General features: G+C 44.7%; 199 protein-coding genes, 6 tRNA genes, 1 riboswitch and 1 other annotated feature (2 of these 207 cut by a window edge). Of the genes, 109 read left to right on the top strand and 96 right to left on the bottom strand.

What is annotated here, in order from left to right; genetic code table 11:
• Both L3V27_RS16680 and gap read right to left on the bottom strand, forming a co-directional pair.
• On the bottom strand, positions 1 to 413 hold the 5' portion of the coding sequence (locus tag L3V27_RS16680) for a D-hexose-6-phosphate mutarotase (RefSeq protein WP_012841555.1). Its footprint begins 472 nt before the window's first position; the window shows 413 of its 885 coding nt (coding positions 1–413); it begins with the start codon at positions 411 to 413; its stop codon lies beyond the left edge, outside the window.
• A gap of 158 nt (positions 414 to 571) precedes the next feature.
• Positions 572 to 1,567, bottom strand: coding sequence for a type I glyceraldehyde-3-phosphate dehydrogenase (gene gap / locus L3V27_RS16675; protein WP_012841556.1), 996 nt, complete (start codon positions 1,565 to 1,567; stop codon positions 572 to 574).
• A gap of 337 nt (positions 1,568 to 1,904) precedes the next feature.
• On the opposite strand from gap, the gene msrB reads away from it, so the two are divergent.
• Positions 1,905 to 2,315, top strand: a complete 411-nt coding sequence (gene msrB / locus L3V27_RS16670) for a peptide-methionine (R)-S-oxide reductase MsrB (RefSeq protein ID WP_005396508.1) — start codon at positions 1,905 to 1,907, stop codon at positions 2,313 to 2,315.
• Positions 2,316 to 2,430: 115 nt separating this feature from the next.
• Here msrB and L3V27_RS16665 read toward each other — a convergent pair whose 3' ends face one another.
• Positions 2,431 to 3,252 carry a DUF2989 domain-containing protein gene (locus tag L3V27_RS16665; RefSeq protein WP_237312357.1) on the bottom strand — a complete coding sequence of 274 codons (822 nt, stop codon included), beginning with the start codon at positions 3,250 to 3,252 and terminating at the stop codon, positions 2,431 to 2,433.
• A 101-nt stretch (positions 3,253 to 3,353) separates the two neighbouring features.
• Between L3V27_RS16665 and L3V27_RS16660 the strand changes: the two genes are divergently transcribed.
• Positions 3,354 to 3,638: a DUF1315 family protein gene (locus tag L3V27_RS16660; protein WP_005380700.1), complete on the top strand. Its 285-nt coding sequence runs from the start codon at positions 3,354 to 3,356 to the stop codon at positions 3,636 to 3,638.
• A gap of 99 nt (positions 3,639 to 3,737) precedes the next feature.
• Here the strand turns inward: L3V27_RS16660 and ansA are convergent, their stop codons facing one another.
• Positions 3,738 to 4,751 (bottom strand): asparaginase, encoded by a 1,014-nt coding sequence (gene ansA / locus L3V27_RS16655; protein ID WP_046874512.1) that lies wholly within the window; start codon positions 4,749 to 4,751, stop codon positions 3,738 to 3,740.
• A 164-nt stretch (positions 4,752 to 4,915) separates the two neighbouring features.
• A complete protein-coding gene (gene sppA / locus L3V27_RS16650; RefSeq protein WP_012841560.1) occupies positions 4,916 to 6,766 on the bottom strand; it encodes a signal peptide peptidase SppA in 1,851 nt (616 codons plus the stop codon).
• Positions 6,767 to 6,990: 224 nt separating this feature from the next.
• Here sppA and L3V27_RS16645 point away from each other — a divergent pair, with 224 nt between their 5' ends.
• Positions 6,991 to 9,003, top strand: coding sequence for an NADPH-dependent 2,4-dienoyl-CoA reductase (locus L3V27_RS16645; RefSeq protein ID WP_171058478.1), 2,013 nt, complete (start codon positions 6,991 to 6,993; stop codon positions 9,001 to 9,003).
• A 59-nt stretch (positions 9,004 to 9,062) separates the two neighbouring features.
• On the opposite strand, the gene L3V27_RS16640 is transcribed toward L3V27_RS16645, so the two are convergent.
• Complete coding sequence (locus L3V27_RS16640) at positions 9,063 to 10,379, bottom strand: MFS transporter (RefSeq protein ID WP_065645047.1); 1,317 nt, start codon at positions 10,377 to 10,379, stop codon at positions 9,063 to 9,065.
• Between the two features lie 173 nt (positions 10,380 to 10,552).
• On the opposite strand from L3V27_RS16640, the gene L3V27_RS16635 reads away from it, so the two are divergent.
• Together L3V27_RS16635 and L3V27_RS16630 are read left to right on the top strand one after the other, a co-directional pair.
• A complete protein-coding gene (locus L3V27_RS16635; protein ID WP_152811848.1) occupies positions 10,553 to 11,101 on the top strand; it encodes an NAD(P)H nitroreductase in 549 nt (182 codons plus the stop codon).
• A gap of 104 nt (positions 11,102 to 11,205) precedes the next feature.
• Positions 11,206 to 13,173, top strand: a complete 1,968-nt coding sequence (locus L3V27_RS16630) for a DNA topoisomerase III (protein ID WP_237312355.1) — start codon at positions 11,206 to 11,208, stop codon at positions 13,171 to 13,173.
• 44 nt (positions 13,174 to 13,217) lie between these two features.
• Here L3V27_RS16630 and L3V27_RS16625 read toward each other — a convergent pair whose 3' ends face one another.
• Together L3V27_RS16625 and L3V27_RS16620 are read right to left on the bottom strand one after the other, a co-directional pair.
• On the bottom strand, positions 13,218 to 13,424 hold the full coding sequence (locus L3V27_RS16625; protein ID WP_114323304.1) for a hypothetical protein: 207 nt from the start codon (positions 13,422 to 13,424) through the stop codon (positions 13,218 to 13,220).
• 183 nt (positions 13,425 to 13,607) lie between these two features.
• A complete protein-coding gene (locus tag L3V27_RS16620) occupies positions 13,608 to 14,297 on the bottom strand; it encodes an SDR family oxidoreductase (protein ID WP_005396517.1) in 690 nt (229 codons plus the stop codon).
• A 237-nt stretch (positions 14,298 to 14,534) separates the two neighbouring features.
• On the opposite strand from L3V27_RS16620, the gene L3V27_RS16615 reads away from it, so the two are divergent.
• Entirely contained in the window at positions 14,535 to 15,458 is a 924-nt protein-coding gene (locus tag L3V27_RS16615; RefSeq protein ID WP_237312353.1) for a histone deacetylase, read from the top strand.
• A 188-nt stretch (positions 15,459 to 15,646) separates the two neighbouring features.
• Here the strand turns inward: L3V27_RS16615 and L3V27_RS16610 are convergent.
• From L3V27_RS16610 to L3V27_RS16600, 3 genes are all read right to left on the bottom strand, one after another.
• Positions 15,647 to 15,737: transfer RNA gene (locus L3V27_RS16610), tRNA-Ser, on the bottom strand.
• Between the two features lie 154 nt (positions 15,738 to 15,891).
• Positions 15,892 to 17,700 (bottom strand): DUF3413 domain-containing protein, encoded by a 1,809-nt coding sequence (locus tag L3V27_RS16605; RefSeq protein WP_226420979.1) that lies wholly within the window; start codon positions 17,698 to 17,700, stop codon positions 15,892 to 15,894.
• 22 nt (positions 17,701 to 17,722) lie between these two features.
• The gene (locus L3V27_RS16600) at positions 17,723 to 17,950 is read right to left on the bottom strand and encodes a YejL family protein (RefSeq protein WP_005380722.1); all 228 of its coding nucleotides are present in this window, start codon (positions 17,948 to 17,950) and stop codon (positions 17,723 to 17,725) included.
• Positions 17,951 to 18,035: 85 nt separating this feature from the next.
• On the opposite strand from L3V27_RS16600, the gene yejK reads away from it, so the two are divergent.
• The 3 genes from yejK (at position 18,036) to L3V27_RS16585 (ending at position 21,700) form a co-directional block, all read left to right on the top strand.
• The gene (yejK, locus tag L3V27_RS16595) at positions 18,036 to 19,034 is read left to right on the top strand and encodes a nucleoid-associated protein YejK (protein ID WP_005396521.1); all 999 of its coding nucleotides are present in this window, start codon (positions 18,036 to 18,038) and stop codon (positions 19,032 to 19,034) included.
• Positions 19,035 to 19,115: 81 nt separating this feature from the next.
• Complete coding sequence (locus tag L3V27_RS16590; protein ID WP_237312351.1) at positions 19,116 to 20,432, top strand: Hpt domain-containing protein; 1,317 nt, start codon at positions 19,116 to 19,118, stop codon at positions 20,430 to 20,432.
• Positions 20,433 to 20,536: 104 nt separating this feature from the next.
• Positions 20,537 to 21,700: a chemotaxis protein gene (locus L3V27_RS16585; protein ID WP_237312350.1), complete on the top strand. Its 1,164-nt coding sequence runs from the start codon at positions 20,537 to 20,539 to the stop codon at positions 21,698 to 21,700.
• A gap of 89 nt (positions 21,701 to 21,789) precedes the next feature.
• On the opposite strand, the gene nhaC is transcribed toward L3V27_RS16585, so the two are convergent.
• Positions 21,790 to 23,223 (bottom strand): Na+/H+ antiporter NhaC, encoded by a 1,434-nt coding sequence (gene nhaC / locus L3V27_RS16580; RefSeq protein ID WP_237312348.1) that lies wholly within the window; start codon positions 23,221 to 23,223, stop codon positions 21,790 to 21,792.
• A gap of 430 nt (positions 23,224 to 23,653) precedes the next feature.
• Here nhaC and asd point away from each other — a divergent pair, with 430 nt between their 5' ends.
• Positions 23,654 to 24,769 (top strand): aspartate-semialdehyde dehydrogenase, encoded by a 1,116-nt coding sequence (asd, locus tag L3V27_RS16575; RefSeq protein WP_005396526.1) that lies wholly within the window; start codon positions 23,654 to 23,656, stop codon positions 24,767 to 24,769.
• Positions 24,770 to 24,824: 55 nt separating this feature from the next.
• On the opposite strand, the gene L3V27_RS16570 is transcribed toward asd, so the two are convergent.
• Both L3V27_RS16570 and L3V27_RS16565 read right to left on the bottom strand, forming a co-directional pair.
• On the bottom strand, positions 24,825 to 25,688 hold the full coding sequence (locus L3V27_RS16570; RefSeq protein WP_005396527.1) for an ion transporter: 864 nt from the start codon (positions 25,686 to 25,688) through the stop codon (positions 24,825 to 24,827).
• Positions 25,689 to 25,723: 35 nt separating this feature from the next.
• A complete protein-coding gene (locus L3V27_RS16565; protein ID WP_005396528.1) occupies positions 25,724 to 26,362 on the bottom strand; it encodes a YchE family NAAT transporter in 639 nt (212 codons plus the stop codon).
• A 650-nt stretch (positions 26,363 to 27,012) separates the two neighbouring features.
• On the opposite strand from L3V27_RS16565, the gene adhE reads away from it, so the two are divergent.
• Entirely contained in the window at positions 27,013 to 29,715 is a 2,703-nt protein-coding gene (gene adhE, locus L3V27_RS16560; protein WP_012841564.1) for a bifunctional acetaldehyde-CoA/alcohol dehydrogenase, read from the top strand.
• Between the two features lie 142 nt (positions 29,716 to 29,857).
• On the opposite strand, the gene L3V27_RS16555 is transcribed toward adhE, so the two are convergent.
• The 3 genes from L3V27_RS16555 to sodB form a co-directional block, all read right to left on the bottom strand.
• Positions 29,858 to 30,601 carry an SDR family oxidoreductase gene (locus L3V27_RS16555; protein ID WP_053808810.1) on the bottom strand — a complete coding sequence of 248 codons (744 nt, stop codon included), beginning with the start codon at positions 30,599 to 30,601 and terminating at the stop codon, positions 29,858 to 29,860.
• Between the two features lie 132 nt (positions 30,602 to 30,733).
• Positions 30,734 to 31,237, bottom strand: a complete 504-nt coding sequence (locus tag L3V27_RS16550; RefSeq protein WP_012841566.1) for a VC2046/SO_2500 family protein — start codon at positions 31,235 to 31,237, stop codon at positions 30,734 to 30,736.
• A gap of 155 nt (positions 31,238 to 31,392) precedes the next feature.
• Complete coding sequence (gene sodB / locus L3V27_RS16545) at positions 31,393 to 31,977, bottom strand: superoxide dismutase [Fe] (RefSeq protein WP_005396533.1); 585 nt, start codon at positions 31,975 to 31,977, stop codon at positions 31,393 to 31,395.
• Between the two features lie 284 nt (positions 31,978 to 32,261).
• Here sodB and L3V27_RS16540 point away from each other — a divergent pair, with 284 nt between their 5' ends.
• Together L3V27_RS16540 and L3V27_RS16535 are read left to right on the top strand one after the other, a co-directional pair.
• Positions 32,262 to 32,597 (top strand): Grx4 family monothiol glutaredoxin, encoded by a 336-nt coding sequence (locus tag L3V27_RS16540; RefSeq protein WP_017635833.1) that lies wholly within the window; start codon positions 32,262 to 32,264, stop codon positions 32,595 to 32,597.
• A 74-nt stretch (positions 32,598 to 32,671) separates the two neighbouring features.
• Positions 32,672 to 33,301, top strand: coding sequence for a DsbA family protein (locus L3V27_RS16535; protein ID WP_012841567.1), 630 nt, complete (start codon positions 32,672 to 32,674; stop codon positions 33,299 to 33,301).
• 75 nt (positions 33,302 to 33,376) lie between these two features.
• On the opposite strand, the gene L3V27_RS16530 is transcribed toward L3V27_RS16535, so the two are convergent.
• The gene (locus L3V27_RS16530) at positions 33,377 to 34,702 is read right to left on the bottom strand and encodes a Na+/H+ antiporter family protein (protein WP_005396535.1); all 1,326 of its coding nucleotides are present in this window, start codon (positions 34,700 to 34,702) and stop codon (positions 33,377 to 33,379) included.
• Between the two features lie 28 nt (positions 34,703 to 34,730).
• Complete coding sequence (gene rnt, locus L3V27_RS16525; RefSeq protein WP_005396536.1) at positions 34,731 to 35,375, bottom strand: ribonuclease T; 645 nt, start codon at positions 35,373 to 35,375, stop codon at positions 34,731 to 34,733.
• Positions 35,376 to 35,638: 263 nt separating this feature from the next.
• Between rnt and L3V27_RS16520 the strand changes: the two genes are divergently transcribed.
• The gene (locus L3V27_RS16520) at positions 35,639 to 36,520 is read left to right on the top strand and encodes an OmpA family protein (protein ID WP_012841571.1); all 882 of its coding nucleotides are present in this window, start codon (positions 35,639 to 35,641) and stop codon (positions 36,518 to 36,520) included.
• A gap of 120 nt (positions 36,521 to 36,640) precedes the next feature.
• Here L3V27_RS16520 and L3V27_RS16515 read toward each other — a convergent pair whose 3' ends face one another.
• From L3V27_RS16515 to L3V27_RS16470, 10 genes are all read right to left on the bottom strand, one after another.
• The gene (locus tag L3V27_RS16515) at positions 36,641 to 37,075 is read right to left on the bottom strand and encodes a DUF2753 domain-containing protein (protein WP_005384886.1); all 435 of its coding nucleotides are present in this window, start codon (positions 37,073 to 37,075) and stop codon (positions 36,641 to 36,643) included.
• 150 nt (positions 37,076 to 37,225) lie between these two features.
• Complete coding sequence (gloA, locus tag L3V27_RS16510; protein WP_005380739.1) at positions 37,226 to 37,642, bottom strand: lactoylglutathione lyase; 417 nt, start codon at positions 37,640 to 37,642, stop codon at positions 37,226 to 37,228.
• A 32-nt stretch (positions 37,643 to 37,674) separates the two neighbouring features.
• Positions 37,675 to 38,316, bottom strand: coding sequence for an endonuclease III (gene nth, locus L3V27_RS16505; protein ID WP_042522463.1), 642 nt, complete (start codon positions 38,314 to 38,316; stop codon positions 37,675 to 37,677).
• A gap of 64 nt (positions 38,317 to 38,380) precedes the next feature.
• Entirely contained in the window at positions 38,381 to 39,073 is a 693-nt protein-coding gene (locus L3V27_RS16500; RefSeq protein WP_005396543.1) for an electron transport complex subunit E, read from the bottom strand.
• On the bottom strand, positions 39,073 to 39,705 hold the full coding sequence (rsxG, locus tag L3V27_RS16495; RefSeq protein WP_006743364.1) for an electron transport complex subunit RsxG: 633 nt from the start codon (positions 39,703 to 39,705) through the stop codon (positions 39,073 to 39,075). The genes L3V27_RS16500 and rsxG overlap by 1 nt, the downstream gene beginning before the upstream one ends.
• A 7-nt stretch (positions 39,706 to 39,712) precedes the next feature.
• A complete protein-coding gene (gene rsxD, locus L3V27_RS16490) occupies positions 39,713 to 40,759 on the bottom strand; it encodes an electron transport complex subunit RsxD (RefSeq protein WP_005396545.1) in 1,047 nt (348 codons plus the stop codon).
• Positions 40,759 to 43,317 carry an electron transport complex subunit RsxC gene (gene rsxC, locus L3V27_RS16485; RefSeq protein WP_237312346.1) on the bottom strand — a complete coding sequence of 853 codons (2,559 nt, stop codon included), beginning with the start codon at positions 43,315 to 43,317 and terminating at the stop codon, positions 40,759 to 40,761. The genes rsxD and rsxC overlap by 1 nt, the downstream gene beginning before the upstream one ends.
• Positions 43,318 to 43,325: 8 nt before the next feature.
• A complete protein-coding gene (rsxB, locus tag L3V27_RS16480; RefSeq protein WP_012841575.1) occupies positions 43,326 to 43,922 on the bottom strand; it encodes an electron transport complex subunit RsxB in 597 nt (198 codons plus the stop codon).
• Between the two features lie 3 nt (positions 43,923 to 43,925).
• Complete coding sequence (gene rsxA / locus L3V27_RS16475; protein WP_005380762.1) at positions 43,926 to 44,504, bottom strand: electron transport complex subunit RsxA; 579 nt, start codon at positions 44,502 to 44,504, stop codon at positions 43,926 to 43,928.
• 328 nt (positions 44,505 to 44,832) lie between these two features.
• Positions 44,833 to 44,908, bottom strand: a tRNA-Asn gene (locus L3V27_RS16470).
• A 559-nt stretch (positions 44,909 to 45,467) separates the two neighbouring features.
• Here L3V27_RS16470 and uvrB point away from each other — a divergent pair.
• The 3 genes from uvrB (at position 45,468) to luxU (ending at position 49,542) form a co-directional block, all read left to right on the top strand.
• Entirely contained in the window at positions 45,468 to 47,498 is a 2,031-nt protein-coding gene (gene uvrB, locus L3V27_RS16465; RefSeq protein ID WP_047010067.1) for an excinuclease ABC subunit UvrB, read from the top strand.
• Between the two features lie 296 nt (positions 47,499 to 47,794).
• Positions 47,795 to 49,201: a quorum-sensing sigma-54 dependent transcriptional regulator LuxO gene (luxO, locus tag L3V27_RS16460; protein ID WP_005396653.1), complete on the top strand. Its 1,407-nt coding sequence runs from the start codon at positions 47,795 to 47,797 to the stop codon at positions 49,199 to 49,201.
• A complete protein-coding gene (gene luxU, locus L3V27_RS16455) occupies positions 49,198 to 49,542 on the top strand; it encodes a quorum-sensing phosphorelay protein LuxU (protein ID WP_182036421.1) in 345 nt (114 codons plus the stop codon). Before luxO ends, luxU begins: the two co-directional genes overlap by 4 nt.
• Before the next feature lie 110 nt (positions 49,543 to 49,652).
• On the opposite strand, the gene L3V27_RS16450 is transcribed toward luxU, so the two are convergent.
• On the bottom strand, positions 49,653 to 50,549 hold the full coding sequence (locus L3V27_RS16450; protein ID WP_074191595.1) for a YvcK family protein: 897 nt from the start codon (positions 50,547 to 50,549) through the stop codon (positions 49,653 to 49,655).
• A gap of 175 nt (positions 50,550 to 50,724) precedes the next feature.
• Positions 50,725 to 50,859: riboswitch (molybdenum cofactor riboswitch) on the top strand.
• Between L3V27_RS16450 and moaA the strand changes: the two genes are divergently transcribed.
• From moaA to L3V27_RS16395, 11 genes are all read left to right on the top strand, one after another.
• Entirely contained in the window at positions 50,848 to 51,837 is a 990-nt protein-coding gene (gene moaA, locus L3V27_RS16445; RefSeq protein WP_182033181.1) for a GTP 3',8-cyclase MoaA, read from the top strand. Its footprint overlaps the riboswitch before it by 12 nt.
• Before the next feature lie 105 nt (positions 51,838 to 51,942).
• The gene (gene moaB / locus L3V27_RS16440; RefSeq protein WP_005396648.1) at positions 51,943 to 52,455 is read left to right on the top strand and encodes a molybdenum cofactor biosynthesis protein B; all 513 of its coding nucleotides are present in this window, start codon (positions 51,943 to 51,945) and stop codon (positions 52,453 to 52,455) included.
• Positions 52,456 to 52,481: 26 nt separating this feature from the next.
• Complete coding sequence (gene moaC / locus L3V27_RS16435) at positions 52,482 to 52,961, top strand: cyclic pyranopterin monophosphate synthase MoaC (protein WP_005396647.1); 480 nt, start codon at positions 52,482 to 52,484, stop codon at positions 52,959 to 52,961.
• Positions 52,958 to 53,215 (top strand): molybdopterin synthase sulfur carrier subunit, encoded by a 258-nt coding sequence (moaD, locus tag L3V27_RS16430; protein WP_005396646.1) that lies wholly within the window; start codon positions 52,958 to 52,960, stop codon positions 53,213 to 53,215. The genes moaC and moaD overlap by 4 nt, the downstream gene beginning before the upstream one ends.
• Before the next feature lies 1 nt (position 53,216).
• Positions 53,217 to 53,672, top strand: coding sequence for a molybdopterin synthase catalytic subunit MoaE (gene moaE / locus L3V27_RS16425; protein WP_114323293.1), 456 nt, complete (start codon positions 53,217 to 53,219; stop codon positions 53,670 to 53,672).
• Positions 53,673 to 54,204: 532 nt separating this feature from the next.
• Positions 54,205 to 55,881: an ABC transporter substrate-binding protein gene (locus tag L3V27_RS16420; protein WP_005396644.1), complete on the top strand. Its 1,677-nt coding sequence runs from the start codon at positions 54,205 to 54,207 to the stop codon at positions 55,879 to 55,881.
• 128 nt (positions 55,882 to 56,009) lie between these two features.
• Positions 56,010 to 56,930 (top strand): oligopeptide ABC transporter permease OppB, encoded by a 921-nt coding sequence (gene oppB, locus L3V27_RS16415; RefSeq protein ID WP_006742810.1) that lies wholly within the window; start codon positions 56,010 to 56,012, stop codon positions 56,928 to 56,930.
• 15 nt (positions 56,931 to 56,945) lie between these two features.
• Positions 56,946 to 57,848, top strand: coding sequence for an oligopeptide ABC transporter permease OppC (gene oppC / locus L3V27_RS16410; protein ID WP_005396642.1), 903 nt, complete (start codon positions 56,946 to 56,948; stop codon positions 57,846 to 57,848).
• Between the two features lie 27 nt (positions 57,849 to 57,875).
• A complete protein-coding gene (locus tag L3V27_RS16405) occupies positions 57,876 to 58,847 on the top strand; it encodes an ABC transporter ATP-binding protein (protein WP_005396641.1) in 972 nt (323 codons plus the stop codon).
• Positions 58,826 to 59,839, top strand: coding sequence for a murein tripeptide/oligopeptide ABC transporter ATP binding protein OppF (gene oppF, locus L3V27_RS16400; protein WP_006742812.1), 1,014 nt, complete (start codon positions 58,826 to 58,828; stop codon positions 59,837 to 59,839). Before L3V27_RS16405 ends, oppF begins: the two co-directional genes overlap by 22 nt.
• A gap of 167 nt (positions 59,840 to 60,006) precedes the next feature.
• Complete coding sequence (locus tag L3V27_RS16395) at positions 60,007 to 60,954, top strand: glutathione S-transferase family protein (RefSeq protein ID WP_203343242.1); 948 nt, start codon at positions 60,007 to 60,009, stop codon at positions 60,952 to 60,954.
• A gap of 114 nt (positions 60,955 to 61,068) precedes the next feature.
• Here L3V27_RS16395 and L3V27_RS16390 read toward each other — a convergent pair whose 3' ends face one another.
• Positions 61,069 to 61,491 (bottom strand): hypothetical protein, encoded by a 423-nt coding sequence (locus L3V27_RS16390; RefSeq protein ID WP_012841581.1) that lies wholly within the window; start codon positions 61,489 to 61,491, stop codon positions 61,069 to 61,071.
• A 287-nt stretch (positions 61,492 to 61,778) separates the two neighbouring features.
• Between L3V27_RS16390 and L3V27_RS16385 the strand changes: the two genes are divergently transcribed.
• Positions 61,779 to 63,056, top strand: coding sequence for a DUF4010 domain-containing protein (locus L3V27_RS16385; RefSeq protein ID WP_104969646.1), 1,278 nt, complete (start codon positions 61,779 to 61,781; stop codon positions 63,054 to 63,056).
• A 111-nt stretch (positions 63,057 to 63,167) separates the two neighbouring features.
• Here L3V27_RS16385 and pta read toward each other — a convergent pair whose 3' ends face one another.
• Together pta and L3V27_RS16375 are read right to left on the bottom strand one after the other, a co-directional pair.
• Positions 63,168 to 65,312 carry a phosphate acetyltransferase gene (pta, locus tag L3V27_RS16380; RefSeq protein WP_005396636.1) on the bottom strand — a complete coding sequence of 715 codons (2,145 nt, stop codon included), beginning with the start codon at positions 65,310 to 65,312 and terminating at the stop codon, positions 63,168 to 63,170.
• 136 nt (positions 65,313 to 65,448) lie between these two features.
• Complete coding sequence (locus tag L3V27_RS16375; protein WP_005396635.1) at positions 65,449 to 66,645, bottom strand: acetate kinase; 1,197 nt, start codon at positions 66,643 to 66,645, stop codon at positions 65,449 to 65,451.
• A 346-nt stretch (positions 66,646 to 66,991) separates the two neighbouring features.
• Between L3V27_RS16375 and yfbV the strand changes: the two genes are divergently transcribed.
• The 6 genes from yfbV (at position 66,992) to L3V27_RS16345 (ending at position 74,274) form a co-directional block, all read left to right on the top strand.
• Positions 66,992 to 67,444, top strand: coding sequence for a terminus macrodomain insulation protein YfbV (gene yfbV, locus L3V27_RS16370; RefSeq protein WP_005380809.1), 453 nt, complete (start codon positions 66,992 to 66,994; stop codon positions 67,442 to 67,444).
• A 343-nt stretch (positions 67,445 to 67,787) separates the two neighbouring features.
• Entirely contained in the window at positions 67,788 to 68,753 is a 966-nt protein-coding gene (locus L3V27_RS16365; protein WP_237312345.1) for an ABC transporter substrate-binding protein, read from the top strand.
• A gap of 174 nt (positions 68,754 to 68,927) precedes the next feature.
• Positions 68,928 to 69,863, top strand: coding sequence for an ABC transporter permease (locus tag L3V27_RS16360; protein ID WP_005396632.1), 936 nt, complete (start codon positions 68,928 to 68,930; stop codon positions 69,861 to 69,863).
• Positions 69,860 to 70,654: an ABC transporter ATP-binding protein gene (locus L3V27_RS16355; protein WP_005396631.1), complete on the top strand. Its 795-nt coding sequence runs from the start codon at positions 69,860 to 69,862 to the stop codon at positions 70,652 to 70,654. The genes L3V27_RS16360 and L3V27_RS16355 overlap by 4 nt, the downstream gene beginning before the upstream one ends.
• 141 nt (positions 70,655 to 70,795) lie before the next feature.
• Positions 70,796 to 72,622: a maltodextrin glucosidase gene (gene malZ / locus L3V27_RS16350; protein ID WP_237312344.1), complete on the top strand. Its 1,827-nt coding sequence runs from the start codon at positions 70,796 to 70,798 to the stop codon at positions 72,620 to 72,622.
• A 176-nt stretch (positions 72,623 to 72,798) separates the two neighbouring features.
• The gene (locus tag L3V27_RS16345; RefSeq protein ID WP_237312343.1) at positions 72,799 to 74,274 is read left to right on the top strand and encodes a GGDEF domain-containing protein; all 1,476 of its coding nucleotides are present in this window, start codon (positions 72,799 to 72,801) and stop codon (positions 74,272 to 74,274) included.
• Between the two features lie 35 nt (positions 74,275 to 74,309).
• Here the strand turns inward: L3V27_RS16345 and dusC are convergent, their stop codons facing one another.
• On the bottom strand, positions 74,310 to 75,269 hold the full coding sequence (dusC, locus tag L3V27_RS16340; RefSeq protein WP_006742820.1) for a tRNA dihydrouridine(16) synthase DusC: 960 nt from the start codon (positions 75,267 to 75,269) through the stop codon (positions 74,310 to 74,312).
• Between the two features lie 170 nt (positions 75,270 to 75,439).
• Here dusC and L3V27_RS16335 point away from each other — a divergent pair, with 170 nt between their 5' ends.
• Complete coding sequence (locus L3V27_RS16335; RefSeq protein ID WP_237312342.1) at positions 75,440 to 76,057, top strand: SEC-C metal-binding domain-containing protein; 618 nt, start codon at positions 75,440 to 75,442, stop codon at positions 76,055 to 76,057.
• Positions 76,058 to 76,148: 91 nt separating this feature from the next.
• On the opposite strand, the gene dsbB is transcribed toward L3V27_RS16335, so the two are convergent.
• Both dsbB and nhaB read right to left on the bottom strand, forming a co-directional pair.
• Positions 76,149 to 76,685 (bottom strand): disulfide bond formation protein DsbB, encoded by a 537-nt coding sequence (dsbB, locus tag L3V27_RS16330; RefSeq protein WP_085343546.1) that lies wholly within the window; start codon positions 76,683 to 76,685, stop codon positions 76,149 to 76,151.
• 83 nt (positions 76,686 to 76,768) lie between these two features.
• Positions 76,769 to 78,355, bottom strand: a complete 1,587-nt coding sequence (gene nhaB, locus L3V27_RS16325; protein WP_005396952.1) for a Na(+)/H(+) antiporter NhaB — start codon at positions 78,353 to 78,355, stop codon at positions 76,769 to 76,771.
• 639 nt (positions 78,356 to 78,994) lie between these two features.
• On the opposite strand from nhaB, the gene fadR reads away from it, so the two are divergent.
• A complete protein-coding gene (fadR, locus tag L3V27_RS16320; RefSeq protein ID WP_005396954.1) occupies positions 78,995 to 79,834 on the top strand; it encodes a fatty acid metabolism transcriptional regulator FadR in 840 nt (279 codons plus the stop codon).
• Between the two features lie 119 nt (positions 79,835 to 79,953).
• On the opposite strand, the gene L3V27_RS16315 is transcribed toward fadR, so the two are convergent.
• Both L3V27_RS16315 and metG read right to left on the bottom strand, forming a co-directional pair.
• Positions 79,954 to 80,763, bottom strand: a complete 810-nt coding sequence (locus tag L3V27_RS16315) for a hypothetical protein (protein ID WP_237312341.1) — start codon at positions 80,761 to 80,763, stop codon at positions 79,954 to 79,956.
• Between the two features lie 210 nt (positions 80,764 to 80,973).
• On the bottom strand, positions 80,974 to 83,049 hold the full coding sequence (gene metG, locus L3V27_RS16310) for a methionine--tRNA ligase (protein ID WP_237312340.1): 2,076 nt from the start codon (positions 83,047 to 83,049) through the stop codon (positions 80,974 to 80,976).
• A 162-nt stretch (positions 83,050 to 83,211) separates the two neighbouring features.
• Here metG and apbC point away from each other — a divergent pair, with 162 nt between their 5' ends.
• The 3 genes from apbC to L3V27_RS16295 all read left to right on the top strand — a co-directional run bounded on the left by apbC (position 83,212) and on the right by L3V27_RS16295 (position 87,386).
• Positions 83,212 to 84,288 (top strand): iron-sulfur cluster carrier protein ApbC, encoded by a 1,077-nt coding sequence (apbC, locus tag L3V27_RS16305; protein ID WP_237312339.1) that lies wholly within the window; start codon positions 83,212 to 83,214, stop codon positions 84,286 to 84,288.
• Positions 84,289 to 84,468: 180 nt separating this feature from the next.
• Positions 84,469 to 85,110, top strand: a complete 642-nt coding sequence (gene udk / locus L3V27_RS16300) for a uridine kinase (RefSeq protein ID WP_005396962.1) — start codon at positions 84,469 to 84,471, stop codon at positions 85,108 to 85,110.
• A 188-nt stretch (positions 85,111 to 85,298) separates the two neighbouring features.
• Positions 85,299 to 87,386, top strand: a complete 2,088-nt coding sequence (locus tag L3V27_RS16295; RefSeq protein ID WP_237312338.1) for an AsmA family protein — start codon at positions 85,299 to 85,301, stop codon at positions 87,384 to 87,386.
• Positions 87,387 to 87,448: 62 nt separating this feature from the next.
• On the opposite strand, the gene cobO is transcribed toward L3V27_RS16295, so the two are convergent.
• Positions 87,449 to 88,054, bottom strand: coding sequence for a cob(I)yrinic acid a,c-diamide adenosyltransferase (gene cobO, locus L3V27_RS16290; protein WP_005396966.1), 606 nt, complete (start codon positions 88,052 to 88,054; stop codon positions 87,449 to 87,451).
• Between the two features lie 117 nt (positions 88,055 to 88,171).
• Between cobO and L3V27_RS16285 the strand changes: the two genes are divergently transcribed.
• Entirely contained in the window at positions 88,172 to 88,621 is a 450-nt protein-coding gene (locus L3V27_RS16285; RefSeq protein ID WP_048625762.1) for a low molecular weight protein-tyrosine-phosphatase, read from the top strand.
• A gap of 60 nt (positions 88,622 to 88,681) precedes the next feature.
• Here L3V27_RS16285 and L3V27_RS16280 read toward each other — a convergent pair whose 3' ends face one another.
• Both L3V27_RS16280 and rne read right to left on the bottom strand, forming a co-directional pair.
• On the bottom strand, positions 88,682 to 90,241 hold the full coding sequence (locus L3V27_RS16280; RefSeq protein WP_005380840.1) for a SulP family inorganic anion transporter: 1,560 nt from the start codon (positions 90,239 to 90,241) through the stop codon (positions 88,682 to 88,684).
• Positions 90,242 to 90,573: 332 nt separating this feature from the next.
• A complete protein-coding gene (rne, locus tag L3V27_RS16275; protein WP_237312337.1) occupies positions 90,574 to 93,648 on the bottom strand; it encodes a ribonuclease E in 3,075 nt (1,024 codons plus the stop codon).
• A gap of 639 nt (positions 93,649 to 94,287) precedes the next feature.
• Between rne and rluC the strand changes: the two genes are divergently transcribed.
• Positions 94,288 to 95,232, top strand: a complete 945-nt coding sequence (rluC, locus tag L3V27_RS16270) for a 23S rRNA pseudouridine(955/2504/2580) synthase RluC (protein WP_005396975.1) — start codon at positions 94,288 to 94,290, stop codon at positions 95,230 to 95,232.
• Positions 95,233 to 95,291: 59 nt separating this feature from the next.
• Here the strand turns inward: rluC and L3V27_RS16265 are convergent, their stop codons facing one another.
• The gene (locus tag L3V27_RS16265; RefSeq protein WP_005396976.1) at positions 95,292 to 95,873 is read right to left on the bottom strand and encodes a nucleoside triphosphate pyrophosphatase; all 582 of its coding nucleotides are present in this window, start codon (positions 95,871 to 95,873) and stop codon (positions 95,292 to 95,294) included.
• A 149-nt stretch (positions 95,874 to 96,022) separates the two neighbouring features.
• On the opposite strand from L3V27_RS16265, the gene yceD reads away from it, so the two are divergent.
• From yceD to L3V27_RS16190, 15 genes are all read left to right on the top strand, one after another.
• Positions 96,023 to 96,547, top strand: a complete 525-nt coding sequence (yceD, locus tag L3V27_RS16260; protein WP_237312336.1) for a 23S rRNA accumulation protein YceD — start codon at positions 96,023 to 96,025, stop codon at positions 96,545 to 96,547.
• 59 nt (positions 96,548 to 96,606) lie between these two features.
• Entirely contained in the window at positions 96,607 to 96,777 is a 171-nt protein-coding gene (gene rpmF, locus L3V27_RS16255) for a 50S ribosomal protein L32 (protein WP_005396978.1), read from the top strand.
• A gap of 10 nt (positions 96,778 to 96,787) precedes the next feature.
• Complete coding sequence (gene plsX / locus L3V27_RS16250; protein WP_012841590.1) at positions 96,788 to 97,813, top strand: phosphate acyltransferase PlsX; 1,026 nt, start codon at positions 96,788 to 96,790, stop codon at positions 97,811 to 97,813.
• 5 nt (positions 97,814 to 97,818) lie between these two features.
• Entirely contained in the window at positions 97,819 to 98,769 is a 951-nt protein-coding gene (locus L3V27_RS16245; RefSeq protein WP_005396980.1) for a beta-ketoacyl-ACP synthase III, read from the top strand.
• Positions 98,770 to 98,844: 75 nt separating this feature from the next.
• Positions 98,845 to 99,768: an ACP S-malonyltransferase gene (fabD, locus tag L3V27_RS16240; protein ID WP_012841591.1), complete on the top strand. Its 924-nt coding sequence runs from the start codon at positions 98,845 to 98,847 to the stop codon at positions 99,766 to 99,768.
• A gap of 46 nt (positions 99,769 to 99,814) precedes the next feature.
• Positions 99,815 to 100,549, top strand: coding sequence for a 3-oxoacyl-ACP reductase FabG (gene fabG / locus L3V27_RS16235; protein WP_031780596.1), 735 nt, complete (start codon positions 99,815 to 99,817; stop codon positions 100,547 to 100,549).
• 246 nt (positions 100,550 to 100,795) lie between these two features.
• Positions 100,796 to 101,029, top strand: coding sequence for an acyl carrier protein (gene acpP, locus L3V27_RS16230; RefSeq protein WP_004406112.1), 234 nt, complete (start codon positions 100,796 to 100,798; stop codon positions 101,027 to 101,029).
• Between the two features lie 93 nt (positions 101,030 to 101,122).
• The gene (gene fabF / locus L3V27_RS16225; RefSeq protein WP_005396984.1) at positions 101,123 to 102,373 is read left to right on the top strand and encodes a beta-ketoacyl-ACP synthase II; all 1,251 of its coding nucleotides are present in this window, start codon (positions 101,123 to 101,125) and stop codon (positions 102,371 to 102,373) included.
• Positions 102,374 to 102,480: 107 nt separating this feature from the next.
• Positions 102,481 to 103,296, top strand: a complete 816-nt coding sequence (gene pabC, locus L3V27_RS16220) for an aminodeoxychorismate lyase (protein WP_164666430.1) — start codon at positions 102,481 to 102,483, stop codon at positions 103,294 to 103,296.
• Entirely contained in the window at positions 103,293 to 104,309 is a 1,017-nt protein-coding gene (gene mltG, locus L3V27_RS16215) for an endolytic transglycosylase MltG (RefSeq protein WP_237312334.1), read from the top strand. Before pabC ends, mltG begins: the two co-directional genes overlap by 4 nt.
• Entirely contained in the window at positions 104,306 to 104,938 is a 633-nt protein-coding gene (gene tmk, locus L3V27_RS16210; RefSeq protein ID WP_031780597.1) for a dTMP kinase, read from the top strand. The genes mltG and tmk overlap by 4 nt, the downstream gene beginning before the upstream one ends.
• A gap of 27 nt (positions 104,939 to 104,965) precedes the next feature.
• Positions 104,966 to 105,928 (top strand): DNA polymerase III subunit delta', encoded by a 963-nt coding sequence (locus L3V27_RS16205; protein ID WP_104969633.1) that lies wholly within the window; start codon positions 104,966 to 104,968, stop codon positions 105,926 to 105,928.
• Positions 105,919 to 106,686 carry a YchF/TatD family DNA exonuclease gene (locus L3V27_RS16200; protein WP_065646087.1) on the top strand — a complete coding sequence of 256 codons (768 nt, stop codon included), beginning with the start codon at positions 105,919 to 105,921 and terminating at the stop codon, positions 106,684 to 106,686. The genes L3V27_RS16205 and L3V27_RS16200 overlap by 10 nt, the downstream gene beginning before the upstream one ends.
• Positions 106,687 to 107,130: 444 nt before the next feature.
• Positions 107,131 to 108,561 (top strand): PTS glucose transporter subunit IIBC, encoded by a 1,431-nt coding sequence (gene ptsG / locus L3V27_RS16195; RefSeq protein WP_006743155.1) that lies wholly within the window; start codon positions 107,131 to 107,133, stop codon positions 108,559 to 108,561.
• A 211-nt stretch (positions 108,562 to 108,772) separates the two neighbouring features.
• A complete protein-coding gene (locus L3V27_RS16190) occupies positions 108,773 to 109,174 on the top strand; it encodes a hypothetical protein (protein WP_012841593.1) in 402 nt (133 codons plus the stop codon).
• A 63-nt stretch (positions 109,175 to 109,237) separates the two neighbouring features.
• On the opposite strand, the gene L3V27_RS16185 is transcribed toward L3V27_RS16190, so the two are convergent.
• The 3 genes from L3V27_RS16185 to L3V27_RS16175 form a co-directional block, all read right to left on the bottom strand.
• The gene (locus tag L3V27_RS16185; RefSeq protein WP_005372963.1) at positions 109,238 to 109,333 is read right to left on the bottom strand and encodes a MetS family NSS transporter small subunit; all 96 of its coding nucleotides are present in this window, start codon (positions 109,331 to 109,333) and stop codon (positions 109,238 to 109,240) included.
• Positions 109,330 to 110,796: a sodium-dependent transporter gene (locus L3V27_RS16180; RefSeq protein WP_005398219.1), complete on the bottom strand. Its 1,467-nt coding sequence runs from the start codon at positions 110,794 to 110,796 to the stop codon at positions 109,330 to 109,332. Before L3V27_RS16180 ends, L3V27_RS16185 begins: the two co-directional genes overlap by 4 nt.
• A 570-nt stretch (positions 110,797 to 111,366) precedes the next feature.
• Positions 111,367 to 111,957, bottom strand: a complete 591-nt coding sequence (locus L3V27_RS16175) for an outer membrane beta-barrel protein (RefSeq protein ID WP_005398217.1) — start codon at positions 111,955 to 111,957, stop codon at positions 111,367 to 111,369.
• Between the two features lie 127 nt (positions 111,958 to 112,084).
• On the opposite strand from L3V27_RS16175, the gene L3V27_RS16170 reads away from it, so the two are divergent.
• Positions 112,085 to 112,177 (top strand): YnhF family membrane protein, encoded by a 93-nt coding sequence (locus L3V27_RS16170; protein ID WP_005372970.1) that lies wholly within the window; start codon positions 112,085 to 112,087, stop codon positions 112,175 to 112,177.
• Positions 112,178 to 112,221: 44 nt separating this feature from the next.
• Positions 112,222 to 113,373, top strand: coding sequence for a patatin-like phospholipase family protein (locus L3V27_RS16165; RefSeq protein WP_005398215.1), 1,152 nt, complete (start codon positions 112,222 to 112,224; stop codon positions 113,371 to 113,373).
• 121 nt (positions 113,374 to 113,494) lie between these two features.
• On the opposite strand, the gene pyk is transcribed toward L3V27_RS16165, so the two are convergent.
• On the bottom strand, positions 113,495 to 114,937 hold the full coding sequence (gene pyk / locus L3V27_RS16160) for a pyruvate kinase (RefSeq protein ID WP_005398214.1): 1,443 nt from the start codon (positions 114,935 to 114,937) through the stop codon (positions 113,495 to 113,497).
• A gap of 412 nt (positions 114,938 to 115,349) precedes the next feature.
• On the opposite strand from pyk, the gene L3V27_RS16155 reads away from it, so the two are divergent.
• Both L3V27_RS16155 and L3V27_RS16150 read left to right on the top strand, forming a co-directional pair.
• A complete protein-coding gene (locus tag L3V27_RS16155) occupies positions 115,350 to 116,567 on the top strand; it encodes an ROK family protein (RefSeq protein ID WP_005398213.1) in 1,218 nt (405 codons plus the stop codon).
• A 370-nt stretch (positions 116,568 to 116,937) separates the two neighbouring features.
• Complete coding sequence (locus tag L3V27_RS16150) at positions 116,938 to 117,894, top strand: chemotaxis protein CheV (RefSeq protein WP_237312332.1); 957 nt, start codon at positions 116,938 to 116,940, stop codon at positions 117,892 to 117,894.
• Between the two features lie 68 nt (positions 117,895 to 117,962).
• Here L3V27_RS16150 and L3V27_RS16145 read toward each other — a convergent pair whose 3' ends face one another.
• The 4 genes from L3V27_RS16145 to L3V27_RS16130 form a co-directional block, all read right to left on the bottom strand.
• Positions 117,963 to 121,037 (bottom strand): error-prone DNA polymerase, encoded by a 3,075-nt coding sequence (locus L3V27_RS16145; protein ID WP_237312330.1) that lies wholly within the window; start codon positions 121,035 to 121,037, stop codon positions 117,963 to 117,965.
• Between the two features lie 27 nt (positions 121,038 to 121,064).
• Positions 121,065 to 122,468 (bottom strand): DNA polymerase Y family protein, encoded by a 1,404-nt coding sequence (locus L3V27_RS16140; protein WP_237312328.1) that lies wholly within the window; start codon positions 122,466 to 122,468, stop codon positions 121,065 to 121,067.
• A gap of 4 nt (positions 122,469 to 122,472) precedes the next feature.
• A complete protein-coding gene (gene imuA, locus L3V27_RS16135) occupies positions 122,473 to 123,165 on the bottom strand; it encodes a translesion DNA synthesis-associated protein ImuA (protein ID WP_237312326.1) in 693 nt (230 codons plus the stop codon).
• A 129-nt stretch (positions 123,166 to 123,294) separates the two neighbouring features.
• Positions 123,295 to 124,041 carry a YciK family oxidoreductase gene (locus tag L3V27_RS16130; protein WP_046874431.1) on the bottom strand — a complete coding sequence of 249 codons (747 nt, stop codon included), beginning with the start codon at positions 124,039 to 124,041 and terminating at the stop codon, positions 123,295 to 123,297.
• 254 nt (positions 124,042 to 124,295) lie between these two features.
• Between L3V27_RS16130 and sohB the strand changes: the two genes are divergently transcribed.
• From sohB to L3V27_RS16090, 8 genes are all read left to right on the top strand, one after another.
• Positions 124,296 to 125,357, top strand: a complete 1,062-nt coding sequence (gene sohB, locus L3V27_RS16125) for a protease SohB (RefSeq protein WP_005385819.1) — start codon at positions 124,296 to 124,298, stop codon at positions 125,355 to 125,357.
• Positions 125,358 to 125,565: 208 nt separating this feature from the next.
• Positions 125,566 to 126,246 (top strand): (d)CMP kinase, encoded by a 681-nt coding sequence (gene cmk, locus L3V27_RS16120; protein ID WP_005397113.1) that lies wholly within the window; start codon positions 125,566 to 125,568, stop codon positions 126,244 to 126,246.
• A gap of 110 nt (positions 126,247 to 126,356) precedes the next feature.
• The gene (gene rpsA / locus L3V27_RS16115) at positions 126,357 to 128,027 is read left to right on the top strand and encodes a 30S ribosomal protein S1 (protein WP_005385817.1); all 1,671 of its coding nucleotides are present in this window, start codon (positions 126,357 to 126,359) and stop codon (positions 128,025 to 128,027) included.
• Between the two features lie 213 nt (positions 128,028 to 128,240).
• Positions 128,241 to 128,522: an integration host factor subunit beta gene (gene ihfB / locus L3V27_RS16110; RefSeq protein ID WP_005385816.1), complete on the top strand. Its 282-nt coding sequence runs from the start codon at positions 128,241 to 128,243 to the stop codon at positions 128,520 to 128,522.
• A gap of 263 nt (positions 128,523 to 128,785) precedes the next feature.
• Positions 128,786 to 129,082, top strand: coding sequence for a lipopolysaccharide assembly protein LapA domain-containing protein (locus L3V27_RS16105; RefSeq protein ID WP_005397112.1), 297 nt, complete (start codon positions 128,786 to 128,788; stop codon positions 129,080 to 129,082).
• Positions 129,083 to 129,100: 18 nt separating this feature from the next.
• Positions 129,101 to 130,276 carry a lipopolysaccharide assembly protein LapB gene (lapB, locus tag L3V27_RS16100; RefSeq protein ID WP_005376665.1) on the top strand — a complete coding sequence of 392 codons (1,176 nt, stop codon included), beginning with the start codon at positions 129,101 to 129,103 and terminating at the stop codon, positions 130,274 to 130,276.
• Positions 130,277 to 130,359: 83 nt separating this feature from the next.
• Entirely contained in the window at positions 130,360 to 131,061 is a 702-nt protein-coding gene (gene pyrF, locus L3V27_RS16095; protein WP_145473689.1) for an orotidine-5'-phosphate decarboxylase, read from the top strand.
• Positions 131,062 to 131,558: 497 nt separating this feature from the next.
• Positions 131,559 to 133,397: an extracellular solute-binding protein gene (locus tag L3V27_RS16090; protein WP_006742667.1), complete on the top strand. Its 1,839-nt coding sequence runs from the start codon at positions 131,559 to 131,561 to the stop codon at positions 133,395 to 133,397.
• A 65-nt stretch (positions 133,398 to 133,462) separates the two neighbouring features.
• Here the strand turns inward: L3V27_RS16090 and L3V27_RS16085 are convergent, their stop codons facing one another.
• The 9 genes from L3V27_RS16085 to dsrO form a co-directional block, all read right to left on the bottom strand.
• Positions 133,463 to 133,702: a hypothetical protein gene (locus L3V27_RS16085; protein ID WP_005397103.1), complete on the bottom strand. Its 240-nt coding sequence runs from the start codon at positions 133,700 to 133,702 to the stop codon at positions 133,463 to 133,465.
• A 207-nt stretch (positions 133,703 to 133,909) separates the two neighbouring features.
• Positions 133,910 to 134,488: an ABC-type transport auxiliary lipoprotein family protein gene (locus tag L3V27_RS16080; protein WP_048625750.1), complete on the bottom strand. Its 579-nt coding sequence runs from the start codon at positions 134,486 to 134,488 to the stop codon at positions 133,910 to 133,912.
• A complete protein-coding gene (pqiB, locus tag L3V27_RS16075) occupies positions 134,488 to 136,134 on the bottom strand; it encodes an intermembrane transport protein PqiB (protein WP_047010030.1) in 1,647 nt (548 codons plus the stop codon). The genes L3V27_RS16080 and pqiB overlap by 1 nt, the downstream gene beginning before the upstream one ends.
• Positions 136,127 to 137,458 carry a paraquat-inducible protein A gene (locus L3V27_RS16070; RefSeq protein WP_046874435.1) on the bottom strand — a complete coding sequence of 444 codons (1,332 nt, stop codon included), beginning with the start codon at positions 137,456 to 137,458 and terminating at the stop codon, positions 136,127 to 136,129. The genes pqiB and L3V27_RS16070 overlap by 8 nt, the downstream gene beginning before the upstream one ends.
• Before the next feature lie 305 nt (positions 137,459 to 137,763).
• Positions 137,764 to 138,816, bottom strand: coding sequence for a c-type cytochrome (locus tag L3V27_RS16065; protein WP_237312324.1), 1,053 nt, complete (start codon positions 138,814 to 138,816; stop codon positions 137,764 to 137,766).
• An 8-nt stretch (positions 138,817 to 138,824) separates the two neighbouring features.
• Positions 138,825 to 139,436 (bottom strand): c-type cytochrome, encoded by a 612-nt coding sequence (locus L3V27_RS16060; protein WP_005397098.1) that lies wholly within the window; start codon positions 139,434 to 139,436, stop codon positions 138,825 to 138,827.
• 164 nt (positions 139,437 to 139,600) lie between these two features.
• On the bottom strand, positions 139,601 to 142,693 hold the full coding sequence (locus L3V27_RS16055; protein WP_237312321.1) for a tetrathionate reductase subunit A: 3,093 nt from the start codon (positions 142,691 to 142,693) through the stop codon (positions 139,601 to 139,603).
• Positions 142,694 to 142,710: 17 nt separating this feature from the next.
• Entirely contained in the window at positions 142,711 to 143,841 is a 1,131-nt protein-coding gene (nrfD, locus tag L3V27_RS16050) for an NrfD/PsrC family molybdoenzyme membrane anchor subunit (RefSeq protein ID WP_134647397.1), read from the bottom strand.
• Positions 143,838 to 144,605 (bottom strand): sulfate reduction electron transfer complex DsrMKJOP subunit DsrO, encoded by a 768-nt coding sequence (gene dsrO / locus L3V27_RS16045; protein ID WP_150919115.1) that lies wholly within the window; start codon positions 144,603 to 144,605, stop codon positions 143,838 to 143,840. Before dsrO ends, nrfD begins: the two co-directional genes overlap by 4 nt.
• A 180-nt stretch (positions 144,606 to 144,785) precedes the next feature.
• Between dsrO and L3V27_RS16040 the strand changes: the two genes are divergently transcribed.
• The 5 genes from L3V27_RS16040 (at position 144,786) to L3V27_RS16020 (ending at position 150,430) form a co-directional block, all read left to right on the top strand.
• Positions 144,786 to 146,612: a sensor histidine kinase gene (locus L3V27_RS16040; protein WP_237312319.1), complete on the top strand. Its 1,827-nt coding sequence runs from the start codon at positions 144,786 to 144,788 to the stop codon at positions 146,610 to 146,612.
• 25 nt (positions 146,613 to 146,637) lie between these two features.
• On the top strand, positions 146,638 to 147,240 hold the full coding sequence (locus L3V27_RS16035; RefSeq protein ID WP_237312318.1) for a response regulator: 603 nt from the start codon (positions 146,638 to 146,640) through the stop codon (positions 147,238 to 147,240).
• Between the two features lie 102 nt (positions 147,241 to 147,342).
• A complete protein-coding gene (locus L3V27_RS16030; RefSeq protein WP_237312316.1) occupies positions 147,343 to 147,741 on the top strand; it encodes a hypothetical protein in 399 nt (132 codons plus the stop codon).
• Between the two features lie 65 nt (positions 147,742 to 147,806).
• Positions 147,807 to 149,918, top strand: coding sequence for a protein-disulfide reductase DsbD domain-containing protein (locus tag L3V27_RS16025; protein ID WP_237312314.1), 2,112 nt, complete (start codon positions 147,807 to 147,809; stop codon positions 149,916 to 149,918).
• Positions 149,915 to 150,430 carry a protein disulfide oxidoreductase gene (locus L3V27_RS16020; RefSeq protein WP_104975007.1) on the top strand — a complete coding sequence of 172 codons (516 nt, stop codon included), beginning with the start codon at positions 149,915 to 149,917 and terminating at the stop codon, positions 150,428 to 150,430. Before L3V27_RS16025 ends, L3V27_RS16020 begins: the two co-directional genes overlap by 4 nt.
• A gap of 49 nt (positions 150,431 to 150,479) precedes the next feature.
• Here L3V27_RS16020 and L3V27_RS16015 read toward each other — a convergent pair whose 3' ends face one another.
• Positions 150,480 to 151,013 (bottom strand): hypothetical protein, encoded by a 534-nt coding sequence (locus L3V27_RS16015; RefSeq protein ID WP_237312312.1) that lies wholly within the window; start codon positions 151,011 to 151,013, stop codon positions 150,480 to 150,482.
• 391 nt (positions 151,014 to 151,404) lie between these two features.
• On the opposite strand from L3V27_RS16015, the gene L3V27_RS16010 reads away from it, so the two are divergent.
• The 9 genes from L3V27_RS16010 (at position 151,405) to L3V27_RS15970 (ending at position 159,670) form a co-directional block, all read left to right on the top strand.
• Positions 151,405 to 152,037, top strand: a complete 633-nt coding sequence (locus tag L3V27_RS16010; protein WP_045588044.1) for a class I SAM-dependent methyltransferase — start codon at positions 151,405 to 151,407, stop codon at positions 152,035 to 152,037.
• Positions 152,038 to 152,062: 25 nt separating this feature from the next.
• Positions 152,063 to 152,818, top strand: a complete 756-nt coding sequence (locus tag L3V27_RS16005; RefSeq protein WP_017448386.1) for a class I SAM-dependent methyltransferase — start codon at positions 152,063 to 152,065, stop codon at positions 152,816 to 152,818.
• A gap of 19 nt (positions 152,819 to 152,837) precedes the next feature.
• The gene (locus tag L3V27_RS16000; protein ID WP_005481688.1) at positions 152,838 to 153,263 is read left to right on the top strand and encodes a GNAT family N-acetyltransferase; all 426 of its coding nucleotides are present in this window, start codon (positions 152,838 to 152,840) and stop codon (positions 153,261 to 153,263) included.
• A gap of 3 nt (positions 153,264 to 153,266) precedes the next feature.
• On the top strand, positions 153,267 to 153,827 hold the full coding sequence (locus tag L3V27_RS15995; RefSeq protein ID WP_237312310.1) for a GNAT family protein: 561 nt from the start codon (positions 153,267 to 153,269) through the stop codon (positions 153,825 to 153,827).
• 227 nt (positions 153,828 to 154,054) lie between these two features.
• Positions 154,055 to 155,188: an efflux RND transporter periplasmic adaptor subunit gene (locus L3V27_RS15990; RefSeq protein ID WP_237312308.1), complete on the top strand. Its 1,134-nt coding sequence runs from the start codon at positions 154,055 to 154,057 to the stop codon at positions 155,186 to 155,188.
• Positions 155,181 to 156,452: a TolC family protein gene (locus L3V27_RS15985; RefSeq protein WP_193259273.1), complete on the top strand. Its 1,272-nt coding sequence runs from the start codon at positions 155,181 to 155,183 to the stop codon at positions 156,450 to 156,452. Before L3V27_RS15990 ends, L3V27_RS15985 begins: the two co-directional genes overlap by 8 nt.
• Positions 156,449 to 157,663, top strand: coding sequence for an ABC transporter permease (locus L3V27_RS15980; protein WP_237312307.1), 1,215 nt, complete (start codon positions 156,449 to 156,451; stop codon positions 157,661 to 157,663). Before L3V27_RS15985 ends, L3V27_RS15980 begins: the two co-directional genes overlap by 4 nt.
• Before the next feature lie 2 nt (positions 157,664 to 157,665).
• Positions 157,666 to 158,949 carry an ABC transporter permease gene (locus L3V27_RS15975; RefSeq protein WP_237312306.1) on the top strand — a complete coding sequence of 428 codons (1,284 nt, stop codon included), beginning with the start codon at positions 157,666 to 157,668 and terminating at the stop codon, positions 158,947 to 158,949.
• A gap of 22 nt (positions 158,950 to 158,971) precedes the next feature.
• A complete protein-coding gene (locus tag L3V27_RS15970; RefSeq protein WP_047010015.1) occupies positions 158,972 to 159,670 on the top strand; it encodes an ABC transporter ATP-binding protein in 699 nt (232 codons plus the stop codon).
• Positions 159,671 to 159,748: 78 nt separating this feature from the next.
• On the opposite strand, the gene L3V27_RS15965 is transcribed toward L3V27_RS15970, so the two are convergent.
• Positions 159,749 to 160,432 carry a hypothetical protein gene (locus L3V27_RS15965; RefSeq protein ID WP_048625737.1) on the bottom strand — a complete coding sequence of 228 codons (684 nt, stop codon included), beginning with the start codon at positions 160,430 to 160,432 and terminating at the stop codon, positions 159,749 to 159,751.
• 68 nt (positions 160,433 to 160,500) lie between these two features.
• The gene (locus L3V27_RS15960; RefSeq protein ID WP_053809756.1) at positions 160,501 to 161,418 is read right to left on the bottom strand and encodes a leukocidin family pore-forming toxin; all 918 of its coding nucleotides are present in this window, start codon (positions 161,416 to 161,418) and stop codon (positions 160,501 to 160,503) included.
• A gap of 1,115 nt (positions 161,419 to 162,533) precedes the next feature.
• Between L3V27_RS15960 and L3V27_RS15955 the strand changes: the two genes are divergently transcribed.
• Positions 162,534 to 163,508: a DUF1852 domain-containing protein gene (locus L3V27_RS15955; protein WP_047010012.1), complete on the top strand. Its 975-nt coding sequence runs from the start codon at positions 162,534 to 162,536 to the stop codon at positions 163,506 to 163,508.
• 30 nt (positions 163,509 to 163,538) lie between these two features.
• Complete coding sequence (locus L3V27_RS15950) at positions 163,539 to 164,567, top strand: methionine synthase (protein ID WP_031780992.1); 1,029 nt, start codon at positions 163,539 to 163,541, stop codon at positions 164,565 to 164,567.
• A gap of 434 nt (positions 164,568 to 165,001) precedes the next feature.
• Here L3V27_RS15950 and L3V27_RS15945 read toward each other — a convergent pair whose 3' ends face one another.
• Positions 165,002 to 166,021, bottom strand: a complete 1,020-nt coding sequence (locus L3V27_RS15945) for a DUF2955 domain-containing protein (RefSeq protein ID WP_237312305.1) — start codon at positions 166,019 to 166,021, stop codon at positions 165,002 to 165,004.
• A gap of 9 nt (positions 166,022 to 166,030) precedes the next feature.
• Entirely contained in the window at positions 166,031 to 167,095 is a 1,065-nt protein-coding gene (locus tag L3V27_RS15940; RefSeq protein WP_237312304.1) for an HlyD family secretion protein, read from the bottom strand.
• A gap of 99 nt (positions 167,096 to 167,194) precedes the next feature.
• On the opposite strand from L3V27_RS15940, the gene L3V27_RS15935 reads away from it, so the two are divergent.
• Together L3V27_RS15935 and L3V27_RS15930 are read left to right on the top strand one after the other, a co-directional pair.
• On the top strand, positions 167,195 to 168,055 hold the full coding sequence (locus tag L3V27_RS15935) for a LysR family transcriptional regulator (protein ID WP_237312303.1): 861 nt from the start codon (positions 167,195 to 167,197) through the stop codon (positions 168,053 to 168,055).
• A 150-nt stretch (positions 168,056 to 168,205) separates the two neighbouring features.
• Positions 168,206 to 168,748: a hydrolase gene (locus L3V27_RS15930; protein ID WP_005457944.1), complete on the top strand. Its 543-nt coding sequence runs from the start codon at positions 168,206 to 168,208 to the stop codon at positions 168,746 to 168,748.
• 39 nt (positions 168,749 to 168,787) lie between these two features.
• Here L3V27_RS15930 and L3V27_RS15925 read toward each other — a convergent pair whose 3' ends face one another.
• From L3V27_RS15925 to L3V27_RS15915, 3 genes are all read right to left on the bottom strand, one after another.
• Positions 168,788 to 169,684: a 1-aminocyclopropane-1-carboxylate deaminase/D-cysteine desulfhydrase gene (locus L3V27_RS15925; protein ID WP_237312302.1), complete on the bottom strand. Its 897-nt coding sequence runs from the start codon at positions 169,682 to 169,684 to the stop codon at positions 168,788 to 168,790.
• Between the two features lie 101 nt (positions 169,685 to 169,785).
• Entirely contained in the window at positions 169,786 to 171,087 is a 1,302-nt protein-coding gene (locus L3V27_RS15920; RefSeq protein ID WP_237312301.1) for a HAMP domain-containing sensor histidine kinase, read from the bottom strand.
• Complete coding sequence (locus L3V27_RS15915; protein WP_048625732.1) at positions 171,084 to 171,761, bottom strand: response regulator transcription factor; 678 nt, start codon at positions 171,759 to 171,761, stop codon at positions 171,084 to 171,086. Before L3V27_RS15915 ends, L3V27_RS15920 begins: the two co-directional genes overlap by 4 nt.
• Positions 171,762 to 172,339: 578 nt before the next feature.
• On the opposite strand from L3V27_RS15915, the gene L3V27_RS15910 reads away from it, so the two are divergent.
• Positions 172,340 to 174,436, top strand: coding sequence for a methyl-accepting chemotaxis protein (locus tag L3V27_RS15910; protein ID WP_237312300.1), 2,097 nt, complete (start codon positions 172,340 to 172,342; stop codon positions 174,434 to 174,436).
• Between the two features lie 104 nt (positions 174,437 to 174,540).
• On the opposite strand, the gene L3V27_RS15905 is transcribed toward L3V27_RS15910, so the two are convergent.
• The 3 genes from L3V27_RS15905 to L3V27_RS15895 form a co-directional block, all read right to left on the bottom strand.
• Positions 174,541 to 175,494, bottom strand: coding sequence for a hypothetical protein (locus L3V27_RS15905; RefSeq protein ID WP_237312299.1), 954 nt, complete (start codon positions 175,492 to 175,494; stop codon positions 174,541 to 174,543).
• Positions 175,495 to 175,497: 3 nt separating this feature from the next.
• Positions 175,498 to 179,019: a T6SS effector BTH_I2691 family protein gene (locus L3V27_RS15900; RefSeq protein WP_237312298.1), complete on the bottom strand. Its 3,522-nt coding sequence runs from the start codon at positions 179,017 to 179,019 to the stop codon at positions 175,498 to 175,500.
• Between the two features lie 262 nt (positions 179,020 to 179,281).
• Complete coding sequence (locus L3V27_RS15895) at positions 179,282 to 181,621, bottom strand: YgiQ family radical SAM protein (RefSeq protein ID WP_237312297.1); 2,340 nt, start codon at positions 181,619 to 181,621, stop codon at positions 179,282 to 179,284.
• 422 nt (positions 181,622 to 182,043) lie between these two features.
• Here L3V27_RS15895 and L3V27_RS15890 point away from each other — a divergent pair, with 422 nt between their 5' ends.
• The 3 genes from L3V27_RS15890 to L3V27_RS15880 all read left to right on the top strand — a co-directional run bounded on the left by L3V27_RS15890 (position 182,044) and on the right by L3V27_RS15880 (position 185,652).
• Entirely contained in the window at positions 182,044 to 184,500 is a 2,457-nt protein-coding gene (locus L3V27_RS15890; protein WP_237312296.1) for an EAL domain-containing protein, read from the top strand.
• Between the two features lie 86 nt (positions 184,501 to 184,586).
• On the top strand, positions 184,587 to 185,297 hold the full coding sequence (locus L3V27_RS15885) for a hypothetical protein (RefSeq protein WP_047010000.1): 711 nt from the start codon (positions 184,587 to 184,589) through the stop codon (positions 185,295 to 185,297).
• 154 nt (positions 185,298 to 185,451) lie between these two features.
• The gene (locus L3V27_RS15880; RefSeq protein WP_005392843.1) at positions 185,452 to 185,652 is read left to right on the top strand and encodes a DUF4250 domain-containing protein; all 201 of its coding nucleotides are present in this window, start codon (positions 185,452 to 185,454) and stop codon (positions 185,650 to 185,652) included.
• A 19-nt stretch (positions 185,653 to 185,671) separates the two neighbouring features.
• On the opposite strand, the gene metR is transcribed toward L3V27_RS15880, so the two are convergent.
• On the bottom strand, positions 185,672 to 186,583 hold the full coding sequence (metR, locus tag L3V27_RS15875; protein WP_237312294.1) for an HTH-type transcriptional regulator MetR: 912 nt from the start codon (positions 186,581 to 186,583) through the stop codon (positions 185,672 to 185,674).
• A 278-nt stretch (positions 186,584 to 186,861) separates the two neighbouring features.
• On the opposite strand from metR, the gene metE reads away from it, so the two are divergent.
• A complete protein-coding gene (gene metE / locus L3V27_RS15870) occupies positions 186,862 to 189,144 on the top strand; it encodes a 5-methyltetrahydropteroyltriglutamate--homocysteine S-methyltransferase (protein ID WP_237312292.1) in 2,283 nt (760 codons plus the stop codon).
• A gap of 133 nt (positions 189,145 to 189,277) precedes the next feature.
• Here the strand turns inward: metE and gspS2 are convergent, their stop codons facing one another.
• The 8 genes from gspS2 to L3V27_RS15830 all read right to left on the bottom strand — a co-directional run bounded on the left by gspS2 (position 189,278) and on the right by L3V27_RS15830 (position 196,962).
• A complete protein-coding gene (gene gspS2, locus L3V27_RS15865) occupies positions 189,278 to 189,670 on the bottom strand; it encodes a GspS/AspS pilotin family protein (protein WP_005392846.1) in 393 nt (130 codons plus the stop codon).
• A gap of 3 nt (positions 189,671 to 189,673) precedes the next feature.
• The gene (locus tag L3V27_RS15860; protein WP_237312291.1) at positions 189,674 to 189,970 is read right to left on the bottom strand and encodes a YciI family protein; all 297 of its coding nucleotides are present in this window, start codon (positions 189,968 to 189,970) and stop codon (positions 189,674 to 189,676) included.
• A 115-nt stretch (positions 189,971 to 190,085) separates the two neighbouring features.
• On the bottom strand, positions 190,086 to 190,481 hold the full coding sequence (gene yciA / locus L3V27_RS15855) for an acyl-CoA thioester hydrolase YciA (protein ID WP_005392848.1): 396 nt from the start codon (positions 190,479 to 190,481) through the stop codon (positions 190,086 to 190,088).
• Between the two features lie 227 nt (positions 190,482 to 190,708).
• Positions 190,709 to 191,272: a septation protein A gene (locus L3V27_RS15850; protein WP_005392849.1), complete on the bottom strand. Its 564-nt coding sequence runs from the start codon at positions 191,270 to 191,272 to the stop codon at positions 190,709 to 190,711.
• Positions 191,273 to 191,475: 203 nt separating this feature from the next.
• Entirely contained in the window at positions 191,476 to 191,718 is a 243-nt protein-coding gene (locus tag L3V27_RS15845) for a hypothetical protein (protein ID WP_005392851.1), read from the bottom strand.
• 111 nt (positions 191,719 to 191,829) lie between these two features.
• Positions 191,830 to 194,370: a hybrid sensor histidine kinase/response regulator gene (locus L3V27_RS15840; protein WP_237312290.1), complete on the bottom strand. Its 2,541-nt coding sequence runs from the start codon at positions 194,368 to 194,370 to the stop codon at positions 191,830 to 191,832.
• Positions 194,363 to 195,547 (bottom strand): acyl-homoserine-lactone synthase, encoded by a 1,185-nt coding sequence (locus L3V27_RS15835; protein WP_237312289.1) that lies wholly within the window; start codon positions 195,545 to 195,547, stop codon positions 194,363 to 194,365. The genes L3V27_RS15840 and L3V27_RS15835 overlap by 8 nt, the downstream gene beginning before the upstream one ends.
• Positions 195,548 to 195,702: 155 nt before the next feature.
• A complete protein-coding gene (locus tag L3V27_RS15830; RefSeq protein ID WP_012841620.1) occupies positions 195,703 to 196,962 on the bottom strand; it encodes a dicarboxylate/amino acid:cation symporter in 1,260 nt (419 codons plus the stop codon).
• A gap of 545 nt (positions 196,963 to 197,507) precedes the next feature.
• On the opposite strand from L3V27_RS15830, the gene L3V27_RS15825 reads away from it, so the two are divergent.
• Entirely contained in the window at positions 197,508 to 199,049 is a 1,542-nt protein-coding gene (locus L3V27_RS15825; protein ID WP_237312288.1) for a long-chain fatty acid--CoA ligase, read from the top strand.
• Positions 199,050 to 199,174: 125 nt separating this feature from the next.
• On the opposite strand, the gene L3V27_RS15820 is transcribed toward L3V27_RS15825, so the two are convergent.
• The 8 genes from L3V27_RS15820 to L3V27_RS15785 all read right to left on the bottom strand — a co-directional run bounded on the left by L3V27_RS15820 (position 199,175) and on the right by L3V27_RS15785 (position 207,126).
• Positions 199,175 to 199,870 carry a Crp/Fnr family transcriptional regulator gene (locus tag L3V27_RS15820; RefSeq protein WP_006743300.1) on the bottom strand — a complete coding sequence of 232 codons (696 nt, stop codon included), beginning with the start codon at positions 199,868 to 199,870 and terminating at the stop codon, positions 199,175 to 199,177.
• Positions 199,871 to 200,071: 201 nt separating this feature from the next.
• Positions 200,072 to 200,878 carry a tryptophan synthase subunit alpha gene (gene trpA / locus L3V27_RS15815; protein ID WP_237312287.1) on the bottom strand — a complete coding sequence of 269 codons (807 nt, stop codon included), beginning with the start codon at positions 200,876 to 200,878 and terminating at the stop codon, positions 200,072 to 200,074.
• Positions 200,878 to 202,068, bottom strand: a complete 1,191-nt coding sequence (gene trpB, locus L3V27_RS15810) for a tryptophan synthase subunit beta (protein WP_005394827.1) — start codon at positions 202,066 to 202,068, stop codon at positions 200,878 to 200,880. Before trpB ends, trpA begins: the two co-directional genes overlap by 1 nt.
• A gap of 64 nt (positions 202,069 to 202,132) precedes the next feature.
• Positions 202,133 to 203,572, bottom strand: coding sequence for a bifunctional indole-3-glycerol-phosphate synthase TrpC/phosphoribosylanthranilate isomerase TrpF (trpCF, locus tag L3V27_RS15805; protein ID WP_193447744.1), 1,440 nt, complete (start codon positions 203,570 to 203,572; stop codon positions 202,133 to 202,135).
• 13 nt (positions 203,573 to 203,585) lie between these two features.
• Complete coding sequence (gene trpD / locus L3V27_RS15800) at positions 203,586 to 204,596, bottom strand: anthranilate phosphoribosyltransferase (protein WP_237312286.1); 1,011 nt, start codon at positions 204,594 to 204,596, stop codon at positions 203,586 to 203,588.
• A gap of 37 nt (positions 204,597 to 204,633) precedes the next feature.
• A complete protein-coding gene (locus L3V27_RS15795) occupies positions 204,634 to 205,242 on the bottom strand; it encodes an aminodeoxychorismate/anthranilate synthase component II (protein WP_104971910.1) in 609 nt (202 codons plus the stop codon).
• 16 nt (positions 205,243 to 205,258) lie between these two features.
• On the bottom strand, positions 205,259 to 206,824 hold the full coding sequence (locus L3V27_RS15790; protein WP_237312284.1) for an anthranilate synthase component 1: 1,566 nt from the start codon (positions 206,822 to 206,824) through the stop codon (positions 205,259 to 205,261).
• 126 nt (positions 206,825 to 206,950) lie between these two features.
• Positions 206,951 to 207,054 (bottom strand) — a sequence feature (Trp leader region).
• Positions 207,001 to 207,126 (bottom strand): trp operon leader peptide, encoded by a 126-nt coding sequence (locus L3V27_RS15785; protein WP_005394819.1) that lies wholly within the window; start codon positions 207,124 to 207,126, stop codon positions 207,001 to 207,003. (Overlaps the previous feature by 54 nt.)
• Positions 207,127 to 207,221: 95 nt before the next feature.
• Here L3V27_RS15785 and L3V27_RS15780 point away from each other — a divergent pair, with 95 nt between their 5' ends.
• Positions 207,222 to 208,079 (top strand): PHP domain-containing protein, encoded by an 858-nt coding sequence (locus L3V27_RS15780; protein WP_005394817.1) that lies wholly within the window; start codon positions 207,222 to 207,224, stop codon positions 208,077 to 208,079.
• 185 nt (positions 208,080 to 208,264) lie between these two features.
• Positions 208,265 to 208,885 carry an L-threonylcarbamoyladenylate synthase gene (locus L3V27_RS15775; RefSeq protein ID WP_005376791.1) on the top strand — a complete coding sequence of 207 codons (621 nt, stop codon included), beginning with the start codon at positions 208,265 to 208,267 and terminating at the stop codon, positions 208,883 to 208,885.
• 102 nt (positions 208,886 to 208,987) lie between these two features.
• Here L3V27_RS15775 and L3V27_RS15770 read toward each other — a convergent pair whose 3' ends face one another.
• The gene (locus L3V27_RS15770; RefSeq protein ID WP_005394815.1) at positions 208,988 to 209,698 is read right to left on the bottom strand and encodes a calcium-binding protein; all 711 of its coding nucleotides are present in this window, start codon (positions 209,696 to 209,698) and stop codon (positions 208,988 to 208,990) included.
• Between the two features lie 83 nt (positions 209,699 to 209,781).
• Here L3V27_RS15770 and L3V27_RS15765 point away from each other — a divergent pair, with 83 nt between their 5' ends.
• Both L3V27_RS15765 and rluB read left to right on the top strand, forming a co-directional pair.
• Positions 209,782 to 210,039, top strand: coding sequence for a hypothetical protein (locus L3V27_RS15765; RefSeq protein WP_237312282.1), 258 nt, complete (start codon positions 209,782 to 209,784; stop codon positions 210,037 to 210,039).
• Positions 210,040 to 210,244: 205 nt separating this feature from the next.
• On the top strand, positions 210,245 to 211,183 hold the full coding sequence (rluB, locus tag L3V27_RS15760; RefSeq protein ID WP_005376798.1) for a 23S rRNA pseudouridine(2605) synthase RluB: 939 nt from the start codon (positions 210,245 to 210,247) through the stop codon (positions 211,181 to 211,183).
• Between the two features lie 169 nt (positions 211,184 to 211,352).
• Here the strand turns inward: rluB and L3V27_RS15755 are convergent, their stop codons facing one another.
• Both L3V27_RS15755 and yeiP read right to left on the bottom strand, forming a co-directional pair.
• Positions 211,353 to 211,673 carry an HI1450 family dsDNA-mimic protein gene (locus L3V27_RS15755; protein WP_005376800.1) on the bottom strand — a complete coding sequence of 107 codons (321 nt, stop codon included), beginning with the start codon at positions 211,671 to 211,673 and terminating at the stop codon, positions 211,353 to 211,355.
• A gap of 2 nt (positions 211,674 to 211,675) precedes the next feature.
• Positions 211,676 to 212,242 carry an elongation factor P-like protein YeiP gene (yeiP, locus tag L3V27_RS15750; protein ID WP_005376801.1) on the bottom strand — a complete coding sequence of 189 codons (567 nt, stop codon included), beginning with the start codon at positions 212,240 to 212,242 and terminating at the stop codon, positions 211,676 to 211,678.
• A 194-nt stretch (positions 212,243 to 212,436) separates the two neighbouring features.
• Between yeiP and L3V27_RS15745 the strand changes: the two genes are divergently transcribed.
• Positions 212,437 to 213,204, top strand: a complete 768-nt coding sequence (locus L3V27_RS15745) for a hypothetical protein (RefSeq protein WP_012841624.1) — start codon at positions 212,437 to 212,439, stop codon at positions 213,202 to 213,204.
• On the opposite strand, the gene L3V27_RS15740 is transcribed toward L3V27_RS15745, so the two are convergent.
• A complete protein-coding gene (locus L3V27_RS15740) occupies positions 213,201 to 215,564 on the bottom strand; it encodes a DNA polymerase II (RefSeq protein WP_237312280.1) in 2,364 nt (787 codons plus the stop codon). The two genes, L3V27_RS15745 and L3V27_RS15740, sit on opposite strands and share 4 nt — an antisense overlap.
• A gap of 427 nt (positions 215,565 to 215,991) precedes the next feature.
• Here L3V27_RS15740 and uvrY point away from each other — a divergent pair, with 427 nt between their 5' ends.
• The 3 genes from uvrY to pgsA are packed head-to-tail and all read left to right on the top strand — an operon-like array spanning position 215,992 to position 219,074.
• Complete coding sequence (uvrY, locus tag L3V27_RS15735) at positions 215,992 to 216,636, top strand: UvrY/SirA/GacA family response regulator transcription factor (RefSeq protein WP_005386783.1); 645 nt, start codon at positions 215,992 to 215,994, stop codon at positions 216,634 to 216,636.
• Between the two features lies 1 nt (position 216,637).
• Entirely contained in the window at positions 216,638 to 218,470 is a 1,833-nt protein-coding gene (uvrC, locus tag L3V27_RS15730) for an excinuclease ABC subunit UvrC (RefSeq protein WP_237312278.1), read from the top strand.
• 46 nt (positions 218,471 to 218,516) lie between these two features.
• The gene (gene pgsA / locus L3V27_RS15725) at positions 218,517 to 219,074 is read left to right on the top strand and encodes a CDP-diacylglycerol--glycerol-3-phosphate 3-phosphatidyltransferase (RefSeq protein ID WP_005394805.1); all 558 of its coding nucleotides are present in this window, start codon (positions 218,517 to 218,519) and stop codon (positions 219,072 to 219,074) included.
• Between the two features lie 185 nt (positions 219,075 to 219,259).
• Here pgsA and L3V27_RS15720 read toward each other — a convergent pair whose 3' ends face one another.
• On the bottom strand, positions 219,260 to 219,532 hold the full coding sequence (locus L3V27_RS15720; protein WP_237312276.1) for a hypothetical protein: 273 nt from the start codon (positions 219,530 to 219,532) through the stop codon (positions 219,260 to 219,262).
• 6 nt (positions 219,533 to 219,538) lie between these two features.
• Here L3V27_RS15720 and L3V27_RS15715 point away from each other — a divergent pair.
• From L3V27_RS15715 to nspC, 7 genes are all read left to right on the top strand, one after another.
• Positions 219,539 to 219,612 (top strand) — tRNA-Cys (locus L3V27_RS15715).
• A gap of 37 nt (positions 219,613 to 219,649) precedes the next feature.
• Positions 219,650 to 219,725 (top strand) — tRNA-Gly (locus L3V27_RS15710).
• A gap of 77 nt (positions 219,726 to 219,802) precedes the next feature.
• Positions 219,803 to 219,889: transfer RNA gene (locus L3V27_RS15705), tRNA-Leu, on the top strand.
• A 13-nt stretch (positions 219,890 to 219,902) separates the two neighbouring features.
• A tRNA-Gly gene (locus tag L3V27_RS15700) sits at positions 219,903 to 219,978 on the top strand.
• Between the two features lie 911 nt (positions 219,979 to 220,889).
• Positions 220,890 to 223,766: a pyridoxal phosphate-dependent class III aminotransferase gene (locus L3V27_RS15695; RefSeq protein ID WP_237312275.1), complete on the top strand. Its 2,877-nt coding sequence runs from the start codon at positions 220,890 to 220,892 to the stop codon at positions 223,764 to 223,766.
• Positions 223,767 to 223,784: 18 nt separating this feature from the next.
• Positions 223,785 to 225,029, top strand: a complete 1,245-nt coding sequence (locus L3V27_RS15690; RefSeq protein WP_237312273.1) for a carboxynorspermidine synthase — start codon at positions 223,785 to 223,787, stop codon at positions 225,027 to 225,029.
• 103 nt (positions 225,030 to 225,132) lie between these two features.
• Positions 225,133 to 226,266 carry a carboxynorspermidine decarboxylase gene (nspC, locus tag L3V27_RS15685; protein ID WP_237312271.1) on the top strand — a complete coding sequence of 378 codons (1,134 nt, stop codon included), beginning with the start codon at positions 225,133 to 225,135 and terminating at the stop codon, positions 226,264 to 226,266.
• A 78-nt stretch (positions 226,267 to 226,344) separates the two neighbouring features.
• On the opposite strand, the gene L3V27_RS15680 is transcribed toward nspC, so the two are convergent.
• Together L3V27_RS15680 and L3V27_RS15675 are read right to left on the bottom strand one after the other, a co-directional pair.
• Complete coding sequence (locus tag L3V27_RS15680; protein WP_005394795.1) at positions 226,345 to 226,857, bottom strand: ACT domain-containing protein; 513 nt, start codon at positions 226,855 to 226,857, stop codon at positions 226,345 to 226,347.
• A 226-nt stretch (positions 226,858 to 227,083) separates the two neighbouring features.
• Entirely contained in the window at positions 227,084 to 227,986 is a 903-nt protein-coding gene (locus L3V27_RS15675) for a DUF3943 domain-containing protein (protein ID WP_237312388.1), read from the bottom strand.
• Between the two features lie 193 nt (positions 227,987 to 228,179).
• On the opposite strand from L3V27_RS15675, the gene L3V27_RS15670 reads away from it, so the two are divergent.
• Positions 228,180 to 229,412, top strand: a complete 1,233-nt coding sequence (locus tag L3V27_RS15670; protein WP_237312269.1) for a CinA family nicotinamide mononucleotide deamidase-related protein — start codon at positions 228,180 to 228,182, stop codon at positions 229,410 to 229,412.
• A 95-nt stretch (positions 229,413 to 229,507) separates the two neighbouring features.
• Here the strand turns inward: L3V27_RS15670 and yfaE are convergent, their stop codons facing one another.
• Together yfaE and nrdB are read right to left on the bottom strand one after the other, a co-directional pair.
• The gene (gene yfaE / locus L3V27_RS15665; RefSeq protein ID WP_005376817.1) at positions 229,508 to 229,789 is read right to left on the bottom strand and encodes a class I ribonucleotide reductase maintenance protein YfaE; all 282 of its coding nucleotides are present in this window, start codon (positions 229,787 to 229,789) and stop codon (positions 229,508 to 229,510) included.
• Positions 229,789 to 230,686, bottom strand: partial view of a class Ia ribonucleoside-diphosphate reductase subunit beta gene (gene nrdB / locus L3V27_RS15660; protein WP_005376818.1) — the 3' portion only. Its footprint extends 236 nt past the window's final position; only the last 898 of its 1,134 coding nucleotides appear in the window; its start codon lies off the right edge, out of view — the gene reads right to left on this strand; the stop codon is at positions 229,789 to 229,791. Before nrdB ends, yfaE begins: the two co-directional genes overlap by 1 nt.

Genomic DNA, 230,686 nt, shown 5'->3' with positions numbered 1-230,686 from the left:
ACTTCAACCACCAAACGAGCGTCAAACATATGTGGCCAAATATCGTGGATTTCTTCTGTCGGGAACAGAGCAAGTTCAACAATCACGCCGTTATCGTTCTCGCGATGTTCAACCAGCTCCCATTCAGCAGTACGTGCGAAACCATGAGCCGGTGCTGCAATACGGCCAAACCATGGCCAGCAAACGGGAATGCCGCCTCGCAGAGCTTTTTTCCCGTCGAAAATTGCCTTCTCGCTCATCCAAATCAAATCTTCATGACCAGCAGGAGTGAACGAAACAACGTGACCACCATGTAAGGAGATGCCTGCTGTCGCTTTCTCATGAATAACACGTACTACTTTGACCTGATCAATTTCAACGACAGTAACGTTATCAGATAACACGGTTAGAGCTGGGAGAGTTTTTAAATCCATGTGCTGTTTCCTATCATTGGGGAAAGTAGGGTTTCGACATCCGTCGCAAATACAATGCAACAGCGCCGAGGTATTCTCTCAAATTCCAGATACAAAAAAGGCGACTCTAGAGCCGCCTTTTCTTTAACGAAGTTATTCGCTAATTGCTAACTATCTAATTACTTAGAGATGTGAGCGATTAGGTCTAGAACTTTGTTTGAGTAACCGATTTCGTTGTCGTACCAAGATACAACTTTAACGAAGTTATCAGTTAGAGCGATACCAGCTTTAGCATCGAATACAGAAGTTTGAACTTCACCGATGAAGTCTTGAGATACTACTGCATCTTCAGTGTAACCTAGAACACCTTTTAGCTCGCCTTCAGAAGCTTCTTTCATTGCTGCACAGATAGCTTCGTAAGATGCGCCTTCTTTTAGGTTAACTGTTAGGTCAACTACAGAAACGTTAGCTGTTGGTACGCGGAAAGCCATACCAGTTAGTTTGCCGTTTAGTTCTGGAAGAACAACGCCTACAGCTTTAGCAGCACCAGTTGAAGATGGGATGATGTTTTGAGAAGCACCACGACCACCGCGCCAGTCTTTAGCAGAAGGACCGTCTACAGTTTTTTGAGTTGCTGTAGTAGCGTGAACTGTAGTCATAAGACCAGATTCGATACCGAACTTGTCGTTAAGAACTTTAGCGATAGGCGCTAGACAGTTAGTAGTACAAGAAGCGTTAGAAACGATGTCTTGACCAGCGTAAGTAGCGTGGTTAACGCCCATTACGAACATTGGAGTAGCGTCTTTTGAAGGACCAGTTAGAACAACTTTCTTCGCGCCAGCTTCGATGTGCTTACGTGCAGTCTCGTCAGTTAGGAAAAGACCTGTTGCTTCTGCAACAACGTCAACACCGATTTCGTCCCACTTAAGGTCCGCTGGGTTGCGCTCTGCAGTAACACGTACAGTTTTACCGTTAACGATTAGGTTACCGCCTTCAACTTCAACAGTACCGTTGAAACGGCCGTGAGTTGAGTCGTATTTAAGCATGTATGCCATGTAATCTACGTCGATAAGGTCGTTGATACCTACAACTTCGATGTCAGCACGCTCTTGCGCTGCACGGAATACGAAACGACCGATACGGCCAAAACCGTTAATACCTACTTTGATAGTCATTATAGTTGCTCCACAACTTAATTTCTGATTAAAGATAACTGGTAGTAAAATTACAGAATCCAGTAAACATCTGCAAGTGATAATCGGACTTAACTTGTTTAAAGTCAAAAAAAAGCGACGCTTTTTTTAACAATTCTTCGCAAATGTTCGTTTTTTAAACTTTTAACTGATTCTTCTGTAGTCCAGTTGGCGTAATATAACTGGTGAGATAAGTGCTCTTATCAAATTAATTACGCATGGTGTCCTGGTGAGAAAGTATGTGCTACAACTGTTAAGAGAAGCAAGTTTTTTGCTAAAAAAGTCAATACCAAAAACAGTAAAGAAGGAGCAGAAAGTCGTGGAACAAAACGGGAAAAAAGTGGCGAAGTCAGATGAGCAGTGGCGTGAGCAACTTTCTGAAGAAGAGTTTCGTGTCTGCCGAGAGCAAGGTACAGAACCGCCTTTCAGCGGTAAACTACTGCATAATAAAGAGACGGGTGTTTATGCTTGTACCTGTTGCAATGCCCCTCTCTTTGTCTCTGATAACAAGTATGACTCTGGCTGTGGTTGGCCAAGTTTTGATGCGCCCATCAATGATCAAGCGGTGCGCTATTTAGAAGATCTGAGTCACGGAATGGTACGTACAGAGATTCGTTGTGCCACATGTGATAGCCATCTAGGGCACGTTTTTGAAGATGGCCCACAGACCACGGGTGAGCGTTTTTGTGTTAATTCGGTGTCGTTAATTTTCAACAAATCAGAACAATAACGACAAAATTGTGCTCGATAGTGTTTTATCCTTTCAATACGATTTGTTGTAAGTAGAAAACAGAGTGTAGTTTGACCCAAAGAAAAACTCCCGCCAATTGCGGGAGTTCTTTCGTTTATATCTCTTTGGGTATCATTGTTGGAGAGTAGTTCCCTCTCTCTATGGCTTTTGCCACCGATTCAGCTAATTCATCTAGCAGCTGATATTGCTCTGCATGACTAAAATTAAACATACGCTTGAGCTGCTTTTCATCAGCAAGCGGGACGTCGAATCTTTTTGCAACCATTGCCCACAGATATGCGCGCTCTTTTTCCCCAAGCCCTTGATGAATGCTTGCCATTGATTTGAGAATGATCGGATTAAGGTTGTCTTCATCGGATAAAGACAACGCTTTATTCAGCAGTATTAACGTTTTCTTGGCATCTCGATTAGTATAGAAAGTAGCTAATGCATATTGCATCTCAGCAGTATTTAACTTGGGTGAGCCTTCCATTTGTAAAAATGCGCGACGAGCTTGGATGTCACCCGTTTGAGACCACAAAAAATACAAAGTAGCGGGGTCTTCTGAGCCTTTTAACTCGTTTACGATGCGTTCTAGCTCATCAATACTGTGTACCAAAGCGTTAAAACGCTGTCTCTTGAGAGCACTTTGATCAATAGGTGTGATCTGAGAGGCGAGTTCTAAGCATTTCCTATATTCAGCGACCAGACCGTATTCGATAATTTGACTGGCTTCTGATGGATGTTTCAGTTGCTCAAACCGATGCCATACTAAGTTTGTTCTGGGAACTCGACATTGCCCGTCATCCATATTGAGCTGTTTGCAGCGCAGCTCTGGTGTTTTTTGGCACAACTCTTCGGTTGTCACGTTACCTTCGAAACAGCCGGTTAGTGCGAGACTTGTGAGGCTGAGAAGTAACCAGTGTGTTCTTTTCATGGTTTTGCTTGTGATCCGTTACACCAATTCATTTTCGTATTCTTGACTCAGTTTCTTAACCCGTTATGTTCTGTAAATAGAATGTAATAAGAAGGTACATTATGGACGCAGAACAACTATTACAAGCGATGACTCCAGAAGTTTATGATCGCTTAGTCTATGCAGTAGAAACAGGAAGATGGCCTGAGGGTACAACACTTTCTAAAGAGCAGCGAGATTCGTGTATGCAAGCTGTGATGTTGTATCAATCAAAACATAATACTGATGCGCAGCATATGACGGTTGCGGCAGGTGGTGAAATCAGCTTTAAATCGAAGCAAGAACTTAAAAAACAATTTAGCGGAGAAGAGAGCGACATTGTTCGTGTCAATCCGAACATTGATTAAGTGTAACCTTTGATTTTACAGAGTGTCGTTTACTACTTTGACTTTAAAAGAAAAAAGCCCAATCTCTATTGGGCTTTTTAGATCGTAGTAAGCTTGAATTTACAGGCTCATCTCACCCCGCAGTACTTGCTGCATTCTCTCTTTCACTTCTTCGTAAGAAAGGTTTTGGCTTAGAAGGTAATGCAGTTTTGCTAGTGCCGCTTCTGGCGTCATGTCAAAGCCGCTGATAACTCCAGAGTCTGCCAGTGCACAACCCGTGGCGTAGCCGCCCATATTCACCTTACCTGCCAAACATTGAGTTAGGTTCACGACAATAACGCCGCGCTCAGAGGCTTCTTTTAGGTGGCCCAGCAGCTCAGGGTTTTGAGGCGCGTTGCCCACACCAAAAGTCAGAAGAATCATCGCATTCACGGGCTGACGAAGCGTGTTTCGGATAACTTCGTGTGAAATGCCTGGATACATGGTGATCACACCGATTGGTTGTGGTGTGATGTTGTGAACCTTAAATTCACCTTCTGGTTGTGCACCAACGGTTACGCTGTTGCTTACTTGAATATTGATCCCGGCTTCCAGTAGTGGAGGAAGGTTTGGTGAAGTAAAGGCATTAAAACCGTCCGCATGAGATTTTGTGCTGCGGTTACCACGCATCAACTGATTATTGAAGAACAAAGTAACTTCGTTGATCGGGTAGTTTGCGGCAATATGCAGAGCATTCAATAGGTTTGCTTGACCGTCAGAACGCAGCTCTGCAAGAGGGATCTGTGAACCCGTAACAATCACTGGCTTGCCAAGGTTTTCAAGCATGAAAGACAATGCAGATGCTGTGTATGCCATGGTGTCAGTACCATGTAGGATGACGAAACCATCGTATTTGTCATAGTTGTCACGAATATCATCCGCAATCTGCTGCCAGTCGGCAGGCGTCATATCTGATGAGTCAATCAGAGGATCGTATTCGTGGATAGTGTAATCCGGCATTTCAGGACGGTGAAACTCTGGCATGCTTGCTAGTTGCTTTTCCATAAAGCCAGCAACAGGCACATAGCCGTGATCCGATTTTTGCATTCCGATGGTGCCACCGGTGTAAGCGATGTAGATGTGTTTTCTAGTCATCGTTTTTTCTTTCATGTAGGGGAACAGAGGCGGGGATTATATACCTAAATAACCTTGAGATGCGAGGCTATGCGCACAGCATCAGAAAGTCATCTGAGGAGATGTTGAGCGTAATAAAAAGGGCACCTCAAGTAGAGATACCCTTTGTGATATTAATGAAAAAGCTACTGCACTTGGCAGTTCAAACAAAATGCGTATTGACCTTTAGGATCGTTAAAGCTTTGTAGCAAGCTTGCGTCTTGTTCGAACTGTTGAGCTACGGGTTGAAGACTTTTTGGTAGCAAGCTGGTTGCATCAATACCTAGAGAGACTTTCACCTGTTTCATGAACTCTTGTAAAAATAGTTCAGTAGGAGAAAGCGGTTCTTCTACCCAGTAAATGCCGTAATCGGTCACGTTCGCCAGTTTCGCCGCTAGCTCCACAGCATCGTCAAAGTCACCCATTTGGTCAACAAGACCAAAGGATAGTGCGTCTTGTCCTGTCCAAACTCGACCTTGAGCGACGTTGTCGACTTCCTCTAGAGACATATCGCGATTCTCGCCAACTAGAGAAATAAAGCGCTTGTAACCGTGCTCGATACCTAATTGGAACACTTGAGATGCGCCGTCAGAAAGGCCAGTGGTAATACCGTCACCAGAGAACGGCGATGTGCCAACGCCATCAGTATTAATGCCTAACTTACTAAAGCCTTTTTCAAACGTGGTGATGACGCTAAAGATACCAATGGAACCCGTCAGGGTTGTTGGCTGAGCAACGATCTTGTCTGCGCTCATTGAAATCCAATAACCACCAGAGGCAGCCAAACTCGACATGGATACAACAACTGGCTTGCCTGCTTGTTTTAGTGCTTCTACTTCGTTGCGAATCACCTCAGAGGCAAAGGCACTACCCCCAGGGCTATCTACTCGCAACACGACCGCTTTCACCTTTTCATCATTGCGTGCTTGACGCAACAAGCTTGCGACGGTATCACCACCGACAGTACCACGAGGTTGTTGACCATCCATAATCGCGCCACTTGCTAGAACAACGGCGATATCGTGCTGAGGTAGTGTGTAATCAGGGCGAATCGTGGCGAGGTAGTCGTAGTAACCAATCGCGTTGTAGCTGTCTTTGCCGTCACTACCAAACTGCTTTGCAAATAGAGTGCGAATGTCTTGGCGTGTCGCGAGTTCATCAACCAAGCCCAGTTTAACCGCTAGCTGAGCAAGATCACCGTCCACTGACTTCATTTCGTCAATCAGCTCATCCATGGTTGGGTTAAGCACTTTCGCATCAATATTTCGGTTTGTCGTTACGTCATCAACAAAAGCACTCCACAATTGAGTAACCCAGCGTGTTGCAGACTCTTTCGCCGCATCGGACATGTCATCACGAATAAACGGTTCGATAGCGGATTTATAAGTACCTACGCGAAAAACATGAGTAGAAACGTCAAGCTTTTCAAGTAACGTTTTGTAGTACATTGAATAGGCACTGTAACCTTTAATCAATACACCACCATCAGGTGCCAGGTAAACTTTATCAGCGTAACTTGCCAAGTAATATTGGCTTTGGTTGTAGAAATCACCTACGGCGTAAACGGGTTTACCTGACGCTTTAAATTCGTTCAACGCTTTCGCGATGTAACGTAATTTCGTGAGATTTGTTTCTGGCATGTCTCGCAGTGCTAGCACTAATCCAGACACTTTAGGATCGTCTTTCGCATAGCGAATAGTATCAACGATATCGAAAAGGACGTTTTCTTTCGGTAACTCATTACCCAAAAGGGAACCAGCAAAAGAGTCCATTGGGTTTACATAACGTCTTTGTTCGACAATCGGACCTGAAAGATTCATCACCAATGCCGACTCTTTTTCGACGACGGGTTGACCGTCTCCGGTATAAGTAAAAGCAAAGTAGAAAACGGCAATCATCAGCAAGAAGATCAGGTTTGCCAGTGCGAGTCTGATAAAGGTGATGCTCTTCCATATCCCTTTAAATATCAAACCAATAAATTTGAAGAGTTTTTTCATCTTGTCTCCATAACGAGATAGTTACGCCGAGTCTAACAAAGTATGGGTTCTTATCTCTAAGATCTCAAAAGATAACATTTTTTTAGCTTATCACGACCACTCAACAATTGGCATATTTTAACGCGAGATTGATCGGTGTTACAAAAATGTAAACGCTTGTTTGATTTTTTGGTTGAGCGGGCTTAATCTGGTCAGACCATGATAATAACAATGGATGTTAAGTGATGTCTGCCATGTACCCAAACCTATTAAAGCCACTGGATCTCGGTTTTACACAATTACGAAACCGAGTCCTGATGGGATCAATGCACACGGGCTTAGAAGAGCACAAAGAAGGATTACAGAAGCTCGCCGCTTTCTATGAAGAACGCGTGAAAGGCGGTGTTGGACTGATTGTAACCGGAGGTTTTTCTCCTAACTTACGCGGTCGTTTGCACCCATTGAGTGCTGAGTTCAGCAAGCCAAAGCATGCCAAGGCCCACAAAGTTGTGACAGAAGCGGTGCACAAGCACGGTGGCAAAATTGCCCTACAAATTCTCCATGCTGGGCGTTATGCCATGCATCCATTCTCGCAAAGTGCGTCTGGCATTAAAGCGCCAATTGCAAAGTTTGCTCCGAGTGAAATGAGCGACCGCCAGATTAAGAAAACCATTGATGCCTTTGCGAACAGCGCTGAGTTAGCCCAGCTTGCTGGTTATGATGGCGTCGAGTTAATGGGCTCGGAAGGTTACCTGATAAACCAATTCTTATGTAAGCGCACGAACATGCGTTACGACGAATGGGGTGGCAGTTACAAAAAACGTATGCGTTTTCCGCTAGAAATTGTCAAAGCGGTTCGTAAGGCGGTGGGCGACAAGTTCATCATCATTTTCCGTCTCTCTATGCTGGATCTTGTCGAGCAGGGCAGCACATTTGAAGACGTTATCGAATTGGCGAAAGCGCTTGAAGAGGCTGGCGTCACGATTATTAACACTGGCATTGGTTGGCACGAGGCTCGAATTCCGACCATTGCGACTCAAGTACCACGCGGTGCGTTTACGTGGGTTACGGAAAAAGTTAAACCTCACGTTTCGGTTCCTATCATCACTTGTAACCGAATAAATACGCCAGACGAAGCAGAACGTATTCTATCTTCTGGGCATGCCGATATGGTTTCGATGGCGCGCCCATTCTTGGCTGATCCTTACTTTGTTGCTAAAGCCGAACAGGAAAAAGCGCAGCTTATCAATACGTGTATTGGTTGTAATCAGGCGTGTCTAGATAACGTGTTTAAAGGTAAGCGCGCCAGTTGCTTAGTGAATCCACTTGCGTGCTATGAAACCGAAATTGTTGTTGAACCAGCCTTTAAGAAGAAAAACATTGCCGTTGTCGGAGCAGGTCCGGCGGGCTTGGCTTGTGCGACTACACTGGCTGAACGTGGCCATAAGGTTGATTTGTTCGAAAAGAACGACCGCATCGGCGGTCAGTTCCGTCTTGCGATGCAGATCCCTGGTAAGGAGGAGTTTCGAGAGACGATACGATATTTCGCTAACCGTATTGATGAAACAGGCGTGAATCTGCACTTATCGACGGAAGCGAACTATGACTTACTCACAGAATACGATGAGATAGTGATGGCATCGGGTGTCGAGCCACGTAAAGTCAATATTGATGGAATTGAGAACCCAGAAAAAGTCGTCGACTATCAAACACTCATTCGAGACAAAACGCCAGTCGGTGAGAAAGTGGCTATCGTTGGTGCAGGTGGTATTGGCGTAGATGTCGCGACCATGCTCACTGAGCCGGTTGGACAAACGTTGGATGACTGGTTGCATGAATGGGGAATAGACAAAGAGATGTCTCAACCGGGTGGTTTATACCCTTACCCTGATGCGGTCAGCGATAAAGAAGTCTGGGTGCTTCAGCGTCGTAAAGGTCGTGTAGGTAAAGGTCCGGGTAAAACGACAGGTTGGATCCATAAACGTACACTTGAAAAACGGGGCGTACATTTAGTCGGTGGCGTGTCTTACGATAAAATTGATGCTCAAGGTTTGCACATTCATGTAGATGGAAAAGAACAATTATTGAACGCGGACAAAGTCGTCATTTGTGCGGGGCAAGAGTCTGTTCGTCCATTTGAAGATAAATGGTCTGAACTCGGAGAGAAGATTCATATCATTGGCGGAGCTGATCATGCGGGTGAACTTGATGCTGTGCGTGCGATTCGTCAAGGTGTTAAATTGGCGGTAAAACTCTAGCTTTTTAATGTGTGTTTGCCATGAAAGCTGCGCTTTGAGCGCAGCTTTTTTGTATAGAACTAGTCACTGATATCTGGCAGTTGTTTGGCCATTACCACGCCAGCAAGAGTAATAAAAGAGAACACTAACACCACAGCTGAAAGGCTCAAAAAGTTCGACATAACACCAAGAGAACTCATTAGAAGCAGCATTATCCCAACCACCGTGTTACTCACGGCTACATAGCTTGTCCGTTTGTCACCTTCTGCGATATCAACTAAGTAGGTTTTTCGTCCGACTCGTATTCCGTCGTGGGCAATGCACACACAAAAGTAGAGCAGAGGAATCACGAATAGGAAGCTTTGGCTAGCAGTGACCCACGTATCGTAAACAAATAAAACAACGCCAAGTAGCGCGCTCATCGTTGCGCCGATGACCATAACACTGCGGCTAGATCGATCGGACATTCTTCCCCAGAAAGGACCTGACACAAAGGAGGCTAAGCCACTCGCAAACATAAAGAGAGCTAGCACCCAGAGCTGTCCACCCAGAGATTGCTGTGCCAGCACAACGTAGTACGGTGCACTCAGCGCAGAACATAAAAATAGTGTCCGCGTGATAACGAATCGACGAAAGGTCACGTCTGTCTTAAGTAACGCGAGTTGTTTAAATGCTTCGAGGACGCCATTTCGACCACCGTCTACCTCACCGGCATACTCATTAATTCGCGCATAGACTAATGCCGCGATGAGCCATATGACGCCCGCTAAGCCTAAACTCAGACCGTAAAAGCGCTCTGTCGGCTCTACGTCCCATAACCAGGCTAGTGCCAGAAGGCTCGCGAAAAGCAGCGTAACCAGGCCAGCAGCGCTTGAAGACCAGCCGTTAACTTGACCTCGTTGGTTTTTAGGGATGGTTTTGCCCAATACATCTTTTGATGCGACGGAATTTAAACCGCGTGAGAGGCTGAAGATCATAAGACATGCAATCACACCATAACCCGCAGCTGCTCCTGTTAGAGTTAATGCGACCAATCCGATTGCAAATATGGAAAGAGCCTGCAAGATGCTGCCAATTACCCAGACCCATTTTCTTACTGGAATGCGTCGGATGTAGTGCGCGATGCTAAGTTGTGGGATAAGGGATCCTGACTCACGAATAGGAACCAGCCAACCAATTAAGTAAACCGGTGCCCCAAGACTTTGTAGTATCCACGGCAACGTGACTTTAGGGTTGATTAACGCATCGCCGACCTTCGTTAAAAACTGAGCAAGAATGATTTTAAGAAAGTTGCCGGGAACTTGATGACAAGCTGATTCAGGAATCGCCTTACAGGCACGGGCATCTTCGTCATTAACGATCTTTTCGTAAATGCTGTTTTGTTTATCCTTGTTCATCAACCTGCCTATGTTCAACTTATTCATTTCGCGAATAAATTAACATTAAATCCAGCTTGATGTTAAGTGAAGCACGTTATCAAGCCCACAGAAAACCGGTTGTTATTCGTAGGAAGAGATTGTGCTAAAGTAGCGTAAACAAAATAACAACGATATTCGATAAGGACTCTTTCATGGACGCTCTCGATCTTTTGCTCAATCGCCGATCTATCGCGAAGTTATCTGCGCCTGCACCAGAAGGTAAAGCGCTTGAGAACATCATTCGTGCAGGCCTTCGTGCGCCTGACCATGCGGGATTAACCCCTTGGCGTTTCGTTATCGCACAGGGCGATGGTTTGAAAAAACTGTCAGATATCTTGATAAAAGCGGCAGAAGCTGAAAATAGTGATGAAGCGGTGGTCGAAAAGGTGAAAAATGCGCCATTTCGTGCGCCAATGGTGATCACGGTGATTGCTAAAGTAACGGAACATGAGAAAGTGCCTGCACTAGAGCAACACTTATCTGCTGGATGTGCAGTACAGTCCATGCAGATGGCAGCCGTAGCGCAAGGCTTTCAAGGGTTTTGGCGCTCAGGTAAGTGGATGTTCCATCCAGAAGTTCATCAAGCGTTTGGTTTAGAAGGTGACGATGAGATTGTTGGTTTCTTGTACCTAGGTACGCCTGGTTGCACACCGATGAAAGTTCCTGAGCGTGACCTTTCTCAGTTTGTTGAATTTCTATAACTGAAAACTTAAACAAACTTGACTGTTTATTTATACAGTTTTTCTTGATTTATTAGGGCTACATTCGTTAATGTGGCCCTAATTATATTTATTTCCAAAACGTTATGTCTCGTCTGTTTATTGCTGAAAAACCAAGCTTAGGCCGTGCGATTGCCGCAGCACTGCCAAACCCTCAAAAGAAAGATCAAGGATTCATCCGCTGTGGGAACGGGGATATCGTTACTTGGTGTATCGGCCATTTGCTCGAACAAGTCGAACCTGACGCTTACGATGAGCGTTATAAAAAGTGGAATATGGCAGATTTACCAATTGTTCCGCAGCAATGGCAGCTCAGACCGAGGAAAAGCGCAAGTAAGCAATTAACAGTGATTCGCAAATTGCTCAAAGAAGCTAACGAAGTCATTCATGCAGGAGACCCTGACCGCGAGGGTCAGCTGTTAGTTGATGAAGTTCTCGACTATTGCAAGTTATCTAAAACCAAGAAGGAATCCACACAGCGTTTGCTGATTTCCGACTTGAACTTACCTGCGGTTAAACGTGCACTCAGTTCTATGCGCAGTAATCGAGAGTTTATCCCACTTTCAGTTTCTGCATTGGCTCGCTCTCGGGCTGATTGGCTGTATGGTATGAACATGTCTCGTGCTTATACCTTGCTTGGTCAAAAAGCAGGGTATCAAGGTGTTCTCTCGGTAGGGCGAGTGCAAACGCCAGTTCTTGGCTTAGTGGTGCGTCGTGATGAGGAAATCGAAAACTTTGTCCCGAAGGACTATTTTACCCTACATGCTCTTATTCCGTATCAAGATGCCAATGGTACTTTTGATATTCGTGCTCGTTGGAAGCCAAGTGAGGCATGCAAGCCTTGGCAGGATGAAGAAGGGCGAGTGTTAAACCGTAAGTTAGTGGAAAACGTTGCAAACCGCATTGCAAATCAACCCGCGAAAGTGACGGAGTCGGAACAAAAGCAAACCAAGCAATCCGCACCACTACCTTATTCATTATCTGCTTTACAGATCGATGCAGCGAAGCGCTATGGTATGAGTGCGCAACAAGTACTAGATACTTGTCAGGCATTGTATGAAAAGCACAAGCTGATCACTTATCCACGTTCAGATTGTCGCTATTTACCGATGGAACACTACTCACAAGCAGGGACGGTGACAACAGCTATTGCGAATAACGCAAAAGAGCTGCAAGGTGCCGTTCAGGGAGCAGACTTAACATTAAAGTCCAAAGCTTGGAATGATAAAAAAGTGGATGCGCACCATGCGATTATCCCTACACCAAAACAAGCTAATGTGAATGCGCTTTCGGGTAATGAGATGAAAGTGTATCAATTGATTGCGCGCCAGTATCTCATGCAGTTTTATCCGGCGGCGGTTTACGCAGAAGCGAAATTGGTTTTCGATATCGCTGGTGGTACGTTTATCGCGAAAGGTCGTCAGTTAGTTTCGCCGGGTTGGAAAGCGCTAATGGGCAAAACTGACAAGGAAGATGAAGGTATTGATGCCGTTCCACCGTTACCCGAAGGCACCGTGTTAACTTGTCGTGAAGGGGAAATAAAAGACCGAAAAACCGAGCCACCAAAGCACTTTACCGAAGCATCGCTGTTGCAAGCGATGACCGGGATCGCCCGTTACGTTGCGGATAAAGAACTGAAAAAAATCCTTCGTGATACTGATGGGCTAGGTACGGAAGCGACTCGCGCTGGTATTTTGGACACGCTGTTCAAACGCCAACTGCTCACGCGTCAAGGTAAATCAATTCTCAGCTCTCCTGCGGGAAGAGGTCTCATTCATGCCTTGCCACAGGATTCAACGTACCCAGATATGACGGCTCATTGGGAGCACCAGTTACAAGGTATGGCAGAGAGAAATCAGGCATATCAGCCGTTTATGCAAGCACTAGAGCAACGCATTGATGGTTTGATGGCACAAGTAAAAGCAGGGCCGATCCCTGATTCATTACGTCATCTACCCAAGGTGGAACGTCCAGCGTTTAAACGTAAAAAGCGTAGTTATTCAAAGAGTGGTGGCGCGGCTAAATCTCGTGCAACCAAAGGTAAGCGGGCATAGGACAAGCGCGGCGTAATTAAACACCGCGCATGCTTGAAAATAGATTACTCGAACAGGTCACCGTGGTTTTGGATCGCGCCTCTTACTTCTCCTTGAGTTAACACGCGTTTGTCCAGTACCTCTTTCACCTGCTTGCCCAAGTCAACTAATGTATCTCGATTCGCTTGAGTTTGGCGTTTACCAGCACTTCTCAAGCAGTAGTTTAGCTCGTGCTCTTCGCTAAAATTAACCAAATCCCTATCTGCTGCCATCGTGCCTTCTCCTTAATTGTTCTACTTTTTCATAAGTCTGGATTGGATATAGATAAATTCAAGTTAGATTGCGCGAATTATGCTGGTAGATCGCCGATGAACATTATGTTTGCCAACCAAGTCACGATTATGAAGCCTAGCTTAGGTGTTATTTGGTTTATTGATGGTTGTTTCTTAACGCCGCTACCAAGGTAGCTCAGTACCATCGTAGTTAATAAATCGACCTGAAAGTTGCGGTGTACTCAGCTCTATCACGTTCGCTAGGCCCTGCGCGGAGGTTTGCGTATCGATCAATGCATTTGGCCCGCCCATTGCCGTTTTTACCCAACCAGGATGAAGCGCTAAAACGGTAAATCCTTCAGGTGTTAAATCATTACTCAAGCTTTTAACAACCGAGTTTAGCGCCGCTTTCGATGAACGATAAATATAACCGCCACCGGACGTATTTTCGGTCATGCTCCCCACTTTTGATGAGATACAAGCAATCTTTTTCATCTTGCCTTGTTGTAAGCGAGGGTAACAGTGCTCAACCAGTTTTAACGGTGCAATGGTGTTTACTTCGAAGACTTTACGCCATTCTTCTACGTCAGTGTTTCCAAAGCCATATCCCTTGGGGCCGTAATATCCTGCATTGTTAATGAGTAAGTCGATGGCGGGGAGCTTATCTGCAAGCAGAGCGACTTGTTCGTAGTGAGTAACATCCAGTTCGTGCAAAACTAGATTGCTGTAATGTGAGGCTAGAGTTTGTAGTTCAGAACTGTTCTCTAAGGAACGGCTAGTAGCGTGTACTTGATGGCCTTGCTTCAGGTACAGCTCAGTTAAGCTAAGGCCAATGCCGCGATTTGCTCCGGTAATAAAGACGGTTTGACTCATACAAACACCTATATTTTTTTGATTTCAGTTGAAAGTCATTGTGTTAGCTAAGCGCAATAAAATCAACCAGCCACCACGCACCAACAACGAAAGATGAAAATAGGGACAGAGCACAAAGAGAGCCAAACAGTGCGCCGAGAATAGCAAAGAAAGTAGAATTCATATGTATATAAATTGCATTTTATTCAACCCTTGAAGTTGATACTATTTCGTTACCATTGTTATTAAGAATTTCTCATGCTGCCATTTATCTACCACCCGATTTATTCTCAACTTGAGTTGCCAGAGGGGCATCGTTACCCAATTATGAAGTACCAGTACCTCTATGAATCGGTATTGGTACATATGGAGAAAGATAACTGGAAAGAACACGTGCAGTTTTTCCAGCCAGAAGCATTAACTGTTGAGGAAGTAAAACGTGTTCATGACCAGGAATACGTCGACTTACTTGTGAATGGAAACATGCCAGCTGCGAAGATGCGCCGAATAGGTTTTCCTTGGAGTGAGTCTCTCATTACCAGAACGCTAACTTCAGCAGCGGGCACGGCTTTGACCGCAAATAAAGCACTTGAGTATGGTGTTGCCATTCATTTGAGTGGCGGGTATCACCACGCACACAAAGAGTTTGGCAGTGGTTTTTGTTTATTTAATGACTTAGTGATCGCGGCCAGGCAAGCGCTCGAAGTCGAACATGTCGATAAAGTATTGATCATTGATAGTGATGTTCACCATGGGGATGGAACAGCAACTTTGTGTCACGATGAGCCAGATATCATCACGCTTTCTTTCCACTGTGACAAAAACTTCCCGGCTAGAAAGCCTCAGTCTGATCTAGATGTGCCTTTGGTGCGAGGAACAGGTGATGAGGATTTTTTAATGGCGTTTAAAGAAGTGGTCGATATGGCACTTAATCTTCATCGCCCTGATTTAGTTATCTACGATGCTGGTGTCGATATACATCAAGACGATGAGCTTGGATATTTTGATGTGTCGACTCAAGGGATTTTAGAACGTGATAGATTTTTAATGCAAACAGTGAAATCTCGAGGTATCCCTGTCGCAGCTGTCGTTGGAGGTGGATATCGAACGAATCATGCTGACCTCGTCCCAATCCATTTGCAGCTTATCAATGCCGCTAAAGAAGTCTTTATTGATGAGTAGATACAACTAGATGTAAATATCAAATTGATTCAACACTGGAACGAACGAAAAGGGCATTAATTTTTTGTGGGTTCTTTCGGAGTGTGGCGGAGTGCTTAGTTGTGTTCAAAGAAGGGATTTGTACTAATCTTTTCAATTCTGGATATACGAAAAAGCCCGCTAATTTCTTAGCGGGCTTTTTCTAAATGTGGCGGAGAGATAGGGATTTGAACCCTAGATACGCTATTAACGTATGCCGGTTTTCAAGACCGGTGCTTTCAACCACTCAGCCATCTCTCCGTTGTTGAGGCGCATAATATAAGGCTTTGAAAATGTTGTAAACCCCTAGTTGAACTGATTGGATGTTTACTGCGCAAATTTGTGGTTTGTGTTGTTTAAATAAACAAAAACTCCCCAAAAAGGGGAGTTTGAATAGTGTATGGATTGCTAGGTATTAATCGTTTTTAGAATAAAAACGCTGTAACTCAGTTAAACCTTGCATCAAAACTGGCAACTTCGGTGCATCATCTCGAAGTCGTTTGTAATTTTTGTCATACAACTTGTAGTTGCCAAACTTATCGATCACTGTGGTTTGCGAGCTAGTAATTAAGGCAAGCTCACGAGTGTCACCCGCTAGGATCCAACGGCGACGACTTTCATCAAATAGGTTACGGCCACTACTGTAATCATATGGGTTGGAAGATACACCGAGCATATCCTGCAACAACGTGACCGAAAGGTCCAAGTGGCTTGTGCTGTGATTAAATTCACCAGCCAACATTCCTGGCCATTGGATTACCATAGGAACTTGTAACTGATAACGGCTGTAGTTGCTGTTTGCGCCCCAGCTGTTCGTATTGGTTTCGTTAAACTCACTACCGTGATTAGAAGTGATAATCACGATGGTGTTTGTCAATAGTCCATTTGTTTCAAGCTCACCAATAATGCTAGCGATGGTTTTATCCGCTGATTTCACCGCATATTCATAAGCTTTTTTGAAGCGTTCACTTGCGGACATTTCTTCGTCATTATTTGAAGGGATCGATTCAAAATTATCAACGGTGGTGACTTCGATGTAACTAAACCATGGTTGACTCGCTTTCTCTGTTAACCATGTATTCCAGTTCGCGATAGATTGCTTATCGGTATGAGCTTGTGTGCCATCGAGGTCTTCCGCTAGTTTTAAGTCGCGGAAAATAATCTCTGAGTAGAGATCATCTTCAAACCCGCTGCCACTGAATAAGCCGAAGTTGTAACCCTGATCTTTCAGTACATCGAGTAACACCGGCGAAGCACCTTGCGCCTTGATGCTTGAGGCGTAACTGGTTGGTAAGCCGTAGAACAAACCGAAAGCCCCGTAAGTATCATTACTTGAACTGTAATGATTACGGAAGTTCTGATTGTTTTCGGCAAACTCATAGAGGTTAGGCATTTCTTCTGGATTCAGCGCGTCTGCACGCAGGTTATTTACGCTGATCATCAACACGTTGAGCTTATTGACTCGACGGTTAAACTCTAGCTTTTCTAGAGGATAATTGACTAACTCTACGTTGCCTTCATTTTCCGCTAAGCGTTTTAGGTATTCCTCACGGTCAAGTAGACCATGTTTTTCCATAAAACTCTTCGCCGTCATCGGATAAGACAATGGGAAGTTTGAACGCTGACTGGTAATTGGATTGTAGAAGTATGCATCTGCCCAAATATAAACCAAATGGCTGGTCATAAAGCTGAGGAAAAATACAGCTGCTAGAGGACGTCCTACGTGCTTATGAGATAGTTTGCGCTGTTTTCGCCATACCCATTCGGATAGAGCGAGCTGAATAAGGAAGATCAACGGCATTACAACAAAGAGATGTTGTAGATCAGTGCTGAGTGCACTTTTATCTTCGCTGAATAGTAACTCCCAAACGACAGGAGTTAAGTGCAAATTGATCGACTGATACGCTTGGGTATCAATCAATAATATGGTTTGCCCAACGGTCGCGAAAATCACTGCCACCAAACGGAACAATTTCCGCGATGGCAGGATAAACGTTAACGGGAATAGAACGAGCAAGTAAAGCGCGAAAACTAGAAAGCCAAAGTGACCAACCCAAGAAACCGCCAGATAAAACTGACCAAGTAACGTCTCGGGCCAAGGAGACTGAACAATGTAGCGTGTGCCTATCAACATCGATGCAACGATATTGAAGAATGCAAACCAGTGACCCCAACCAACCAGTCGAGATACACGTTCGCCGTATGAGTTTCCGCTGTCTACCATGTATGTGTTCTATTGTCCGTTATTAGTGTGTTTTTGGTGTTTCTAAAGAAGACATCAGCGCCTGAGCAAATTTTTCAGCAATCGCTTTACGTTGTGAAGCAGCAACACGTTGATTTAAGACATTGGTTGCGATATTTCCGGCAATCATTAGCGTCAACTCAGGAGAAGCAGCGTGTTTTTCAAGAACTGTTGCTACTTCAGCAAGAATTTTCTCTACTTGCTCGTCAGTATATTTAGATGTAATCGGCATAAAGACTCTAATAATGATAGTAAAAGCGGCTTATGATAACCTACAATGCCCATCAACTAAAACCTTGTAGCAAGATAAAATCACTATGAGCCTTCATCTTTCAAACGTTATTCTGCATCAACTGTGCAAAAACGATCAGGACGAGCTAGTTGTAAACTTTCGTCCAGCATCATTAGAGAACGATGCATCTACTGAAAACTTAGTCGCTGAGCTTCACCGAGTATTCCATTCTAAAGCTGGTAAAGGTTTTGGCTCTTTCCAGTCAGACAGCGAATTTCAATTTTGGCTTCAAGAAATGCGCAAAGGAGAGCGAGATTTTTACGACTTCTCACAAATTAGTGCAAATCGCTTGAAAGAAGAGTTGATTAAGTACCCATTTGCGGATGAAGGTATTTTGGTTTTCGCTGAGTATCAGAGTTTAGCAACGGACTACTTGTTCATCGGTATCTTACCAATGAACCAAAGTTTAAAAGTGACCGAAGGTTTGGACATCAGTGCGACGGATTACCTAGATATCACCAAAATGGATATTGCGGCACGCATTGACTTGTCGAGCTACGACACTGACAAGGAATCTAATCGTTACTTGCAATACATCAAGGGACGCGTCGGCCGTAAAGTAGCGGATTTCTTCCTAGATTTCCTGCAAGCGGACATCGGCTTAGATACTAAACAACAAAACTTAGTGTTAATGCAGGCGGTGGATGATTTTTGTGCTGATTCGAAGCTAGAAAAGCAAGAAGTGAACGAGTATAAAAAGCAAGTTTACGACTACTGTAATGAGCAAATTAAATCTGGTGATGAGGTTCAAATCTCAGAGCTTTCTGGAGAGCTTCCTCCAAGCCAAGATGGCACAAGCTTTATGGATTTTACCAAAGAGCAAGGGTACGAGCTTGAAGAATCTTTCCCTGGTGACCGTGCGACGGTTCGCAAACTGACTAAATTTGTTGGTGCTGGCGGTGGCTTGAATATTAGCTTTGATAGCCTATTGCTTGGCGAGCGTATTTTTTATGACCCAGAGACGGATACCTTAACGATTAAAGGTACGCCACCAAATCTAAAAGATCAGTTGAGTCGCAACTAAAACCGTATCGTCAAATTAAGAGAGCCAATGGCTCTCTTTTTTATGTGAATAAGAAACATCCATAGTATATGCTTGTAATTAATGGAGATATGCGAGGGGCGAGTGTTGCTGAAGCTAAAAGAAGGAATGGGGCGGTTTGTTTGGTTCTGGTTCGTGTTATGGTGTGTTTTAGCGCTAGGGATTTGGTTGCAAGCCAAACAAACGATTCAAACCATTTCAACAGTGAATGAGCTAGGAAGCAAAGTCGAAGAAGTCAGACACTTTTTTAACTTTGATCTGCCTTATCGTGTTAAGCACGTCGACCAAGTTTCACTAAAACTTCAGTTAGCCTATGCAGTTCGCTTACAGCTTGAAAGTGAGTTTTCTGAAGGAAAAATCACACCAGATATTACTCAATTGCTTTATGCGACCGATCGATTTTTAGAAAGTGCTCGAGCCTTTGTAGGAAGTGACAGTGAGCTAGTCTCATTAGCCGAGCAGTTGCGAAGGAGCCGTGCCCGAGCTGAAAACTCTGAGCAAATTCAATCAATGTACTATCGCTTAGGCGCACTTGTTTTGGAGTCTATTTTTAGTGACTCAGCAACGAATAGCGATACTTATCGTGATTTAGACCGACTCTTTATCGAGTCGGACACGCTTTCTCCTCAAGAGCGAAGTGCTTTTCAGCGTCAACTTGCCCAGACTTCAAGCGCGCTATCTGCCAAGGCGCAAGGCAGCTATCTAGTTAATCAACTGCTTAATCCTGATTTCCCGAACCAGTTAACGTCGATAAATGACCAGTTGGAACAAAAGTTGATGACCTTTGTTACTTGGTTGTCAGTAATCAGTGGTTTATTTCTTTCTCTTATTTCATGGGGGCTTTTCTCCCAAAGAACCGTTCAGCCGCTAATACCATCAAGAGCAGAAGATAAAGAGTCTGAGCAAGTTGGTGGGTCTTACGTTGTTTTTTCTGCTCAGTCCGAAATCTCTCAAAGCAGCCAAGTTAACGAACAGAGCCCTAATGAGCCGAACACATCGCAAGTGGAAGTCGTGGAACGTGAGCCGTATATAGATATCAATAAGATGCTGGACTCGCTATCGGGAGATGAAAGCGCGGTGCGAATGTTACTTGAAGTCTTTATTCAGGATCACTCTGGCGATGGTTCAAAAATGCATCGGCTATTAGAAGAGGATAAAGAGCAAGCGCAAAGAGCGGCTCATAGTCTTAAAGGGGTCTCGGGAAGTTTAGGGGCAATGCCATTGCACTGCATTTCGGGTGATATTGAACTGTTGATTAAACAAGGGCAAAAAGTGCCGGAAGAGAAACTGACACGTTTAGATGATGTCCTAAAGCAAACCATACTTTTCGCTAACCACGTTCTCAATAGTGAAAAGATACAAGAAGCGCTAACAGATTGATATTGCTCTGACTTACAATCATCAGAGTTGGGGTATTAAAGGCCCGAACTATATGACTTAGTTCGCTTTATTCCTGTTCCATACAATTTGTTAAAGGTACTTTCATGTCCGTTCGTCGATTGTCTTCAATGATGTTGATAGGGTTGGTTGTGATGCTTTCAGGGTGCTCCCTGTTAGAAGTGAAAATCGAGAGTCAAACCGTCCCTCTTACCAAACAAGAGCTTAATATGCGTCTCCTGACTCGTGAGTATGCGCAACAGTTTTTTGCTCAGGTAGAGCAAGCTGCTGATGCATTGCACGATCAATATGAGCCGCATGATAAAGTCCATCAATCTTATATTTTGCTTTGGAAGATAAATGCTGAAGAAGGTCTTCAAGCAGCAGCATACCAAGTCTCGCCAATGGCAGCACTGATTGATACTTGGACTTTTACGCTACAGATGGATCAATTCTTTACGACTGGCCTTGGTCATGAACTGTTTGCGACAGAGGAGGCAAAGTTAGTTTCTGCTCACTTAGCGAAAGAGGTGGATAAACTGGCTCAATCTCTGTTGAAACAAGAAGCGTACATCAAGACACAAGCGTTTGTTGCAGAGTTCGTTAAGCAACATCCATTCGCGGGCTTAAGTATGATCAGGACGCCAGCTTACCGTGGGTGGTTAGATGCGAATCAAATTAGCGAGGAAGAGGCAGTGACTACGCTAGGTACAATGCCAGAAGCATTAGGTGATGTCTCGGATCGTCTAAGCCTTGTATCAGAACAGACCCCCAAAATTATGACTTGGAAGGCGCAGTTATTAGCATTAAATAGCTCTGCCAGCATCGAAAAAGTTAATACTGCGCTAAATAGCCTACAAGTTACGGCTGATTCGATGAAGGACTTTATTGATAACAATCCAGAGTACATGCGCTATTTGGCAGAGCAAATGGCGGTAGAGTTACAACCTTTGGTTGACGATATTGACCAAAAAACGCAAGCGCGTTTATCTCAATTGGGTGAGGAGCGCCAAGCTTTAGAGCTGATGGTAGCCAGAGAGCGCCAAGAAATCGCGCAGATCATTACCCATGAGCGTGAGAAGTTTGCTCAAGATATGGACCGAGTCTCGCAGGAAGTGGTCAGTTTAGCGATGACCAAGCTGATTGAGCTCGTTAAAAGTACCATTATCTACTTCATCTTGTTCATTGCCGTTATATTCTTTGCACCACTTGGCTTGGGCTATTGGTTTGGTAAGCGTGCAGCAGTGAAAACGCAAGCCAAACAAAGTTAACGTTTGGTTGAGATATAAAAAAGAGCGCTCATGCGCTCTTTTTCTTTGTCTTTCACTCGGAAAGAGAGATTCTTCCTATCTATGCGAACTTAAGCGGTTTGCTGCTTCAGTTCGCCTTCTGCTTGTTCAACTGCTTCCGCTGTTGGTTCGCATTTATCAACAAACCAACCCATGTAGGAGCTGATGATAGTCACAATGATACATACAAAGCTTAGCCACATGAACGGTGCATAAGATAGTGTCGCAACACCCAGAATACTTGCCATGTAGATACCGTTGTCACTCCAAGGGACCATACCTGAGGTTAATGTGCCGCCGAACTCTGCGTTACGAGACAAGTTCTTACGTTTGTAGCCTAGGCGATCGTAGTTCTTCGCACAGATTTTTGGTGTCAGGATAAGTGAAACGTACATCGCTGAACCAAATACGTTCCCCATAAAGGCTGTACCGATTGTACTTGTTGCCAGTGAACCTGCACTTTGAACGCGTTTTTCAAACAGCTTAGCGATAGTTTCTAACACACCCACTTTATCTAGTAGACCACCAAAACCAAGGCCGAATACGATAACTGCTACCGAGCCAAGCATTGAAGACATGCCGCCACGGTTAAGAATTGAGTCAATGAAATCTACGCCTGAAGAAATCGCAAACGGAGCCCAAGCGGTGTTGAACGCGGTTAGGAAGTCCACATCTTGAATCATTACTGCCCAAATAATACCGAGCAGAGAACCAAAACTGATCACTGGGAATGAAGGCATACGCATTGCTAGAAGTGACAATACGATGATCACAGGAACAAATGAGTAAGGGGTGATGTAGAATTGCTGCTCCATCGCTTTAATTACAGAGTCTACCTGGCTCATGTCAACTTGACCTGCGTAGTGGAAACCAAATGCAGTAAACATAATGCCTGTAATAATGTAGCTAATGAGTGCGATCGGCAGCATGCCTTTAATATGTTCCATTACTTCAACGTTAGACATAGATGAAGCAAGGATGACGGAGTCCGATAGAGGCGACATTTTGTCACCAAAGTAACAACCTGAAAGCACCGCACCAGCTGTAATTGGTGCAGGAACGCCAAGGCCTTGGCCAATACCCATCATCGCAATACCGGCAGTACCAGCAGCGCCCCAAGAGGTGCCAGTCGCTAGCGCAGTCAATGAACAGATGATCATGGTTGCTAGCAAAAAGATAGAAGGGTGAATTGCTTTAAGGCCGTAGTAAATAATGGTTGGAACAATACCACCAGAGATCCACGTACCAACAAGCGCGCCAACGGCAAGAAGAATTAAGACGGCTCCAAGTCCATTGGAAATGCCATTTAGTGCAGCTTTTTCCAGCTCTTTGTACTGATGACCAAGCTTAATGCCTAATATCATGATAATGAACCAACCGATGTACAGCGCTAGCTGGATCGGTAGGTCTAGCTTGGCAGTGAACGAAAATGCCAGCAGTAGAAATAAACCGAGCGAGATAAATACCTGTATCAAGCTTGGTAGGCGTGGTGTAACTTGCTTCATATGTGCCTCTGTCAATCTTGGAGCAATAGAGGAAGGCGCTCCTTGTTGTAATCGCGCATAACATACATTAACAAAAATTATATTTCGAATATTTGGTGTTTTATCTTGATGTTCGTCGGCAAAAACGTTTGCTTGTGAAATTAACTGTTAGTTTGTTTTAACTTTTTTGGTTTTAAATGTTGTGTAATGTGAAATTATTGTGCTTCATGTGTTATTTTATCACTGAGTGGTAAGACCAATTTGGAGTAACAGGGCTTTCCCTACTTGAAAAATGGCCGAAATCGCAAACCAAACACTAAAAAATCTCGTTTAACACGAATTTTCATAGGAAAAGGTTAAAAAATAGGCTTATTTACAAAATAGGGGTTGAGATTTTGATGCGAAAAATTAACTATGGGGTAGGTTTTTTAATACATGGAGAGTTAATACGATGAGAGTTGGTTTAGTTGGTTGGCGCGGTATGGTTGGTTCAGTCCTTATGCAGCGTATGGTTGAAGAGAAAGACTTCGACCTAATCGAACCAGTATTCTACAGTACTTCTCAAGTTGGTATTCCTGCTCCTAACTTAGGAAAAGACGCAGGCTTACTGCAAGACGCGTATGATATTGAAAGCTTAAAACAGCTTGATGCGGTAATTACATGTCAAGGTGGTAGCTACACAGAAAAAGTTTACCCAGCACTTCGACAAGCCGGTTGGAAAGGCTACTGGATTGACGCAGCATCTACGTTACGTATGGCGGAAGATTCCATCATCACGCTTGATCCTGTGAACTTAAAGCAAATCCAACAAGGCATCCACGGTGGCACGAACACATTTGTTGGTGGTAACTGTACGGTTAGTTTAATGCTAATGGGTCTAGGTGGCTTATTCGAAAAAGGCCTTGTTGAGTGGACAAGCGCAATGACATACCAAGCCGCTTCTGGTGCTGGCGCGCAAAACATGCGTGAACTGATCTCGCAAATGGGCGTTATCAATGACTCTGTAAGTTCCGAACTTGCAAACCCATCAAGCTCTATCCTAGATATTGATAAAAAAGTTGCAGATACAATGCGCAGCGGTTCTTTCCCTACCGATAAATTCGGTGTACCACTAGCTGGCTCGCTTATTCCGTGGATCGATGTGAAACGTGATAACGGTCAGAGTAAAGAAGAGTGGAAAGCGGGCGCAGAGGCAAACAAAATTTTGGGCTCACAAAGCTCGCCTGTGCCAATCGATGGTACTTGCGTCCGTATTGGTGCGATGCGCTGTCACTCTCAAGCACTCACTATCAAGCTTAAACAAAATGTCCCAATGGATGAAATCGAAGAAATCATCGCCACTCATAACGACTGGGTTAAAGTGATTCCTAACGATCGTGACATTACTGCGCAAGAACTTACACCTGCAAAAGTAACAGGCACTATGTCCGTACCAGTAGGTCGTCTACGTAAGATGGCAATGGGTGATGACTTCCTAAATGCTTTCACTGTTGGTGACCAACTACTATGGGGCGCAGCAGAACCATTGCGTCGTACGTTACGCATTATTCTTTCTGAGAAAGCATAATCACATCAATCTTTGTTTGATGACAAAATAAAAGAGCTCCCTAGGGAGCTCTTTTTTATGCTTCGTCTTCTCCACGAACAACGCGTTTATCAGGATCGGCCAGTTCACTACCACAGTGTTTACAGTAAGTCGCATCAGAGTCGTGCCCGGCGTGAGAACAGTTCGGACACTTCACTAATACTTTGTGCGATTGCATTTCTTGGTGAAGCTCTGCTGTGAAAATACCAGTAGGGACCGCCAAAATTGAATAACCCAACAACATGGTGAGTGAGGCAAGTCCTTTTCCGAGATCTGTTTGAGGTACCAAGTCACCATATCCAACCGTTGTGATGGTCACAATAGCCCAATAAATACTTTTCGGAATGCTAGTAAATCCGTTTTCAGGCCCCTCAATGACAAAAATCAGTGACCCAAAGATCGTGACCATAATGGCGACAGAGCTAAAGAAGATAAAAATCTTTCTGCGCGCCATCAGTAGAGAGCGTAAGAGGATGTTGGACTCTTGAAGATAGCGGACCAACTTGAGTATGCGGAATATTCGCATGACTCGTAGTGCTCTTATTACGCCCATAAAGGAGGCAGAAGGGAAAAACAGTGCTAAGTAAGTAGGTAAAATCGCGAGTAAATCAACGACGCCATAAAAGCTTTTCGCATAGGCGGCTGGTTTTGGAGAGCAATAAAGCCGGAGAAAATACTCAATAGTGAATAAACCGGTAAAAGTGTACTCCAAGTATTTCAGCTCTTTTGCCCACTCGGCGCGTACGGATGGTATTGAGTCTAATACCAGCACGATTAGAGAACTGATAATCGCGATAATGAGTGCAATATCGAAGGTTCGACCAGCTTTGGTATGAGTACCAAAAATGGTGACATAAAGAGTATGTTTGAGAGAGTCAGTCGTCATGACAAAGCGATCCATTGTTGAATCGCTCTATCATACAATTTTATAGAAACTCAGGCTAATCCTGGAAATAAGTTGCGTAAACCATTGGCGATAAACTCAATACCCAATGCGCCTAATATCAAACCCATGATACGGGTAATGACGTTGATACCAGTTTGGCCCAAAAATCGCACGATCAGTGGGGCAGAGCGGAACAACAGCCACGAGCATAGACAGAACAAGCCAATTGTAATGCTGATGCCTACCGTATCAAACATGCTTGGGTAGCGTGCACCGTAAACAATAGTCGAACTGATTGCGCCTGGTCCTGCCATTAGCGGCATCGCAAGAGGAACAACACCGATCTGCTCGCGACTCACGTATTCTGATTTTTCTTGTTTGTTTTGTTTATCTTCCCCCAGTTTACCGCTCATCATCGAGAACGCGATGCTAAGCAGCAGTAGCCCACCTGCAACACGAAACGAATCCAGAGAAATGCTGAACATATCTAATAGTAACTGGCCAGCAAAGAGCGAAATGATCAGGATGATCGCAACAGCCACGTTCGCTGTGGTTGCCGTATTGCGCTTTTCGTCTGGTGTCATATGTCCGGTTAGTGACACAAACACAGGCATGATACCAACAGGGTTTACTGCGGCGACCAAACCAAGAAAAAACTGCAAGAAGATAGCAAGTTCAAAAGTTTGCATGTTGCGTACTCATTAAAGTTCACATTAGTGAAAAGGAGAAGGGGTAATTTGGGCGTAATGTAAGGCAAAAGTTGGGTTGGAAGAAATGAAAAAAACTAACGCATTTCCTACTGTTTTAGTGAGAAAAACTAATTCTTTAATAAACTGTATCTAATCTGGAAAAGAATTGTTGCGTATAAAGTTGCTGTCAAAGCGTGCTGTTTTACATAAACGTTAACATTCGCACACTTTTGATAAAAACTAAGGTGGTTTGTAGAGAGATGTATTCGGTTCGATATACTCTCAGTAGCACAAGGAATTGGGCCTACATGTAATTTTGTTGGCTAAAAATGAAACTTTTTTACAGGTTGTTGTAGTTTCTTTTATTTATTTGTCTATTTGCTTCTTTTTTGTTCAATAAAAAGTGAAGATTAATTTATTTGTTTATCAGTGAGTTATGTCGTTTTAGTGTGATGGGGCACCACTTTGGTGGTATTTAGGTCGTGAGAACTGATCCAAGTCAATTTTTTTCACACTCTGAAATATTATACTCAGTCCTGAAAGCAATTTACTAAGACGTTTGTTTTCTAAGTGACTGATAAACAGTAAAAACGATAAGTAATAGCCTTAGTAAAAAGTTTTTAATATTTGTTAATTTTAGGAGATTCCCTATGCCTGTAACTAATATGGCTGAACTAGATGCAATGATTGCTCGCGTTAAGAAAGCGCAAGAAGAGTTCGCTACTTACTCTCAAGAGCAAGTAGACAAAATCTTCCGTGCAGCATCGCTTGCAGCTAACCAAGCCCGTATCCCGCTAGCTCAACAAGCGGTTGAAGAATCTGGTATGGGTATTGTTGAAGATAAAGTAATCAAGAACCACTTCGCTTCTGAGTTTATCTACAACAAATACAAAGACGAACAAACGTGTGGCATCCTAGAAGAGGATGACAACCTAGGTACTATGACTATCGCTGAACCTGTAGGTATCATCTGCGGTATCGTACCAACGACTAACCCTACATCTACAGCGATCTTCAAATCTCTAATCTCTCTGAAGACTCGTAACGGTATCATCTTCTCACCACACCCACGTGCGAAAAACTCGACTAACGACGCAGCGAAACTGGTTCTAGACGCAGCAGTAGCAGCGGGTGCACCAAAAGACATCATCGGTTGGATCGACCAACCTTCTGTTGAGCTTTCTAACGCTCTTATGAAACACGATGACATTGCTCTTATCCTTGCAACTGGTGGCCCAGGCATGGTTAAAGCAGCTTACTCTTCTGGTAAACCAGCAATCGGTGTAGGTGCAGGTAACGTTCCTGTTGTTATCGACGAAACTGCTGACATCAAACGTGCAGTGGCTTCTATCCTGATGTCTAAGACTTTCGACAACGGCGTAGTATGTGCTTCTGAGCAGGCTGCAATCGTCGTTGATGAAGTGTACGACGAAGTAAAAGAGCGTTTTGCTTCTCACAAAGCTTACGTACTAAGCAAAGCAGAAGCAGAAAAAGTTCGTAAAGTTCTTCTTATCGATGGCGCGCTAAACGCGAAAATCGTAGGTCAGCCAGCAGCGGCAATCGCTGAAATGGCAGGCGTTAAAGTTCCAGCAGACACGAAAGTCCTTGTTGGTGAAGGTCTAGGTAAAGTGTCTCACGATGACGCATTCGCTCACGAGAAACTATCTCCAACTCTAGGTCTATTCCGTGCTGACAACTTCGAAGACGCGGTTGCTCAAGCGGTAACTATGGTTGAGATTGGTGGTATCGGCCACACATCTGGTCTTTACACTAACCAAGATACTAACGCTGACCGTATCCGTTACTTCGGTGACAAGATGAAGACAGCTCGTATCCTAATCAACATCCCGACTACTCACGGTGGTATCGGTGACTTGTACAACTTCAACGTTGCGCCTTCTCTAACGCTAGGTTGTGGTTCATGGGGTGGTAACTCTATCTCTGAGAACGTAGGTCCTAAACACCTAATCAACAAGAAAACTGTAGCGAAGCGAGCTGAAAACATGTTGTGGCATAAACTACCTAAGTCAATCTACTTCCGTCGTGGTAGCCTTCCAATTGCTCTAGGCGACCTAGAAGGTAAGAAGCGCGCATTCTTAGTAACTGACCGTTTCCTATTCAACAATGGTTACGCAGATGACGTAGTAAGCCTACTTAAAGCTCAAGGCATGGAAGTTCAAACATTCTTCGATGTTGAAGCTGACCCAACGCTTTCTGTAGTAGAGAAAGGTGCGGCTCAAATGGCTAGCTACCAACCAGACGTTATCCTAGCGCTAGGTGGTGGTTCACCAATGGATGCTGCGAAGATCATGTGGGTAATGTACGAGCACCCAGAAACTCACTTCGAAGAACTAGCAATGCGCTTTATGGACATCCGTAAACGTATTTACAAGTTCCCTAAAATGGGTCAAAAAGCTGAGCTTGTATGTATCACTACAACTTCAGGTACTGGTTCAGAAGTTACACCATTTGCGGTTGTTACTGACGACAAGACTGGTGCTAAATACCCACTAGCTGACTACGAAATCACGCCAAACATGGCTATCGTTGATGCTAACCTAGTGATGAACATGCCTAAGTCTCTAACAGCATTTGGTGGTTACGATGCAGTAACTCACGCTCTAGAAGCTTACGTATCTGTTCTTGCGAACGAATACTCAGATGGTCAGGCTCTACAAGCACTTAAGATGCTAAAAGAATACTTACCTTCAAGCTACGCGAACGGCGCTAACGACCCAATCGCTCGTGAGAAAGTACACAACGCCGCAACTATCGCTGGTGTGGCATTTGCTAACGCATTCCTAGGTGTTTGTCACTCAATGGCGCACAAACTAGGTGCTGAGTTCCACATTCCACATGGCCTAGCAAACGCATTACTTATCTCTAACGTTGTACGTTACAACGCGAACGATAACCCAACTAAACAAACAGCGTTCTCTCAATACGACCGCCCACAAGCACGTCGTCGTTACGCTGAAGTTGCTGACCACTTAGGTCTAAGCCAAGCTGGTGACCGTACTGCTCAGAAAATTGAACGTTTACTAGCATGGTTGGATGAGCTAAAAGTGAACCTAGACATCCCAATGTCTATCCAAGCGGCAGGCGTAGCTGAAGCAGACTTTATCGCGAAACTTGATGAGCTAGCAGTTGAAGCGTTCGATGACCAATGTACTGGTGCGAACCCTCGCTACCCACTAATTAGCGAACTTAAAGATGTGTTAATGGCTTCTTACTACGGTAAAGCATTCGTTGAAGGTGAAACTTTCGAAGGTACAACAGTTATCAAGAAGAAAGCAGACCAAGAAGCAGCGAAAGCGGCGCCTAAAGCAAAGAAAGAAAAAGCTGACGCGTAATTAAGAGTCGTGTGAGTAAGGTTTTCGCTAGCACGAAACCTTAACCGGGAAAAAGTAAAAGCCCCAGTCATTTGACTGGGGCTTTTTTTGTTGAAAGAGTTGAGTAATAGCGATCCGTTTACGCAACAAACACGTTGTCCATTCATACTTCTGTAGCAACCACTCTGCCACTAAAATACTCATTTGATACGATATATGCGGTATTGCGAACCAATTCATCTTGGATCTCGGCCCAGTGTCTTTCGTTAAGTTCTTCTCTTGTATGGTTTACCGAAGGAATGACGCCACCAACCCGAATATTAAATGGAGTGAGCTCTTTTGCCCAACTGTGAGTAAAACCTGACACCAAAGCAGCCATGCTTTCGACTCCCGTTAAATCTTCATGGCTGTCATGGGAAATGACGTTAACAATTACCCCTTTCTTATTTCTAGCGCGAAATCGTTCGGCTCCCACCTGGCCATAGGTGTAGAGGAAACGTGCTGCAGAAGACAAGTGATCAATGTAAGTACTCATAGGTTCGGGAGCCATCAAGCCTGGCATGGGAGAGCTCGTCCAGCAATTGACTATCACGTCTGGTGTCGCACGCAGCTGCGATTCTATCTGATCAAACAGTAAGTTAATGGACGTTGTGTTATCACTGCACACATTCATCGCATAGACTTTATCTGTGAAGGCACTAATCTGCTCATAGCTCGATTTTAGAGCGCTAGAGTTTTGGTCACAAAGAATCAACGTCGCTCCAAGGTGAGCAAAGTGACTAGCACAAGTCCTTCCTATAACAGAACCTGCAGACGTGACGAGAATAATTGATTCTTTAATATCCATAACACCTTCACTGTATCCCTGTGTGAAAAAAAATACACCAGTGGTTTGTGCTATTAGCATGGTTGAAATTAGAAAGGCTCAGTGTGAAAGACTTCAAACTAACGCTTTTGGATGAGGACTATTGTGCGGTAATTTGTAAGGCGTCACATTTCTGACTGTGGATACTGCAAGCTGTTGGTTGAACAATGATCTCTATACTTGCAGTTGAATTTGATACTGACGTTGAGCCGTCACTAGTTGATTGTATAGCCCTGCATCTGGGATGAGGTTTTTGTTGCGCTCGCCCAATTTGCGTCGCTCATGACCGGATAGGTTGTGATAAACGTCTTCAGGAAGATTAAACGTATCTTCCGGCAAGTAGGTCAGGGCGTCTGGTTTCAAGTAGTGACTCAGTTTCGCTGAGGGTAGACCTGCACCGTGGAATTGTTTTGCTTGCTGTGCTGCTAGCTCATAGCTGCTGCTATCAGAACGAAGAGCTTGAGGCGTTGACAATTCAAGTTGTTGACGGAGTATATCTTCGCTGGTGGCTACTTCTTTGATTTCCTCTACAGGTACAACGTCGCGTACATCGTTAGAAAACATCGACAAAATCAGTGCAAAATCGGCACGACGTCCTTCGTGGACAGCATGATTGATACCATTGCCGAACTGAAGTTCGTTAATAATTGCCGCTTTGTCTAAAGTATGAATTTGCATGATGTTCCTCGCTCGATGCCATTTTAACGGCGTGTCTGAGAAGAACTTTAGGAAAAAGAAGAGATTAAATTGGAGTTTTTAAGCGAAAAATAAAAAGCTCGCTGGTTCAGCGAGCTTTTAAAATAAGACTAAATTGAACTTAGGGGGAAGTAAAATTACTTCGCTAGGTTCTCAGCTACGAAGTCCCAGTTTACAAGTGCCCAGAAGCCGTTCATGTAATCAGGACGTACGTTGCGGTAATCGATGTAGTATGCGTGTTCCCACAGGTCAACAGTTAGAAGTGGTGTTGTACCTTCTTCTGTTAGAGGAGTAGCAGCGTTAGAAGTGTTAACGATCTCTAGAGAGCCGTCAGCTTTCTTAACAAGCCAAGTCCATGAAGAACCGAAGTTGTTGATTGCTGAATCAGTAAACTTCGCTTTGAATTCTTCGAAAGAACCGAATGCTGCGTTGATTGCGTCAGCAACTGCGCCAGTTGGTTCGCCGCCCGCGTTTGGAGCAAGACAGTGCCAGTAGAACGTGTGGTTCCAGATTTGCGCTGCGTTGTTGAATACGCCACCAGTAGAAGTCTTGATGATCTCTTCTAGAGTTTTGCCTTCGAACTCAGTGCCAGGGATAAGACCATTTAGCTTAACAACGTAAGTGTTGTGGTGCTTACCGTGGTGGTAGTCTAGAGTCTCTGCTGAGATGTGTGGTTCTAGTGCGTCTTTCGCGTAAGGAAGAGCTGGTAGTTCAAATGCCATTACTCGATTCTCCATTGATTTGAAAGGATGACCTTTCGATTGCTTCCAGTGTTTTTTATAGCTATGTAGCCTTTAAGGCTGACTTGCTAAGTATTTTAGCAAGTTTTTACTTTATTAAAACCCCGATATGAAAATATTTTAAGGGGTTAGCGGCTGTGAAGTGCTGAATTGCTCGCCATCAAGCAACCTGAATTTAAGCCTTATTAATTATATGGTTTTTATTCTGTCGTTATTGAGTAGAATGTGGCAAATAAACAAAGTTCAAACCCATGAATGAGGAAGCGATGGAAACTATCGACAAAATCAAACAGCAGATCTCTGAAAACTCAATCCTGCTGTACATGAAAGGATCACCGAAACTGCCAAGCTGTGGTTTCTCTTCTCAAGCGTCACAGGCTCTAATGGCATGTGGTGAGAAGTTCGCTTACGTAGACATTCTGCAAAACCCAGATATCCGTGCTGAGCTACCAAAGTACGCACAATGGCCAACATTCCCTCAACTATGGGTTGAAGGCGAGCTTATCGGCGGTTGCGACATCATTCTAGAAATGTTCCAAAAAGGTGAACTTCAGCCTCTAATCAAAGAAGCTGCAGCGCGCGCTGAAGATCAAGCTGAGTAATTCGTAAATACTCACATTTAGCGATAGAATACGAAGGAGCCGTACTGGCTCCTTTTTCTTTTTAGGTTAGTGGAATGAACATAAAGCTTTACTACGTGCATGACCCAATGTGCAGTTGGTGTTGGGGTTACAAACCGACGCTTGATAAATTGAAACAGCAACTGCCAGGCGTTATTCAGTTTGAGTATGTGGTGGGTGGTCTTGCGCCAGATACTAGTTTGCCGATGCCACCAGAGATGCAACAAAAACTCGAAGCTATTTGGAAGCAGATTGAGCGTCAGTTGGGCACCAAGTTTAACTACGATTTCTGGAAGCTTTGTACGCCAGTAAGAAGCACTTACCAATCTTGTCGCGCAGTTATCGCAGCGGGCTTTCAAGATTCTTATGAGCAGATGCTAGAAGCGATTCAACATGCGTATTACTTACGTGCGATGCCTCCTCATGAAGAAGCGACTCACTTGCAGCTAGCTAAAGAAATTGGTTTGAATGTTCAGCAGTTCAAGAACGATATGGACGGCTCTTTCTTAGAAGGTGTGTTCCAAGATCAACTGAGTCTTGCAAAGAGCCTAGGCGTGGATTCTTACCCTAGCTTGGTTCTTCAAATTAACGACGCTTATTTCCCGATTGCAGTGGATTATCTGTCAACAGAGCCTACCTTGAAACTGATACGTGAGCGTATTATTGACAATATGCCAGCGCAATAATCGCGATTTCAAATAACAAAAAGCCGCTCAATGAGCGGCTTTTTCGTAACTAAGAATATCCATCAAACAACGGTACTAAAGCACCATTGCAGCAATCCAACCAAAGATGATCAGTGGAATGTTGTAGTGGATAAAGGTTGGAACAACCGTTTCCCAAATGTGCTCATGCTGACCGTCGGCATTTAGACCAGATGTAGGGCCTAATGTAGAGTCAGAAGCAGGAGAGCCTGCATCACCCAAAGCGGCAGCAGTACCAACTAGCGCGATTGTTGCCATTGGCGAAAAACCAAATGCCAACGCGAGTGGAACGTAGATTGTCGCCAAGATTGGAATGGTTGAAAACGATGAACCGATACCCATTGTTACCAACAGACCAACAATTAGCATTAATAGCGCAGCAAGCGGCTTATTATCACCAATGCTGGTAGAGAGAGACTGTACTAATGTCTCAACGCCACCTGTTTGCTTCATTACCGCAGCAAAACCTGCGGCAGCGATCATGATGAAACCAATCATAGCCATCATATGCACGCCTTTTGTGAAGACATCGTGCGTTTCTTTCCAGGCAATCACACCGCCAAAAGTAAACACCATAAAGCCAGCTAGAGCACCAATAATCATTGAGCCGGTGTAAAGCTGAACACCCAATGCGGCGACAATACCAAGAGCGGCCACCAAGATGTGCTTTTTATTGATAGCATGATCTGTCTCGTGAACGACAGTCAACTCCGTTTCTTCGTAGATGCGCGGTTTACGGTAGCTAACAAAGATCGCCAGCAATAGACCAAACAACATACCAGCACCTGGCAGTAACATTGCAGTTGGAACTTGGCTTGCAACCACGTTTTCCAAACCGTTGTCATGTAGGTTCTTTAATAGAATATTGTTTAAGAAAATACCGCCGAAACCAACAGGTAAGATCATGTAAGGTGTGATCAAACCGAAGGTAAGAACACACGCGACCAAACGTCGATCGAGCTTAAGTTTCGCAAATACGCCCAAAAGAGGTGGAATCAAAATTGGAATAAAGGCGATATGGACCGGAATTACGTTCTGAGATGACATAGTGACAAGAACGAGCGCGACTAACACCGCGTACTTTAACCCGGTAGTCGACGCCGAGTTTTCTTTACCGTTTAAGCGCTTGATAACACTTTTTGCCAGTAGGTCCGTGATGCCGGATTTAGAGATGGCAACGGCGAAAGTACCTAACATTGCGTAGCTCAGAGCGATAGTTGCACCGCCACCTAAACCACTTTCGAACGCGGCAACTGTGTCTCCAAGGCTCATGCCTGCGACAAGGCCACCAACGATGGCACTAAACGTGAGGGCAACCACCACGTTTACGCGCATCAATGCTAACACGAGCATGACGCACACTGATATAACGACAGGATTCATACTTTTCCTAATATGTTGTGTTTACTTATTATTCTTCGTCAGCAAGCGGCCAACCGCCGAGGGCCTTCCATTTGTTGACAATACCGCAGAATAATTCTGCTGTTTTTTGTGTATCGTAAAGCGCTGAGTGTGCTTCACGATTATCGAATTCCATCCCGGCCGTTTTGCATGCTTTCGCGAGAACCGTTTGACCATAAGCAAGGCCACTCAATGTTGCCGTGTCAAAAGTAGCAAAGGGATGAAAAGGGACTCTTTTTAGTTTACAGCGCTCATTGGCTGCATTTACAAAACCTAAGTCGAATGCTGCGTTATGGGCAACCATAATTGCGCGCGAGCAATCTGCGGCTTTTTGTTCTTTGCGAATAAGTTTATAAATCTCTTTTAACGCTTCTTGCTCAGAAACTGCACCACGAAGAGGGCTATATGGGTCACGAATACCATTGAATTCTAGCGCTTCTTTTTCTAAGTTAGCGCCCTCAAATGGCTCAACATGAAAATGAATGGTGGAGGCTGGATGCAACACGCCATCTTCGTCCATTTTTAACGTAACGGCGCAAATTTCTAAAAGTGCATCAGTTTGAGCATTGAAACCTGCGGTCTCAACGTCTACTACCACAGGGAAATAACCACGAAAGCGTTTTTTCAAGGTCAGAGCTTCATTTTCTATTGTCATGTCGGCTTATTTTTGTGTGACGAAGGCTGCATTATTGCAGATTATACCGACGAGAAAAACCGCAATTTAGGAGAAAAACGGAATTCTATTTTGCATCTCATCAATACGCTCGATCGCATTTCGGGTGATTGAGTTACCATGATTAACGTTAATCGTAATATCACGATATTTCGCACGTTGGCGAGGTTTTTGCATGCCAGGTGAAGTGGTTTTATTGATTCAAATTGACGGCAACAGACTGCCGTTTAAGAGACAGTACTTAGATGAAGAAATGGCTGATTACTAGTGGCGTTGTATTTTCGTTGTTTAGCACAAGCAGTTTTGCTGTGATGGGCAAACGTTATGTTGCCACTCCACAGCAATCTCAATGGGAAATGGTGGTCAACACACCGTTAGAATGCCAACTTGTTCACCCTATTCCAAGTTTTGGAGATGCGGTATTTTCATCTCGTGCGAATAAAAAAATCAATTTAGACTTTGAGTTAAAAATGCGTCGTCCGATGGGAGAAACACGTAACGTCAGTCTCATTTCAATGCCGCCACCTTGGCGACCAGGTGAACACGCCGATCGAATTACAAACCTAAAGTTTTTTAAACAGTTTGATGGTTATGTCGGAGGGCAAACAGCATGGGGCATTTTGTCTGAGCTGGAAAAAGGCCGTTATCCGACTTTTAGTTACCAAGATTGGCAGAGCCGAGATCAGAGAATTGAAGTCGCATTGTCATCAGTACTATTTCAAAACAAGTACAACGCGTTTAGCGACTGTATTTCCAACTTATTGAAATACAGTTTTGAGGACATTGCTTTTACGATTTTGCACTACGAAAGACAAGGTGATCAGTTAACCAAGGCTTCTAAAAAGCGTTTATCACAAATTGCAGATTATATCCGACATAATCAAGATATCGATCTCGTGCTGGTGGCGACGTACACAGATTCAACCGATGGTAAAAGTGCGAGTCAAAGTTTATCAGAGCGACGTGCAGAGTCACTTCGTGATTATTTTCAGTCTCTAGGGCTACCGGAAGATCGAATTCAAGTGCAAGGGTACGGCAAGCGTCGTCCTATTGCTGATAACGGTTCGCCAATAGGAAAAGACAAAAACCGCCGAGTCGTAATATCTCTAGGGCGAACCCAAGTGTAACGAATATAAAAACGCCGAAGCTGAAAGCTTCGGCGTTTTTAATTTACTGACGTTGTTAATAATATTTTAATGGGATTTTGCTAAGTACCTTTCGGTGATTCCGGCTGTATAATTTGAATGTTAGTTTAAGCGGAATTTGGCAATGACTTCGCAATTTGTTGCGGTATCGATTTTTTCAACCTGTTTGGCAATAGCCGGATTAGGGTGACGTTTCATGAAGTCTATTAATGCTTTAGTGCAACATCCTATTGAGTCGATAAAGCTTGCACATTCTTTATTTGGGCATTGTGGGATGAGTGTTAAGACTTTCTCTGAAGCCAGCTGAAGGTATTTGAGTTCATAGTCAGTGTCTCCGGCCCAACGCCAGAACTGAGCTAAGTTATGACAAGAAATCACAGAAATTAATAATCGCTCGTCTGCTTCAATTTCCACACATTCGCTAATATCTTCACTCAGGCTTAGGGCTTGCTGGTAATGAAGAATGCTGCGAACAGGGTCATCTAGTTGAAGTGCTGTATCGGCTAGAAGTGTGTGTTTTTCCCATTCACTGATCATTATCGTAATCCCGCATATCGAAGTTGCGAATAAATCTAAACGATAATTATTATCAAGTAAAGTGTTTTGTTTATAAAAGAACAGGCAGATCGCAGACCTGCCTGTAATCGATGTTCAACTTGCAGTACAAGTGATTATTAGAAGTGCCGCTTAGCCTTCAAGACCTGCTGAAGCTTGCTTGTTTTGGATAAGCTCAATCATATAACCATCTGGGTCTTTTACGAATGCAATGTGCGTGCTTCCGCCTTTTACTGGACCTGGTTCACGCGTCACATTACCGCCCGCCGCTTTGATAGCGTCGCAAGTTGTGTAGATATCATCAACACCAATGGCGATATGACCAAAAGCAGTACCTAGGTCATATTCAGTTTTACCCCAGTTGTAAGTTAGCTCGATCACAGCACCTTGGGATTCGTCACCGTAGCCAAGAAACGCCAGTGTGTATTCGTACTCTTTATTCTCGTTCGTACGAAGCAACTGCATGCCCATAACTTCAGTGTAAAACTTGATGGATTTGTCTAGATCACCTACGCGAAGCATAGTGTGGAGAATTCGACCATTTGACATTTTTTGCTCCTAGCTTTGATTTTCAAATAGCGTTAGCTATCTGGATATACTTTCTCTTTATATTCGCACAAATCTTCAATAATGCAGCTACCGCAGCGAGGCTTTCTCGCCAAGCACGTGTAGCGGCCATGAAGAATGAGCCAGTGGTGCACATCGAGTTTGAACTCTTTTGGCACAACTTTTAATAGCTTTTGCTCGACATCATCAACCGTTTTGCCCATTGCAAACTTAGTACGATTCGACACGCGATAAATGTGCGTATCGACGGCAATGGTTGGCCAACCAAAAGCGGTGTTGAGCACGACGTTTGCGGTCTTGCGACCTACGCCTGGTAGCGCTTCTAACGCTGCACGATCTTCAGGAACTTCACCATTGTGTTTTTCCAACAAGATCTTACAAGTCTTGATAGTGTTTTCTGCTTTTGAGTTAAACAAACCGATGGTCTTTATGTATTCTTTTAAGCCATCAACTCCCAAATCGAGAATACTTTGTGGTGTATTAGCGACAGGGAAAAGCTTGTCGGTGGCTTTATTGACACTTACATCGGTTGCTTGCGCTGATAGTAATACCGCGATTAGCAGTTCAAAAGGGGAGCTCCAGTTAAGCTCAGTTTGAGGATTCGGATTGTTTTCTCGTAATCGCTCAAGAATTTCGATTCTTTTTATTTTGTTCATTGCTGACTTCCAATACCGTCTCTGCGGTTTATGAAAAAGGCTCCTATGACAGAGCCTTATTTTGTTATGCGTTGGTGACGCGAGCACGTTCTATGGTTGGTTTTTCTTCTTTAGGTTGACGTGCCTGGACTGAATTATCGATGACATTTTTAAGCGCTATCAACAGACCAACACCGATAAATGCACCGGGTGGAAGAAGCGCTAGCAGAAAGCTGTTGTCAAATTGGAAAACTTGGATGCGGAGAGCGGATGCCCAGTCTCCTAATAGCAGATCTGCCCCGTCGAATAGTGTGCCATTACCAATTAACTCACGCATGGCACCTAGCACGACTAAAACGCTTGTCATACCAAGACCCATCCATAAACCGTCTAATGCTGCAGGCGCAACATCATTTTTTGAAGCGTATGCTTCAGCTCGACCAATAATGATGCAGTTCGTTACAATCAGAGGAATAAAGATACCAAGAGACAGGTATAAACCATACGCATAGGCATTCATCAATAACTGAACGCAGGTAACAAGTGAGGCAATAATCATCACGAATACAGGAATGCGGATCTCTTTTGGTACGTAATTACGAATAAGAGAAACCGTGACGTTGGAGCCGACCAGCACTAATAAGGTTGCAATACCAAGACCTAAGGCATTGGTTATTGTGGAAGAAACTGCTAGTAGTGGACACAGACCCAGCAGCTGTACGAGAGCAGGGTTATTGCTCCACATACCGTTTTTCATCAGTAATTTATTTTCACTCATTACTGCTCTCCTTCACAGCCTAACGGTTGGCTAAGAATGTCTTCACGAGATTGGTTTACGTAGTTAACGGTATTTCGCACCACTTTTACGACGGCTCTAGGTGTGATCGTTGCACCAGTAAATTGATCGAAATCACCACCATCTTTACGAACTTTCCATGAGTTCCAGTTACTTTCCGTGACTTGTTTGCCCGTAAAGCTCAGGATCCAGTCGGTGACACGAAGATCAATTTTATCGCCCAGGCCAGGGGTTTCTTGATGGCTTAAGACGCGTGTCCCCAAAATATTGCCCTGATTGTCAATCCCAGTAATAACTTTTATCTCACCATTGTAGCCATCTGGCGCGATGGATTCTATTGCGATTGCTGTCGGTTCACCATTCTTCGTGGCGAGGTAGGCTGGCATCGCACGCAATGTCCCCAGTTCTGGTGACGTGACCATAGTGCAGGCTTGCGTGAGTGCGTTGTCATGCATGTTTTCTGGAATGACTTGATTCAAAACAGAAAGCAATTGTTGTTGTTCTTGTATCTTGATTTGGTCTTTTGTTAGGTACTGAGTAAAGGCGACTAATCCGGTTGTTGCACAGGCAAAGATCGCAAGTGTCAGACCATTTTTTCTAATAGCGGTTAACATGTTTACCTCAGTGACCGTAAGTTCTAGGTTTGGTGTAGTAATCGATCAGTGGCACACACATATTTGCAAGTAACACTGCGAATGCAACACCATCAGGGAAGCCGCCCCAACTGCGAATGATAAAGACCAAAGCACCAATAAGCGCGCCAAAGATCAAACGTCCTTTAACGGTGGTAGACGCCGACACGGGATCGGTTGCAATAAAGAATGCGCCAAGCATGGTTGCACCTGATAACAAGTGGAAGATTGGCGACGCAGTTTCCCCAGGGGTCAGCAAGCTGAACACGAGGCTAAATAGCGTCAGGCTCACTAGGAAACCTGCTGGGATATACCACTGGATGATGCGTTTTTTGATCATCACTAAACCACCAAGTAAGTAGGCAAGATTTACCCATTGCCAACCAATGCCAGCTAAGCCATCGAATATTGGCTGCGACAGTACTTCGCTTGGGGTTGCACCTGTATGAATACCGGTCTTAAATGCATCAAGTGGCGTCGCCATTGTCACGCCGTCAACCCCCGTTCGAACTTGCTGAAGCGATAAGCCGTCGTAATCATAGCCCGTAAAAATTAAAGAGAGTGTATCTGCAAAATTTACGTGATCAGGTATGAGTGACGTCGGGGCACTCCAACTCGTCATTTGCACTGGGAATGAGATCAACAAGACCACATAAGCGACCATAGCAGGATTGAATAAGTTTTGACCAAGGCCACCATATAGGTGTTTAGCGATTACGATCGCGAAAATAAGTCCGATCACCATAATCCACCACGGAGACCATGGTGGGATAGCAACGGCTAATAACCAAGCGGTAACGATCGCACTGTTATCACGTAGTGCTCGCATCGGCGAACGTTTACGGAATACCATAACTAAGGCTTCAAGTGATACAGCGACTGCGATGGCAAAAATCAGCTGAATAAGCGTTCCCCACCCAAAGAAGTAGGTCTGAGCCGCTAAACCTGGGAGAGCACAAAGTGCCACCCATTTCATTAAGTCAGGTGTACTACGACGGCTGTGGGTATGCGGTGAACTGGCAATAAAAAACGACACTACTCGTTCTCCTCAGTATTATTTTTATTAGCTTCTTGCTGCGCTTTGCGAGCCTTCGCGCGCGCAATAGCAGCAGCGACAGCCGCTTTTTTCGGATCTTCAGTTTGTTCAGCAGGCGTTTCAGCTTCTACCGTTTCGGCTGGTTCTTCTTGCTTAGCTTTACGCGCTTTGGCACGCGCAATGGCAGCAGCAACCGCGGCTTTCTTCGGATCTTCAGTTTGTTCAGCAGGCGTTTCAGCTTCTTCCGTTTCAGTTGAATCTGCTTGTTTCGCTTTACGCGCCTTAGCGCGTGCAATGGCAGCGGCCACGGCGGCTTTTTTCGGATCTTCAGCTTGCTCAGCAGGCGCTTCAGCTTCTACCGTCTCTGCTGAGTCTGCTGAGTCTGCTGAGTCTGCTGAGTCTGCTGAGTCTGCTTGTTTCGCTTTACGAGCCTTAGCGCGTGCAATGGCAGCAGCAACGGCTGCCTTCTTCGGATCGTCGGTTGGCTCAGTAGACGTTTCAGCTTCTTCGGTTTCAGTTGAGTCTGCTTGTTTCGCTTTACGAGCCTTAGCGCGTGCAATGGCAGCAGCAACGGTTGCCTTCTTCGGATCGTCGGTTGGCTCAGTAGGCGTTTCAGCTTCTTCGGTTTCAGTTGAGTCTGCTTGTTTCGCTTTACGAGCCTTAGCACGCGCAATGGCAGCTGCAACGGCGGCTTTCTTCGGATCGTCGGTTTTCTCAGCAGATGCTTGAGCTTCTAACGTTTCGGTTGGTTCTTCTTGTTGAGCTTTTTTCGCTTTAGCTCGGGCGATGGCTGCTGCAACTGCCGATTTCTTATCATCAGCGTTGTTGTCTGGCGTTTCGCCTTGCTCTTTTTGTGCTTTACGTTCGCGGGCTAGACGTTTGCGTTCTTCGCGCAGTTTTGCCATTTCTGAGTTATCAGGTTCACTAGAGCCTGCTTTAGCGGCTGCGGCCTGTTTTGCCTTCGCTTTGGCAATGGCTGCAGCGACGGCAGGTTTAACGGCTGGCTCTGCTTTTTCTGTTGTTTCTGTCTTCTGAGCTTTCACTCGTGCGATCGCTGCTGCAATCGCATCATCACCACCAGAAGATTTCATGTCTTTACGGCGCTGATCGGCTGCTTTCTTAAAGCGATTTTCACGTTCTGCTTTTTCGCGTTCCATACGCGCTTTCTTCTCTTCAAAACGCAGCTTCGCTCGCTCCGCAGCTTCCGCTTCTTGTGTTCTGGTGCGAATTTCCGCTTTTGCTTGGCGGTAATACTGTACGAGAGGAATTTCACTTGGACACACAAACGCGCAAGCACCGCACTCGATACAATCCTTTAGGTTTAGTTCTTCGAGTTTGTCATACTCTTCAGCTTTTGCATGCCATTGCAGTTGCTGAGGTAGTAGTGAAGCAGGGCAAGCTTCAGCACATTGGCTACAGCGAATACATTCCATCTCATGTTGGTGTGGAGAGATCTCACGACGAGTCGGGGCAAGGATACAGTTTGCTGTCTTGGTAATCGGCACTTGAGAGTGGGGAAGGGTGAAGCCCATCATTGGTCCACCCATGATTAAACGTTGTAACTTCTTATCGGCTTTATAGCCAAACTCATCCAATAACGCCTGTACTGGTGTACCTAATAATGCCCAAACATTGCGTGGTTGTTTGAATGTTTTACCGGTGAGAGTCACCACGCGTTTTATCATCGGTTCACCATCGATGATTGCGCGTTTGATTGAGTAAAGAGAGCCGACATTTTGAACCAAAATACCAATATCGGCTGGAATTGCGCCGCTTGGTACTTCTTTATTGGTCAAAATTTTGATCAGCTGTTTTTCGCCACCAGAAGGGTATTTAGTCGGGATAACGCGAATAACGATATCTTTGTTTAGAGCCGCAGCTTCTAACGCTTTGATTGCCTCTGGTTTGTTATCTTCAATACCAATAATCGTGAGCTTTGGTGTCAGGATATGTTCGACAATCTCGATACCTTGGATGAGCTCTTCGGCATGCTCTTGCATGAGCTTGTCATCTGATGTGATGTATGGCTCACACTCAGCTGCGTTGACGATAAGAATCTCTGTGCGAGCAAAACCTGATTGGATTTTTTTTGCGGTAGGGAAACCTGCGCCACCCATACCTGAAATGCCTGCGAGACGAATAATATCGATCAGAGCGTCAGGTGTTTCTTGTTTGTAATCCGCGACGGGTTTTCTGTCACACCATGTATCGTTACCATCAGGGGTAATGACCGCACAGAGTTCACTCAGACCTGAAGGGTGAGCAACGGTTCTAGGCTCAATTGCGGTGATCGTACCCGATGTAGGAGCATGCACTGGAACGGTAAAACCAGTTTCGGATTGCGTTAATGGCAGACCTTTTAATACGTGGTCACCTTCGGCAACCAATAAGTTACCAGCCTTACCAATGTGCTGTTTTAGCGGTAATACAATTTCTGATGGGATAGCCGCGTGAACGAGCTCAGTTTTGTTGGACTGCTTTTTGTTTTCTGCCGGATGCACACCACCAGGGAAATCCCAAAGCGAGCCTGTACGAATTTGTTCAATCAAAGACAACATGCGAAACCTTACTTAATTGAATCTTTCACGTTCGCTGCATCGTCGGCAGCATCCGTAATGTTGAGTACTGGAATGGAGTTAAGTTGCCACTTCCAGCTTTCCGTGGTGGTTGCCACAGGAATCATTTCAATACAATCAGTTGGACATGGTGCAACACATAAGTCACACCCCGTACATTCGTCTTTAATTACGGTATGAACCGCTTTGGTTCCGCCTACAATTGCATCCACTGGACACGCTTGAATACACTTAGTACAGCCAATGCACATATCTTCATGGATAAACGCAACGGTTGGAATTTTGTTGTCGAGATCGTGCGCAGATTCTTCTGGCTCAACACCCATTAAGTCGGCGAGCTTTTCGATTGTTGCCTGACCGCCTGGCGGACATTTGTTGATGTGGTCGCCATTTGCAATCGCTTCAGCATAAGGGCGGCAACCAGGGTAGCCACATTGACCGCATTGAGTTTGAGGTAAGATTGCGTCGATTTGATCCACAATTGGGTCTGCCTCGACTTTGAAGCGAATAGAAGCAAAACCAAGTATCGCGCCGAAAATCGCAGCAAGAACCGCTAACGCGATGATCGCAATTAAAATCGTACTCATTGTTTACTTCACCAAACCTGTAAAGCCCATAAAGGCTAGTGACATTAAACCCGCTGTAATCATTGCAATCGATGCACCTTTAAAAGGCACTGGTACGTCGGCGGCAGCTATGCGCTCACGCATGGATGCAAAAAGTATCAACACCAATGAGAAACCAACAGCGGCGCCGAAGCCGTAGATAATCGATTCGATAAAGTTATGGTTCTCATTAATATTAAGAAGCGCGACACCTAATACCGCGCAGTTTGTAGTGATCAGCGGTAAGAAAATACCAAGCAAGCGATAAAGTGTTGGACTTGTTTTGTGCACAACCATTTCGGTGAACTGCACCACAACTGCTATCACCAAAATAAAACTCATGGTTCGAAGGTACTCAATACCCAGTGGACGAAGAATGTAGCTTTCCACTAAATACGCACACACTGACGCGAGCGTTAGCACAAAAGTTGTCGCTAAGCCCATACCTATTGCTGTTTCCAGTTTTTTGGACACACCCATAAAAGGACAGAGGCCCAAAAACTTCACCAGTACAAAGTTGTTCACCAGCACAGTGCCGACCAACAACAAAACATATTCGGTCATAGTTATTACGTTCTTAAAATCCGATCTTGATATTATCGTGTTTTGTGACACCAATAACAACCAGTGAACGATGTGGTTTTACATACACGATGGAAAAATAGTCGTCTATGTGAGGTATTTTGATGAATCAATAAGAAATTGAACAGCTTGCTGAATGGATTTTACAAAGACGCTGGTGCTGTCTTTCCTCAAAGAATCTTTTGCTCAGAAGGCGGGAATTACATTTAGCGAGTAATTTTAAGTCGTCACTTGAGATATTGATGGTGAAAGAAGTTTTTTATTTCAAAACGAAAAAAGCCGTGTCTTGCGACACGGCTTTTCTGGAATTTGGCTCCTCCTGCTGGGCTCGAACCAGCGACCTGCGGATTAACAGTCCGTCGCTCTACCAACTGAGCTAAGGAGGAATTGCTTTGCTTGAAAGCGGGACGAATCTTACCGAGCAGCCAAACTACTGTCAACAGTAAAAAAATACATTTTTAGCAAAAAATATTGAGGGAAGGGCTTTACTTTTCTGTACTACTTGTCAGCAAAGGGGTGAGGTTACTTATCCACTAATTTTGTGGATAACTATGTTGATGAGATCTGAGTAAAGATCTTTTATATGCAACCTGGTTTTTATTCAGTGAATTTTTAATCAGGGTTATACAGAGAATATGCAATTAAAACATAGATTTATTGATATTAAGCAAAATGTATTCAAGGTGGATAAAAATCTAGCTTTTGGGGATAAAGACTGTTTAGGCCAATTTTTGGGGAAAAGTTGTGGAAACTGCAATGTGAAGAATGGGTGTGGCTCTTCAGCTAGGGCGAAGTACTATATCAGAGTAGGTTTTGTATGGCTATAGCATTCTAGACAAACAAGAAAATTTATTAACAATGGTGGGTAAATTTTCGATAGACGTAGATTTCATTGGCTAAGGTGTATATATATACAGCCAAAGCGCAGTAAAGTTGAGGAAGGGTATGAGTAAAGTCTATGAATTGGTCTCCGATTATCAGCCATCGGGTGACCAGCCGGGAGCGATCAAGCAGCTGCTTGAGGGGCTCGATGCTGGACTGGCACATCAAACACTATTGGGGGTAACGGGATCGGGTAAAACGTTCACACTAGCGAATGTTATCGCTCAAGCCCAGCGACCTGCAATATTACTTGCTCCAAACAAAACGCTCGCAGCGCAATTATATGGCGAGATGAAATCATTCTTTCCCAATAATGCGGTGGAGTACTTTGTTTCCTACTACGATTACTACCAGCCTGAAGCTTATGTCCCGACGACGGATACTTTCATTGAAAAAGACGCATCGGTTAACGCTCACATAGAGCAAATGCGCCTTTCCGCAACGAAAGCACTATTGGAACGTAAAGACGCGATTATCGTTGCGTCTGTTTCTGCTATCTATGGTTTGGGTGACCCAGAATCTTACTTGCAAATGATGTTGCATTTACGTCGTGGTGACGTGATTGATCAACGGGACATGCTACGACGTTTGGCAGAGCTACAATATTCGAGAAATGACGTGGCATTTGAGCGAGGACAGTTTCGGGTTCGTGGCGAAGTGATTGATATCTTTCCAGCGGAATCTGACCAAGACGCAGTTCGTGTCGAAATGTTTGATGATGAAATTGACTGCATCAGTGTTTTTGATCCATTGACTGGTGTGGTGAAACAGCGAGATTTACCACGCTACACCATTTACCCTAAGACGCACTACGTGACACCAAGAGATCGTATTCTTGAAGCGATTGAAAATATTAAGGTTGAATTAGAAGTACGCAAAAAACAGCTTCTAGATAACAACAAGCTACTGGAAGAACAGCGTATTAGCCAGCGGACTCAATTCGATATCGAGATGATGAATGAGTTAGGTTTTTGCTCAGGTATCGAAAACTATTCTCGTTATCTCAGCGGACGATCGGAAGGCGAGCCGCCACCGACATTGTTTGATTACTTGCCTCATGACGGTTTGTTGATCATCGATGAATCCCACGTGACGGTGCCGCAGATTGGTGCCATGTATAAAGGTGACCGCTCTCGTAAAGAAACGCTGGTAGAGTTTGGTTTTCGCTTACCTTCTGCGTTAGATAATCGTCCCCTCAAGTTTGAAGAGTTTGAAGCGTTAGCACCGCAGACGATTTTTGTCTCTGCGACGCCAGGAAATTATGAACTAGAAAAATCGGCTGGTGATGTAGCGGATCAAGTTGTTCGTCCAACAGGCTTGCTTGACCCAGAATTGGAAGTTCGCCCAGTGGCGACCCAAGTAGACGACTTGTTGTCTGAAATTCGCCTCCGTTCTGCTAAAGATGAGCGAGTTCTAGTGACAACATTGACTAAACGAATGGCCGAAGATCTCACCGAGTACTTGCACGAACATGATGTTAGGGTACGTTACTTACATTCAGATATTGATACCGTAGAACGTGTGGAGATCATCCGCGATCTTCGTCTTGGCGAGTTTGACGTGCTGGTGGGAATTAACTTGCTACGAGAAGGCTTGGACATGCCTGAAGTTTCGCTGGTTGCAATATTGGATGCAGATAAAGAGGGCTTCTTGCGCTCCGAGCGTTCACTGATTCAGACCATTGGTCGTGCTGCGCGAAATCTTGAAGGTAAGGCGATTTTGTATGCTGACCGAATCACCAACTCCATGAAAAAGGCGATGGATGAAACCAACCGCCGCCGCGAGAAGCAGAAAGCGTACAACGAAGAAATGGGCATTTCGCCGCAAGCGCTCAAACGAAATATCAAAGATATTATGGAATTGGGCGATATTACCAAGTCTAAACGTCAGCGTAATACTAAACAGGTACCGTTGTCGAAAGTGGCGGAGCCTTCGCAAACATACGAGGTCATGTCTCCTCAACAGTTGGAAAAAGAAATCAGTCGACTTGAGGCGGCAATGTATCAGCACGCGCAAGATTTAGAGTTTGAATTGGCGGCGCAAAAGCGTGACGAGATTGAAAAACTAAGAGCGCAGTTCATCGCAAATAGTTAAAAATAAGCTTAATGATCTAGCTTAGCCAAGTGTTTTAGATTGCTTGCAAAAAAAAAGAAGCCAATAGGCAGTCGGGTCTATTGGCTTGTTTTGTGAACATCTCGTTCACTAACAACGTCAGTTGGCTAGGTGACCCGAGGGGTCACTAATACTATCAGCATGGTTTATGCCATTTTTTAAATAATTGATATTATTTTTGAATCCTTTCTCTTACCCATAATTTAGCTAATGTTATTTGCAAAATGCAAAGCGTAATGCGATTATTGTTTAAAACACAACAAAATATTAGCTAGGTTATGCAACAAAAATCTGAAGGTCCTAAATCTCGTTACCTTTTAATGGTTGAGGATACCGCATCTGTTGCGGCACTGTACCGCTCATACCTGACACCGCTTGGTATAGATATCAATATTGTCGGTACAGGTAGGGATGCCATTGAAAGTCTCAACCATAGAATTCCAGATCTTATTCTGCTCGATCTTCGTCTGCCAGATATGACGGGGATGGACGTTTTACACGCTGTAAAAAAGAGTCATCCAGACGTACCTATTATTTTTATGACCGCTCACGGTTCTATCGATACCGCGGTAGAAGCAATGCGTCATGGCTCTCAAGACTTTTTGATCAAACCGTGTGAAGCAGACCGTTTACGTGTCACGGTTAACAATGCGATTCGTAAAGCGACTAAGTTAAAAAACGAGGCTGATAACCCGGGCAATCAAAGTTATCAAGGCTTTATTGGCAGCAGCCAAACTATGCAACAGGTTTACCGCACGATTGATTCAGCAGCGAGCAGTAAAGCGAGTATCTTCATCACTGGTGAAAGTGGTACGGGTAAAGAGGTATGTGCCGAGGCAATCCATGCGGCAAGCAAGCGTGGTGACAAGCCTTTTATTGCGATTAACTGTGCTGCAATTCCAAAAGATTTGATTGAGAGTGAACTGTTTGGTCACGTGAAAGGTGCTTTTACCGGTGCAGCAAATGATCGTCAGGGTGCAGCGGAATTAGCGGATGGTGGCACACTTTTCCTTGATGAATTGTGTGAGATGGATTTAGATTTGCAAACCAAATTGCTACGATTTATTCAAACCGGCACGTTCCAAAAAGTGGGCTCATCAAAAATGAAGAGCGTGGATGTTCGCTTTGTTTGTGCAACTAACCGTGACCCATGGAAAGAGGTACAAGAAGGTCGATTCCGTGAAGATTTGTACTATCGTTTGTATGTCATTCCTTTGCATTTGCCGCCTTTACGTGAACGAGGTGAAGATGTCATTGAAATTGCATACTCACTGTTAGGCTATATGTCGCACGAAGAAGGAAAAAGCTTCGTGCGTTTTGCACCTGATGTAATCGACCGATTTAATAGCTATGAGTGGCCAGGCAACGTTCGTCAGTTACAAAACGTGCTGCGCAATATCGTTGTTCTAAACAACGGTAAAGAAATCACGTTGGATATGTTACCGCCACCGCTGAATCAACCGCTTGACCGTCCGTCTTCTGTGGCGAAATTCATTGAGCCGAAGGTGATGACTGCGTCTGAGATTATGCCGTTGTGGATGACAGAAAAAATGGCGATAGAGCAAGCGATTGAAGCGTGTGATGGCAATATCCCCCGAGCGGCGGGATACCTTGATGTCAGTCCGTCGACGATTTACCGCAAGTTACAGGCTTGGAATGGCAAGGAAGAGCGGCAAAAAGTATGAGTGTGAATGTATTAAATCAGCAAAAAATCGATGAACTGTCGATGGAGATTGGCAGTGATAATGTTCCTGTTTTACTCGATATTTTCTTAGGGGAGATGGATACCTACATCGAGAATTTATCTCAGTTTCAAGGGACAGAGCGATTGCGTTACCTAAAAGAAATCAGTCACGCGTTGAAAAGCAGTGCAGCGAGCTTTGGAGCAGACCGTCTTTGTCAATTGGCGATGTCGATAGATAAAAAAGCCAAAGCAGGTGAGTTAGCTGAAGAGTCAGGCGAGTTAAAAACGATGTTCGATCTTTTGCACGAAACACGTGACGCTTATCGTGATTGGCAGCAGTAATGCGCTGTTCTAATGAGGCTCTTACACAAAACCCTTCACTTGAGTGAAGGGTTTTTTCATTGCTGACAGCGAGTAAACTTGAAGCTATCCCCTAGCTTTAGAGGGCTTTTTTAAATTGAAAGCCTTAGCTGGCTTTCAATAGCGAGCTTGAGTTTATCTCGGTCGTGACGCCAATCTCGGTTCGACGAAGCTAACGATTCCGTCACTACATTCCACTGGCTCAATACTTCTTGCTCGGTTTCCTCTGCTAGAACCACGTCTATCTTCCTACCTTGGCAGGCACGCTCACACCATTCTAATTTTTGTGCCATGGTCATTCGTCCGGCTGGGCCGTACTCCGGGCTCAAGTTGGCAACGAAAATGACTTTTGCTTTCTCATTGGCGGCAATGGCTTTGCCGAGCTCAGGCAACAGCAAAGGAGGCATGATGCTGGTTAAAAAGCTGCCAGGACCAAGAATAATAGCGTCTGCCTCTGCCAGTGCAGTTACTGCTTCTTTAGTTGCAGGGACTTCTGGTGATAGATCGAGACGGCGTAAATCGGTGTTCATCTCGTCTACATTCGTTTCTCCCGTGACCCACTTCCCATCCACGGATAACGCGGAAAGATCGGAAGGGTGTTCAGACATAGGAAGAATGTTAACGTCGACTTTTAACATGTTTCGAATCAGATTGATGGCATCTAACGGTCTGACCGATAAGTTATCGAGCGCCGTAAGCATCAAGTTACCGAGGTTATGACCATCAAGCTCGCCAGTACCTTTGAAGCGATATTCAAACATCATTGAACTGATCGACGGCTCTGTGATCAGCTGATTAATGCAGTTCCGTGTGTCGCCCCAGGCGATTCCACCTTGGCAGTGACGAATTCTTCCTGTTGAGCCACCATTGTCTGTTGTGGCGACAATGCCAGTTGCATTGCCGCCAAAATCCCGTAGTGCGGCCAACATTCGACCTAAGCCATGACCACCGCCAACAGCGACCACTTTTTTATCCGTGTAGATATTCATTACGTTCTTCTAATAATCTTGTAAAAAACGGCTACAATTTATCTCAAGGAGTGCTTGAAAGGTACTCACTTAGCGGTAAATTGTGTCTCTAGAGAGTTTTTTATCACTCAAGTCTGGATTCCAGTACAAATATTAAGTATTTTACACCGCAAAGCTATCAGAGGTTTCATATCTCTGGTTGCCATAACTCCGAGCTCACTATTGCTAAGTCCGAGGATAAGCGTTTTGAGCCAGTGGCGTACTGTCACAAGGGCATGATTGGAAATGGCCATGCCTCCCGTGTTTGGAAAGGTGTTCCGTGGCGCAACAATTCGAAGACAAATTTCATCGTAAGTTCTATTACTTGCGTCTGTCTGTGACCGACGTATGTAATTTCAAATGTACCTATTGCCTTCCTGATGGCTATAAGCCTTCGGGCAATAAAAACTCGTCTTTTTTATCTCTTCCTGAAATCAAACGGGTCGTAAAAGCGTTTGCTGATTGTGGCACGTCAAAAGTGCGCATTACTGGCGGTGAACCAAGTTTACGCAAAGATTTTACCGACATTATCCACTCAGTGGCGACGACGCCTGGTATCCAAAAAGTTGCAACGACGACCAATGGTTACCGCATGGCGAAGCAAGTCGCAGACTGGCGTGAAGCGGGCTTAACTCACATCAACGTCAGCGTGGACAGCCTTGATCCGCGCATGTTCCATCAAATCACGGGTGAAAATAAGTTCACTGAGGTGATGAATGGTATCGAGCGCGCGTTTGAAGTTGGTTATGAGCAAGTCAAAGTTAATGTGGTTTTGATGAAAGATCTTAACCATCAAGAACTGCCAGCGTTTCTCAACTGGATAAAAGATCGTCCAATCCAACTGCGCTTCATCGAATTGATGCAAACGGGTGAGATGGATGATTTATTCAATAAGCATCATGTGTCTGGCGTAGCAATTCGTAATCAGTTGATTGCGAACGGTTGGCTGCTTAAAGTGCGCTCTCATAATGACGGCCCCGCGCAAGTGTTTGTTCATCCAGATTACAAGGGTGAAATTGGCCTGATCATGCCGTATGAAAAAGACTTTTGTGAGAGCTGCAACCGACTACGCGTCTCTGCGATGGGTAAGCTGCATCTGTGTTTGTTTGGAGACCACGGTGTAGAACTACGTGATCTATTGGAACGTGATGAGCAAGAAAGCGAGCTTATTAAACGCATCCAAGCGCAGTTACAAACTAAGTCGGTGAGCCACTTCTTGCACGATGGTAATACGGGTATGACGCCACATCTGGCGTCTATCGGCGGCTAAATCAACTCAAATTTTGTAGGGAAAGCTTATTTATAGGCTAGCTTTCCCTCGCTTTTCTAGAATCGATACCAAACGTATCAAAGTTAAAAGAGAATAGGTGAACACATGGGTCACGCTGAAAGCAAATTTCAACCTGCAAATATTGCCGTTCTAACGGTATCTGACACTCGTACCGAAGAAAACGATACCTCTGGTCGCTACCTTGTTGAACACGCTCAAGAAGCGGGTCACAATGTTGTCGATAAGCAAATTGTTATTGATGATATGTACAAAATTCGCGCAATTGTTTCTCAGTGGATTGCGGACGACAATGTTCAAGCGATCATGATTACTGGTGGTACAGGGTTCACGTCACGTGACAGCACGCCAGAAGCGCTGAAGCCTCTGTTTGATAAAGAAGTAGAAGGTTTTGGTGAGTTATTCCGCATGGTGTCTTACGAAGAAATTGGTACGTCAACGATCCAATCGCGTGCAATTGCAGGTTTTGCTAACCATACAGTTATCTTCGCAATGCCTGGTTCAACAGGCGCGTGCCGCACTGGCTGGACGAAGATCATCAAGCAGCAGTTAGATGCAAGCCATCGCCCTTGTAACTTCATGCCGCACCTATCTGTATAACCTTTCCTAAAAGCGAAGGAAAAACAATGACTCAATTTACCCATATCAATGCGTCTGGCGAAGCTAACATGGTCGACGTGTCTGCAAAAGCTGAAACGGTTCGTGAAGCACGTGCAGAAGCATTTGTTCACATGGCCCCAGAAACCTTGCAACTGATTGTTTCCGGGCAGCATCATAAAGGTGATGTGTTCGCGACGGCTCGAATTGCTGGTATCCAAGCTGCAAAGAAAACGTGGGATTTGATTCCACTTTGTCATCCTCTGTTGCTTTCTAAAGTCGAAGTTCAGTTGGAGGCTATTGAGTCAGAAAACAAAGTTCGTATTGAATCTGTTTGTAAGCTTGCAGGTAAAACGGGCGTAGAAATGGAAGCGCTCACGGCGGCTTCTGTTGCTGCACTGACGATTTACGATATGTGTAAAGCGGTGCAAAAAGACATGGTTATCGGTCAAGTTCGTCTCCTAGAAAAGACGGGTGGAAAATCTGGACACTTCAAGGCGGAATCATGATTAAAGTACTTTTTTTTGCTCAGACTCGTGAGCTGATTGGTATCGACAGTGTCGAATTAGATGATCAATTTGAAACGGTTGAAGCGATTCGCGCACATCTCGTGGAAGAGGGCGCTGATAAAAATGGTAAGTGGGATTTAGCTTTAGAGCCAGGAAAGCTACTTGCTGCTGTTAATCAATCTATTGTCCCACTTGATACCGAAGTAAAAGCGGGGGATGAAGTTGCATTTTTCCCACCGGTAACCGGAGGTTAAGATGGACCCACGCGTCTCTGTACAAGTTGAAGACTTTTCCGTTGATCACGAATATCAACGTTTATCCGAAGGTACGGCTGCTGGTGCTGTCGTAACATTCATTGGTAAAGTTCGAGATATGAACCTTGGCGATAATGTTGTTGGTTTGCACTTGGAACACTACCCAGGCATGACTGAGAAGAGCTTGAGCGACATTTGCGATCAAGCTGAATCACGTTGGCCATTATTGGGCGTACGCGTGATTCATCGCGTTGGTGACATGGATAGCGGTGATCAAATCGTCTTTGTTGGTGTTTCAAGTGCACACCGTGGAGCAGCATTTGATGCTTGCGAGTTCATTATGGACTACTTGAAAACCAAAGCACCATTTTGGAAGAAAGAACGCACGACGAATGAAGATCGTTGGATTGAGTCGCGCGATACTGATCACCAAGCTGCGCAGCGTTGGGAAAAATAGAACCCACTCCTCATTCTAGTGAAAAAAGCTAAGTGTCAATGGCACTTAGCTTTTTTTGTACTTATCTTCATAATTCTGCTCATTTGACTTCAACACAACCCGTACTCGCTCTGGTGATATTCTTCACAATAAAAGTTTTTAACCCAATATATAAACAATTATTTGTTAGACTTCATTTGTCATAAATGTTAAATAATATGTAAATATCTAGCATAAGATGCTATCAAATGGTTTAAATGTAGATTAATCGAAAGTTTTGTCTGTGGAATGTCGCTTCTGGTCTCCATTTGGCTGGTGAATACTTTTTGATTAGAGTTTACTGCTAGATATGTGTGGTTTAGTCAGGATTATTGGTTTTTTTGCTACATTTTTATGGCAAATTACTTCAATGATTGCTAATGTGTGCCGCAGTCTTTGTAAGGTTTTAGGCTTTTGTGCTCAGAAAACGCACTAAAAAAATCTAAAACTCTGACCGTTCCAGGCCCTTACAAAGAAGTCATGGATGCTAACGAAAAAATTTGGAGTTTTACGCATGTATAAGAATAAAATCACGCGCGCTTTATTTATTGGTGCTGGTCTTTCTCTCGCTTTAGCTGGTTGTGGCGAAAAGCCTGCAGAGAAACAAGCTGCTGAGCCTGCTCCGGCTCCAGCCCCTGAAGCTAAATCTGATTCTAAAGAGCCAAAACTTGCTGCTGTTCAAGAATTGGTGCGTGGTAACGGTACAGAAGTTGCGACAATAGACCCTCATAAATCTCAAGGTGTTCCAGAATCCCACGTGATTCGCGATCTTCTTGAAGGCCTAGTAAACCAAGATGCGGACGGTAACACTATCCCTGGTGTTGCAGAATCTTGGGAAACTGAAGACAACAAAACATACACTTTCCACCTACGTGAAGACGCAAAATGGTCTAACGGTGATCCTGTTACTGCAGGTGATTTTGTATACAGCTTCCAACGCGCAGTCGACCCAGCAACCGCTTCTCCATACGCTTGGTACATGGAATACACCAAGATGAAGAACGCAAAAGACATTGTTGCGGGTAAAAAAGACAAGAGTGAGTTGGGTGTTAAAGCGGTTGACGACCACACGTTAGTGGTTGAGCTAGACACTGCTGTACCATACTTTGTGATGATGATGGGCCACACAACAGTGAAGCCTGTTCACCAAGCAACCGTTGAAAAGTTCGGCGATCAATGGACGAAGCCTGAGAACTTTGTAGGTAACGGTGCTTATGTTGTTGACAACTGGGTTGTAAACGAGCGTTTAGTTCTAAAACGTAACGAACAATACTGGGACAACGAAAACACGACGCTTGATCAAGTTACTTTCCTACCAATCGAAAACCAAGTAGCGGAAATGAACCGCTTCCTAGCAGGTGAAATCGACTTCACGAATGAACTGCCTACAGAGCACTTCAAGCGTTTGAAGCAAGAGCATCCAGAAGACGTGTCTGTATCGGGTAACTTGTGTACTTACTACTACATCTTCAACACGAAGAAAAAGCCGTTTGATGATGTTCGCGTACGTAAAGCGATTTCTTATGCGATTGACCGTAATATCGTGACTGATGCGATCCTAGCACAGGGTCAAAAGCCAGCTTATTTCCTAACGCCTGAAATCACGGCGGGTTTCAACCCAGAAATCCCTGCATACGGCAAAATGACGCAAGAAGAGCGTAACGCTGAAGCGGCGCGTCTATTGGAAGAAGCGGGTTACGGCGCAGACAACCCTCTTGAATTTAACCTTCTATACAACACGTCAGAGAACCACAAGAAACTTGCGGTTGCACTGGGTTCAATGTGGAAGAAGACGCTTGGTCTAGACGTTACGCTAGAAAACCAAGAGTGGAAAACTTACCTATCTACCAAAGATTCTGGCAACTTTGAGGTTGCTCGTGCAGGTTGGTGTGGCGACTACAACGAAGCTTCATCTTTCCTAACGCTGATGATGAGTAATAACACTACTGGTGGTATTCACTACGACAGCAAAGAGTACGATGCAATCATGAACAAAGCATTTGCTTCAACTTCTGACGAAGAGCGTCAAGCGCTTTACCTAGAAGCAGAGAAGTTGATGGCAAAAGATATGCCAATCGCACCTATCTACCAGTACGTGAAATCACGTCTACTATCACCGAAAGTTGGTGGCTTCCCAGTCAATAACGCGGAAGACAAGATTTACTCTAAAGATCTCTACATCACAGAGTAATTCGTAACTCGATAGAACTATAAAAATGAGGCTCTACATGTGAGAAATTGCATGTAGCGCCTATCTTTAGTCCAAAAGAATTGGACGACTTCTTTAATTTAACTGTCACAGACTGAAAGAGTGAGTTTATGCTTAAATTCATCGCAAAAAGGATATTTGAGGCGATCCCAACAATGTTGGTTTTGATCACCGTATCTTTCTTTCTTATGCGCTTTGCACCGGGAAACCCTTTCTCGACAGAGCGTCCATTGCCACCCGAAGTAATGGCAAATATCGAAGCTAAATATGGCTTGGATAAACCTGTATTTGAACAATACACCACGTATTTGACCAATGTTATCCAAGGGGATTTCGGGCCGTCATTTAAATACCTTGATTACTCTGTTAACGAGCTGATCGCAGTTGCCTTACCTGTTTCGGCTAAAGTGGGCTTCATCGCCTTTATCTTTACCCTGATTATGGGGGTTACCGTCGGTACCATTGCTGCGCTCAAGCAGAATACTTGGATTGATTACACCATCATGTCGACAGCGATGCTCGGCGTGGTAATGCCTTCTTTTGTATTGGCACCTGCGCTTATCTATCTATTCTCGCTTCACTGGAATATCTTCCCTGCGGGCGGTTGGCAAGATGGTAGCTGGCAGTATTTAGTGCTTCCTGTCATTGGTATGTCACTACTGTATGTTGCAACCTTCGCTCGTATTACGCGTGGTTCGATGATCGAGACACTGAACAGTAACTTTATTCGTACGGCTCGTGCTAAAGGTCTAAGCTACCGTTACATTATCATCAAGCACGCTCTTAAGCCGGCACTTCTCCCTGTTGTTTCTTACATGGGTCCTGCTTTCGTAGGTATCATCACCGGTTCTGTTGTTATCGAAACCATTTTTGGTCTACCAGGTATTGGTAAGCTATTCGTTAACGCTGCGTTTAACCGTGACTACTCGCTAGTAATGGGTGTAACCATCCTGATTGGTTTCCTATTCATTTTATTCAACGCGATTGTAGATATTCTACTTGCAATGATTGACCCGAAAATTCGCTACTAACAGGGGCGTTTGGTTATGTTAACGAAAAAAGAAAACCTAGAAGCGATTGAGAAGTTCTCCGAAAACTTGGAGATTGAAGGTCGCAGTCTTTGGCAAGATGCTCGTATCCGTTTTATGCGCAACAAAGCGGCAATGGTGAGCTTATTCCTTCTTGTTCTAATGACGTTGGCGGTGATTATTCTGCCAATGATCGCACCGCACACCTTTGATGATACTGACTGGTACGCGATGCACGTTGCACCGAATGCTGACCATTGGTTTGGTACTGACAGCCTAGGCCGTGATTTATACGTGCGTACGCTAATTGGGGGGCGTATTTCGTTGATGGTGGGTGTTATGGGCGCATTTGTAGCGGTACTGATTGGTACGCTCTACGGCGCAGCATCTGGTTTCATCGGCGGTAAAGTTGACCGCGTAATGATGCGTATTCTAGAAATTTTATACGCGGTACCGTTTATGTTCCTGGTAATCGTACTGGTAACATTCTTCGGTCGTAACATCATGCTGATCTTCGTTGCGATTGGTGCTATCGCATGGCTAGATATGGCGCGTATCGTACGTGGTCAGACACTCAGCTTACGTAGCAAAGAGTTCATCGAAGCTGCACATGTGTGTGGTGTTAGCAACTGGAAAATTATCACTCGTCATATCGTGCCGAACGTACTGGGTATCGTAGCGGTTTACTCTACGCTACTTATCCCGAGCATGATCCTGACGGAGTCATTCCTATCATTCCTTGGTCTTGGTGTTCAGGAACCGATGACAAGTTGGGGAGCCCTTCTACAAGAAGGTGCACAGACAATGGAAGTGGCAATCTGGCAGCTGGCATTCCCAGCCGTGTTCATGGTTGTGACGCTATTCTGCTTCAACTACGTTGGTGACGGCCTGCGCGATGCGCTGGATCCAAAAGACAGATAATTAAAAGATAAGATTAAGGAAGCAATGATGAGCTTATTAGATGTCAAAGATCTGCGCGTCGAATTCACCACGCAAGATGGTATCGTAACCGCAGTAAACGATTTGAACTTCTCTCTCAACCAAGGCGAAACCTTAGGGATCGTTGGAGAGTCGGGATCAGGTAAATCTCAAACCGTATTCGCAATCATGGGCCTGTTGGCTAAAAACGGTATTATTTCTGGTAGCGCAAAGTTTGAAGGCAAAGAAATCTTAAACTTACCAGAAAAAGAACTGAACAAAGTTCGCGCTGAACAGATCGCGATGATCTTCCAAGACCCAATGACGTCACTGAACCCTTACATGAAAGTCAGTGACCAGTTGATGGAAGTGCTAATGTTGCACAAAGGCATGGGCAAAGCAGAAGCGTTTGAAGAATCAGTACGCATGTTGGAAGCGGTGAAAATCCCTGAAGCGCGTAAGCGTATCACGATGTACCCGCATGAGTTTTCAGGCGGTATGCGTCAGCGTGTAATGATCGCGATGGCGTTGTTATGTCGTCCTAAACTGCTTATTGCCGATGAGCCAACAACAGCACTTGATGTGACGGTTCAAGCACAGATAATGGACCTGCTTAATGAGCTTAAAGATGAGTTCAACACGGCGATCATCATGATCACGCACGACCTTGGTGTTGTTGCAGGTTCGTGTGATAAGGTGCTGGTGATGTATGCAGGTCGTACGATGGAGTACGGCAACGTAAACGAGATCTTCTATAATCCAAGCCACCCTTATGCAGAGGGTCTACTGAAGGCGATTCCTCGCCTTGATACGGAAGGTGAAATTCTGCCAACCATTCCTGGTAATCCACCAAACTTGCTTCGTCTACCACCGGGCTGCCCTTATCAAGAGCGTTGTCACCGAGTGATGGATCGTTGTAAGCGTGAAGCGCCAATTCTGACTCCATTTGGTGATGGCCGTCAGCGCGCATGTTTTTCTGAATGGGAGGCTTGGAACAAATGAACGCAGTAGATAAAAAGCTAATTCTGGACATTTCAGAGCTGAAAGTTCACTTCAGCATTGCGTCAAAATCGGCATGGCCTTGGTCAAAGCCTTCAAGCCTAAAAGCGGTTGATGGGGTGAACGTTCGACTATACGAAGGGGAAACGCTTGGTGTAGTAGGTGAGTCAGGTTGTGGTAAATCGACGTTTGCGCGCGCCATCATCGGTCTTGTTGAAGCGACGGATGGAGAAGTAGTTTGGTTGGGTCAAGATCTAACTAAGATGAAAGACGTCCAACGTCGTGAAACGCGTAAAGAAATCCAAATGATTTTCCAAGATCCTTTGGCATCTCTTAACCCACGTATGACGGTTGGCGACATTATTGCTGAGCCTCTTGAAACGTTCTACCCAGAACTGTCTAAGCAGGAAGTGAAAGACCGCGTTAAAGAGATGATGGCGAAAGTGGGTCTACTACCAAATGTGATCAACCGTTATCCGCATGAATTCTCGGGTGGTCAATGCCAGCGTATCGGTATTGCGCGTGCGCTTATCCTTAAGCCTAAGATGATCATCTGTGATGAACCCGTATCGGCGCTTGATGTATCTATTCAAGCTCAGGTTGTTAACCTGCTTAAAGAGATTCAAAAAGAACTAGGCCTTTCTCTGGTATTCATTGCGCATGATTTATCAGTGGTTAAACACATCTCAGATCGTGTTTTGGTCATGTACTTGGGTAATGCTGTCGAGCTCGGTGAGGCGGAGGCGCTGTTTGCTGATCCTAAGCACCCATATACACGCGCATTGATGTCAGCGGTTCCGATTCCGGACCCGAACATTGAGCGCAGTAAGAAAATCCAAATGCTGGAAGGCGACCTTCCTTCGCCGATCAGTCCACCATCGGGTTGTGTGTTCCGCACTCGTTGCCCACAAGCAACCGAAGAGTGTGCGAAGACGAAGCCAACGATTCAAGGTAACGACGTTCACGCGGTATCTTGTTTACACGTTAGTGTATAAATTCAGCCTGTGACGGGCTTAAGCGCGACACCTTTATCGGGTCGCGCTTTTTTTATGCATCTGATTTATACATTCGAATTTCTTGAACATGATGTCCTAAGTTCAGTGATTTTCTGTTTGATAGGAAACGCTAATATAGACATAAACAGAATGAGAGGAGCGCAATCATGGGTAAGTTGGTCGAAGGTGTTTGGCATGACGTCTGGTATGACACAAAATCAAATGGTGGCAAATTTGTGCGTGAAGATGCCGGATTCCGTAACTGGGTTAAAAACGAACCTGATGCGGAGTTTAAACCAGAGTCTGGTCGATACCATTTGTATGTCTCTCTTGCTTGTCCTTGGGCACACCGAACGCTCATCTTCCGCAAGCTGAAAGGCTTAGAACCCCATATTGATGTCACGGTTGTTTGCCCGGATATGTTAAGCCAAGGCTGGCAAATGGGGCTTCCTGAGCCACTATTTGGTCACACTCGTATGCACCAAATCTACACGCAGGCCAAACCAGATTACACAGGCCGTGTAACTGTGCCTGTGCTTTGGGATAAAAAGACCAATACGATCGTGTCGAATGAGTCGTCAGAAATTATTCGTATGTTTAACACGGCGTTCAATGAGTTAACAGGAAACCACGATGACTATTATCCAGAACAGCTAAAGCATGTTATTGACGAGTGGAACGATTTTGTTTATCCAAACGTCAACAATGGAGTGTATCGCTGTGGTTTTGCGACCACGCAAGAGGCATATGAAGAAGCATTCGATTCTTTATTTGCTGCGCTAGATAAAATCGATTCGCACCTAGCGACGCATCGTTATTTAGCGGGGAATACTATTACCGAGGCTGATTGGCGTTTGTTTACGACTCTGATCCGTTTCGATGCCGTGTATGTGGGCCACTTCAAATGTAACAAGCAGCGCATCGCAGACTACGAAAATATTCAAGGATACTTAAAAGAGCTGTATCAAGTCGAAGGCGTCGAAGAAACCACGGATTTCTACCATATTAAACGTCACTACTATTTCAGCCACACTGGGATTAACCCGACTCAAGTCGTACCCAAAGGGCCTGATTTAGACTTAAACTCTCCTCATGGAAGAGAAATAATTAGCTAGTTTGCTACCTCCATCAGAAGTGAAAAAGTACTTAACAGTTAGCAATATCGTTAAGTACTTTGATGCCAACTAAATACTAGGAGCAGGAGAGTGACTTTTAAGTGTGCGTACGTCTTACTTAGCGCGTACGACGTCCATCACTAGTTTTCCGTCGACTTTTACAGGGCCATCTTCTTTGGCTCCTAGTGTATATTCAAATACGCCAGTCTTCATTCCACCTTTTTCTCCGTGGACCATTAGCATCAGCATGTCGCCAGACTCAACCGGTTCCATCAAAATTGCATTCACGTTCTCATTCTGTCCCATCTTTAGTGGGGCATAGCCGATAACAGGGCCAGGCTTCATTGATTCGTCTGTTCGGTGGACGACCATCCATCCGTTGTCGTCAGCATGAGCCATTTTTGCGGTTACCGTTCCTCCGGACATATCTTGATCAACGCCTTTAATGCTTGGGGCTGAAAAGCTGAATGAAGAAAAACTGAACAGAATTGCAGCTAAACCAAGCTTTAGCAGTGAGTTGTTGATGGAGTTGTTCATATGTATTCCTTACTTATGTGTGAGTTTGCGTAATTGCAGTCCATCTTCGTTACGTAGTTCGAGTAAGAAAGTTCAGTTGAAATGTAAATAATGCTGATAAATTGAACAGGGAGGATCGCTTCGTTCTATTACGTTTTGGTGGTAGGTAAAAGAATAATGAAATTATAAGACGCAATGGTAAGCCAGGTGCCGGGGCCATTTTCTGATTATCCTCTCATCGTCACAGCTTCTTACCCATATTCAAATAAACTAATGATATAACAACCGCTTTTTAACGGGGGGGATGCATGGATATCAATGAGTTTGTCAGTGGCGAGCATCTAATTTGGAATCTGCTTATTGCTCTATTACTAGGGGCAATTGTTGGCACCCAACGTGGCTGGGTGATGCGCAATAGCGTAGAAGGCAGTCGTGTAGCAGGCATTCGTACTTTTTCTTTAGTCGGTTTACTCGGTGGTTTAGTTGGCATTCTCGCCAGCATCTATACACCTTTACTCATTGGTTTTGCGCTTATCGCTTTAGTCATCCTCACTTGCATCGCTTTTGTTATACAGCAGAAAAAGAGCGGAGATGTGAGCATCACTGGCGTGGTTAGTATCATGGTGGTGTTTGTTCTGGGTAACCTTGCCGTGTCGGGTGAGGCTGTTTTAGCTGCAGCAGCGGCCGTCATAACCGCTGTGGTGCTCGATAACAAAAGAGAGCTACATCAAGCACTACAAAAACTGCAAGAGTATGAGTTAGACGCAGCACTGCGTTTATTACTTATCTCGATAGTCATGTTACCCCTGTTACCAAATCAATCTTACGGCCCTTGGAATGCACTTAACCCGTATGAGATTTGGTGGATGGTTGTGTTGATCGCTAGTATCTCTTTTGTCGGTTATTTTGCGATAAAGATCGGCGGGGCGAAGCGAGGTATTTTGTTTACGTCTGTATTTGCGGGGCTTAGCTCTTCGACAGCATTAACATTGCAGTTTTCCCATCTTTCTCGTGAGCAAGCGAGCATCAGCCCGTTACTCGCTAGTGGTATTCTTTTGAGCTGCGGAACCATGTTCCCTCGTTTACTTATCGTACTGTCTGTTATCAATCCACAATTAGTGAAACTGCTTTGGCCAATTGTGATGGCGATGATGGTTGCGCTGTACATTCCGGCATGGTGGATTTGGCGCAGAAGTGAAGTTGAGCAGATTGAGCAATCAAATAAGCAAACGAACCCTCTTGCTTTGCAGTCGGCACTGTTCTTTGGCCTCGTGTTGGCGGTGATTATGCTGCTTGCTCATGCTTTGTCTGACTGGTTCGGCAACGCGGGTGTGTTGATCCTTTCTGCTTTATCAGGGATTACTGACGTTGATGCGATCTCGTTAACCCTCGGGCGTCAAAGTACGCAAACATTGAGCGTGACCACTGCTGCGTTAGGCATTTTGATTGCCGCTTCGGTTAATACCATTGTGAAAATGGGGATGGTCATCGCGATAGGGGATAAGAAGCTTTGGCGCCGAATCGCACCAGTGATGACAGGTTGTGTTGTGGTTGGGGCTGGGGTATTTATGGCGCTGTATTCGTAAGAGCGTATTAGTGCTTTTGCTAATAGCCTCTTTGCTGTGTGGCCAACAATAGAAAAAGCCCTCGACGAATCGAGGGCTTTGGATAGTTGTCCAACTAGATGTCAGAAGCGATTATTTAGCTTCTTGGTCTGCTTGGATTGCTGTTAGAGCGATTGTGTACACGATATCGTCTACTAGCGCGCCACGAGACAAGTCGTTTACAGGCTTGCGCATACCTTGCAGCATTGGACCGATAGAAACTAGGTCAGCTGAACGTTGTACCGCTTTGTAAGTCGTGTTACCCGTGTTTAGGTCTGGGAATACGAATACTGTCGCTTTACCTGCTACTGGAGAGTTAGGCGCTTTAGATGCTGCCACGTTTTCCATGATAGCTGCGTCGTACTGTAGAGGACCGTCGATCACTAGATCAGGACGCTTCTCTTTCGCGATGCGAGTTGCCTCACGTACTTTATCAACGTCTGCACCCTTACCAGATTCACCAGTAGAGTAAGAGATCATAGCAACGCGAGGGTCGATACCGAATGCTGCTGCAGAGTCAGCAGATTGGATAGCGATTTCAGCAAGCTGTTCAGCGGTTGGATCTGGGTTGATCGCACAGTCACCGTAAACCAGTACTTGATCAGGCAGAAGCATGAAGAATACTGAAGATACGATAGACGCATTTGGTGCAGTCTTGATGATTTGGAACGGAGGAACGATAGTGTTCGCCGTAGTATGAACAGCACCAGAAACTAGGCCGTCAACTTCGTCGTTCTCAAGCATCATTGTGCCTAGGAATACTGAATCTTGTAGCTTCTCACGAGCCACAACTTCAGTCATGCCTTTCGCACCGCGCAGCTCAACTAGACGAGCAACGTAGTTTTCACGAACAGCATCGGCATCGATGATGGTTACGCCAGTACCTAGCTCAACGCCTTGTTGAGCTGCTACGCGACGGATTTCATCTGGGTTACCTAGAAGCACACAGTCTGCAATGCCGCGTTCAGCACAGATTGCTGCCGCTTTAACAGTACGTGGTTCGTCACCTTCTGGAAGAACGATACGCTTGCCTGCTTTACGAGCAAGTTCAGTTAGCTGGTAACGGAACGCTGGTGGGCTTAGACGGCGAGACTTCTGAGTGCCTTCAGTCATTGACTCGATCCAGTTACCGTCGATGTGACCAGCAACGTGCTCGTTGATGAACTCGATACGCTCTTTATCGTCTGCAGGTACTTCGATGCTGAAGCTCTGTAGGTTTAGAGATGTCTGCCAAGTGTTACCTTGTGCTTTGAAGATAGGTAGACCAGTGTCGAACGCTGGTTTACATAGACCTTCGATTTCGCGAGGGATGTCGTAACCGCCAGTTAGCAGTACAGCACCAATATCCACACCGTTCATTGCAGCAAGAGAAGCAGCAACGATAACATCAGGACGGTCTGCAGAAGTAACAAGTAGAGAGCCAGGTTTGAAATGCTCAATCATGTTTGGCAGAGAACGTGCACAGAAAGTGATGCTCTTGATGCGACGAGTGTTGATGTCACCTTCGTTGATGATATCTGCTTTCAGGTGCTTAGCCATGTCGATTGCACGAGTCGCAATCAGATCAATGCTCCATGGCACACAACCTAGTACACGAATTGGAGAAGTGTTGAAAATTTCCATCACTTTCAATTCGTTTTGTTTCGCGCTGTCTGCATCGTCAAAGATTTCAGATAGGTCAGGGCGAGTACGGCCAGCTTCGTCAACAGGAGCGTTTAGCTTGTTGATGATAACGCCAGAGATGTTTTTGTTCTTAGTGCCGCCGAAGTTAGAACATGCTACTTCGATACGCTCTTTCAGTTGCGCAGGGTTATCAGTACCTGGAGTCGCAACTAGCACGATTTCTGCACCAAGTGTTGCCGCGATTTCCGCGTTTACTTGGTTTGCAAATGGGTGCTTACGAGTAGGTACAAGACCTTCGATTAGCGTAACGTCTGCGTCTTTGTTGATTTGGTTGTAACGTTCAACAACGGTTTCTAGCAGCTCGTCCATGTTGTCATTACCGATTAGGCTTTCAGCAACAGACATCGCCATTGGTTCACCGATCTTCATATCGCTGTTGTGGCCAACGATAGTTGAAGTCAGATCTGGCTGATCACCACCTGAACGTGGCTGACAGATTGGCTTGTAGAAAGAAACTTTAACGCCTTTACGCTCCATAGCGCGAAGAACACCCATGCTAACGCTTGTTAGGCCAACGCCTGCGCTAGTAGGGATAAGCATAATAGTACGAGACATTCGTAGAGTACCTTTAGCTATTTGGGGGATAAAAGCTCAACTCTTATTCCATGAAGCTCGAAGAATAGGAGTTGAGCCCCTAAGAAATTCGTTTGAATGAAAATCTGGCTAGCCGAGTGGCTAGCCAGTAATTCAATTAAAGACCTGTCAGGCGTGCAGTGTCTTCAGCGATGACTAGCTCTTCGTTAGTAGAGATAACCATTGCAGGGATACGGCTGTTTTCAGTCGTGATAACGCCTTCGCCGCCGAAGCGAGCTTTAAGGTTAGCTTCGCTATCTACTTCGATACCGAAGATGCCAAGACGGTTTAGAACCATTTCACGGATAGGGCCAGAGTTCTCGCCGATACCGCCAGTGAAAGTGATTGCGTCTAGACGGCCGTCCATTGAAGCAGTGTAGCCAGCTACGTACTTAGCTAGACGGTGGCAGAACACGTCCATTGCGCGTGTTGCTTCTTCTTTCTCACCGTAGTTGTCTTCAACGAAGCGACAGTCAGAAGTCACTTCAGTTAGACCTTGAAGACCAGACTCTTTAGTTAGCATCGTGTTGATTTGATCAACAGAGTAACCTAGAGCGTCGTGTAGGTGGAAGATGATCGCAGGGTCGATGTCGCCACAGCGAGTACCCATTACTAGACCTTCAAGTGGAGTAAGACCCATAGAAGTGTCTACAGATTGACCGTTCTTGATTGCACATACAGACGCGCCGTTACCTAGGTGACAGTTGATGATGTTTACTTCTTCAACTGGTTTGTTTAGTAGGCCAGCAACTTCACGAGTGATGAACAAGTGAGAAGTACCGTGCATACCGTAACGACGGATACCGTGTTCTTTGTATAGGTTGTATGGAAGAGCGTATAGGTAAGACTCTTCAGGCATAGTTTGGTGGAACGCAGTGTCAAATACAGCAACGTTTTTCAGCTCTGGGAAGTTTTTCTTAGCCGCTTCGATACCGATGATGTGAGCAGGGTTATGAAGAGGTGCAAATGTTGCAGCGTCTTGAATACCTTTTAGAACTTCATCAGTGATTAGTGCAGATTGAGTGAACTGCTCGCCGCCGTGAACGATACGGTGACCGATTGCGCCTAGGTTAGCTTTAAGCTCTGGCTTAGAAGCAAGAATAGTTTCTACCATAAACGCTAGTGCTTCTTCGTGAGCTGCACCATTGCCTAGTTGAGCTTCGTGCTTGCCATCAAGTTTCCACTTGATGCGAGCTTCAGGAAGGTGAAGACACTCAGCAAGACCTGATAAGTGCTCGTCGCCGTTCTCGGCATCAACAACGGCAAATTTAAGAGAAGAACTACCGCAGTTTAAAACTAAAACTAGCTTAGACATGTATGACTACCTGTTATTCGTCTGATAAAAAATCAGTTAAAGAATGAAAAATTAATCACAAGAATAGCCGATACCCAGAAGGCTGCGTACTAATCCTGGTCAAAAATTGTTCTAATTCCATATAAAGAAATAGTGATGAACCCATCCATCACTATGATGCGATCCGTGCAGATAGATATCTCGGAGTTGCTTAAATTGTAAATAACAGCAACAATGAGATTGAGGGTCTGCAAAGGATAGCGATAATAAGCAATGATAACAAAAAAAATTTGAAAGAATATTAACTTTCATCAATTTTTTGTACCTTCAGTTGAAATGTTCAACTATTTTTTAGTGAGAGAGCGGTATGAGTAATAAAGTCGGATTGATCCATAGCCTGAAAGATGGCCAGAATTACATGGAGATCTGGCCGGTTCGTAAAGAGCTAAGCGCCATATTTCCGGAACAGCGTATCATTAAGGCGACTCGCTTTGGCATTAAAGTCATGCCAGCCGTTGCTGCGATCAGCGTACTCACTCAAATGGCATTCAACAATTACCACGCGTTACCTCAATCCATTGTTGTTGCCTTGTTTGCGATTAGCTTGCCACTCCAAGGGATTTGGTGGCTTGGTGCTCGATCCAACACGAAACTGCCGCCTTCTCTGGCATCTTGGTATCGGGAGCTGCATCAAAAAATTGTGGAAACAGGTTTTGCACTAGAGCCTGTTAAAGCTCGCCCTCGTTATAAAGAGCTTGCGATAATACTGAATCGAGCGTTTCGTCAGCTTGATAAGTCCTCACTAGAGCGTTGGTTCTAATCTAAGTTTTTTGAAATGGAGTGTGCATTAGCCACTCCATTTTTGATCCTGCCTGTGATTACCTTGCGCTTCAGCCACTCCTACTATCTTTGGTGGTGTGTACATTACTTGGTTTACCAAGGATTCTTATCGAGATGAAGAGACCTCTCGATCACAAATGTTGCTTTAGTGTTAAATCTTTCTTTTCTTTACTAAGACTTAGTAGTAATAATAAAAACAAGATGCGCAAGAAGTGCACAGTTATACGAACACAACATTACCCCCTTCAAACATTTGAATTCACGAGTCGATATTCATGTTGAATGCTCGCGAAACAAGGACGAAGTCACATCAAGGAGTTATGATGAAAACGAAACGTTTATTAGCCACTGCCGTTCTATCTGCTACTGCTATTTTCTCTTCTGCCAATGTACTGGCCGCCACTGCAACCGTTGCAGTTTCACAAATTGTCGAACACCCCGCGTTAGACGCGACGCGTCAAGGATTGCTTGATGGTTTAAAAGCGAAAGGCTACGAAGAAGGCAAAAATCTAGAATTTGATTATAAGACCGCACAGGGTAACCCTGCGATTGCAGTGCAAATTGCCCGTCAGTACGTCGGCGAAAATCCTGATGTGTTAGTGGGTATCGCGACGCCTTCGGCACAAGCCTTGGTGTCGGCAACGCGCTCTATTCCTGTTGTCTTTACTGCGGTAACAGACCCGGTCGGTGCGAAATTGGTTAAGTCGATGGAACAACCAGGCAAAAACGTAACTGGCCTGTCTGATCTTTCACCCGTTGCTCAGCATGTCGATCTCATCCAAGAAATTCTCCCTCAGGTGAAAAGCATCGGGGTTGTATTTAATCCCGGTGAAGCTAATGCCGTGACTTTGGTTGAACTACTAAAAGAAAGCGCAGAAGCAAAAGGCATACAAGTGGTTGAAGCGACCGCACTAAAAAGTGCTGATGTTCAGTCTGCGACTCAAGCCATTGCAGCGAAATCAGACATTCTTTACGCCCCAACAGACAATACAGTTGCAAGTGCGATTGAAGGGATGATTGTGGCAGCGAATCAAGCGAAAAAACCTGTCTTTGGTGGTGCGACGTCATATGTCGAAAAAGGTGCGATCGCCGGTCTGGGTTTTGACTACTACCAGGTTGGTGTACAAACCGCGGATTACGTTGCGGCGATTCTTGATGGTCAAGAACCAGGCAAGTTGGATGTAAAAGTCGCGACGGGCTCTGACCTCGTAATTAATGAAGGCGCAGCATCTAAGCTCGGTATCAAGCTGCCAAGTTCTGTGGTTGAACGTGCGACAAGCATGCAATAAGTAACGCTTTTTAGGGTTAAGCCTGTCACATTGGTTGGTAGAGGCTTGCCCCAAAATTGATACTCGCCGGACTTCTCGTGTAGAGCATTCTGCTAGAGAAGAATGGGAGTATACGTTAGAAGTCTTAAGTTCAGGTTGGTATTCGTCAGCCTGAACATGCAGAAAGGAGCAGTTATGTCTGCATTTGCTTTTTTTGGCGCACTCGAAATTGGCTTAATTTATGGCCTAGTTGCCTTGGGTGTGTATCTTACGTTTCGTGTTCTCGATTTCCCCGATTTGAGTGTGGATGGCAGCTTTCCAATGGGAGCGGCGGTGGCTGCAACGGCGATTGTCGCAGGTATTAATCCTTGGCTTGCGACAATAATGGCGATGATAGCCGGTAGTATGACGGGTTGGATAACCGCTTTTCTGGCTGTTCGATGTGGTATTTTGCACCTGTTAGCTTCCATTCTTACCATGATCGCGGCATTTTCAATCAATATTCGTATTATGGGCAAACCTAATATGGCGTTGCTTGGAGAGGATACGATTCTCACGCCGTTTGAAGCCTTGGGCGATCCGATGTTCATTCGTCCTCTGGTTGTTGGGGTCTTAGTTCTTTTGTCCGCTTTCTTTGTGATTCGCTTGCTCAACAGCGACTTTGGTCTTGGTTTACGAGCCACGGGCGTGAATGCGCGTATGGTTTCTGCGCAAGGGGCGAGCACTGGTTTTTATACCTACTTTGGGTTGGCTTTATCCAACGGTTTTGTCGGATTCGCAGGCGCGTTGTTTGCACAAACGAACAGCTTTGCAGATGTGACCTCTGGCGTGGGCACCATTGTGGTTGGTTTGGCTGCTGTGATTTTGGGCCAGACCCTTATTCCCGGGCGAAAAATTTGGGTTGCGGTATTTGCTGTCATCATCGGTTCGGTGCTTTATCGTCTTGCTGTAGCTTTCGCTTTGAGCTCTGGCATGTTTGGTTTACAAGCTTCAGACCTCAACCTGGTTACCGCAGTATTGGTGGCTGTGGCGCTTATTGCTCCAAAGCTAAAACAGAGCATGAGAGCGAAACAACGCGTTACTGATGCTAAACAAGCGGCATCAAAAAATGGTTCGGGGGAGGCGTTATGATTGAACTTAATAACATTCAGGTCACGTTCAACCCAGGGACGATTTTAGAAAATCGTGCATTGAAAGGCGTCTCTTTAGAGGTTCCAGAGCATCAATTTCTTACCGTGATTGGTTCTAATGGCGCAGGAAAATCGACGTTGCTTGGTGCGGTGACAGGTGAGACGCCGATGATAGGTGGTCAGGTGATCATTGATGGCAAAGACGTCACCAAGCAGACGGTTGCCCAACGTGCGACGCAATGCGCACGAGTGTTTCAAGATCCATTGGCCGGAACCTGTGGAGAGCTAACGATAGAAGAGAACATGGCTTTAGCGTACATGCGTGGTAAAAAACGCAGTTGGGGTTTGGCGCTTTCAGCTAAACGTCGCAAGCTGTTCCAAGAGCGAATTAGCATCCTAGGGCTTGGTTTAGAAGATCGCCTGGGCGATAGCATTGGCTTACTGTCCGGTGGACAACGACAAGCCGTTAGCCTTGTGATGGCGACGTTATCGGAGAGTAAGTTGTTATTGCTTGATGAACACACGGCTGCGCTTGATCCTCGTATGGCGGCGTTTGTTATCGACTTAACTAAACGTATTGTCGATGAGTTCGATTTAACCGTGATGATGGTGACGCATTCGATGAAAGACGCATTAGCATGTGGCGATAGGACCGTAATGCTTCACCAAGGTGAAATTGTGCTTGATGTGGCTGGAGAGCAGCGTGCTAACATGCAAGTACCAGACTTGTTGGATATGTTCTCCAAAGTACGTGGTGAAGAGCTTGCAGATGACAGTCTCTTGTTGAACTAAGCAGTATCCTACCAGTCACTACGCCTACTAAGTGTGATCCTCCTTGAGAAAATTGGCTGATTTGTCAACTCGCAAGGAGGATTTCTTGTCTCTCATTCTCCAATAACATAGTGGCATATCCGATGACGAGGAGTGCCCATAATGAACCTGCCATTTATTTTTCATAGTCAAACTATTGATGGTTTAGCTTTTAATCAAGAGCAAGTCACAGTCAGACTGAAAACCGAGACATTGGATTTTGATTCCGTTTATGTGCGTATTGAGCCGGACAATGAAGAATATCTGGTCGACATGGCTCAAATTGGAACAGCTGGGGAATTGTTACTATGGGAAGCCTCGTTCCGACCAAACCGAGATCGAGATGTCACACATTATGTGTTTAAGCTCCTCAAAGACGGACAACAATACTGGCTCGATGCGCGAGGTGTGCAAAAACGTATTCCACCCAAAGAGTTCCACTTTAAGTTGAATGTAAATCATCAACCACCAAGCTGGGTCCAAGAGCAAGTGTTCTATCAAATCTTTCCTGACCGTTTTTCTGCTAGTAAAAGTGAGTCTGATATTCGCCACGCTTATGCTCAGTATGATTCTGCATCGGTCGTCAAGGCTTGGGGAGACGCGGTAGGCTCTCACAAAAATACAGGAGCAAGAGAGTTTTTTGGCGGCGATCTCAAAGGTGTAGAGCAGAAGTTGGATTATCTTGAGCAGCTCGGTGTAACAGCGCTTTACTTCAATCCGATTTTTTCTTCACCAAGTAACCACAAATACGACACCACTGATTACTTCACTGTTGATCCTATGTTTGGCACCAATGCTCAGTTTGCGGAACTGTGTGAGAAGATTCGTGATAAGAATATGAAGATTGTCTTAGACGCGGTGTTTAACCACACGTCAGTCCATCATCCTTGGTTTGATATCCAACAAAAAGGAGAAGGGGCGTATAGCAACCCGCAGTCAAAGTTCCGCGATTACTACTTTTTTGAAGGCGAAACCAATCACTATATTGGTTGGAAGGGCATTGGTAACTTACCGGTTCTGAACTTCGAAAATGAACAAGTGCGTGACTATATCTATCAAAGCGAAGCATCTGTCATTAAGCACTGGCTTAAGCCACCATACTCAGTCGATGGTTGGCGATTTGATGTCATTCATATGCTTGGCGAAGGAGAGGGAGCGAAAAACAATGCTCATTATGTTGAAGCGTTTCGCCATGCGACGAAGTCAGTCAATCCGAATGCCTATGTGCTAGGTGAGCACTTTTTTGAAGCAACACAGTGGCTGCAAGGTGATCAAGAGGATGGGGCGATGAACTACTACGGTTTTGCTCATCCAGTTCGAGCTTTTATCGCGCAGCAAGATATTATGTATGAACCAATCAACATTGATGGTTTGGAGTTTAAAGCATGGTTGGACGAAGCCAGAGCAAAAATTCCATTTTCGAATCAGCTATCGCAGCTAAATCAACTCGATAGTCATGATACTGCTCGTTTTATCACACTGGTTGATGGTGATAAGCGTAAAATGAACATCGCACTTGCTCTTCTCATGACATACGTCGGTACACCTTGTATTTACTATGGGAGTGAAGTCGGACTAGAAGGAGGGCTGGACCCGGATAATCGTCGCTGTTTCCCTTGGAATGAAATCGAAAACTCAGCATGGCTGTTGATTTACAAGCAATGTATTTCGATACGTAAACAGTACAAGTCTTTACAGTCTGGTAGTATTCAATGGCTGCATTGCGATACCAACGAGCTGGCTTATGCGCGCGTACTTGGAAGTGAAGCGATCGTTGTTGTGATGAATCTAAGTGGCGATGAGTGTTCAATTGACTTGCCTCTGTGGCAACTTGGTTTGGAGGCTACCCATCTTTCGTCACTGCTTGATGGACGCGAACTTATTGATTATAAGGGTCATCTTTCTGTCAATATACCTGCACAGAGCTTCAAATTATGGCAACTGAAGTGACACTACATTCTATATTGATTAAACTTCTTTAATATATAAACAGTCTCCTACAATGCGCACACATTTGTTGGTTATCTGATTATCTGGCGATGCGCACTACGCATTGCCAGTTGATAAGACAGCGTAATCCCATTGTTTGATAAGAGACGATCTACCTTTCACATACATGGTACTCAATGGTTAACCAAAGGCGATTTAGTCTCTCATTTGTCATCTTTTTTCCCCTCGCATTATTTGTCGTGGTTTTGCTTGTTACGACAAAAAACTACTACGATGCGGTCAATCGCTATATTGATTCTGAGTATGCACGTATTGATCGTGCCATGTCCCGTGGTATTAAAGTCCTCACCGCCTTAGATTATAGTTTTACTAACTATACGAATTACGCTAACCCATTGTCTGAAGAGCACAATTCTTTAGTCAAAAAGGGGCTTTGTTATATTTGGCCGATAGACGTCTTGTTGCTAGAGAGTGTCTACAGTGAGGGGTTACCTGCGGTTGATCTTGATTACATGATTGTGGGCGATGAAAGCTTATGTCAGCAAGGTTCAACGATTAACCAATTAGCTGAACAAAAGGCGGGTTTTGCGCCGTCATTGTCTTTTCTGCACGATATTGAATCCCATATCGTTGGTATTCATTACATCGATAAACGTGGTTACGTCATTTCGTCTCCTGACACGTACGCGAAAAACTTCACTAGAGAGCTTTGGTCAACGCTAAAAGCGCGCCCATTTTGGCAAAAAACCGCACAAGATAAAGTGAACATCACCTTGGCCGGACCTGGGCCGATGTTGGATTCGATGGAAGGTCAAATCATTAGTATGACGGTGCCTGTTTACGAAAAAGGGAGGCATCAAGGTGTGCTGTCCATTGATTTTGATGTCAATGCGTTGATGGCTTCGTCGCAAGGTCTTGTTGGTAAGTTTCATTTGGTTTCCAATTTACAATCCATTCCTTCAAACAGTACACGTATCAAACCAGTCGAGTTAGAGCGATTGAGTGCGAATCACAGCATGTATTACGAGTACAACCTTTGGGATGAAGCTAAGAACCTAGCGGTGTTTGAAAAATACAGCCTTATTGTTGCGATCTCTATTTACGTTTTGAGCACAGTCGTATTGTTCTATGTGAATATGCATAGTGAGCGACGTTATTTTAAAGATCTCGCCGCCAGAGATCCGATGACGAGCTTGTTGAACCGTCGAGGAATGCAAACCGTGTGGCGCAATAAGATGACGAAAAAACAGGTTGCATTAGCAGTGTTCGATATTGATAACTTCAAGAAGATCAATGATACCTATGGTCATGATGTAGGCGACTCTGCGATTCAGCTAGTTGCAAAATGTATACGTGAAAATATTCGCCACACCGATGTCGCCTCAAGATTTGGTGGCGAAGAGTTCGTGTTGGCGATTTACGACGAAGACTCGGAAGGCATTAAGCTGATTCTAGAGCGGGTAAAAAAAGCCATAGACGAACGCTCGACACGCGTGACTAAAGAAGGTTTTACGATCTCTGGCGGTGTGGTGTTCAGTAAAGAGAACCGAGTGGAAAGCTTTGATGAGTTATTTAAAGCGGCAGATGAAAAGTTATATCAAGCCAAGAGTACAGGCAAAAATAAGATTTGCTACGAAGATCTAAGCGCTTAAAGGGCGAGCAGTTCGCCCTTTGCAATGCTCAGGTTTTATGCAACCTGAGAATTTAACTCATCACGATAACGTTGAATATGCTCAACAATCGGCGCGGCTTTGTTAAACGTTCGGATTTCTCTGAATAGATCTTTTGCTTCAGGATAGGCCTGACGTAAGTAAGAGAACCATTGTTTTACGCGGTTTGGATAGTACAAACCTTTGTCGCCTTTCATCTCAAACTTGGAGTAGTAGATCAGTAGCTCAACCACCTCGGGCCATGACATTGGCTGGTGGTTGTGTTTTACCATGTTGCCCAAGTTAGGGATATTGAAAGCGCCGCGGCACACCATCAAAGAGTCAACGCCAGTCGTTTCAATGCAACGTTGACCATCTTCATAATTCCAAATTTCGCCATTCGCAATAAGCGGAATATCAAAACGTTCGCGAATTTGGTTGATGTAATCCCATTTTATCTCAGACGCTTTGTAACCACCCTGCTTAGTCCGAGCGTGAACGGTGAGTTCATTTGCACCAGCAGATTGAATGGCATCAACAATTTCAAAGCAATCTTCAGGGTTTTCCCAGCCAAGACGAATTTTTGCAGTTACGGGGATTGCCTCTGGAACGGCTTCTCGACAAGCTTTTACCACACGGTGAATTAGCTCAGGATGCTGAAGTAGAGCAGCACCGCCCTTACTTTTATTGACCATTTTGGCTGGGCAACCAAAATTTATGTCGATGCCTCTGGCGCCTAGGCTCGCCGCTTTAATTGCGTTCTCAGCCATCCAGTTTGGTTCTTGTCCTAATAATTGCACATGTACTGGCACACCTGATGCGGTTTGAGAACCTTGCAACAGCTCCGGGCATAAACGGTGAAATACATGATCGGGCAATAACTGGTCGATGACTCGAACAAATTCCGTAACACATAGGTCATAGTCGTTTATCTCGGTCAGGATTTGGCGCATCAAATGATCTAAAACGCCTTCCATTGGGCCTAGTACAACTCGCATAGTTTGCCTAATACAGTTTGGTGATAAAAAGGAGGGCGATTGTAGCGATGTAAGCTAAGTTTGTCATTAAAAGACTCAAAGCACTCAATACAGTCAAACTCGCAACTCCCGGTTACGTGCTTTTATGCTCTGAGGTATAATGCCGCCAAATTTATGGGAAACCAGATGTCATGCAATACACATTGATTGAGAAAGGCGAAATTCACATCGATGAATCTTGCCTATTTATCGAAGGCGCAGTGCTCGCTGCGAATCTGACGACAAAACCACTCGCTCCTGAAAAGTGGTTAGAGCCGCTATTAGGTGAAGAATTCAAAGCGATTCAACCGGCAGTAGAAGAGCAAATTCACAAGCAGCACAACCGAATTCAACGAAACGAATATTCCGTGCTAGAGCTAACAGGCAAAGAACCTGAGCAACTTGCTGATTTTGCCGAAGGCTTTATGTCTGTTTGGCCAATGATTGAAGAACAATGGCAAGACGTTGAGCTCAATGATGGATTACAACGTATGCTACAAGCATTACTGACCACTTTGATGCTGGCTATCGATGAGTCGGCAACGCAGCAACAGATGCGCGACGCCGGTATTGAAACGCCTCCAGCTCTTGCAGACTTGGTCGACCAGCTTGATTTGATGGTTGGTGAAGTGGCGTTAGGCGCGGATGAGTTGATGGTAGGCAATAAGGCTCAAAGCCTAAACCCATTCAAAGGTATCGGGCGCAATGATCCTTGTCCTTGTGAGAGCGGCAAAAAGTTCAAGCAGTGTTGTGGTCAATCACGTGGTTGAGTTAACGTGGTTAAGTTAAATAGCCGCGATGTTTACTCAGTAAAAAGCCGACCATCTGGTCGGCTTTTTTCGTTATCATTTCTCTGAAGGATTAACGAATCGGATTAGTGCGTCTTGCTGGGAAGAATTGTGCGATCACAATTAATGCTAAAGCAATTAAATTGCCCGCGAAAATAACTACTAACCATTGTGGCATTGATAAATCGAGGAATTGCCAAACAATCTTCGAGCAATCGCCGTATGCTTCGAACATCCAAGGAGCCCACTGATTAAGCGGAGCCCAACTAGGGAATGTTACGAATAAATCACAAGTCGCGAATGGTGATGGGTTAAACTGATAATCAACGTGCTGCTGAGCAAGCAACAGTCCTTTGTAAGAGCTTAATCCCCAGCCAATCAAACCTAGCCAACGGAAAACTGGGTTATTTGGTGCCATAAGACCAACGATTGCAGCGACACCCACTCCCATCATCGCGACTCGTTCGTAGATACACATGACACATGGTGCAAGCATCATGACGTGCTGAAAATAGAGGGCACATGCTTCAAAGAAAACGACGAATAGCAGAAGCAGCAGCCACGATAAGCGTCCCTTCGAAAACTGGTTAAGTGAATTTAAAATAGTCACGTTTTTGTTCCTGTCTGAAATAGAAAAAGCTCTGAATACTCAGAGCTTTTTAACGTGGATAAGTTTCCTAATCAACTCAAATTTTAGTGACCGCCGGAGACTACGGGAGTTAGATCACCACTATGAGGTAAAATCCAGCCTGCATCGTAGAAAGAAGCCGTTGCAGGCTCTAGGAAGAACATAATGCCCATTAGACCGACAATCGCAAGAACGATGGTGTAAGGCAGCGCCATGATAACCATTCGACCGTAAGACAGACGAATTAATGGAGCGAGAGCCGAGGTGAGTAGGAATAGGAATGCCGCTTGACCGTTTGGCGTAGCAACAGATGGTAGGTTAGTACCAGTGTTGATAGCGACTGCCAGTAAGTCGAACTGCTCGCGAGTAATGAGACCTTCAATGAGTGCTGTTTTTACTTCATTTATGTAAACCGTACCGACGAATACGTTATCCGACACCATTGATAGTAAGCCATTCGCGACATAGAACAAAGCTAACTGAGTGCCTTTATCTTCAACGGCAAGCACCGCGTCGATAACTGGTTTAAACAACTCTTGGTCGATGATTACCGCAACGATCGAGAAAAATACCGCAAGTAGTGCAGTGAAAGGCAGAGCCTCTTCAAACGCTTTACCCATGGAATGCTCTTCAATGACGCCAGTGAAAGCCGTCGCTAAGATGATCACTGAAAGACCAATTAAGCCTACCGCCGCCAAGTGCAAGGCTAATGCCACGATCAACCAAACAGCAATAAGCCCTTGAACCCATAGCTTTGCAACGTCTTGATTGGTACGCGTTTTGCGCTCTTCATTGTCAAAGTCAACGAGGATTTGACGAACGTTGTTAGGAAGTTTTGCACCGTAGCCAAACACTTTAAGCTTTTCGACTAGAGCACAAGTGATGAGACCGCAGAAAAATACGGGTAGCGTCACTGGAGACATACGGATTAGGAATTCACCAAATAACCAACCCGCTTGGTCTGCAATAATTAAGTTCTGAGGTTCACCCACCATAGTGGTTACGCCACCTAACGCAGTACCTACACCAGCGTGCATCAACAATGAGCGTAAAAAGGCGCGGTAATTTTCTAAGTCATCACGCGTTAGCTCAGTGATCGTGTCATCTTGTGTGTGGTCATGGTCACCAATCGGGTTACCTGACGCCACTTTGTGGTAGATAGAGTAGAAACCGATCGCCACACTGATAACAACGGCGATAACCGTCAAAGCATCCAAAAACGCAGATAAAAATGCAGCGGCAAAGCAAAACGCAAGTGATAGGAGGGTTTTGGAGCGAATACCAAGTAAAATTTTGGTAAAAATGAACAGCAATAAATGCTTCATGAAGTAGATGCCCGCAACCATAAATACCAGAAGCAGTAATACTTCAATATTTGCCACCAACTCGTGCTTAACTTGCGCAGGGCTAGTCATGCCGATAGCGATGGCTTCAATAGCAAGTAAACCACCAGGTTGTAATGGGTAGCATTTTAATGCCATTGCAAGCGTGAAAATAAATTCAGCAACCAGCAACCACCCAGCAACAAATGGGTTTATTAGGAAGAATACAATCGGGTTAATTATTAAGAAGGCTATAATGGCAACTTTGTACCAATCAGGCGCTTTACCAAGAAAGTTCTTGATAAAAGCGTTTCCGAGCGATATCGGCATGATAATTCTCTTTATAACAAAATTATGAATAGACACTACAATAGTGCTTAAGTATCTGTTTGTTAGACTTATTAACTAGTCTTTTAAAACAATAACTTAGTAAAACAACAATCCTTTGTTTATTGCAGTCTTGCCAAGTTACTTCCCCTGAACTCAAGCACCGCTCACTTTCGACCGCAAACTCTACACTCAGGCATTTATTAGTCAATAACAAAACGTGATGCTACCGACTAAAATGACTTTTTAAATGTAATAACGCGATCAAAACGGCGTTACTATATCATGAAAGGCTCAAAAAAATCCTCTTGGATTTTAAATGACGGTCAGTGACGAGAAAAGGCAAATTAAGAAAGAATATTAACTGTGATATACAAAGTAATTTTTCATATTTTGAATATAAAATTGTGACGCAGTAGTCTTTATTTCTCCGCAATTTGTGAGCTGTTTAATTAAACGAAAATTAAGATTTTACCGCTTTCACTCGCACGTCAGACCGTCCTAGATTGACATAACATATAGAGTATTAACTCTATATTGTGGAATCGTTTCAATTATTGATCGTAAATTTTCTCAAACCGTTAAGTAGTGGTATGATGAGTAGTATCGACCCTCAGAAATCAATATTGGATAAAAAGTAGAATGGTCATAAAGGCGAAAAGCCCTGCGGGATTCGCAGAAAAATATATTATCGAGAGCATTTGGAACGGCCGTTTTCCTCCTGGCTCTATTTTACCTGCTGAACGCGAGCTGTCTGAGCTAATTGGTGTTACTCGAACGACTTTACGAGAGGTTCTTCAACGACTAGCCCGTGATGGTTGGTTAACAATCCAACACGGTAAACCAACGAAGGTAAACCAATTTATGGAGACCTCTGGTCTGCATATTTTGGATACGTTGATGACGTTGGATGTAGATAACGCAACAAACATTGTAGAAGATTTGCTTGCAGCACGTACCAACATCAGCCCTATCTTTATGCGTTATGCATTTAAAGCAAATAAAGAGAACTCTGAGCGCACGATCAAGAATGTAATTGAATCTTGTGAAGCTTTAATGAATGCTGCTTCTTGGGACGATTTCATCGCTTCTTCACCTTATGCTGAGAAAGTCTTACAGAACGTGAAAGAAGACAACGAGAAAGATGAAGCGAAGCGTCAAGAAATCTTGATTGCTAAAACGTTCAACTTTTACGACTACATGTTGTTCCAACGCCTAGCATTCCATTCAGGGAATCAGATTTACGGTTTGATTTTTAATGGCTTGAAGAAGCTCTATGATCGCGTTGGTAGCTATTACTTCTCAAACCCAGCTTCTCGTGAGCTAGCGCTGAAGTTTTACCATCAGTTGCTAGAAACTTGTGAAAGTGGTCAGCGTGAACAACTGCCAGTTGTGATTCGTCACTATGGTATGGAAAGCGCGCTAATCTGGAACGAGATGAAAAAGCAATTACCAACGAACTTCACAGAAGATGACAGCTAAGCGCTGAGAAGTTAGATGAATGAAAAACCGCAGAACCTAAGGTCTGCGGTTTTTTTGTTTTTACCTATAGATACCAGTTACGTTCCTGTTGTGACAATTGGCACGGCATTGTATAGAGCTTATCTTGCTACAGAGAGTTTGGGCAACGGTAGATACAATGCTTCAACGATGTCTGAAAGAACGTGGTCGTAAGTATTGAAGATGGTCAACGATAAGTCTGATGTGACTCCATAAAGCTCTGCTTCTGTTAAATCGACATGACTTCCTGTCACATAGTTATTTAATGTCTGTATTGAGCGTGTGGAAGCAGGAGAAACGATACTAAGCGGAGCGATAACTGCTAATTGATTTAGCTTACGTGTCATAACCGATGCGTAATTTGTGAAACGCTCATTTCCGCCTTGCTCTCCTAAATCTTGAATGCTGATTCGTAACTGAGTCAGGGTCTCCAAGCTATCCATAATGTTTTGCCAGTTCATGTGGTACTCATTATGTAGATCATCTCGTTGTTCTACCGCTAACCAAGCAATCGTGACTTCATCCATCAAGAACAAGCAATGACGAATTAACTTACCATGCTCCATCTGGTTTCTTGCAACACTATGGTCATTCCATTGTTCAAGTAGTTTCCCTACTTTAATCTGTAATACGCGATACATGGGTTTGTTTTCAAACCGTGAGGTTTCGACTAAAAGATGCAGCTTGTTAGTCAGAGCATCATGAAGAGCGTCCAATTTTTGTTGATCGTTTTGTTGGAACTGAAGCGAGTAGTGAGTAGCAGCTCGGTGGTGTCTCAGCAGATGAACAACATCTCGCAACAATGTTAACAGCTGATATTTGCGCGCATGTTGCTGCTCTCGTTTAGAAGATAAGTGATATATTCCGGCTAAAATGGCGATGGACAATAGTGTGGAAATCAAAACAAACATAACCCACTCCTTGTTAGTGTTTGGACCTAACAAGGAAGATTGCAGTTTTGATGCCACTAATTAACTTCCATTAAAACAGTAAGTTAGACTTATGATGGGAAAGGTGCTGTACAAGTTTGGTGCGCAAACTCCCCAAAAGTGTGAATTCAGTCAAAAAAAGTCCCCGCTGAACTGGCGAGGACTTTTTAAATTTGATCGTAAAGCTACAACTTACATTACGCGCATGCCAGGTTGAGCGCCTTCGTGTGGCTCAAGGATCCACAGGTCGCTACCACCAGGGCCAGCGGCTAGGATCATGCCTTCTGACATACCAAACTTCATCTTACGAGGTTTTAGGTTTGCTACCATTACCGTTAGTTTGCCTTCTAGCTCTTCAGGTTTGTACGCTGACTTGATGCCAGAGAACACTTGACGAGTTTCACCACCGATGTCCAGTTGGAACTTAAGCAGTTTGTTTGCTTTTGGCACTTCTTCACAAGAGATGATACGAGCGATACGCATATCTACTGCTGCAAAAGCGTCGAACTCAATCTCTTCAGCGATTGGCTCTTTGTCTAGCTCAGTTTGGCTAGCCTTGTTCTTTTCCGCTTCTGCTTTCTCTTTCGCCGCCATTTCTGCCGCCGCATCTTCTTTAGATGCTTCGATCATCGCTTCAACATTCTTCGGATCGATACGGTTGAACAGTGCTTTGAACTTAGTGATCTCGTGGCCTGTTAGTGGCGCAGCGATGTTTTCCCAAGTCAGCTCTTGGTTTAGGAATGCTTCAGTACGTGCAGCTAGCGCAGGCATTACTGGTTTCAGGTAAGTCATCAGTACACGGAACAGGTTGATACCGACAGAACAGATGTCTTGTAGCTCCTGATCTTTGCCTTCTTCTTTTGCTACAACCCACGGTGCTTTTTCATCAATGTATTGGTTAGCTTTGTCTGCCAATGCCGTGATTTCACGGATTGCACGACCAAATTCACGTGTTTCGTAAAGCTCAGCAATACGGTCAGCCGCAGCAAAAAATTCGTTGTAAAGCTCAGGCTCTGCAAAGTTGTCAGACAGTTTGCCTTCAAAACGTTTTGCGATGAAGCCTGCGTTACGCGATGCTAGGTTAACGATCTTGTTAACAACGTCAGCGTTTACACGCTGAGTGAAGTCTTCAAGGTTAAGATCTAGATCGTCGATACGGCTGTTTAGCTTCGCCGCGTAGTAGTAACGTAGACATTCAGGGTCTAGGTGCTCTAGGTAAGTGCTTGCTTTTACGAAAGTACCTTTAGACTTCGACATTTTCGCGCCGTTTACGGTTACGTAACCGTGTACGAATACGTTGTTAGGCTTGCGGAAGCCAGAACCTTCTAGCATTGCTGGCCAAAATAGGCTGTGGAAGTAAACGATGTCTTTACCGATGAAGTGGTACAGCTCTGCTGAGCTGTCTTTTTTCCAGTACTCGTCGAAATCTAGGTCGTCGCGCTTGTCACATAGGTTTTTGAAAGAGCCCATGTAGCCGATAGGTGCGTCTAGCCATACGTAGAAGAATTTGTTCTTCTCTCCTGGGATTTCGAAGCCAAAGTATGGCGCATCACGTGAGATATCCCATTGCTGCAAACCAGATTCGAACCATTCTTGCATCTTGTTCGCGGTTTCAGCTTGTAGCGAGCCAGAGCGAGTCCACTCTTTTAGCATGCTTTCAAACTGAGGCAGGTCGAAGAAGAAGTGCTCAGAATCTTTCATTACTGGCGTCGCACCAGAAACCGCAGATTTAGGATTGATCAGTTCTGTTGGGCTGTAAGTCTCGCCACAGTTGTCACAGTTGTCACCGTACTGGTCTTCTGACTTACATTTTGGACACGTACCTTTTACGAAACGGTCCGGTAAGAACATCTCTTTTTCTGGGTCGAACAGCTGAGAGATAGTGCGGCTAGAGATAAAGCCGTTTTTCTTCAGCTCAAGATAAATGTGTGACGCTAGCTCACGGTTCTCATCTGAGTGTGTGCTGTGGTAGTTATCAAAGCTGATATCAAAGCCAGCAAAGTCTTTCTGGTGCTCTTCGCTAACTGCGGCAATCATTTCTTCAGGAGTAATACCCATCTGTTGCGCTTTAAGCATGATTGGCGTGCCGTGAGCATCGTCAGCACAGATGAAGTTTACAGTGTTGCCGCGTAGGCGTTGGTAACGAACCCAAATGTCCGCTTGGATATGCTCAAGCATATGACCAAGGTGGATCGAACCGTTAGCGTACGGAAGGGCACAAGTTACCAGCATTTTCCTTGACGGAAAGTTTCTTGGATCGTTTGCCATACTTAATATTCGCTTTTCTTGATAGGTATAAATAAATTTTGATGGATAATACTACCCCATGAACTCACTAACTCCAAGGTGTCAAACTGCGGAATGCCTTAGTTTTTTTGGGGTTCTGGTTGAGGCAGGACGGTGTTAGCATGACATCTAAAAGGAGGACTTATGCATCAGTTCACTTCAAAACAAGATTTTTGTCACTGGTTTAACCAATTCCAGCATCCACAGTTGGTGGAAAATTGGGCAGATATTCATGGCGCAATTTCGATTACGGCACAAGGTTCTGTTGAGATAACGTTACCATTCGCAAGTAATGAGCTTCAAACCATATTGCATGACTGGATTAAACAGCAACAAACCGCAGATAAAGTGCCTGAATTCCCATTCAATATTCGCCTTGGAGTTAAAGCATTAGAAACTCAAGTGGCCAATCCGGTTAAAGGTGTTAAGAACATCATTGCCGTTAGTTCTGCGAAAGGTGGGGTCGGTAAATCAACGACTGCGGTTAACTTAGCGTTGGCGATTGCTCAATCTGGGGCGAAAGTGGGATTGTTGGATGCGGATATCTATGGCCCGTCTGTACCTATGATGTTGGGGCAAGAAGATGCAAAACCAGAAGTTCGTGATGGCAAGTGGATGGAGCCCATTTTCGCTCACGGCATCTATACTCACTCTATCGGCTATTTAGTGGACAAATCAGAAGCGGCAATATGGCGCGGTCCAATGGCTTCAAAAGCGTTGTCGCAGTTATTAACGGAAACAGACTGGCCCGATTTAGATTATTTGGTGATTGATATGCCGCCAGGTACGGGTGATATACAGTTGACGTTGTCACAACAGATTCCGGTGACAGGTAGTGTGTTAGTCACGACACCGCAAGACTTGGTGCTTGCCGATGCAAGAAAGGGAGCGGCAATGTTTAACAAAGTCCATGTCCCGGTTATCGGTGTTGTGGAAAACATGAGTTATCACATTTGTAGTCAATGTGGCGCGAAAGAGCATATTTTTGGCATGGGTGGTGCAGAAAAAATGTCGCAAGAGTTTGGCTTAGCACTGCTAGGACAAATTCCGCTTCATATCTCTATGCGAGAAGATATTGACGCTGGCGTGCCAACAGTAGCAAGGCGCCCAGAAAGTGAGCATGCAGGGTATTACAAGCAGCTTGCCGATCGCGTATGTAGCACGATGTTTTGGCAAGGCAAAGCAAAACCAGATGCGATTAGCTTTACAATGGTGAACTAAGTTTACTATGCCTATTGGTTGATAATTGCACATTTTAACGTTTGCTCGGAGGTTAATCCTCTGAGCAGGCAGAAACTTATGACTAAACCCTAATTCCAGCTAGTAACTATGGGGTGAACTCCCTATAATCAGGCAGTTTATCTTTTTATGTGACTAGAAATCATCATCGGGTGCAAACTAATGTCTGATAATAATCAATGCGTCATCGTAGGTATTGCTGGCGCTTCTGCTTCTGGAAAAAGTCTGATCGCGAGCACTATTTATAATGAGCTTCGCGCGAAAGTAGGCGATCATCAAATCGGTGTCATCACGGAAGATTGCTACTACAACGACCAAAGCCACCTAAGCATGGAAGAGCGAGTAAAGACGAACTACGATCACCCGAGTGCGTTGGACCACGACCTACTGTGTGAGCACCTTGAAAAATTGGTACGTGGTGAAGCAGTAGAAGTACCTGAGTACAGCTACACTGAACACACAAGAACAAGTAACACGACTACAATGACGCCTAAAAAGGTGATCATTCTAGAAGGTATCCTTCTTCTTACTGACCCTCGTCTTCGTGATTTGATGCACGCGACAGTATTTATGGATACACCGTTAGATATTTGCTTGCTTCGTCGTGTTAAGCGTGACGTGGAAGAACGAGGCCGAACTATGGAATCAGTTCTCAAGCAGTACCAACAAACAGTACGTCCGATGTTCATGCAGTTTATCGAACCTTCTAAGCAATATGCGGACATTATTGTTCCTCGCGGTGGTAAAAACCGTATCGCAATCGATGTATTAAAAGCTCACATTGCAAGACTTTTGAAAGCTTAAGCCTTTAGACGGCTATATCGCTTTATTTTTAAGAGAAGAAGTGGCACCTTAAGTGCCACTTCTTTTTTTGTTTTTAAATTAGTCAGTTGCAGGTTAAAACCAGACATTTTTCACGCTTTTGTGGAACTGTCAGCGGTAAATGGAGTCTGCGCTTATAATTGTAAAAACACTCGAGCAAGGAAAAACAAATGAAGAAACTGCTCTTAATTCTAGCAATACCGATTGTGGTCATTTTGGTCGCAATTTTAGCGTTAACCATCTTCGTCAATCCTAACCAGTTTAAGCCCCTTATTGTTGAGCAAGCGCAAAAGCAAACCGGTTTAGAACTAGTGATTGAAGGAGATATCAGTTGGCAATTTTTCCCATCGATCGGCTTTGAGTTGGGACATACAGAATTGCGAAACCCACAAGGCTTTAGTAAACCCAATTTATTCAAAGTTGATACCGTTGGTGTAGATATCTCTGTCATGCCACTTTTTAGTCAACAGCTTGAAATTGGAAACGTCACGCTTGATGGGGCTGAGTTCTATATCGAAACCAAGAAAGATGGCAGCAAGAATATTGATGCATTGACGAAAGCCCAAACACAACAAGCAGAGCAAGCGAGCGATACTGCGCCTACGCAAAATGGTGAAACGCAGCCTTCTGGCTCTGATTGGAGCATTAATCTTGCTGGTGTTACGGTTTCTAATGGCTCATTAGAAATGCAGGATAAGCAAGCCGGTAGTTACACCAAACTTTATGATATCTCATTAAACCTTTCCGAATTCGCTTTTGACAACTGGACAACGGCTGATTTTGGCGTGAAGGGCGAAATGAATGACCAAAAGTTCACAGCGAAAGGTCAGGCCGACTTTAAGCTAGAAAAAGGTTTGGCAAACTACGCGCTAAAGAACATCAACTTTGATGCGACATACTCTGACCCTGCCAATAAGATTGAATCGGCAACGATCGGTTTAGATACGTTTGAATTCGATAAAGTAAATAACCTGACTTATGCCATGAAAGGCGACGCTGGTGGTATGAAGTTAGATATGCAGGGTGCTGGTCAACTTAGCGTGGACAAGGCTATCAGCAAAGTGCAGTTGGATAAGTTAACTCTTAAATCGACTTTTGAGGGCGATGCATTACCTCAGTCACCGATGAAAGTCGACATGGTGTCTGATCTGTCTTTCGACCTGACGAAAAACCACCTGAGTTTTGTCCTAGAGAAGTTAACAGCGAATGCTATCGCCTTAGATGGTAAGGCTGATGTGACACTCAGTGATATTCCTAAAGTACGATTTGCTCTCCACAGCCCAAATATCGATCTTGATGAGTTCTTAGGGTTAGATAAGCAAGCTGCCGAAGGTAATAAGCCTGCTTCTGGTGGCGAGAGTGCTCCAGCTAGGTCTGAGGTTGAGCCTGATTTGTCTGCGTTGAAAACGTTAGATGTAAAGGGTGACATTACCATCGACAAATTCAAAGCGGCAAATGCGAAGATGGAAGCGGTAAAAACGAGCTTCACTGTAAATCGTGGCGTATTTGAGCTTACTTCATTTAGCTCGAAGCTGTACCAAGGCACAATCTCAGCGACAGCGAAGTTAGATGCACGCCAATCACCAGCGACTTACAGTGTGAAAAAGTCAATCAAAGGCGTGAAAGTTCAACCGCTACTTATTGATGTCGCTGATAACGACAAGCTTGAAGGGACGGGTAACATTGATGTGAATGTTACCGGTAAGAGTCTCACGCCTACCGGTATCAAGAAGAATCTTTCTGGTACGGTTGTTATCAATTTTGCTGACGGTGCGGTAAATGGCATCAACGTTGCTCAATTGATTCGTGAAAACTACGCGAAATTTAAAGGGCAAAAAGTCGAAGGCACCAATGAAGTTAAGAAAACAGATTTTAGTGCGATGACGGCGACATTGAAGCTCAATAAAGGTGTCGTATCAACGGATAATATGCAAGCTCAGTCTCCATTACTCCGTGTTCGTGGTAAAGGCACCGCAAACTACATCAATGAAACTGTTAACTTTACTATCAGCACGTCAGTTGTAGGCAGCCTAGAAGGCCAGGGCGGTAAAGATATAGATGAGCTGAAAGATATCACGATTCCAATCAATGTGTCTGGTAAGTGGGCGGATCCTAAATTCAAGCTCGTATTCGATGATGTTCTGAAGCAGAAAGCTCAGAAAGAAATCGATCGTGGCGTAGAGAAGCTAACGGACAAGATCAAAGACGAAAAAACCAAAGAAGCAGTCGATGGTTTGATAAAGAATCTATTCAATTAGATTCGAGCCAAAGCAAAAAGGGTTGGCATTAGCCAACCCTTTTTTAATTCTGCTGGTGAGCTTTACCAGTCGACACCTTTCAGCGCTTTGACGCCTGACTCAAATGCATGCTTTACATTCTTCACTTCAGAAACGGTATCAGCCATTTCAATCAGAGTGCGATGAGCGCCACGACCAGTAATGACAACCGACTGCATTTTAGGGCGGTTGTTCAGCGCTTCAACGACCTCGTCTAAATCAATGTAGCCGTAGCTCACCATGTACGTCAGCTCGTCAAAAAGAACTACATCGATAGATTCATCTTTGAGCATGCGCTTACATTCTTGCCATACGCCTTGCGCTGCTTCGGTATCAGCGGCTTTGTTTTGAGTTTCCCATGTAAAGCCGGTTGCCATTACTTGGAATTCAACGCCGAGTTTCTCAAGTAGGTTGCGCTCACCGTTGTCCCAAGTACCTTTAATAAACTGCGCGACAGCACAATTCAAACCATGACCCACTGCGCGTGCGATCGTACCGAATCCTGATGTCGATTTACCTTTACCATTTCCGGTAATGATCAGTAGCAGACCTTTTTCCTCTTGAGCAGCAGCAATTTTTGCGTCTACCTGTTCTTTGACTTTTTGTTGGCGAGCCTTATGGCGTGCTTCTTTATTTTCTTCGATAGACATAATACTTCCTCAATTCCTTTTCGTGTTGTGCCCAAGCTAATTTGGGTTCATAGATTTATCTCGCTATGATAGACCAACATATCGTGAAGAAAAACCACCGATAATTCAGGGAATAAAATGAAGAAAATACTTGTTGTTTGTATGGGAAACATTTGTCGGTCACCAACTGGAGAGGCAGTGTTAAGAGCCAAAGCTCAAAAACTAGGCGTTGAAGTAGAGGTTGATTCGGCAGGTACAATTGGCTATCACGCAGGAAACCGGCCGGATTCAAGAGCGATGGCAGCAGGAAAGCTGCGAGGTTATTCTTTTAAAGGAATGCAAGCGCGCCAAGTCACCATTGATGACTTTGACAAGTTTGACCTTATATTAGCCGCGGATAAAGCAAATTTGGCCGATTTATTGGATATTTGTCCATTGAAGTATCGACACAAAGTATCGTTATTTTTAAGTCATTCTGGGTCAGGTTACGACGAAGTCCCTGATCCATATTATGGTGGAGAAGATGGCTTTGAACTGGTGCTTGATTTAATCGAAGAGGCATCAGACGCGATTTTGAAGAAGCTATAATCGCCGGGCTTGAAGACAATAGAAAAAGGGATGAGCTGAGCTCACCCCTTTTTATTCGTGTTAACCCGCTAGTATGTCGGTTGCGACTTTGTAGCTTGGGTCTTCCTTCACGTTAATTTCAACCAAGCTGCCAGCTTTGTCCAAAAGTTTACGACAATCTGGGCTTAGGTGACGAAGGTGCAGCGTTTTACCTTGAGCATTGTAACGCTCTGCTAGTGTTTCAATCGCTTCAATTGCAGAGTGATCAGTCACGCGAGAGTCTGCAAAATCGACAATCACATCTTTTGGATCTTCAGGCGCGTTAAACAACTCCAAGAAGTTAGCGGCAGAACCAAAGAAAATAGGACCGTGAATCTTGTACTCTTTTGAACCTTCCTCGTTTAAGCATGTGTCGGCATAGATGTGCTTAGCGTGCTGCCATGCAAACATTAATGCAGAAACGATAACACCAACCGCTACGGCAACGGCAAGGTCAGTAAGAACAGTAACAACGGTCACAAGAACAATAACGAAGAAGTCTTGCTTCGGTACGCGACGCGCTAGTTTAAATGTTGCCCATTCGAATGTACCAATGACAACCATGAACATCACACCAACCAGAGCAGCGAGTGGGATCATTTCAATTAGCGAAGAAGCGAATAAGATAAACATCAATAGAGCGATAGCAGCAACGATACCAGATAGACGACCGCGACCACCTGAGTTTACGTTGATCATCGACTGACCAATCATTGCACAACCACCCATAGCACCAAACACAGAACAAGTCATGTTTGCCATACCTTGACCGATACATTCGCGGTTAGATTGACCACGAGTGTTCGTCATCTCATCTAAAACTGTCAGCGTTAGCAGAGATTCAATTAGACCAATGGCCGCTAGAATGATCGCGTATGGAAGAATGATTTGTAGAGTTTCTAGCGTAAATGGCACCGCCGGAATAGAGAAGGTCGGCAGTGAACCTGCGAGTGTTGCCGCTTCATCACCAGACATTGTACGCAAGAAGTCAACAACAGTGCGAGTTTCCAGATCCAAACCAACCACTAAAGCAGTCACCGTTACGATTGCAACAAGTGAAGAGGGTACAGCCGTTGTGATTTTTGGTAGAAAGTGAATGATTGCCATAGTTAGCGCAACCAAACCAAGCATTAGTAGCATTTGGTCTTGTGGTAGCCAAGTAAGCATGCCGTTGATATCTGGCGCTTTAAACTGACCCAACTGAGCTAGGAAGATAACAATAGCCAGACCGTTCACAAAACCAATCATCACAGGGTGAGGCACGATACGGATGAACTTACCCAATTTAAACATACCAGCGGCAATTTGAAGTATACCAGCGAGCATGATGGCTGCGAATAGGTACTGGACACCGTGAGTCGCGACAAGCGAAACCATTACGACTGCCATGGCACCTGTTGCACCAGAGATCATGCCGGGACGACCACCGAAAATGGAAGTAATAAGACCAACGATGAATGCAGCGTAAAGACCGACCATCGGATCTACGCCTGCGACGAACGCAAATGCGACAGCTTCAGGAACCAATGCTAGCGCAACGGTTAAGCCTGATAGCACATCATTTTTTACGGAGTGCTTAGAAAATTGGGGAAATTCGAACATGTTTGTTTTTAAGTTCTCTTTGCAATGAGTTAAACCCGACACATATTCGTATTTGCACAAGCCACTGAGTGGTTGATTTCTAATCAAACATTGCAGTGTAAACCGTAGTATTAAAAGAGCAGCATCAGAATGGTGTCGAAAACTTGAGTCGGCGCATGCTACCGAAAAGTGTGATTAAGTTCAAGAATGATACGAATAATGGCGTACAAATGTGATCACGAATTGGTATTTATATGAACAATTTATTGGGCAAATATGAAGATAAAAAAGGCTACCAGATGGTAGCCTTTAATTTATTTATGCCGTTAAGCAGTTGAACGTAATGATTTAGCCTAGTTAAAGTTAGGCTTTGTCATCTCTGCTGATGCGCGGTTTTTAGCCACTTGGCTACCCGCACCTTTAGCTTGGTAACGTTCGGTTTTGAACGGTGCTGCTGCAACCGTGATTTCGCGTAGCTCTTGAGGGCCAGGTGCTTTCGTCATCGGTGCGCTAGCGTTTAGCTTAGCCGCAACTTTAATGGCTTCGACTTTAGGCTCTGGTTTAGCTACTGGCGCTTCGGCTGCAATCTCTTTTGCTGCTTCAACCACAGGCTCTTCAGCAGGTGCCGTTTCTACAATGGCATCAACCGGTTCAGTCGCGGGAGTTTCAACGATAGGCTCTACCGAAGCTGTTTCTACTACTGCCGATTCAGTTTTTTCTGCGATTACTGCTTCCACAACAGGTGCTTCTACTACTGGAGCTTCCACTTTCGCTTCAACTGTTTCTTGAATCTTTGATTCAACAACTGGCGCTTCTGTTACAACAGGTTGCTCGCGGCGAATAATCACTTTACCCATAGCCATCTCTGGACAAGCAAAACCACCTTGCATTGTAGGTACTGCTGCTACTGTTTCTTCCTTAACTTGCTCTTCTTTCTTAGGTGCTGGTTTCGGAATGTAGCGTGGCATTACTTTACCCATAGCCATCTCAGGAGAAGCTACACCACCTTTACGCAGGCGGAACGGGTTAGGACGGCGATCGCGACCACGGCGACGGCGCTGGCCGCTTGCACGCAGGTGACGTGGCGAACGACGGTTACGACGTTGCTTAGACTCTGCTTGCTTGTTGTCTTGTTGTGCTTCTACCGCTGCTTCTGTTTGCTTCTCAACTTTGGTTTCAACCGTTTCTTGAGTCTTAACCGCCGTTTCTTCTGCTTTCTTCTCAACCGCTTCTTGGTCTTTAACGCGTACAGACTTGTTCAGTTTTCGACGTTGACGACGCTCCTTCACTTTTTCTGCTTTCGCGTTTTGTTGCTTTGGTTTGCTCTCTTCTGGTTTTGTTTCAGTTCGAGCTTCTGCCGCTAGCTGCAGGCCTTTTTCCGCTACTTTTGCATTTGCTTTTTGCTCTTGGGCTTTATCTGCTTGTTGAGTTTTAGGCTTACGCTTTTGGTTGCGGTTTTGCTGTTTATTGGTTTGTTGTTGAGCTTCGTTTTGCTCATTCGCTTGCTCATCACGAGGCTTACGACGACGTCGGTTATCACGGTTATCACGATTGTCGCGGTTCTCACGATTATCGCGTTGGTTGTTATTGCGACGACGATCATTGCGATCACGTTTGTTGCGTCGATTATCGCGATTTGGCTTTTTCTCTTCCTGAGGTTTCGGTTCTTCTTTTACTTCTTCAGAACCGCCGAATAGGAAACTACCAAGTGCTTTAAACAAACGGCTGAACAGTCCAGGTTTTTCTTCTTGTTCAACTTTCTGTTCTTTCTTCTTCGCCTCAGGGGCAGGTTTAGCTGCTGGTGCAGGTGCCGTTTGAGAAGGAGCCGCAAAGCCTTTAAGAACAGGTTCTTCGATTCGTTTAGGTTTTACGTCAACTTCCGCTGGCTCTTTACCTTCCGCTTCTTTCATTGCTTCCAGTTTTTTAGGAAGTAGGTAAGAAATCAGATCGAACTCTTCACCTTCACGAACACGGATAACTTCGAAGTGCGGCGTTTCCATGTCAGAGTTTGGAACAACCGTAATCTTCACTTCTTGAATGCGTTCGATATGGTTAACTGAACGACGTTTTTCGTTCAACAAGTAAGAAGCGATTGGCACAGGTACAACTGCGAGAACTTGCGCTGTATTGTCTTTCAGTGCTTCCTCTTCGATTAAACGAAGCACAGAAAGTGCTAGAGATTCGTTGTCGCGAACGACTCCAGTACCGCTACAACGAGGACAGATGTGGTGGCTTGCTTCTGCTAGAGAAGGGCTTAAACGTTGACGTGACATCTCCAACAAACCAAAGCGAGAAATACGACCGATTTGTACACGAGCGCGATCAAGACGAACGGCTTCACGTAGACGGTTTTCTACTTCTCGTTGGTGGCGAACAGGTGTCATATCGATAAAGTCGATAACCACTAAGCCACCCAAGTCACGTAGACGTAACTGGCGAGCAATTTCGTCGGCTGCTTCTAGGTTCGTGTTTAGAGCTGTTTCTTCAATATCGCCGCCCTTGGTTGCACGAGCAGAGTTGATATCGATAGACGTTAGTGCTTCGGTTGGGTCAATAACAATAGAACCACCAGATGGCAGACGCACTTCACGTTGGAAAGCTGATTCAATTTGGCTTTCGATTTGGTAGTGGCTGAATAGTGGAACTTCGCCTTCATATTTCTTAACGCGGTTAAGGAAATCAGGGCGCACCAATTGAATGTGCTCTTTTGCACGTTCGTAGATGGTGTTGCTGTCAATTAAGATTTCGCCAATATCACGACGTAAATAGTCACGGATTGCACGAACGATAACGTTACTTTCTTGGTGGATTAAGAATGGAGCAGGGTTAGAGTCCGCTGCACCTTTGATTGCACCCCAGTGGTTAAGTAGTACATTCAAATCCCACTCAAGTTCTTCAGCACTCTTGCCAACGCCAGCAGTACGTACGATTAGGCCCATGCCCTGAGGCAGTTCCAAAGTACTTAATGCGGCTTTTAGTTGAGTACGCTCGTCACCTTCGATTCGGCGAGAAATACCGCCAGCACGAGGGTTGTTAGGCATAAGAACAAGGTAACTACCAGCAAGAGAAATGAAAGTAGTAAGAGCTGCGCCCTTGCTTCCACGTTCTTCTTTTTCCACTTGAACGATAACTTCTTGGCCTTCCGTTAGCACTTCTTTGATGCTTGGACGACCTTGGTAGGTGTAACCTTCAGGGAAATATTCGCGGGCAATTTCTTTGAGAGGGAGGAAACCGTGACGCTCGGCGCCGTAATCAACAAATGCGGCTTCTAAGCTTGGTTCGATACGTGTGATACGTCCTTTGTAGATATTCGCTTTTTTAGATTCATGACCTGGACTCTCGATATCAAGATCGAAAAGTCGCTGGCCATCAACCAGAGCGACACGCAACTCTTCTTTTTGAGTTGCGTTAATTAACATTCTTTTCATTGAAAATTCTCGTTGTCTTTTCTTTTATATCTTTCTTGTCGACTTGCCACTGTTTTTTCGCTCTTTCACGGTGCCTGATCCCATGGCTTGTATTTTGCAGCCTCCCGGCTGGAAGGGGATGCTCTCGGGCACTTCAGTCATCACAAGCCTCTTGTGGTTTCTGTTGGAAACGTAGACTTGTGACCCGCTATTTGGGCGGTAGGTACTCAACGTGAATATGCGAGGAGTAGGGTGGCAAGAGTGTTGAATTCGATGTGTCTCACGCCAATGCTGCACTCGACCTTCAACGATCTACTCACATTGCTTGAGGATAAATGATTGGTAATGAATAAAATGTAACCAAACCTTCCTTAGCAGCTGTGAACTATAGCAGTGCGCGTGGCTATCAGCAATCTGCTTTCACGCAAACGATAGAAAATTTGCCGCTAAACTCAAAATTTCTAATTTATAACTGGCTGTTTCATAAGCAATTGAGATGTGTAAACTGATCAAGACAGAAAACAAATTGAGAACTCGATTGAGAGTTTTAATAATTTAAACAAAAGCTTGGCGAAATTTAGACCAGTTTGTACTATCAAGTGTTTCTTTTACGACAAGAATAATGTGAAGTCGCGCGAAATTGAGTTTACAATACCGCCCATGAGCGAAATAAGAACAAAAGTCCAGTTCGTCGACATTGACGAAGATATGGCGGGTCAGCGCATTGATAATTTTTTGCGCAACCAATTAAAAGACATCCCTAAAAGCATGATTTACCGAATCGTGCGTAAGGGCGAAGTACGTGTAAATAAAAAGCGTATAAAAGCAGAGTACAAGTTAAAAGCAGGCGATCTCGTTCGTATTCCACCGGTGACAGTCGAGAAAAAAGATGACGATGTCGCGCCAAGTACGAAACTAAACAAAGTCGCAGAGTTGGAAGATATGATCATCTTCGAAGATGATCATATGTTGATTCTAAACAAACCATCTGGTACCGCTGTGCATGGTGGCAGTGGCTTAAAGTTTGGCGCGATTGAAGCGCTTAGAGCTCTGCGTCCTCAAGCTCGCTTTCTTGAACTTGTGCATCGTATTGACCGTGATACTTCAGGTATCTTGCTGGTTGCTAAGAAGCGTTCTGCACTTCGTCACTTGCAAGCCCAGTTTCGTGAAAAGACAGTGAAGAAGTTTTACTTAGCTCTTGTCATGGGACAATGGAAAAGCAGTTGTAAGGTTGTGAACGCGCCACTGCTTAAAAACGAAGTGAACAGTATTGTTCGTGTTAACCCTAACGGTAAGCCGTCTGAAACGCGTTTTAAGATTTTGGAAAAGTTTGAACAAGCAACATTGATTCAAGCGAGTCCGATTACTGGTCGAACTCACCAAATCCGAGTTCATACACAATACACGGGCCACCCAATCGCTTGGGATGATCGCTACGGTGACCGTCGCTTTGATGCTTACACAGGTCAAGTTGGTTTAGACCGTTTGTTCCTACACGCGGCAAACATCAAGTTCCAACACCCATCAAATGATGAGTGGATGGAAATCAACGCACCGATGGAACCGAAGCTAGAAAAAGTGTTGGCGGGTTTAAGAAACGCGTAACCATGTTTTCCTCGTGGACACGAAAAGGGAGCCTGTGGTTCCCTTTTATAGTATTTGGATCAAAGGACATCGAGTCCTTGAACATGCAACATATCAATCAAATCAATCAATGGTAGTCCGACAAGTGTGTTCGGGTCTTTCCCCACCAATTTGTTAAACAAACAAATTCCCATTCCTTCGCTTTTAAAGCTGCCTGCGCAGTAAAAAGGTTCTTCCCTGTCGACGTAGCGTTCGATTTGTTCAAGCGTCAAATCTCTAAAGTGTACTTCGAAAGAATCAAAGCCGACTTCTGTATGGTTTGTGACGGTGTTATGTACCGCAAGACCGGTATAGAAAGTGATGACTTTTCCACTTTGAGACAAAAGTTGATTTATTGCGTTGTCTCTATTTAAAGGCTTGCCAACGATTTCACCATTAATGACACAAACCTGGTCACTGCCGATAACTAAACTTGCTTTATCCGTCTGGCAAGATGTTGCTTTCTCTTGGGCCAATCTTTGCACCAGTTCAAGAGGCGTTTCCTGGTCAAACGGTGTTTCATCGCAATCAGGTGATAAACAAATGAACGGTAGTGAAAGCTTTTCAAGCAGTTGTTTACGAAAAGGGGAGGTTGAAGCTAAAACCAGTTGGTAATTTTTCATTTTGAATTACAATTCGTGGGAGCATTTCCGATAGGATAATCGATCAAAAATGATTCTGGCTAATGCTCTGTATGTTAAGCGTAAAAAAGTACAACTTTTTTGCCTTTTTCTTTGACTAATTTTGATTTGGAAGATAATATTCGCGCCCTATGCAAAAGGTAAAAATACCGCGAACGGTTGACCCAGCGAAAGCTGCACAGAAACGATTAGATTACGATGGAGTCATCCAAGCTAGTCTTTTCAAGCGCTTAGCGGAAACAACTGAAGGCGTAAAACGCGACGCAGAAGTCTCATTGTCATTTGGGATGGATGAACAGCGACTCGTTGTTATCTCTGGTAAAGCTAACATCGAAGTCGATTTAGAGTGTCAGCGTTGTAATGAGGTATTCGCACATGAGTGCGAAGTTGAATTCCTTTCTACTCCTTACTACGGTGAGAAAACGGAACAGGAAGCACCAGAAATTTATGATTTGGTAGATCTAAATGAATATGGTGAATTAGACCTTATACAACTGGTTGAAGACGAGTTCATCTTAGCATTACCTCAAATTGCGATGCACGATGAAGCGGATTGTAGCGTTGATTCAAATAACATGGTTTTTGGTGAGATTCCTGAAGAAATTGAGGAAGAAAAACCGAATCCATTCGACGTTTTGAAAAGTCTGAAAAAGTAATAGGTGTGGTAACCGATTCTTCTTCAGGTTTTTAACCCAATAGTATAGGAGTAGGGTCAATGGCCGTACAGAAAAACCGTAAAACTCGTTCTAAGCGCGGTATGCGTCGTTCACACGATGCGCTAACTACAGCTGCTCTATCTGTAGACGCGACTTCTGGTGAAACTCACCTACGCCACAACGTAACTGCTGAAGGTTACTACCGTGGTCAAAAGGTTATCAACAAGTAAGGTTGAACCTTTGCAAAGTATTACCGTTGCACTTGATGCAATGGGCGGGGATTTCGGTCCACGCGTAACAGTGCCTGCCGCCGTGCAGGCACTGTCTCATTTCCCAGAGCTAAAAGTGATTCTTATAGGTGATCAATCTCTGATCACGTCTCAATTATCTCAACTCGGTACCTCGACCAGTTCCCGCTTGACTATTCTTCATAGTGAGAAAGTTATCTCGAACTCAGAAAAACCTTCATTGGCACTACGTAATAGCCAAAATAGTTCCATGCGTATGGCTATCGATTTGGTTTCTGAGCAGAAGGCGGATGCTTGTGTTAGTGGTGGCAACACCGGTGCATTAATGGCACTATCGCGTTTCATTCTTAAGTTACTTCCTGGTATTGAACGTCCTGCTTTAGTTTCAGCTTTACCGACGATTACTGGAAAGCGTACTTGGATGCTAGATCTAGGTGCGAATGTATCGTGCGATGCTGATAGTTTATTCCAATTTGCTGTAATGGGCAGTGCATTAGCAGAAGAACACTTAGGTTGTCCTCCTCGCGTTGCTGTACTCAATATTGGCGCAGAAGAGATTAAAGGTAACGATTTAGTCAAACGTTGCGCAGAAATGCTTTCTCAGACCGACGCGATTAACTTTGTTGGTTATATTGAAGGTAATCAAATTTTGCATGATGTTGCAGACGTCATTGTATGTGATGGGTTTGTCGGCAACGTATGCTTAAAAGCCAGTGAGGGAACAGCTCAACTTTTTATCGAAAAAATTAAAACCAGTATGATGGCGTCAACGATAAAGGGTTGGATTGCTAGAAAGTTGTTTTCTCGGCTATTTAATGAACTAAAAACACTGAACCCCGACCAGTATAACGGCGCAAGTTTGCTAGGATTGCGCGGCATTGTCATAAAAAGCCATGGAAGTGCGGATGTATCTGCGATTGTCAATGCACTTGGCGAGGCAGTACACGAGGTCAAACGACAAGTACCAAGCCGTATTAGCGATCGTTTGGAAGCGGTTTTACTCGAGAGGCATTATTAGTCTTCATGTATAGCAAAATTTTAGGTACTGGCAGCTACCTGCCATCTCAGGTGCGTACAAACGCAGATCTAGAGAAAATGGTAGATACAAGTGATGAGTGGATCGTTGCTCGCACGGGTATTAAAGAGCGTCGAATTGCTGCAGAAAATGAGACTGTAGCGGACATGGCATTCTACGCAGCTGAAAACGCTATCGATATGGCGGGTATTGATAAAAACGATATCGACCTGATTATCGTAGCCACAACGAGCAGTAGCCATACTTTCCCTTCATCTGCGTGTCAGGTGCAGGCAAAGCTTGGCATTAAAGGTTGTCCAGCTTTTGACTTAGCCGCTGCTTGTTCTGGTTTTGTGTACGCATTATCCGTTGCAGACCAACATATTAAATCGGGTATGTGTAAAAACGTACTTGTTATTGGTTCAGATGCTTTGTCTAAAACGTGTGATCCGACAGACCGTTCAACCATTATCCTATTTGGTGATGGTGCTGGAGCCGTTGTCGTAGGCGCTAGCCAAGAGCCTGGTATTATTTCTACCCACATATACTCAGATGGTCAATTCGGTGAGCTACTAAGCCTACCTGTACCTGAGCGTGGTCAAGATGCCGACAAATGGCTTCATATGGCAGGTAACGAAGTATTCAAAGTCGCTGTCACTCAGTTATCGAAACTAGTAAAAGATACGCTTGAAGCCAACAACATGCATAAGTCTGAACTAGACTGGCTAGTACCGCATCAAGCGAACTATCGAATTATTTCGGCAACAGCGAAAAAGCTTTCAATGTCTTTGGACCAAGTCGTGGTGACACTAGACCGACACGGGAATACTTCTGCGGCGACAGTACCATCTGCGCTGGATGAAGCTGTGCGCGATGGTCGCATTAAACGCGGGCAGACTTTATTGCTAGAGGCGTTTGGTGGCGGTTTCACTTGGGGCTCTGCTCTGGTGAAGTTCTAAGTTTCACGAGAATTCAAAATTTAAGGTGCACTTGGTGCATCTTATTTCTTTTTACTTTGCTTAAAGGAAAACAACATGAGCAAGTTTGCTATCGTATTTCCAGGTCAAGGTTCTCAAGCTGTAGGTATGCTTGCAGAACTTGGCGAACAATATGACGTAGTAAAACAAACATTTGCAGAAGCATCTGACGCACTAGGTTACGATCTATGGGCGCTTGTTCAAAATGGACCTGCAGAAGATTTAAACGAGACTTTCCGCACTCAACCAGCTTTGCTAGCTTCATCTGTTGCAATCTGGCGTGTATGGCAGGAGCTCGGTTTAGAGCAACCAGCAAACCTAGCCGGTCACAGCCTAGGTGAGTACTCAGCACTTGTATGTGCGGGTGTCATTGACTTTAAAGAAGCAATCAAGCTGGTTGAATTACGCGGTAAGCTAATGCAAGAGGCGGTACCAGCAGGTACTGGCGCTATGTACGCGATTATCGGTTTGGCTGATGATGCGATTGCAAAAGCGTGTGAAGACGCAGCGCAAGGTGAAGTGGTCTCTCCAGTAAACTTTAACTCGCCTGGTCAGGTAGTTATCGCGGGTAGTAAAGACGCAGTAGAGCGTGCGGGAGCACTATGTAAAGAAGCTGGTGCGAAACGTGCGCTTCCTCTTCCTGTTTCAGTGCCATCACACTGTGCGCTTATGAAGCCAGCAGCGGAAAAACTTGCAGTAGCTCTTGAGTCTATCGAATTTAACTCACCACAGCTTCCAGTTATCAACAACGTTGATGTGGTCGCTGAGACAGATCCTGCAAAAATCAAAGATGCGCTTGTTCGTCAGCTACATAGCCCAGTTCGCTGGACTGAAACAGTCGAGCTTATGCACGAGCAAGGGGTAGAACAGCTTCTTGAGCTTGGTCCTGGTAAGGTTTTAACAGGTCTAACAAAACGTATCGTGAAAACGCTAACTGCAGCAGCAGTGAATGATGTTGCGTCGCTAGACGCGGCGAAGTAATCCATCAAGCGATAAAACTTGCGATAAGAAAAGGAAACACAACATGATGAATCTAGAAGGTAAGATCGCGCTAGTTACCGGCGCAAGCCGTGGTATTGGCCGCGCGATCGCGGAACTTCTTGTAGAGCGCGGTGCGACGGTTATCGGTACGGCTACTTCTGAAAGTGGCGCTGCAGCTATCAGCGAGTATCTTGGTGATAACGGTAAAGGCCTAGCTCTTAACGTGACTGATGTCGAGTCTATCGAAGCGACACTAAAAACGATCAACGAAGAATTTGGTGTGATCGATATTCTGGTGAATAACGCTGGTATTACTCGTGATAACCTATTGATGCGTATGAAAGATGATGAGTGGAACGACATCATCGATACCAACCTAACGCCTATCTACCGCATGTCTAAAGCGGTTTTACGCGGCATGATGAAAAAACGTGCGGGTCGTATCATCAACGTAGGCTCTGTTGTTGGTACCATGGGTAACGCAGGTCAAACTAACTACGCAGCAGCGAAAGCGGGCGTGATTGGTTTTACTAAATCAATGGCTCGTGAAGTTGCGTCTCGTGGTGTAACAGTGAACACTGTTGCCCCTGGTTTCATCGAAACTGACATGACGAAGGCACTAAATGATGAGCAACGTGCGGCAACGTTGTCGAACGTGCCAGCTGGTCGTTTAGGTGACCCACGTGAAATTGCATCAGCAGTAGTTTTCCTTGCTTCTCCTGAAGCAGCGTACATTACTGGTGAAACTTTGCATGTAAATGGTGGCATGTACATGGTTTAATGAGACAGTTTGTGCAAAATAAGCTATTTTACATTGTGAAAAATAGCCTATAGTTGCAGTTAACTGTCATGAACTTGTCATGCTTATGCGCAAGATTTGTGCATGATTTAAGTCAAAAATGTATTGAAATTCGGTTAAATTCGCTAATTTTGTGGTTTGACCAGCAAGGACCCCCTTGCAACTTTCAATAGTTCGAATAAACTACGGAATCATCGCATTAGGCGAAATCTGTAAAGGAAAAGAAAAATGAGCAACATCGAAGAACGCGTAAAGAAAATCATTGTTGAACAGCTAGGTGTAGACGAAGCAGAAGTTAAAAACGAAGCTTCTTTCGTTGACGATCTAGGTGCTGATTCTCTAGACACTGTAGAACTAGTTATGGCTCTAGAAGAGGAATTCGACACTGAGATTCCTGACGAAGAAGCTGAGAAGATCACTACTGTTCAAGCTGCAATCGACTACGTAAACAGCGCTCAGTAATTAGCTCTCCCAGGCGGTCTCCTAGACCGCCTGTGTTCTTTCTAACTTCTTCTATCCTCTCATAGAAATATTCAATTCCCGGAGAATTATATCGTGTCCAAGCGTCGTGTAGTTGTCACTGGCATGGGTATGTTGTCACCGGTAGGCAACACAGTAGAATCATCTTGGAAAGCCCTGCTAGAAGGTCAAAGTGGTATCGTGAATATCGAGCACTTTGATGCTACGAACTTCTCAACTCGTTTTGCAGGTCTTGTTAAAGATTTCGATTGCACAGAGTACATGTCTAAAAAAGATGCTCGTAAGATGGATCTTTTCATCCAGTACGGCATTGCAGCGGGTATTCAAGCTCTTGATAACTCTGGCTTACAAATTACCGAAGAAAATGCGGCTCGAGTTGGTGTTGCTATCGGCTCAGGCATTGGCGGTCTAGATCTGATCGAAACAGGTCACACTGCATTAGTAGAAAAAGGCCCTCGCAAAGTTAGCCCATTTTTTGTTCCTTCGACCATCGTAAATATGGTTGCAGGTAACCTATCTATCATGCGTGGTCTTCGTGGTCCAAATATCGCGATTTCTACAGCATGTACTACTGGCCTACATAACATCGGTCATGCTGCGCGAATGATTGCGTACGGCGATGCAGATGCGATGGTTGCTGGTGGCGCAGAAAAAGCGTCTACGCCTCTTGGCATGGCTGGCTTCGGTGCAGCTAAAGCGCTATCTACTCGTAACGACGAACCTCAAAAAGCGTCTCGTCCATGGGATAAAGGCCGTGATGGCTTCGTTCTAGGCGATGGTGCTGGCATGATGGTGCTTGAAGAGTACGAACACGCGAAAGCACGTGGCGCGAAGATTTACGCAGAACTGGTTGGTTTTGGTATGTCTGGCGATGCTTACCACATGACTTCTCCAAGCGAAGATGGCTCTGGTGGTGCACTTGCGATGGAAGCGGCAATGCGTGACGCGAACATCACAGGTACCCAAGTAGGTTATGTGAATGCTCACGGTACATCTACTCCTGCTGGCGACGTTGCAGAAATCAAGGGCGTGAAACGTGCTCTTGGTGAAGAAGGTGCGAAGCAAGTACTTGTATCATCAACTAAGTCTATGACTGGTCACCTATTAGGTGCAGCAGGGTCTGTTGAAGCAATTATCACGGTTATGTCTTTGGTTGACCAAATCGTTCCACCAACGATTAACCTTGATGATCCAGAAGAAGGTCTAGACATTGACCTTGTGCCGCACACTGCGCGCAAAGTTGAAGGTATGGAATACGCTATCTGTAACTCGTTTGGCTTTGGTGGTACAAACGGTTCTTTGATCTTCAAAAAGTTCGCTGAGTAACACTATCTAACCTTATTTAGATAAGCGAAACTTGTATTCTAACGGCTCGATGCTTAGCATTGAGCCGTTTTGTTTTATTTGTTGTCTGCTAATTTGAAGGTACGCGAATGTTTTGGGTAAATGGAGTTCCACAAACGCATGTAGAACTGGGTGATCGCTCATTCCAATACGGTGATGGAGGTTTTACCACCATCCTGACCCAAAACGGAGAGTTGGTTTACTGGCAAGAACACATTGAGCGTATGAGGTCCTGCCTTGACGTATTGAAGATCTCTTCCCCTGACTGGCAAGTTGTGCTTGATTGGGCAAGCAAAGCGGCTTTATCTGATGCACAAGCTGGGGTGAAAATTCACGTTAGCCGTGGTATTGGTGGGCGAGGGTATAGTCCTAATGGGATTGAAGGCCCTATCGTGACTATCTCCAATTTTGCGTTTCCTTCTCATTACTCTTCTTGGCAAGAAAAAGGCGTGGATTTGGGCGTTTGTGAGACTCGTCTCGGGATTCAACCTTTACTTGCTGGACACAAGCACAACAACCGTTTAGAGCAGATTCTCGCCAAGGCTGAAATCGACGATACCGAGTTTGCAGATGCAATAACGTTAAATGTGCAAAACCATGTCATTGAAACTACAATGGCCAACCTTTTTTGGGTTAAAGGTAATAAAGTATTTACACCGGAGCTGACCTTATCTGGCGTTGCGGGCGTAATGCGTCGTAAGGTGCTTGAGTTACTAAAAGTAAGTCATATTGAAGTCATCGAGGGGCGTTTTATACTTCCAGATTTGCTGAGCGCAGACGAGGCTTTCATGTGTAACTCAATATTAGGTGTCGCACCAATTCGCAGTATAGTGGCATCTAACTCTAAGACTATATTTCCGATAGGAAAATTGACTCAACGACTGCAAGGGAATTTAACTACGTGATTAAAAAACTGTTGGCTTTTGTTGTGCTGATCGCAGTGATAGGCGCAGCAGCTGTTTTTTATATAATTTCACAGGCTAAACAATACGTTGAAAGGCCTATTCTATTGGAACAACCTCAGCTGTTTACTGTAGAAAGTGGTACAAGCTTTCATCATGTCATGCGCGCCTTAGTTGAAGATGAGGTAATTGAAACGTCGGAGTACATCCGTTTAATACCTCACTTATATCCAGAACTGTTGCAAGTGCGAGCGGGTACTTATCAACTAGAGCCTGGTATGTCGCTTTCGCAAGCATTGGAGCACCTGAATGCCGGAAAAGAATACCAGTTTGCGATCACTTTTGTTGAAGGCAGCCGCTTTTCTGAGTGGGTAGAGCAATTGAAAAGTGCTCCTTATTTAGAGCATGACTTAACCGATCTCTCAGAAAAAGACATGGCAGCAAAGTTGGGTATTGAGCGAGAAAAGCTGGAAGGACTGTTTTTAGCAGAAACCTACCATTACACGGCGGGTGCAAGTGAAAGCCAGTTATTAAAACGAGCGCATCGAAAACTCAATAAAATACTGGATGCTAACTGGGAAGCTCGTCAAGAAAAGCTGCCATTGCAAGACAAATATGAAGCCTTGATTCTGGCGTCTATCATCGAGAAAGAGACGGCCATTGACTCTGAGCGTGAGCGCGTCGCTTCTGTGTTTATCAACCGATTGAACAAACGCATGCGTTTACAAACGGATCCGACGGTTATTTATGGTATGGGTGATGCTTACGACGGAAATATTCGTAAGAAAGATTTGCGCACGCCGACACCATATAACACCTATACCATCAATGGCTTACCTCCAACCCCAATCGCGATGGCAGGTGAAGCCTCTATTGAAGCGGCTTTGAATCCAGAAAGCAGCAACTATTTATATTTCGTAGCAAGTGGAAAGGGCGGACACGTATTTTCGAAATCCCTTGCAGAGCACAATCGTGCTGTTCGAGCCTATTTAAGAGAACTAAGAAAGAACAAATGATGAAAGCAAACTTTATTGTCGTTGAAGGCCTAGAAGGCGCGGGTAAAAGCACTGCGATTAAAACCGTTTTAGATACGCTAAAAGCGGCAGGTATTGAAAATATCGTAAATACTCGTGAGCCAGGAGGCACGCCGCTAGCAGAAAAAATGCGCGCTCTGGTGAAAGAAGAGCATGAAGGCGAAGAACTTAAAGACATGACGGAGTTGCTTCTTCTATATGCTGCACGTGTCCAGTTGGTTGAGAACGTGATTAAACCAGCTTTGGCGAACGGTCAGTGGGTGGTGGGTGACCGCCACGATATGTCGTCGCAGGCTTATCAAGGTGGTGGCCGTCAGATTGACGCGTCGCTAATGAAAAACCTTCGAGACACAACGCTTGGTGATTTTAAACCTGCTTTCACTCTCTATATGGATATCGACCCTCGCGTTGGGCTTGAGCGTGCGCGTGGGCGTGGTGAGCTCGATCGTATCGAGAAGATGGATATCAGCTTCTTTGAACGTACACGAGAGCGTTATTTGGAGATTGCTCATGCTGATCCTTCTATCATTATCATTAACGCTGAGCAGGCGATCGAAGACGTGTCGCGTGATATTCGGGACGCTCTTAACGAGTGGTTAGCTCGTCAATAATAAGTGAAACTTAAATTTAGGTGACTCATGTTAAATGATTATCCATGGTTGCAGCCAGTATGGGATAACCTCAAAGTAGGGCTAGAGTCGGACAGAATACCAGGTGCGCTTTTATTGCAAAGCGAGCAAGGCTTAGGCATCGAAAAACTTATCGAGTTTTTTAGCCAAGCACTTCTTTGCCAAAATTACGCCAGTGAAGCGTGCGGTTTTTGTCATAGCTGTCAATTAAATCAATCACACAACCACCCAGATTTACACTGGATCAAACCAGAAAAAGAAGGAAAAGCGATAACGGTGGACCAAGTTCGAGCTTGCAACCGTCTTGCTCAGGAATCATCACAGCTTAATGGTTATCGCCTATTTGTTATAGAGCCAGCGGACTCTATGAATGAATCGGCATCGAATGCATTGTTAAAAACGCTAGAAGAGCCTGGGGCAAAGTGCTTGTTTTTGCTCGTTACCCACAATCAGGAGCGCCTGCTTCCAACGATTCGTAGCCGTTGCCAACACTGGGTTGTTGCGCCGCCGTCAACGGAACAAGCGATGCAATGGATGCGCGAACAAGGGGCGCAGCAAGTTCCTGCTTACGCCTTAAAACTGAATATGGGCTCTCCTATAAAAACATTGGATGCGTTAAATAATGGCGATCTCGATGCTTACTTGGCTTTTGAGCGCACTTTTATTAAGGCGATGTCTTCTCCTGCCTCAGACATTTCTGAGTGTGCTTCTTTAATGGCTAAACACTCGGAGCAATCACTAGACTGGGCGTGGTATTTACTGACAGACGCTCAGAAAGCGCAGTTTGGTGTATCAGAAGCACAAATGCTTCCTGGCGCTATAAAGTTTCAGCCGAACAACTACAACGGTTTGTACTCATCAGCGAAGGCGCTGATGGACCTCAAAGCTCAGGTGCAAGCCTTTCCTGGTCTAAACCTTGAGCTACTATCAATGAACTGGTTAATTGAATCACGAGAGGCATTATGTTCGTAGATTCTCATTGTCATTTAGACAAATTGAATTACGACGATCTCCACATCAATGTGGAAGACGTTATTAACAAAGCTAAACATGCAAAGGTAACCGAGCTGCTTTCTGTGGGAGTTACGCTGGATTCTTTCCCTAAAATGATGGAAATGATTGAGCCTTATGAGAATGTTTATGCTTCGTGCGGTGTACACCCACTTGATGTTGAAAGCGACTTTTCGATGGACGTGCTACGTCACCACGCATCGAATGAAAAAGTCGTTGCCATTGGTGAAACAGGCTTGGATTATCATTATAAGCCAGAAACGGCAGCGTTACAGAAAGAGCGTTTTGAGCAACACGTTGATCTTGCGGTGGAGCTTAACAAACCTTTAATTATCCATACCAGAAACGCACGTGCGGATACTCTAGATATTTTGCGTAAGGGTGGGGCGGAGAAATGTGGTGGTGTTATCCACTGTTTTACAGAAGATCTTCCATTTGCTGAAGCTGCACTTGAGCTGGGGTTTTATATTTCTATCTCGGGGATTGTCACTTTCCGTCAAGCTACAGAGTTGAAAGAAGTGGTGAAGACTCTACCTCTAGAGAAGCTTCTCATTGAGACAGATTCTCCTTACTTGGCTCCAGTCCCTCACCGAGGTAAAGAGAATCAACCTGCTTATGTTGTCGAGGTGGCTTCTTATATTGCGCAACTCAAATCGTGCTCTCTTTCTGAAGTGGCACAAAAAACCACCGAAAATTTCCGAAATCTTTTTTTGCGATGAAAAATCAATAAGAGCATAAAAAAGGAGCGCATGCTCCTTTTTTGTTGATAAAAACAACAGATATACTCATGAGTTTAATGTTTACTAAAAATGTTGATTTAATAACATTCAAAAATCACAAATGTAATTTTGTTACTAAAAATAACATTGGAGCGTATTTTATTTACGCCTTAAAATTAATTATATAAATAATAAACTCTTTATAAAACAGTAATATAACTGCAATGCAAACCTTTTCATCAGCTGTTTTTGGGTGTGATCCAAGACTTGTTTTGAAACTAAATTTCGTAACTGTGTGGAAAGTTTGAGGGTCATCAATATATATTTAGAGCCGGAAAATATAATGCAGTTGTGGTTACATTTTCATTGGGTGCTAACCTTTAGGCTACGGGGGTGTGCCGTTAGTGCCCAAATAATACTTATAAATTTATCAGGAGCATAAACATGTTTAAGAACCTTTTTGCTAACCTGCAAAAAGTTGGTAAGGCGCTGATGCTTCCAGTATCAGTTTTACCAGTTGCAGGTATTTTATTAGGTGTGGGTGCTGCCCATCTAAGCTTTATTCCAGAGATCGTTTCTAATCTTATGGAACAAGCTGGTGGTTCAGTATTCGGCCAAATGGCACTTCTATTTGCAGTAGGTGTAGCTCTAGGCTTCACTAATAACGACGGTGTTGCTGGTCTTGCAGCAATCGTTGGTTACGGCATCATGACGGCAACGCTAGGTGTAATGGCGGGTGTTATGGGTGTTGAGAAAATCGATACAGGTGTACTAGGTGGTATCCTTGTCGGTGGTGTGGCTGCTTGGGCATTCAACCGTTTCTTCAAAATTCAACTTCCAGAGTATCTTGGCTTCTTCGCTGGTAAGCGTGCAGTGCCTATCATCACTGGTTTTGCAGCGATCATCCTTGGTGTTATCCTTTCTGTAATTTGGCCACCAATTGGCGGTGCAATCTCTGCATTCTCTGATTGGGCTGCGCACCAAAACCCACAACTAGCATTCGGTATCTACGGTGTTGTAGAGCGTTCTCTAATCCCATTCGGCCTACACCACGTATGGAACGTACCGTTCTTCTTCGAAGCTGGTTCTTGTGTTAACGCTGCTGGTGAAGCTCAAAACGGCGTACTAACTTGTTACCTAGTTGCTGATGAAGCATCTCGTGCTGCTGGTAATGGCTTCGGTCAGCTAGCGGGTGGTTACATGTTCAAGATGTTTGGTCTACCAGCTGCAGCAATCGCAATTGCTCACTGTGCTAAACCAGAAAACCGTGCAAAAGTAATGGGTATCATGGCGTCAGCTGCACTGACTTCATTCCTAACTGGTATTACTGAGCCTATCGAATTCTCGTTCCTATTCGTTGCTCCACTACTATACGGTATCCACGCTCTACTAGCTGGTTCTGCATACATTGTTTCTAACACTCTAGGCTTTGTACACGGTACTTCTTTCTCTCACGGTCTGATCGACTTCCTAGTTCTATCTGGTAACGCTCAGAAGATGGGTCTAATGATTGCTGTTGGTCTAGTATACGCAGTGATTTACTACGTAGTGTTCCGTGGCGTAATCACAGCACTTGACCTAAAAACTCCTGGTCGTGAAGATGAAACAGAAAGTGCGGCAGCAACTTCTGGCTCTGACATGGGTGGTGAACTGGTTGCAGCGTTCGGTGGTAAAGCTAACATTACTGGTCTAGACGCATGTATCACTCGCCTACGTGTCGCGGTTGCAGATACAGCAGCTGTAGACCAAGACAAACTGAAACAACTTGGCGCTGCTGGTGTTGTAGTTGTTGCAGGTGGTGTACAGGCTATCTTCGGTACTAAGTCTGACAACCTAAAAACTGAAATGGATGAGTGGATCCGTAACCACGGCTAATCACCGTCATTCATAACAATGAATAAAAGGAGGCTTCGGCCTCCTTTTTTTAGTTCCTCTCTCATTGCTAAAAGTGCTTTCTGAGTGTGATCCTAAACTCATCTTTACTTTTGCCAGTCTTTTCATACATCGCGCTTACTCATCGTTGACATATTGAAACACCACTATGTTTGAATAGCGCATGATGTTTTTTTAATAATTGATAACGTGTATGAAGAGCAAATTAATTTTATTAGCAGGACTAGTTTCTAGTACCGCAATTGCGGCAAATGAGCCAACGAACTTGTCTGTTGGTATGGCTGTCGATCAACAGTTGAGTGTTGTTGTTGAGTTAGATAATAAGTATCGCGGCATTATCGGTAACGATGGTATGGCGTTTGATTACATCGCTAAACGTGGAACATTCGATCAAAACATGCCTGTGACCTGGTATGTTGGCGTTGGTGGTTGGTATGAGTGGGATGATGAGTTTGGCGTGCGTGTGCCTCTCGGTGTGAACTGGGATTTATCACGCGGCTGGGATCTTTATGGTCAAATACACCCAGAGCTAGATCTTTACAAAGGTGCTGACTTACAACTTGGTGGTGCCGTTGGCATCAAATACAGTTTCTAGAATAAAAGAAACATAAAAAAACGCCGGTAAATACCGGCGTTTTTTGTTTGGAATGCAATACTGCTATTGTTTATCCATGGCTCGCTTGATACAAACGGCAGCGCCGCCCCAAGTGATACCTAAACCAATAACCATCATAATAATTGCGCTGATTGTCATTTCGCTGTCTCCTTGCGATTCACTGCGTTAATCACTAGACCAAAGATAAATAGTGCGGCGATAAGTGCCCAGCCTACAGTTAGATCATAACCACCGTAGCCTTCAGTAAATAAAGCATAAAGCTTAGTCGCTAAGATAATGGCGAGCATAATCGGTGTTACGAAGCGTAAACAGATCTCAAACCATTGACCAATAGAGAAATCAGAGCGCTCATTTACGTAATTACGTACTTCAGGCACGCGTTTCAATAGCCACGCCATCAATACAATCTCAACCAAGCCGCCTACCATAATGCCAACGTTGTTTGCAAAGTGGTCTACTAGGTCTAGCAGCAATAGACCGCCATTTGTTGCGAACGCCATAGAAACCACAAAACCAGTTCCAATTACAACGTTTGCAGCTTTTTTTCGGCTCCACTTTAGCTTATCGATGATGGCGGATGTTACGGCTTCCATGATAGAAATGTGCGAACTTAGACCAGCAACCACCAGTGCAAAGAAGAACAGAGGACCAAGAATATATGGTGCGGGTAATAAGTTAATTGCCGCAGGTAAAGTAACAAAAGCAAGGCCAACGCCTGCAGATACCACTTCTGTTAGCGGTTTACCTTGTTCTTGAGCCATGTAACCCAAGACAGAGAAGATCATAATACCAGCTAGGATGGAGAAGCCACAGTTGATCAACACGGTCATAAACGCGTTATTCGTGATGTCTGATTTTTCTGGCAGATAACTAGAGTAAGCCAGCATGATCGCGAAGCCGATGCTTAGGGTAAAGAAGATCTGACCGTACGCAGCTGCCCATACTTTCACATCCCAAATTTTGCTGAAATCGGGTTCAAACATGTAGTTAACGCCATCCAAAGCTCCTGGCAAGAAAACCATACGTCCGATTAAAAAAATCACCATCAAGAATAGTATTGGCATCATGATTTTAGATGCGCGCTCAATCCCTGATTTCACGCCTTTGGCAATGGCGGTATAAGTAATGGCCCAAGCAATCACCATAGATAAGGCTATCTTCCATTGAATACTGCCTAAGTCTGTTGGTGAGTTGTCACCTAACTTTAGGTACTCGCTAAAGAAAAATGCGTTTGTATCGGTTCCCCAACCTTGAGTGAACGACAACCCAAAGTAAGAAATTGACCAACCGATAACTGCAACATAGTAAACGGCGATAACTGCTGCAACACCAACTTGGAACCAGCCAAGCCATTCAAATTTAGAATGAATTTTCGCTAGCGTTTTTGGTGCTGAGCCTCGGTACTTTTGTCCCATACTGAACTCAAGGATCATAAATGGAATACCGGCCGTGATCATGGCGAAAATGTAAGGAATAAAAAATGCGCCGCCACCGTTTTCATAGGCCATATATGGAAAACGCCAAATGTTTCCCAAACCGATAGCAGACCCGACTGCTGCTAAGATGAATCCCGCTCGGGATCCCCATTGTTCTCGCTTCATATTTGACTCCTATACGACTCCCTGAGGAATGAAGCTCTCTCCGTAACACAGTAATATTTGCGTAAACTGTTGGAAGAAAGGACCGCTGTTATCTATCAGCTTTTCTATCCTTAATTCTAGCTTATTATAATTTTCTAGAGCTATATTCTAGTTACTGTGAGAGAAAGTAGATTATTAATCTTAAAATTTTGATGTGTGTTTGATAAAACTGAAATATTTATCTGTTTTCACTAATCAGACTAACTTCTAATAATACTTAGCGCAATAGAATCTAAATGTTAACTCAGATGCGTTGTCTGGTTTTAATCTTGTTAAATTTGAGTTTGATTATGGTTTTGTGTGGGGGATTGGTTGGTTGTATGGAATAAATGACTAGAATCCAATAATCGACTTGGTGTTTAAAACTATTTTGATGAACTAGGGCGTACGGCTATCTTTTGCGCACCCCGCTAGAGAATGCTTCGTTACTTTTCTAAGCGATGATTTTTAGATGATATTTTCTATCTGCTTTGTGTAGGACTCGCCCAGCACTCTTTGCGGAGAGCCCTACGAAGTGAAGTGTACAAAAAATTAGAAACGGAAACTAAAACCAATATTTGATTGGAATTGATTCATCCAATCGGTATCGAACTTAATGATGCAGTTTGAGCCGTCATTAGGTAGGGTGCAGGCTCCAGAGGTATCGTTATCAACGACCGTTCCCAACCATCTCAATTGGGCTGTCAACGCAAAGTTCTTTGAAAACTCATATTCCAGCCCTGCAAAAGCGCTCGCCGAAAATCCGTATTTTTTGTCTACCCAATCAACATCGGTGTAAGAGGCTCCCAAGCCAACACCAATATAGGTTTGCCAGTTTTCTGCAACAGGGTAGTACATGCTGCTTTGAAATTGCAGGTAATGGATGTCTGCCGAATTTGATAACTTTTCAAGTTCTGTTGATTGGTTGGAGTAAAATAATCCAATTCTTCCTTTCTCAAAAGGCGTCTCGATTGAAAGTGCGTAGTTCACTGCGGGATCGAGGTCGTATGTATTGCCACTTTCGTCTTCTACTTGACCGCCACCTGTATAGCCGATGAATGGAGTAACGATAATATTGGCTTGTGCACTTACCGCGGTGCTGAGCAGTATGCTTCCTACCAGCCAGCTGAGTTTTTGGTTCATGTCCTATCTCCTTATTATGACTAAGCTAATTGTGATGGGTTAGTCAAAATTGCGCGACTAAATTAAGCAAATCTTGAACATATTTCACACTGGTGTTATTAATTTGTTACATATTAAGGAGGTGTTTATGGAACACGATCTAAAATCCGCATTAATCATCGTGGTGACTGTTTTTGCAGTACTTTTGTCGTTTGGCATCATTGCGATTACAACGGCTTAAGATAACTACTTTTACCAAGTGTTTTAACAAAATGGCGTGAGCCTATGATACGTAACAGCGGTATAATCACAGAAAGCCATACTGAGCTTGATGTCAAAGTTTATGAGCATTTCAGGCATGGAAAAACTGCTTTAGTCACGCAAGGTGGAGGGCAGAGAGGGATTTTTACCGCTGGCGTATTAGACGCATTTTTACTTTCCAACTTTGATCCTTTCGATGAATTCTACGGTACCTCTGCTGGGGCACTCAATTTATGCTCTTACTTATGTCGTCAACACGGTATGGGCAAAGCTTTTATTACCGAACTGACAACGTCTCCTGAGTTTTTTAATCTGTTTCGTTATATTCGAAAGCAGCAGTACTTGGGTTTAGAGTGGGCGTTAGAGCGGATTCAAGATTTCCCTTACAAGCTTGATCTTGATTTAGGCCGCAGTGCACTAGGAGGTCGAGGTGCGTTTGCAGCGGTAACAAATGTAGAGACGCTATCGGATCAATATTTACCAATCTTGGGTGACACGTGGTTTAACACCATGTTAGCAACATGCGCGATTCCTAAGTTGTACCACGGACCTGTCGACGTTAATGGCAATAAGTTTGTTGATGGTGGTGTGTCGGCTTCTATCCCTGTTCAAGAAGCGTGGCGTCAGAATGCTCGCAACATTATTGTCATCCGAACAGAACCGTTCTCGGAGATTGAAGCGAGAGCGCAAAGTGAAGTAGGGGATGTGCCTGTCGAGTGGTATCGAGAGTCTATCAATTCGGTGCAGCAATCATGGCAGCAAAAAGTGAATCGATGGAAGTTGGATTGGGCTTCGTTCTTCCAACAAAAAATTAATGCCGCCCATCAGTCGAAGCTTGCAGGAAAAATGCTATTGAATGGAGGCCGTTGGTTGTTCGGTGCTGATAATTTGTATCGTCTAAGCCATTTAATCGGTGAGAATTTTGACTCAGGTTTAGCCGACATGCTGATGATTCACTATCAAACATTTGAGCTCACTCAGGCCTTTATATCTGCTCCACCTGACGATACTTTCATTTTACAAATCGCGCCTAAAGAGGGGCTTCGTTCTTCTTCTTTGTTAAGTGACCAAGAATCACTAGAGCATGATTATCAACTCGGACTTCAGGCGGGATTTAATCTGGTTCAACTCTATGACCAACTGAATATTGAAATTGATGGCAGAGAGAGTGCATAACCTTTTGTATTAACGACATACGCTAAATACAAAGTGAAGTGTAAATAAATGAGGCTCCGTTTTCGGAGCCTCATTAGTGTGCGTACCTAATCTCTATGGTTAATAGGGTTAGGTATAAAGGTTATGCTTGCAGAATTCGCATGCAGTTGGTTGAACCAACGACATCCATTACATCGCCTTGAGTTATCATGACTAAATCACCCTTGTGCAAGAACCCTTGTTCTTTAAGGCTGGCAATCGCAGCTTGAGCTGTCGGTAAACCTGCATCACTTTTTGACTCGAAATATACCGGTGTCACGCCTCGGTATAGTGCAGCTCGATTGAGCGTGGATTCATTACGTGATAAGGCAAATATTGGTAAGCCAGAGCTTAAGCGAGACATCATCAACGCAGTCCTGCCAGATTCTGTTAACGAGATCATCGCTTTAATTCCTTCCATGTGATTCGCAGAGTACATGGTTGCCATTGCGATGGTTTCTTCAGCTGTTTCGAAGGTGCGATCTAAGCGATAAGTGGATAGGCTTGCCTCAGACATCTTTTCTGCGCCCACACACACCTCGGCCATGGATTTGACCGTTTCTACAGGGTATTTACCTGCTGCGGTCTCTCCAGACAGCATCACCGCGTCAGTGCCGTCTAGAACCGCATTGGCCACGTCCATCACTTCAGCACGCGTCGGCATCGGGCTAGTAATCATGGACTCCATCATTTGTGTCGCAGTAATTACGATGCGGTTTAAGCTGCGTGCGCGGCGAATCAGCTTTTTCTGGACGCCAATAAGTTCAGGATCGCCGATTTCTACACCCAGATCGCCACGCGCAACCATCACCACATCGGATGCGAGAATAATATCGTCAATAGACTCATTGGTCGCGACGGTTTCTGCTCGTTCGACTTTGGCCACCAGCATGGCTTCGAGGCCCGCATCTCTGGCTAGGCGTCGAGCATAATGCATGTCTTCGCCGTTACGTGGGAACGAAATAGCAAGGTAGTCCACTTGAATTTCTGCGGCGGTAAGAATGTCTGCTTTATCTTTCTCTGTGAGCGCATCGGCTGACAGTCCGCCGCCTTTTTTGTTGATCCCTTTATTATTAGATAGTGGGCCACCAACAATCACACGGGTATGAACTTTATTGCCTTCGACGCTGGTGACTTGCAGTTGAACGCGTCCATCATCGAGTAACAGAATGTCGTTTGGTGACACATCTTGCGGCAGTTCTTTATAATCTAGCCCTACGGACTCTTGGTTGCCTTCACCTTTTGGTAAATCACTGTCTAATGTGAATTTATCGCCCACATTTAACATGACTTGGCCGTCTTTAAAGGTCGATACGCGGATTTTAGGGCCTTGCAAGTCGCCGAGGATAGCAACTTGACGCCCAAGCTTTGCCGCAATAGTACGGACTTTTTTGGCGCGTTGAATGTGGTCTTCACTGGTTCCATGTGAGAAATTCATACGGACAACGTTTGCACCGGCTTTGATGATCTCCTCAAGTACATTGTCCTTATCCGTTGAAGGACCAAGCGTGGTGACAATTTTTGTTCGTCTTAGTTTGGAAGTCATAGATTCTCCGATGAATGTATGTGTAAAGGTAACTTGAACTCTATCCTTACTTTCCTCAATCGCTCTCAAGGTCCGCCTCGTTGCTGAGCCCACACCTTAAAGCTGCTTGAGTATAAGTATATGCACAGAATGTTTACATTAAGAGTAATCCCGGTAAAACAGACAGATATTCCATAGGCTTCAGCCTCTATTGGAGAGAATGCGCTGCTGTAACAGGAGTTGCTTCATAATTTAGTGAATAAAAATAAGTTATTTTTCAAACAATTTAACAGGAGTAGATTCTTCGTTATTTGATTGAATACACAAACAAACAGGTTTATACGTGATGCTTGTCACGGGGATTTATTAATTCACTTCACAATTAGTTCGCAAAGTAAAAAAATTGTCTCGTTATAGAATTTCGGAGTGCAAGATGTACATGGCTCAACCGGGCCATATTGATCATATCAAACAGGTCAATGCTGGTCGTGTATATAAACTAATTGACCTAAAAGGTCCTATTTCTCGAATTGATTTGTCCAAGCAGAGTGAGCTTGCTCCTGCCAGTATCACCAAAATCACTCGAGAATTAATTGAAGCGCACTTGATTCATGAAACCACAGTACAAGAAGCGACGAGTCGTGGTCGACCTGCCGTCGGTTTGCAGGTCAACAACGAAGGGTGGCAATTTCTGTCAATGCGTTTGGGGCGAGGTTATTTAACTATTGCTCTGCATGAGCTAGGTGGCGATGTGTTGATCGATACTAAAATCGAGATACACGAACGTGACCAAGACGATGTGCTTGAGCGTCTGCTCTACGAAATTGATGAATTCTTCCAAACTTACGCGGATCAACTTGACCGTGTTACCAGTATTGCAATTACGCTGCCTGGCCTTGTGAATTCAGAGCAAGGTGTCGTGCTGCAAATGCCTCATTACAATGTCGAAAATCTTGCTCTTGGACCAGAGATATACAAAGCAACGGGCTTGCCAGTTTTCATTGCCAATGACACGCGAGCTTGGGCATTAGCAGAAAAGCTTTTCGGCCATTCTCAAGACAATGACAACTCCGTCCTTATCTCTATTCACCATGGTTTAGGTGCCGGCATCATTCTGGATGGGCGCGTTTTGCAAGGTCGTCACGGCAACATTGGTGAGCTTGGGCATATTCAAATCGATCCAAATGGAAAACGTTGTCATTGTGGCAACATTGGTTGTTTGGAAACCGTTGCCAGTTCTCAAGCCATTCGTGAAGAAGTCGTAAGACGAATTGCTGATGGCGAAGACTCTATTCTTGCTGAACAAGAAGAAATGAGTATTGAGAGCATTTGTGAAGCGGCAGCGAACGGTGATCCGTTGGCAGTTGATGTGATTGAAAAGCTTGGACGCTACTTAGGTTCCGCAATTGCTATTGTGATCAACTTATTTAACCCTGAGAAGATCTTGATCGGTGGTGTGATTAACCAAGCAAAAGATGTACTTTATCCTGCGGTGCGTCGCTGTATCGAAGAGCAGAGTTTACCGGTTTATCACCAAGATCTTGAGCTGGTGGAATCTCGTTTCTATAAGCAAGCAACAATGCCTGGTGCCGCGTTGATCAAGCAAGCGTTGTACGATGGTCAGTTATTGATGAAGGTTGTGGAAGGCTAATTGCTTCAAACATGATGAAGTGCTTAGGTGTCGAGCCTATACATTTTTAGATGATTTAGGGTGAGGCTCAACAGCTCACCCTTTTTGATCGCCTATTACTAGAAGGTGAATTTGAGTTGTGCTGCATTGCTATATCTGCGCCATTCATGTAATTTCCTAAAAAGCTCAAGTAAATAAACCCAAATGGCTTTCAATGTGTAGAGTGACTTTGTGTCTGATGCAAATAGAAGGGAAGTAATACGCTGAAACCGTTGTACTTTCAAGCCATGCTCGAAAAACAAATATCTTAAGGTTATTTGGGTTTAGAACCTTGATGTGTCTGTATTGATTTCGAGTAAAAATAAGAATTATCCATAAATTAGGTAGTAGTATGTCCGGAGTGTTAAATACGGTTGACCAGCGTACGAACTTGGTTGGTGAAAACCGACTAGAGCTTCTGCTGTTCACTTTAAATAGTCGCCAATTGTTTGCGATTAATGTGTTCAAAGTGAAAGAGGTCATCAAGCTGCCACCGTTAACCAAGCTCCCTGGCTCACACTACAACATTCGTGGGGTCGCTTCTTTACGAGGTGAAGCAGTGCCAGTGATTGATTTGCGTGGCGCGATAGGTTTCCCAGCTTTGCGTGGTGAAGCGGAAGAAGAAAATTTGATCGTGACGGAGTACAACCGCACGGTACAGGGCTTCTTAGTCGGTCCGGTCAAGAATATTATTAATACGGCATGGACTGAAATTCAGCCGCCTCCTTCCACGTCTGGTCGCTCGAATTACCTCACAGCTATCACGCAAATCAAAGAGGGGGATGCCTCTCAAATTGTCGAAATTATTGACGTTGAAAAAGTTTTAGCAGAGATCGTGCATTACGACGTGACTATTTCGGAGGACATTCTCGATCAAGAACTGGCCCAAGCAATGGTCGGGCGTAATGTTCTGATTGTGGATGATTCCTCTACAGCTCGTAATCAAGTTCGCGATACGCTTTCTCAATTAGGTATGAATATCATCGAGTGTCGTGACGGACTAGAAGCGCTAACAGTTTTAAAGCGCTGGTGTGATGAAGGGAAAGACGTAGAAAAAGAGCTGTTGATGATGATTACGGATGCTGAAATGCCTGAAATGGACGGTTATAAACTGACTCATGAAGTGCGCCAAGATCCACGTATGTCTAAGTTGTTTATTACGTTGAACACCTCTCTGAGCGGCAGCTTTAATGAAGCCATGGTACAAAAAGTAGGCTGTGATCGTTTTATCTCTAAATTCCAACCAGATCTGTTGGTTGAAGTTGCTCAAGACCGATTACGCCAGATGCTTTCAAAAGTGCATGATTAGATATAGTGAAATCAGAGGGAGAGCAGCTCTCTCTGATTTTTAACGCCTCGCTTATTAATATCTCTGTACTAATGAAAGTCGCGAGATTTACTTTGTAAATTATTCAAATAGTGCGTGCAATCAATCAACTTGCCAGCAATAACGTGCGTGACTTCTCCCTCTCTTTCAAGAATGCCTTTCACCATTAATACTTTAGCGCCTAAATACGCTTGCTTTTGGGCTCGTGCTGTCGCTTGCCAAACGACCACATTAATGTTGCCTGTGTCATCTTCTAACGTAAAAAATGTCACGCCAGCGGCGGTGCCTGGAGATTGTCTTCCCGTTACCACGCCTACCACTGTGACCAATGACCTATGCGGTTTCTCTGCTAATTGCCTCATGCGGGTAAAATGAGGGAGTTTGCCCGTTTCTTCTAATAATTTAATCGGGTGGCGGCTAAGAGACAGTCCTGTGCTCGCGTAATCCTCAATTAAATTTTCATATTCAGAGGGCTGAGTTTGGTAGCTAACACCGGGTTCTTTGACCTTGTGAAACAATGGTAGGTCAGATAAGGAATCCATTGCTGCCCAGCGTGCGTTATAACGATTCCCCGATAGGACCTGAAATGCATTAGCTGAAGCTAATAATTCAATGTCACTTCGGCTTCTTAATATCTGCTTTACTTCTTGAATCGAGCGGTAACCATTAAGTGGTTTGCGCTCAATAAGCCTTTGCGCACTTTCTGCGTTAAAGCCTTTCACCAAGCGAAAACCAAGTTGCACGCCGAGCCTGCCATTCGGACGTGAGACGAGATGATGCTGATATTTTGAGTGATTGACGCACACCGGCAATACTTCGACGCCATGTCGGCGGGCATCTTGTACTAATTGCGATGGGCTATAAAACCCCATTGGTTGGCTGTTCAACAGTGCAGTGTAAAATTCTGCTGGGTAATAATATTTTAACCACGCAGAACAATATGCCAGCACTGCGAAAGACGCTGAATGGCTTTCAGGGAAGCCATACTCACCAAAGCCGCAAATTTGATCGAAAATGCGCTCAGCAAACGCTAATTCATAACCTCTCTCTTGCATACCATTGATCAGTTTTGGCCTGAATTTAGCGAGATCGCCATTCTTTTTCCATGATGCCATTGCTCGACGGAGTTGATCGGCCTCGCCGCCGCTAAACCCAGCTGCTACCATGGCTAACTTGATGACTTGCTCTTGGAAAATTGGGACGCCCATAGTCCGCTCAAGAACGCTTTTTACTTCTTCCGATGGATAACTGACAGGCTCTTTGTGATCACGTCGTTTTAAAAAAGGATGCACCATATCACCCTGAATAGGGCCTGGACGAACAATCGCAATTTGAATCACTAAATCGTAATAACAAGCGGGCTTTAAGCGAGGGAGCATGCTCATTTGTGCACGAGATTCAATTTGGAATACGCCTATCGTGTCGGCTTTTTGGATCATGCGGTACACGTGTGGATCATCTTGTCGGCGAGTGATCTCAGAAATAGAGAGGGATCGCTGGTGGTGTTTCTCGACCAGTTGAAAGCACTTTCTGATGGCGTTTAACATGCCGAGTGCGAGCACATCGACTTTTAATAGCTTCAAGTTTTCTAAATCGTCTTTGTCCCATTGAATGATAGTGCGATCTTCCATCGAGGCATTTTCAACAGGTACCAACTCATATAAAGGGCCAGATGAAATTACAAAGCCACCCACGTGCTGAGATAAGTGGCGTGGGAAGCCAATTATCTCGTTGACCAATTGGATAAACTGCTGCCCTTTGAGAGATTCTGGTTGTAAGCCAAGTTCAATAATTTGAGCTTGCCAGCCTTGGCTGCGATCTCGGCGATTAACGTTCTTAATGAAAAAATCTAATTGGGTCTCTTCAATCCCTAGCGCTTTACCGACTTCACGCACGGCACTTTTAAAGCGATAGCTGATCACTGTTGCAGCAAGCGCTGCACGCTCACGGCCATATTTTTTGTAAATATATTGGATAACCTCTTCACGGCGTTCGTGTTCAAAGTCCACATCAATATCCGGCGGTTCTTTACGTTCTTTACTGATAAATCGTTCGAATAAGACTGCGATTTGTCGAGGGTCGACGGCGGTAATTTCTAGGCAATAGCACACCACAGAGTTTGCGGCGGAACCTCGACCTTGGTAAAGAATGCTTTGTTGTTTCGCGAACATTACGATGTCGTGGATGGTAAGGAAGTAGTAGTGGTATTTCAGCTCTTGAATAAGCGCAAGTTCATTCTCGATGGTTTGATTGACTTCTGCTGGCACGCCTTCAGGAAAACGCAGCTTTTTGCCACGCTCGACTAACATACGTAAGTAAGAGTCGGGTGTATAACCATCTGGGATCAGCTCGGTAGGATATTCGTATTTTAAATCGGAGAGCTTAAACTCGCATAAATCGGCGATGTAAGTACTTTCTTCCAGCCATTCTGGTTTGTAAATCCGAACCAGTTTTTTAAAAGGACGAAGCGCTCGTTCTGTATTCGAAATACGATCAAAACCGAGTTTATCGACGCTACACCCATGCTTTATAGCGGTAAGTACATGCTGTAATGGCAAGCGTTCAACATCATGCATGAGAACGCCTCCGCAGGCAGTTATAGGTAATTGAAATTCATGTGCTAACTGCTCGCAGTGCGCAATGTACTCAGTATCGTTGTTACTCAAATGGCGCTGAATCGCTACCCACAAACGATTAGCGTGGTGTTGATTGAGCCAGCGTCCCCAATAGTGGTCACTCTCTTGATGTGTGGGCAGCCACAATACCAAGCAATGTCGAATCGACATCAAATCCCATTCGAACAGTTGATAGTTGCCTTTTTCACTTCGTCTTCTTGCGTTTGTGATGATACGACACAACTCGGCATAAGCCTTGCGACAAGGGCAAAGCAGTACGATTTGGCATTCATCATTTAACCAAAACATACTTCCAACGATTTGTTTGATATCGAGTTTATGTTGTTCGATGGTCGCATGAGCTTTGACAACGCCCGCGACTGAACATTCATCAGTTATGGCTAGAGCTTGATAGCGATAGAAAGCAGCTTGGAGTACCAGTTCTTCTGCATGAGAAGCCCCAGTCAAAAAAGAGAAGTTAGACTGACAAAATAGTTCCGCGTAACTCATAATGATCCAACAAAAATAACTGTCGATTTAACAAAAATAGCCATGAAGAAACCAGTGCTTGTGCTGATCGCGAAATATCCATAACCAGCGGCCTTGCTTGGTGTGTGCAATGTAGTAATCACGCATGATCTCATCACCATCCCACCATCCAGAAACGATTCGCTCAGGTCCGTGGACCAAAGAGACTTGCTCTTGCAATGCAATGGGAGTGGGCAATTGCATTGCGGGGCGTAGTATGGATGGTATGGCGTGCTCCTTTTCATCTGGAGCATCAGCAGGGCGATACTGACTGGCCTTTTCTGGTCTAGGATCGCAAGCGATGTTGGGTTTTAACACGGCACTTTTACCCAATTTAGCTTGCAGTAAAGAGAGCAGTTCTAAAGCATTCATGTTCCCTTTTTGCCCAGCAAAGAGATCGCGTGATGCACTAAGAGGCTCACCTTGACGGACGACTTTTAACGTTAGCCCTGTGACTGGGCCATTGAGCGAGAGTGACTCTAAGCTTAAACTCGCTAACTGCTGCCAACGCTGACATAGGTAATCACCTTGCGCAGAAGTGAGTTGAAGGTGTTGCTCTTGTTTCTCACGCTGGTGGAGTGTTAAACACAGCTCAAAAGCGACCTTATCTCTTAATTTAAGAAAGGTTTCGAGTTGACGAAGTAACTTGGCCAGCGGCTTTTCAATCCACTGGACGTTTTCGAGCTCAAATAACAGCTCTAAATAAACTTGGAAGGATTCGGTCGGGTGATAAAAGTCGACAGGATGCTTGAATTGCCCAGTCAGTCGACCAACGTAGTTCACCAAATCGATATCAAAGCGTCGTGCGATGTCTTGCAACGGCAGTTCAAGCAGGTTTTGCAATGTGGTGACGCCTACACGTTGTAACTTCTCTACGGTAGCGCTTGATAAATCTGTCAGTGTTAACGGTAGTGGTGATAAGGCTTTTTGTATGGCAGATTTGTCTTCACTGATGACGTTCGCTCCTGATAATGCCATCAATTTGGCAGCAAAAGGCGAAAAACCACATCCGAATTGAAAACTCAGTTTCAGCTCCGATAAGTGAGCTCTGACTTTATTCCAATAGTTTTCAAGCCCTTCATACAGAGAGAGCATTGGAGTAGTACGCAGTAAAATACCTTGGTTTGGCATCAACACAATGTCAGATGTGATCAAATACAACCACTGAGCAATTTCTTGTAACTTGCTCAATTCGGTGTGCGGATGATAAGGATGCACTTGTAAATCTCGACACAAGGACGCAGCACTGCCTAGGCCCATGCCAGGCTTAATGCCTTGTTGTTCGGCAATCTCGTTGTATTGAAGAATCTGGCAACGTTGGCTTTCGATAATCACCACGGGTTGTTCTTGGTTATCACCAAAGAGTGCGTCTAGCTGTAGGCGAGGGAAGTGCAAGTAAATCCATAAAGCCATATCACTAACCTTGGTTCACCAATGGGAAATTGACCACAGTCGAGTGCAGAGTTTCAGATGATGGTTTCACCAGTTGCGGGTAATGGTGTTGGAAGCCGATACTAACACTACCTCTATTCCAGCCTCCTTTCCTTTTTAGTACTTCAACATTAATCCCTTGCTCGTCACCTTTCAGTTTTAAACTGAGTGACACAGGCAAAGACAAGCGGTTGATAGTCTCTGTTTTAAGCATAAAAAGAGGGCAAGTACCTTGTTCACTCGCTACCTGTAAGCGTTTCACTTGATGTATTTCAAGCTCTTCTTGCCATAACAAAACATTACGGCATACCCCACTTTTCAGACATTGCTCTGCAGCCCAAAGAGCATCTTTTGGGTGAGTTGGATTAACGACCCACACTTGGTTTATATCCAAACCGATGTAGTGTAAGAACAGAGAATTCACTAACGCGGGAGGTTGAATAAATGCAGTCACACCATTGGTCTGAGTGGCTTTTAAATAAGGAGCGAGCAAACGCAATTCACCAATACTACCAATAGATTCCATCTCCACTACGCCATGAGGTGGAAAGCCTCCGCCGAGCAAATCATCTAATTCAGAAAACCCGGAACTAGTCCGCAACTGCTGAGGATCTGTTTTCGTTAAATTTGCTTGCCAAACAAGGTGCTGGCTTTTTAAGTGCTGAATAATATCGTGCATAATAAATACCTGTATATATGTACAGTATATTTCTATGGCAGAAAGTCGCAAGATTTTTATGAAGAGAGAAATGAAAAAAGGCAGCGTTTGCTGCCTTTTTAATCGATTATGTGAGGTAACCTGAATTCGTTATTTACGCTTCGGTTGAGCGTCGATGCACTGACCATTCACATCGGTAACCGCTGGATCCATTAAGTGCAAATATAGCGGCATGATATCCAATGGCGTTTTGAGAGTATTTGCATCTTCACCCGGGTATGCTTTTTCACGCATGCGAGTACGAGTTGCTCCAGGGTTAATTGCGTTAACACGGATCGGCGTATCACTCAGCTCGTCAGCCAAAACTTGCATCATGCCTTCTACGGCAAACTTAGAGATAGCGTATGGCCCCCAGAACGCGCGACCAGAGTGGCCGACGGTCGAAGAGGTAAAGATAATACGCCCAGCTTCTGATTTACGCATCACAGGCAGTAGTGCTTGAGTCATTAACACTTCTGCTTTCACGTTGATCTGCATGATATCGTCGAAATCTTCCTCTTTGATTTGATCAAATGGACACAGCGAACTCAAGACACCAGCGTTGTGTAATAGGCCATCCAAACGACCAAACTGTCCTTCGATTGTCTCTGCCATATCAATGTAATTTTGCTTAGTTGCGCCCTTGAGATCCAGAGGAATGATAGCAGCTTGTGGGTAGCCAGCTGCTTCAATCTCATCATAGATAGATTCAAGGTTTTGCACATTTCTACCCAAAAGAATAACAGTTGCACCGTGCTCGGCATAAGAAAGCGCGGCTTGACGGCCGATGCCATTACCAGCGCCAGTAACAAGAATGACTTTACCTTTTAGAGCATCAGCTGAAACGGAGTAGTTCACGGCGATAAATCCTTATTATTGTAAGAGGGTCCATGATAGTTAATTGACGCTAAAAAACGCCTGTTTCTCAATGGAAAATCTTGGTAATCGTGACAAGATGGTTACAATACACCAATTCATGTGTTATACCAATTCCAGAACTTTCGTTAGGTATGCTATCAATCAGAACAAGTGGTTACAAACCGCGCTGCCTTCTCGCTGATGTTTCTGCGTAACATACTAACGTCATCTGAAATGAGATAAAGGAGCTCTCGTTGGAATTTTTATTAGATTATGGTCTGTTTCTGGCCAAAATTATCACGGTGGTTGCTGCGATAATTGTTCTGCTCATTATTGCAAAATCGGCTGGTGGCAAATCGGGTGCGGCGAAAGGGGAGTTAGAGATTACCAACCTTTCAGAGCAACACAAACAATCTGTTGAGCAGTTAGAACATCATTTGCACGACGATGCTTTCATCAAAGCTCGAGATAAAGCGGTCAAGAAAGAAGAGAAAGAGAAAAACAAATCTCGCGAGAAAGAAATCAAACAAGCGAGCAAAGACGGTTCATTAGATAGCAAGCGTGAACCACACCTATTTGTTCTTGATTTTAACGGTAGCATAGATGCAAAAGAAGTCGCGTCTCTACGTGAAGAGATCACTGCTATTTTGGCTGTCGCACGTGAAGGTGATGAAGTATTACTTCGTTTAGAATCTGGCGGTGGTATGGTTCATGGCTACGGCCTTGCCTCTTCTCAACTGGACCGAATCAAAGCTGCGGGTCTTCCTCTGACCATCTCTGTTGACAAAGTTGCGGCAAGTGGCGGTTACATGATGGCATGTGTCGCAGATAAGATTGTTTCTGCACCGTTTGCAATTGTGGGCTCTATTGGCGTTATCGCGCAAATTCCTAACTTCAACAAACTGTTGAAGAAACATGACATTGAGTACGAACAACTAACCGCGGGTGAATATAAACGCACGCTAACGATGTTTGGTGAGAATACCGATAAAGCGCGCGATAAGTTTAAGCAAGAGCTTGAAGAAACACATGTCTTGTTTAAAGACTTCATTCGCGAGCGTCGTCCTAGTTTGGACCTAGACAAAGTAGCCACAGGTGAGCACTGGTTCGGTACACAAGCGAAAGAGCTTGGTTTGGTGGATGATATTAGTACATCTGATGATATCGTTGTTGCGGCATGCAAAGATAAAACCGTACTTTCTGTGCATTATGTGCAGAAGAAAAAACTGGCAGACAAGCTAGCAGGTGTCGCGGGCAAAGTTGCTGATAGTGTGATCTTAAAGTTAGCTGAGCGTGGCCAAAAACCGATTGTTTAATCGAACCTAAGATCATGACATTTAAAACGGCGAGGGTGGAAGCTCTCGCCGTTTTTGTTGAACCTTATGTTTATTGATGAATCCAATTGCGCATTAGGTGTAATGCTTTACACGACATTTTTCCTCGCTCCAAAAGGCGATTACCCGTATAATGCGCGCCTCGAAAACCGAGCAAATTGCTGAAAAGAAACTATAGGTGGAGAAGAACATGTCCTCTCAAACTCCGGTTGTAACCGTAGATGGACCTAGTGGTGCAGGTAAAGGCACTTTATGTATGTTGCTGGCGAAAAAGTTGGGTTTCCAACTCTTAGATTCTGGCGCAATTTATCGTGTACTTGCACTCGCTGCGATTCACCACGGTGTCGACACAGAGTCAGAAGACGCACTTGTCCCACTGGCAACACACCTAGACGTTCAATTTATCGCAGAGGGCGACTTAGTTAAGGTCGTTCTAGAAGGCGAAGATGTGTCAGGGGAGCTTCGCAAAGAAGAAACGGGTATGGCAGCATCTAAAGTTGCGGCTCTGCCACGTGTTCGTGAAGCATTATTACGTCGTCAGCGTGCATTTGAAGCCGCTCCGGGCCTAGTGGCTGATGGTCGTGATATGGGCACAATTGTATTCCCAAGTGCACAAGCGAAAATCTTCCTTGATGCGAGCGCAGAAGAGCGTGCAAATCGACGCCTTAAACAGTTGCAAGAGAAAGGGTTAGATGTTAAATTTGCTGACCTTTTAAGCGAGATCCAAGAGCGTGACGACCGAGATCGTAACCGCCCAGTGGCGCCACTACGCCCTGCTGAGGATGCGCTTGTGCTAGATTCTACGTCGATGACTATCGACGAAGTAGTAGAAAAGGCACTACAATATATCGAATCGAAGCTAGCTGAGTAATGATACTCGGCTAGACTAAGAGCGTTGGTCGCAAGGATGATGACTGGCGAATTTAATAACCCCATGCGGTAGGATACCCGTGGACGTTTAATTTATTGAAGATTAACTAAATGACTGAATCTTTTGCTCAACTCTTTGAAGAGTTTCTAAACGAAACAGAATTCCAACAAGGCAGCATCGTTAAAGGTACTGTAGTAGCTATCGAGAACGGTTTCGTTCTTGTTGACGCTGGTCTTAAGTCTGAATCTGCTATCCCTGCTGAACAGTTCAAGAACGCTGCTGGCGAACTTGAAGTTGAAGTTGGCGCTGAAGTAGACGTAGCTCTAGACGCTGTTGAAGATGGTTTCGGTGAAACTCAACTTTCTCGTGAGAAAGCTAAGCGTCACGAAGCTTGGATCGTACTTGAGAAAGCTTACGAAGAAGCTGAAACTGTTGTTGGTATCATCAACGGTAAAGTTAAAGGCGGTTTCACTGTTGAACTAAACGGTATCCGTGCTTTCCTTCCTGGCTCTCTAGTAGACGTACGTCCAATCCGCGACACTGCTCACCTAGAAAACAAAGAGCTAGAGTTCAAAGTTATCAAACTTGACCAAAAACGTAACAACGTAGTTGTTTCACGTCGTGCTGTTATCGAATCTGAAAACAGCGTTGAGCGTGACGAGCTTCTAGAAACTCTACAAGAAGGTTCTGAAGTTAAAGGTATCGTTAAGAACCTTACTGACTACGGTGCGTTCGTTGACCTAGGTGGCGTTGACGGTCTTCTACATATCACTGATATGGCTTGGAAGCGCGTTAAGCACCCATCTGAAATCGTTAACGTTGGTGACGAGATCCAAGTTAAAGTTCTTAAGTTCGACCGTGAGCGTACTCGCGTATCACTAGGTCTTAAGCAACTAGGCGAAGATCCATGGGTAGCAATCGCTAAGCGTTACCCAGAAGGTCACAAACTAACTGGTCGCGTAACTAACCTAACTGACTACGGCTGCTTCGTTGAAATCGAAGAAGGCGTTGAAGGTCTAGTTCACGTTTCAGAAATGGATTGGACTAACAAGAACATCCACCCTTCTAAAGTTGTTAATGTTGGCGACGAAGTTGAGGTTATGGTTCTTGAAATCGACGAAGAACGTCGTCGTATCTCTCTAGGTCTGAAACAGTGTAAAGCTAACCCATGGCAGTCATTCGCTGAAGCACAAGCTAAAGGCGACAAAGTTACTGGTAAGATCAAGTCTATCACTGACTTCGGTATCTTCATCGGTCTAGAAGGCGGCATCGACGGTCTAGTTCACCTATCTGACATTTCTTGGAATGTTGCTGGCGAAGAAGCTGTACGTGAGTACAAGAAAGGCGACGAGATCTCTGCAGTTGTTCTAGCAGTAGACGCTGAGCGTGAGCGCATCTCTCTAGGCATCAAGCAAATGGAAAACGACCCATTCAATGCTTACGTTGCTGACAACAAGAAAGGTGTTCTAGTTAACGCTACTGTAACTGCTGTTGACGCTAAAGGCGCTACTGTTGAAATCGCAGAAGGCGTTGAAGGTTACATCCGTGCTTCTGAAGTATCTCGCGATCGCGTAGAAGATGCTTCTCTAATCCTAAGCGCTGGTGATGTTGTTGAAGCGAAGTTCACAGGTGTAGACCGTAAGAACCGCGTAATCAACCTATCTATCAAAGCTAAAGACGAAGCTGACGAGCAAGAAGCAATGGCATCTATCAACAAGCAAGATGACAATGCATTCGGTAACGCAATGGCTGACGCTTTCAAAGCTGCTAAAGGCGAATAATATACTCGCTTAAGCAAAAAAGGAGCCGCAAGGCTCCTTTTTTATATTTGAGCATATTAAAGTAGTAATACTAATGACGGTAAACTATCTTAATAAAAGGCATTTCTTCATTGCGCATTTTGCATAAAATTTGTCTAGAATTGTCAGCAAGTGTTTGTTGGAATTAGTATTACTTACTATAATAAGTGATAAAGATACTCAAAGAGGGCAACTATGACTAAGTCTGAACTGATTGAAAGACTCTGCGCTGAGCAAACACACTTATCAGCGAAAGAGGTAGAGGATGCTGTAAAAGATATTTTAGAGCACATGGCCTCTACGCTAGAGAGCGGTGACCGTATCGAGATCCGTGGCTTTGGTAGTTTTTCTCTTCATTACCGCGAGCCTCGCGTAGGTCGTAACCCTAAAACGGGCGATAAAGTGGAATTGGAAGGTAAATACGTTCCACATTTCAAACCTGGTAAAGAGCTTCGTGAGCGTGTAAATATTGGCTAACGCACTCTTATTAGTTTGAAAAAAGCGGCATACGTTTGTGTATGCCGCTTTTTTGTAATGTATCCAAGCAGTTTACGAAGCGAGCAGTTGATTCTGGCTGTTTTCTTTGCAGCTTTCTACACCCAAGTAACTTTAACTTCTAGGCGTGTCTACAAACTAAGCATCTTGAGGTTACTTGGGTATAGATTATTGCTAATATACGTAGTCTGAAGAAGCATTTTCCTGCATAATCTTACCGACTTACTCCTAGAAGGGTGATGTAAATGAAAATTATAAAAATCGTTGCTGTTTTAGCTCTCTTTTTAATTGCATTGGCGTTAGGTTCCCAAAACCAAGAGCTCGTGACTTTTAACTATCTTCTAGCCAAAGGAGAGTTCCACTTATCTACACTATTAGGTGTGGTATTTGTGGTTGGCTTTGCTTTAGCGTGGGTTATCTTTGGTAGTATCCAGTTGAAAACTCAGCTACAAGTTCGTCGTTTAAAGAAAAAACTGAAAAAGTACGAACCTACAGATGCAAACAAACCTGCTGATAAGCCAGCCATCGAAAAACAGGCATAAGGATAAGGCTTAACTTTAATGCTTGAACTACTCTTCTTGTTGTTGCCTATAGCTGCTGCGTATGGCTGGTATATGGGGCATCGCAGCGCTCAGCAAGACAAGCAGAAGCAATCTCATCAAATCTCTCGTCAGTATATGACGGGTCTTAATCTGCTGCTCTCTGACCAATCAGATAAGGCTGTCGATCACTTTATTGAATTGCTCCAAGTTGATAACGAGACCATCGATACTCACCTTGCGTTGGGTAACCTATTCCGGTCTCGTGGCGAAGTCGACCGTGCAATCCGAATTCACCAAAATCTCATTTCTCGCTCTGGCTTAACACTGGATCAAAAGAATCTTGCACTTCAACAGTTGGCGAAAGATTACATGGTCTCTGGTTTTCTCGATCGTGCAGAGAAAATCTTCGAACAGTTAGTCGAAGAGCCAGATTACAAAGAAGCGGCCCTTCAGCAATTGGTAACCATTTACCAACAAACACGTGAATGGGAAAAAGCAATTTATTACGCCAATCAATTGGCTAAGTTGGGTAATAAACGCTCCAGAATGCGTGCGAATATTGCTCATTTTTGGTGTGAAATTGCAATGCTCGACCAAGCCGATGGTAATACTAATAAGGCAATACAGCACTTTAAAAAAGCCCTAGCAGAAGACCCAAAGTGTGTTCGAGCGAGTATTGCTTTGGGACGAATTTATCTAGAGTCTGAAGATTATAAACACACGATAAAATACCTAACGGGTGTGCTTGAGCAAGACAAAGACTTTATCAGCGATGTCTTACCAACCATTGCAGAGTGCTACCATCATTTGGGCCAGGAAGATGAACTTGTAGAGTTTCTGCGAGCTTGTATTGATAAGAAAGCAGGCGTATCAGCCGAGTTAATGTTGGCTCAGTTGGTTGCTCACCACGAGAACGTAGGGGCTGCACAAGAGCTGCTGACCAAACAGCTGCTGAAAAATCCAACCATGAAGGGCTTTTATCGATTAATTGACTACCATATTGCTGAAGCAGAAGACGGTCGCGCGAAGGACAGTCTATCGACGCTACAAGCGATGGTGGGTGAACAGTTAAAAGTGAAACCACACTACCGATGCCGGAAGTGTGGGTTTTCTACTCATTCCCTTTATTGGCACTGCCCGTCCTGTAAAGGGTGGGGGACGATCAAGCCAATCCGCGGATTGGATGGTGAATAATTTTAATGCAGCTGGCAGAATTTCTGTCCGCTGCATTTTTTTAACTTTTTATTTAATAAGAACCAAAATAGTTAGGAGATGAAATGATCGACCAAAAAGTTATTGTCGCACTGGATTATGATAACCAAGCAGACGCACTTGCGTTTGTAGATAGAATTGATCCTGCGTCATGTCGCCTAAAAGTTGGCAAGGAAATGTTTACGCTATTTGGTCCTGATTTCGTACGTGAACTCCACAAACGTGGTTTTTCAGTCTTCCTGGATTTGAAATTTCACGATATTCCAAATACGTGTTCTAAGGCGGTCCGCGCAGCCGCAGAATTAGGGGTTTGGATGGTGAATGTGCATGCGAGCGGTGGTGAGCGCATGATGACGGCATCACGTGAAATTCTTGAGCCATACGGTAAAGATCGCCCACTTCTGATTGGAGTAACGGTACTAACCAGTATGGAACAAAGTGATTTAGCGGGTATTGGTTTGAACGTTGCGCCTCAGGATCAAGTTATTCGTCTGGCGACATTGACCAAAAACGCTGGTTTAGATGGTGTCGTATGTTCAGCTCAAGAGTCTTCATTGCTTAAGAGCGAACTTGGTCAAGACTTTAAGTTAGTTACACCAGGAATCCGACCTGCTGGCTCTGAGCAAGGTGACCAGCGCCGTATCATGACACCAGTAGAGGCTATTCAGTCAGGCTCTGACTATCTTGTTATTGGGCGTCCAATTACTCAAGCTGTGGATCCTGCTGCAGTGTTGAAATCGATCAATGATAGCTTGTCTAGTATGTAAGCACAGTCTTGTATTGTATAAAGAAAGGTGAGGCTGTGATGCCTCACCTTTTTTGTATCTAATAAAAATACCAACCGTAGTAAGTAACTGCTCATTTTAACCAGTTATATCTGCTCGCTTACTTGCTTGCTTTAATTGGTGTAGGGGGGAGCTTATTCGGATAAAGGTTCTACGGTTTATTATGAGAAAAGTAGGGCTTGGTACTGTATCGATCACACTTTTGTAACATAACTCACTGTGATGCATAGAAAATGCGACCATGTATTATTGATGACTTGCGTTACAAAAGCCTAAAGAATACTATGGCGAGGATGCATTCACTGCGTTGTAAGGTCTAGGATGACCTAGTGAAACTCTTTGAAATTAATATAGAAGCTGGCAGGAAGTCACTTCATATTACGCTCCTATTATTTCCTATCTGCGTATTTTCTATTTGCAGCTTTCACACTCCGTCTTCCTTGCTACGACCTTAATCGCAAACACAACAAGGAAGAAACATGACTAAAAAACTGCCATTTTCAGTACTTGCAACACTGACCGCTGCCAGTTTTCAACTGAGTGCGGCAGAGCTACCTGCTGATATAGAATGGATTTCAAATAACAATGAACCTCTGTTCGCCTCTGAAGAAGCGGTACGAGGTGGTACTTATCGTACTTACATTCAGAGCTTTCCTCAGACATTACGAAGTGTTGGTCCAGATGCGAACTCCGGCTTGCGCCAATATTTAATGGATGGTTCACCAAAGCTTGCTCAGCGTCATCCAAATACTGGTAAATGGATCCCCCAACTTGCTAAGTCATGGGCATTTGGAGAGGACAACAAAACCGTATTCTTTAAGCTTGATGAAACGGCCGAGTGGTCAGATGGTGAAAAAATTACGGCAGATGATTACGTCTTTATGATGAAGTACTACACGTCAAAAGACATTATCGACCCGTGGTACAACGACTTTTTCACGAACAGCGTTGTTGGTGTTGAAAAAATTGACGACTACACCATCAAAGTCAATCTTGCTGTAGCTCAAAGTCATGACTCGCTCATGGTTATGATTAACATGCCGAGTAATGGTTTTCAGCCTCGTCCGGAACACTTCTTTGAAGGAGAAAAGGACGCAAATAACGATGGCATGCCTGATAACTTCGTCAGAAAGTTCAACTTTAAATCTGAGCCAACTGCGGCGCCTTACTACATTGATAAAGTGAAGAAAGGTAAGAGCGTGACATTCAAACACGTGGGCGAAGATTGGTGGGGGTATAACAACCGCTACTATAAAAACCGTTACAACGTAGAAAAAGTCCGCATTAAGGTGATTCGCGATCCTGATATTGCCATGAAGCACTTTGAGAAAGGCAACTTGGACTACTTTGAGATGGTGCTACCAAGCTTCTGGCATGACAAAACCGATAGTGATGTGTACAAAAAAGGCTATATCCAAAAGTACTGGGGCTTTAACGAAGCACCACAAGGCGCTGGTGGCCTTTGGATGAACACCGCGATGCCGATGTTGGATAACCTAGAAGTGCGTAAAGGCGTTATGGCAGCCACTGACTATGATGGCATGATTGAAAATATCATGCGTGGAGATTATTCACGTAAACCACATGGACTCGGCTTTGGTCATGGCGAATACGATGATCCTAATAATACACCGCCTAAGTTTGATGCCGATGCGGCGGTTAAACATTTCGAAAAAGCGGGCTTTGACAAAGTTGGCGCAGACGGTATCCGTGTCAACGACAAGGGCCAACGCTTGAGCTTTGCTATCACCTATGGATACAACTCTTGGACACCGCGTATTGCGTACTTGAAAGAGCAAGCGAAACTTGCTGGTCTTGAGTTCACGTTAAACTTGGTTGATGGTTCATCTGCGTTTAAATACATTCTTGAGAAAAAGCATCAGTTAGCGTTCTTGAATATGGGTTCTGGTGAGATTCCTGCGTATTGGGAATACCTGCACTCTGATAATGCTAATCGACCACAAACGAATGCTCATACCAACTACAGCAGCCCTGAGTTGGACAAGTTGATTGAAGCTTATGACTCTGAGTTTGATCAGGAGAAGCGTTACGATTTATCGCATCAAATCCAAAACTATGTCAGCAAAGCGAATATCATCGTTCCTGGATACATGGTGCCTTATTCTCGAGTTGCACATTGGCGCTGGGTTAAAATTCCTAAAGATGGCATGACAAAAGCGACAGAATGGGTGCTTCATCCAATGGATATTGGTAATTTCTGGATCGATACCAAAGTAAAAGAAGAGACTGAGGAAGCGATGGACGAGGGTAAAACCTTCCCAGAGACAACGGTTATTGATGATCGCTACAAGTTGTAACTCCACAACTTAGCGGCGATACAAATGAAAGCCCCGGTAATTAAGTTACAGGGGCTTTTTTATTTTTACTTAACTAAGTAAGACGCTTCTAAAAGGTAGGTTTTCACATCACCAAGCAAAGAGAAGGCCTTGTCGATGGTTTTAAATCGCTCATCAAGTGAGTCACTAGATATAAGTTGGCTGAACGTTTTTACCGAGAAAGCTTCGTTTGCTTTAAAGAACTGATGCACATTTTCAAGCTGAACTTTATGAATATGCTCCACCTTATTTAGGGCGGTGGTTAAATCGGAAATGTTAATCGACATTGCTACTCAAGAACCTTATCAACAAGACCTCTACATAAGGTCATAGAATGGGGCTTTATATTTTGCCGTAGAGTAGCACCAAAGAACGGATTGCAGTCTGACTAAGATCAATTTGTCTCGCTTGATTATCTACATCTATTTCGATCGGAAAACTTCTTGCAGCACAAAAAAGGGAAGCAACTTGCTTCCCTGTAATTAACATCGATCTTAGATTTTTTTGGCAATGTCCGAAGTCAGTTCTTCCAACCCGACGGATAGTGCGTCGACAAGTGCTCCATAGCCTTCGTCCTGTAGAGGCTGAGAGATTTGTATTGGTGCACTCTTTTCTACCTTACCTTCAGCATTAATGAGTAACCATTCCCCCTCAATTTCGATATTGCCTTTGTAGCTACCATTAAATTTATTTAACGTAAGCTGTAGTTTGGCTTCACCATTTTGATCCAACAGGTTGTTCATTTCAGTCGGCCAGTAATGAGTCTGTTTGTGGCGTAGTTCTGTGACGACTCTCTGAGTGATTTGCTCGGAAATACTATGCGCCCATTGATTGTTTCTTGCCTGGATAACTTGAGTCTCAGAGGTTCGGTAAACGATACCACTGTCGTTTAAATAACTTGCCAGTTTTACTGGACGAACAACTAAAGTAGGGCGCTGTGAGATATCAGAAGAGCTCAGAGTCACTGGTTCCGCCTTAGGTAGAAGGTACAAAGCTCCTTTAGTTTCTGGAGTGCTACTGCAACCCGTTAGACCGACAAATAGCGCGATAGACAAAAAGAATACTCGTTTCATTAGTTTTGGCCTTTAACTGGGATTGGGTCACTGATTTCATCTTCTCCAAACACGAGAGAGTTTGGCTTTTCGTTTAGCTGTTTAAGTACGGGTTTAAATTCTGTCATCACGCTTTCTAGTTCTTTGAGCGTGGCTTCCATTTCATTGTACATGGTTGAGTTTGGTCCATAACCATCGAGTGTTTTTTGCAGCTGCTGCAAGCTTTGGCGAATATCTGTTGGGATCTCTTGCGTCTCTTTTTGATTTAAAAGTTTATCAATACTGTCCGCGACACGTTCTGCTGACGCCAACGTCTTTTCCGACGTTTTTAACGTTGAATTGAGAGAGTTAAGCGTTTCTTCCATTGGTAAGCTATTAATCTTATTTAGGAAGTCATTGACTTGGCGCTGGACTTGGGCAAAACCACCACGCATGGTTGGGAAAACATCTAAACCTTCAAATTCACTTGGAACGTACTGATCATCATTAGGGTAAAAGTCTGCATCAATATAAAGCGCGCCAGTTAACAAGTTACCAGTCTTTAAGGTGCCACGGAGACCGCGAGCAAACTCTTCCTTCAACTTCTCTTTGAACATAGATAAAGATTGGGATTCTAAATCTCCGTACACTCGACCGAGCTCAACGCGCACCAAAACAGGAATTTTTTTCGCAGAGAAGTTTTCTTCTGGTGTTGGTAAACGCATCGGTACTCTCGTTACGGTACCAATACGAAGACCGCGGTACTCAACAGGCGCATTCGCTTTTAAGCCACGTACCGATTCATCAAATAACATGACGAACTCAATGTAGTCATCGTACATGCCTTCTCTCAGCTGCTTAATATCATCGTATAAGCGGAAGTTAACCATGTCTTCTGTGAGTTGTTCACCGGACTCAAGACCTGGAACGGTATCGAAGGTAACGCCACCCGTTAGCATGCTCTCTAGCGAGCCAAACTTAACTTCGAACCCTTCGGCATTGAGCTGTAAATCAACACCAGAATTTAGCCAAAACTTCGTACGAGTGCGCACTAAGCTGTCATAAGGTTTGAAAATAAAGAGTTGATATAGCGCCTTGCGAGTATCAACATCAAAGCTGGTTTTCTCTACACGACCAACGGTAAAACCTTTATAAATAACCGGGTCACCAACACCTAGTTTGCCAGCTTCGCGGTGCGTTAACACAAGGCGCAGGCCTTCTGCATCAGGAGAAGCGACTGGTGGCACATCTAATACCGTAAAGTGCTCCTTTTCTACTTTAGATTTACCCGGCTGAAGTTGGATGTAAGCGCCAGAGAGCAAGGTCTCTAAACCTGAAACACCATCACGGCCAATACGAGGCTTCACCACCCAGAACATGGTGTCATCTCGCAGCATGCGCTTCGCGTCTTTATTCATTTGCGCCTTAGCGATGATGTGATCGTAGTTTTCACTGAGAGTAACTTCGGTAATCAGACCGACTTTAACATTCAATGCTCGGATCTCGGTTTTACCAACCTCAATCCCATCTGCGGTTGGCAGTTGGAGAGTAATTTGTGGGCCTGTACTGTTGATGTATTGGAACAGCATCCACGCTCCCATGGCTAGCGCAAGGATCGGGACAATCCAGATCGCAGAAATCTGCTTTTGCGGTTTTATTTGAGCGGTTACGTTGTTCTCATCACTCATATTTGGCTTTCTCGTTTAAGTTGTCAGAAATCGGCTCCTGCACTTCGTTTTGTGGCAACTGCCACAACAAACGTGAGTCAAATATCATTGCAGAAAGCATAGTGAAAATGACCACTGCCGCGAAAGAGAGCGCAGCAGGGCCTGGATAAATCGCCATTAAGTTTTGCAACTGAACCAGTGCAACTAAGATGGCAACGACAAAGATATCGATCATGGACCAACGACCAATAAACTCAGTTAAGCGGTATATCTTTAAGCGTGAAATACTTTCTTTGGGAGGAAGATATCGCGCTTTTTGCGCATTGTAATACAGCCACGCGAGTGCCAGCATTTTCGCCATTGGAATGAATACGCTAGCAAAGAAAATTACCATCGCAATAGGGTAAGAACCTAAATGCCAAAGCAGTATTACCCCTTCCATGATAGTCGAGCCTTCTGAATGTCCAAGGCTTACGGTATACATCATTGGATAAAGGTTCGCGGGAATATAGAAAATGACTGACGCAAACAAAAGCGCCCAAGCTTTTTGTAAATTATCTGCTGGGTTGTATTTATGAATAGGGCTTTTACAACGAATGCAGTATTGGTGCTTTTTCGCTTCAATTGGGTTGAGTTGATGACATGTATGGCAACCAATATGGTTGTGGTTATGGTGCGTATCGCCCTCATTTACATCGGGCAGCACGATGGCTGGAATGAAGTGTCCCCAGAGCCAGCTTTTGTCAACCATAGAAATACATTTAACTACCAGTACGGTATAAACGCAGAACGCCCAGAATGAAGTCCCCATTCCAATGTCTGCCAGAGAAGCGATTTTAATTAAGCTGACTAATACGCCAATCAAGAATACATCGACCATCAGCCAGGGTTCGACTCGAAACAGAAGGCGACATAAAACTTTCGCCATTCGTTGCTGTTTTTTGGATGGCGTATGTTTACGCGCTTTTAATGCTTCGAGATGAAGAAAGAGAATGAGACCGACATAGATAGCAGGCAATACGACGACCGTTGCGAGAAGCAACACACCTAAAAGTACATTTTGAAATTCAGCCAGCATTTTGGCTGCATGCAATAAGGTGATTTCTTGCGATAGCCCTTGCACACTGAACGACATAAAAGGAAAAGAGATGCTTAACACCAACATGATCAAACATGCCGATGAAATGGCGATCACGCTTTGATAGGGTTTAGCATTCACTTTTGTCAGAGAATGCGCGCATCGAGGACATTGAGCTTTTTGCCCTTGATCGATATCGGGAATACGAACAACAAGGCCGCACTCTTCGCATGAAATTAACTGACGGGAATTAGGTTGAATACTCATCGGGTAGGTTTTGGATTCATTTGTCCTAAGAATACTCTTTTTTCATTAGACACGCTTGTTTTGATTCAGGAGTTTACGAGTTTCTTACTTTTGGCACCATAGTATATGGAAGCTCTAAGATATAAACAAAGTCGCGTTTGGCGCATTATTTTACTGCGAAGATTGGTATGTTGGAAGCCGAAAACCACTTAACGTTGCTGGTTTGGAGAGGGTAAGTGAATTGCTTCAGGAGAGTAAAACAACCCTGCTCAGAGAACGTGAGCAGGGAGGTGGGAGCACTGGTATTTAAGATGAACGGTTGTTTTTTACTCGACGGTTCCGCTCTTGAAAGCATTCGATCCGACTTGCTTTCCATTAATTGTTTTTCCGTAATAGCCTTGATGTTGGTGATATCTCTCTGCGTTTGCGGCCACGTTGCCTTTAAATCGAGGATCTTGTGGGCGTTCGTGACTATTGATGTACGCAGCAACGTCCCAAGCTTCTTGCTCATTCAGCTGCACACTTTTTCCAAGTGGCATGTTCTCATAAATAAAATAGGCCGCTGTGTTAATGCGGTGCATACCTGCGCCCCAGTTATACGCAAATTCGCCCCAAAGCGGAGGAATGTATGAATGGCCGTCGGTGCTTTTTATGCCTGAACCGTCGGCGCGATGGCAAGCTTCGCAGTTCTTTTCGTAGACTAATGCCCCTCGCTCTAGTGATGGTTCTTGCTCAGGGGCGGCGATTTTTGGGTAACCACGTCCAGAGAGATTACCTCGCTCTTCAATTGGTAATGCTTGTGCAATGGCTTCGGGCAACGGGAAGTCTTTTGCTTTTCCACCAACTTGCAACGCTTTTGCGTCTAGCTCCGGAATGGGTTCATCCGTCATACCATGTTTGTCGAGCAAGCCACCCATTGCCAACCAATAAGCGTAAGCGCTGAGGGCAACAATTTCGGGTGAGTCGTAAGCGGGGGCTTTGCCGTTCATGGAGTATTCGAAGCAACCTTGAATACGGTCTGCGTAGCTGTTTACGCGATCGTTTTTCTTGCGATAAGCCGGGTAGGCCATGTAAGCCGCCCACAGCGGTGCTGCATTGGCTTTTCGTCCTGCTTCCATATGGCAGTTCACACAGTTTTGCTCATTGCCAACGTATTTACCGCGCATCTGTTGCGAGTTAACAAAGAGCGAGTAACCACGTTTTACTTGCTCACCAAATGCGGTGTTTGGAATTTTACTCAGATCGCGAGGCTGCAAATATTCACCGTGATTTTCTTTTTTCACAGCTGGCAGTTCAGTTTGACGATCCGGCAGTGGCTCGTTGGCCAAAGTAGCAGCAGAGATGAGAGGCAATGCGAACAAAGAATATAAACGTTTCATGTCTGCTCCTAGTAACGTAATGAGGCAAAGTAGTAGGAAAGGTTTTCAATCTCTTCGTCAGTGAGATTTTTCGCGATAGTACCCATCATATTGAGCGGGTCACCACTGCGAGTGTCGTTTTTCCATGCCATCAATTGCGTTTTTAAGTAATCAGCATGTTGGCTTGCGAGGCGAGGGAATTTGTCGACGCCCATTCCGCTGGCTCCATGACAAGTCGCGCAAGCTGGAATGTTTCTATCCCAATCACCTTGGAAGATTAATTTACGATACGGGTTACGAATGTCGGCTTGGTCGCCGCGTTGCTCTGGGTTAGTGAACTCGTAGCTTGGAAGGTTAGCAAAGTAATCCATGACTTCTTTACGAACGGCAGGATCGCTAAGCTCTTTCGCCATGCCTTGCATGACTACGTTTTGTCGTTCGCCACTAAGGAAGAGTTCGATTTGAGTGTTGAGATAATTCGCGTTCAGACCAGCAATCATAGGCGCAATGTTTGGTTGACCCATGCCATCTTGGCCGTGACAACCGCTGCACACGCTGGCTTTTTCAGGAATAGACGAGGCGCTTGCGCCCATTGTGGTTGCCAGCAAACAGGCCGTCACCACAGGTAGTATTTTTGACATGCTGACTCACTTTAATTGTTATTAATATCTCCAAGTGTCTACTGTGATAGTGACTTGGATGCTGTATTGTCGGCTTTGTCAATAACTAAAGGTATTGTGGATTTCCACATATTTAGAGGGTGTGAAGAGCTGCTAAATGACAGCTCTTCAGGTTTGGTTGTCTACTAAGCTTTGCGGATTTTGGCTGGTAATGATTGGCGAGCCGCGGCTCCTACCACCCAATCCAACAACACGCCTTTCCCTTCTCGGGTTGGGTCAATTAATCCGATGTCGTTAATGTTGACTCCATCTTGGCTGCGAGTTTTTACTGGTTGCTGTTTATCGCCGATCCAGTGCGAGCGTTGTCCTAGCTCGGTATGACCAAACCCATGTTCAAATCCGAGTGTGCCAGGGCGAATTCCGCTGACTATCATCGCAAGTGCTTTGGTGCTTGCAGATGGAGTCTCGATAACAAACTCATCACCCGTTTTAATGCCTGCGCGTTCGGCATCGATTGGATGGATGTACACTGGGTTTACGCCTTTTATCGAGTTCAACCTTGGCGATAGGTTGGACACCGCACTGTGAATGTTGGATTTAAAGTTAGTCAGGCTGAAAGGCCATTCTGAGCTTGGGAACTGTTCTTCCATTGGTGTGCCATCGGCCAGCTTTTGTGGATGCCATGTTGGGCAACCGGTGTAGAAATCACCGGTCATGGTGTTTCTTGCGCTGCCGACACGTTCATTCCATATCGCAACTGGTCGTGTCCATTTATGCTTCATTTGCTCACCTTGATACGCTTCGGTTGCATTTTCAAAGCGTCCGCCGCGAGCAAAAATAAACGCCACTCGTTTCATCTCATCCGCTGTTAGCGTTCTTTGCATCGCTGGCATTAAACGCTCTAAGCCTGACCATGCAATGTCTTCTGCCGAAACTTCAGGCACGCCGCCTTTCACATAAGCCAAGTTTGCCGCAGCTCGCAAATAGAAATCTTCGGCGCGATGGAGAGCGTGCCAGTTGCCTTGTGCATCTTGAATTGCATTGTCACCAAAACCGCCCAGCTGCATTTTCTTGGCGACATCAATCAAAAAGTTTTCTAAGCAAATCGAGCGACCGTCGGCGGTTTTCTCTGTTCGCGCTTCCACTATCGGCCAACGAGCGGTAACGGTTTTCACCGGAACATCGTGCCAAGGCGTTGCCATGCCCCAGCTTTCGTAAGTAACGGTGTCCGGCACAATGTAATCCGACAACGCGGTGGTTTCGTTAATGAATGCATCAACAGACACAATCAAACCGAGCTGCTTTGGATCTTTAAGCTTGTCTTCCAGCAGTGTTTTCAAACCGGGTACACCATACATCGGGTTCGCCATGTGGTTGATCCACGCTTTAACGCGATATGGATAACCATCAATAGCCGCAGACAGATGCTCCGTCAGCAGTGGCGCTGCAAACGGATACCAAGGCGCGCGAGTTGGGTAAGGGGATTCACCAGCCTCAACGCGACGTTTGTATTCGCTGGTTTTGTGGTATGGGAATTTACTGCGAGATAGAAACACGCCTTTTGGTCCGACCTTGCCTGCAAATTTGGTGAAGTCGTAACGAGGACCCGCAGCGGAAGTCGGGTAACCTCCCGCTTTTGCCATCGCGCCGCCTTTCATATTTATGTTACCAATCAACGCATTGAGCATCATGATGGTAAACGAGTTATAGAACCCATTGGTGTGCATGTTGCCACCGTGGGTATCGACCACCGCTTTTGTGCCATAGCTGGTGAAGCGTTTCGCTAGTTCTGCAATTTGCTCAACAGGGATGTCACATTGTTGGCTGTAGAACGCAAGGCTGTATTTGAACGCCTCTTCTTTGAGTCTTTGTAGAGACGATTTTACGCGCACTTCGCCCGATGCAAGCGAAACGGTTTTATCGACAAACAGTGCTGCTTCCTCAGCTTGGGTATGAACACCAAATTCGCCGCTTTGCTCATCCACGATGACGTACGGATCGGAGTTAGACAACGCTTCGCCCTCGAATGGCAGATTCAGATCCGACGCGCGTAAAAACGTGCCGTTTCTCGGGTGCTGCTCATCGCTTATCACGAGATGCGTAGCATTACACCAGTGCGCTGTGCCTGCACGTTTCATCGCATTCGCCCCCGGCTGCGCCAAGAAGGTTTTGTTGTAGCGTTGGTTTTCGATGATCCATTGGATCATGCCAAGCACGAGGGCAGAGTCGGTGCCCGGTTTGATTGGTACCCAGCGGTTGTTGTCACCGGCAGCCAAGCTCGATGAACCCGCAGGCAAACTTGGCGTGATGATGGTGTATTCCAAGCTACCTTTTGTTCGCGCATTGGCGAGTTGGCGCGCCTGACGCTTAAAAGGGTTGCCAGCTTGAGCTGGCGACATACCGATGAAGATGATGTATTCCGCATTATCAAAGTCTGGCTTTAAGTGTGCGTTCTTATCTAAATCGTTCATAAATGCGCCGCTACCAGCACGAAATGCGTAGCCACAATAAGAGCCATGATGCCCAAAGTTACGCGTACCAAAGCTGTTGAACGCGAAGCGTTTGAAGATGTCGTCTCGGCCTTCGTTACCAGCATTGGTCATTAACAGTTGATTGGCTTTCGGGCCATATTCTGGGTTTTCAGGATCTACGGGCGTTGTTAAATCGCGAATGTCGCGTAAGCCATCAACATGACCTTCACCAAATAAATCACCACCTTCAACGACTTCTTCTATCAATTGCTCGTAGCTGATCGGAATCCATTTTCCTTCGCCGCGTTTTCCAACACGTTTTAGCGGCTGAGTGATTCGGTACGGGCTGTTGCGAATTTCTAGCATCCCGTTTCCTCTTGCACAGGCGGTGGAGCGACCTTCAAGGCCTGCTTCTCCTGCCAAACTTAAATAAGCATCTTTGACTGGCGTTTCGAACGGAATGTGTTGCTGATGAGAGAGTGGGTGATATGGGTTGCCACTGATACGCAAAATCTCGTCATTACGGTTGTCAATGCGCACACGCAATCCGCACAGTGACCAACAACCAAAGCACATGGATGGCGCAACGCGCTGATTTGGATTCGGGATCAGGTTACCTTTGTTGTTGACCGTGTACTCTGGTTCAAGAGAATTACCATTGTGAATATCACGCGTTTTTTCTCCTGCTGTGCCTTCGATCGCACCCTCGACCATGTGTTTGGTGGTGGTGGCGTAACCTGCAGCGAATGCGCCAAGCCCACCCACTGCAATGCCTGATTTCAAAAACTGACGGCGTTTGTTATCCATGATGAAATCCTCTTTGATTAGCGTTCAGTTAAGGTGAGTGATGTTGGTGTCACTTCGGAGTTTCGCTTTGGCTGGATTAACTCTGAAGCGAGTAATGCCAGTGCAAGCCATAATCCGAGCATGCCGATAATGCCTATCCAGCCATTTCCATCCATAGTGAGTTGGTATGGATACAGCCCTGCATCGAACTTGGCGATGGTTTGCACTTCCATGATGGTGAACCAGCGGATCAGCCATGCGCTTGCCAGTGCGGCAGCAGACACAAAACTGAGTCCTATGACGTGACGAAATCTGGCTGATGCGGACTTTTGGGTATCGCGCAAGAAAATGAAAGCGAGCAAAACACAACCTAAAATGACAAAAGTGAGCAAGGCAATGTTGTGCATCCATTGTTCGCTAGAATAGAGCGAAAATGCGGAATTGTTGGATGCCCAAATAGGTAGGAGAATCAGCGTCAGAACGCCGCTCGTTACCAGTGACTTTTTGAGTAAATTGCTATCACCAGAAGTGAGGGATTTCGATTGGCTAGGCAGCAGTAACCAAATCAGCAGAGAAAATCCGACCGCGCCCATAAATGCAGTGACAAACCAAAGAACCGGCGACGCGGGTTGGTGCCACAACGAGCGCGATTTAACGACCGCAATTTCAGCGCCCGTGTAAACTGCAATAGTGATGCCTGATAGCACTGTGATGGCAGATACCATAAGCATCGCTCTACGAGAGAGCACCCACTCACCCAGTGATAGCTTTGAAATTAGAGGTAGTACTTTCCCTGGCTGATTACGTAAGTTGCTTAGATCCTGGCGGAGATACAGCCATGCAGTCACTACCGCTAAACCTGAGAAAACAGGCAAGAAAAGCGACCCTAAAGACATCCATGACCACGGCGTGATGTGCGCGTAAAAATGCCATGCGCGTCCCGGTTGGTGTAAATCACCAGTTAACGCTAATGGCCCCACGATGGCGCCGATGGCCAGCGTCAGCACAAGCGCAGCGCGCAGTCTGTGGCTGGTGTGTTTTTCAAATAATAGGGCGATTAGGAATAAAACAGCAGCAGCATAAGCCGAACCGATGTAGAAGAAATACTGTACCGCCCACGGGAGCCAAGCCATCGCTTGAGGTTGGACTAACACTTCGGTGATGTTCATGCGTGCTCTCCTTGTGGGTCATAAATAGCTGGCTGCCCGTCGATATGGCTGGTGAAGCGTTCATCCATGCCGATGTAAAACACGTGTGGCTTGGTCTCTTCATTGGGTTTTAGCACTTTGATGTCGTCTTGGTGCTTCGCAATTAAGCGGCGGACTTCACTTGATGGATCATTCAAATCACCAATTACACGTGCACCGCCAACACAGGTTTCCACGCAGGCAGGCAATAGACCTTGTTCTAGACGGTGAGCACAGAAGGTACATTTATCTGCGGTGAGGGTGTCCTCATTGATAAAACGCGCATCGTAAGGGCAGGCTTGTACACAATACGCACACGCTACGCAGCGACTGTTATCCACCATGACGATGCCATCTTCGCGCTGAAAGGTCGCTTGAACCGGACACACAGCCACGCAAGGTGGGTTTTCGCAGTGGTTACAAAGGCGAGGCAGCATAAAGGCCTTTGCTTCTCGCGTGGCTTTCGAACCGTCATCCAGTGTGACTTCGTATTGCTTTACGGTGGTCCGGAACTGGCCGATAGGCGCTTGGTTTTCAATGCTGCAACCCACGGTGCAAGCCTGGCAGCCGACGCACTTTCGTAAATCTATCACCATGGCATAACGCTTCCCGACTTGTCCTTTTCGGTCAGCGGACTGGTTATTTCGAATAATGTTTCCCGCAGTTGCCGTGCCAATGCCTGCGACTGGAATTAACGCGGCTCCGGCTGTGACCGCGCTGAGAAAGCGACGTTTGGTGGAATCCATAACTCACCTGCTTTTTTTGTTGTATTTGAATTGACTGATTCCATTGTGAGAAATGCACCGCGAGGCTTATATTGTGGATTTCCACATACCCAGATCAAACTTGATCTAAAACAAATGTGGTTTAGGGAAGGTAGCTGTTATTCTTGCTTCATTATTTTCGAAGGAACGATTCGACTCATCATGAACAAAACGCCACGGTTGCTTCAGTTTTGGATTCTTTGCTTGGTTGTCTCTGCATCTTTAGCTCAGGGCGCTGTTTCTGAACAAGCAGATCTGCAAGAGCAAAAGGCAGTGCAGCCAGAGGCCAAGCAGAAAGTCGAAGTGGGCGTGTTAGCGATACGTGGTCATCTTTATGCTGAGCAGAGATGGCAACCGACCATTGATTGGCTCAATCAGCAAATTTCTGATGTGCATTTTGTTCTTCATCCCCTTAACTTGGATGAAATGGGTGAAGCGGTGAAGTTTCAGACGATGGATTTCATCTTAACTAACCCAGGTCAGGCAGTGCGATTGGGTAGGCAATACGCGCTATCGTGGATGGCAACGCTAACCAGCCGAGCACCACAAAACTCGAATTACGGCATAGGTTCGGCACTGGTGGTTCGAGCCAATTCAAGTTATCAAACGGTGCAAGATGTCTCAGGACGTCCTGTTGCGGCTGTATCAGAAAAAGCCTTTGGCGGTTACTTAACGCTGCGTTACCAGATAGTCGAAATGGGTCTTAATCCTAACGATTTCTTTGCTGATGTCCGTTACCTCGGCTTTCCTATTGATGCCAACCTGTATCAATTGCGTGATGGCAATGTGGAAGCCGCTGTCGTCCCTGCTTGTTTATTGGAACAGATGCAAAATGAAGGTCTGTTACAGCAAGGGGATTTTCGAGTCCTAAATCAACAGCCAAATGAACATTCTTCGTGCGCTGTTTCTACGCCGTTATATCCAAATTGGTCATTTGCCAAAACAGAGCGCAGCTCAGCTCAGCTCGCCAAACAAATTGCGCAAGTGTTATTAGCGATGCCACCTGAACACCCTGCGGTTATTGCGGCAGGCGCGTCAGGTTGGACGTCACCCGTCAGCTTGCTGAGCATCGACAAACTTTATCAGGCGCTAGACCTCCATCCGTTGCAACAACCTTGGTGGAGTGAGGCTCTACGCTGGCTGCGTAGCCATCAAGAATGGGCGTGGGCACTGTTCATTTTTGTGATTGTATTGAACGCTTACCACTTCTGGCTTGAGTATCGTTTTAGCAAGAGCAAGCAGGCGTTGGAACAGACATCGTTACGTTTAAAAGAGAAAAGTGAACAGTTAGAGCATTCACAAAGAGTCGCGATTGTCGGTGAAATCGGCACTAGTCTTGCCCATGAACTCAATCAGCCATTGGCGGCCATTCGCAATTACAGTGAAGGCGGTTTACTTCGCTTGGCCAAAAAACGCCCTCATGAAGATATTGTCCCAGTGCTTGAGAAAATACAGGGGCAAGTTGAACGAGCCGATGCAATTATTCAGCGTTTAAGAACGTTGATCCGCAAGCGTAGTGTCGACAAAGCGCCGTGCGATCTTCAAGTTCTTATTGATGACACGATTGAGTTGCTCCATTTTCGAATGCAGAAGCAAAATATTTCGATTGTGACCAGTATAGAAGGGAACGTCCGTCCGGTACTTGTCGACGCTGTGGGCGTTCAACAGGTTTTAGTTAATGTGATCAGTAACGCGATTGATGCGTGTACTTTGTTCCAAGAGAAATATCACTCGTCAGGTTATCAAGGTAAAATTGCCCTGCATAGTGACTACCAAGTCAATCAACTTTCCATTCGAGTATTGGACAACGGCACAGGGTTGCAGCAAGAGAATCCGACTCAAGCGTTTGTGAGTAGCAAAGAAGAAGGGCTGGGGCTAGGGTTAGCCATTTGTCGTGATGTGATGGAAATGCATGGTGGCGAGTTTGTCATCAGCTCGACAGTACCACATGGTTGTTTGGTTGAGCTCGTGTTTCCATATCAAAACTAATCTGAACTAGGCATAGGAGCATTCAATGAGCAGCGGTGAAAAGCAGCTACCTGTTTTTGTAGTCGATGATGATGAATCGGTGCGTGACTCGCTCGCTTTTATGTTGGAAGAACATGACTTCAATGTCACCACTTTTGCTGATGGGCAGTCTTTCCTTGATGAGGTGGACGTTCAGCAAGCGGGGTGTATCATTCTTGATAGTCGAATGCCAAATCTTCGTGGTCAGCAAGTCCATCAAGTTTTAAATCAAGCCAACAGTCCCTTGGCCGTTATTTACCTGACCGGACATGGTGATGTCCCGATGGCGGTCGATGCATTACAAGCTGGCGCGGTCAATTTTTTCCAAAAGCCAGTCAAAGGAGATGAGTTGGCACAAGCCATTTTGCAGGGACAAGCGCAGTCGGCTGCAAACCTTGATATGGCGGCGGCAAAATCGGCGTATGAATCGCTCACTCCCCGAGAAAAAGACATTTTACGTTTGATCATTGCAGGCAAGCGCAACATTCGAATTGCTGATGAGCTTTGCATTGCAATGCGAACGGTTGAAGTACACCGCGCCAACCTATTGAAAAAGTTCTCAGCGAAAACCGTCGCAGAGTTGGCATATATTTATGGCAAGCTAGATTAGAGCTTAGTGAGTGACGCTTCTTAATGTTATTTTGTGGATACAACTTGAGCTTTATGACGACTCGCGTATTATCTTCTTCGTTCCTACTTTATCTGAATTCTTATGAGTTTATTGACTAAACGACATCACACACCACATAAACGGGTGAAATGGCTACTAGCGATTATTGGCTGGGTGGTTATCGTGTGTCTGATGCAAAATTCAGGTTTTGCATCATCATGCTCTATGAAGTACGAGACGGTATCGCCTGCTGTTTCACTTACTGATGAGGGGTCGAGCGTCAAGTCGATTGATGCTAACGAAACCAGCAAATGCGAATTGTCTGAAAAGCTAATTCAATTTTCTCAACATCAACTCGATACATTTATTGTTGTTCTGTTTGTCGGTCTTTTGGTGTCGGCAATTTGGTTGTGCAGTGCCTATATTGGTGCGCAACATTGGACGGAACCGATAGGCCGTAAGTATCGAGTCCATCTGACTTTCTGTGTATTCCAAGAATAAAAACGTGCTTTCTGACCAATAAAGTCAGCGATTTAGCACATTTGTTTTTATTATTAGGAATTACTATGAATCAAATTACCAAACTGACTCAGTTCGCGTCTATGTTCTTTATGACGCTGGCGTTGAGTTTGTTCTCTCTGAATATTTCAGCACAAACTACCGATACCGGTTGGATGACTAACCCGCAACATCCTCCAGTGCAAACGCGCTTTGTACTAACGGGTCAACAAGATCCGCAAGCCAAAACACTTACAGGTTATTTGGATGTCAAGTTAACCGGAGACTGGAAAACTTACTGGCGATCGCCGGGCGAGGGTGGTGTCGCGCCATCGATAGATTGGCAAAACTCGCAAAACCTGAGCAAGGTTGATTGGCAATGGCCATATCCGCAAAAGTTCGAGTTATTGGGCATTGAGACTCTCGGTTACAAAGGCGACACTTTGTTCCCAATGACGCTGCATATCGACGATATGTCGAAACCCGTCACGATTGATGCAGTGCTCACGCTTTCTTCCTGTACGACGATTTGTGTGCTGACGGACTACCAAATTCAATTGACGGTCTTACCTTCTGAGCTGAAAGTGGACGAAGACGTGATGTTCAGTTACGCCCAAGCGGTGAGTAATGTTCCTCAATCTTCGCCTTTTGTTGAGGTCACGCAAACAAATTGGGATGCGACTCAATCCAAATTACAAATCAAACTAAAGAACACGCAAGGTTGGCAAAATCCTCAAGTGTTGGTGGATGGTGTTGGTGATGCGATTCGTGACTACAGCTTCAAGTTGGATGGACTTCAGCAAGAAGGTGATATCGTCACAGCAAATTACTCGGTTGATACCTGGCTGGGTGAGGTAGAGCTTAATGAACAATCGTTATATGTTTCTATCAAAGATGATAACTTGCTGGTCGAAGAGGTAACACAAGCACAAGCAGGAGCGGTTACATCGTCACTGCCAACTACCTCTTTAGCGAGTATTTTCTTATTTGCACTGTTAGGCGGTTTGATTTTGAACATCATGCCGTGTGTGCTGCCTGTATTGGGGATGAAGCTCAGCAGTATTGTGGCTGCGCATGGTGTAGAGCGCCGTCAAATTCGTACCCAGTTTATCGCTTCTTCTCTGGGGATTCTCACTTCGTTCTGGCTGATAGCTGGATTCATTTTGGTGTTGAAGCTTACAGGTAACGCGATCGGTTGGGGCGTGCAGTTCCAAAGCCCTTGGTTCCTAGGATTGATGGTACTAGTCACTGCTTTGTTCGGTGCCAATATGTTGGGGTTATTTGAAATCCGTCTGTCATCGGGTACCAATACATGGCTCGCATCGAAAGGTGATAACTCTCTAGTGGGTCACTACGTTCAAGGTATGTTCGCTACTTTGCTTGCGACACCTTGCTCCGCACCGTTTTTAGGCACCGCCGTTGCTTTTGCCTTGGGCGCGGACGTATTAACGTTATTTGCTACCTTTACAGCATTAGCATTGGGCATGGCACTGCCTTGGATCTTAGTCGCTGTGTTTCCAAGTGTCGCGCTGAAACTACCTAAGCCCGGTCCATGGATGAATGTCGTTAAGATCGTGTTTGGAATAATGATGTTGGCAACCAGCGTTTGGCTGCTTTCATTAATGGCAAATCATGTTCCGATGTTATGGATTGCACTCATCGCTGTGGTTGCTTTTGTCGTCATGATGGCAAGAGTTAAGCGTGTGTATGGTGAGAAAGCACTTGCTGTATCGGGGACCGCATCGTTAGTGTTAATAGCTGGCGGCTTACTACTTGGCAGTGTCACTGCTGACCAATGGGCAACGCCACTTCCGGATGATCTAGCTTGGCAAAAGCTTTCTAATTCAGCGATTGAAGAGCACGTTAATAATGGGCGAGTGGTGTTTGTGGATGTGACTGCGGATTGGTGTGTCACGTGTAAAGCGAACAAGATCGGCGTGATCTGGCAAGATCCTGTCTACTCATTGCTGCAAAGCCCTAATGTGGCGACGTTAAAAGGGGATTGGACACATCCGGACGGCTCGGTAACGGACTTTTTACGAGCTCATGGGCGTTACGGTGTGCCGTTTAACATTGTCTATGGCCCGGCGGCGCCACAAGGTATCCCGTTACCTGTGATTCTTACTGATGATGTTGTTTTAAGCGCGGTGAAACAAGCGAGTGGGGGAGCCATTCAATGAGTTCGACAAAGCAGCGTAGAACATTCCGATATTGGCTCATTCAAATCGTACAGATGGTGCTCATTGTCACCGTTATTTCTATCGCGATGGATTGGTATCGCACCAAAGATATTCCTAAACAGGAGGCACCACCATTGAGCTCCGTATTGAGCGATGGTGAATATTTCGATGCAATCGCGCAAAGTCATGAACAACCTGTCGTTGTTTACTTTTGGGCGACTTGGTGTCCCGCTTGTAAATTTGTAAGCCCAAGCGTGAGCTGGCTGAGTGATGACTATGCCGTAGTTGGCGTTTCTGGCTCATCAGGACCGAATGAGCGCGTGGCGCAGTTTATGCAGGCAAAAGAATATCGTTTTGAAAACATAAACGATCCTTCAAGCGATATTATGCGTGAATGGAAAATTAGCGTGACTCCAACCATTTATATTTTAAGAAATGGTGAAGTGACCTCTATTACGACAGGCATCACAACGCCGATAGGAATATTGGCGAGAATTTGGTTGGCTCGATAACGAAATAAAAATCCGATATTCAAAATACTGAATATCGGATTTTTTCTTTTTATTTTCTCGCTCCAACGGGAATCATAATGTGTGCGTATGGCGTGCCTTTCCACATCACGTATGGGCCACCATAACTTGGATCGGTTGGTAGAGAGTCCAGCAACGCTTGGTCTGGCGTAATAATCATCAAGTGTGGTCCTTCCACAATCCATTGATTATCGTCCGTCATCCCTTCTGCAAATGGGTCGGTGTTACTGGCACCGCCATCACCCGCTAACATGTAAGAAATACCTAATGCTTTGGCTTGGAAAGGTTTTTTGTTCATCCAAGCGTCTGCCCATTCCATCCAAGGACCATCCATACACATTGGCGCTGTGCCTTCCAATTGAGGAGGCGTTGGGAAGCAAGTGTATTGGCTAGAACCTTCTTGCAGAACATTATTGTTCCAGTCCATCACTGTTACTTTATCGCGAATAGTCGGTGGTGCAGCACTCAGTGCATCTTCTAAAAGTGCTTTTGAATCATCGGCTGCGAATGCGCCAAAAGCGCAGCTGACCGAAACAACAGCAGTTAAATAATGAGTTAGTTTCATAAATTAAACCTCAAGTTAATACAACATGAGAATTTGAGCACTTTAATTATAGAATGATATTAAAAATAAGAATCATTATTTAAATGGAAAATAATAAGCGATAGGTTTGTTATGTTAATTTAAATATTGTTTTTATATACAGCGAATAGAATGATGGAAATAAGATTCGCTGAATAATCGAAGCAGATTATCAGGACATATTTTCTCTTTATGCACTTAAAAATCCCATCGGAATTACGGGCTAATACTTTTCAAAATTTCATCTATTTCTACTGGTTAGCGCTGAATAACCAGCCGGTTACGTTTCATAAAAAATTAGCCATTTAATAAGTGCTTAGGTGCGTATTGCGTGTTACATTCGAGCATCGTTCTGGTTATCAAGGAGGAAACGATGAACGTAGCAAAAATGTATGATGATGTGTCGGAGCGCTATCAAAAGTTGGTGGATGACAGCCATTACGTCGGCCCACGTTGGATTTCTGGGAAGTTAAAAAACCTTCCCATCGAGCAAGGCTCGGCTCTCGACCTAGCCTGTGCAACAGGCAGTATCGGTCATGTCGTAAAAAATCACTATCCAGATCTCACCATCCATGGCTTAGACATCTCGTCCAAAATGGTTGATAAAGCGCGCCAAACTAATCTCTATCAAAGCGTCGCGGTTCATAACCTTGATGAGCCATTTTCCCCTTTGTTTGAGCAAACCTTCGACCTTATCACCGCACTTGGTTTTACTGAGTTTCTAGCAGAGCCTCAACAACTGCTGGAGTGCATTTCGCGTAAGCTAACTGCGAATGGACGATGTTTTATCAGCTTTCAATACCACGATCCGGATGGACAAGATTTGCCTCGAAATACTTATAGTGGTTCGGTCGTGCATACGGCATATACCGAAAGTGAAGTTGAACAACTCTGTCAGCAGGCGGGGTTGGAAGTGGTTTCCTTAGAAAATGTGATTGGTTACGTATCTGGTGTTGGTTATGTGTGTCGATACTTGATGCTAGAGCTGAAAAAGTCACACCGCTGAAATAAGTAACAAACAAGGACTGTTTTTGAAAACACAAGATTTAACCGAGTTCGGGTCGGGCATTGAATACGATGCCCAATACGAGCAGCATTACCATTACGACATTGCTTTCATCACAAGGTTAATCGAAGAAACCAATGCTCGAAGTGTACTGGATGTCTGTTGTGGTTCCGGCATTGTCACGATTCCAGTCTCTGAGCAACTCAACGAAGCCATTGGCATTGATATTTCTGAAGGGATGCTCAAACACGCAAAGGACAAAGCCAAAAGTAGGAGTAACTTACGTTTTCTTCATCTCGACGCAACCCAGTTTTCGTTAGGTAAGAAGTTTGACCTAGCCATAATGACAGGGAATGCATTCCAAGCCTTTTTAAGTGACGACATGCTGGCAGGCGCACTGAGCTCAATATCAAAGCACCTAGAAAAAGGTGGGCGATTTGTCTTCGATACGCGGTTACCAACGCCAGAGAATCTAGAATTGGATCATGAGATGGCGCTGTGGCAAACCTATGTTTCTCCAACCTATGGTGAAGTGAATTATTTCGGTATGAAGGCCGAGTATGACTTGCAAACGTCCATCATGTATTTGAACAAAGAGCGCCATTTTGAAAGTGGAACGATTGAGCATTCCAGCATTGATTTAAAATATCGCCCGCTGGAAGACATAGAGGTTTTCCTTGAACAAGCGGGATTCAGAATTATAGAGAAGTACCAATCTTGGTCAGCGCAAGTATTTGAGGCGAATGCCAACTCGCTTGTCTGTGTGGCTGAGAAAATATAAACCAATGTTGAGGGATACAATGCAAGGGTTTCGAATTACTACATTGTTAGATGACATGGATTTAGGCGTTATCTACGAGTTCATTTCAAACAGTTATTGGGGAAAGGGCATTCCAAGAGAACGCCTTGAGAAGTCATTGCGCCATTCGTTCTGTTTCGCGGTTTTGGATGACGAAAATCAACTCGTCGCTTTTGCTCGGTTAATTACCGATCGCACCACGTTTGCGTATCTTGCCGATGTGTTTGTAGTGGAGGCACACCGTGGTAAAGGCATCAGTAAGTGGTTGATCTCAGAAATTGTTGCTCATCCAGAACTACAAGGCTTACGCCGTATGATGCTTGCAACCCGCGATGCTCATGGGTTGTACGAACAGTTTGGGTTCACTCCTATTGCTCCAGTAGAAAACTTCATGCAAATCTGGAAACCGAATGTTTATCAGAGCTAAATCATGATGAGAGTTGAAGCTCAACAAGTGGCAATCAGATACCTCAAAACAACAGACGCTGCACCCCTGTTTGAAAACTATTTAGGCGATGAGCAAGCATGTCGCTTCCTCCATCGCCAAGCCCACCAAAATTCAAATCAAACCCTTGAAGCTATCGAAAGATGGCGTGCTCAATATGATCAAAAGTCTCCCAATCTATTAGTCTTCACCATTGAAGAACTTACTTCTCAAACTCCTATAGGCTGTCTGGTGCTGATACCTGAGCAAGACAGCAGTGAAATCCATTTTGGTATTTCTGCTCGCTATCAGGGAAAAGGCTATGCAACCCAAGCCTGCAAACTTGGCGTTGTTTACCTGCAAAGCTTGGGTATAACGCGCATTCGCACTGCCCCGCATATTGGCAACCACGCGAGTATTCGTGTGTTGAAGAAATGTGGCTTTATCAGCCAAGGCATTTTAAAAGCGCATGCGGTTTTTCCTGCTCTAGGACGTGAGGCGCAAGACTGTATGGATATGCGATTGGAGGATACAGAACTGCGCCATTTTGCACATTGTTCAGAATAAAATAGGTGGCGGTTGAAATGAGCGGTTACAGAGCATGTTAGTCGCCATCGTAGACAGCGTCTTTGCTGAATGATTCGTCGAGATTTTTTAGTCTTTGATTGTCAGAGGCGACTGACAAAACCATACCAACTGTGACAACCATACCGCTATTAAAGCAGGATATTATTCCTTCAACTTTGTGTTTTAGGAGTAGTCATTAGACTACCCAATAATTGTTGGAATAAATAATGACGAAACGTTGGCTTGTCTCCGCTGTGAGCATTGCGCTGCTCGGCGGTGGTACGTATTTCTATCTCCAATCTGCCGCTCAACCAGAATTGCTGCCTACATTGATTGTGGAAAAAGGCACGATTGAAAAACAAGCTGTGGCTGTTGGTAAAATTGTCCCTGCACACTCTGTGTCTATCAAGTCACAAATTGACGGTATCGTCGGTGAAATTTACGCGAAAGTTGGTGAAAAGGTGAAGCAAGGCCAGCCGCTGATCAAAGTGCGTCCAAACCCAACCCCCCAAGCATTAACGGATGCATCGGCAGAACTCATGCGTAGCGAAGCCGATCTGGAATCCGCCAAACAAAAACTGTCCAACTTAGAAAGCTTGGTCAAGCAGGACATTATTCCAAGTAACTACGACGAATACGTAAGTGCGCGCTCGGCAGTCAAATCTGCGCAAGCGGACGTATTGCAAAAGCGCCAGAATCTCGAACTCATCCGCAGTGGTGAGGCGTCTATCGGTGATGCACGTTTAACGTCGACGATCTACGCGCCAATTGATGGCACGGTACTCAACCAGAAAGTTGAGGTCGGAGAGCCGATCATCTCGACTCAATCAAGCCAAGCAGCGACTGAAATGATGTCATTGGCCGACATGAACAGTCTGATTTTTAAAGGTAGCGTCAGTGAGCATGATGCTGCGCAGTTGTCTCCGGGAATGCCCGTTATGTTGACGGTGGCGCCTTATCCTGATGTGGCGATTTCTGGTGTGCTAACCAAAGTGGCGATTCAATCTGAGAACCTCAACTCACCAGAGGGCAATGCTTCGGTAAAAAGTTTTGATAACGGTTTTGAGGTTGAAGTGGGAGAACTCAAGATCCCACAAGATGTGTTGCTTCGTTCTGGTTTTTCATCGACGGCTCAAATCATTCTGAAGAAGTCTGAAAATGTGCTCACTCTACCGGAGCGCGCTCTGCAATTTGATGGTGACGCACCGAATGTTCTGATCCCCGACAGCTCAGAACAAGGGTTTCATAAACAACCTGTGAAACTCGGTCTGTCAGATGGCATCAATGTCGAAGTGCTTGATGGCGTGGAGCTTGATGAAGAGGTCATCGACAACAGCATGATGGGAGCGACGCATGGTTAAGCTGCAACGATCAAAAATCGCCTTTGCATTGTTGGCTGCCACGCTCAGTTTGCCGACCTACGCAATTTCTATTGAACAAGCTTGGCAACAAGCAAAGCAGAACGATCCAAATTACGAAAAAGCGAAAATCGGCGTCCAGCTTGGCGAGGTTGGCGTACAGAGTAACCGCAGTGCGTTATTGCCGGGCTTAAGTGCCAGTGCGTCAGCGGATTGGAATGAGTCTTCAAGCCATTCCAACAGTTACGGCGCTACCTTATCTCAAACTATTTGGGATAGCAGTTTGTGGTCGGAACTGGATCAAGCGAATGCCAATTATCTCAAAGCACAGTTAGAGCTATCTCAATCGCATAACGAGCTTGCGCAGAAGTTGCTCACCGCTTACCTAGATGTGGCAAGCGCACAGGGCGACCTCAAATTGGCGCAGTCCAAGCTGGAGGAGGGGAAGGAACTTCTCAACATCATCGAGAAACGCTATCGAGCAGGCAAAGTGAAGTCGGTTGATGTCGAAGAGATGCGAGCGAATCAAGTCTCTGAGCAAGCAAGTATCCTCAATGCAAAAGCCGATCTCGAAGTGAAAAAAGCAGAGCTTGCGGCGTTAATTAATCAAATGCCGGAGAGTGTCGACCAAATTCGAACGGATTCTTTAATTCAGCCTCCGATGCTGGTGGACTCTCAGGAGCAATGGCTAAAGCTGGCGAAAGACAGTAGTCCAGAGCTGTTGGTAGCGGCGCAGATGGTGAAAGCGAGCGAGTTCGCGAAAGATTCAGCTAAAGGTGGATACTACCCAACCGTCAAAGGCAGTGTGGGCTACAGCGATGGTGACAATCGTTCAAACGGCGAGTTTAACGCTGGGATTAGTTTGAGTTTGCCGATTGACCTCAATGGTGCAGTGCGAGCGAAAGTGGACGAAGCATCGTTGAACATTTTAAGTGCCAAGCAAGATATGCGTAGAGTGGAAATTGATATTCAGAAACGAGTTATTCAGCAGTTTACGCAGGTCGATATCAACTGGAATCAAGTTTTGATAGCGAACGAGCTGGTTGAGTCGCGCGCCAGAGTGTTGCAAAGCAAAGAGAAACTTTACGACGCTGGTCTGCTTGAAGTGTCGGAAGTTATCAGCGCACACAACAGCTTGTTTGAGGCGAAAAACAGTCTGCAAACCAACTTGTACAGCTACTGGCGTAAGAGAATCGGCTTACTGCAAACCGCAGGGAAACTCGATGACGATACCATGGCGTTGATCTCTCGGGCTTTTCATTCATGAGCAGTCTATTGCAACAAACTTGGCAAACGTTGATGGCGCATCGCATGAAGAGCGTGCTAGCCATTATCGCGATTGCTTGGGGCGTGATCTCTGTGGTGGTGTTAATCGCACTTGGCGAAGGCTTTTATCGCCATCAGACCCAGTCGTTTTCATTTATGATCAACAATGTGCAAGTGGTGTTTCCGTCGAGTACCAGTAAACCGTGGCAAGGGTTAGCTTCAAGACGACAAATTGATATTCCACAAGAAAAAGTCGACATGATCAAACAGTCAGGCTTCGTGCAACAGGCGTCAAGCGTTTACGCCAAATGGGATGCGAATATCACCAATCTCAAAGGACAGAACTTATCGAGTACGGTCAGCGGTATTGATACGTCTTACTTTCCTTTAATACAACGCAAGCTGCAATCCGGTTCGAGAAACCTGTCACCAAGTGATATGAAAAACCACACTCGCGTGGCAGTGTTAGGCGATCAAATTGCGCAAATGGGCGGAATCCAAATCGGGGATAGGCTCAAAGTCAACGGCATTCCGTTTTTGGTGATTGGGATAACCGTTGGTGAGGACACTGGCATTTCATTCGGCGATAGCCGCACGGTTTTCATTCCTCAAACAACGTACCGCGATTTGTGGGATGCGAAACCTTGGATGGTATTGATGAAGCCGAGAGACGGGATGGATGCACCGTCGTTTCGACAAAATATCGTGAACTTTTTCGCCAAGCAGCTTCATTTTGACCCAAGTGATAAAGATGCGGTCGAATTACCCGATTTTAGTGAAGGTGCGGCGGTCATCAGTGGAATTTTGCGTGGCATTCAGACTTTTCTCGGAGCGAGCGGCGCGATGACCATGGCGGTCGGTGCGCTTGGCGTTGCCAACATCATGTTTTTATCTGTCACGGAGCGCACGCGTGAAATCGGTGTGCGTTTGGCGATCGGGGCGACTCAAAAATCCATACTCAGTCAGTTTATTCTTGAAGGGCTTATTTTGGTAGCCGTGGGCACGGCATTAGGTCTGATGTTTTCGTATGCAGTGGTATCTGTCCTAAGCAGCATGGCATTACCGGAATGGATTGGTTTGCCTGTGATCACGCCAGATTCCATTGCTTGGTCTTTACTTGTGACGCTTATCTTGGCATTGATGGCATCGTATTTCCCAGCAAGGCGAGCATCGCGTCTCACGCCAGTCATTGCTTTGAGTGCGAGGGCTTAGTCATGTTGTTACCGATGAGACAAATTTTCCAAGAAATGGCCGCAGAAAAGCTGAGATTGGGTTTGACCATTCTGGCAGTCGCGTGGGCGACCCTCTGTATCGCTGCTATGTTGGCGGTAGGTGAGGGCATTCGTCAGGGCGTATTGAAAACCGCACAAAATGGTAACGGCAACTTGATCTATTTGACCGGAGGGATGGCCACCGTCGACCACGGTGCTTTTCACCAAGGCAAGTTTCTGACATTAAAAATGGACGATTCAGAGGTCGTTCGAGCGTTACCCGATGTAAAAAGCGTTGCGCCAACTGCGAAGTGGAAAGAGCGCATCACCGTTGGTGACAGAAGCTCGTGGCAAGAGCCCTTAGCGGTCACGAGCGAGTTTCAATCCATGACCAATTTGGTGCCGATGGCGGGGGGACGATGGTTAAATCCACTCGATCAAAAAGAGACGCGCAAAGTCGTTGTACTGGGTTATGAACTGGCAGCCGACTTATTCAACCCGAATGAGGACTTTAGTTGGTTTGCGACAGTCACATTGCAAGTCAACCCTGTGGGGCAAAAGGTAAAAATCGGCAATGAGGAGTTCACCGTTGTGGGCGTATTGGAGAAAAACAGCGCCCAAATAGAACAGGGGGATCTTATCAACTATTCCAGCTTTGTGCCGTTAGCGACGTGGAAGCGATTTCATGTCAACGGTGAAATTGGTGGCATCAATGTGCAGCCACAAGCGGATGTAGACCGAGAAGCCTTAGCAAAGACGATCAGGCAAGTGATTGCCCGTAAACACGGGGCAAGTGTCAGCGATGAGCAGATCGTCCAAGTCGATGATATGTTCCTTAAACAAAAGAGTATGCAGCAGTTTCTGCTAGGTTTGCAGAGTTTTCTTGGCATTATCGGCTTTGTCACGTTAGCTGTTGCTGGCGTCGGCATTGCCAATGTGATGTATGCCACCGTAAAGCGATCTACGCGTGATATCGGCGTGCGCATGGCAGTCGGTGCAACCCCAACGGCCATTCGTATGCACTATTTAGTACAGTCTTTATTGACAATGATGATGGGGGGCGCGCTTGGATTAGCCGTGACGTACGCGCTGGTGTCTGCCATCAGTTCCATTCCTTTAGAGGGCAATGCCTTTTATGAACAACTGGGTAAACCTGTCCCTGAGTTGTCGTGGGTCGTTGTCGCGATTGTCATCCTCACCTTAGTGATCATAGGTGTGGCATCTGCATGGTTACCTGCAAACCGAGCCGCAAAAGTCAGCCCGTTGGAGGCGCTACAAAGTGAATAACAATAATAACTCTGGAGAGAACATGTCGAACAAGCCGCTTGTTGAGCTGACCAACATCTGTAAATACTACTCAAGCGGGGAGGCGGAAGTTCGCGCGCTAGACGGCGTTGACTTAACCATTAATCAAGGCGAGTTTCTTTCGATTCTTGGCCCGTCCGGTTCGGGTAAGTCAACGTTGATGAACATGCTCGGCTGTTTAGATAAGCCCACCGATGGCGAGTACCAACTTGGCGGTCAAAACGTCGCAAGTTTAAGTGCGAATGACCTGGCTGGCATCCGTAACCAGAGGATCGGATTTGTCTTCCAAAGCTTTAACTTATTGGAATACGCGACGGCGCTCGATAACGTGGCACTGCCGTTGGTTTATTCTGGCATCAAAGCCAAAGAACGTCGACAGCGCGCTGCTAAATTGCTAGAGCAAGTCGGGCTAGGGGATCGTTTAGACCATAAACCAAACCAGCTTTCTGGTGGTCAAAAGCAGAGAGTTGCGATTGCAAGAGCCTTGGTCAACGATCCGCAAATCATCTTAGCGGATGAGCCAACCGGCGCGCTCGATTCAAAATCCGGCGCAGAGATTGAAGCCTTGTTCAACCAACTCCACTCCGAAGGTAGAACGCTGATAATCGTTACCCATGATAATGCTTTAGCAGAACGCACCAAACGCATCATCACGATCAAAGATGGCAAGGTGATTTCGGATAGAGCTCCGGAGGGAAGATAAATGAATTTTTCTTGATTGAGACTGGAGTTACTTTAAGGAAGATAGCCATGGAATAGGAGAAGCTACCTTCCTTTATTTTTATTCGCGATGTTCACTTTGTCTCTCTTTTATCAAGTCATGCTTTTGTTCTTTAAGTAGAGTGATTGCGAGCTTAGTGTCCTCAATCAATTTACTGTTATCGTTGAGATCTTTGCTCTTCAAAGGCAAAACCAGATAATGAATGCTGCCATCCTCATTCTGTACTCCGGTAGCAATGATGACATCACCTTCAGACGCCGTACCAAAATACTCTGAAACCACTTTGGTTTCGCTGACACCGTAGCTATCCAAATAGGATGATTCCGTGTTGTCAAACAAGATAGGAACCCCTTGCTTAGCTAATGTTCGCAATTGTTCTTGCTTTTGCTCGTCGAATGGATAGTCGGTTGTACTGATATAACTTACCTGTTCAGCTTCAATAAAATCGTACAGTTCATTGCTCAATTCATTTAATGGGGCAGATATCCAAGGTGTAGCTGGAATGACGTCGGAAGTAGCGTCATTGTCATTCTGTGGTGTTGGAACGGTAACCACCTCTTGAGCTGCATCGCTCTCAGGAGGGGTTACACTTCTTGTCTCAGTTTTCTCTGTCTTGATTTGCTCGTCAAAGCTTGCAACAGAATCGCTCTGGGAATTCTTGTTATTTGAATTAATTAGAAATATGGCGAGTACTGCACCAAGTGCTAGCGCCGATCCAGTCAAGAGTTTTTTATTACTTGTCATGTCTTACCGTTTATTTCATTAGTAAATACGGCGGCCACTTATTCACTCCGTGGCCGCAGGCTAATAAGTTAGTGGTAGAGCGCGTCATTCCAAGAGATAGTTACGGCTCGGCTAGTCTCTGTCCATTGACTGCTATCACGATTTTTCTTCCAGGTATTTTCTGGGGTGGTATACCAGCTACACCAGTCACGACCAAAGTAGTAATTGGTTTTTCGCCAACCTGCAACCAGCTTGACTTCTGACGTATCTAGGCCATCTTGAATATCATTTTTTCGATATACAACACCGACTTGCGGTTTAAAGTCAGAGCGCATCACGACAGGTAATTCGCTATAGTCAATTAGGTTGCCCATGTCACAGCTGGTCCAACGGTACAATAACCAGTCTTTAGGTGGAGTATTGTGGCGGATAGTCTGGTTTTCGATAAGCCAATTAATGCTCTCATTGGTCTGATCAAAATCAGCCACCGTCTGAAATTCTGGTTGATCGTAAGTTACGCGGTTGCTCCAGGAGATACCACCGCTAATATTTGGAGAATCAGAAGCACTGAAGCCAAGATTAAAGTCCAGAGACTCACTGACAGATGCTGTTGCAATAGTGTTTTCTGGAGCATGGCTCATATGACGTAAAGGGGCACCATTTAAATAACTCAGTGCCAGTTTAAAGGCTGTTGGGATTGTGTAACGGTAGTCTCCACCGGTGGCAAAACCATAGATCTGCTCTTTATTCGGTACATTAGTCATGTCGAAACCAGAACCTCCGTTTAGAAGCAACTTGGCTTCCTTAGCTCCATTCGGCAGCAAAGATTGATTCCAGACATTTTCTAAGGAGTAAATTAAGCGGATTTTCTTCGAGCGTGCATCGCTATCATCGAGCTGTAGCAAGGTCGAAGTGTAAGCTTTTAATGTATCTTCAGCATGTGCTGGAGCTAGAGAACCAAGTAATGCGAGCGCGATAATACTCGCGGAAAGATGCTGTTTTTCCATTGTTGTTTCCTATTAGTCAGCCCATAAAGGTTATTATTAGGTTTTAACAATAACTCTATGGGTGTTTTATAATTATGGACTGGTTATTAATTGGTGCTCAATAATTGAGCGGTGAAATATTGCATCTTGTTTTTTAATAAAAAAAGGAAAAGTATAGATTCGTGGGATTAATGTCTCATAGTTTTTAAATTCATTACTCAACTATAATAAATAAGAATGTGGTTATTAAGTCTTACCTTTTTAAGTTATTACTTAATTTTTATTTTCTAATGTTATGTTTAAATTTCCTTATTGACAGAAGTGAAGCTTATAAGTGTTAACCATGTTATTGTTGAGGTTTTTGTTATGCCAAACTAAGTAAAGTGTCGTTATGTGCTCATTACGGTTTCCTGAGTTTAATTTAAATTAAAACAGTAGTTTATGTTTTTTATTATTGGTTGTTTCGAGCTTTATGTAATAGTTGGGTGACAAAGATCGTCAATGAAGTTGTCATATTCGTGTATGAGGTTATATGTGCTTTTACAACAAAAAATGAAACTTTACGTTTGAGATGGTAAATATAGGAAAAGAAATAAATAAGATAATTAAATAACCATTTTTCCGAGGATATAAAGTATAAGGTACTTTTAATTAAACGAATGCTTGAATAAATTATAGAGTGTGAAAAGTGCTATTTAAGCTACGCTGTCCTATATTCCAGGTAGCGTCTTGTTTATACAATGCGTTTTCTAGGCTTAAAACTGGTTTATGTACTGTTAATCCTTTATCAGTTTCTTAATTACACATATTGGCAATATGCTCGCCAAGTTACGTGTATTGGTGTCAATGAAAAACAGTATCTACGATAGTTCCCTCTGGGTTGGAACTCCCACTATGAATTTCTTTCATGTTCAATGTGAAACAATACCAATATTACTCAACTCGTGAAGCAAGTATAAAAAAAGGACTGCTCTGGTGTTAGGCACTGCGACCGTCATTTTTAGATTTTTAGTACGAACTGTTCGTCGTAAGTGCTGTGCAACCTAACGATTGGGAAAACCAAAAAACAAAAATGTCCCCATGCACAGAGTTAGGAAAAGTCTGCTTTATCTAAGGAAATAGGATACCAACTCACGATGAATAACGATTTCACATTTGCTATCAAAAGCATTCGCTTTGATGAGAATTACCAACCATCAGACAACACGCGAATCACTACCAACTTTGCCAATCTGGCTCGCGGAAACTACCGCCGAGAGAATCTGCGCAATGCACTTCGAATGATCGACAATCGTTTTAATGCGTTGGCATATTGGGATAACGCGCAAGGTGACCGCTACTCAGTAGAGCTTGAAATCATCTCTGTTGATATGGGTATCCAAGGCAGTGGAGAAGCCTTCCCAACGATTGAAGTGCTCAAAACTAACATTGTTGACCATAACACTAACGAGCGCTTCGAAGGCATTGTGGGTAACAACTTCTCTTCATACGTGCGTGATTACGACTTTAGCGTTTTGCTGTTGGACCACAACAAAAACCAGCCACAGTTCAGCATCCCAGCGAACTTTGGTGATTTGCATGGCAAACTGTTCAAAGCTTTCGTTAATTCTGAGTCTTACAAACAGCATTTCAAAAAGCTGCCTGTGATTTGTCTGAGCGTATCGGACAACAAAGTATACCGACGCACCGAAAACCAACATCCTGTTTTGGGCTTTGAATATCAGCCGAACGAATCTTCGTTGACGGAGCAGTACTTCAAAAAGATGGGATTGCAGGTGCGCTATTTTATGCCGCCAAACAGTGTTGCACCATTGGCATTCTACTTCTTCGGTGACTTGTTGAACGACTATTCAAACCTAGAGCTTATCAGTACGATTAGCACGATGGAGACATTCCAGAAGATTTACCGACCAGAGATTTACAATGCCAACGCGGTTGCCGGTAATTGCTACCAGCCAAACCTAAAAAACCTAGACCACTCGCTAACTCAAATCGTTTACGACCGAGAAGAGCGCAGCCAACTGGCGATTGAACAAGGGAAATTTGCCGAGGAGCATTTCATCAAACCTTATCAATCTGTGCTTGAACAATGGTCTGCAAACTACGCGTAATCGACAACGAGAATCTAGAAAGGAATGACGATGAAAACACTATTACCGACTTCAACGGCTGGCAGCTTACCGAAACCTTCTTGGCTGGCCGAACCAGAAAAACTTTGGTCACCGTGGAAACTGCAAGGTGAAGAACTGATTGATGGCAAACGCGATGCGCTACGTGTCGCTTTGCAAGAACAAGAACTGGCAGGCGTTGATATCGTCAGTGATGGCGAGCAAACTCGCCAACATTTTGTGACGACCTTTATTGAGCATTTGAGCGGCGTAGATTTTGAAAACCGTAAAACGGTGACCATTCGCAACCGTTATGAAGCAAGTGTTCCGACTGTGGTTGGCCCAGTAAGCCGCACAAAGCCCGTGTTTGTTGAAGATGCAAAGTTCTTGCGTCAGCAAACTAAGCAACCAATCAAGTGGGCGCTGCCAGGCCCTATGACGATGATCGACACGCTTTATGATGATCATTACGGTAGCCGTGAAAAGCTGGCTTGGGAATTTGCGAAGATCCTCAATCAAGAAGCGAAAGAGCTTGAAGCGGCAGGTGTCGACATCATTCAGTTTGATGAGCCTGCGTTCAATGTGTTCTTCGATGATGTGAACGAGTGGGGCATTGCATGTTTAGAGCGTGCGATTGAAGGGCTGAAATGTGAAACGGCGGTGCATATCTGCTATGGCTACGGCATCAAAGCGAACACGGATTGGAAGCAAACGCTAGGCACTGAATGGCGACAATACGAAGAAGTATTCCCTAAATTGCAGCAATCGAATATCGATATTATCTCGCTCGAATGTCATAACTCACGAGTGCCTATTGAGTTGCTTGAGTTGATTCGAGGTAAGAAGGTGATGGTTGGTGCGATTGACGTTGCTACCAACGAAATTGAAACGCCAGAAGAAGTGGCGAACACACTGCGAGAGGCATTGAAATACGTTGATGCCGACAAGCTTTACCCATGTACCAACTGTGGTATGGCGCCTTTGTCTCGTGAAGTATCAACCGCTAAGCTCAATGCGCTAAGTGCGGGAGCGGAGATCATTCGTAAAGAGTTGGTGGGTTGATATTAAGACTTGGGCTCGACACCATAAACTAAAGTTAGGGTCATTCCAGCGAGTTTAAACGAGACTAGGAATCTGATTACAGCTCGCTAGGAAATGGCGATAACTTTCGCACTTCAAAGCACGTGGTTAGTAGATCCTGAATCACGCTCGTCCCTCGCTGTTCAGGATGACGGATGTTGGGAGATACGTTACTCATGTACACAACTATTTGGTTTGTATCCAAAGTTGGGTCATTCCAGCGAGTTTAAACGAGACTAGGAATCTGATTGCAGCTCGCTGGGAAATGGCGAGGCTTTCGCACTTCAAAGCACTCAGTGGGTAGATCCTGAATCACGCTCGTTCCTCGATGTTTAGGATGACCGTTTAAAATAAAAATGCCGCTCGCAGTAAAGTGAGTGGCATAGTTTGTTTTCCGTTTCCAGCTTCGGCCAGGCTTAATTCAACTCCACGTTCTTCACCTCAGGATGCTTTAGCAACATCACACGAATCCAGTGATGTACCACCCACATCACCATCGCGGTGAGCAGAACCGCGACGAAAATCGAGCTGAAACGGTACAAGATCGAAAAGAACGCGTCTTTTTGTTCTGGCACCAATGAGGTCGTCAGCGGAACCGATAGGGCAGACATGGCAGAAAACGCGATAGCCGCTTTAATTTGCCCCTTGGTGAGCCACAAGCAGAATGGTCCCATGGCAATGGTAAAGGCGAGCCAAAAGAGTAGCCCATGCCCATACCAACTGCCTAATATAAGCTGAACAGCCATCCCCGCTATGCAGCCTAGTGCGGTGCCGATGATGCGAATTTTTGCCATGGCGAGCGAGCCCGCTAAAGTCATTGGGGTTAGGATGATCAAAATGGAAGCTTGTGCGGATAGCGAGTCATATAAGTCCGCTACTTGGAATACGATAAATGCCGCCATCGCCACTACCCAACCCATGGCAACTTGGCTGATGTAGTCAATATCGCTTTTCACTGGGGTCGACATCTCAATGTGCTCGGCGGAGGATTTTGGCTCAGGGAACAACCAATACGCGAATGCGCAAACAAAAATATTGCTGAACGCCATCACCCACATGTTGACGTTGAACTCTTCAATATCCATGAAGTTATAGCTGGCAAAGTTCAACACAATTGATCCCACCAACAACCCCATGTAACCAAACAAATAGGTTTTCTGGTTCATCATTGCAATGCACTTAAACAGCATCATGATTCCAACGGCTACGGTCATTAATGTTGGATGAAACTGCAAGTATTCCAGTAAAAATGTGGCTTGTATGGTTGTCCACACCGCAGAGAAAAACACGATCAATAAAGCCGCTAGGTTAAAGTGGTCCATTCTGCCCAAAATAAACAGCGGCATCATGATGGCAAAAAATCCGTAAGACCAACCGAAGATCATGCTTAGCGCGAGCCCTAAAGAGCAGCCGAACCAAATTCGTAAGGTTTTCATTGTCGCCGCCTAGTAAATGAAGTGGAACCAGCTTGCTAGGTGAATCTGTGCTTGCGCCATCAACTGCCAGAAAATGCTGTTGTCTGGGTACAAAACAATGGTAGCGCGAGAGCCGACAAACAGTGCTGGTGGTAACTCTTCGCTGCTGGTTAGGTTCACTCGTGTACGCTGCGCATCACGTACCCAGCGGTTGTTTACTTCCACTTTGGTTAGTGCGCCATTAGGCGTTTGTTGTGCGGCTGCTACACCGTAATCGCGGCTAGCTAAATCAAAGTCGTACACCGAACCTGGGTTGGCATCAAATGTGACCAGGGCGTGGAAAGTCTTGTCTACGTTCGCGACGGATTTTTCACGAAAATCAGCGGCTACCCAGAGTGATCCTGTTGGTACAAATGTCAGCAATGGCATGTTGGTGTTTGCCATCGTGCCAACTTCTAGTTGCAGGTTGGTCACGACACCATCACTGGGAGCGAGTACCGCGGTATTTGCCAAATCAAGTTGCGCCTTTTCGATGCCGTTTTTGGCAATTCGAGCGGCAGTGCTTTGACCTTTTTGATCGCCTAATTGCGCCTCAATGACTTTTAAGTTTTGTCTTTCAGCTTTAAGCGCTGCACGTGATACCTGATTTTGGGCAAAGGCATTATCGAGTGTCGATTGAGAGATGACTTTCTGTTTCGATAGCGTCAGTAAGCGGTCGTATTCGCGGTGCGCATTATCAAATGTCGCTTGTGCGCGGGCAATATTCGCTAGTGCTGCTTCACGTTGAGAATACAGCGTTGCTTCTTTTTCATAAGCGGATTGCAGAGACAGCTCCGCCTGTTCAAGCGCTATCTTGTATTTACGATCATCAATCGTAAACAACACATCGCCTTTTTGAACGGACTGGTTATTCTCGATGAGAACGTCGGTCACTTTGCCATATACCTCGGGCGCGACTTGGACAACGTATCCTTGCACTCGTCCTTCGGTCGTTAAGGGGGCGTGGCGGTCAGCAATGATAATGTACAAAAATAGTACGATGAACAGGACAATCAAAGTTCGCATCCAGTGTTTGAATTTTTGGTCAGCCGTCATTACAAGTTCCGTTAAACATATTGGATAGCGGATTATAGAGAAGTCACTCACAATTCAGTAGAATGATAATACGAACATAAATGACCTAAAAATAGGACAATGAACGTTAGTTTTGATGATATTTACCTATTCACTCAGACGGTGGTTCACGGCGGTATAAGTGCAGCGGCAGAGGCGAATCAACTACAACGCTCAAAAGTGAGTCGTCGGCTGCAAGAATTAGAGAAATCGCTCGGGGTACAGCTTTTGATTCGCACAACACGCAGCATTGAGTTGACGGAGCACGGGAAACGCTTGTTTGAGTTGGTGGGGCAGCCTATTGACCATATTCAGCAAGGTTTAAATGCCATGCACGAATATCAACAAGAGTTGACGGGCAAGGTGCGTTTAGCCATTCCTTCTGCATTGATGAGTTCTGCCGCGTTTAACGCGATCATCACCGAGTACACAATGCGGTATCCGGATATTTCGGTCGAGATTGAAAACCATCAAGAGAGTGTCGATCTCAAGCGTCAGTCATTTGATTTGCAGCTTCTTCCTAGCGTGGTCAAAGTCACCGATGACAGCTATGTGCAGTTCAGTCTTTTGCCTTATCGTAGTCACTTTGTTGCGTCAAAAGCCTATCTAGAATCGCATCCGCCAGTAAAAACGGTGGAAGATCTTAAGCAGCATCGCCTTTTAACTAATCGTTACAATGCCGATTTGCTCGATTCAGATCTGCATGTGGCGTTGCGCTCGGACGACCTCAACTTGCTGCGCTCGATGGCGATAGCAGGAAACGGCATCGCGTTTATTCCTCAAATTCATTCTAAGCCTGCATTGCGAGATGGTTTGTTGGTCGAGGTGCTGCCTCAATTCGCGCATCCGAAGCAGCATCTTTCTCTGATTTATCCCTCGGCCTTATTTCTGCCCAATAAAGTCAAAGCCTTGATTGAACTAATTCGAGAGAAATTTAAATAGTCAGTTCAAACCACCCTTAACTAAGGGCAAATGTGTGAGCGAAGGTCATCTTTCTAGGTTTTATTGCTCTAACATGAAAGGGTTCTGATACATTAACTGTTGCTCAACTTATTGAGTATGGTTTGTGGTCGCACAAGATAGGAGATGGAAATGTTGTCGAAAGGAAACACGGGCCTGATTGTGGTGGATGTTCAGGGCAAACTCGCTACATTAATGCATGAAAGCGACGCACTGATTGAAAATATCACGAAACTGGTAAAGGGTGCCAAAGCACTAGATTTGCCTATTCTGTGGCTAGAACAGAATCCAGAAAGGTTGGGCCCAACCGCGGAGCCGATTCGTGAAGTGCTTGAAAGCACGCATTTACCTATTACCAAGTACACGTTTGATGGTTGCAAAGAGGCGACGTTTAAGGTCGCGGTGGAGAACGCGAAAGTTGATACCTGGTTGGTTTGCGGTATTGAGTCCCACATTTGCGTCTATCAAACCGCGGTTTCTCTGCGCCAGTCCGGTTATCGCGTTGAATTAGTCACGGATTGTGTATCTTCCCGAACTGCTGCCAATAAAGCGCTCGCTCTTGCGAAGCTAACCGCTAACGGTGTGGTGCTCACTGGGCTAGAAATGTGTTTGTATGAAATGGTCGAAGATTGCCGAGCACCTGAATTCAAAGAAATTCTGGCGCTCATCAAATAGTGTAATCACTGTAATCAGCAACAACTTTATTTGAACACGCTATTCAAATTCTCGTTGATATCTTGGCAACATCGACTCGTTGCCAAGTAACCCGCCTTGGTGAATGTAAATCACCGTTTTATCTGTGTTCTCTTCCAACCAAGGGGTGAGGCATTGCCACATATACGGGTCGTATAACAGGTCAAATTCGAGGTCGGTTTGCTCAAAGAGTGCTTTCCATGTGATGTAATCTTCTTCGTACAAGCGACCAAAATGGTGTTTGTTGCGCACGGTTAAAATGGTTGGGTGGCTGTTTTCACCGAGCTGGTTGAACTGCTCAGTTAAGTAATCTGCATTGCCTACGCAAGGGCAAGTTAGCACTTCTATGCCGTGTGGGCTTAAATGTTTATGAAGATATAAAGCGGTCGTGCCAGTGCCTGATGGCAGGGCGACGGTAAACTGTTCTTTACCTCTCAATCGCGTCCAATCAAGAATTTCTCGTGCTAACTGTTTGATGCCAGCTTCAGCGAGGTGGGAACGTCCACCCTCTGGAATAAGCAATGTCGACTCATCTAATCTTCGTACCTGGTAGACGTATTCACTAGGGTGGAGTTCGCTACCGATGTCTTGCATGGCGGTGATTTTCATACCCAAATCGAGAGCGCCACGATAGTTTCCGATGGGGGAGCTTTTTAGCCAAGATGGAATGTGATGAACATAAAACTCAAATGCCCAACCTTTAATCTGGGCGAGAGCCGCTAGCGAGTACATGGCATTAGATTGAGCGGAGCCAAAGCTTATTAACGTGGTGATGTCGGGATTTTGCTCTTCCATTAACGTCATAAACTTACGTGCTTTGTTCCCAGAAAAGTGGGAGTGGAGCATGTCGTCACGTTTAAGGAAAAATTTGCGCCCATTAAAGCTATGTTGGGTGATAGGACTTTCTGAGAGTTTCATGTCGATGCTGACGGAATAAACCGTGTCACCTTTGCCATTTAAAAAGGTGGCACAGTGTACCCGTTATTGAATGAAGATCAAAAGTATCGAGATCTTGTGTTCTACATTTCTTCGTCTTGCGACTCGCCATCAGTTACCTCGGTTGAAAGATCGATAGTAGCCACGCAGCCGTCATTTGGATGTGTATCAATAGTGAATTGCCAGCCATAGCGTCGGCATAAGTCGTCCACAATCATGAGTCCCAAACCATGGCCTTCGGCATCTGGCACGGAAGAGAAGCCTTCGCCTTCATCTCTCACCGACAGTGTGGTATCGGTCATGGTGATATGAATCGTTCCCGCTGACGTGGCTGCAATGCCGTTGCGAATTAAGTTACTCAACGTAATGTTAAGAACTGCAGTGGTCGCTTTGGTTTGCGGATGCCCCAATATTTGTACATTAAATTCTAGCGATTTTTCATCGGCTTGCGCTTGGCTAAGAGCAACGATGTTGTGAAGCTCTTGCTCTGATATGGTTCGAATGGGGCTGTCGTCTGTGTTGCGTTCATATCGCACCAAACCCAACAAAGCATCAACCATGGTCGACATCTGCAAAGTGGCATCTTGAATACGGCCAATCTGACGTTCTTGAAACGATGTACTTGGACTTCTGGCTAGCAAGCTGCTTGAGCCTTTCATCACTGTGAGCGGTGTTCTCAGTTCATGGCTGGCATATCGTGCAAAAGCTTGTTCACGTTTAATCACTTGATTGATTTGATGTCGATATTCATTAAGCTGATTTGCGAGCGTTTGGAATTCATTTGCAGAGCCTTCAGGGACAACAAATTTTTGTGTAGTGTCACCTTGATGGCGGTCCAGTTGTGTTTTTAGGGCACTGACAGGTTCAATGAGACGCAGAGAAAGTCTCGATAATAGGCTGCCAAAAATCAAAAGTAACCCGATGACAACCGCCAGCACCATAACGAGAACAAACATGAACTCGTTAGATGTAATTTCTATCTCATCAATCAGAGAGATCAGAATAATGGGATGTTCCTCTCCATCTTGCGTGTAGGTGCTCATGTAAATCATGCGAGTGTCTGGTTCGTCAGCAACTTCAGCGAGAAAGTACTTTTTATCTTGGATGAAGGGTTGATAGAGCTCAGGGACGAGATTGATGTCGTTGTATGCCGTTGTCAGTAAATCTAGTTTGATGATTCCGCTATCAGGATGGTTTCGAAAGTGCTCAATCGCCTCTTTTTTATCGATCATAATACGTCGTTCACCGACGCGATCTTCCGACCATAATAGCGCTCCGCTAACCAATGCGAAGCATAGCAAGCCAATCACAACCGACACTAGAAGGAAGAAGAGTTCAAGGCGTCCGGTTAAGCTTTGTGTATTGTTAAATAAGCGGCGAATCATGCCCCGGGCTCCAATCGGAAGCCGACTTTTGGAATGGTTTTCAAAACGTGCTCTTTGAATGGTTTGTCGAGCTGCCCTCGCAGTTGATAAATATGGCTACGCAGCACATCGTTATTCGGCTCGTCTTCTTGCCACAATCGGAAAGCAATCTCCTCACGTGTGACCACTTCTGGCGCGTTTTTCACCAGCATTTCTAGAATCGTGTACGTGGTTGGATTCAACGCCAACAGCTTATCTTGACGGTAGGCTTGATGCGTTTTTTGATCGATAGACACTTCGCCATACTGGAGTTTGGTTGATGCAACCGTACCGCGGTAGCGTTTAATCAATGCAGTCATGCGTGCTTCAAGAATATCGAGATCAAACGGTTTGGTTAGGTAGTCGTCGGCGCCGTGTTGGAAGCCTTTGAGCATGTCGTCTCGGCTATCAAGTGCTGTCAGCATCAACACCGGAGTGTTATTACCTGCATCGCGTAGCTTGTTGCACAGTGTTAGGCCATCCATGCGCGGCAGCATGAGGTCGAGCAAAATGATGTCAAACGCATTATCCATCGCCAGTTTTAAGCCTAGCTCACCGTTGTCGGCATAATCCAGCTGCATGCCAGCACACTCAAAATAATCAAACAACATTCCCGCTATTTCACGATTATCTTCTACCAAAAGTACACGCTTCATTTATTCTTATCCAATCTCGATAAATTCGAATGTTGATCTTAACGAACATTATTCACTATAGGTGTGAAAAAGTTGTCGACGATGATTTTCTCACCTTTGTGTCGGTTTTCAATGTCTAGCTTGAATACCGTCTTATTATCCAAGTAAATCTACGATCTTTTGTTCATATCTATCAATTTCTCTTGATGTATAAATGGGGTAGATTATTTGATTCTGTTAACTCTATATAAAACATGAAGATACTAAATTATTTATGTGACCTTGAGCACATTGTTAGTAATTACTGATTTTTACTGACTCACTCATAGAAAAAGTTCTTACTTCTCTTAAGTCCCTTTTTTAATTATGGCTATTGCTTTTAAATACAAACGCTTAGATTCTCCTTTTTGAGATAATTCAATTAAATCAATGGCTTCATGTATAAGCGAAAATCTGCATTATTTTATTTTTATTAATAAAACTACATTTTCTGTTCTTGCTCTGTTCATAAATGAAAGCCTTCCATTAACTTTACTTGTTTAAAATCCATGATCCTTCCAATGCTTAATGCCAGATAAAAATCAATTTGTGAGGCGATCATGTTTAACAGTATACGCACTCGAATTGCTGTCAGTGCGGGTGGGGCAATGGCCTTCACTCTATTGATTGCAATGGGTATGACAACCAATGCGTTCACTCAAGTGAATGAACAAATCACTACAAAAGTAAAATCTCAACTGACCGAAGCCACCACGACCGACCTGAGTAATACGGCGATTCAGCAAGGGCTGAATATTTCCAACCAGTTAGAACCAGTGTTGGCGAACTTAAAGCAAGCGCGTTCAATTATCGAATTAAGCGCAGAGACGACCGCGACGCCAGACATTATTGTTAAACAGTTTATTGCGTCACTAGAAGCTCAGAACAAAGCTGTGTTTGCTGGTTACATGGTATGGGAAAAGCCATCGTGGGTTGAGCCAACGATTCAAGACAAAAGCCTTGGCTTTAATAGCGAAGGCTACTTAGCGCCATTCTTTTCGCCAAATTCGCACAACAGTTTTGATGTTGTGGCGATGGATAGCTTTAGTAATACTGAATTAAACAACAACGGTGAGCGTAAAGACGATTGGCACTTGATGCCTTACGAAACGGGCAAAACGTTCGTGATGGAACCATACATGTATCCGGTTCGCGGCAAACAAGAACTGATCACGACCATCAGCCAACCAATCAAGTTACGTGGCGAGATCATTGGCTCTCTCGGTTTTGATTTGTCATTGAACGAGTTACAAATCCAAAGTGAAGATTACGCGAGCGACTTATTTGATGGACAAGGCCGTATTCTGATTTCTTCGTGGAAAGGCATCACGCTGGCGAACAGCAGCCAAGCAGATCAAGTGGGCAAGAAAGTCTCTCATGAGTTGGCGTCTCAATGGGCGCGTATTCAATCCATTGCGAAACAAAAAGGCGCAGGCCTTGTGACGTTTGGCGGGGATGAGTATGCGATTACTGCAATTGACACCAGCGATGCGCCTTGGATCGTTATGGTGTCGGTTCCCAGTAGCTTCCTTAAAAAGAACGTGGATGACTACGAGCGATGGAGTGAAGAACAAAGTGCAGAAGCTCTTGAAAAGGGAGTGTGGGCAGGGATTATTGCGGCTCTGATTGGTATTGTTGCGATGACGATGATCGCGACCTCGTTGGGCAAAGTGTTAACTAACTTAGTGGAGCGTTTTAAAGACGCAGCACAAGGCGAGGGCGACCTAACTTACCGCATTGAGGTGAAAGGTAAGGACGAAACCGCCCAACTGGCGCACTGGTTTAATACCTTCCTCGCTCGCATTCAGGAAATGCTTTTAACTGTAATGGCGACGGCAGACCAAGTTGATAAAAACGCAAGTGAAGGCCAAGCTCGCGCGGCGGCTTCGAGAGATCAACTGAACGTTCAAGTGAACGAAGTCAACTCGCTAGCAACGGCGATTAATGAGATGAGCGCAACCGCACAAGAAGTGGCAAATTCTGCGGTACAAGCAGCAGCGGCGGCAAGCCAAGTTCAAAGCAATAGCGCGAATGGCATGTCGCGTATGGATAATGCTGCAAGCGCAGTGGATAACCTCGCTTCGCAAGTGAATGATGCACAGCACCAGACGCAGAATTTGGTGGCTTCAAGCACGGCGATTCAGGGGATTCTGAGTGAGATTGGTGGCATTGCCGATCAAACCAACTTGTTGGCTCTGAACGCTGCGATTGAAGCTGCGCGTGCTGGTGAAGCGGGTCGTGGTTTTGCTGTGGTAGCCGATGAAGTCCGCAACCTTGCAACGCGCACACAAGGCTCGACAGAAGAAATTCGTGCAATGTTGGCTCGTTTGGAGCAAGAAACGCAATCAATCGTTGTGTTGATGGAGCAAAGCCAGAAGCAAGCGGTGGATACCAAAGAAGAAACACAAGCAGCGCAATTGGCGTTGGCCGAAATCAACCAAGCTATTGAAGTGATTAATGATATGAACAATCAAATCGCTTCAGCGGCAGAAGAGCAAAGTTCTGTATCAGAAGAGATCAACCGTAATGTGGTTGTGATTAATGATACGGCGATGGAAGTGATGGATACTATGTCATCTTCGGTAGCGATCAGTAATGAACTGACAGTAAAAGCCAGCGATCTTCACAGTGAGTTGAGTAAGTTCAAGTTGTCTTAATCAAGCGAGTGAGAGAGTTTAACCCGACTTAAAACGTTTACTGATCACAAAACAAAAGGGCTCCAGAGTAATCTCTGGAGCCCTTTTTTAGTGCTTGTTGTGAACTATGAAACGGAAGTAGCCTGCTGTTCACCAGCCGCTTTTAAGCGTTCGATTTCTGATTCCGTTTGCCACTTGCCGTCGTAAAGATACTTACACTCTGGGAGTGGGGCTTTCGAAGCCCTTAAATCAAACACCTCATCGGTTTTATATTCTCGACTACAAACAGGAATACTAAACAGTCTTGATTCTGGCTTTGCTTCAAACAGCTTTTTGTGGTCCTCGACCTCGGTACAATTCAGTTTGTAGACCTTTGACAGTTGCGCGACCATGGATTCTAAATCTGCTTCAGTTTTAAAGAAAACGTAACAATCGAATCGATCTTGTGAGCGAAAGACAATCTCTTGAGCAGTATCTTGGTATTCGCACCTGTCATACTTAAAATAGAATTGGAGTACTTTTCTTTTCTTATTGTAATCAGCAAAAAGCCAATCTTCTCGCTCTCCAACTCTCACTTCTGTTGGTTCATCAGGCTGGCGTTTTAACATACCAAATGAAAGCAAAATGAAGGCACCTGCTCCCGCTAATGCCATTGGACCAACCAGTGCTACCATAACCACACACACCACTGCGCCTATCCAGCCAACAGCTTGCGTAGCGGTATTTACCCATTTAGGCATATTGCGACGTCTTTTCATCACAAAGCCTTTATCTGAAAAAATGTAGTCATATCGATAATCTAGGCCAATCGTAAGGTAAAAGACTCCGGCCATCATCACTGACAAAATAAAGGCAAAAATGGTTGCACCAACCGTATCGCTTGTATGTATAAAAAAAACCATTAGGAATGGTGCGATCACAAATGGAAGCGCAGTTAATTTGTAATGGTAGCGAAAAGGCTCCTCTACATCATACTTATGCCATGTTGTTAAATTGTCCCCTGTGAGAATCTCTTGCTCTTGTGCTTCTTGATAAACCGCCAATTCTTCTGGGGTGATATAAAATGGTGAATATGCCAAGGGTTACTCCTGAAAACCTAATGTGCCAACAACGGGGGTGAGTGCTTTTTTAATGATGTCTTGTTTAGTATTGTCTGAAATCACGCCATAAGTTGCACTCTGTTTTATGCTGTTTTGGAAGCAATACTCACGCTTAGCTGGGGCATCATCTTCCATATCGTACGTCACTTGAATAGCGAGGTATTGTTCGGCCTCTTTAATCGGCAATGTCACCTTATACACCAGTAATTCTTTGCTCGCTTGGTTCTGGGTTTGTAGCGTGACTAAATCTGCGTTTTGATGCCACGAGCCGGACGTTAAATCATCTTCTGTTGCCTTGGTGTTGGTACTCACTGTAATACCATTCGTTGCTGCCCGCCTTGGCAGTTGAATATGCACTTCCAAACCGATTAACTCACGATGTGTGTAACCTGGGTAAGCTTGTACTTTTTCAATAGGTTGATGGTATACCGTAGGCTGCTGAATAATCGACTGTAAGTCAAACAGAGCTTGCTGTACCAAGGCTGAATTATGTTTTTCTCTTTCAGGCAAGCTCGCAGATTGGCTCCACTGAGTACGAGCAGGATGGTATCCCCATGGGAGTTTATCTAGCCATTTTTGGAAATCATCTTGTTTCAGCTTGTTCAGTTTATAATTGATGGCTAGGTATGCAACCGTGAGAACAGCTAAGAATGCCATTACGGGTCCACCAAAGGTCAAGTTTAGTGCAAATTGTCCAGTCAACCCTCCGTATGCTTGGAACAAACCAATTGCACTAGTTAAACCAAGTGTTGCGGTATTTATTATATGCAAAGATCTTTCAAGACCATAAACTTCATCAGCACTCTGCCAAGAACGGTACGCCTCAATACCCGAAGCCAACGCTCCTAAAGCTCCTGTAATCGCGAGCCATTTATTGAAGACCTTTAAATCATCAAGGATCAAGTTTTCAAAACCATTGGCATTTCGATCGACTAAATTTTTAAGAGTTTTCAGTGAGTGCTTTCTTAGTTTCTCATTCCCTTTAACATTATCCCATAATTTACCCGTCCGAATACCCGTCCAAGCACCGGCCGTGTAAAATAGCTTTTGCTGAATATCCAAGAAATCATCTTGGCTCATGAGCCCAGATTCTTGAATGCTGCTCATTGCATCAGCAAGTGCGAGACAGTTGAAAATCAGAGCTATGAAGCCCAGACCGCCTACATCTTCAAACCGTTTCTTAAGGTTGTTTAATCTGTTATCCCATATGTCTTTACGCATTTGGATTGTTGCCTCAAGTACGTCATCTGGAAACTCGATGTATTGTGGGTATTCTAATGTTGCCACTGCTAGACTTTTTTGGAGGTGACGTTGTTGTTTTAAGGCTTGTTTATATTGTTGTTTTGATACTGTTTTATCGCCTTTATTAAAAGCAGCTATAATGGCCTTGTTTTGGTTTGAGGCAACCACTCTTTTATCATGGTTAGACTTCCAATCACCAAAACCTTGCGCATAGTTTTTATTGATTTTGACAGCAGTATTGGTAGCTAAACGTTCAGCGAACACTGCTCGCCAATAAAAGCTATTTCGAGTTAAAGGCTTTGAGAAAACGGGCATGATTAGAAGTGAAGCTTGAGAAGTAAAGCTAACTCCTAATTTTAGTGCACTCTTCATTATTGCGCTGTTTGCGGCTTTGAAGATTATATCTAGTTCCTTAAATCCTTTCGCGATGTCTTTTAAAAACTCAGTTTCTGCAGTATTTGGGTTAGAAATAAAGTCCATTACTTTTGCATACATACCGACACGGTTACTTGCTGCCGAAACGTAGTCCATAAACTGTTTGTCTGAGCTTTCAGTATCTGGAACATTTTTGGCGACGTTTTCTTCAACTAACTGATGTGAAACTTGCTCAGGAATTAACTTCTCCACTTGTTTAAAGAGACTACGACTAAATCCGGAAGTGTAGAGAGCAAGTAAACTGGTTGGTTTCTCCCATTGGCTTTCTGCCCACTGTCGGTCCTCTTCTTGTATCACCAAAGTAAATGACTCAACGGCTTGCTTGTGCAGTTGATACAAACTGTACTGCGTGTCTTCGCTGTATAGGTCGAAGGTTCTCTCGAGATGATGAGGTGTCAAAGATTCCATTACAGCAATAAAGTCGCTTTTTACCGAGACAACTTGAGCTAGCATGGTCTCTTTTTGTTCTGACAGCTCTTGCATTTCACTCAGCATTTGCTTCCAGTTGAGCTGCTTGCGCCAGCGTTCAGTCGCTATCCATTGTTCGTATTTACCAAATCGACTCGCAGAAATTCGATATTTGTCCTGTATTGCTTTGGCAATGTCACTTTGGGTATGTTGGTGTGATTCAATCGCTCCAGCGGAAAACTTAGCGGGATAGCCTGATTGAACTGAGCTTTTGTTCTGCTCTGCCAAATCAAGTTGGTTAGAGGAATCATAATACTCAGCCATGTCGGTATAAAACGACAGCTCTTCACTGTTACGCTTAACGCTAGCTGGCATGTCTATCTCGTCACTTGCCCCGAACATGCACAATTGCATGGCGGTCTGCATCAAGTTCCACTGGTTTGAAAACTGGTCAGTGAAAAGACGGTAAGGGCTTGCGGCACCAACAAAATGTAGTGACATATCTTGAATGTCTGCGGCGTAATCTTTTATCGCGACGAAGTAACCTGATTCTTCTTCTGGAATCGCAGAGGTTAAATCACTTTCGACTGCAACAGGTTTAAAGACAGAACCATCTTCATCTGCTTTGGTGGCGATGCCAGAATCCGCAAAGCGACCATCATCGACGGCAGAAGATTCAATATCAGCAACTTGGGTTAATTTATCTATTGGGGCAATGTTGTGCTGATTCTCGTTTGCAGACAGAACAATGGTTTGCATGCGATCGATATGATTACTCGGATTGTTAAGTACGCGCATGAACGTGTGCCATGTCCACCGGTGCTCAGAGAAACAAATCGATAGTACGCTTCCGTTGACGTAAGTAAGGAAGGGCTTTGCATCTTGTGGTGTCCCACGCTGTTCTGATTTTGGGCTTTCTGATTCTCCCAACTTATAGAGCGTGAATTGCGTTCCTTTGATTTCGTACTCGTCTAAGCTTTTGTTAATTGAATCATAGACATAAAGCCAACCGTCGCGTAGTTGACGCAGAGTGTAGCCAACGGTATTGAGTTTGGCTGGGCCTTGGCCTTTCCATTCTTCAGGCAAACCAAAAGATTGTGTTTCTTCCGTTTCTAGCTGATCGATGGCGTAGCGAACAGGGATGAAGTGTGCCGGTAAAGCCTCTGTTGGTTCTTTCTCGTTTTTTAAATTGAGAGGTTCTGGTTCTGACGGCGGTGGCGGATCGATTTTTTTTGTTTCTCCCTCCCAAAACATACTGCGCTCTGGGGGTGAGCCAGCAAGATCATCGGATTCCGTGGTTGGAACGATATTCAGCGATTTCAGCGTACCATCGCTTTCAAATGCCTGAACGGCCTCCTCATAGGTATAGCTGTTGTCGTGCCAGAACATCGAAGTTTTTGGAGGAAGTGGATTACTCATCGTTAGCCCATGTTTAAGAGTTTTACTCTATTACGCAAATATCGCACCAAAATAAAGTAATTTAAAATCAATGAGTTAGTTTTTTATTATTTTTCTTCAATCAAATAATTGTTTGTTTTTCCAATAAGTTGGTTGGTGTTTACCATTTTTTGTATTGATTGAATCAAAGTTTGAGTTGTGAGTGATACCTCAATGAACCGACAAAACAAAAGGGCTCCAGAGTTACCTCTGGAGCCCTTTCTAGTATTTAAGTGCTGAAGAATTAACGACGCTTTGGTTTACGTTGACCCGCTGGTTTGCCTTGTCCTTGTGGGCGACCTTGACCTTGACCTTGCGGCTTGCTACCTGCTGGGCGGTTTGCACCGTTACCGCTAGGACGTTGGCCGTTGCTTGCAGGGCGTTGACCACCTTTTGCTTTGTCAGAGCCGTTACGGTTGCCAGATGGTTTACCATCTTTTGAACCGCCTTCAGAGCGTTTGTTCAAGTGGCCACCGAAACCTGGTTGGTTCTTGGTGTGTTTCGTGGCAAAGCGGTTTGCACCGTGACGACCAGATTTACGACGTTGTGCAGGTGTTTGTGCTTCAATGTCTTCCGCAGGAACGAGACAGCCTTGTTTGTCACCAATCAAATGTTTTTTACCCATGCTGATTAGGGCTTCTCGGATCATTGGCCAGTTTGCTGGATCGTGGTAACGCAACAGCGCTTTATGTAGGCGACGTTGACGTTCACCTTTTGCTACAGGTACATCTTCACGTTTCTTATACTTCACTCGTTTCAGAGGGTTTGTCTCTGAGTAGTACATCGACGTTGCGTTACACATTGGCGAAGGGTAGAAGTTTTGTACTTGGTCACACTCGAAGTTGTTTTTCTTCAGCCACAGAGCAAGGTTCAGCATGTCTTCGTCTTCTGTGCCTGGGTGCGCAGAGATAAAGTAAGGGATTAAGTACTGCTTCTTACCCGCTTCTGCGCTGTACTTCTCGAACATCTCTTTAAAGCGATCGTACGTGCCCATACCCGGTTTCATCATCAGATCAAGAGGGCCTTTCTCTGTATGTTCCGGTGCAATTTTCAAGTAACCACCTACGTGGTGAGTCACGAGCTCTTTCACGTATTCTGGTGATTCAATCGCAAGGTCATAGCGTACGCCTGATGCGACCATCACTTTCTTCACGCCTTCTACTTTACGCGCTTCGCGGTATAGGTCGATGGTGTGTTTATGGTCTGTATTTAACTTGTTACAGATGCCCGGGAATACACAGGATGGACGACGACAGTTCGCTTCCGCTTTTGGATCTTTACAGCCCAGACGGTACATGTTTGCAGTCGGCCCACCAAGATCGGAAATTGTGCCAGTAAAGCCCGGAACTTTGTCGCGAATTTCTTCAATCTCGTTAATGATTGACTCTTTCGAGCGGTTTTGAATGATTCGGCCTTCGTGCTCGGTAATCGAACAGAAAGAACAGCCACCAAAACAACCACGCATGATGTTCACAGACGTTTTGATCATGTCATACGCTGGAATTTTCGCTTTGCCGTACATAGGATGAGGAACACGCGCGTAAGGCAAGCCAAACACAAAGTCCATCTCTTCGGTCGTCAATGGGATTGGGGCTTGGTTTACCCAAAGTTCACGATCACCATGGCTTTGAAGTAACGCTCGGCCAGAGTACGGGTTTGTTTCTAAATGCAATACACGACTTGCATGAGCATAAAGAATGCGATCGTTTCTTAGTTTTTCAAACGAAGGTAAGCGAACCGCAGTTGTCGCAGCATCGTGGCGTGATGGGCGAATCGTGATTGGTTGTGCAACTGGCTCATCTTTTTTAGTTTCACACTGAGTTTCTACTTCGTATGGGTTCTTTGGTACGAACGCTTCTTTACGAGGTTTTTCAATGCGAGAAGAATCGATAACCGTGTAGCCTTCTGGCGCGGCTGGCAAGTTCACGGCAGTACCACGAATATTGGTCATGGTGCTGATGTCTTCACCATTTGCGATGCGATGCGCCACTTCTACAAGTGCGCGTTCTGCGTTACCGAAAAGTAGGATGTCTGCTTTTGCATCAAACAGTACCGAACGGCGAACTTTGTCTGACCAGTAATCGTAGTGCGCAACACGGCGTAGGCTGGCTTCGATACCACCTAAAACAATAGGAACTTCTTTATAGGCTTCACGACAACGCTGAGAGTAAACCAAAGTCGCGCGGTCTGGGCGTTTGCCACCTTCGTTATTGGGGGTGTACGCGTCATCGTGACGAAGTTTTTTATCCGCGGTGTAACGGTTGATCATGGAGTCCATGTTACCCGCAGTGATCCCGAAGAACAGATTTGGCTTACCTAGCTGCATGAACGCATCTTTGTTTTGCCATTCTGGTTGAGCAATGATACCGACACGGAAACCCTGCGCTTCTAGCAGACGGCCAATGATAGCCATACCAAAGCTCGGGTGATCTACGTAAGCGTCACCGGTTACGATGATAATGTCACAGCTATCCCATCCTAGGGCGTCCATTTCTTTGCGACTGGTCGGCAAGAAAGGTGCCGTACCAAAACACTCTGCCCAGTATTTTTTGTACTCATGAATAGGAGTGATGTTATTGGTCATATTTTGCTCTCTGTTCCAGGGAGCGCGAATTATAGCGATTTGAGGATCAGGTATCTATACCAAACTCATCTATTCAAGCTTAGTTCATCGAGTTTTATTTGGTTTGCAAAAATATCAAGGCTATATCGGCGATTTTATGTCTAATATCACCTTGAAAGCCTCATGGTTATAGGTCGAGTCGTGAAAAATGTCGCAATGTTAATACAACCAATAAGCAATGGTGTGCTTATTAAAAACAACGCCTATAATCAAATTAATGCATAGGAAAATGCAAAAAGCCGAACAAGCTCTGAAAAGGTTCTAAGTCGATTGGCTTACGTTGCCAGAATCTATTTTACAAGAGGATCAGCAGGTCCCAAATGGAATAAGGCACGTTGACTACGAACCCTGAGCATGAGGCTAATTAAAAAGGGGGCTAGGGAATGAGTGACTCAACAACAATAGCACATGAAAAAGTGCAACCGACATCCAATCCGACTCCAGTGATTGAATGGTCTTACAAGATTGATACTCGCGAGTTCGAATGCGACCAGCTAGGAATGGCAAATGCTTTTGGGTTAAATACGCCAGTCACCTGCTTAGATGATTTGTTTGAGCACATGCTGATGGGGCAACAGGAAACACTAAGGCAACGAATTTTAGAAGTGGAGCTCCTAGGTGGGCAAGGTCGTTTTTCTTGTTGCATGATGCTTAATGAAGCTCGCTTAATACATGTCACAATTAGCTTTGAAAAGCTCAATGAGCGTATTGTTCAAGGCTCTATCATCCCGCAATTGACGATCACTGGCTGCGAAGAGTTAGCGAAAATTCTCGAAACGATTTTTGATTTACCGAATGTAGGGGTCTTAGTCGCGGACGAAGACACCCGAATCTTAGGTTGTAACCGTGCCTTTGAATTGCAAATGGGTTATCAAAACCGTGATTTGGTTGGACTTAAAACCTATATCTTTAGCACATCTCACCATAGTCAGGCGTTTTACGACCAACTCTGGCAACATATTGATGATGAAGGGTACTGGAGCGGTAATTTATTGAGTAGAACTGCAAATGGTAGTAATCAGGCGCATCATCTTTGTATCTATCGGCTAACATTTCATTCTGGACGGATTCTTTATCTCGGCTTCTCTACTGACATTTCGGCTTCCTTGTTGTGGATGAAAAGTCGCTGTGAACAACAACATGATTGGTCAGCTTTTTTGCCTTCTAGAGAAGAGTTCGAACTGCAATTAGCTAATTTGGCGAACGAAAGTGGGAGTAAAGAACTCAATATCGTCATGACTCTCAGACCAAATTTTTCTGAAAAATGCTTACTTGAACAGCAACTAGGCTTCGCCGATTTTATTATGCGAAGCCGCTACACCAGTATAGCGGGTCAACTTTCTAGGGATGTGTTTGTTGTCTGTTTACAAACTCCTCACTGTCAATGGCTAAGTCCTTTACGTTTGATTCAAATTGCAATGAAAGGGTTCTTCACTGAGCTTAGGAATGAAATGGGAACAAAAATGCATACCACTATCGTTGAGGGACAAACGGGTGTGTCAATCCTCGGCTATGATACAAACAGGCCAAAGCAAGCGTTAGCGCATGCAGCCCAGGCGATGTTGTCCTCACTTTCTGGAGAAGGTGGCTATTTTAATTTTTATAATAGTGAGCTTCATTCTGAGTTAGTCAAACGCCAGCATTTAGAGGCGTTTTTGGAAGCGCAAATCGACAGTGGGCTGGTGGATGTTCATTTTCAACCAATCATTGACAGCCGAACTGGTAAAGTCGTTAAGTTCGAGGCCTTAGCGCGCTTTTATCATGAAAGTGATGCCTATAGCACTCAAGAGATGATTACTGTTATTGAAGATTTAGAGTTGATTGCGGCTCTGGATGATGAGGTTTGTCAAGCCGCGCTCAAACACTTTCCGCGCTTGCAAGACATATATGGCGAGGAAATAGGGTTAACCATCAATCGCTCACTGAATACTAAATTGGATTCGCTCCAGGTTCTTCAGCGTTCGCATGACCTAATTAAAGCCAGTGGTGTCGATCCTAAACGAGTCACGATTGAGCTGACGGAAACAGCGTATTTTGAGCAAGACGAAGAGCATACGCAAGCGCTAGAGCAAGTGCGCAAAGAGGGCATTAAAATTGCGATTGATGACTTCGGTACAGGGTATTCTTCTTTTTCTTACCTAGAGAAAGGGCAGTTTGATTTACTGAAAATCGACCGAAAATTCGTTAAGAACATTCAGCATGGCAATACCAGTTATAATATTGTCAAAATGGTCACTGATCTTGCTCAGCAAATGAATGTAAAAGTGGTTGCCGAGGGCGTGGAGTCAGAACAGGAGCTTCAAACATTGGCTGAAATAGGTGTGGATTACATGCAAGGCTTTTTGTTCTCTCGTGCTCGGCCTGTCGATTTGATGGAGAAAGCGGAAAGTTACGAACATTTGTTTTCGGGTGTTGCTGTTAAACCAAAACAAGATGATGTATTGCAATCACTGAGCCATGAAGAGGTCAGGCACCTTGATCCCGGGGAGCCATTATCGTTGGCGGTGGAATATATGAATTTAAGTCCAAGTTCGCCGTTGGTTGTCATTAACGAAAAGCGCTGTGTTGGCTTAGTTACCAAAGAGCAAGTTAACTTACACCTAACGCCTTCCATGGGGACAGAATCAGAGACTGAGCGAGAAAATTGGATTTGGAAACGCCCGGTGAACCAGATAATGAGCACGGAGTTTGTGCTCGTCAATGCGCACTTATCTGTCGCTGCTGTTCGAGAGCTAATCAAAACAGGCATTCGCTTCCCGTGGGTTTTATGTGATGAAAAAGAAGAATACAGAGGCGTGTTAACTCAAGAAGATGCGTTGAAGTATCTCGCTTCTTGTTGAATAAAAAGTCTCGCTGTTCTAGTACATTTGGGGATAGACTTTCGGTGGTTTGACGATCGGTGATTTGATATTATCGCCACCCCAAAATGACTTTTGAGCGTGCATTTAACATGATTCAACAATTGCTGGTTACTTTTCCTCCGATGCTATTTGGCGCGCAAGCGCTACTGACTTTACTTCTCATCAAGGGCGATATTTGTCCGGGTCAGAGAGGCCGTCTTCATAAAATGTTGCCAGCAGTGGCGTTATTGTGGCTTGCGGTTGCTTCTCTTCGTATTGAAGCATTTATGATCGTGTTCGCTATTTTCTATTTCTACTCTCAGGTTCAAACCAAGAAAACGCGTGAAAAAGGCCCTCTTTGGGCGATGCATTTAGCGAATGGTTTGGCTTTTGCGTATGTAAGTATTCAAGCATTTGAACAGCCAAGCTGGCCTGCGTCTATTGCGATGGCAATAATGATATTTTTCCTTGGGGCGTCATTTTCTCAATTGCTTCTGACTATCGCTCGTAGCAGATTACAGGCATTTCACCGCATTTTGCCAGTTATGGGCATTGTGTCTGGAATGCTGCTGGTGATCGCAACGCTATTTGCTTCTTACCAGTTAAATGAAGCGACATTGAGCGCCGCAACACAACCAATTTTATTGTCTTTAGCCATGCTCATTTCTTCAATCATTGTTTGGTGTTGGCATATCTTCACACATAAAAAACCAGAAAAGGTTCAACTGAGCGTCGCCCTGTTGCTCGCGCTCGCGTCAATGACGAGCCTACAAGGTTTATTCTCTCTGGCGGCTTAATCTCGAGTCGAGAAACAGAGCAATACTGCTTGTACTCAAGTCCTTTCTAGGTTGCTTGAGTATAAGGCACTCACGGTTTTGGATCGCGCTCACTTTAAATTCACGTGATTACGTCTACGCTTGTTTATATACCTTGTCGAAGAGGAGAGTCGCGATGGATTTAAGCAATGTAGGTAATTTGGACAGCATTATTTTGCTAGGTATCGTCAATGAAAAGCTACGTTTAGAGTGCGACAGTTTTGACGAGTTAGTATCGGTGTATGAAATGGATGTAGAGTCCGTAGTAGGCAAGCTTGATATGCTTGGTTATCAGTACGATCCATTGACCAACCAATTTAAAGCATATCAACGCTAAACCTTCTTAATCCATATCCCTAAGCCATCTTGATTCCGTCAAGGTGGCTTTTACATTGTAGCCTTGCGGTTGCGAAAAAGGCTTGTAAGTAACGTTTATCTTTCTCTGAGTGACGCGTTGCAGCAAATAAGCGACGCCATAAGCCTTGGCCAAAAGGTTTACTGGTAATAAGCCCTTGGCGAGAAAATTCAGAAATCGCCCAATTTGGCAGTGCTGCAACCCCTAATCCTGCGGAGACCATTTGCACTAACATCAGAGTATTGTCGGCTTGCTTCCATTTGGCGGGCTCTACACCCGCTGGCTGCAAGAAGTGTTTTACGACGTCTAGCCTTTGTTTTTGAACCGGATAAGAGAGCATGGTTTGATCTGCGAGATCTTGCGGATCAATAACTTCTTTTTCCGCCAATGGGTGGTTAGTCGCGGTAATTAAGCGCATTTCAAAGTCGAATAAAGGTTCATAATGCACTTCAGAACGAGGTTGAATATCTGACGTGATAACGAGATCCAACTCGCCAGCTAACAGTGCAGGAAGTGGTTCAAAGCCAAAACCTGATGAAAAATCCAGTGTTACGCTAGGCCAGGCAAGTTGATATTCCCTAAGAGCAGGCATGAGCCATTGGAAACATGAGTGACATTCAATCGCCATATGCAACCGACCATTGACGTCTTCTTTCAAGCTTGCCAAATCATTTTCTGCTTTTGCGAGTTTGGGAAGAATATCTTCTGCAAGACGCAATAGGATTTCTCCCTCTGAAGTGAACTTCACCGGACGAGTTTTTCTAAGGAATAATTGTCCCCCAATCCGTGCCTCTAAATCTTTGATCTGGTGAGACAAGGCCGATTGAGTGAGATGCAACGCGGTCGCGGTCGCGGTTAGAGAGCCGGTGTCTCGAAGCGAAGTGAGTGTCCGCAAATGTTTTAGCTCTATCATGAATTCCTTTCATCCTTTGTTGCTCGCTATGAACAGAATAGCAATCGTATAAATAACTTAACGACAAAAAATGGATATGTAAACGTCTAGACGTCTATTTGTTGTGTTTATTTGCGAATCATGTCTCCTCATGATGAATTTTTTTAATAAACAAGTTGAATAAATGGACGTTGTTCAAACCGCAGATGAGAGCGATAGTTTAGCCATCCAGACATCTTTTATGACGAAAGATACTCTGACCCAAACAAATTGAACAAGATTGAAAAAGGAATAGGGACATGGCTACAACAACGCACGTACTAGGTTATCCACGCATCGGTGAAAAACGAGAATTAAAATTCGCTCAGGAAAAATACTGGCGCGGAGAAATTGATCAAGCAGAGCTTAAAAAGGTTGGAGCAGATCTGCGCGCTAAAAACTGGCAAACGCAAACAGATGCTGGCTTGAGTTTTACCACCGCTGGCGATTTTGCTTGGTACGATCATGTACTGACGACCACGTTGTTACTGGGTCACGTGCCAAAACGTCACGCAGACGGTTTCCCTGATTTGGATACGCTATTCAAAGTGGGTCGCGGTCAATCTCAAGCGGGTTGCGGCTGCGCAGGAGCAGCAGCATCGGATATGACCAAGTGGTTCAACACAAACTACCACTACATCGTACCTGAATTTAGCAAGGACGATACATTTGAAGTGAGCTGGCCTCAACTGTTTGAAGAAGTCAACGAAGCAACCCAAGCTGGGCATAAAGTGAAGCCAGTTTTGCTTGGCCCAGTCAGTTATCTTTACTTAGGTAAAGAGGTAGAAGAAGGGTTCGATCGCCTGACGCTACTGCCACGATTGCTTACGGCTTACCAAGCTATTTTGGCAAAGCTCGCGAGTCAAGGTGTTGAGTGGGTTCAGATTGATGAGCCAATTTTGTCACTAGAGCTTGAAAGTCAGTGGGCTGATGCGTTCAAGCTAGCGTACCAAGTGATTCGCAGCGATGTAAAAGTGCTGCTAACGACGTACTTTGACTCTATAAGCGATACGCTAGACAAAATTGTAAAGCTACCAGTGGATGGTTTACATATCGATTTATCTGCCGCGCCTCAGCAGCTTGACGACGTGGTTGCCAAACTACCGGAGGGTTGGGTGCTGTCTGCTGGCGTGGTCAACGGTCGTAACGTGTGGCGCTCGGATTTGAGTGCGCAACTTGAACGCCTACAGCCAGTAAAAGAAAAACTGGGCGACAACCTTTGGGTGGCGAGCTCATGCTCTTTGCTACATAGCCCGGTTGATCTGGAACTGGAAACAGAACTAAGTGAGGAAGTGAAAAGCTGGTTTGCGTTTGCAAAACAAAAAGTAACAGAAGTCGCCTTGCTTGGCCGCGCACTCGATGGTGATCAAGATGCGATTCTCGCTTGTGATACCTACAGCCAGCCAATCAAAGCACGTAAAACGGCAACGCATGTGAATAAGCCACAAGTTCAAGCACGTTTAAACAGTATTACTGCGTCACTTGCCGAGCGCAGCGCACCTTACGCGGAGCGTGCTGCACATCAATCTGAAGTATTGGGCTTGCCTCTGTTGCCAACCACGACAATCGGTTCTTTCCCTCAAACGGGTGAAATTCGTGTTCAGCGCAGTGCTTATCGCACTGGCCAGTTATCTGAGTCCGACTATATCCAAGCACTAAAAGGACATATTGCGGATGCCGTAAAACGTCAAGAAGCCCTTGACCTAGATGTGCTTGTGCATGGTGAAGCAGAACGTAACGACATGGTGGAATACTTCGCGGAGAACTTGGCGGGCTTCCAAACGACGAAATTTGGTTGGGTACAGAGTTATGGCTCTCGCTGTGTGAAACCAGCCATTGTGGTTGCCGACATTGAGCGTGAAAAGCCGATTACGGTGGAATGGTCGACGTACGCACAATCGCTAACCAGCAAGCAGATGAAAGGTATGCTGACGGGCCCGGTAACGATTTTATGTTGGACATTCCCGCGTGAAGACATTACTCGTCAAGAAATCGCCCAGCAACTGGCACTGGCACTGCGTGATGAGGTTTCTGATCTGCAAGATGCAGGCATCAATATCATTCAAATCGATGAGCCTGCGATTCGTGAAGGTCTGCCGTTGAAAAAACGCGATCACAAAGCGTATTTAGAATGGGCGGTGGATGCATTTAAGATCTCGGCAGCGAGTGCAAAACCAGAGACTCAGATTCACACTCACATGTGTTACAGCGAGTTCAATGAAATCATTGATTCAGTCGCGGCGCTCGATGCAGATGTGATTACCATTGAAACATCACGCTCAAATATGGAATTGCTTAAAGCGTTTGAAGAGTTCAATTACCCGAATGAAATCGGTCCAGGTGTTTATGACATTCACTCACCAAACATTCCGACGGAAGAGTGGATTGAAGGCCTAATAAAGAAAGCGGCAGAAAAAATTCCGGTACAACGTTTGTGGGTGAACCCAGACTGTGGTCTGAAAACACGTAACTGGGCAGAGACGGAATCGGCATTGGCGAACCTCGTGTCAGCGGCGAAGAAACTTCGTGCTGAGCTGGCGTAAGGCACCTTTTTTAGCAAATAAAAACGGAGACCGTTGTCTCCGTTTTTCTATTCTTAGCCGTTCATTTTCGTCGTTATACTATCCCGCAATAGCGGATGAATTGCTCGTATCGAAAACAACGCACTCACTGTGACTATTTCATTTGAGTACAAGTTTGCGCGGAAACCAACTCATCTGCCATCAACTGACCGCGAGAGTTACGCACTTTAATACGGTACATTAAGCCCATATCAATTTGCTTACGAATTTCCGGGTTACTGCAATAGGTGTAGATACTGGTATTCAGTACTTGATTTAACGGCTTTGCACCGAGTGCGTCATCGTTATAAATCATCATCATTTCAACAACATTTTTATTGGATGAGACACGCATTATCTGCAGTGGACCGTATTCCAAAGGGAGACCTGCGGACAAGACTCCCGCTCGGTTTGATGCCAATAGCTCAAGCTGGCGTTGATTATCATCAGTAGATGAACAGCCAGCTAACGCACCAAATGCCAAGAAAAGACACAGTAATTTTTTCATAAATTAAAACACTTTTTTGAACGGTTTCACGATTACATTATCGTAAACACCAGCCGCTACGTAAGGATCGGCTTCTGCCCACGCTTTAGCGTCTTCTAGAGAGGTGAACTCAGCGATGACAGTCGAGCCCGTAAATCCAGCTTCTCCTGGGTTGTCAGAGTCTATCGCAGGCATAGGGCCAGCAGTAAGAAGGCGACCTTCGTCTTGAAGCTTTTGTAAGCGCTCCAAGTGTTGCGGGCGAACGCTCATGCGTTTTTCCAGCGAGTTCTCGACGTCCTGAGAAAAGATGACATACCACATAGCATAGTTCCTTAATTGGTAGGGTAAAGTGTTAATTTAACGCCTTTTTTGTGTCTCTCACAAGTGAACAACAGAAAATGTGAGATCCTTTCTAACAGTTAGCGCTGTAGGTTGACTAATTCTGAACCGGGCGTGGTTTGCCTTCACTGTCAATGGCTACGTAGTTGAAAGTCGCATCACAAACCATGAAGCGCTCGCCGACACCGTGTGCTTTTACCGGCTTGACCCATACTTCCAGATCGACACTCATTGAGGTGCGACCAATCTTAGTGCATTCGCCATAGCAGCAAACGACATCGCCAACACCTACAGGCTTCTTGAAGGTAATGCTTGACACTGAAACGGTAACAACGCGACCAGAAGAGATCTCTTTGGCCAGAATCGCACCTGCTAGGTCGAGCTGAGACATAATCCAACCACCAAAAATATCGCCATTGGCATTAGTATCGGCAGGCATTGCAAGGGTACGAAGCAGCAGTTGACCTCTCGGAGAGCTAATTTCTTGACTCATTGTGACATCCTAAATCTTAAAGGCGCTCAAACTAAGCGCCAACATAGTAAATACCTAGAACCAAAGGTCCTTAAAAAAACCGCAGACACCGGACCAGAGAAAGTTGGTTTACAGCAGCAAGAATGGTCTGATTCCGGTATGCCGTTTGATCGGTTTAGTGATACATGGAGCAAAACAGCGACCCGAAGGTCGCTGCAAAGTGCGCGGATTATAGCAAAACTGAGTTTTTAATCATCAGTCGACACATCGGATGAGTTATTTTTTTGTTCTTTTGGCATGTGTTTGTAAATGTAGAAGCCAGTCGCAATCATGTAGGCAAATGTCGCAATCAACATTCCGAATACTTTGAAGTTGACCCAAACATCCAGTGGTAGCTCGTAAGCTATATAAATGTTCAGACCAGCAAAGAATGAGAAGAAGCCGACCCAAGCCCAGTTGATCTTCGCCCAAATAGCATCAGGTAGCGAAATTTCTTTGCCCAACATGCCTTTGATGGCTGATTTCCCCATTGCGTGACTCGCTGCTAAACCGATAGCTAGAATCACATAAATGATGGTGACTTTCCATTTTATGAAATTGTCGTCGTGGAAGAAAAGGGTCATGCTGCCAAATATCGTCACGATAACGAACGTAATTAGCTGCATTTTCTCGACTTTTTTATACAGAGCATAGGTGACGACAAGCTGAATTGCCGTTGCAACGATCAGCGCTCCTGTTGCTGCGTAGATGTCGTACATCTTGTACAAAGCGAAGAAGACGATGAGTGGGATAAAATCTAGGATTTGCTTCATGGTGGCAAAATCTACCTAATTAGTGAATTGAAGACAGTCTAACGGAATCTGACAAGATGTGAATACCGTCAAGGTTAGAGGTAAGAGAAGTAATCCCCTGACTGAATGATACAACAAGCAACATTTCGCAAAGATGAAGTAGCAAATCGAAGGCATAAAAATTGCCGCGATAAAGCGGCAATTGAGTTGATAGAATTTAAGATTTAAGCAACACGTTGATATTGAGAAATAAGCGTTTTGACATCTTCTAAATAGCCTTCACGTAACAGGTTATCAACGGTTGCTTCAAGCTCTTCGAGAGACATCGTAAAGCAAGTGGATTTGCCGGTCATTAGGCTCAAATACTGATGGTATTCTTCTTCTGTATAGTGTCCTAAGCGATCGAGTAGTAGTGCTTTGATTCCATGATGAATCAAGCCGTAGTATGTGTGTCGATGAAGTAACATGGCGATCTCCTTATCAAGCTCATCCGCTAACCATTTGCAGCTTGCTTGACCCTCTGGATAATTCGATTTACTTCAGTAATGCACATCTAGTGCCAGTTTTATCTTCGCAAATTAGAAAGTGTTGGAAGTAGCAAAACTCTCATGTTGCAACCAGCGCTTGATGACGGTTTGGAGCGCATTTAACGTCGTTGGCTTTTCAAGTCTGTCATCCATGAGTTTCGCAATTAGCTCCAGCTCTTTAGCTCCAGACTCTCCAGATAGTGCGATGATAGGAACAGAAGACGCAATTTGCTTAATTCGTTGGCTTGCGTCAAATCCGTTCATCACTGGCATCTGTACATCCATAAGCACCAAATCAATCTTGTGCGACTGAAATAGCTCCACCGCAGAAGCGCCATTATTTGCTTGTAAGCTGTTGACTCCCAGCCTTTTTAAGTACATTTGAACCAAAGTACGCTGCACCTCTTTGTCATCAACAATGAGCACTGTTGGTGCATCGTTACTTACTTGTACGTGTTGGTCTGTGCGAGGTTCAGAATGTGGTGTATTTACTTTCCAGCCATTGAAGTCCGGTGTTCTCAACATCTCTGGTTTGGGTGCGTTTGGGACGACCGGGAAATACAAGTAGAACTCAGTAAATTCGCCCAATTCAGACTGGCACTCAATTCGTCCGCCAAAAGAGCGCATAACGCGTTGACAGTAGCCCAAGCCAAGGCCGCTGCCGCCACTTTTTTGATACGAGAAGAAGTCGTCAAATATCTTGTGTAAGATACTGCTATCTATGCCAGGGCCACTATCTCGGAAGACCAGAATGTTTTCGTAGGCCCCCGTTTGGCTACGAATCTCAATTTGACTATCGGGATAAGAATCAAAATAGTAGATAGCATTGCGAATCAAATTGAAAATGACAAAGTTAAACAGAGTTTCGTTTAATTTCGCGACAAAATCGTGCTCTTGAGGCAGATTGATCCTTTCAATTATTTGATCGTTTTCAAAGCCATAACGGCTGACCGCTTGATCTACAGCTTTATGTATAGACGTAATAGTTAAGGGTTCGTGCTCAGGTGAGCTGTCGCTGACTTCTCGCAAAATAATGTCGATAAGTTGGCGACCACGCTGAATCGCTGCTTCTCCTTTATCAATCTCACTCTTTAACGTCTCAAGTGAAGCGTTTGATTCGATATGCTGTTTTAAAGCTTCAAATCGTAATTGCACTTGAGCGAGAGGGTTACGCATTTCATGCGCAATAGAGTTAGCGAGCGCACGGCTTTGGCGTACTTTTCTATCGGCCTCTATGGTGCTCTGGATGCGAACTAATAAGGTTTGCAATGCTGAAATTTCTTCATTAGAAAACAGCTTATTATCCATTTTGTGTGAAGAAATCAGTAAGTGCGTAACGGACTTTCCACGACCAAAAAGAGGCATTACGAGCGCCGTATTGCTGGATCGCATACGTTCGTAGAGCTTGCGCATTGAGCCTTTCGACGAGGAGGCATAATCAATTTCTTCAGACAGTTCATCAAGCACGAGAACAGACTTGCTTGACGGCAGATAATCTTCATAAAACGTTTCGGTGTAACTGCTGGTGACGAGCTGCAATTTATTATTTGGTATATTCAGTAACGCTGCTAACTGGCGCATTGCATCATCTATTGAGCGTTTAAATTCCTCTTCTAATCCAAGAATTTGTTGAACGGGTGTATGTCGTTTCCCATAAATAAAATAGGACGCGAAACGACTGACGCGTTTGTAAAGCAAGTGCCAAGTGATACCGATGAGTGCGCATAAAGGCACCGCTACAAGCCATTGGTTATCTTCCGAGATAGGAATAAATATTGCGCCCAGCGGGAGGACGAAAATGGCACAGACAAACAGCGCGCTAACGGTTAAGTATGTGAGGTATTTAGCACTATAAAAGCGAGAGGTAAGCAGGGCATAGCCTACAAACAACATTTCACTAATTGAAAGTGCTGGTGGTAACCAGGTTAAGGAAAAGTCACCAAGGAAGTAAGTCATTCCAAGGTGTATCACTGCAGTTGATAACATGAAGACCAAAATGCCGGCGATCATATAGTTACTTTTTGCCAGCGTGAGTTTGCTGCTGTTCGCTCGCATGGTAATCAAGTTCAGCAGGGTTAATACAACAAATGTCAGCAAACTAATAAAGAAATATGAGGTATGGGGACCAAACTCGATCACGAACTGGCTTGGACCGCTAATGGTGACATTTTCGACAGTAAGGTTTGGTACTAAGTTGATGTAAAGCGAGTACGTTGCTAGTGCCACAAAGACGATTTTTTGCCAGGCTTTGACCGCAGTTTTTTTGATATCAGCCGCTAGCTGGCAAGAAAAATAGAACGCGAATGCAAAGGCAAAGAATGACGCCAAGTTCGCCAACTTAGCCATAAAAATACCGCCAGCGGAGCCCAACTCCGGCAATAAGTCGGTATGGAAGTATGCGTTGCTGCTGATCCAAACGATGATGCAACTAGAATAAGCAATGTACGGCGCATGATGCGAGCCTAAAATCGTTTCACTCTTCTGTTTTAGGCGATAGCAGTAATATAACAACCAAGCGAACACCACCAGTACAGTGGCGTATAGCGTCATTGCTTTTGGATAAAAAAGGCCGTGAAGATGAATATCAAGCATGTTCATTCACCTTTTCATCAATTCTTTTTGTTCGTACGCGGTGTTTGTAGTCGCGAAACTGTATGTCTTGAAATGTTTCAACCATCATACCTAAATTCCAGAAACCGCGGTATGTCTTGGTACCGTCACCGTTAATGTCGCGGTATCCTGAGTGAAAGTAGGCCTCTAAATCAATAGATTGATAGAAATTTAACATAAATATTTGTTCAATAATGGTAAAGCTGAGCTTATAGCCTGCTTTATATAGCTCACTCATCAATGCTTTTTGTGCCAAATACAAAAAGTACAGTTTTTGTTGGATGTTGCCACCCACTGTCAGACGCAGCACTTCGCAAACCGCTTCAGTGTTTTCCAAGTGAGATTGGAACTGCGCATCAAATTCAATAAGAGTCCGTTGACGAGTTAGATCGTTACCTCCAAAAAGGCCTAATTGATTAAGAGTCATGTAGCCATAATCAGGAAGGCAAAACTGCCATTGCTCACTACTAAATGGTGATGAATAGCTGAGCCAGGTATTTCTTTGGTGCCAGTTTTGCACCAAAGCGGAGGAGACCATGATTGGTGTAGATGACTGCTTGAACAATAGCAAAAAGTGTTGACCTTTCTGCGAGAGTGATAATAGAGGCAATATCTCAAACCATTGTTCAGTTTGGACGAAGAGCTCAAGATTGCTCAGTGTGATTGCTTCGGAAATCGGCATTAATGCAGCGTGATTTGGCAGTGTTACCTTTAGGTCGCACTCGGCAATATCTTCGATCAATATGCTTGAATAGTCGCGGTCGTCAAACGAGAGCTGAGTTGGTCTTGTCGCTTCATTTAAAGGGTGCTTTTGCTTGATCGCAGCAATCTCACATTCACACCAGAAAACCATCCAATGCGGGTAACAATCTGCGGCAATTTGTTCAATTAAGAGCGCCTCTTCGGAGAAAGGCGTTGGATACTGCTGTACTAAATCTCGATAATCTATTAATTCAAACAGTACGGACAGACTCTTAGATGCGTATTTAGGAAAGAGGGATTTAAGAAGCTTTATTCTATACAAAGCAACTTGTTGAAAAAGAGAAGACCTTTCTTGCGGTGTAAGAGTAAGAAGAACCGTGTCAACCAGCGCCTGTTGTTTTGACTCGATCGGCAAATCTGTACTGGCGAGGGGCTCCAAAGACAGCTTAAGACTCATGATATAACCTAGTTCTGACGTTTTTTATATTTTGTAATGGTTTATATCATTTTGATAAATTTATGCTATTGGTTTCTATTTATATAGTTACGTAATGCAAGAAAAGACAAAAAAACCGCTCATAGTGAGCGGTTTTTAGTTCATTCGAGAAAGGACTAAGCTTCTTGCTTTTTAAGCTCAGCTTCTGCCGCTTCCTCTTCAATTAGCGCATCAACGATAACTGCACATGCTGCATCACCTGTGATGTTTAGTGCTGTACGAATCATATCGAAAATACGGTCAAGAGCGAATAGCAGTGGTAAACCTTCGATTGGAATACCAGCGGCAAGAAGCACGGCAACCACTAGGAAAGAAGGACCAGGAACACCCGCTTGACCAACCGCACCCAATGTAGACGTTACGATAATTGCAATGTAGGCGCCCATACCTAAATCGATATTGAACAGTTGAGCAAAGAAGATAGCAACCAAGCCATAGTAAATCGCATTACCTGACATGTTGATCGTTGCGCCTAGAGGCAGAACAAATGACGCGGTTGAATTTTTTACGCCCAGTTCTTTTTCACAGGTGTCCATTGTGACAGGCAGTGTCGCCATAGAAGAGGCCGTTGAAAGCGCAACAGCTTGTGGCTTTTTCATTGAAGACAGGAACTTCTTCGCTGATGTCTTGGTGAAAATATGCACCATTGCTGGGTAAACAACGAAACCGAAGATTAGGATTGCGGCAACGTAAACAACGAACAGTTTGAATACCACCATTAGTGCGCCAAAACCGAATGTACCGACTGCTTCTGCCATCAGACCGAACACGCCGATAGGGGCAATGATCATCACTTTGTTGATCATCCAAACCATTGCGTCAACGATGCAGTTAACACCATTAATGATTGGCTCACGACGCTCTTTTGCTTGCTTAGAAATTGCAATACCAAAGAACATACAGAAAACTAGGATCTGTAGGATGTTTGCTTCATTTAGTGATTGGAAAACGTTGGTTGGGATCATACCAGTGATGGTTGCCCAGAAAGTAGGTAGTTCACCTTTTGAAGCGTATTCTGCTGAGAACATGCCTTCAACGCCAGAGACGTCGATCCCCATGCCTGGTTGGAATACTTCACCCATAAATAGTGCAAGCGCAACGGCTAGGGCGGATGTTAAACCGAAATAACCTAGAGTGACGATGCCAACTTTGCCTGCTGACTGGCTGTTCCCAAGACCAGCTGCGCCAGAAATCAAGGCTACAGCGACCAAAGGAATAACCAACATTTTGATTAAGTTGATAAAGATAGCACCTAAAGGAGCGAACACTGTCGCATCATGACCCATCATGGCACCAACGGCTGTGCCCACGATCATGGCGATTACGACTTGTACGCCAATGTTGTTTAGCAAACTCTTTTCTTTTAACACTTCCATAACCTCTGTGCTAATAAAATGTAAAATCCTAAAATTACCCACTAACCATAAATGGTTTTATGGATAATTATCTCGCCTTGCTTTTTACACTTATCGTTTACAATTGGCAATATGCAGCAAGGTATTATTGATGGATTAATCGATATTTTATTGACGAACGATAAAGTTTTGTTCAATAGCAAACGTTTGCTATTGATTTTTGTTATGCCTATTAGCTGTGTAATTGTTTTTGTTTATTTCTTTTTCTTGTTTATTTTTTGTTAACTGAGATGAGTTTTGTGTTTGCGAGCGTAGTCTGCGTCTTGCGTGACTTGGATTGATATTTATAACAATTAAGTTCTTTCAAGCTCACACTTTTACCAATTAGCTTTGTGAAATGTTAATTGTTTTACATTCTTAGTTTTGATTGCATTGTAAACATAATGTTAATCAGAAATGGGCGAGACAAATATTAAGTGCCAACATTTTAGTGTAGGAGAGTGCTCTCTCTGTTAATGCTCCCGAGCCGATAAAACGAAAATCAACAAGTAAGAGGTGAAGCGATTATGATGAATCTTGCTGCTGCATTACAAAGAAATGCTGCGAGTAAACCAGATAAGACGGCGTTGATATGTGGTGATGTCGAGATAACTTATGCGCAGTTTGATGCGATTACCGGAAAGATCGCGGCTTCTTTAATCAACAAAGGGGTCGTTCCGGGCGATCGTATTGCGCTCTCATGCCCAAACATTCCTTTTTTCGCGTTTGTTTATTATGCGATACAAAAAGCAGGCGCGGTTGCTGTCCCATTAAATGTGCTTTTGAAAGCGCGAGAAATTAAGTATCACTTAGAAGATTCAAAAGCGAAGTTTTACTTCTGTTTTGAAGGGACAGCAGAACTGCCAATGGCAAAAGAGGGGGTTAAAGCGTTTGAGCAGGCTGATATATGTGAAAGTATGGTCGTGATGACTCAATCTCAAGTTGAAAACGAATGGAATGGTGTGCCAACTCTCAATGCGTTTATAGCGGATGCAGAACCATTGTCAGATTATGTACCGCGTAATGCGGATGATACTTGTGTTATTTTGTATACATCAGGGACGACAGGCTTACCAAAAGGAGCTGAACTGACGCAGCAGAACATCATAATGAATGCTCTGGTGGCACAAAACATTATGGGTAGCCAGGCCGACGATATTCACTTAGTAACTTTGCCTTTATTTCATACCTTTGGTCAAACCGTCCACTTAAATGCTAGTGTTTTGGGCGGGGCAACCTTGGTGTTAGTGCCTAGGTTTGAGCCTAAACATGTTCTTGAGCTGATGGAAAAACACAAAGTGACGTTGTTTGCTGGAGTGCCAACGATGTATATCGGCTTGCTTCATGTCCAGCACCAATTTGATACATCCTCACTACGTGTTGCTATCAGCGGTGGAGCCCCGTTGCCAACCGAAATCTTTAGATCCTTTGAGGAACAATTTAATGTCCCAATTCTTGAAGGATACGGGTTATCAGAAACAAGTCCTATTGCATGTTTTAATCATTTAGATCAGGAACGTATACCAGGATCGGTAGGTCAAGCGATTCAAGGCGTTGAAGTAAAAGTTGTCGACATTGAAGGCAATGCGCTACCGATCGGTGAAGAAGGTGAGATTGTTGTGCGTGGGCATAATGTTATGAAGGGATACCTTGACCGCCCGGAAGTTACTGAATCCGCGATACAAAATGGCTGGTTCCATACTGGTGATGTTGGCCGTTTTGACAGTTCAGGTAATCTATTTATCGTCGATAGAATGAAAGATCTGATCATTCGAGGTGGATTTAACGTTTACCCTAGAGAAATTGAAGAAGTGTTTATGACTCATCCTGCAATCTCAATGGTAGCGGTGATAGGGATTCCAAATGAAGAGTATGGCGAAGAGATAAAGGCTTACGTTGTGCTTAAACCGGGAGAGTACATTGACGCGGAAACATTACAAAAGTGGGGCAAAGAGCAGTTAGCCTCTTTTAAATATCCTCGTTATGTTGAAATTCGTGAGCATCTCCCGATGAGTGCAACAGGAAAGATTTTGAAACGTGAGTTGAAATCTGAATTGAATGTGGCTTAGTCAATTCAATGAACTTTGGGTCACAGCGCCACTTGCCTAGAGCGAATGGTGTTGTGCGCCTGGTTACTAAGGAACAGAAGATGGCAATCTTTCGCTAGCGTGTACACATGAACTATCTGTTTACTCTATTGTTCGAGTTGTTTTATGTGCGCTTCTAAGCGTTTTGGATTGGTAATGGTCACTGAACCATATTTCAGTTCTAGCATCCCAATACTCTCCAAATTTTTTAGTACTTTATGAACACTTTGACGAGTTAGCCCCATCATGTTGGCGATATGCTCTCTAGTCACTCTCACGACACACGGCTGAGTATTGATAGCTTGGTTGTGTTGGTATTCAGCAAGCAACAGCAATCTTCTTGCAATCCGCTCTTCGATTCCTCTAATCGCATCATCTTCGATAACAGAAATGGCAGACCATAAGCGGCGGCTAAGTAAGTCGAGAATCGTAGGGTAACTTTGAGGATATTTGGCGAGTAATTGGCGAAATTTATCACCAGGCAGTTCCAGTAAGGTCACGCCCGAATGCGCGGTTGCGCCAAAAATACGGGGCATGCCGGGAGAAAAAACATTGTCTCCAAACCAGCCTCCTGCCTCGAAAATCATTAATGTGACTTCTTTGCCTTTTGAACTCATCGAATTAATTCGTACGGCACCCTGTGCAATGACCATAAGAGAAGATTGAGGTTCCCCTTTATTGCAAATCAGTGCTTTTTCGTCGAAACAGCGAACTTTAGCTATTTGTGCTGCTTCACTAAGTCCTTTCTCGGGCAGCCCTGATAATACAGGACATTTGGCTAATAATGCTTTGACTTCTTCCATGTGCAACCTTACTGCATCCTGCTCTAGCTATTATTTGTGCTGGTTAAGTGGCAAAGTTTATCACTCTTTGATTGCTATGCTTTAGATTGGTTTGGAAAGTGCGGGCGTTGAATAAAAAATGATATGGTATAAACGCTATACAAGAAAACGCCCGCTAAACAGAATGTTAAGCGGGCGCTATAGCGTTCCATCAAATGGAAATTATTTCTGAGTGGCGGCTTTCATCGCTGACACAAAATCACCAAGTTTATCGAGCATAATTTGTGGCTGCTCGACATTCGCTTCAATGATTTTCACCACAGCTGAGCCGGAGATGGCCCCTGCTGCGCCAGACTCTATTGCTTGTTTCACCTGTGCTGGTTCAGAAATACCGAAGCCAAGCAGCGCTGGTGGTGCATCGAACTGGTTTAATCTATCTAACATGTGACCAACTGGCATATTTGCTTTTGTCTCTGCGCCTGTCACGCCAGCACGAGAAAGCAAGTAAGTGTAGCCACCACCCAGTTCTGATACTTGCTTCAGTGTTTCGTCACTTGCCGTTGGCGGTGCGATGAAGATTGGGTGAATACCAAACTTCTCTGCTGCTGCAACAAACTCTGCACTTTCGTTGGTTGGTACGTCTGCAATCAAAACAGAATCGATGCCTGCTTTTGCACAGCGCTCGTAGAAGTTTTCGACACCGCGTGAGTAAACTAGGTTCGCGTACATCAGAAGGCCAATAGGCAGAACTGGGTATTTAGCACGAATCTTACCAATTTCTTCAAAGCAGATATCTGGTGTAGCGCCTGAATCTAGCGCACGAATGTTAGCGCCTTGGATGGTTGGGCCATCTGCAAGCGGATCTGAAAATGGAATACCAAGTTCAAGGGCGTCTGCGCCAGACTCAACGAGGGTTTCCATGATCTTGTAGGATTGTTCTGCGTTTGGATCGCAAACCGTTACGAACGGTACAAATGCGCCTTGGTCTTTTTCGTTTAGGCGCGCAAACATCTTCTCATAACGGCTCATTAAATCACTCCTTTTTCTTCTAGGATGGCGTGTACGGTGAAGATGTCTTTGTCACCACGACCAGATAGGTTTACGACCAATAGTTGTTCTTTCTCAGGATTCTCACGAGCCATGCGCAATGCATGAGCTAGAGCGTGAGAAGACTCTAGAGCTGGGATGATCCCTTCGCTGCGAGCCAGTTCTTGGAATGCCTCGAGCGCTTCGTCGTCCGTTACGTTGTCGTATTCCGCACGGCCAATTGCATTTAGGTGTGCGTGCTGTGGTCCTACAGAAGGGAAATCAAGACCCGCAGATACAGAGTAAGACTCCTCAACTTGGCCGTTAGGATCTTGCATCAATGGCGCTTTCATACCAAAGAAGATGCCCGTTTTGCCATGTTTAAGTGGAGCACCGTGTTGGTCGGTATCGATACCTTTACCTGCTGGCTCAACCCCAATTAGGCGAACGCTTTCTTCTTCGATGAAGTCAGCAAACATACCGATAGCGTTTGAACCACCGCCCACACACGCGATAACGGCATCAGGAAGACGACCTTCACGTGCCAAAATCTGATTCTTCGTTTCTTCACCGATCATTCGTTGGAAATCACGCACGATGGTTGGGAATGGGTGAGGACCAGCTGCTGTACCTAATAGGTAGTGCGCATCTTCATAAGTTGCAGACCAGTCGCGCAGCGCTTCGTTACATGCGTCTTTAAGTGTCGCTGAACCTGAGTGAACCGGAATGACTTCCGCGCCCATTAGCTTCATACGGAATACGTTTGGGCTTTGGCGTTCAACGTCTTTTGCACCCATGTAAACACGACATTTCAGACCAAGTAGCGCACACGCTAGTGCAGTTGCTACGCCGTGTTGACCTGCGCCGGTTTCTGCGATGATTTCGTTTTTACCCATGCGTTTCGCAAGTAGCGCTTGACCCAACACTTGGTTAGTCTTGTGGGCACCACCGTGAAGCAGGTCTTCACGTTTTAGGTACAGTTTGGTTTTCGTACCTTTAGTTAGGTTACGAGTTAGAGTCAAAGCCGTTGGACGGCCCGCATACTCTTGAAGAAGCGTCATGAATTCGCTGCGGAATTCTGGATCTTCTTGCGCGTCGATAAACGCTTGCTCTAGTTGCTCCAGTGCTGGAACTAGAATTTGCGGAACGTACTGACCGCCGTATTCGCCAAAGTAGGCATTCAGTTTTGCCATCGTTATATTCCTTCTCGTATTTTTCGCTACGAATAGCTTTAAATTTTTTAGCTGATGTCCAGCTTTAGTAGTTGCGAATGGCGGTGAAGGCCGCGAGCAACTTCTGTGAATCTTTTTTGCCTGGCGCGCTTTCTACACCAGAGTTTAAATCTAATCCCAAGCAACCTAGTGTCGCTGCTTGTTGAGCATTTTCTGGCGACAGTCCGCCCGCTAGCATAATTTGACTTGGGTCGCCGATCAGTGACCAGTCGAACACTTGACCAGTTCCGCCAGTTTGAGTGCCAACTTGCGCATCTAATAGATGGCGGTCAATGTGGTCTGCAAGCAGTTCTGGCTTGGCATCAGTCACGCCATAAGCTTTCCAAATTTCTACTGTTGTTGGCAGTTCGGCTTTGAGTTGGTTTACGTAAGCTTGGTCTTCTTGACCATGCAATTGCACCGCTTTCAAACCCAGAGAGGTCACCATGGATGCAACAAAATCGATATCGTGATTTTGGAAAACGCCAACGTAATTCAGTGGAGCACCGCTCATGGTTAAGCGAGCACCTTCAAGGTCGACCGCACGCTTCGACTTCTCGACAAAAATCAGGCCACCAAATACCGCGCCAGCTTGATATGCTTTTGCTGAATCATCCGGATGCGTTAAGCCACACACTTTGTTTTCGCCTAACGTCACTTTACGTACTGCAAGTTCAAGGTTGTCTTCCGCCATCAGCGAACTACCAATCAAGAAGCCGTCTGCGTATTCCGCTAAATCACGAACTTGTTGATGCGTATAAATGCCAGACTCTGAAATTACCGTCGCGTTTGGTGCCAGTTCGCGAATGGTCGGTGCCAATTCTTTAGTACGATTCAAATCGGTACTTAGGTCGCGCAAGTTACGGTTATTGATGCCGATAACGCGTGCTCCTAGATTAACGGCACGATGAAGCTCGTCTTCGTTGCTGACTTCGGTCAGAATGCCCATATTCAGGCTGTGAGCTGCTTCTTCTAGCGCTTTGTACTCTTCGTCATTCAGGACTGAAAGCATCAGAAGTACGGCATCAGCACTGTAATGACGTGCTAGGTAAACTTGGTAGGTGTCTACCATGAAGTCTTTGCACAAAACTGGTTGTTTGACTTGACCACGCACTTGAGGAAGAAAGTCAAAGTTACCTTGGAAGTACTTCTCGTCAGTTAGGACTGAAATTGCATCAGCATGGTTGTTGTAAACCGATGCAATGTAATCCAAGTTAAAGTGATCACGAATCAAACCTTTAGAAGGAGATGCCTTCTTACATTCGGTGATGAATGCTGTCTTTTCGCCACTCAGTGCATCGTAGAAGCTGCGATCCGATGGCAGTAAATCAGACTGAAATGTGCTTAGCGGTTGAGATACCTTACGGTCTGCTACCCATTGATATTTGTCGCGGACAATTTTCGCCAGTACTTCTGCCATTTCTGCTTCTTTCTTAGAAACGTGTTCAGACAGATTGTCAGCTTGCTGAGTGTTGAAGTCAGTCATCTTCTTCAATTCCTTAAGCGTGTGCGGCAAGTTGTTGTACCAATTGGTACGCCTTGCCTGAATTCATTGCCTCAATCGCTTGTTGCGTGTTGGCTTTTAAATCTTCGTGGCCGAATAGACGCATTAGCAGAGCTACGTTCACTGCCACTGCGCCCAATTGTGCGTCTGTACCTTTACCCGTCAGAATATTGGTAATGATCGCTTTGTTTTCTTCAGGTTCGCCACCTTTGATGGCTTCTAGCGGGTGAGCTTCTAGACCGAAGTCTGCAGGCGTTAGTTTGTATTCCGTGATCTTACCGTCTTTGATTTCGGCAACGGTTGTTTCACCGTGAATTGCTACTTCGTCCAAACCACTGCCGTGTACGACAGCGGCGCGCTTCATACCCATTTGTAGCATGGTTTCTGCGATAGGACGAACTAGTTCTTCACTGTAAACACCCATCAATTCGATGTTTGGACGAGCTGGGTTAATCAGCGGACCAAGAATGTTAAAGATGGTTCGTGTTTTCATAGTTTGACGCACAGGCATCGCATGGCGCACACCACCGTGGTATTGAGGTGCGAATAGGAAAGCAACACCGATATCGTCGACCGCTTTGCGTGTATCTTCTGCGCTCATGGCTAGGTTGATACCAAATGAATCAAGAAGGTCAGAAGAACCAGATTTGCTTGAAACGCTGCGGTTACCGTGTTTCGCTACTTTCAGACCACATGCTGCAGCAACAAACGCCGCAGTGGTTGAAATGTTGATGGTGTTGTGACCGTCGCCGCCCGTACCTACGATATCTGCGAAATCGTAATCTGGGCGAGGGAATGGGTTTGCATTTGCCAGTAGTGCTTTGGCCGCGCCTGCAATTTCATCTGGCGTTTCGCCTTTGATTTTTAGTGCAGTCAGTGCTGATGCCATCAAAATTGGGTCTAGTTCACCACGGATGATGATGTCAAACAGCTGTTGGCTCTCTTCCTGAGTAAGCGATTCTTGCTCGTACAGTTTGGTAATAATAGGGTTGATGATTGCGTCCATATTTCCTCTCCTAAATTTCTTATGTGCCAAGTGCTTTTTAAGCAGTGAGTGGGTTCACTGAAGTTTGTTCTTCAAGTGCCCATTCAATGGCATTGGCCAACAGTGTTGCTCCGTAGGTCGTCATAATAGATTCCGGGTGGAACTGGAACCCGCAAACTTTATCTTCTTCATGTACAACAGACATCACCAAGTCATCCACTTCTGCCGTGATGGTTAGACTCTCAGGAACCTTGGTCGCAACCAGCGAGTGGTAACGTGCAATCGCAAGTGGTGATGGTAGGTTTTGGTAAATCGCATGGTTTTGGTGCTCCATCATAGACACCTTACCGTGAATGATTTCTCCTGCACCAGCAACAGTGCCGCCGTACGCTTCAACAATCGCTTGGTGACCAAGACAAATACCGATCATCGGAACTTTGCCTTTCATGCGTTGGATAAGCTCTGGCATTGAGCCTGCTTCTGAAGGAGCACCAGGGCCGGGCGATAGCAGAACCACTGGGTTTTCAAGCTCGTTTACCGCTTGTTCGATGGTTTCTGCTGGGATGTTGTTTCGGTAAATTTTGACTGAGTGACCTAGCGAGCGGAACTGATCCACAAGGTTGTAGGTGAACGAGTCAAAGTTGTCGATAAAAATGATATTAGCCATCTCTGAACCCTATTCCTTATTGTGACTTATGCGCTGCTTGGATAGCAGAGATTACCGCTTGTGCTTTGCCGCGCGTTTCGTCTGCTTCCGCTTGTGGATCAGAGTCGAACACCACGCCAGCACCAGCTTGAACTTGAGCAATGCCGTTCTCAACGTAAGCTGAGCGAATTACGATACATGTGTCGAGTGTACCTTCGCCGGTAAGGTAACCCACAGCACCGCCGTAGCTACCGCGTCGTGCGCCTTCTACATCGCGAATCAACTGCATTGCACGAATCTTTGGTGCGCCAGTGAGCGTGCCCATGTTCATACAAGCTTGGTATGCGTGCAGGGCGTCTAGGTCTTCACGCAGTTGACCAACCACACGAGATACTAAGTGCATTACGTGGCTGTAGCGGTCGACTTTTAGTAGGTCTGCTACGTGGCGAGTGCCAGCTTGAGCAATACGAGCGACGTCGTTACGTGCTAAGTCAACCAACATCATGTGTTCTGCGTTTTCTTTCATGTCGGTGCGCAGTTCAAGTTCGATGCGGCTATCTAGGTCGAAATCGATCTCTCCATTCGGGCGTTTACCACGGCGACGTGTGCCTGCAATTGGGTAGATTTCAATTTGGTTGGTGTCGGTTTCGTACTTAAGCGCGCTTTCTGGTGATGCGCCAAACAAAGTGAACAGCTCATCTTGCATGTAGAACATGTAAGGGCTTGGGTTACTTTGTTTCAGTTCTTTGTAAGCCGCGAGTGGAGAAGGGCAAGGTAGAGTGAATCGGCGAGATGGTACAACTTGGAACACATCGCCTTTCACTACGAACTCTTTTAAGTCGCGAACAGTTTGGCAGAAGTCTGCATCAGACACGCTAGGCTCTACCGTTACATCTGTTATTTGCTCTGCATTTGGCAGCAGTTTTGGCGCTGCGCATTGTGCACAGATTTCTGCAATACGAGTCTCTAACGCTGTTTTCTCTGAACCGTCAACAAACAACGTCGCTTGAAGCTGGCAAGATTCCGTTTGATGGTCGACAACCAGCAGTGTTTCGGCGACGTAGAAAACGTAATCTGGACATTGATTGGTTGCTTCTGCATTACCAAGCGGCTCGAAGTTTGCGACTAAGTCGTAGGCAAACAGACCGCCAAGGAAAATAGTGTGTTTGTCTTGCTGTGAAACATCGAAGCTGTGTTGCACTAAACGTAGTGCGTCAAAAGAAGAAGCTTCACGTAGTCGAGAGTCCTCATCTAACGTGTCGCATGGCTGGCTAAACTCCAAAGTCAGCGTTTCGCCATCGAACTTACTTTCAACGTCACCACGGATGTTCTGGTTTAGGTGAGACAGTAGGTTTTTACCGTTGTTGGTCAAGGCGTGCATGCTAACAGTGTGGCCGTAACAAACGATGCGCACCGCTGAATCTACGATTAAAAGTGATTTTAGATTCTGTTTCGAATCAATTTCAGCGGATTCGAGAAGCAAGCTATCTCTTTTGTTCTCACAAATGGTATGGAACAAACGTGTTGGGTCTTGAGTGTAAGGAACCGAAGTCTTTAATACTTCTAGGCATCCAAGTTTCTTGATTTCTATGGCCTTATTCACAAGACCTCCTTGTAGCTGTCTAAATCTTCCTGCCGTACATAGTCGCATAAAGCAAACGTTCTCCCAATCTAGAGTTAGCCATATTCGATTAATGTTTAGGCAGTTGAATGTGAAATGAGCAACAAAACAAAAAAGCCCGCTTAAGTAGCGGGCTTTACAACGTTTGGTTCTATAAACTAGAAGTATACGTTTGCCCACCAAGAACTAGTCCAAGTGCGCCACCAAGCAAGATCTGATGAGTTTGTCTTATTAAGACAAACCGCAACTTTCGCTTTTTGGTTTTGGTTAAATTCTTGTAACATGGTGAACCTTAAATTACGTACTTTGTATTTATGTACTAGTTAACTAGTGCGAGAGTAAAAAGTCAACCCCAAAACAGCATTAAAACGATAAAAATATGAGAATTGATTTACATAGTCACACCACTGCATCGGACGGTCGGTTAGAGCCTAAAGATTTAGTGGAAAGGGCGCTGAGTTTTGATATCGAGGTTTTGGCGATCACTGATCACGATACGGTTGACGGTTTGGCGTTAGCCAAGCAACACGTTCAAGACAATAATTTACCGATCAAAATCATCAACGGCATTGAGATATCGACTGTCTGGCAAAACAAAGACATTCATATTGTCGGTTTGAATATCGATCCGGAAAATGAACAATTATCCGCCCTCATCGAGCAGCAGAAGCAGCACCGCATAACAAGGTCAGAGTTAATTGCAGAGCGACTACAAAAAGCAACTCGGGAAGGTGTGCTCGAAGAAGTAAGGCAGATCGCCGGTGATGCGCCTGTTACGAGAGCGCACTTCGCGAAATGGTTGGTGGATAATGGTTACGCAAAAACCATGCAAATGGTGTTTAAAAAATACCTAACGCGTAATAACCCAGGTTATGTACCACCGAATTGGTGCTCGATGAAAGATGCGGTTGATGCTATCCATGCTGCTGGTGGTTTGGCGGTATTAGCGCATCCTGGAAGATATAAGTTGACAGCGAAGTGGATTAAGCGTCTTCTAGCAGCGTTTGTAGAAGCAAACGGCGATGCGATGGAAGTTGCACAGCCACAGCAAGCGCAACAAGAAAGGCGCAACTTGGCTGATTATGCTATACAATACAAACTATTAGCGTCTCAAGGCAGTGATTTTCACTACCCATCCCCTTGGATGGAGCTAGGAAGGAACCTTTGGTTGCCCGCAGGCGTCGAACCAGTTTGGAAAGATTGGGGTATTGATCCTTCGTTGGATATATCAAAGTAACCTCAAAGCGTGGGTTTCAGCATCAAATAACTGGAAAGTGTATATTGGGTATTAATGTGGCTTTCCTTGTCGTTGGAACTGAACAACACTTTGAATCTTGAAGTCACTTGATAAAACACAACAAGGCGGCATTCAAGCTCCACATAAGAATATAGAGCCGAGAGGCTCGATAATGAGGAATTACAATGAGCCAGTTTTTTTACGTTCACCCAGAAAACCCACAGGCTCGCTTGATTAATCAAGCAGTAGCAATCATTCGTAACGGCGGCGTTGTGGTGTACCCTACCGATTCAGGGTACGCACTTGGCTGTCAGTTGGAGAACAAACAGGCACTGGAACGAATCTGTCAGATCCGTCGTCTCGATGATAAGCATAACTTTACTTTATTGTGTCGTGATTTGTCGGAACTTTCTCTATATGCGCGAGTGGATAACTCTGCATTCCGACTACTGAAAAACAACACACCAGGTCCTTACACCTTCATCTTCAAAGGCACGAAAGAAGTGCCGCGTCGTTTGATGAACGCGAAACGTAAGACCATCGGTATCCGTGTTCCAGACAATCAAATTGCCTTGGACTTATTGGAAGCATTAGGTGAACCGATGATGTCTACGTCGTTGATTCTACCTGGCAGTGACGTAACAGAGTCTGATCCGGAAGATATTCGCGATAAATTAGAACATGCGGTTGATGTGATTCTTAATGGCGGTTACTTAGGTGAACAGCCTACGACCGTCATTGATTTTAGCGAAGGTGAACCTGTTGTGGTGCGTTTGGGATCAGGTGACCCAGCACCATTCGAATAATTCGATTAATAGACGTACACCACCGTCAAACAAAATAGGAGGCATCACGCCTCCTATTTTAGTTGTCATATCGAATATCTCATTGAACTTAACTGTTTGAGATTAAGCGAAATCGAAAATGTCGATACCATTTTGTTCAGCATAGTTGATGTATGCAGAGCTCACGCCGTTTAGTGTCACTTCAACATTGTATTCATCACTAGAGAATACCGCCCAACCACACTCGTTGTAAGATAAAGTAAGATCATCCGCTGAATCTAAGAACGTATCGCGAATGCCATCATTGTCGGTGTCTCTGCCCATATCGAAGACAAGTTTGTCATGAAAAATATTAAAATCGACAATATCGGCTTTAATATCAATATCGTTGGAGGATACAGGTTGATCCGGTACACCAATAGCCAGGCGGTTTGTAAGCACGAAAGTGTCGTCTCCACAGCCGCCGCTCAGTACTGATTCACCATCGCCAACGACGAGCGTGTCGTTACCCCAACCCCCACTCAAGTAGTTGTTGCCTGAGTAATCAAAAATTGTATCATCGCCACAACCACCAAAGAGCTTGTCATTTCCTAATCCGCCCGATAGGAAGTCGTTGCCAAAGCCGCCAGAAACAAAGTCGTTCCCTCGGCCACCGAGCAAGGTATCGTCTCCCCAGCCCCCGAAGACAACATCATTGCCTCCGTATCCTACGAACTTATCATCACCACAGAAGCCGAAGAAAATATCGGTTGTTTCAGACCCTTTTGTACCGGTCATATCGTCATCTTGAGATGTCCCAAAAATCCAATTTAGGTCTAGATTTAGCATAGACATTGTTCTATTCCTTTTTGTCTGATTTATGCCAATCGCCGAAAATGCAGAGCTAATCTAGCTAGTTAAAATACACGATAACGTTAGTGTCATTTTTAATAGTAAATAGTGACTTACCGATGCTTCTTTCTTGCTATGAGTGCTCATTTATCCACGATGATTGGTATTACTTAGCAGCAAACTGGGACTGTTTATTCTTCGTTGCCTTTAAAGCAACACGAACAGTAAACACACCCCAAGTGGTTATCGTTGTAACCCTGACAATTTTATCAGGTACTGCACGGTTAAAGTGGCTCGGGAAGACCGATATTAGTGGGATTCTCGCTGGGCAATATCAGCATTAAGTAGGAAAAAAGTTGCAGAATAGAGTAAATATTTTCGACGTTTTAAAGTGAATTTTTGGTGTGGAGAATGGCGCCGATTTAGCTTACATTAACTGAGAAAGTTACGTATAATGTCGGACCGAAAAATCCCACTGAAATGGGTAATCAGCAAAATACAGACCAATCCTGGTCTAGACGTCTGTGAAGACGACACATAGGTAGATAAATGAGCGAAAAGTTACAAAAAGTATTAGCACGTGCTGGTCACGGTTCTCGTCGTGAGATTGAATCGTTAATTAAATCTGGTCGCGTTAGCGTGAACGGTGTAGTCGCTAAGCTTGGTGAAAGACTTGAAGACGAGAGCAGCGTAGTTCGTATCGATGGTCACATTGTCTCTGCAAAGATTCAAGAAGAAGTGATTTGTCGTGTACTTGCGTACTACAAACCCGAGGGTGAACTGTGTACTCGTCACGATCCAGAAGGTCGTCGTACTGTTTTTGATCGTCTGCCAAAAATTCGTGGCTCTCGTTGGATTTCAGTTGGTCGTCTGGATGCGAACACTTCTGGTCTTCTGCTTTTCACAACGGATGGTGAACTGGCGAACCGCTTAATGCACCCAAGCCGCCAAGTTGAACGTGAATACCTAGTACGTGTGTTCGGTGAAGTAACTGAACAGAAAGTTCGTAATCTAGTAAAAGGTGTTGAACTGGAAGACGGTTTAGCTCGCTTCGAAGATGTTGTTTACGCGGGTGGTGAAGGCATGAACCACACGTTTTACGTTGTTATCAACGAAGGTCGTAACCGCGAAGTTCGTCGACTATGGGAATCGCAAGAGTGTACCGTTAGTCGTCTGAAACGTGTTCGTTACGGCGACATTTTCTTAGACAAGAAACTGCCTCGTGGCGGTTGGATGGAGCTTGACCTGAAAGAAGTAAACTACTTGCGTGAGCTTGTAGAGCTTCGTCCAGAGAAAGAAACCATGCTTGATCTGAACAAAGACAACACGTCACGCAAACGTGAGCGTGCACGCAGCCAAAAAATTCGTCGCGCAGTTAAGCGCCATGAAGAACGCGTTAACACGCCAAAAGGCCGCAGCAACAACCCTTCTCGTCGTAAGCCGAAGAAGACTGCTGGAGACCAAGGCGCACGTAACAAGCATCGTTAATCGATAGCAAAACATCAGAAAGGCTTGCCAATTCGGCAAGCCTTTTTCTTATCTGTTACATAACAAAAGGATCTAAAGCCGATATAGAGCAGGGTGCTTTGGATAAACAAAAACAACAGATAAAAAACACCAGCACTAGGCTGGTATTTTTGTTCATGATGAAGAAACGTTAATCGCGTTTCCAAAGCATATGGCAGAACTTATGTTCAGGGTCTCGGCTGATTAGCATACGAGCAAATACGTCATCAAGAACGTCATTTTCCTCATTTACTAGGCCGATACGAACCTCTGCATATACTTCTTTGTCGATCTCAAAGCCAACATGTTCAACCCAGTCATCACCAGTTTCAACAAGTTCTGCGGCACCACGATCTTCAAATTGCGCAGTAAACAGAATCACGTCAGCAGGCTCTAGATTATCTGGAGCCATTTCAAGGAAAATGTCGTACGCTGCGTCGATGACGTCGTCGTAAGAAATCAAATCAGACATGCTTATGCTCGGCTCATGTATTTACGTTCAGCTGTGTTAATGATAACACGGTCACCAGTTGCAATGTACTCAGGAACCTGGATGACAAGACCTGAAGCGAAGCGTGCTGGTTTAGTACGAGCAGATGCAGAAGCACCTTTGATTGACGGGTCAGTTTCTTCAATCACTAGCTCAACAGAAGATGGTAGTTCAATACCCACAGCAGCACCGTTAACAAGGATAATGTGGATACCTTGTGTATCTTCGTTGATGAACAGCATGTCGTCTTCAACTTCATTGTGCTTGAATGTGTATTGTGAGTAGTCTTCGTTATCCATGAAGATGTGCTCATCGCCGTCAGCGTATGAGTACACAACTGCACGTTTGTTCATTTCTACCGTTTCAACAACGTCATCAGACTTGTAACGCTCATCTACACGTGCGCCCGTGTTTAGATCTGTACAACGCATTTTGTAGATTTTAGCGCCGCCACGACCGCCAGGAGTCGTTACTTCGATGTCTTTAACTAGAAGAGTTTTACCATTAGACTCGATTGCGAAGCCTTTTTTGATTTCACTTGCCTTTGGCATTGTATATTCCTATTCATACTTATTAAGCAAAACTCGGTGATTATAGCGCTAAGTTAGCCGCCTAGCATTAAAATTCATTGCAGAAATTTGTTGTTACTCCCATGACTAAACACCTGAATGGACTTGATTCAGTGAGTCGGCTAAGAGAACATATAGCTCAACTTCTTGAACCATCTGAGATCACGTTTTAAGTCATGTCTCTGCCTGTTATCGATCCTAAACAACCATTTCAACCAGAGTTTGCGCCTTTAATTAGAGAAGTCACCGCTTGTCTCAAAGGTGGACTGGGGCAAAACTTACACAGCGTTTATGTATACGGTAGCGTCGCTCGCAAAACAGCGGTCGCTGGGAGGTCGAACTTAGACCTGGTTGTCGTTACTCAATCATCCTTTGAGCACAATCGCGCGACTTTGCTCAACACAATTAAGTGGCGTGCGCAGCAGAGTTACCCTCAAGTTAATGGTGTATCGGTCCGTACAGCCTTAGTGAGCGAAGTAGCTAATTTAGATAGTATTTTCACTTGGGGCTTTATGCTTAAGCATTGCTGTGTCTGTGTTTATGGTGATGATCTAGCAGACTGTTTTGGTGATTACGTCCCAAGTTGGGAAATTGCTAAGCACTGGAATATGGATGTGGAAGATTGGATTACGGTGTATCGCAAAAAAATCGTACAAGCGAAGACGATAGAAGAGCAGGTGGCCGCCCAGCGCGTGATTGCTAAAAAGTTACTAAGAGCGTCATACTCTTTGGTGATGTATCGAGATAAACGTTGGTTTGATGACCCTATACAATGTGGCAAGGTATTCTTAACTTATCATCCTGAAAAGCAGCTTGAGATCGAGCGGCTAGAAATTTTACTGTCTGGCCGGGGTATTCCCAAGCGTTCTGTTATCGGGCTAATTGATGCGTTTGGTGATTGGTTAGTCAAACAGTACCAGAAAACAGAGTTTCGTATCGGTTAAAACAACCCCATTTGAGGTGCTGAAAGCCTGTCAAAATCCGTCCCAATGAAAGGGAGAATCGCATCTGCAACGGGTTTGAGTTGTTTATCAATGTAATGTTGATAATCAATCGGGCTATTGAGGTACTCATAAGGTTCAGGACCGTTCACGGTTATAATGTATTCAATTCGTCCTTTGTTTTGATACTGTAATGGGCGTCCAAGCTTGGCATTTATCTCATCCGCTAAACGAGCTGCACGTACTTGTGGCGGGACGTTCTTCTGATACTCATGCAGCTTTCTGCGCAGTCGCTTTTGATACACTAATTGTTCATCAAATTCACCGTTATTGGTTTTCTCAACCATTTCTCGGACATAGTGGCTTGGGTCTTCACCATGGAAAATCATTCTATAGAGCGTATTTTGAAATTTCTGTGCTAACGAGGTCCAGTCAGTACGGGCACTTTCTAACCCTTTAAATACAATCCGTTCTTGCTTTCCTTCACCGATTAAACCCGCATAGCGCTTTTTCGAGCCAGTTTCTGCGCCACGAATCGTTGGCATAAGGAATCTGCGATAATGGGTTTCATACTCGATTTCCAACATAGATGTTAGGTTGTACTCAGAACGCAGGTGTTCTTGCCACCAAGAGTTGATGTAATCAACTAATTGATTTCCAACAGCGTCAGCTTCTACTTGACTGTATGGTCGATTCAACGACACGAATGTGGAATCCGTATCGCCGTAAATCACTTGATATCCTTGCTCCTCAATCAGCACCTTAGTTTGCTTCATGATTTCATGTCCGCGCATGGTAATACTAGAAGCTAACCGAGTATCAAAGAAACGACATCCCGATGAGCCCAGTACGCCATAAAAGGAGTTCATGATGATTTTGATTGCCTGAGAAAAAGCTTTTTCATTGTTCTTCTTTGCAACATCACGTGCTGCCCAAAGCTTTTCAATCATTTCTGGTAAAAAGTGTTTCGTACGATGGAACTGCCCACCGCGAAAGCCAGGTACAGCCTGATTTTCTTCTTTTCCAATATCGAGCAATAACCCCTCAACTAAACCCATAGGATCAATCAAGAAAGAGCGAATAATCGATGGATATAGACTCTTAAAATCCAATACTAAAACAGAATCATATAGGTTAGGGATGGAGTCCATCACGTAACCGCCGGGGCTCGCAATCCAATTTTCTGGGTGTAGGTTCGGGGCAACATAGCCTGCGCGGTGTATTTGCGGCATGTATAAGTTAGTGAATGCCGCTACCGAGCCACCGACACGATCCAGTTCTACACCAGTGAGGCGAGAGCGTTCAATGGCAAAGTCGAGCAGGTGAGTGTGATTGAAAATCTTGTTCACCAACACGCAGTCTTGTAAGTTATATTTAGCCAGCGATGGTTTGTCGGAGCGGTACATACGATTGATTTCATCCATACGGTCATGAACGTTGTGGATTTCTTTCCCTTCCCCCAAGAGTTCTTGAGATACAGACTCTAATGACCAAGACCGAAAGTGATAAGTCGCCGTTTTTAACGTATCGATACCGTCCATTACAACTCGCCCGGGAATGGAAATAAACCCTTGTTGGCTTTGAGATGAACTTCTGAAAAAGCTGGCTTGGTCTGCTCTGCCAAGCATTAGCTTCATGTTGTGCCATTCTGCTCGTTTGTGTAGCAGGCGAAAGTCAAAATCAATGACGTTCCAACCGACAATGACATCGGGGTCGAATTGTTTAAACCAATCGATGAGTGCTTCTAGAAGCGCCTTTTCATCCTGGACCCATTGTATCGGTGTATCCGAAGGTTCTGGTTCTCCGATCATGATAACGCGGGAATCCATGACGCTGTCTAATCCGATGGAGTAAAGAATGCCTTTCTCAGAGCATTCTAGATCTAACGAGACAACGTTTAACTTCGGCTCATATTGCCCCGTACGGCATTTTGCGTTCTGGACGCGTTGGTAGCCATTGATACGAGTCACATTGCCTGTAAATTCAATACTACCTTTAATAAAACGCTCCATGAGGTAGCGATCGGCGAGGCGAATATCACTTTCGTAAGTGGTGATATCATTTTGAGCGAACGTGTCTTTAAGTGTGAGAGCGTCTCTGGTTACGTTGGTATAGCATGCAGAAAGAGGCGTATGTTCAAACGTTTTGAGATCCAAAAAGCGGATGTCGACGGGTATGTTTTTTTCTCGCGCGAGTGTTTTTGCTTGCTCTGAGTGTTTCTGAGCGATGAAAAATACTGGCTTCTCACCATTAATAAGTAACTGAGTAGGACCTGCTTCTGTCGAAAGCCACAGCTCGATTTGAGTTTGACCTTTGATGTCTCGCGCCTGTCGAGTAAGCAGAAAGCCTTGTTGGATATTCAAATGTGAGAAACCTTAGAAAACTTGAAGAACGCTAGTTTAACATTAAGAACTGTAAAAATAACCAGTAAAGAAAACGGTTCAAATTTTTGCTGGAATTAGTGATTACAAGTTAACCTCTGGTGCAAGAGGGACAGTGTCACTTTAAGTTATAGCGTGTTTCTCTGGGCAATATGAAACCTAGTTACTTGATTTATTGTACTTAATGTTGTTAATTGTCTTTTCTTAGATTTCGGTTCTGCTCATCACGCTCTAAAATAATAGAGTGGTTTATGAATAAGTTCTTGCTAAAGTTTGCGTTTCAGCACATATTCATAGAAAGCAATTTTTTGTCGATTACGTTAGTATATAGGCAGTCATACTGATATCCACATTTAACAAATAATGGTTATGTGGGTGCAGAACCAATACAAAGTGTGGAGATACAAGTTTGATAAATGTTTTCCTTGTAGATGATCACGAGCTGGTTCGCACAGGGATACGACGTATTATTGAAGACGTCCGTGGAATGAACGTAGCAGGAGAAGCTGACAGCGGTGAAGATGCAGTAAAATGGTGTCGCAGTAATCATGCTGACGTCGTTTTAATGGACATGAACATGCCAGGAATTGGTGGCTTGGAAGCCACTAAAAAAATTCTTCGCGTGAATCCTGATGTGAAAATCATCGTACTTACCGTTCATACAGAAAACCCGTTTCCAACCAAGGTGATGCAGGCAGGTGCGTCTGGTTATTTAACCAAAGGTGCTGGCCCTGATGAAATGGTGAATGCGATTCGTGTAGTTAATAGTGGGCAGCGTTACATCTCACCAGAGATTGCGCAGCAGATGGCATTGAGTCAATTTTCTCCAGCCTCTGAGAACCCTTTTAAAGACTTATCCGAACGTGAATTGCAGATCATGCTTATGATCACCAAAGGCCAAAAGGTAACGGATATTTCTGAGCAACTTAATTTAAGTCCAAAGACAGTCAACAGCTATCGCTACCGACTCTTTAGTAAATTGGACATTAATGGTGACGTTGAGTTAACTCACTTAGCGATTCGCCACGGAATGCTGGACACCGAGACCCTTTAGCGTGAATCCTCCCTTCGATTCGGCTTCCTTTCTCAAGACAGTAACTCATCAGCCCGGCGTTTACAGAATGTACAACGCCGAAGCTGTTGTCATCTATGTAGGTAAAGCCAAAGACCTAAAAAAGCGCCTTTCAAGCTACTTTCGAAAAAAAGTAGACAGTGAGAAAACTCGCGCGCTTGTCAGTAATATCGCCAAAATAGACGTCACGGTGACTCACACTGAGACAGAAGCGCTGATCTTAGAACATAACTACATCAAGCAGTATTTACCGAAATACAATGTGTTGCTGCGAGATGATAAGTCTTACCCTTATATCTTTATTAGCGGCCATAAACACCCACGGCTTTCTATCCACCGTGGCGCCAAGAAGCGCAAAGGTGAATATTTTGGCCCCTACCCAGATTCTGGTGCAGTAAGAGAAACATTGCATTTGCTGCAAAAGATATTTCCTGTGCGCCAGTGTGAAGACACTGTCTATTCCAACCGAACGCGCCCATGTTTGATGTACCAAATTGGCCGTTGTGCAGGGCCATGCGTTGATACCATCATTTCTGATGAAGAATACGCAGAGTTGGTTGGCTTTGTGCGCATGTTTTTGCAAGGCAAAGACCAGCAAGTACTCAAACAACTGATCGAGAAAATGGAAGTTGCCAGTCAGCAATTGCGCTTTGAAGATGCCGCTAAATTTCGCGATCAAATCCAAGCGATTAGACGTGTTCAAGAGCAGCAGTACGTCTCAGAAGACAGCATGGATGATATGGATGTACTAGGGTTTGCTCAGGAGAATGGTATTGCGTGTATTCATATCCTGATGATACGCCAAGGTAAAGTGCTTGGTAGCCGTAGCCATTTTCCGAAAATCCCACAAAATACAAGCCAGCAGGAAGTGTTCGATAGTTTTCTGACTCAATACTATTTGAGCCATAACGAAGCGCGCACGATTCCTTCTCGTATTATTTTGAATCAAGAGTTGGCAGAAGATATTGCGCCAATACAGAAAGCGTTAAGTGAAGTGGCAGGTCGTAAGGTTCATTTCCATACCTCGCCAACTGGCTCTCGAGCAAGGTATCTCAAGCTTTCGAACACGAATGCACTAACGGCGATTACCACCAAAATCAATCACAAGATGACGATTAATCAGCGTTTTCATGCGCTTCGCGAAACATTGAAGTTGGAGTCTATTGCTCGAATGGAGTGTTTTGATATCTCCCATACCATGGGGGAAAGTACGATTGCATCGTGTGTGGTGTTCAACGATGAAGGCCCCGTTAAGCAGGAGTATCGTCGCTATAACATCACTGGGATTACCGGTGGTGACGATTACGCTGCAATGGGACAAGCGTTGGAGCGCCGTTATTCGAAGCAATTGGACGTAGAGAAAATTCCCGACATCATCTTTATCGATGGTGGTAAAGGTCAGTTAAATCGTGCGCATGATATTATTTCGCAATATTGGGGTGATTGGCCAAAGCGTCCCATCATGATTGGTATTGCGAAAGGGGTCACTCGCAAACCAGGCTTAGAAACGCTGATTACAGTCGATGGGGACGAGTTTCATTTACCAAGCGATGCTCCAGCGCTGCACCTTATTCAACATATTCGTGATGAAAGCCATAACCATGCTATAGCGGGGCATCGTGCTAAGCGAGGTAAAACCAGACGTACTAGTGCACTTGAAGGGATTGAGGGAATTGGCCCTAAACGACGTCAGGCGTTACTCAAGTACATGGGTGGGTTACAAGAACTTAAACGTGCAAGTGTCGAAGAAATCGCCAAAGTGCCGGGAATAAGTCACTCTTTAGCAGAAATTATTTTCCAAGCATTGAAACAATAAGGAAAATCGCGCAACATTAAGCCGCAATGTGTAAGAGAATAATAAAATGCGTTTGAATATCCCGAACATTCTGTCTCTTCTTAGACTGTTCCTAATCCCTGTTTTTGTGGTTGTCTTTTATCTGCCTTATTCATGGGCACCTTTTGCAGCAGCAATGGTGTTTTGGGTAGCGGGTTTTACTGACTGGCTTGATGGTATGTTGGCCCGTAAACTTGGCCAAACTTCTCGTTTTGGTGCGTTTATTGATCCTGTTGCTGATAAAGTGCTAGTGGCAACGGCATTGATTTTAATCACGGAACATTATCATTCAATTTGGGTGACCATTCCTGCGGTAACGATGATCGCGCGAGAAATCATTATCTCAGCATTGCGAGAGTGGATGGCTGAAATCGGTAAGCGAGCGAGTGTTGCGGTATCTTGGGTTGGCAAAGTAAAAACTGTTTCGCAAATGTTCGCCTTATGGGTGTTGATATGGCGTTACGATGAATGGATGGTTTGGCTAGGCTTTGCGGCCTTGTACGTGGCAACTTTCTTGACATATTGGTCAATGATTCAATATTTAGCTGCTGCGAAAGACGATCTGTTGAATGAAGAGCATCATTAAATTCTGATATTAGAAAGCAGGCTTAATAGCCTGCTTTTTTGTATCTAAGATAATCTACGGCATTTCTTTGCTTCTCACGTTTTTCAATGCTTGCTAACGGCCATACTTGAAATTTCTATCTGAGAGTTCCTGTTTCGATAGAATTCCATATGTGATCTAAGTCTTGTTTTTGCCCTTGGAGAGCCTCAGAGAAGCGAGTCTCCTGATTGTTGACGCTTCAATACACGTAACGCACGGCCAGCAGTGTAAGGCATAGCTAAAGTTTTATGATAAACAAGTGTATTTAAGCGATTTTTAGTATTAAAACTAAGCAATCCACCGTCTTTCGCACAAATTCTAGTCAAACGATTTAAAAAAATAAAAATAGTGTTGACTCGATCGCTCGAATCCGTAGAATGCATCCCGTACCCAAGAGAGCGTAGCTCAAAAGGGTGGTGAAAAAGCTTAGCTTTATTCACAAATGAGGCGCCTTGGCAGAGTGGCTATGCAGCGGATTGCAAATCCGTGGACCTCGGTTCGACTCCGGGAGGCGCCTCCATTATTCTTTTGAGAGTGAATGGCTTTCGAGAATAAATGCGACACTAGCTCAGTTGGTAGAGCGCAACCTTGCCAAGGTTGAGGTCACGAGTTCGAACCTCGTGTGTCGCTCCAAATTTTATTGATATGGCGTTAGCGGTATCAGATGGTGTTTTACTTTTCTGTAAAGGCATCACAAAGAATATTTGTGTGCCCTGGTGGTGGAATTGGTAGACACAAGGGATTTAAAATCCCTCGACGTTCGCGTTGTGCCGGTTCAAGTCCGGCCCGGGGCACCATCTCATATTAAATGCGACACTAGCTCAGTTGGTAGAGCGCAACCTTGCCAAGGTTGAGGTCACGAGTTCGAACCTCGTGTGTCGCTCCAGATTTAAGGCCCAGCATGAAAATGTTGGGCCTTTTTTGTATTTCTTAAAATCTTAAATTTCTTCTCTGTGATGGATTTCGTTAAGCACTGAGCTCCTTCAGCGTACTAACTTAACTTCTTGTTAATTTTAGCCATAGCAACGTCACTTCATGGCCATACCCATCCAGCTAGTTTAAGTTTAGTCAATCAAAGTTCTGTGAATAAAGACTCATCGCTTTAGGCTGAGCAGTAACGTAAATACTAGCTCTGTTAAATACCTTGGATACTGAAAATAATGTTCTACGATTAAAGAGTGGTATGTTCATAAACCGTTTTGGTTCATGGTGCTGATATTGTAAGGATATTTGTTTAAATAACAGGTATTTGAGAAAAGAAGAAAAGCGTTGTAGATGAGTATGAATGTACAAATATCACTAGGGGGAACTTTGTTGTGATTTGCGTCACTGTTACTAATATGAAAAATCGTTGCCAGAAGATTTTATTTTGTGATAAATTCGCGCGCAATCTCGGAGCGTAATTAACAACGTTTGATCTCTGGGGGATACGCGTAGTGACCATTCAAGCTGATTGTGACACTGCGTAGGGTAGGTATCGGCAAAGCCTTTTGTCGATAGACGGGATACTAATGCTGTAAAAGCGGCATATTAATGGGAAACCCAACATTGAAACCTTTGAATAAACACACACTAATCAGCTTCATACTGCCGAAATGTCCTGTTTTACAAAACGGGTGCATTACGGAACCTTGATTAATCCCTTTTACATATAAAGTCACGAATATCGTGGCAGATGATCTGTATTTGTCATTTTGCACTGACAAATGCGGAGGGGTATACACACCTCCTGTAACTTCATTCCAATGATTATTAATACAGGATATAGAATTATTATAATTCAAGGGATTATGTAGTATGAGCACTGCCTTTGAAGTCGATAGCAATATCGCAAACATTTTTTCGTCTCAGGTTCCTATCGTTGAGGGAACGTATGACTTAACGCCAGATCAAGTATTGATTGATCAGGCTGAGCATGAATCTGAAGTGCGTTCTTATCCACGTCGCTTGCCAATCGCAATCAAACAAGCTTTTGGTTGCTTGGTTGAAGATACACGTGGACAGATCTTTTTAGACTGCCTTGCGGGGGCGGGCACTCTAGCTTTGGGGTATAACCATCCTGAAATAAACCAAGCTCTGAAAGAGCAATTAGATTCGGGTCTGCCATATCAGACGCTAGATATTGCAACATCAGCAAAAACGACGTTTATTCAATCTGTTAAATCTTTTCTTCCTCAAGAGTTAAGTGAGAACAGCGTTATCCAATTTTGTGGTCCGTCTGGAGCCGATGCAGTTGAAGCCGCGATCAAGCTCGCGAAGCAGACTACTGGTCGCAACACCATGTTTGCTTTTCGTGGCGCATATCATGGTATGACTAACGGCACAATGGGAATGATGGGCAACCTAGGTACGAAAGCGCGTCGAACTGGTTTAATGTCAGACGTGCACTTTATGCCTTTCCCATACAATCTGCGTTGTCCATTTGGGCTTGGCGGTGATGAAGGTGCGAAAGCAAGTATTCGCTATATCGATCGTCTTTTAAACGATGATGAATCGGGCATTATGAAGCCTGCTGCGATCATCGTTGAGCCAGTGCAAGGTGAGGGTGGTGTTGTTCCTGCGCCAGCATTCTGGCTGCGAGAGTTACGTCGTATTTGTGATGAACACGGTATCTTACTGATCTTCGATGAGATCCAGTGTGGTGTTGGTAAAACTGGCTACAATTTCGCATTTGAAGAGTCGGGCATTGTTCCAGATATCCTGTGTTTATCAAAAGCTATTGGCGGTGGCTTACCAATGTCGCTATTGGTTATCAACAAGCAGCATGATACTTGGAAGCCGGGCGAACACACAGGTACGTTTCGTGGCAATCAGTTAGCCATGGTCTCTGGTGCGAAAGCATTAGAAATCATCCAGCGTGACAATCTGGTTGAGCATGCCAATATTGCGGGCCAGTATTTGCGCTATGGTCTTGAAAGCATTCAAAAGCGCGTGAACTGTATCGCAGAAGTACGTGGCAAAGGTTTGATGCTTGGTGTGGAGATTAAAAATCCAAACGGTGAGCTCAATAAATTTGGCGAACCTCAAGCGGATAGTGAACTCACTCTTTCCATTCAACGCGCAGCACTTGAGCGTGGCTTGATCGTTGAGAAAGGCGGACGTGAAGGTGCAGTAATTCGCTTCCTTCCTCCTCTTATCATCTCGTTTGAGCAAATCGACTTTGCTTTACGTGTATTTGAAGACGCGATTTTAGCAGCCGGCGGTAGTCACATCGAAACTCAGCCACAAGATGAATGGAAGAAGCATTTCATCCACACTGGAGAGTTGGGCAGCAATGAGTTTGCTTCGGTGATGAATCACACTACGACAGCAATGAAATCAGTGTTTGAACAGGTTGCTGCACCATACTCAGGTATGGATCCAAAAGCATTGGAAGCAGCGATTCACGACGTTGATCTTGATAATGGAAATGCGCCTCTTAAATCCGTTATCGACGATGCTGCTGAGCTGGTCGCGAAAAACGCAATTTTTACTCAACATCCAGATTGTATTGCTCACCTACATACTCCACCGTTGATGCCTGCTATTGCCGCAGAGGCAATGATTGCGGCTTTGAACCAATCAATGGACTCATGGGATCAAGCTTCATCAGCGACTTATGTTGAACAGAAAGTTGTGAACTGGCTATGCGATAAATACGAGTTAGGTGAAAAAGCGGACGGTATCTTCACGAGCGGCGGCACGCAAAGTAATCAAATGGGTTTGATGCTTGCGCGTGATTGGATTGCTGACAAACTCAGTGCGCACTCAATTCAAAAGCTTGGGCTTCCTGAATACGCAGACAAGCTGCGTATTGTATGTTCGAAAAAATCCCACTTCACGGTTCAAAAATCAGCGTCTTGGATGGGATTGGGTGAAAAAGCGGTTATGACCGTCGATGCTAATGCCGATGGAACGATGGATGTCACTAAGTTAGACGAAGTTCTAAATCAGGCAAAAGCAGAAGGTTTGATCCCATTTGCAATTGTCGGCACAGCGGGCACAACGGATCACGGTGCTATTGATGACCTAGACTTTATCGCCGATATGGCAGCGAAACATGACATGTGGATGCACGTCGACGGTGCATACGGTGGAGCTCTGATTTTAAGTAGCCAAAAAGCCCGTCTGAAAGGTTGTGAGCGTGCACACTCCATCAGCGTAGACTTCCACAAGTTATTTTACCAAACCATCAGTTGTGGTGCGCTGTTGGTGAATGACAAGTCTAACTTTAAATTCCTGCTTCATCATGCAGATTACTTGAACCGCGAACACGACGAACTACCGAACTTGGTGGATAAGTCTATTGCTACAACTAAGCGTTTTGATGCGCTAAAAGTGTTTATGACGATGCAAAGCGTGGGGCCAAAAGCCCTAGGCGATATGTACGATCATTTACTTGATCAGACGCTTGAAGTTGCGGACATGATTCGAGATAACAAACACTTTGAGTTGTTGGCTGAACCATCACTATCTACGGTTCTGTTCCGCGCGACACATGAATCAGCGGATCTTGATGAACTGAATAAAACGTTGCGCTTAGAAGCGTTAACACGCGGTATCGCGGTATTGGGTGAAACCATTGTCGACGATAAAACCGCATTGAAATTTACGATTTTGAACCCGTGTCTGACGACGGCGGACTTTGAATCTTTGCTCTCAAAAATCAATAAGCTAGCGGCAGAGCTAGTTTAACAAAGGTAACGGAAAACTATGGCAATTCTACAGATTGGTGCAGGCGGCGTTGGCTGGGTAGTTGCACATAAAGCAGCACAAAACAACGACGTTCTGGGTGATATCACAATCGCATCACGTACCGTAGGTAAGTGTGAGAAAATCATCGAATCGATTCAGAAGAAAAACAATCTGAAAGATTCAACTAAGAAACTAGAAGCTCGTGCGGTAAATGCGGACGACGTAGATTCTTTAGTTGCTTTAATTAAAGAAGTGCAGCCTGACTTAGTGATCAACGCGGGTCCTCCTTGGGTGAACATATCTATTATGGAAGCATGTTACCAAGCTAAAGTGTCATACCTTGATACATCTGTTGCGGTTGACTTGTGCTCTGAAGGCCAACAAGTACCTCAAGCTTACGATTGGCAGTGGGGCTACCGTGAGAAGTTTGAAGAGGCGGGTATCACAGGTATTCTTGGTGCCGGTTTCGATCCGGGCGTAGTATCGGTGTTTGCTGCATACGCGGTGAAACATCTGTTCGATGAAATCGATACTATCGACGTAATGGATGTAAACGCAGGTGACCACGGTAAGAAGTTCGCAACTAACTTTGACCCAGAAACGAACATGCTTGAGATTCAAGGTGATTCCTTCTACTGGGAAAAAGGCGAGTGGAAACAAGTACCTTGTCACTCACGTATGCTTGAGTTTGAATTCCCGAACTGTGGTTCACATAAAGTGTACTCAATGGCGCACGACGAAGTTCGATCTATGCAAGAGTTCATCCCGGCGAAACGCATTGAGTTCTGGATGGGGTTCGGTGACCGTTACCTGAACTATTTCAACGTAATGCGCGATATTGGTCTACTCAGCCCAGACCCACTGACGCTGCACGACGGCACGGTAGTCCAACCTCTACACGTATTGAAAGCGCTACTGCCGGACCCAACATCTCTCGCACCAGGTTACACAGGCTTAACGTGTATCGGTACTTGGGTACAAGGTAAGAAAGACGGTAAAGATCGCAGCGTATTTATCTACAACAACGCAGATCACGAAGTTGCATACGAAGACGTTGAGCACCAAGCGATCTCTTATACTACTGGTGTCCCAGCAATCACAGCAGCTCTGCAATTCTTCCGTGGTAAGTGGGCAGACAAAGGCGTGTTCAACATGGAGCAGCTAGATCCAGACCCGTTCCTAGAAACCATGCCATCGATTGGTCTAGATTGGCATGTTCAAGAACTGGAGCCAGGACAACCTGTTATCCATAAATTGAAGTAAGAATTTAGCGACTCTTATTCGTACGTTTAAGCCGATGCACTTGCGTCGGCTTTGTTCGATTTTATAGTGCCTTTGCTAAGGCGAAGGGACGTAAGGTATCAAAATGCAACAAAACGAACTAAAAACGCCATACTTCATGATTAATGAAGACAAGCTGATTGAGAACCTAGAGAAAGCAAAACAGCTAAAAGACATCTCTGGTGTGAAGCTTGTATTAGCACTGAAGTGCTTCTCAACATGGGGTGTATTCGACATCATCAAGCCTTACCTAGACGGAACAACCAGCTCTGGCCCGTTTGAAGTGAAGCTTGGCTACGAAACGTTCGGTGGTGAGACACACGCATACAGTGTGGGTTACAGCGAAGATGACGTTCGCGATGTGGCGAATATCTGTGACAAGATGATCTTTAACTCTCAGTCACAGTTAGCGGCTTATCGTCATATTGTCGAAGGTAAAGCATCGATTGGCTTGCGCCTAAACCCTGGTGTGAGCTACGCAGGGCAAGACTTAGCAAACCCAGCGCGTCAATTCTCTCGTCTTGGTGTTCAGGCTGATCACATCAAACCGGAAATTTTTGATGGTATTGATGGCGTAATGTTCCACATGAACTGTGAGAACAAAGACGTGGATGCGTTTATCGGCTTACTCGATGCTATTTCAGAGCTGTTTGGCGAGTACCTAGATAAGCTGGACTGGGTAAGCATGGGTGGCGGCGTGTTCTTCACATGGCCGGGATACGACATCGAGAAGTTGGGTTTAGCGCTTAAAGCATTCTCAGAGAAACACGGCGTACAAATGTATCTAGAGCCGGGTGAAGCGATCATCACTAAGACAACCGATCTTGTTGTAACAGTGGTTGATATCGTGGAGAACGTGAAGAAGACGGCGATTGTCGATTCAGCAACAGAAGCCCACCGTTTGGATACACTTATCTACAACGAGCCAGCGTCCATTCTTGAAGCATCTGAAAACGGTGAACATGAATACGTGATTGGGTCGTGCTCTTGTTTAGCTGGTGACCAGTTTTGCGTGGCGAACTTCGAACAGCCTCTCGAGATCGGACAGCGTCTGCATATTCTAGATAGTGCAGGTTACACCATGGTGAAACTGAACTGGTTTAACGGTCTACGTATGCCTTCGGTTTACTGTGAACGCTCGAATGGTGACATTCAAAAACTGAATGAATTTGACTACTCTGATTTCAAACGTTCACTGTCTCAGTGGTCAGTGGAATAAAACGTATTGAGTATTAGAACGACAAAGAGCAGCTGAATTGCTGCTCTTTTTCATTGGAGAAGCGTTAAAGGTATGCAGTTAGCTTTCTACAATTACACGAGTGTCTTCACTCAGAGATTCTAACTCATTAGCCACGTCCTCTATCTCTAGCTCGCTAGGCAATTTAATCGCCATTTTTGCGCTGAATAAGCTGGAGCTTACCCCACCGCCGCCTGCAATGAATACGCGTTGGCAATCCATATCTAGAATTGAAATGCCTTGATTATCGAGAACGTGAGTAATTTCATTCACAATACCTGCTCTATCGTTGGCATCTAAGCGAAGCTGAAAGATGGTGTCTTCACGATGCGAGTGAGGATCCGAGTCAACGAACCTAACCACAAGAGTTTGACATGAAGAGAACGCCTCTTTAACGATGTCGGCATTTTCTCTTGGAAGCTCTACTTTGATGACACCTGCAACTTGATCTTCGATAAAGTTTACTTTGCTTATCAGCCATTTACCGCCATTTTCATGAGTAATTGCTGCGAGTTCTTTGATAGTTGCGGGTGACGCTTGTCCGACAAAATTAACAATAAATACGGTGTTCATAATGTCCCCTCCTGGAATAAGGTTTGGACGCAGTACGAATAAACGTGCTACTTAAGTTATTGGAATAAATCCTTTTATTTAGTGTAGGTGCTAGGAGAGGGTTATGTTTGATGAAAGTCAATTTTTGACACTAATTCGTGAAGCAAATAATTAAAACGATGTTTAGGGCACAAAAAAGCAGCCATCATAAGGCTGCTTTTCTACTGAGTATCAACTCAAGTCAAGGCTAAAATGTTACTTTTAGTTCGACACCGTAAAATTGGCTATCGTAGTTGGCGCCTGCGTCCATTGCGAATTTTGCGACGTCTTGATTACCAAACCAAGGTGATGAATTAAATTGTAGTTCTGCACTACCGCCCCATGCATCGGTTACCCAATAATGGATATGCCCAACAGGGTTTAGGAAGAAGAGTGATACATCACCGACGGTTTCAGAGCCCATGACTTCGCCGCCGTTTGCTACAATATCTTGCTCAGCAGTGAGCATCATTTCGCCAACCACAGCACCAAAGAATGGTGTGATAAAAATATCCTGCCAAGATGGCACTTCTGCAAATGCCTCTACTCCGTACTCCCAAAAGAACGTTGACATGGTTGCGGAGTACAAGAATGACTGAAACTCGTTATAGCCAGCGTGGCGTGCGGCTGTGTAGTAAACGCCGCCAAAATAAGGATGCATGATGTAGTTGAGGACATGTTCATCACGATCCCAAACAGGCCCGTCAGAGACATTATCTTTCCATTTTTGACCCAGCTTACTCATGTCTCGGTCTTCTTCGTCCCATTTAGTGATACTTTCTGGAAGGAAAGTCATCATACCAACGGTTGCGATACTCAGGCCAAGAATGGTGTAGGTTTGACCCATGAGGTAATCCCAGTCTTTACCTTGAGGGATAATGAGATGTTTAGGCTGAAGCCCTGCATCAAGATTTAATGAATCATCATTATTCTGTTCAAACATAAGACCGCGATTTTGAGACTCGAAGGTGTACAGAGTCGTCGTTTCGCAGTAACCTGACAAGCAATCAGGTGTGTAAGAAAACTCCGTATGACTGGTCATATCGTACTGACTTGCGTGCGCAAGCGCTGACGAAGTCAAGCAAAGGCCAGTTAGAGTTTTCTTGAACATGGATGATTTTGACACAAAGGTCTCCGAGTTGATGGTGTGATGATCGGGCTCGCAATTATCCCTCAAAACATCAACCATTTAAATACTTGATCCTTATTTAGTCCCAATATATCTCGTCGAGATTCGTCCAAATAAAAAGAAAAATAAGCACTATAACGAATAATAGGATTGTGCTTATGTTCAGGAGTCAGTTGTGAAAATAGCAATGCTTAGTACCGGTGAGGAAGTGCTCCACGGTGATATTGTTGATACTAATGCGGCATGGTTATCTAGCCTGTTTTATCAACATGGATTTGGCTTAACAAAGCGCTCAACGGTTGGTGATAGCCTGTCGAGCTTGGTTGAAGAGTTTTTAATGTTGAGCTTCAACAATGACGTGGTGATCGTGAATGGTGGTTTAGGGCCAACGACCGATGATATGAGTGCCGCCGCCGCCGCGAGAGCTGCTGAGTGTAAACTCGTGCTTTTCAAAGAGTGGTTGCAGCATCTAGAAAGTTTGTATGCTCGACGTGGCATCCCAATGCCAGACAGTAATTTAAAACAAGCCATGCTACCAGAAATGGCTGAGATTCTGGATAACCCGATAGGCACAGCCTGTGGTTTCAAGATGCTGATTAATGATGCCATTTTTTATTTTACGCCGGGTGTGCCAAGTGAATTTAAGCTTATGGCAGAGACGCAAATTTTGCCTGATCTGAGAAGAGCTTTTCCAGAGGTGCAAGGTTCATGTTGTAGTCGAATCTATACGTTTGGCCTTTCCGAATCCGGCATCTCGGACAAGCTTGATCAGCTAAAACTTCCTCAAGGGTATGAGCTTGGTTATCGCTCTTACTTACCTTTTATTGAAGTGAAACTCTTTGGCCCTTCTGACCAGTTTGAACAGCGTTTGAAGTTGGTACAGATGATCAATAAGCATCTTGAAAGCAATACCGTTAGTATTGATTTACCTATGGTTGAAAATGTCGGCCAGCTGTTGGTGGATAAAGAGTTAACCGTGTCGGTTTCCGAAAAAAGCAGTGGTGGATACTTAACTTATTGGTTAAATAGTGATGAAAACGCTGAAAGGCAACTTGGACATGGTTGGGTACTACCAAGCCAGACTCAAGCGATGAGCAACAGCGGAGACCCATTAGCAGAAACGTTTGCTCTGGCAGGAGCGACGCGAGAGAAGTGTGGGACGGATTTATCACTCGTCACTGGCGATATTGAAGAGGGTGTTTTTTCCGTCGCTTTATCGACACCGTCAGGCGAGTGGGGGGCGTTATATAAACTCTCGAAAAAGTATCAGCGCAATGATCAAGTTAAAGTGATCAGCACGGCAGCACTAGACTTGTTGCGTCGCTACCTAGAACGTAAACCGATGTTTGCACATTATGCATTTTTAGAGAAAGTTAAAGAGATGCATCTCCCAGGTAGTGCTTTATAACCAGAGACCTATAACAGCCTGAGAGATAAAACACGTAGATACAAAAAAGCCAAGGTAATCACCTTGGCTTTTGCGTTTTATACCGTCGAGTCACGTTATGCGCGCTGCTTTTCTTTCATCGCGTAGTTAACGCCACTGAGTGACAAATCCGATTTTGCTTTACAGATACAAGGTAATATCTCATCACTTTGCGTGTAAGCCATGGCAAAACCAACATACTCCACTTCACCAGATTCCAACTTGCAGCGACAAGCGCCACAGTGCCCATCACGACAGTTGTATTCTGGTAATAAGCCAGCTTGCTCCATTGTTTCCAAAATTGTATTGGAAGGGTTGGATTCAATACTGATGAGTTTGTTGATTTTGAGTGTTGCCATTACAGCTCGAATCCTTCGAAGTCGTCTGCGCGAACTTCATTGTCAATTTGACCCACAAGGTAAGAAGAAATTTCCGCTTCTTGAGGTGCAACTTGAACGTTATCTGAAGACAACCAAGCGTTAATCCATGGGATTGGGTTGGTTGTTGCTTCTGGATAAGCTGCAGGTAGACCTACTGCTTGCATACGGATGTTGGTGATGTATTCAACATATTGGCTTAGGATGTCTTTGTTTAGACCGATCATCGAGCCATCTTTGAATAGATACTCTGCCCACTCTTTTTCTTGCTCAGCCGCTTCTTTGAATAGGTCAAAACAGTCTTGTTTTGCTTCTTCTGCGATTTGCATGAAAGTGAAATCATCCTGACCGTTACGTAGCAGGTTGATCATGTGTTGCGTACCGTTCAGGTGAAGCGCTTCATCACGTGCAATCAGTTTGATTATTTTCGCGTTACCCTCCATTAGTTCGCGTTCTGCAAAAGCGAAAGAACATGCGAAACTTACGTAAAAACGAATCGCTTCTAGTGCGTTAACAGACATCAGACAGATGTACAGTTTCTTCTTCAGATCGTACAGACTAACCTTAACCGTTTCACCGTTAAGGACATGCTCACCTTCACCGTAGCGATGGTAATCATTCGTCGCTTGAATCAAATCGTCGTAGTAGTGCGCGATGTCTTTTGCACGCTTCAGGATGTGCTCGTTCTCAACGATATCATCAAATACCACCGCAGGGTCGTTCACGATGTTACGAATAATGTGCGTGTAAGAACGAGAGTGAATCGTTTCAGAGAAAGACCAAGTCTCAATCCAAGTCTCTAGTTCCGGCAGAGACACAAGCGGCAGCAGTGCCACGTTAGGGCTACGACCTTGGATAGAGTCTAGAAGCGTTTGGTAC

This window comes from Vibrio sp. J2-3(2022), from assembly GCF_021725735.1.
GTDB lineage: Bacteria > Pseudomonadota > Gammaproteobacteria > Enterobacterales > Vibrionaceae > Vibrio > Vibrio diabolicus.
This window is presented reverse-complemented; position numbering and strand designations above follow the sequence as displayed.

What these genes read in the sequence shown, in the direction of transcription:
- gap (WP_012841556.1), bottom strand. Translation starts at nt 1,567, where the DNA reads ATGACTATCAAAGTAGGTATTAACGGTTTTGGCCGTATCGGTCGTTTC.
- L3V27_RS16665 (WP_237312357.1), bottom strand. Translation starts at nt 3,252, where the DNA reads ATGAAAAGAACACACTGGTTACTTCTCAGCCTCACAAGTCTCGCACTA.
- L3V27_RS16660 (WP_005380700.1), top strand. Translation starts at nt 3,354, where the DNA reads ATGGACGCAGAACAACTATTACAAGCGATGACTCCAGAAGTTTATGAT.
- ansA (WP_046874512.1), bottom strand. Translation starts at nt 4,751, where the DNA reads ATGACTAGAAAACACATCTACATCGCTTACACCGGTGGCACCATCGGA.
- sppA (WP_012841560.1), bottom strand. Translation starts at nt 6,766, where the DNA reads ATGAAAAAACTCTTCAAATTTATTGGTTTGATATTTAAAGGGATATGG.
- L3V27_RS16645 (WP_171058478.1), top strand. Translation starts at nt 6,991, where the DNA reads ATGTCTGCCATGTACCCAAACCTATTAAAGCCACTGGATCTCGGTTTT.
- L3V27_RS16640 (WP_065645047.1), bottom strand. Translation starts at nt 10,379, where the DNA reads ATGAACAAGGATAAACAAAACAGCATTTACGAAAAGATCGTTAATGAC.
- L3V27_RS16635 (WP_152811848.1), top strand. Translation starts at nt 10,553, where the DNA reads ATGGACGCTCTCGATCTTTTGCTCAATCGCCGATCTATCGCGAAGTTA.
- L3V27_RS16630 (WP_237312355.1), top strand. Translation starts at nt 11,206, where the DNA reads ATGTCTCGTCTGTTTATTGCTGAAAAACCAAGCTTAGGCCGTGCGATT.
- L3V27_RS16625 (WP_114323304.1), bottom strand. Translation starts at nt 13,424, where the DNA reads ATGGCAGCAGATAGGGATTTGGTTAATTTTAGCGAAGAGCACGAGCTA.
- L3V27_RS16620 (WP_005396517.1), bottom strand. Translation starts at nt 14,297, where the DNA reads ATGAGTCAAACCGTCTTTATTACCGGAGCAAATCGCGGCATTGGCCTT.
- L3V27_RS16615 (WP_237312353.1), top strand. Translation starts at nt 14,535, where the DNA reads ATGCTGCCATTTATCTACCACCCGATTTATTCTCAACTTGAGTTGCCA.
- L3V27_RS16605 (WP_226420979.1), bottom strand. Translation starts at nt 17,700, where the DNA reads ATGGTAGACAGCGGAAACTCATACGGCGAACGTGTATCTCGACTGGTT.
- L3V27_RS16600 (WP_005380722.1), bottom strand. Translation starts at nt 17,950, where the DNA reads ATGCCGATTACATCTAAATATACTGACGAGCAAGTAGAGAAAATTCTT.
- yejK (WP_005396521.1), top strand. Translation starts at nt 18,036, where the DNA reads ATGAGCCTTCATCTTTCAAACGTTATTCTGCATCAACTGTGCAAAAAC.
- L3V27_RS16590 (WP_237312351.1), top strand. Translation starts at nt 19,116, where the DNA reads ATGGAGATATGCGAGGGGCGAGTGTTGCTGAAGCTAAAAGAAGGAATG.
- L3V27_RS16585 (WP_237312350.1), top strand. Translation starts at nt 20,537, where the DNA reads ATGTCCGTTCGTCGATTGTCTTCAATGATGTTGATAGGGTTGGTTGTG.
- nhaC (WP_237312348.1), bottom strand. Translation starts at nt 23,223, where the DNA reads ATGAAGCAAGTTACACCACGCCTACCAAGCTTGATACAGGTATTTATC.
- asd (WP_005396526.1), top strand. Translation starts at nt 23,654, where the DNA reads ATGAGAGTTGGTTTAGTTGGTTGGCGCGGTATGGTTGGTTCAGTCCTT.
- L3V27_RS16570 (WP_005396527.1), bottom strand. Translation starts at nt 25,688, where the DNA reads ATGGATCGCTTTGTCATGACGACTGACTCTCTCAAACATACTCTTTAT.
- L3V27_RS16565 (WP_005396528.1), bottom strand. Translation starts at nt 26,362, where the DNA reads ATGCAAACTTTTGAACTTGCTATCTTCTTGCAGTTTTTTCTTGGTTTG.
- adhE (WP_012841564.1), top strand. Translation starts at nt 27,013, where the DNA reads ATGCCTGTAACTAATATGGCTGAACTAGATGCAATGATTGCTCGCGTT.
- L3V27_RS16555 (WP_053808810.1), bottom strand. Translation starts at nt 30,601, where the DNA reads ATGCTAATAGCACAAACCACTGGTGTATTTTTTTTCACACAGGGATAC.
- L3V27_RS16550 (WP_012841566.1), bottom strand. Translation starts at nt 31,237, where the DNA reads ATGCAAATTCATACTTTAGACAAAGCGGCAATTATTAACGAACTTCAG.
- sodB (WP_005396533.1), bottom strand. Translation starts at nt 31,977, where the DNA reads ATGGCATTTGAACTACCAGCTCTTCCTTACGCGAAAGACGCACTAGAA.
- L3V27_RS16540 (WP_017635833.1), top strand. Translation starts at nt 32,262, where the DNA reads ATGGAAACTATCGACAAAATCAAACAGCAGATCTCTGAAAACTCAATC.
- L3V27_RS16535 (WP_012841567.1), top strand. Translation starts at nt 32,672, where the DNA reads ATGAACATAAAGCTTTACTACGTGCATGACCCAATGTGCAGTTGGTGT.
- L3V27_RS16530 (WP_005396535.1), bottom strand. Translation starts at nt 34,702, where the DNA reads ATGAATCCTGTCGTTATATCAGTGTGCGTCATGCTCGTGTTAGCATTG.
- rnt (WP_005396536.1), bottom strand. Translation starts at nt 35,375, where the DNA reads ATGACAATAGAAAATGAAGCTCTGACCTTGAAAAAACGCTTTCGTGGT.
- L3V27_RS16520 (WP_012841571.1), top strand. Translation starts at nt 35,639, where the DNA reads ATGAAGAAATGGCTGATTACTAGTGGCGTTGTATTTTCGTTGTTTAGC.
- L3V27_RS16515 (WP_005384886.1), bottom strand. Translation starts at nt 37,075, where the DNA reads ATGATCAGTGAATGGGAAAAACACACACTTCTAGCCGATACAGCACTT.
- gloA (WP_005380739.1), bottom strand. Translation starts at nt 37,642, where the DNA reads ATGTCAAATGGTCGAATTCTCCACACTATGCTTCGCGTAGGTGATCTA.
- nth (WP_042522463.1), bottom strand. Translation starts at nt 38,316, where the DNA reads ATGAACAAAATAAAAAGAATCGAAATTCTTGAGCGATTACGAGAAAAC.
- L3V27_RS16500 (WP_005396543.1), bottom strand. Translation starts at nt 39,073, where the DNA reads ATGAGTGAAAATAAATTACTGATGAAAAACGGTATGTGGAGCAATAAC.
- rsxG (WP_006743364.1), bottom strand. Translation starts at nt 39,705, where the DNA reads ATGTTAACCGCTATTAGAAAAAATGGTCTGACACTTGCGATCTTTGCC.
- rsxC (WP_237312346.1), bottom strand. Translation starts at nt 43,317, where the DNA reads ATGTTGTCTTTGATTGAACAAATTCGTACAGGCTCGCTTTGGGATTTC.
- rsxB (WP_012841575.1), bottom strand. Translation starts at nt 43,922, where the DNA reads ATGAGTACGATTTTAATTGCGATCATCGCGTTAGCGGTTCTTGCTGCG.
- rsxA (WP_005380762.1), bottom strand. Translation starts at nt 44,504, where the DNA reads ATGACCGAATATGTTTTGTTGTTGGTCGGCACTGTGCTGGTGAACAAC.
- uvrB (WP_047010067.1), top strand. Translation starts at nt 45,468, where the DNA reads ATGAGTAAAGTCTATGAATTGGTCTCCGATTATCAGCCATCGGGTGAC.
- luxO (WP_005396653.1), top strand. Translation starts at nt 47,795, where the DNA reads ATGCAACAAAAATCTGAAGGTCCTAAATCTCGTTACCTTTTAATGGTT.
- luxU (WP_182036421.1), top strand. Translation starts at nt 49,198, where the DNA reads ATGAGTGTGAATGTATTAAATCAGCAAAAAATCGATGAACTGTCGATG.
- L3V27_RS16450 (WP_074191595.1), bottom strand. Translation starts at nt 50,549, where the DNA reads ATGAATATCTACACGGATAAAAAAGTGGTCGCTGTTGGCGGTGGTCAT.
- moaB (WP_005396648.1), top strand. Translation starts at nt 51,943, where the DNA reads ATGGGTCACGCTGAAAGCAAATTTCAACCTGCAAATATTGCCGTTCTA.
- moaC (WP_005396647.1), top strand. Translation starts at nt 52,482, where the DNA reads ATGACTCAATTTACCCATATCAATGCGTCTGGCGAAGCTAACATGGTC.
- moaD (WP_005396646.1), top strand. Translation starts at nt 52,958, where the DNA reads ATGATTAAAGTACTTTTTTTTGCTCAGACTCGTGAGCTGATTGGTATC.
- moaE (WP_114323293.1), top strand. Translation starts at nt 53,217, where the DNA reads ATGGACCCACGCGTCTCTGTACAAGTTGAAGACTTTTCCGTTGATCAC.
- L3V27_RS16420 (WP_005396644.1), top strand. Translation starts at nt 54,205, where the DNA reads ATGTATAAGAATAAAATCACGCGCGCTTTATTTATTGGTGCTGGTCTT.
- oppB (WP_006742810.1), top strand. Translation starts at nt 56,010, where the DNA reads ATGCTTAAATTCATCGCAAAAAGGATATTTGAGGCGATCCCAACAATG.
- oppC (WP_005396642.1), top strand. Translation starts at nt 56,946, where the DNA reads ATGTTAACGAAAAAAGAAAACCTAGAAGCGATTGAGAAGTTCTCCGAA.
- L3V27_RS16405 (WP_005396641.1), top strand. Translation starts at nt 57,876, where the DNA reads ATGAGCTTATTAGATGTCAAAGATCTGCGCGTCGAATTCACCACGCAA.
- oppF (WP_006742812.1), top strand. Translation starts at nt 58,826, where the DNA reads ATGGGAGGCTTGGAACAAATGAACGCAGTAGATAAAAAGCTAATTCTG.
- L3V27_RS16395 (WP_203343242.1), top strand. Translation starts at nt 60,007, where the DNA reads ATGGGTAAGTTGGTCGAAGGTGTTTGGCATGACGTCTGGTATGACACA.
- L3V27_RS16390 (WP_012841581.1), bottom strand. Translation starts at nt 61,491, where the DNA reads ATGAACAACTCCATCAACAACTCACTGCTAAAGCTTGGTTTAGCTGCA.
- L3V27_RS16385 (WP_104969646.1), top strand. Translation starts at nt 61,779, where the DNA reads ATGGATATCAATGAGTTTGTCAGTGGCGAGCATCTAATTTGGAATCTG.
- pta (WP_005396636.1), bottom strand. Translation starts at nt 65,312, where the DNA reads ATGTCTCGTACTATTATGCTTATCCCTACTAGCGCAGGCGTTGGCCTA.
- L3V27_RS16375 (WP_005396635.1), bottom strand. Translation starts at nt 66,645, where the DNA reads ATGTCTAAGCTAGTTTTAGTTTTAAACTGCGGTAGTTCTTCTCTTAAA.
- yfbV (WP_005380809.1), top strand. Translation starts at nt 66,992, where the DNA reads ATGAGTAATAAAGTCGGATTGATCCATAGCCTGAAAGATGGCCAGAAT.
- L3V27_RS16365 (WP_237312345.1), top strand. Translation starts at nt 67,788, where the DNA reads ATGAAAACGAAACGTTTATTAGCCACTGCCGTTCTATCTGCTACTGCT.
- L3V27_RS16360 (WP_005396632.1), top strand. Translation starts at nt 68,928, where the DNA reads ATGTCTGCATTTGCTTTTTTTGGCGCACTCGAAATTGGCTTAATTTAT.
- L3V27_RS16355 (WP_005396631.1), top strand. Translation starts at nt 69,860, where the DNA reads ATGATTGAACTTAATAACATTCAGGTCACGTTCAACCCAGGGACGATT.
- malZ (WP_237312344.1), top strand. Translation starts at nt 70,796, where the DNA reads ATGAACCTGCCATTTATTTTTCATAGTCAAACTATTGATGGTTTAGCT.
- L3V27_RS16345 (WP_237312343.1), top strand. Translation starts at nt 72,799, where the DNA reads ATGGTTAACCAAAGGCGATTTAGTCTCTCATTTGTCATCTTTTTTCCC.
- dusC (WP_006742820.1), bottom strand. Translation starts at nt 75,269, where the DNA reads ATGCGAGTTGTACTAGGCCCAATGGAAGGCGTTTTAGATCATTTGATG.
- L3V27_RS16335 (WP_237312342.1), top strand. Translation starts at nt 75,440, where the DNA reads ATGCAATACACATTGATTGAGAAAGGCGAAATTCACATCGATGAATCT.
- nhaB (WP_005396952.1), bottom strand. Translation starts at nt 78,355, where the DNA reads ATGCCGATATCGCTCGGAAACGCTTTTATCAAGAACTTTCTTGGTAAA.
- fadR (WP_005396954.1), top strand. Translation starts at nt 78,995, where the DNA reads ATGGTCATAAAGGCGAAAAGCCCTGCGGGATTCGCAGAAAAATATATT.
- L3V27_RS16315 (WP_237312341.1), bottom strand. Translation starts at nt 80,763, where the DNA reads ATGTTTGTTTTGATTTCCACACTATTGTCCATCGCCATTTTAGCCGGA.
- metG (WP_237312340.1), bottom strand. Translation starts at nt 83,049, where the DNA reads ATGGCAAACGATCCAAGAAACTTTCCGTCAAGGAAAATGCTGGTAACT.
- apbC (WP_237312339.1), top strand. Translation starts at nt 83,212, where the DNA reads ATGCATCAGTTCACTTCAAAACAAGATTTTTGTCACTGGTTTAACCAA.
- udk (WP_005396962.1), top strand. Translation starts at nt 84,469, where the DNA reads ATGTCTGATAATAATCAATGCGTCATCGTAGGTATTGCTGGCGCTTCT.
- L3V27_RS16295 (WP_237312338.1), top strand. Translation starts at nt 85,299, where the DNA reads ATGAAGAAACTGCTCTTAATTCTAGCAATACCGATTGTGGTCATTTTG.
- cobO (WP_005396966.1), bottom strand. Translation starts at nt 88,054, where the DNA reads ATGTCTATCGAAGAAAATAAAGAAGCACGCCATAAGGCTCGCCAACAA.
- L3V27_RS16285 (WP_048625762.1), top strand. Translation starts at nt 88,172, where the DNA reads ATGAAGAAAATACTTGTTGTTTGTATGGGAAACATTTGTCGGTCACCA.
- L3V27_RS16280 (WP_005380840.1), bottom strand. Translation starts at nt 90,241, where the DNA reads ATGTTCGAATTTCCCCAATTTTCTAAGCACTCCGTAAAAAATGATGTG.
- rne (WP_237312337.1), bottom strand. Translation starts at nt 93,648, where the DNA reads ATGAAAAGAATGTTAATTAACGCAACTCAAAAAGAAGAGTTGCGTGTC.
- rluC (WP_005396975.1), top strand. Translation starts at nt 94,288, where the DNA reads ATGAGCGAAATAAGAACAAAAGTCCAGTTCGTCGACATTGACGAAGAT.
- L3V27_RS16265 (WP_005396976.1), bottom strand. Translation starts at nt 95,873, where the DNA reads ATGAAAAATTACCAACTGGTTTTAGCTTCAACCTCCCCTTTTCGTAAA.
- yceD (WP_237312336.1), top strand. Translation starts at nt 96,023, where the DNA reads ATGCAAAAGGTAAAAATACCGCGAACGGTTGACCCAGCGAAAGCTGCA.
- rpmF (WP_005396978.1), top strand. Translation starts at nt 96,607, where the DNA reads ATGGCCGTACAGAAAAACCGTAAAACTCGTTCTAAGCGCGGTATGCGT.
- L3V27_RS16245 (WP_005396980.1), top strand. Translation starts at nt 97,819, where the DNA reads ATGTATAGCAAAATTTTAGGTACTGGCAGCTACCTGCCATCTCAGGTG.
- fabD (WP_012841591.1), top strand. Translation starts at nt 98,845, where the DNA reads ATGAGCAAGTTTGCTATCGTATTTCCAGGTCAAGGTTCTCAAGCTGTA.
- fabG (WP_031780596.1), top strand. Translation starts at nt 99,815, where the DNA reads ATGAATCTAGAAGGTAAGATCGCGCTAGTTACCGGCGCAAGCCGTGGT.
- acpP (WP_004406112.1), top strand. Translation starts at nt 100,796, where the DNA reads ATGAGCAACATCGAAGAACGCGTAAAGAAAATCATTGTTGAACAGCTA.
- pabC (WP_164666430.1), top strand. Translation starts at nt 102,481, where the DNA reads ATGTTTTGGGTAAATGGAGTTCCACAAACGCATGTAGAACTGGGTGAT.
- tmk (WP_031780597.1), top strand. Translation starts at nt 104,306, where the DNA reads ATGATGAAAGCAAACTTTATTGTCGTTGAAGGCCTAGAAGGCGCGGGT.
- L3V27_RS16205 (WP_104969633.1), top strand. Translation starts at nt 104,966, where the DNA reads ATGTTAAATGATTATCCATGGTTGCAGCCAGTATGGGATAACCTCAAA.
- L3V27_RS16200 (WP_065646087.1), top strand. Translation starts at nt 105,919, where the DNA reads ATGTTCGTAGATTCTCATTGTCATTTAGACAAATTGAATTACGACGAT.
- ptsG (WP_006743155.1), top strand. Translation starts at nt 107,131, where the DNA reads ATGTTTAAGAACCTTTTTGCTAACCTGCAAAAAGTTGGTAAGGCGCTG.
- L3V27_RS16190 (WP_012841593.1), top strand. Translation starts at nt 108,773, where the DNA reads ATGAAGAGCAAATTAATTTTATTAGCAGGACTAGTTTCTAGTACCGCA.
- L3V27_RS16185 (WP_005372963.1), bottom strand. Translation starts at nt 109,333, where the DNA reads ATGACAATCAGCGCAATTATTATGATGGTTATTGGTTTAGGTATCACT.
- L3V27_RS16180 (WP_005398219.1), bottom strand. Translation starts at nt 110,796, where the DNA reads ATGAAGCGAGAACAATGGGGATCCCGAGCGGGATTCATCTTAGCAGCA.
- L3V27_RS16175 (WP_005398217.1), bottom strand. Translation starts at nt 111,957, where the DNA reads ATGAACCAAAAACTCAGCTGGCTGGTAGGAAGCATACTGCTCAGCACC.
- L3V27_RS16170 (WP_005372970.1), top strand. Translation starts at nt 112,085, where the DNA reads ATGGAACACGATCTAAAATCCGCATTAATCATCGTGGTGACTGTTTTT.
- L3V27_RS16165 (WP_005398215.1), top strand. Translation starts at nt 112,222, where the DNA reads ATGATACGTAACAGCGGTATAATCACAGAAAGCCATACTGAGCTTGAT.
- pyk (WP_005398214.1), bottom strand. Translation starts at nt 114,937, where the DNA reads ATGACTTCCAAACTAAGACGAACAAAAATTGTCACCACGCTTGGTCCT.
- L3V27_RS16155 (WP_005398213.1), top strand. Translation starts at nt 115,350, where the DNA reads ATGTACATGGCTCAACCGGGCCATATTGATCATATCAAACAGGTCAAT.
- L3V27_RS16150 (WP_237312332.1), top strand. Translation starts at nt 116,938, where the DNA reads ATGTCCGGAGTGTTAAATACGGTTGACCAGCGTACGAACTTGGTTGGT.
- L3V27_RS16145 (WP_237312330.1), bottom strand. Translation starts at nt 121,037, where the DNA reads ATGAGTTACGCGGAACTATTTTGTCAGTCTAACTTCTCTTTTTTGACT.
- L3V27_RS16140 (WP_237312328.1), bottom strand. Translation starts at nt 122,468, where the DNA reads ATGGCTTTATGGATTTACTTGCACTTCCCTCGCCTACAGCTAGACGCA.
- imuA (WP_237312326.1), bottom strand. Translation starts at nt 123,165, where the DNA reads ATGCACGATATTATTCAGCACTTAAAAAGCCAGCACCTTGTTTGGCAA.
- cmk (WP_005397113.1), top strand. Translation starts at nt 125,566, where the DNA reads ATGTCCTCTCAAACTCCGGTTGTAACCGTAGATGGACCTAGTGGTGCA.
- rpsA (WP_005385817.1), top strand. Translation starts at nt 126,357, where the DNA reads ATGACTGAATCTTTTGCTCAACTCTTTGAAGAGTTTCTAAACGAAACA.
- ihfB (WP_005385816.1), top strand. Translation starts at nt 128,241, where the DNA reads ATGACTAAGTCTGAACTGATTGAAAGACTCTGCGCTGAGCAAACACAC.
- L3V27_RS16105 (WP_005397112.1), top strand. Translation starts at nt 128,786, where the DNA reads ATGAAAATTATAAAAATCGTTGCTGTTTTAGCTCTCTTTTTAATTGCA.
- lapB (WP_005376665.1), top strand. Translation starts at nt 129,101, where the DNA reads ATGCTTGAACTACTCTTCTTGTTGTTGCCTATAGCTGCTGCGTATGGC.
- pyrF (WP_145473689.1), top strand. Translation starts at nt 130,360, where the DNA reads ATGATCGACCAAAAAGTTATTGTCGCACTGGATTATGATAACCAAGCA.
- L3V27_RS16090 (WP_006742667.1), top strand. Translation starts at nt 131,559, where the DNA reads ATGACTAAAAAACTGCCATTTTCAGTACTTGCAACACTGACCGCTGCC.
- L3V27_RS16085 (WP_005397103.1), bottom strand. Translation starts at nt 133,702, where the DNA reads ATGTCGATTAACATTTCCGATTTAACCACCGCCCTAAATAAGGTGGAG.
- L3V27_RS16080 (WP_048625750.1), bottom strand. Translation starts at nt 134,488, where the DNA reads ATGAAACGAGTATTCTTTTTGTCTATCGCGCTATTTGTCGGTCTAACG.
- pqiB (WP_047010030.1), bottom strand. Translation starts at nt 136,134, where the DNA reads ATGAGTGATGAGAACAACGTAACCGCTCAAATAAAACCGCAAAAGCAG.
- L3V27_RS16070 (WP_046874435.1), bottom strand. Translation starts at nt 137,458, where the DNA reads ATGAGTATTCAACCTAATTCCCGTCAGTTAATTTCATGCGAAGAGTGC.
- L3V27_RS16065 (WP_237312324.1), bottom strand. Translation starts at nt 138,816, where the DNA reads ATGAAACGTTTATATTCTTTGTTCGCATTGCCTCTCATCTCTGCTGCT.
- L3V27_RS16060 (WP_005397098.1), bottom strand. Translation starts at nt 139,436, where the DNA reads ATGTCAAAAATACTACCTGTGGTGACGGCCTGTTTGCTGGCAACCACA.
- L3V27_RS16055 (WP_237312321.1), bottom strand. Translation starts at nt 142,693, where the DNA reads ATGGATAACAAACGCCGTCAGTTTTTGAAATCAGGCATTGCAGTGGGT.
- nrfD (WP_134647397.1), bottom strand. Translation starts at nt 143,841, where the DNA reads ATGAACATCACCGAAGTGTTAGTCCAACCTCAAGCGATGGCTTGGCTC.
- dsrO (WP_150919115.1), bottom strand. Translation starts at nt 144,605, where the DNA reads ATGGATTCCACCAAACGTCGCTTTCTCAGCGCGGTCACAGCCGGAGCC.
- L3V27_RS16040 (WP_237312319.1), top strand. Translation starts at nt 144,786, where the DNA reads ATGAACAAAACGCCACGGTTGCTTCAGTTTTGGATTCTTTGCTTGGTT.
- L3V27_RS16035 (WP_237312318.1), top strand. Translation starts at nt 146,638, where the DNA reads ATGAGCAGCGGTGAAAAGCAGCTACCTGTTTTTGTAGTCGATGATGAT.
- L3V27_RS16030 (WP_237312316.1), top strand. Translation starts at nt 147,343, where the DNA reads ATGAGTTTATTGACTAAACGACATCACACACCACATAAACGGGTGAAA.
- L3V27_RS16025 (WP_237312314.1), top strand. Translation starts at nt 147,807, where the DNA reads ATGAATCAAATTACCAAACTGACTCAGTTCGCGTCTATGTTCTTTATG.
- L3V27_RS16020 (WP_104975007.1), top strand. Translation starts at nt 149,915, where the DNA reads ATGAGTTCGACAAAGCAGCGTAGAACATTCCGATATTGGCTCATTCAA.
- L3V27_RS16015 (WP_237312312.1), bottom strand. Translation starts at nt 151,013, where the DNA reads ATGAAACTAACTCATTATTTAACTGCTGTTGTTTCGGTCAGCTGCGCT.
- L3V27_RS16010 (WP_045588044.1), top strand. Translation starts at nt 151,405, where the DNA reads ATGAACGTAGCAAAAATGTATGATGATGTGTCGGAGCGCTATCAAAAG.
- L3V27_RS16000 (WP_005481688.1), top strand. Translation starts at nt 152,838, where the DNA reads ATGCAAGGGTTTCGAATTACTACATTGTTAGATGACATGGATTTAGGC.
- L3V27_RS15995 (WP_237312310.1), top strand. Translation starts at nt 153,267, where the DNA reads ATGATGAGAGTTGAAGCTCAACAAGTGGCAATCAGATACCTCAAAACA.
- L3V27_RS15990 (WP_237312308.1), top strand. Translation starts at nt 154,055, where the DNA reads ATGACGAAACGTTGGCTTGTCTCCGCTGTGAGCATTGCGCTGCTCGGC.
- L3V27_RS15985 (WP_193259273.1), top strand. Translation starts at nt 155,181, where the DNA reads ATGGTTAAGCTGCAACGATCAAAAATCGCCTTTGCATTGTTGGCTGCC.
- L3V27_RS15980 (WP_237312307.1), top strand. Translation starts at nt 156,449, where the DNA reads ATGAGCAGTCTATTGCAACAAACTTGGCAAACGTTGATGGCGCATCGC.
- L3V27_RS15975 (WP_237312306.1), top strand. Translation starts at nt 157,666, where the DNA reads ATGTTGTTACCGATGAGACAAATTTTCCAAGAAATGGCCGCAGAAAAG.
- L3V27_RS15970 (WP_047010015.1), top strand. Translation starts at nt 158,972, where the DNA reads ATGTCGAACAAGCCGCTTGTTGAGCTGACCAACATCTGTAAATACTAC.
- L3V27_RS15965 (WP_048625737.1), bottom strand. Translation starts at nt 160,432, where the DNA reads ATGACAAGTAATAAAAAACTCTTGACTGGATCGGCGCTAGCACTTGGT.
- L3V27_RS15960 (WP_053809756.1), bottom strand. Translation starts at nt 161,418, where the DNA reads ATGGAAAAACAGCATCTTTCCGCGAGTATTATCGCGCTCGCATTACTT.
- L3V27_RS15955 (WP_047010012.1), top strand. Translation starts at nt 162,534, where the DNA reads ATGAATAACGATTTCACATTTGCTATCAAAAGCATTCGCTTTGATGAG.
- L3V27_RS15950 (WP_031780992.1), top strand. Translation starts at nt 163,539, where the DNA reads ATGAAAACACTATTACCGACTTCAACGGCTGGCAGCTTACCGAAACCT.
- L3V27_RS15945 (WP_237312305.1), bottom strand. Translation starts at nt 166,021, where the DNA reads ATGAAAACCTTACGAATTTGGTTCGGCTGCTCTTTAGGGCTCGCGCTA.
- L3V27_RS15940 (WP_237312304.1), bottom strand. Translation starts at nt 167,095, where the DNA reads ATGACGGCTGACCAAAAATTCAAACACTGGATGCGAACTTTGATTGTC.
- L3V27_RS15935 (WP_237312303.1), top strand. Translation starts at nt 167,195, where the DNA reads ATGAACGTTAGTTTTGATGATATTTACCTATTCACTCAGACGGTGGTT.
- L3V27_RS15930 (WP_005457944.1), top strand. Translation starts at nt 168,206, where the DNA reads ATGTTGTCGAAAGGAAACACGGGCCTGATTGTGGTGGATGTTCAGGGC.
- L3V27_RS15925 (WP_237312302.1), bottom strand. Translation starts at nt 169,684, where the DNA reads ATGAAACTCTCAGAAAGTCCTATCACCCAACATAGCTTTAATGGGCGC.
- L3V27_RS15920 (WP_237312301.1), bottom strand. Translation starts at nt 171,087, where the DNA reads ATGATTCGCCGCTTATTTAACAATACACAAAGCTTAACCGGACGCCTT.
- L3V27_RS15915 (WP_048625732.1), bottom strand. Translation starts at nt 171,761, where the DNA reads ATGAAGCGTGTACTTTTGGTAGAAGATAATCGTGAAATAGCGGGAATG.
- L3V27_RS15910 (WP_237312300.1), top strand. Translation starts at nt 172,340, where the DNA reads ATGTTTAACAGTATACGCACTCGAATTGCTGTCAGTGCGGGTGGGGCA.
- L3V27_RS15900 (WP_237312298.1), bottom strand. Translation starts at nt 179,019, where the DNA reads ATGAGTAATCCACTTCCTCCAAAAACTTCGATGTTCTGGCACGACAAC.
- L3V27_RS15895 (WP_237312297.1), bottom strand. Translation starts at nt 181,621, where the DNA reads ATGACCAATAACATCACTCCTATTCATGAGTACAAAAAATACTGGGCA.
- L3V27_RS15890 (WP_237312296.1), top strand. Translation starts at nt 182,044, where the DNA reads ATGAGTGACTCAACAACAATAGCACATGAAAAAGTGCAACCGACATCC.
- L3V27_RS15885 (WP_047010000.1), top strand. Translation starts at nt 184,587, where the DNA reads ATGACTTTTGAGCGTGCATTTAACATGATTCAACAATTGCTGGTTACT.
- L3V27_RS15880 (WP_005392843.1), top strand. Translation starts at nt 185,452, where the DNA reads ATGGATTTAAGCAATGTAGGTAATTTGGACAGCATTATTTTGCTAGGT.
- metR (WP_237312294.1), bottom strand. Translation starts at nt 186,583, where the DNA reads ATGATAGAGCTAAAACATTTGCGGACACTCACTTCGCTTCGAGACACC.
- metE (WP_237312292.1), top strand. Translation starts at nt 186,862, where the DNA reads ATGGCTACAACAACGCACGTACTAGGTTATCCACGCATCGGTGAAAAA.
- gspS2 (WP_005392846.1), bottom strand. Translation starts at nt 189,670, where the DNA reads ATGAAAAAATTACTGTGTCTTTTCTTGGCATTTGGTGCGTTAGCTGGC.
- L3V27_RS15860 (WP_237312291.1), bottom strand. Translation starts at nt 189,970, where the DNA reads ATGTGGTATGTCATCTTTTCTCAGGACGTCGAGAACTCGCTGGAAAAA.
- yciA (WP_005392848.1), bottom strand. Translation starts at nt 190,481, where the DNA reads ATGAGTCAAGAAATTAGCTCTCCGAGAGGTCAACTGCTGCTTCGTACC.
- L3V27_RS15850 (WP_005392849.1), bottom strand. Translation starts at nt 191,272, where the DNA reads ATGAAGCAAATCCTAGATTTTATCCCACTCATCGTCTTCTTCGCTTTG.
- L3V27_RS15845 (WP_005392851.1), bottom strand. Translation starts at nt 191,718, where the DNA reads ATGTTACTTCATCGACACACATACTACGGCTTGATTCATCATGGAATC.
- L3V27_RS15840 (WP_237312290.1), bottom strand. Translation starts at nt 194,370, where the DNA reads ATGCTTGATATTCATCTTCACGGCCTTTTTTATCCAAAAGCAATGACG.
- L3V27_RS15835 (WP_237312289.1), bottom strand. Translation starts at nt 195,547, where the DNA reads ATGAGTCTTAAGCTGTCTTTGGAGCCCCTCGCCAGTACAGATTTGCCG.
- L3V27_RS15830 (WP_012841620.1), bottom strand. Translation starts at nt 196,962, where the DNA reads ATGGAAGTGTTAAAAGAAAAGAGTTTGCTAAACAACATTGGCGTACAA.
- L3V27_RS15825 (WP_237312288.1), top strand. Translation starts at nt 197,508, where the DNA reads ATGATGAATCTTGCTGCTGCATTACAAAGAAATGCTGCGAGTAAACCA.
- L3V27_RS15820 (WP_006743300.1), bottom strand. Translation starts at nt 199,870, where the DNA reads ATGGAAGAAGTCAAAGCATTATTAGCCAAATGTCCTGTATTATCAGGG.
- trpA (WP_237312287.1), bottom strand. Translation starts at nt 200,878, where the DNA reads ATGAGCCGTTATGAGAAGATGTTTGCGCGCCTAAACGAAAAAGACCAA.
- trpB (WP_005394827.1), bottom strand. Translation starts at nt 202,068, where the DNA reads ATGGCAAAACTGAATGCCTACTTTGGCGAATACGGCGGTCAGTACGTT.
- trpCF (WP_193447744.1), bottom strand. Translation starts at nt 203,572, where the DNA reads ATGACTGACTTCAACACTCAGCAAGCTGACAATCTGTCTGAACACGTT.
- trpD (WP_237312286.1), bottom strand. Translation starts at nt 204,596, where the DNA reads ATGGACGCAATCATCAACCCTATTATTACCAAACTGTACGAGCAAGAA.
- L3V27_RS15795 (WP_104971910.1), bottom strand. Translation starts at nt 205,242, where the DNA reads ATGGCTAATATCATTTTTATCGACAACTTTGACTCGTTCACCTACAAC.
- L3V27_RS15785 (WP_005394819.1), bottom strand. Translation starts at nt 207,126, where the DNA reads ATGTTACAAGAATTTAACCAAAACCAAAAAGCGAAAGTTGCGGTTTGT.
- L3V27_RS15780 (WP_005394817.1), top strand. Translation starts at nt 207,222, where the DNA reads ATGAGAATTGATTTACATAGTCACACCACTGCATCGGACGGTCGGTTA.
- L3V27_RS15775 (WP_005376791.1), top strand. Translation starts at nt 208,265, where the DNA reads ATGAGCCAGTTTTTTTACGTTCACCCAGAAAACCCACAGGCTCGCTTG.
- L3V27_RS15770 (WP_005394815.1), bottom strand. Translation starts at nt 209,698, where the DNA reads ATGTCTATGCTAAATCTAGACCTAAATTGGATTTTTGGGACATCTCAA.
- rluB (WP_005376798.1), top strand. Translation starts at nt 210,245, where the DNA reads ATGAGCGAAAAGTTACAAAAAGTATTAGCACGTGCTGGTCACGGTTCT.
- L3V27_RS15755 (WP_005376800.1), bottom strand. Translation starts at nt 211,673, where the DNA reads ATGTCTGATTTGATTTCTTACGACGACGTCATCGACGCAGCGTACGAC.
- yeiP (WP_005376801.1), bottom strand. Translation starts at nt 212,242, where the DNA reads ATGCCAAAGGCAAGTGAAATCAAAAAAGGCTTCGCAATCGAGTCTAAT.
- L3V27_RS15745 (WP_012841624.1), top strand. Translation starts at nt 212,437, where the DNA reads ATGTCTCTGCCTGTTATCGATCCTAAACAACCATTTCAACCAGAGTTT.
- pgsA (WP_005394805.1), top strand. Translation starts at nt 218,517, where the DNA reads ATGCGTTTGAATATCCCGAACATTCTGTCTCTTCTTAGACTGTTCCTA.
- L3V27_RS15695 (WP_237312275.1), top strand. Translation starts at nt 220,890, where the DNA reads ATGAGCACTGCCTTTGAAGTCGATAGCAATATCGCAAACATTTTTTCG.
- L3V27_RS15690 (WP_237312273.1), top strand. Translation starts at nt 223,785, where the DNA reads ATGGCAATTCTACAGATTGGTGCAGGCGGCGTTGGCTGGGTAGTTGCA.
- nspC (WP_237312271.1), top strand. Translation starts at nt 225,133, where the DNA reads ATGCAACAAAACGAACTAAAAACGCCATACTTCATGATTAATGAAGAC.
- L3V27_RS15680 (WP_005394795.1), bottom strand. Translation starts at nt 226,857, where the DNA reads ATGAACACCGTATTTATTGTTAATTTTGTCGGACAAGCGTCACCCGCA.
- L3V27_RS15675 (WP_237312388.1), bottom strand. Translation starts at nt 227,986, where the DNA reads ATGTTCAAGAAAACTCTAACTGGCCTTTGCTTGACTTCGTCAGCGCTT.
- yfaE (WP_005376817.1), bottom strand. Translation starts at nt 229,789, where the DNA reads ATGGCAACACTCAAAATCAACAAACTCATCAGTATTGAATCCAACCCT.